Source organism: Tomitella gaofuii, assembly GCF_014126825.1.
Lineage (GTDB): Bacteria > Actinomycetota > Actinomycetes > Mycobacteriales > Mycobacteriaceae > Tomitella > Tomitella gaofuii.
The window spans coordinates 3,381,915-3,609,383 of record NZ_CP059900.1; the positions used below are offsets into that span (position 1 = coordinate 3,381,915).

The 227,469-nt window shown below is 70.8% G+C and carries 206 protein-coding genes, 6 rRNA genes, 3 pseudogenes and 1 riboswitch (2 of these 216 running past the window's edge); of the genes and pseudogenes, 106 read left to right on the top strand and 109 right to left on the bottom strand.

Translation table 11 applies throughout. The features are described from left to right. On the top strand, window positions 1-103 hold the 3' portion of the coding sequence (locus tag H4F70_RS15750) for an MGMT family protein (RefSeq protein ID WP_182357864.1). 194 nt of this gene lie to the left of the window's left edge; the window shows 103 of its 297 coding nt (coding positions 195-297); the start codon falls outside the window, past its left edge; its stop codon occupies window positions 101-103. A gap of 66 nt (window positions 104-169) precedes the next feature. Here H4F70_RS15750 and H4F70_RS15755 read toward each other — a convergent pair whose 3' ends face one another. Next, on the bottom strand, window positions 170-1,492 hold the full coding sequence (locus H4F70_RS15755; RefSeq protein WP_235681149.1) for an MFS transporter: 1,323 nt from the start codon (window positions 1,490-1,492) through the stop codon (window positions 170-172). 167 nt (window positions 1,493-1,659) lie between these two features. Between H4F70_RS15755 and H4F70_RS15760 the strand changes: the two genes are divergently transcribed. Beyond that, window positions 1,660-2,337, top strand: coding sequence for a FadR/GntR family transcriptional regulator (locus tag H4F70_RS15760; RefSeq protein WP_182357865.1), 678 nt, complete (start codon window positions 1,660-1,662; stop codon window positions 2,335-2,337). 118 nt (window positions 2,338-2,455) lie between these two features. Continuing rightward, window positions 2,456-3,625, top strand: a complete 1,170-nt coding sequence (locus tag H4F70_RS15765; RefSeq protein WP_308316798.1) for a MinD/ParA family ATP-binding protein — start codon at window positions 2,456-2,458, stop codon at window positions 3,623-3,625. 42 nt (window positions 3,626-3,667) lie between these two features. On the opposite strand, the gene H4F70_RS15770 is transcribed toward H4F70_RS15765, so the two are convergent. The 3 genes from H4F70_RS15770 to H4F70_RS15780 all read right to left on the bottom strand — a co-directional run bounded on the left by H4F70_RS15770 (window position 3,668) and on the right by H4F70_RS15780 (window position 6,944). Continuing rightward, window positions 3,668-4,456: a TIGR02569 family protein gene (locus H4F70_RS15770; protein ID WP_235681582.1), complete on the bottom strand. Its 789-nt coding sequence runs from the start codon at window positions 4,454-4,456 to the stop codon at window positions 3,668-3,670. Window positions 4,457-4,641: 185 nt separating this feature from the next. Continuing rightward, window positions 4,642-5,835 (bottom strand): molybdopterin-synthase adenylyltransferase MoeB, encoded by a 1,194-nt coding sequence (gene moeB / locus H4F70_RS15775; RefSeq protein WP_182360455.1) that lies wholly within the window; start codon window positions 5,833-5,835, stop codon window positions 4,642-4,644. A gap of 5 nt (window positions 5,836-5,840) precedes the next feature. Then, on the bottom strand, window positions 5,841-6,944 hold the full coding sequence (locus H4F70_RS15780; RefSeq protein WP_372497582.1) for a DUF3152 domain-containing protein: 1,104 nt from the start codon (window positions 6,942-6,944) through the stop codon (window positions 5,841-5,843). Between the two features lie 164 nt (window positions 6,945-7,108). Here H4F70_RS15780 and H4F70_RS15785 point away from each other — a divergent pair, with 164 nt between their 5' ends. Continuing rightward, complete coding sequence (locus tag H4F70_RS15785; protein WP_235681150.1) at window positions 7,109-7,777, top strand: HTH-type transcriptional activator FasR; 669 nt, start codon at window positions 7,109-7,111, stop codon at window positions 7,775-7,777. A gap of 63 nt (window positions 7,778-7,840) precedes the next feature. On the opposite strand, the gene H4F70_RS15790 is transcribed toward H4F70_RS15785, so the two are convergent. Beyond that, complete coding sequence (locus H4F70_RS15790) at window positions 7,841-8,065, bottom strand: DUF3107 domain-containing protein (RefSeq protein ID WP_182346678.1); 225 nt, start codon at window positions 8,063-8,065, stop codon at window positions 7,841-7,843. Window positions 8,066-8,173: 108 nt separating this feature from the next. After that, window positions 8,174-8,905: a ferritin-like fold-containing protein gene (locus tag H4F70_RS15795; RefSeq protein ID WP_235681151.1), complete on the bottom strand. Its 732-nt coding sequence runs from the start codon at window positions 8,903-8,905 to the stop codon at window positions 8,174-8,176. Between the two features lie 486 nt (window positions 8,906-9,391). Here H4F70_RS15795 and H4F70_RS15800 point away from each other — a divergent pair, with 486 nt between their 5' ends. After that, on the top strand, window positions 9,392-10,996 hold the full coding sequence (locus tag H4F70_RS15800; protein WP_235681152.1) for a DEAD/DEAH box helicase: 1,605 nt from the start codon (window positions 9,392-9,394) through the stop codon (window positions 10,994-10,996). 9 nt (window positions 10,997-11,005) lie between these two features. After that, window positions 11,006-12,253: an Rv3212 family protein gene (locus H4F70_RS15805; protein ID WP_182357870.1), complete on the top strand. Its 1,248-nt coding sequence runs from the start codon at window positions 11,006-11,008 to the stop codon at window positions 12,251-12,253. 9 nt (window positions 12,254-12,262) lie between these two features. On the opposite strand, the gene H4F70_RS15810 is transcribed toward H4F70_RS15805, so the two are convergent. Beyond that, on the bottom strand, window positions 12,263-13,075 hold the full coding sequence (locus H4F70_RS15810; protein ID WP_182357871.1) for a ParA family protein: 813 nt from the start codon (window positions 13,073-13,075) through the stop codon (window positions 12,263-12,265). Between the two features lie 128 nt (window positions 13,076-13,203). Between H4F70_RS15810 and H4F70_RS15815 the strand changes: the two genes are divergently transcribed. From H4F70_RS15815 to H4F70_RS15825, 3 genes are read left to right on the top strand one after another with little or no spacing between them, the layout of a single operon-like run. Then, complete coding sequence (locus H4F70_RS15815; RefSeq protein WP_182357872.1) at window positions 13,204-13,821, top strand: acid phosphatase; 618 nt, start codon at window positions 13,204-13,206, stop codon at window positions 13,819-13,821. Beyond that, window positions 13,818-14,312: a GNAT family N-acetyltransferase gene (locus H4F70_RS15820; RefSeq protein ID WP_182357873.1), complete on the top strand. Its 495-nt coding sequence runs from the start codon at window positions 13,818-13,820 to the stop codon at window positions 14,310-14,312. The genes H4F70_RS15815 and H4F70_RS15820 overlap by 4 nt, the downstream gene beginning before the upstream one ends. Continuing rightward, window positions 14,309-14,926, top strand: coding sequence for a nuclear transport factor 2 family protein (locus H4F70_RS15825; RefSeq protein ID WP_235681153.1), 618 nt, complete (start codon window positions 14,309-14,311; stop codon window positions 14,924-14,926). Before H4F70_RS15820 ends, H4F70_RS15825 begins: the two co-directional genes overlap by 4 nt. 31 nt (window positions 14,927-14,957) lie before the next feature. On the opposite strand, the gene H4F70_RS15830 is transcribed toward H4F70_RS15825, so the two are convergent. Beyond that, window positions 14,958-15,461 carry a hypothetical protein gene (locus H4F70_RS15830; RefSeq protein ID WP_235681154.1) on the bottom strand — a complete coding sequence of 168 codons (504 nt, stop codon included), beginning with the start codon at window positions 15,459-15,461 and terminating at the stop codon, window positions 14,958-14,960. A gap of 51 nt (window positions 15,462-15,512) precedes the next feature. Between H4F70_RS15830 and H4F70_RS15835 the strand changes: the two genes are divergently transcribed. Then, the gene (locus H4F70_RS15835; protein ID WP_182357875.1) at window positions 15,513-16,472 is read left to right on the top strand and encodes a diacylglycerol/lipid kinase family protein; all 960 of its coding nucleotides are present in this window, start codon (window positions 15,513-15,515) and stop codon (window positions 16,470-16,472) included. 610 nt (window positions 16,473-17,082) lie between these two features. After that, on the top strand, window positions 17,083-17,337 hold the full coding sequence (locus H4F70_RS15840) for a WhiB family transcriptional regulator (protein WP_143909592.1): 255 nt from the start codon (window positions 17,083-17,085) through the stop codon (window positions 17,335-17,337). Between the two features lie 89 nt (window positions 17,338-17,426). Here H4F70_RS15840 and H4F70_RS15845 read toward each other — a convergent pair whose 3' ends face one another. Next, window positions 17,427-18,929 (bottom strand): sensor histidine kinase, encoded by a 1,503-nt coding sequence (locus tag H4F70_RS15845; RefSeq protein ID WP_182357876.1) that lies wholly within the window; start codon window positions 18,927-18,929, stop codon window positions 17,427-17,429. A gap of 246 nt (window positions 18,930-19,175) precedes the next feature. Between H4F70_RS15845 and H4F70_RS21230 the strand changes: the two genes are divergently transcribed. Continuing rightward, window positions 19,176-19,250, top strand: a complete 75-nt coding sequence (locus H4F70_RS21230) for a 50S ribosomal protein bL37 (protein WP_372497643.1) — start codon at window positions 19,176-19,178, stop codon at window positions 19,248-19,250. Window positions 19,251-19,343: 93 nt separating this feature from the next. On the opposite strand, the gene rsrA is transcribed toward H4F70_RS21230, so the two are convergent. Next, on the bottom strand, window positions 19,344-19,625 hold the full coding sequence (gene rsrA, locus H4F70_RS15850) for a mycothiol system anti-sigma-R factor (protein ID WP_182348982.1): 282 nt from the start codon (window positions 19,623-19,625) through the stop codon (window positions 19,344-19,346). After that, window positions 19,622-20,419: a sigma-70 family RNA polymerase sigma factor gene (locus H4F70_RS15855; RefSeq protein ID WP_182357877.1), complete on the bottom strand. Its 798-nt coding sequence runs from the start codon at window positions 20,417-20,419 to the stop codon at window positions 19,622-19,624. Before H4F70_RS15855 ends, rsrA begins: the two co-directional genes overlap by 4 nt. Before the next feature lie 153 nt (window positions 20,420-20,572). Here H4F70_RS15855 and ybaK point away from each other — a divergent pair, with 153 nt between their 5' ends. The 3 genes from ybaK to rsgA all read left to right on the top strand — a co-directional run bounded on the left by ybaK (window position 20,573) and on the right by rsgA (window position 23,468). Further along, window positions 20,573-21,064, top strand: a complete 492-nt coding sequence (gene ybaK, locus H4F70_RS15860) for a Cys-tRNA(Pro) deacylase (RefSeq protein ID WP_182348984.1) — start codon at window positions 20,573-20,575, stop codon at window positions 21,062-21,064. A 77-nt stretch (window positions 21,065-21,141) separates the two neighbouring features. Continuing rightward, entirely contained in the window at window positions 21,142-22,443 is a 1,302-nt protein-coding gene (aroA, locus tag H4F70_RS15865) for a 3-phosphoshikimate 1-carboxyvinyltransferase (RefSeq protein ID WP_182357878.1), read from the top strand. Further along, window positions 22,440-23,468, top strand: coding sequence for a ribosome small subunit-dependent GTPase A (gene rsgA, locus H4F70_RS15870; protein ID WP_182360458.1), 1,029 nt, complete (start codon window positions 22,440-22,442; stop codon window positions 23,466-23,468). Before aroA ends, rsgA begins: the two co-directional genes overlap by 4 nt. Window positions 23,469-23,561: 93 nt before the next feature. Here the strand turns inward: rsgA and H4F70_RS15875 are convergent, their stop codons facing one another. Beyond that, window positions 23,562-24,812 carry a cytochrome P450 gene (locus tag H4F70_RS15875; protein ID WP_182357879.1) on the bottom strand — a complete coding sequence of 417 codons (1,251 nt, stop codon included), beginning with the start codon at window positions 24,810-24,812 and terminating at the stop codon, window positions 23,562-23,564. A gap of 267 nt (window positions 24,813-25,079) precedes the next feature. On the opposite strand from H4F70_RS15875, the gene H4F70_RS15880 reads away from it, so the two are divergent. Both H4F70_RS15880 and H4F70_RS15885 read left to right on the top strand, forming a co-directional pair. Continuing rightward, the gene (locus H4F70_RS15880) at window positions 25,080-26,246 is read left to right on the top strand and encodes a steroid 3-ketoacyl-CoA thiolase (RefSeq protein WP_182357880.1); all 1,167 of its coding nucleotides are present in this window, start codon (window positions 25,080-25,082) and stop codon (window positions 26,244-26,246) included. A gap of 137 nt (window positions 26,247-26,383) precedes the next feature. Beyond that, the gene (locus H4F70_RS15885; RefSeq protein WP_182357881.1) at window positions 26,384-27,046 is read left to right on the top strand and encodes a GNAT family N-acetyltransferase; all 663 of its coding nucleotides are present in this window, start codon (window positions 26,384-26,386) and stop codon (window positions 27,044-27,046) included. A 204-nt stretch (window positions 27,047-27,250) separates the two neighbouring features. On the opposite strand, the gene H4F70_RS15890 is transcribed toward H4F70_RS15885, so the two are convergent. Further along, window positions 27,251-28,168 (bottom strand): SDR family oxidoreductase, encoded by a 918-nt coding sequence (locus H4F70_RS15890; protein WP_182348990.1) that lies wholly within the window; start codon window positions 28,166-28,168, stop codon window positions 27,251-27,253. 180 nt (window positions 28,169-28,348) lie between these two features. Here H4F70_RS15890 and echA20 point away from each other — a divergent pair, with 180 nt between their 5' ends. Genes echA20 through H4F70_RS15910 form a run of 4 tightly spaced genes read left to right on the top strand, consistent with a single transcriptional unit; the run spans window position 28,349 to window position 31,868 of the window. Then, window positions 28,349-29,128 carry a (7aS)-7a-methyl-1,5-dioxo-2,3,5,6,7,7a-hexahydro-1H-indene-carboxyl-CoA hydrolase gene (gene echA20, locus H4F70_RS15895; RefSeq protein ID WP_182357882.1) on the top strand — a complete coding sequence of 260 codons (780 nt, stop codon included), beginning with the start codon at window positions 28,349-28,351 and terminating at the stop codon, window positions 29,126-29,128. Continuing rightward, window positions 29,129-30,028: a CoA transferase subunit A gene (locus H4F70_RS15900; RefSeq protein ID WP_182357883.1), complete on the top strand. Its 900-nt coding sequence runs from the start codon at window positions 29,129-29,131 to the stop codon at window positions 30,026-30,028. Next, window positions 30,025-30,780 (top strand): CoA-transferase subunit beta, encoded by a 756-nt coding sequence (locus H4F70_RS15905; protein ID WP_182357884.1) that lies wholly within the window; start codon window positions 30,025-30,027, stop codon window positions 30,778-30,780. Before H4F70_RS15900 ends, H4F70_RS15905 begins: the two co-directional genes overlap by 4 nt. Continuing rightward, the gene (locus H4F70_RS15910) at window positions 30,777-31,868 is read left to right on the top strand and encodes an NAD(P)H-dependent flavin oxidoreductase (protein WP_235681156.1); all 1,092 of its coding nucleotides are present in this window, start codon (window positions 30,777-30,779) and stop codon (window positions 31,866-31,868) included. Before H4F70_RS15905 ends, H4F70_RS15910 begins: the two co-directional genes overlap by 4 nt. Before the next feature lie 124 nt (window positions 31,869-31,992). On the opposite strand, the gene H4F70_RS15915 is transcribed toward H4F70_RS15910, so the two are convergent. The 5 genes from H4F70_RS15915 to H4F70_RS15935 form a co-directional block, all read right to left on the bottom strand. Beyond that, the gene (locus H4F70_RS15915) at window positions 31,993-33,963 is read right to left on the bottom strand and encodes an alpha/beta hydrolase (RefSeq protein WP_182357885.1); all 1,971 of its coding nucleotides are present in this window, start codon (window positions 33,961-33,963) and stop codon (window positions 31,993-31,995) included. Window positions 33,964-34,111: 148 nt separating this feature from the next. Beyond that, the gene (locus tag H4F70_RS15920; protein WP_182357886.1) at window positions 34,112-35,260 is read right to left on the bottom strand and encodes an acetyl-CoA C-acetyltransferase; all 1,149 of its coding nucleotides are present in this window, start codon (window positions 35,258-35,260) and stop codon (window positions 34,112-34,114) included. A 74-nt stretch (window positions 35,261-35,334) separates the two neighbouring features. Then, on the bottom strand, window positions 35,335-35,946 hold the full coding sequence (locus tag H4F70_RS15925) for a TetR/AcrR family transcriptional regulator (protein WP_235681584.1): 612 nt from the start codon (window positions 35,944-35,946) through the stop codon (window positions 35,335-35,337). A gap of 76 nt (window positions 35,947-36,022) precedes the next feature. Next, on the bottom strand, window positions 36,023-36,862 hold the full coding sequence (locus H4F70_RS15930; protein WP_182357888.1) for an SDR family oxidoreductase: 840 nt from the start codon (window positions 36,860-36,862) through the stop codon (window positions 36,023-36,025). Next, window positions 36,859-38,082 carry an acyl-CoA dehydrogenase family protein gene (locus H4F70_RS15935; protein ID WP_182357889.1) on the bottom strand — a complete coding sequence of 408 codons (1,224 nt, stop codon included), beginning with the start codon at window positions 38,080-38,082 and terminating at the stop codon, window positions 36,859-36,861. Before H4F70_RS15935 ends, H4F70_RS15930 begins: the two co-directional genes overlap by 4 nt. Window positions 38,083-38,224: 142 nt before the next feature. Here H4F70_RS15935 and H4F70_RS15940 point away from each other — a divergent pair, with 142 nt between their 5' ends. Genes H4F70_RS15940 through H4F70_RS15955 form a run of 4 tightly spaced genes read left to right on the top strand, consistent with a single transcriptional unit; the run spans window position 38,225 to window position 43,159 of the window. After that, the gene (locus tag H4F70_RS15940) at window positions 38,225-39,823 is read left to right on the top strand and encodes a FadD3 family acyl-CoA ligase (RefSeq protein WP_182349022.1); all 1,599 of its coding nucleotides are present in this window, start codon (window positions 38,225-38,227) and stop codon (window positions 39,821-39,823) included. Window positions 39,824-39,879: 56 nt separating this feature from the next. Further along, window positions 39,880-41,058 carry an acyl-CoA dehydrogenase family protein gene (locus H4F70_RS15945; RefSeq protein WP_182357890.1) on the top strand — a complete coding sequence of 393 codons (1,179 nt, stop codon included), beginning with the start codon at window positions 39,880-39,882 and terminating at the stop codon, window positions 41,056-41,058. Further along, entirely contained in the window at window positions 41,055-42,032 is a 978-nt protein-coding gene (locus H4F70_RS15950; RefSeq protein WP_182357891.1) for an acyl-CoA dehydrogenase family protein, read from the top strand. The genes H4F70_RS15945 and H4F70_RS15950 overlap by 4 nt, the downstream gene beginning before the upstream one ends. Window positions 42,033-42,034: 2 nt before the next feature. Continuing rightward, a complete protein-coding gene (locus H4F70_RS15955) occupies window positions 42,035-43,159 on the top strand; it encodes an acyl-CoA dehydrogenase family protein (protein ID WP_182357892.1) in 1,125 nt (374 codons plus the stop codon). A gap of 138 nt (window positions 43,160-43,297) precedes the next feature. Here H4F70_RS15955 and H4F70_RS15960 read toward each other — a convergent pair whose 3' ends face one another. Next, complete coding sequence (locus H4F70_RS15960; protein WP_235681157.1) at window positions 43,298-44,155, bottom strand: alpha/beta fold hydrolase; 858 nt, start codon at window positions 44,153-44,155, stop codon at window positions 43,298-43,300. Window positions 44,156-44,317: 162 nt separating this feature from the next. On the opposite strand from H4F70_RS15960, the gene H4F70_RS15965 reads away from it, so the two are divergent. Together H4F70_RS15965 and H4F70_RS15970 are read left to right on the top strand one after the other, a co-directional pair. Next, window positions 44,318-45,211: a metal-dependent hydrolase gene (locus H4F70_RS15965; protein WP_182357893.1), complete on the top strand. Its 894-nt coding sequence runs from the start codon at window positions 44,318-44,320 to the stop codon at window positions 45,209-45,211. Next, entirely contained in the window at window positions 45,211-46,374 is a 1,164-nt protein-coding gene (locus tag H4F70_RS15970; protein WP_182357894.1) for a PDR/VanB family oxidoreductase, read from the top strand. The genes H4F70_RS15965 and H4F70_RS15970 overlap by 1 nt, the downstream gene beginning before the upstream one ends. A 56-nt stretch (window positions 46,375-46,430) precedes the next feature. Here H4F70_RS15970 and H4F70_RS15975 read toward each other — a convergent pair whose 3' ends face one another. The 4 genes from H4F70_RS15975 to hsaA all read right to left on the bottom strand — a co-directional run bounded on the left by H4F70_RS15975 (window position 46,431) and on the right by hsaA (window position 50,266). Next, complete coding sequence (locus H4F70_RS15975) at window positions 46,431-47,375, bottom strand: alpha/beta hydrolase (RefSeq protein ID WP_182357895.1); 945 nt, start codon at window positions 47,373-47,375, stop codon at window positions 46,431-46,433. Between the two features lie 215 nt (window positions 47,376-47,590). Beyond that, the gene (hsaB, locus tag H4F70_RS15980) at window positions 47,591-48,160 is read right to left on the bottom strand and encodes a 3-hydroxy-9,10-secoandrosta-1,3,5(10)-triene-9,17-dione monooxygenase reductase subunit (protein ID WP_182357896.1); all 570 of its coding nucleotides are present in this window, start codon (window positions 48,158-48,160) and stop codon (window positions 47,591-47,593) included. 2 nt (window positions 48,161-48,162) lie between these two features. Next, window positions 48,163-49,071, bottom strand: coding sequence for an iron-dependent extradiol dioxygenase HsaC (gene hsaC / locus H4F70_RS15985; RefSeq protein WP_182349005.1), 909 nt, complete (start codon window positions 49,069-49,071; stop codon window positions 48,163-48,165). A gap of 43 nt (window positions 49,072-49,114) precedes the next feature. Then, window positions 49,115-50,266, bottom strand: coding sequence for a 3-hydroxy-9,10-secoandrosta-1,3,5(10)-triene-9,17-dione monooxygenase oxygenase subunit (gene hsaA / locus H4F70_RS15990; RefSeq protein WP_372497638.1), 1,152 nt, complete (start codon window positions 50,264-50,266; stop codon window positions 49,115-49,117). Between the two features lie 374 nt (window positions 50,267-50,640). Between hsaA and H4F70_RS15995 the strand changes: the two genes are divergently transcribed. Genes H4F70_RS15995 through H4F70_RS16010 form a run of 4 tightly spaced genes read left to right on the top strand, consistent with a single transcriptional unit; the run spans window position 50,641 to window position 55,041 of the window. Then, a complete protein-coding gene (locus H4F70_RS15995) occupies window positions 50,641-51,861 on the top strand; it encodes a 3-ketosteroid-9-alpha-monooxygenase, oxygenase component (protein WP_182357897.1) in 1,221 nt (406 codons plus the stop codon). A gap of 5 nt (window positions 51,862-51,866) precedes the next feature. Further along, on the top strand, window positions 51,867-52,256 hold the full coding sequence (locus tag H4F70_RS16000; protein WP_182357898.1) for a hypothetical protein: 390 nt from the start codon (window positions 51,867-51,869) through the stop codon (window positions 52,254-52,256). Between the two features lie 6 nt (window positions 52,257-52,262). Next, window positions 52,263-53,411, top strand: coding sequence for a ferredoxin--NADP reductase (locus H4F70_RS16005; protein ID WP_182357899.1), 1,149 nt, complete (start codon window positions 52,263-52,265; stop codon window positions 53,409-53,411). A gap of 28 nt (window positions 53,412-53,439) precedes the next feature. Next, window positions 53,440-55,041, top strand: a complete 1,602-nt coding sequence (locus tag H4F70_RS16010) for an acyl-CoA synthetase (protein WP_182357900.1) — start codon at window positions 53,440-53,442, stop codon at window positions 55,039-55,041. Here the strand turns inward: H4F70_RS16010 and H4F70_RS16015 are convergent. Then, entirely contained in the window at window positions 55,025-56,002 is a 978-nt protein-coding gene (locus H4F70_RS16015; RefSeq protein WP_182357901.1) for an HTD2 family dehydratase, read from the bottom strand. The two genes, H4F70_RS16010 and H4F70_RS16015, sit on opposite strands and share 17 nt — an antisense overlap. Then, complete coding sequence (locus tag H4F70_RS16020; protein WP_235681585.1) at window positions 55,999-57,174, bottom strand: CaiB/BaiF CoA transferase family protein; 1,176 nt, start codon at window positions 57,172-57,174, stop codon at window positions 55,999-56,001. The genes H4F70_RS16015 and H4F70_RS16020 overlap by 4 nt, the downstream gene beginning before the upstream one ends. Before the next feature lie 406 nt (window positions 57,175-57,580). Here H4F70_RS16020 and kstD point away from each other — a divergent pair, with 406 nt between their 5' ends. The 4 genes from kstD (at window position 57,581) to H4F70_RS16040 (ending at window position 61,811) form a co-directional block, all read left to right on the top strand. Beyond that, the gene (gene kstD, locus H4F70_RS16025) at window positions 57,581-59,287 is read left to right on the top strand and encodes a 3-oxosteroid 1-dehydrogenase (RefSeq protein WP_182357903.1); all 1,707 of its coding nucleotides are present in this window, start codon (window positions 57,581-57,583) and stop codon (window positions 59,285-59,287) included. Further along, complete coding sequence (locus tag H4F70_RS16030) at window positions 59,277-60,140, top strand: MaoC/PaaZ C-terminal domain-containing protein (protein WP_182357904.1); 864 nt, start codon at window positions 59,277-59,279, stop codon at window positions 60,138-60,140. The genes kstD and H4F70_RS16030 overlap by 11 nt, the downstream gene beginning before the upstream one ends. A gap of 664 nt (window positions 60,141-60,804) precedes the next feature. Then, window positions 60,805-61,188, top strand: coding sequence for a PIN domain-containing protein (locus tag H4F70_RS16035; protein WP_182357905.1), 384 nt, complete (start codon window positions 60,805-60,807; stop codon window positions 61,186-61,188). 32 nt (window positions 61,189-61,220) lie between these two features. Next, entirely contained in the window at window positions 61,221-61,811 is a 591-nt protein-coding gene (locus tag H4F70_RS16040) for a hypothetical protein (RefSeq protein WP_182357906.1), read from the top strand. Window positions 61,812-62,045: 234 nt separating this feature from the next. Here H4F70_RS16040 and H4F70_RS16045 read toward each other — a convergent pair whose 3' ends face one another. Beyond that, entirely contained in the window at window positions 62,046-62,498 is a 453-nt protein-coding gene (locus H4F70_RS16045) for an RrF2 family transcriptional regulator (RefSeq protein WP_182357907.1), read from the bottom strand. 62 nt (window positions 62,499-62,560) lie between these two features. Between H4F70_RS16045 and H4F70_RS16050 the strand changes: the two genes are divergently transcribed. Beyond that, window positions 62,561-63,535, top strand: coding sequence for a sulfite exporter TauE/SafE family protein (locus H4F70_RS16050; RefSeq protein ID WP_182357908.1), 975 nt, complete (start codon window positions 62,561-62,563; stop codon window positions 63,533-63,535). A 103-nt stretch (window positions 63,536-63,638) separates the two neighbouring features. Here H4F70_RS16050 and H4F70_RS16055 read toward each other — a convergent pair whose 3' ends face one another. After that, the gene (locus tag H4F70_RS16055) at window positions 63,639-64,487 is read right to left on the bottom strand and encodes a mycofactocin-coupled SDR family oxidoreductase (protein WP_182349018.1); all 849 of its coding nucleotides are present in this window, start codon (window positions 64,485-64,487) and stop codon (window positions 63,639-63,641) included. Between the two features lie 606 nt (window positions 64,488-65,093). On the opposite strand from H4F70_RS16055, the gene H4F70_RS16060 reads away from it, so the two are divergent. After that, window positions 65,094-65,699 carry a DUF998 domain-containing protein gene (locus H4F70_RS16060; protein ID WP_182357909.1) on the top strand — a complete coding sequence of 202 codons (606 nt, stop codon included), beginning with the start codon at window positions 65,094-65,096 and terminating at the stop codon, window positions 65,697-65,699. A 170-nt stretch (window positions 65,700-65,869) separates the two neighbouring features. Here H4F70_RS16060 and rrf (H4F70_RS16065) read toward each other — a convergent pair. The 3 genes from rrf (H4F70_RS16065) to H4F70_RS16075 all read right to left on the bottom strand — a co-directional run bounded on the left by rrf (H4F70_RS16065) (window position 65,870) and on the right by H4F70_RS16075 (window position 71,086). Beyond that, window positions 65,870-65,985: ribosomal RNA gene (gene rrf, locus H4F70_RS16065) — 5S ribosomal RNA — on the bottom strand. Window positions 65,986-66,070: 85 nt separating this feature from the next. Further along, window positions 66,071-69,214: ribosomal RNA gene (locus H4F70_RS16070) — 23S ribosomal RNA — on the bottom strand. A 349-nt stretch (window positions 69,215-69,563) separates the two neighbouring features. After that, window positions 69,564-71,086 (bottom strand): 16S ribosomal RNA (locus H4F70_RS16075). The 16S, 23S and 5S rRNA genes sit together here, the layout of an rRNA operon. A 1,036-nt stretch (window positions 71,087-72,122) precedes the next feature. On the opposite strand from H4F70_RS16075, the gene H4F70_RS16080 reads away from it, so the two are divergent. From H4F70_RS16080 to H4F70_RS16090, 3 genes are all read left to right on the top strand, one after another. Continuing rightward, entirely contained in the window at window positions 72,123-72,284 is a 162-nt protein-coding gene (locus H4F70_RS16080; protein WP_182349589.1) for a hypothetical protein, read from the top strand. 1,106 nt (window positions 72,285-73,390) lie between these two features. Then, the gene (locus H4F70_RS16085; protein ID WP_235681158.1) at window positions 73,391-74,113 is read left to right on the top strand and encodes an ABC transporter ATP-binding protein; all 723 of its coding nucleotides are present in this window, start codon (window positions 73,391-73,393) and stop codon (window positions 74,111-74,113) included. A 123-nt stretch (window positions 74,114-74,236) separates the two neighbouring features. Continuing rightward, on the top strand, window positions 74,237-76,057 hold the full coding sequence (locus H4F70_RS16090) for an ABC transporter permease (protein WP_220471721.1): 1,821 nt from the start codon (window positions 74,237-74,239) through the stop codon (window positions 76,055-76,057). Between the two features lie 491 nt (window positions 76,058-76,548). Here H4F70_RS16090 and rrf (H4F70_RS16095) read toward each other — a convergent pair. From rrf (H4F70_RS16095) to H4F70_RS16135, 9 genes are all read right to left on the bottom strand, one after another. Continuing rightward, a 5S ribosomal RNA gene (gene rrf, locus H4F70_RS16095) occupies window positions 76,549-76,664 on the bottom strand. Between the two features lie 86 nt (window positions 76,665-76,750). Further along, a 23S ribosomal RNA gene (locus tag H4F70_RS16100) occupies window positions 76,751-79,895 on the bottom strand. Window positions 79,896-80,244: 349 nt separating this feature from the next. Beyond that, window positions 80,245-81,768 (bottom strand): 16S ribosomal RNA (locus tag H4F70_RS16105). 561 nt (window positions 81,769-82,329) lie between these two features. Then, on the bottom strand, window positions 82,330-83,517 hold the full coding sequence (locus tag H4F70_RS16110) for a lipid-transfer protein (RefSeq protein ID WP_182357912.1): 1,188 nt from the start codon (window positions 83,515-83,517) through the stop codon (window positions 82,330-82,332). Further along, window positions 83,514-83,972 carry a MaoC family dehydratase gene (locus H4F70_RS16115; RefSeq protein ID WP_235681159.1) on the bottom strand — a complete coding sequence of 153 codons (459 nt, stop codon included), beginning with the start codon at window positions 83,970-83,972 and terminating at the stop codon, window positions 83,514-83,516. The genes H4F70_RS16110 and H4F70_RS16115 overlap by 4 nt, the downstream gene beginning before the upstream one ends. Next, a complete protein-coding gene (locus tag H4F70_RS16120; RefSeq protein ID WP_182360462.1) occupies window positions 83,969-84,994 on the bottom strand; it encodes a bifunctional MaoC family dehydratase N-terminal/OB-fold nucleic acid binding domain-containing protein in 1,026 nt (341 codons plus the stop codon). Before H4F70_RS16120 ends, H4F70_RS16115 begins: the two co-directional genes overlap by 4 nt. 17 nt (window positions 84,995-85,011) lie before the next feature. Continuing rightward, window positions 85,012-86,178: an acyl-CoA dehydrogenase family protein gene (locus tag H4F70_RS16125; RefSeq protein ID WP_182357913.1), complete on the bottom strand. Its 1,167-nt coding sequence runs from the start codon at window positions 86,176-86,178 to the stop codon at window positions 85,012-85,014. Continuing rightward, window positions 86,163-87,272: an acyl-CoA dehydrogenase family protein gene (locus H4F70_RS16130; RefSeq protein WP_182357914.1), complete on the bottom strand. Its 1,110-nt coding sequence runs from the start codon at window positions 87,270-87,272 to the stop codon at window positions 86,163-86,165. Before H4F70_RS16130 ends, H4F70_RS16125 begins: the two co-directional genes overlap by 16 nt. Before the next feature lie 254 nt (window positions 87,273-87,526). Beyond that, the gene (locus H4F70_RS16135) at window positions 87,527-89,734 is read right to left on the bottom strand and encodes an acyl-CoA dehydrogenase family protein (protein WP_182357915.1); all 2,208 of its coding nucleotides are present in this window, start codon (window positions 89,732-89,734) and stop codon (window positions 87,527-87,529) included. A 358-nt stretch (window positions 89,735-90,092) separates the two neighbouring features. On the opposite strand from H4F70_RS16135, the gene kstR reads away from it, so the two are divergent. The 5 genes from kstR to H4F70_RS16160 all read left to right on the top strand — a co-directional run bounded on the left by kstR (window position 90,093) and on the right by H4F70_RS16160 (window position 96,455). After that, complete coding sequence (kstR, locus tag H4F70_RS16140; protein WP_182357916.1) at window positions 90,093-90,797, top strand: cholesterol catabolism transcriptional regulator KstR; 705 nt, start codon at window positions 90,093-90,095, stop codon at window positions 90,795-90,797. A gap of 189 nt (window positions 90,798-90,986) precedes the next feature. Beyond that, on the top strand, window positions 90,987-93,536 hold the full coding sequence (gene otsB / locus H4F70_RS16145) for a trehalose-phosphatase (protein WP_182357917.1): 2,550 nt from the start codon (window positions 90,987-90,989) through the stop codon (window positions 93,534-93,536). A gap of 116 nt (window positions 93,537-93,652) precedes the next feature. Further along, window positions 93,653-94,630 carry a metal ABC transporter solute-binding protein, Zn/Mn family gene (locus tag H4F70_RS16150; protein WP_182357918.1) on the top strand — a complete coding sequence of 326 codons (978 nt, stop codon included), beginning with the start codon at window positions 93,653-93,655 and terminating at the stop codon, window positions 94,628-94,630. Continuing rightward, window positions 94,627-95,532, top strand: a complete 906-nt coding sequence (locus H4F70_RS16155) for a metal ABC transporter ATP-binding protein (RefSeq protein ID WP_182357919.1) — start codon at window positions 94,627-94,629, stop codon at window positions 95,530-95,532. Before H4F70_RS16150 ends, H4F70_RS16155 begins: the two co-directional genes overlap by 4 nt. After that, the gene (locus H4F70_RS16160; RefSeq protein WP_182357920.1) at window positions 95,529-96,455 is read left to right on the top strand and encodes a metal ABC transporter permease; all 927 of its coding nucleotides are present in this window, start codon (window positions 95,529-95,531) and stop codon (window positions 96,453-96,455) included. Before H4F70_RS16155 ends, H4F70_RS16160 begins: the two co-directional genes overlap by 4 nt. A gap of 84 nt (window positions 96,456-96,539) precedes the next feature. Here the strand turns inward: H4F70_RS16160 and H4F70_RS16165 are convergent, their stop codons facing one another. Continuing rightward, complete coding sequence (locus H4F70_RS16165; RefSeq protein WP_182357921.1) at window positions 96,540-97,040, bottom strand: thioesterase family protein; 501 nt, start codon at window positions 97,038-97,040, stop codon at window positions 96,540-96,542. 111 nt (window positions 97,041-97,151) lie between these two features. Here H4F70_RS16165 and H4F70_RS16170 point away from each other — a divergent pair, with 111 nt between their 5' ends. The 3 genes and pseudogenes from H4F70_RS16170 (at window position 97,152) to H4F70_RS16180 (ending at window position 99,551) form a co-directional block, all read left to right on the top strand. Beyond that, window positions 97,152-97,910: a LamB/YcsF family protein gene (locus tag H4F70_RS16170; RefSeq protein WP_182357922.1), complete on the top strand. Its 759-nt coding sequence runs from the start codon at window positions 97,152-97,154 to the stop codon at window positions 97,908-97,910. A gap of 70 nt (window positions 97,911-97,980) precedes the next feature. Then, a pseudogene (gene pxpB / locus H4F70_RS16175) lies at window positions 97,981-98,622 on the top strand (5-oxoprolinase subunit PxpB); the annotation flags it as partial. 16 nt (window positions 98,623-98,638) lie between these two features. Beyond that, window positions 98,639-99,551 (top strand): annotated as a pseudogene (locus H4F70_RS16180) (5-oxoprolinase subunit C family protein). Here H4F70_RS16180 and H4F70_RS16185 read toward each other — a convergent pair. The 7 genes from H4F70_RS16185 to H4F70_RS16215 all read right to left on the bottom strand — a co-directional run bounded on the left by H4F70_RS16185 (window position 99,535) and on the right by H4F70_RS16215 (window position 106,919). Further along, window positions 99,535-100,287 carry a hypothetical protein gene (locus tag H4F70_RS16185; protein ID WP_182357923.1) on the bottom strand — a complete coding sequence of 251 codons (753 nt, stop codon included), beginning with the start codon at window positions 100,285-100,287 and terminating at the stop codon, window positions 99,535-99,537. The pseudogene H4F70_RS16180 and the gene H4F70_RS16185 sit on opposite strands and share 17 nt — an antisense overlap. Then, window positions 100,284-100,853, bottom strand: coding sequence for a hypothetical protein (locus tag H4F70_RS16190; protein WP_182357924.1), 570 nt, complete (start codon window positions 100,851-100,853; stop codon window positions 100,284-100,286). Before H4F70_RS16190 ends, H4F70_RS16185 begins: the two co-directional genes overlap by 4 nt. An 18-nt stretch (window positions 100,854-100,871) precedes the next feature. After that, window positions 100,872-101,855: a porphobilinogen synthase gene (hemB, locus tag H4F70_RS16195; protein ID WP_182357925.1), complete on the bottom strand. Its 984-nt coding sequence runs from the start codon at window positions 101,853-101,855 to the stop codon at window positions 100,872-100,874. An 88-nt stretch (window positions 101,856-101,943) separates the two neighbouring features. Next, the gene (locus H4F70_RS16200) at window positions 101,944-103,509 is read right to left on the bottom strand and encodes a bifunctional uroporphyrinogen-III C-methyltransferase/uroporphyrinogen-III synthase (protein WP_182347990.1); all 1,566 of its coding nucleotides are present in this window, start codon (window positions 103,507-103,509) and stop codon (window positions 101,944-101,946) included. Between the two features lie 109 nt (window positions 103,510-103,618). Further along, complete coding sequence (gene hemC, locus H4F70_RS16205) at window positions 103,619-104,620, bottom strand: hydroxymethylbilane synthase (RefSeq protein WP_182357926.1); 1,002 nt, start codon at window positions 104,618-104,620, stop codon at window positions 103,619-103,621. Next, complete coding sequence (locus H4F70_RS16210; RefSeq protein ID WP_182357927.1) at window positions 104,617-105,999, bottom strand: glutamyl-tRNA reductase; 1,383 nt, start codon at window positions 105,997-105,999, stop codon at window positions 104,617-104,619. The genes hemC and H4F70_RS16210 overlap by 4 nt, the downstream gene beginning before the upstream one ends. A 620-nt stretch (window positions 106,000-106,619) precedes the next feature. Further along, window positions 106,620-106,919 (bottom strand): glutaredoxin family protein, encoded by a 300-nt coding sequence (locus tag H4F70_RS16215; protein ID WP_182357928.1) that lies wholly within the window; start codon window positions 106,917-106,919, stop codon window positions 106,620-106,622. 380 nt (window positions 106,920-107,299) lie between these two features. Here H4F70_RS16215 and H4F70_RS16220 point away from each other — a divergent pair, with 380 nt between their 5' ends. Then, complete coding sequence (locus H4F70_RS16220; protein ID WP_420883135.1) at window positions 107,300-108,301, top strand: HAD family hydrolase; 1,002 nt, start codon at window positions 107,300-107,302, stop codon at window positions 108,299-108,301. A 63-nt stretch (window positions 108,302-108,364) separates the two neighbouring features. On the opposite strand, the gene H4F70_RS16225 is transcribed toward H4F70_RS16220, so the two are convergent. The 8 genes from H4F70_RS16225 to H4F70_RS16260 all read right to left on the bottom strand — a co-directional run bounded on the left by H4F70_RS16225 (window position 108,365) and on the right by H4F70_RS16260 (window position 115,732). After that, the gene (locus H4F70_RS16225) at window positions 108,365-109,375 is read right to left on the bottom strand and encodes a lysophospholipid acyltransferase family protein (RefSeq protein WP_182357930.1); all 1,011 of its coding nucleotides are present in this window, start codon (window positions 109,373-109,375) and stop codon (window positions 108,365-108,367) included. A 150-nt stretch (window positions 109,376-109,525) separates the two neighbouring features. After that, window positions 109,526-110,587 (bottom strand): NAD-dependent epimerase/dehydratase family protein, encoded by a 1,062-nt coding sequence (locus H4F70_RS16230; RefSeq protein WP_182357931.1) that lies wholly within the window; start codon window positions 110,585-110,587, stop codon window positions 109,526-109,528. 213 nt (window positions 110,588-110,800) lie between these two features. Further along, window positions 110,801-110,902 (bottom strand): 30S ribosomal protein bS22, encoded by a 102-nt coding sequence (locus H4F70_RS16235; protein WP_003402602.1) that lies wholly within the window; start codon window positions 110,900-110,902, stop codon window positions 110,801-110,803. A 358-nt stretch (window positions 110,903-111,260) separates the two neighbouring features. After that, window positions 111,261-111,524, bottom strand: a complete 264-nt coding sequence (locus tag H4F70_RS16240; RefSeq protein ID WP_182357932.1) for a helix-turn-helix domain-containing protein — start codon at window positions 111,522-111,524, stop codon at window positions 111,261-111,263. 207 nt (window positions 111,525-111,731) lie between these two features. Continuing rightward, complete coding sequence (gene proC, locus H4F70_RS16245; RefSeq protein WP_182357933.1) at window positions 111,732-112,559, bottom strand: pyrroline-5-carboxylate reductase; 828 nt, start codon at window positions 112,557-112,559, stop codon at window positions 111,732-111,734. Between the two features lie 89 nt (window positions 112,560-112,648). Further along, window positions 112,649-113,494: a sugar phosphate isomerase/epimerase family protein gene (locus H4F70_RS16250; protein ID WP_235681161.1), complete on the bottom strand. Its 846-nt coding sequence runs from the start codon at window positions 113,492-113,494 to the stop codon at window positions 112,649-112,651. A 142-nt stretch (window positions 113,495-113,636) separates the two neighbouring features. Then, window positions 113,637-114,782 (bottom strand): hypothetical protein, encoded by a 1,146-nt coding sequence (locus H4F70_RS16255; RefSeq protein WP_182357935.1) that lies wholly within the window; start codon window positions 114,780-114,782, stop codon window positions 113,637-113,639. Beyond that, window positions 114,779-115,732: a Ppx/GppA family phosphatase gene (locus H4F70_RS16260; protein ID WP_182357936.1), complete on the bottom strand. Its 954-nt coding sequence runs from the start codon at window positions 115,730-115,732 to the stop codon at window positions 114,779-114,781. The genes H4F70_RS16255 and H4F70_RS16260 overlap by 4 nt, the downstream gene beginning before the upstream one ends. Window positions 115,733-115,799: 67 nt before the next feature. Between H4F70_RS16260 and H4F70_RS16265 the strand changes: the two genes are divergently transcribed. Further along, on the top strand, window positions 115,800-116,588 hold the full coding sequence (locus tag H4F70_RS16265; protein ID WP_182360463.1) for a DUF3109 family protein: 789 nt from the start codon (window positions 115,800-115,802) through the stop codon (window positions 116,586-116,588). A gap of 257 nt (window positions 116,589-116,845) precedes the next feature. Next, complete coding sequence (locus tag H4F70_RS16270) at window positions 116,846-117,412, top strand: hypothetical protein (protein ID WP_182357937.1); 567 nt, start codon at window positions 116,846-116,848, stop codon at window positions 117,410-117,412. A gap of 120 nt (window positions 117,413-117,532) precedes the next feature. On the opposite strand, the gene H4F70_RS16275 is transcribed toward H4F70_RS16270, so the two are convergent. The 6 genes from H4F70_RS16275 to H4F70_RS16300 all read right to left on the bottom strand — a co-directional run bounded on the left by H4F70_RS16275 (window position 117,533) and on the right by H4F70_RS16300 (window position 123,198). Then, window positions 117,533-118,225 carry a response regulator transcription factor gene (locus H4F70_RS16275; RefSeq protein WP_182348003.1) on the bottom strand — a complete coding sequence of 231 codons (693 nt, stop codon included), beginning with the start codon at window positions 118,223-118,225 and terminating at the stop codon, window positions 117,533-117,535. Then, complete coding sequence (locus H4F70_RS16280; RefSeq protein WP_182348078.1) at window positions 118,222-119,412, bottom strand: sensor histidine kinase; 1,191 nt, start codon at window positions 119,410-119,412, stop codon at window positions 118,222-118,224. The genes H4F70_RS16275 and H4F70_RS16280 overlap by 4 nt, the downstream gene beginning before the upstream one ends. 75 nt (window positions 119,413-119,487) lie before the next feature. Then, on the bottom strand, window positions 119,488-120,240 hold the full coding sequence (locus H4F70_RS16285; RefSeq protein WP_182348004.1) for a phosphoglyceromutase: 753 nt from the start codon (window positions 120,238-120,240) through the stop codon (window positions 119,488-119,490). A gap of 8 nt (window positions 120,241-120,248) precedes the next feature. Further along, window positions 120,249-120,905, bottom strand: coding sequence for a type III secretion system chaperone family protein (locus H4F70_RS16290; protein ID WP_235681162.1), 657 nt, complete (start codon window positions 120,903-120,905; stop codon window positions 120,249-120,251). Then, window positions 120,902-122,323: a D-inositol-3-phosphate glycosyltransferase gene (mshA, locus tag H4F70_RS16295; RefSeq protein WP_182357938.1), complete on the bottom strand. Its 1,422-nt coding sequence runs from the start codon at window positions 122,321-122,323 to the stop codon at window positions 120,902-120,904. The genes H4F70_RS16290 and mshA overlap by 4 nt, the downstream gene beginning before the upstream one ends. Beyond that, a complete protein-coding gene (locus H4F70_RS16300) occupies window positions 122,320-123,198 on the bottom strand; it encodes an alpha/beta fold hydrolase (RefSeq protein WP_182348006.1) in 879 nt (292 codons plus the stop codon). Before H4F70_RS16300 ends, mshA begins: the two co-directional genes overlap by 4 nt. Before the next feature lie 95 nt (window positions 123,199-123,293). Here H4F70_RS16300 and H4F70_RS16305 point away from each other — a divergent pair, with 95 nt between their 5' ends. Next, complete coding sequence (locus H4F70_RS16305) at window positions 123,294-124,178, top strand: SDR family oxidoreductase (RefSeq protein WP_182357939.1); 885 nt, start codon at window positions 123,294-123,296, stop codon at window positions 124,176-124,178. Between the two features lie 36 nt (window positions 124,179-124,214). Here the strand turns inward: H4F70_RS16305 and H4F70_RS16310 are convergent, their stop codons facing one another. Continuing rightward, window positions 124,215-125,330 (bottom strand): UDP-N-acetylmuramate dehydrogenase, encoded by a 1,116-nt coding sequence (locus H4F70_RS16310; RefSeq protein ID WP_182357940.1) that lies wholly within the window; start codon window positions 125,328-125,330, stop codon window positions 124,215-124,217. Between the two features lie 24 nt (window positions 125,331-125,354). Between H4F70_RS16310 and H4F70_RS16315 the strand changes: the two genes are divergently transcribed. Beyond that, window positions 125,355-125,867 (top strand): DUF2505 domain-containing protein, encoded by a 513-nt coding sequence (locus H4F70_RS16315; protein ID WP_182357941.1) that lies wholly within the window; start codon window positions 125,355-125,357, stop codon window positions 125,865-125,867. A 60-nt stretch (window positions 125,868-125,927) separates the two neighbouring features. Next, window positions 125,928-126,719: an LmeA family phospholipid-binding protein gene (locus H4F70_RS16320; RefSeq protein WP_182357942.1), complete on the top strand. Its 792-nt coding sequence runs from the start codon at window positions 125,928-125,930 to the stop codon at window positions 126,717-126,719. Between the two features lie 49 nt (window positions 126,720-126,768). On the opposite strand, the gene deoC is transcribed toward H4F70_RS16320, so the two are convergent. Further along, window positions 126,769-127,446, bottom strand: coding sequence for a deoxyribose-phosphate aldolase (gene deoC / locus H4F70_RS16325; protein WP_235681163.1), 678 nt, complete (start codon window positions 127,444-127,446; stop codon window positions 126,769-126,771). A 64-nt stretch (window positions 127,447-127,510) separates the two neighbouring features. Here deoC and purU point away from each other — a divergent pair, with 64 nt between their 5' ends. After that, the gene (purU, locus tag H4F70_RS16330) at window positions 127,511-128,419 is read left to right on the top strand and encodes a formyltetrahydrofolate deformylase (protein WP_182357944.1); all 909 of its coding nucleotides are present in this window, start codon (window positions 127,511-127,513) and stop codon (window positions 128,417-128,419) included. Between the two features lie 48 nt (window positions 128,420-128,467). Here purU and H4F70_RS16335 read toward each other — a convergent pair whose 3' ends face one another. The 7 genes from H4F70_RS16335 to H4F70_RS16365 all read right to left on the bottom strand — a co-directional run bounded on the left by H4F70_RS16335 (window position 128,468) and on the right by H4F70_RS16365 (window position 134,960). Beyond that, a complete protein-coding gene (locus H4F70_RS16335) occupies window positions 128,468-129,502 on the bottom strand; it encodes an alpha/beta fold hydrolase (protein ID WP_235681164.1) in 1,035 nt (344 codons plus the stop codon). A 164-nt stretch (window positions 129,503-129,666) separates the two neighbouring features. Further along, window positions 129,667-130,470, bottom strand: a complete 804-nt coding sequence (locus tag H4F70_RS16340) for a MerR family transcriptional regulator (RefSeq protein ID WP_182357945.1) — start codon at window positions 130,468-130,470, stop codon at window positions 129,667-129,669. Between the two features lie 40 nt (window positions 130,471-130,510). Further along, on the bottom strand, window positions 130,511-131,443 hold the full coding sequence (locus tag H4F70_RS16345) for an AurF N-oxygenase family protein (protein ID WP_182357946.1): 933 nt from the start codon (window positions 131,441-131,443) through the stop codon (window positions 130,511-130,513). A gap of 291 nt (window positions 131,444-131,734) precedes the next feature. Further along, window positions 131,735-132,007, bottom strand: a complete 273-nt coding sequence (locus H4F70_RS16350; RefSeq protein WP_235681165.1) for a DUF2516 family protein — start codon at window positions 132,005-132,007, stop codon at window positions 131,735-131,737. 167 nt (window positions 132,008-132,174) lie between these two features. Continuing rightward, window positions 132,175-132,909: a heparin-binding hemagglutinin gene (locus H4F70_RS16355; RefSeq protein WP_182348017.1), complete on the bottom strand. Its 735-nt coding sequence runs from the start codon at window positions 132,907-132,909 to the stop codon at window positions 132,175-132,177. Window positions 132,910-133,029: 120 nt separating this feature from the next. Then, window positions 133,030-133,551 (bottom strand): helix-turn-helix domain-containing protein, encoded by a 522-nt coding sequence (locus tag H4F70_RS16360; protein ID WP_182357947.1) that lies wholly within the window; start codon window positions 133,549-133,551, stop codon window positions 133,030-133,032. A gap of 155 nt (window positions 133,552-133,706) precedes the next feature. After that, window positions 133,707-134,960: a DUF445 domain-containing protein gene (locus H4F70_RS16365; protein ID WP_182348019.1), complete on the bottom strand. Its 1,254-nt coding sequence runs from the start codon at window positions 134,958-134,960 to the stop codon at window positions 133,707-133,709. A 260-nt stretch (window positions 134,961-135,220) separates the two neighbouring features. Here H4F70_RS16365 and H4F70_RS16370 point away from each other — a divergent pair, with 260 nt between their 5' ends. Next, a complete protein-coding gene (locus H4F70_RS16370) occupies window positions 135,221-135,916 on the top strand; it encodes a TetR/AcrR family transcriptional regulator (RefSeq protein WP_182348020.1) in 696 nt (231 codons plus the stop codon). Between the two features lie 280 nt (window positions 135,917-136,196). Next, window positions 136,197-137,117, top strand: a complete 921-nt coding sequence (locus tag H4F70_RS16375; protein WP_182357948.1) for a type IV toxin-antitoxin system AbiEi family antitoxin domain-containing protein — start codon at window positions 136,197-136,199, stop codon at window positions 137,115-137,117. A 247-nt stretch (window positions 137,118-137,364) separates the two neighbouring features. Here H4F70_RS16375 and metE read toward each other — a convergent pair whose 3' ends face one another. The 3 genes from metE to aceA all read right to left on the bottom strand — a co-directional run bounded on the left by metE (window position 137,365) and on the right by aceA (window position 142,287). Continuing rightward, the gene (gene metE, locus H4F70_RS16380) at window positions 137,365-139,683 is read right to left on the bottom strand and encodes a 5-methyltetrahydropteroyltriglutamate--homocysteine S-methyltransferase (RefSeq protein WP_182357949.1); all 2,319 of its coding nucleotides are present in this window, start codon (window positions 139,681-139,683) and stop codon (window positions 137,365-137,367) included. A 355-nt stretch (window positions 139,684-140,038) separates the two neighbouring features. Further along, window positions 140,039-140,926, bottom strand: a complete 888-nt coding sequence (locus H4F70_RS16385) for a 3-hydroxybutyryl-CoA dehydrogenase (RefSeq protein ID WP_182357950.1) — start codon at window positions 140,924-140,926, stop codon at window positions 140,039-140,041. Window positions 140,927-140,994: 68 nt separating this feature from the next. Further along, window positions 140,995-142,287 (bottom strand): isocitrate lyase, encoded by a 1,293-nt coding sequence (aceA, locus tag H4F70_RS16390; protein ID WP_182357951.1) that lies wholly within the window; start codon window positions 142,285-142,287, stop codon window positions 140,995-140,997. Between the two features lie 627 nt (window positions 142,288-142,914). On the opposite strand from aceA, the gene H4F70_RS16395 reads away from it, so the two are divergent. The 6 genes from H4F70_RS16395 (at window position 142,915) to H4F70_RS16420 (ending at window position 148,837) form a co-directional block, all read left to right on the top strand. Then, entirely contained in the window at window positions 142,915-143,367 is a 453-nt protein-coding gene (locus H4F70_RS16395; protein WP_182357952.1) for a hypothetical protein, read from the top strand. A gap of 82 nt (window positions 143,368-143,449) precedes the next feature. After that, window positions 143,450-144,871 carry an acetate metabolism transcriptional regulator RamB gene (gene ramB / locus H4F70_RS16400; protein WP_182348028.1) on the top strand — a complete coding sequence of 474 codons (1,422 nt, stop codon included), beginning with the start codon at window positions 143,450-143,452 and terminating at the stop codon, window positions 144,869-144,871. Between the two features lie 142 nt (window positions 144,872-145,013). Further along, entirely contained in the window at window positions 145,014-145,874 is an 861-nt protein-coding gene (locus H4F70_RS16405; protein WP_182357953.1) for an SDR family NAD(P)-dependent oxidoreductase, read from the top strand. Between the two features lie 5 nt (window positions 145,875-145,879). Then, window positions 145,880-146,485, top strand: a complete 606-nt coding sequence (locus H4F70_RS16410; protein WP_182357954.1) for a carboxymuconolactone decarboxylase family protein — start codon at window positions 145,880-145,882, stop codon at window positions 146,483-146,485. A gap of 60 nt (window positions 146,486-146,545) precedes the next feature. Further along, entirely contained in the window at window positions 146,546-147,994 is a 1,449-nt protein-coding gene (locus H4F70_RS16415) for an ABC1 kinase family protein (RefSeq protein WP_182357955.1), read from the top strand. Between the two features lie 147 nt (window positions 147,995-148,141). Next, entirely contained in the window at window positions 148,142-148,837 is a 696-nt protein-coding gene (locus tag H4F70_RS16420; RefSeq protein WP_182357956.1) for a TetR/AcrR family transcriptional regulator, read from the top strand. A 33-nt stretch (window positions 148,838-148,870) separates the two neighbouring features. Here H4F70_RS16420 and H4F70_RS16425 read toward each other — a convergent pair whose 3' ends face one another. From H4F70_RS16425 to H4F70_RS20695, 3 genes are read right to left on the bottom strand one after another with little or no spacing between them, the layout of a single operon-like run. After that, a complete protein-coding gene (locus H4F70_RS16425; RefSeq protein ID WP_182357957.1) occupies window positions 148,871-150,739 on the bottom strand; it encodes a putative bifunctional diguanylate cyclase/phosphodiesterase in 1,869 nt (622 codons plus the stop codon). Continuing rightward, on the bottom strand, window positions 150,736-152,952 hold the full coding sequence (locus H4F70_RS16430) for an Rv1355c family protein (RefSeq protein ID WP_235681166.1): 2,217 nt from the start codon (window positions 152,950-152,952) through the stop codon (window positions 150,736-150,738). The genes H4F70_RS16425 and H4F70_RS16430 overlap by 4 nt, the downstream gene beginning before the upstream one ends. After that, window positions 152,949-153,689 (bottom strand): hypothetical protein, encoded by a 741-nt coding sequence (locus H4F70_RS20695; RefSeq protein ID WP_235681167.1) that lies wholly within the window; start codon window positions 153,687-153,689, stop codon window positions 152,949-152,951. The genes H4F70_RS16430 and H4F70_RS20695 overlap by 4 nt, the downstream gene beginning before the upstream one ends. Before the next feature lie 193 nt (window positions 153,690-153,882). Between H4F70_RS20695 and H4F70_RS16435 the strand changes: the two genes are divergently transcribed. Together H4F70_RS16435 and H4F70_RS16440 are read left to right on the top strand one after the other, a co-directional pair. Next, complete coding sequence (locus H4F70_RS16435) at window positions 153,883-154,302, top strand: PAS domain-containing protein (protein WP_182357959.1); 420 nt, start codon at window positions 153,883-153,885, stop codon at window positions 154,300-154,302. A gap of 263 nt (window positions 154,303-154,565) precedes the next feature. After that, window positions 154,566-155,237 (top strand): hypothetical protein, encoded by a 672-nt coding sequence (locus tag H4F70_RS16440; RefSeq protein ID WP_182357960.1) that lies wholly within the window; start codon window positions 154,566-154,568, stop codon window positions 155,235-155,237. 201 nt (window positions 155,238-155,438) lie between these two features. Here the strand turns inward: H4F70_RS16440 and H4F70_RS16445 are convergent, their stop codons facing one another. After that, the gene (locus H4F70_RS16445; RefSeq protein WP_182357961.1) at window positions 155,439-156,353 is read right to left on the bottom strand and encodes a hypothetical protein; all 915 of its coding nucleotides are present in this window, start codon (window positions 156,351-156,353) and stop codon (window positions 155,439-155,441) included. A 221-nt stretch (window positions 156,354-156,574) separates the two neighbouring features. On the opposite strand from H4F70_RS16445, the gene H4F70_RS16450 reads away from it, so the two are divergent. The 6 genes from H4F70_RS16450 (at window position 156,575) to H4F70_RS16475 (ending at window position 162,428) form a co-directional block, all read left to right on the top strand. Then, window positions 156,575-157,372: a GAF and ANTAR domain-containing protein gene (locus tag H4F70_RS16450; protein WP_182357962.1), complete on the top strand. Its 798-nt coding sequence runs from the start codon at window positions 156,575-156,577 to the stop codon at window positions 157,370-157,372. A 53-nt stretch (window positions 157,373-157,425) separates the two neighbouring features. Further along, on the top strand, window positions 157,426-158,181 hold the full coding sequence (locus H4F70_RS16455) for a GAF and ANTAR domain-containing protein (RefSeq protein WP_182357963.1): 756 nt from the start codon (window positions 157,426-157,428) through the stop codon (window positions 158,179-158,181). A 49-nt stretch (window positions 158,182-158,230) separates the two neighbouring features. Beyond that, window positions 158,231-158,467: riboswitch (cobalamin riboswitch) on the top strand. A 182-nt stretch (window positions 158,468-158,649) separates the two neighbouring features. Further along, window positions 158,650-159,678, top strand: a complete 1,029-nt coding sequence (locus H4F70_RS16460) for a FecCD family ABC transporter permease (protein WP_220471833.1) — start codon at window positions 158,650-158,652, stop codon at window positions 159,676-159,678. A 44-nt stretch (window positions 159,679-159,722) separates the two neighbouring features. Beyond that, window positions 159,723-160,547: an ABC transporter ATP-binding protein gene (locus H4F70_RS16465; protein ID WP_182357965.1), complete on the top strand. Its 825-nt coding sequence runs from the start codon at window positions 159,723-159,725 to the stop codon at window positions 160,545-160,547. After that, window positions 160,544-161,554 (top strand): ABC transporter substrate-binding protein, encoded by a 1,011-nt coding sequence (locus tag H4F70_RS16470; protein ID WP_182357966.1) that lies wholly within the window; start codon window positions 160,544-160,546, stop codon window positions 161,552-161,554. Before H4F70_RS16465 ends, H4F70_RS16470 begins: the two co-directional genes overlap by 4 nt. A gap of 184 nt (window positions 161,555-161,738) precedes the next feature. After that, window positions 161,739-162,428 carry an alpha/beta fold hydrolase gene (locus H4F70_RS16475; protein ID WP_182357967.1) on the top strand — a complete coding sequence of 230 codons (690 nt, stop codon included), beginning with the start codon at window positions 161,739-161,741 and terminating at the stop codon, window positions 162,426-162,428. A 57-nt stretch (window positions 162,429-162,485) separates the two neighbouring features. Here the strand turns inward: H4F70_RS16475 and H4F70_RS16480 are convergent, their stop codons facing one another. The 3 genes from H4F70_RS16480 to lpdA all read right to left on the bottom strand — a co-directional run bounded on the left by H4F70_RS16480 (window position 162,486) and on the right by lpdA (window position 165,167). After that, window positions 162,486-163,115: a PIN domain-containing protein gene (locus tag H4F70_RS16480; RefSeq protein WP_235681168.1), complete on the bottom strand. Its 630-nt coding sequence runs from the start codon at window positions 163,113-163,115 to the stop codon at window positions 162,486-162,488. A gap of 57 nt (window positions 163,116-163,172) precedes the next feature. Beyond that, on the bottom strand, window positions 163,173-163,583 hold the full coding sequence (locus H4F70_RS16485; protein WP_182357969.1) for a helix-turn-helix domain-containing protein: 411 nt from the start codon (window positions 163,581-163,583) through the stop codon (window positions 163,173-163,175). A 180-nt stretch (window positions 163,584-163,763) separates the two neighbouring features. After that, the gene (gene lpdA / locus H4F70_RS16490) at window positions 163,764-165,167 is read right to left on the bottom strand and encodes a dihydrolipoyl dehydrogenase (RefSeq protein ID WP_182357970.1); all 1,404 of its coding nucleotides are present in this window, start codon (window positions 165,165-165,167) and stop codon (window positions 163,764-163,766) included. A 218-nt stretch (window positions 165,168-165,385) separates the two neighbouring features. Here lpdA and H4F70_RS16495 point away from each other — a divergent pair, with 218 nt between their 5' ends. The 4 genes from H4F70_RS16495 to H4F70_RS16510 all read left to right on the top strand — a co-directional run bounded on the left by H4F70_RS16495 (window position 165,386) and on the right by H4F70_RS16510 (window position 166,816). After that, window positions 165,386-165,565, top strand: a complete 180-nt coding sequence (locus H4F70_RS16495; RefSeq protein ID WP_182357971.1) for a hypothetical protein — start codon at window positions 165,386-165,388, stop codon at window positions 165,563-165,565. A gap of 99 nt (window positions 165,566-165,664) precedes the next feature. Then, window positions 165,665-165,814, top strand: a complete 150-nt coding sequence (locus tag H4F70_RS16500) for a hypothetical protein (protein WP_182357972.1) — start codon at window positions 165,665-165,667, stop codon at window positions 165,812-165,814. A 636-nt stretch (window positions 165,815-166,450) separates the two neighbouring features. Continuing rightward, window positions 166,451-166,618 carry a hypothetical protein gene (locus H4F70_RS16505; RefSeq protein ID WP_182357973.1) on the top strand — a complete coding sequence of 56 codons (168 nt, stop codon included), beginning with the start codon at window positions 166,451-166,453 and terminating at the stop codon, window positions 166,616-166,618. Window positions 166,619-166,666: 48 nt separating this feature from the next. Beyond that, a complete protein-coding gene (locus tag H4F70_RS16510; protein ID WP_182357974.1) occupies window positions 166,667-166,816 on the top strand; it encodes a hypothetical protein in 150 nt (49 codons plus the stop codon). Between the two features lie 101 nt (window positions 166,817-166,917). On the opposite strand, the gene H4F70_RS16515 is transcribed toward H4F70_RS16510, so the two are convergent. Continuing rightward, window positions 166,918-167,973 (bottom strand): alpha/beta hydrolase, encoded by a 1,056-nt coding sequence (locus H4F70_RS16515; RefSeq protein ID WP_182357975.1) that lies wholly within the window; start codon window positions 167,971-167,973, stop codon window positions 166,918-166,920. 393 nt (window positions 167,974-168,366) lie between these two features. Next, window positions 168,367-169,071, bottom strand: coding sequence for a TetR/AcrR family transcriptional regulator (locus tag H4F70_RS16520; RefSeq protein ID WP_182357976.1), 705 nt, complete (start codon window positions 169,069-169,071; stop codon window positions 168,367-168,369). 86 nt (window positions 169,072-169,157) lie between these two features. Here H4F70_RS16520 and H4F70_RS16525 point away from each other — a divergent pair, with 86 nt between their 5' ends. The 17 genes from H4F70_RS16525 to H4F70_RS16605 all read left to right on the top strand — a co-directional run bounded on the left by H4F70_RS16525 (window position 169,158) and on the right by H4F70_RS16605 (window position 186,137). Continuing rightward, window positions 169,158-169,580, top strand: a complete 423-nt coding sequence (locus H4F70_RS16525) for a cupin domain-containing protein (RefSeq protein ID WP_182357977.1) — start codon at window positions 169,158-169,160, stop codon at window positions 169,578-169,580. A gap of 6 nt (window positions 169,581-169,586) precedes the next feature. Further along, window positions 169,587-171,092, top strand: coding sequence for an MFS transporter (locus tag H4F70_RS16530; RefSeq protein ID WP_220471723.1), 1,506 nt, complete (start codon window positions 169,587-169,589; stop codon window positions 171,090-171,092). Continuing rightward, window positions 171,089-171,553, top strand: a complete 465-nt coding sequence (locus tag H4F70_RS16535; RefSeq protein ID WP_220471724.1) for a hypothetical protein — start codon at window positions 171,089-171,091, stop codon at window positions 171,551-171,553. The genes H4F70_RS16530 and H4F70_RS16535 overlap by 4 nt, the downstream gene beginning before the upstream one ends. A gap of 275 nt (window positions 171,554-171,828) precedes the next feature. Next, a complete protein-coding gene (locus H4F70_RS16540) occupies window positions 171,829-174,522 on the top strand; it encodes a helix-turn-helix transcriptional regulator (RefSeq protein ID WP_182357978.1) in 2,694 nt (897 codons plus the stop codon). Between the two features lie 87 nt (window positions 174,523-174,609). Beyond that, a complete protein-coding gene (locus tag H4F70_RS16545) occupies window positions 174,610-176,034 on the top strand; it encodes an alpha/beta hydrolase family protein (RefSeq protein WP_182357979.1) in 1,425 nt (474 codons plus the stop codon). A gap of 180 nt (window positions 176,035-176,214) precedes the next feature. Continuing rightward, window positions 176,215-177,543: a YibE/F family protein gene (locus tag H4F70_RS16550; RefSeq protein ID WP_182357980.1), complete on the top strand. Its 1,329-nt coding sequence runs from the start codon at window positions 176,215-176,217 to the stop codon at window positions 177,541-177,543. Window positions 177,544-177,624: 81 nt separating this feature from the next. Next, window positions 177,625-178,533, top strand: a complete 909-nt coding sequence (locus H4F70_RS16555; protein ID WP_182357981.1) for a metal ABC transporter substrate-binding protein — start codon at window positions 177,625-177,627, stop codon at window positions 178,531-178,533. Between the two features lie 14 nt (window positions 178,534-178,547). After that, window positions 178,548-179,321, top strand: a complete 774-nt coding sequence (locus H4F70_RS16560; RefSeq protein WP_182360467.1) for a metal ABC transporter ATP-binding protein — start codon at window positions 178,548-178,550, stop codon at window positions 179,319-179,321. A gap of 11 nt (window positions 179,322-179,332) precedes the next feature. Next, the gene (locus tag H4F70_RS16565; protein WP_276520932.1) at window positions 179,333-180,175 is read left to right on the top strand and encodes a metal ABC transporter permease; all 843 of its coding nucleotides are present in this window, start codon (window positions 179,333-179,335) and stop codon (window positions 180,173-180,175) included. A 174-nt stretch (window positions 180,176-180,349) separates the two neighbouring features. After that, the gene (locus tag H4F70_RS16570) at window positions 180,350-181,366 is read left to right on the top strand and encodes a hypothetical protein (RefSeq protein ID WP_182357983.1); all 1,017 of its coding nucleotides are present in this window, start codon (window positions 180,350-180,352) and stop codon (window positions 181,364-181,366) included. Between the two features lie 103 nt (window positions 181,367-181,469). Next, entirely contained in the window at window positions 181,470-182,024 is a 555-nt protein-coding gene (locus H4F70_RS16575; protein WP_235681170.1) for a DUF6790 family protein, read from the top strand. A gap of 75 nt (window positions 182,025-182,099) precedes the next feature. Then, complete coding sequence (locus H4F70_RS16580) at window positions 182,100-183,110, top strand: ATP-binding cassette domain-containing protein (protein ID WP_182360469.1); 1,011 nt, start codon at window positions 182,100-182,102, stop codon at window positions 183,108-183,110. Further along, window positions 183,107-183,952, top strand: coding sequence for an ABC transporter permease (locus H4F70_RS16585; protein WP_182357984.1), 846 nt, complete (start codon window positions 183,107-183,109; stop codon window positions 183,950-183,952). Before H4F70_RS16580 ends, H4F70_RS16585 begins: the two co-directional genes overlap by 4 nt. Window positions 183,953-184,138: 186 nt before the next feature. Next, entirely contained in the window at window positions 184,139-184,546 is a 408-nt protein-coding gene (locus H4F70_RS16590; protein WP_235681171.1) for a dihydrofolate reductase family protein, read from the top strand. Between the two features lie 185 nt (window positions 184,547-184,731). Next, on the top strand, window positions 184,732-184,896 hold the full coding sequence (locus H4F70_RS16595; RefSeq protein WP_182348066.1) for a hypothetical protein: 165 nt from the start codon (window positions 184,732-184,734) through the stop codon (window positions 184,894-184,896). A 162-nt stretch (window positions 184,897-185,058) separates the two neighbouring features. Next, window positions 185,059-185,403 (top strand): VOC family protein, encoded by a 345-nt coding sequence (locus H4F70_RS16600; protein WP_182357985.1) that lies wholly within the window; start codon window positions 185,059-185,061, stop codon window positions 185,401-185,403. Next, complete coding sequence (locus tag H4F70_RS16605) at window positions 185,400-186,137, top strand: SDR family NAD(P)-dependent oxidoreductase (RefSeq protein ID WP_182357986.1); 738 nt, start codon at window positions 185,400-185,402, stop codon at window positions 186,135-186,137. The genes H4F70_RS16600 and H4F70_RS16605 overlap by 4 nt, the downstream gene beginning before the upstream one ends. Window positions 186,138-186,600: 463 nt before the next feature. Here the strand turns inward: H4F70_RS16605 and H4F70_RS20870 are convergent, their stop codons facing one another. Further along, a complete protein-coding gene (locus H4F70_RS20870) occupies window positions 186,601-186,723 on the bottom strand; it encodes a hypothetical protein (protein ID WP_268968338.1) in 123 nt (40 codons plus the stop codon). Between the two features lie 409 nt (window positions 186,724-187,132). On the opposite strand from H4F70_RS20870, the gene H4F70_RS16610 reads away from it, so the two are divergent. After that, a complete protein-coding gene (locus H4F70_RS16610) occupies window positions 187,133-189,295 on the top strand; it encodes a prolyl oligopeptidase family serine peptidase (RefSeq protein WP_182357987.1) in 2,163 nt (720 codons plus the stop codon). 31 nt (window positions 189,296-189,326) lie between these two features. Here H4F70_RS16610 and H4F70_RS20700 read toward each other — a convergent pair whose 3' ends face one another. From H4F70_RS20700 to H4F70_RS16640, 6 genes are all read right to left on the bottom strand, one after another. After that, window positions 189,327-189,863, bottom strand: a complete 537-nt coding sequence (locus H4F70_RS20700; protein ID WP_235681172.1) for a DUF2029 domain-containing protein — start codon at window positions 189,861-189,863, stop codon at window positions 189,327-189,329. Beyond that, entirely contained in the window at window positions 189,860-190,081 is a 222-nt protein-coding gene (locus H4F70_RS16620) for a helix-turn-helix transcriptional regulator (RefSeq protein ID WP_182357988.1), read from the bottom strand. The genes H4F70_RS20700 and H4F70_RS16620 overlap by 4 nt, the downstream gene beginning before the upstream one ends. Before the next feature lie 113 nt (window positions 190,082-190,194). After that, the gene (gene ctaD / locus H4F70_RS16625; RefSeq protein ID WP_182357989.1) at window positions 190,195-191,928 is read right to left on the bottom strand and encodes an aa3-type cytochrome oxidase subunit I; all 1,734 of its coding nucleotides are present in this window, start codon (window positions 191,926-191,928) and stop codon (window positions 190,195-190,197) included. Window positions 191,929-192,135: 207 nt separating this feature from the next. Beyond that, the gene (locus H4F70_RS16630; RefSeq protein ID WP_372497603.1) at window positions 192,136-193,428 is read right to left on the bottom strand and encodes a sodium:proton exchanger; all 1,293 of its coding nucleotides are present in this window, start codon (window positions 193,426-193,428) and stop codon (window positions 192,136-192,138) included. 394 nt (window positions 193,429-193,822) lie between these two features. Then, window positions 193,823-194,749 carry a cytochrome c biogenesis CcdA family protein gene (locus tag H4F70_RS16635; RefSeq protein WP_182357990.1) on the bottom strand — a complete coding sequence of 309 codons (927 nt, stop codon included), beginning with the start codon at window positions 194,747-194,749 and terminating at the stop codon, window positions 193,823-193,825. Beyond that, entirely contained in the window at window positions 194,746-195,438 is a 693-nt protein-coding gene (locus tag H4F70_RS16640; protein WP_182360471.1) for a DsbA family protein, read from the bottom strand. The genes H4F70_RS16635 and H4F70_RS16640 overlap by 4 nt, the downstream gene beginning before the upstream one ends. Window positions 195,439-195,711: 273 nt before the next feature. Here H4F70_RS16640 and H4F70_RS16645 point away from each other — a divergent pair, with 273 nt between their 5' ends. Beyond that, window positions 195,712-196,182: a hypothetical protein gene (locus H4F70_RS16645; protein ID WP_182357991.1), complete on the top strand. Its 471-nt coding sequence runs from the start codon at window positions 195,712-195,714 to the stop codon at window positions 196,180-196,182. Window positions 196,183-196,614: 432 nt separating this feature from the next. Further along, window positions 196,615-197,082 (top strand): murein hydrolase activator EnvC family protein, encoded by a 468-nt coding sequence (locus H4F70_RS16650; RefSeq protein ID WP_372497602.1) that lies wholly within the window; start codon window positions 196,615-196,617, stop codon window positions 197,080-197,082. 35 nt (window positions 197,083-197,117) lie between these two features. Here H4F70_RS16650 and H4F70_RS20875 read toward each other — a convergent pair whose 3' ends face one another. The 3 genes from H4F70_RS20875 to H4F70_RS16660 form a co-directional block, all read right to left on the bottom strand. Beyond that, window positions 197,118-197,240 carry a hypothetical protein gene (locus H4F70_RS20875; protein WP_268968339.1) on the bottom strand — a complete coding sequence of 41 codons (123 nt, stop codon included), beginning with the start codon at window positions 197,238-197,240 and terminating at the stop codon, window positions 197,118-197,120. A 116-nt stretch (window positions 197,241-197,356) separates the two neighbouring features. Beyond that, complete coding sequence (locus H4F70_RS16655; RefSeq protein ID WP_182348074.1) at window positions 197,357-197,527, bottom strand: hypothetical protein; 171 nt, start codon at window positions 197,525-197,527, stop codon at window positions 197,357-197,359. Window positions 197,528-197,835: 308 nt separating this feature from the next. Then, a complete protein-coding gene (locus H4F70_RS16660; protein ID WP_235681174.1) occupies window positions 197,836-199,173 on the bottom strand; it encodes an alpha/beta hydrolase in 1,338 nt (445 codons plus the stop codon). A 372-nt stretch (window positions 199,174-199,545) separates the two neighbouring features. Here H4F70_RS16660 and H4F70_RS20880 point away from each other — a divergent pair, with 372 nt between their 5' ends. Next, entirely contained in the window at window positions 199,546-199,674 is a 129-nt protein-coding gene (locus tag H4F70_RS20880; RefSeq protein ID WP_268968296.1) for a hypothetical protein, read from the top strand. Between the two features lie 122 nt (window positions 199,675-199,796). On the opposite strand, the gene H4F70_RS16665 is transcribed toward H4F70_RS20880, so the two are convergent. Beyond that, window positions 199,797-201,491 (bottom strand): molybdopterin-dependent oxidoreductase, encoded by a 1,695-nt coding sequence (locus H4F70_RS16665; RefSeq protein WP_182357992.1) that lies wholly within the window; start codon window positions 201,489-201,491, stop codon window positions 199,797-199,799. Between the two features lie 150 nt (window positions 201,492-201,641). Here H4F70_RS16665 and H4F70_RS16670 point away from each other — a divergent pair, with 150 nt between their 5' ends. Next, a complete protein-coding gene (locus tag H4F70_RS16670) occupies window positions 201,642-202,313 on the top strand; it encodes a fasciclin domain-containing protein (RefSeq protein ID WP_182357993.1) in 672 nt (223 codons plus the stop codon). A gap of 102 nt (window positions 202,314-202,415) precedes the next feature. Here H4F70_RS16670 and H4F70_RS16675 read toward each other — a convergent pair whose 3' ends face one another. The 6 genes and pseudogenes from H4F70_RS16675 to H4F70_RS20265 all read right to left on the bottom strand — a co-directional run. Beyond that, window positions 202,416-203,219, bottom strand: coding sequence for an anti-sigma factor (locus H4F70_RS16675; protein ID WP_182357994.1), 804 nt, complete (start codon window positions 203,217-203,219; stop codon window positions 202,416-202,418). After that, complete coding sequence (locus H4F70_RS16680) at window positions 203,212-203,811, bottom strand: sigma-70 family RNA polymerase sigma factor (RefSeq protein WP_235681175.1); 600 nt, start codon at window positions 203,809-203,811, stop codon at window positions 203,212-203,214. Before H4F70_RS16680 ends, H4F70_RS16675 begins: the two co-directional genes overlap by 8 nt. Window positions 203,812-204,089: 278 nt before the next feature. After that, a complete protein-coding gene (locus tag H4F70_RS16685; protein ID WP_182357996.1) occupies window positions 204,090-205,082 on the bottom strand; it encodes an SDR family NAD(P)-dependent oxidoreductase in 993 nt (330 codons plus the stop codon). Further along, complete coding sequence (locus H4F70_RS16690; protein ID WP_182357997.1) at window positions 205,079-205,537, bottom strand: SRPBCC family protein; 459 nt, start codon at window positions 205,535-205,537, stop codon at window positions 205,079-205,081. Before H4F70_RS16690 ends, H4F70_RS16685 begins: the two co-directional genes overlap by 4 nt. A gap of 9 nt (window positions 205,538-205,546) precedes the next feature. Continuing rightward, entirely contained in the window at window positions 205,547-206,842 is a 1,296-nt protein-coding gene (locus H4F70_RS20260; RefSeq protein WP_235681591.1) for an SAM-dependent methyltransferase, read from the bottom strand. 96 nt (window positions 206,843-206,938) lie between these two features. Then, a pseudogene (locus H4F70_RS20265) lies at window positions 206,939-207,655 on the bottom strand (DUF1365 domain-containing protein); the annotation flags it as partial. Between the two features lie 48 nt (window positions 207,656-207,703). On the opposite strand from H4F70_RS20265, the gene H4F70_RS16700 reads away from it, so the two are divergent. Both H4F70_RS16700 and H4F70_RS16705 read left to right on the top strand, forming a co-directional pair. Next, the gene (locus tag H4F70_RS16700; RefSeq protein WP_182357999.1) at window positions 207,704-208,141 is read left to right on the top strand and encodes a prevent-host-death protein; all 438 of its coding nucleotides are present in this window, start codon (window positions 207,704-207,706) and stop codon (window positions 208,139-208,141) included. Between the two features lie 231 nt (window positions 208,142-208,372). Beyond that, window positions 208,373-208,729: a hypothetical protein gene (locus H4F70_RS16705; RefSeq protein WP_182358000.1), complete on the top strand. Its 357-nt coding sequence runs from the start codon at window positions 208,373-208,375 to the stop codon at window positions 208,727-208,729. Between the two features lie 25 nt (window positions 208,730-208,754). On the opposite strand, the gene H4F70_RS16710 is transcribed toward H4F70_RS16705, so the two are convergent. The 5 genes from H4F70_RS16710 to H4F70_RS16730 all read right to left on the bottom strand — a co-directional run bounded on the left by H4F70_RS16710 (window position 208,755) and on the right by H4F70_RS16730 (window position 216,058). Beyond that, window positions 208,755-209,390 (bottom strand): DUF1707 domain-containing protein, encoded by a 636-nt coding sequence (locus tag H4F70_RS16710; protein ID WP_182358001.1) that lies wholly within the window; start codon window positions 209,388-209,390, stop codon window positions 208,755-208,757. Then, a complete protein-coding gene (locus H4F70_RS16715) occupies window positions 209,390-211,549 on the bottom strand; it encodes an MMPL family transporter (protein ID WP_235681176.1) in 2,160 nt (719 codons plus the stop codon). The genes H4F70_RS16710 and H4F70_RS16715 overlap by 1 nt, the downstream gene beginning before the upstream one ends. A gap of 147 nt (window positions 211,550-211,696) precedes the next feature. Then, on the bottom strand, window positions 211,697-213,058 hold the full coding sequence (locus H4F70_RS16720) for an NAD(P)/FAD-dependent oxidoreductase (RefSeq protein WP_182358003.1): 1,362 nt from the start codon (window positions 213,056-213,058) through the stop codon (window positions 211,697-211,699). A 90-nt stretch (window positions 213,059-213,148) separates the two neighbouring features. Then, window positions 213,149-214,528 (bottom strand): TIGR01777 family oxidoreductase, encoded by a 1,380-nt coding sequence (locus H4F70_RS16725; RefSeq protein WP_182358004.1) that lies wholly within the window; start codon window positions 214,526-214,528, stop codon window positions 213,149-213,151. Between the two features lie 57 nt (window positions 214,529-214,585). Next, window positions 214,586-216,058 carry a cryptochrome/photolyase family protein gene (locus H4F70_RS16730; protein ID WP_182358005.1) on the bottom strand — a complete coding sequence of 491 codons (1,473 nt, stop codon included), beginning with the start codon at window positions 216,056-216,058 and terminating at the stop codon, window positions 214,586-214,588. Window positions 216,059-216,273: 215 nt separating this feature from the next. Here H4F70_RS16730 and H4F70_RS16735 point away from each other — a divergent pair, with 215 nt between their 5' ends. Then, the gene (locus H4F70_RS16735; RefSeq protein WP_182358006.1) at window positions 216,274-216,687 is read left to right on the top strand and encodes a hypothetical protein; all 414 of its coding nucleotides are present in this window, start codon (window positions 216,274-216,276) and stop codon (window positions 216,685-216,687) included. Window positions 216,688-216,770: 83 nt separating this feature from the next. Here H4F70_RS16735 and groL read toward each other — a convergent pair whose 3' ends face one another. Next, window positions 216,771-218,393, bottom strand: a complete 1,623-nt coding sequence (gene groL, locus H4F70_RS16740; protein WP_182358007.1) for a chaperonin GroEL — start codon at window positions 218,391-218,393, stop codon at window positions 216,771-216,773. A gap of 512 nt (window positions 218,394-218,905) precedes the next feature. Between groL and H4F70_RS16745 the strand changes: the two genes are divergently transcribed. The 3 genes from H4F70_RS16745 to H4F70_RS16755 are packed head-to-tail and all read left to right on the top strand — an operon-like array spanning window position 218,906 to window position 221,458. Then, entirely contained in the window at window positions 218,906-219,910 is a 1,005-nt protein-coding gene (locus tag H4F70_RS16745) for an ATP-binding cassette domain-containing protein (RefSeq protein ID WP_182358008.1), read from the top strand. After that, complete coding sequence (locus tag H4F70_RS16750) at window positions 219,907-220,698, top strand: ABC transporter permease (RefSeq protein ID WP_182358009.1); 792 nt, start codon at window positions 219,907-219,909, stop codon at window positions 220,696-220,698. Before H4F70_RS16745 ends, H4F70_RS16750 begins: the two co-directional genes overlap by 4 nt. Window positions 220,699-220,702: 4 nt before the next feature. Then, entirely contained in the window at window positions 220,703-221,458 is a 756-nt protein-coding gene (locus H4F70_RS16755) for a MerR family transcriptional regulator (protein WP_182358010.1), read from the top strand. A 19-nt stretch (window positions 221,459-221,477) separates the two neighbouring features. Here H4F70_RS16755 and H4F70_RS16760 read toward each other — a convergent pair whose 3' ends face one another. After that, window positions 221,478-222,290 (bottom strand): HAD-IIA family hydrolase, encoded by an 813-nt coding sequence (locus H4F70_RS16760; protein ID WP_182358011.1) that lies wholly within the window; start codon window positions 222,288-222,290, stop codon window positions 221,478-221,480. An 805-nt stretch (window positions 222,291-223,095) separates the two neighbouring features. Between H4F70_RS16760 and H4F70_RS16765 the strand changes: the two genes are divergently transcribed. After that, the gene (locus H4F70_RS16765) at window positions 223,096-223,962 is read left to right on the top strand and encodes an alpha/beta hydrolase (protein ID WP_182358012.1); all 867 of its coding nucleotides are present in this window, start codon (window positions 223,096-223,098) and stop codon (window positions 223,960-223,962) included. A gap of 87 nt (window positions 223,963-224,049) precedes the next feature. Here the strand turns inward: H4F70_RS16765 and H4F70_RS16770 are convergent, their stop codons facing one another. Next, window positions 224,050-224,706, bottom strand: a complete 657-nt coding sequence (locus H4F70_RS16770) for a hypothetical protein (RefSeq protein ID WP_182358013.1) — start codon at window positions 224,704-224,706, stop codon at window positions 224,050-224,052. A 511-nt stretch (window positions 224,707-225,217) separates the two neighbouring features. On the opposite strand from H4F70_RS16770, the gene H4F70_RS16775 reads away from it, so the two are divergent. Continuing rightward, the gene (locus H4F70_RS16775) at window positions 225,218-225,586 is read left to right on the top strand and encodes a hypothetical protein (RefSeq protein WP_182358014.1); all 369 of its coding nucleotides are present in this window, start codon (window positions 225,218-225,220) and stop codon (window positions 225,584-225,586) included. Here H4F70_RS16775 and H4F70_RS16780 read toward each other — a convergent pair. Next, the gene (locus H4F70_RS16780; RefSeq protein ID WP_182358015.1) at window positions 225,572-226,333 is read right to left on the bottom strand and encodes an EthD domain-containing protein; all 762 of its coding nucleotides are present in this window, start codon (window positions 226,331-226,333) and stop codon (window positions 225,572-225,574) included. The two genes, H4F70_RS16775 and H4F70_RS16780, sit on opposite strands and share 15 nt — an antisense overlap. Window positions 226,334-226,558: 225 nt before the next feature. Between H4F70_RS16780 and H4F70_RS16785 the strand changes: the two genes are divergently transcribed. Continuing rightward, window positions 226,559-227,011 carry an SRPBCC family protein gene (locus tag H4F70_RS16785; protein ID WP_182349041.1) on the top strand — a complete coding sequence of 151 codons (453 nt, stop codon included), beginning with the start codon at window positions 226,559-226,561 and terminating at the stop codon, window positions 227,009-227,011. A 79-nt stretch (window positions 227,012-227,090) separates the two neighbouring features. Here the strand turns inward: H4F70_RS16785 and H4F70_RS16790 are convergent, their stop codons facing one another. Beyond that, window positions 227,091-227,469, bottom strand: the 3' portion of a protein-coding gene (locus tag H4F70_RS16790) for a hypothetical protein (RefSeq protein WP_182358016.1). Its footprint extends 389 nt past the window's final position; 379 of the gene's 768 nt are visible here — the last part of the coding sequence; its start codon lies off the right edge, out of view; it ends in the stop codon at window positions 227,091-227,093.

The window sequence follows — 227,469 nt, forward strand, 5'->3', positions numbered from 1 at the left end:
CGCCCCCGCCATGCGCTTGCGCCAGCTGCCGCTGTTGGCGCAAGAGGGCGTCCCCCTCATCGACGGCCGCGTGGACATGCGGAGCGCGTTCCACGAACCCTGACCGGTCCCGCCATACGCGGATCTGTTCCTGCGACGCAGGGCGGCGTCCCCTGAAGGCGCGCGCCGTTCACCACAGGTCCTCGAGGTAGCGGGGCTTGCATGCGAAGTACGCGCCGACGACCATCACGCACATCGACACGAGCATGAACGCGAACGGCCACGCCCACCCGCCGGTCACGTCCCGCAGCGCACCGAACAGCAAGGGTCCCAGGCACGCCGCCGTGTAGCCGATCCCCTGGCTGAAGCCCGACATCCTCGAGGCACCGGACTGTGTGCGCGTGCGCAGGTTGATCAGCGTCAACGACATCGGGAACGTGCTCGGCCCGAGCCCCAGCAGCACCACCCACAGGATCGGCGCCCCCATGGGTGCGAGGTACAACCCGCCGAAGCCGACGATGTACACGAGGGCGCAGCCGAGGACGATCGGGAACGGGTTGTACATGCGCGCGCAGACGGTGGGCCCGGCGAGCGCGGCGATCAGCCCCATCGCCGAGAACAGCGCCACCATCGCACCGCCGAACGCCTCGTCGGCGCCCGCATCGGAGAAGATCCGCGGCAGCCAGGTGAACAGCGAATAGGTGATCAGCGAAGTCATGCCGAACATGCCCGCCAGGCCCCACGCCAAGGTGGTGCGCACCAGCGACCCGCGCCGCCCCGCGGACTCGTCGACCGCGCTCTCGACGATCACCGGCGTCTCCGCACCGGAGCCCGATCCGGATTCGTCCGGCGCCACGCTCGACACCGCCCGTTGCGCGGCGTCGGCGGCCTTGCGCGAGCGCAGCAGGGCGAGCGTCGGCAGCAGCGCGGCCGCGGCCACCAGCGCCCACATGCCCAGCGACCACCGCCATCCGTACGCGTCCGCCACCGGGACGGCCACCAGCGGCGGCACCGCCGTCCCCAACTGCACGCAGGTGATGTACACGGCGCTCATGACCGCGACACGGTCCGAGAAGTAGCGCTTCACCAGCGGTGGGATCACCACGTTGCCGATGCCCATGCCTGCCAGGGCGACGCCGGAGAACACGAGCAGCAGAGCGGTGTCGTCGACGAGCGCCCGGATCAGAAGCCCGGCACCGGACAGGGCCATGGCGACGACCGCCACGCGTTCCAGCCCCATCCTGCCGATGAACAGCGGCGTGAGCAGGCCGAACAGCGCGAACATCGCCGTGGGGACCATGCCGAACACCCCGGCCACCGCCGAGCCGAAGCCGACCTCATCGCCGATCCTGTCCAGCAACGGGGTGATGGAGGTGACCGCGGTGCGCAACACCAGCGCCGACAACGTCAGCGCGAGGAATGCGATGAGCCTGCCCGCGAAGAAGCCGCTCAGACCGCCCGCCGGTCCGCCCGGGCCTGTCCGCACGCCGCCGCCGATTCCCATCACACCCACCGTCGCCTTCTCCCGCCGTCATCGTGGCCGTCCGCCGATTGCTCCGACAAATCATAGGATGATGGGATGTATCGGAGGAAACGGGTGCGGTGACGAAGCGGGTGCGGTGACGCAGCGCCGCGGTGACGGAGTGGGCGCACCGCCCACCGGGACGGAGGGAACGGGTCGTGCAGTCGATCACGCGGGGCCGGGGACTGGTCGATCAGGTGACGGAGATGCTGCGCGGGGAGATCCACCAGGGCCGGTGGCCGGTGGGCTCGCGGATCCCCACCGAGGCGGAGCTGTCCCGGATCACCGGTGCGGGGCGCAACACGGTCCGCGAGGCCGTGCGCTCGCTGGTGCACGCGGGGCTGCTCGACCGTCGCCAGGGCTCCGGCACGTTCGTGCTGGCGGACTCGTCGGTCACCGCCGTGCTGCGCCGGGAGATCGACCCCGCCCGGCGGCGGGAACTGCTGGAACTGCGGCAGGCGCTGGAGGTGACCGCCGCGACGCTCGCCGCGCAGCGCCGCAGCGCGGACGACATCGCGGACATGCGCCGGCTGCTCGCCCGGATGGACCAGCACCACCGGGACGGCGACCTCGACGCGGCCGCACGCGCGGACGCGGCGCTGCACCGCGCAGTGGTCGTCGCCGCCCACAACGCGACCTATCTGCAGGTGTACGAGGGAGTGGTCCCCACGATGACCGAGGAGATGCTCGCCGAGCTCGCCCACTCGGGGACCGTCTACCTGCGCGAGCACCGGGCGCTGGTCGACGCCATCGACGACGGGGACTCCGCGCGCGCCGCCGCGACACTGCACGGCTTCCTGTCCGCCTTGCTCGCCCGCGACGCCGGAGCCGGATGACCACCGGGCGCCGATGGCGACCGTTCCCCCGGCGGTGCCGGGTGCTAGCGTGGTCGCGGAATTCAGGGGGAGGCCGCCGCCGCGGCGGCCGGGGGAACGCCATACGGGGGGATTCACCGTGCACGACTTCGGGTATTCGGACGCGCAGAACGCCGGCACCGCACCCGCGGGTCCGCCGTGGCTGGCGGGCGGCGCGCAAGCGGAACCCCCGGCGGCCGGTCCCGCCGTGTCCTCCGCCCAGGCTCCCCCGCCCGCCCAGGCCCCCGCACACGCACAGGCGCCCGTCGCCGCGGACACGCCGCATCAGACGGCACCGCCGGCGGACGGCGGGACGCGGCCCGGACCGCCGGCGCGGCCACGCGCGGCGGCGCATCGGGAATTGTCCGATCTCGACCTGCTCCAGCGTTCCAAGCGTCCCCCGTCCGGCGGCTGGCGCCGGGCCGTGCACGTGGCCTCCGGCAGGCTGATCAACCCGGGCGAATCGCGTGCCGAGGCCGCCCATCGCGAACTCGTGGCGCGCATCGACCAGCCGATCCGCGGCGACTACCGCATCGCGGTGCTCTCGCTCAAGGGCGGGGTCGGCAAGACGACGACCACCATCGGCCTGGGCTCCACGTTCGCCTCGGTGCGCGGCGACAGGGTCATCGCCGTCGATGCGAACCCCGACCTGGGCACCCTGGGCCAGCGCGTCCGTTCGCAGACGTCGTCCACCGCGCGGGGCCTGCTCGAGGACCCCCGGATCCGCCGCTACTCCGACGTGCGCGCGCACACGTCCCAGGCGCGCAGCCGGCTCGAGGTGATCGCGTCCGAGAAGGATCCGGCGGTCTCCGAGGCCTTCAGCGAGCAGAACTACCGGTCGGTGCTGCGGATCCTCCAGTCGTACTACAACATCGTGCTCACCGACTGCGGCACGGGCCTCATGCACTCCGCGATGGCGGGCGTCCTCGACACCGCGGACGCATTGGTGCTCGTCACCTCACCCGCCATCGACGGCGCCCGCAGCGCGCTGGCGACGCTCGACTGGCTCGAGCACCACGATCGCGGCGACCTGGTGGAGGGGTGCGTGGTCGTCATCAACTCGGCCGGGCGCGGTACGAGCGCGGTGAAGCTGCCGCAGCTGCAGGAGCTGTTCGCCGGGCGGTGCCGCGTCGTCCATACGATCCCGTTCGACCCGCACCTGGCCGAGGGCTCGGAGGTGGACCTGGACCTGCTCGGCAGGGGCACCCGTAGGGCGTTCCTCGAGCTCGCCGCCGTGGTGGCGGAGGGGTTCTCGCTGCCGCGCCGATAGCTGTGCCCCCACCCGCCGCGGGCCCGCCTGCGCGCCCCGCCCCTATACGAGGAGCCGCACGAGGTCCGCGGTTCGCTCCAGCCCTGGAAGCACGCCGGCGGTGGCCCTGTCGTGCAAGGCGTGCACCGCGAGCCGGAAGATCATGGCCCGCAACAGCATCTGCGGCCACTCCGGAAGCACCCCCCAGCGTTCGATGAGCCCGTCGTCGGCGCCACCCCAGGAGATCGCGTCCACGACGATCACCGCGGCGGCCCACGGCGCGGGACGCCAATACGGCACGATGTCGCGGATGCCCGGCGCGGCCGCGCCGGCGAACAGCACGGTGCTGAACAGGTCGCCGTGCACCACCTGGTCCGGAATGTCCACGGGCTTGCGCAGGGACGCCAACTGTTGCACGAGCGCGCTGCTGCGGTCGCCGTCCGGGCCCGCCGCGACGATCGCGTCCAGGCCGCGGACGCCGGCGAACGGCACGCTCTCCCACGCGGCCCGGTCCGCGAGGGCGAAGATGTCCGCGTCGCTGTACGGCGGGGCCGGCTGCTGCGCCAGGAACCGCGGACGCGACAGGGACGACGTGGCGGCGTGCAACCGTACGGACAGCGACACCACCTCGTCGTACCGGGCCTCGGGCTCGCCGGTGATGAACGTGTCCGCGCGCCAGCCGGACACCACATACCGCCCGTCGCTCGAACGCACCGGACGGGCCAACCGCACGCCGTCCACGTCGAGGGTCTCGCGCACGCTCGCCGACCATGCCGCCCGCGCATGGTCGGCCACCGGCGAGAGCACCGCCTCGCCCACGCGCCACGCGCCCGTCCCGTCGCCCAACGGCATCAGCTCCCGGCCGCGCAGGCCGAACGTGGACCGGACGTGTTCCGGAGGAAGGTCTGGAGAGCTCACAACCCGTAACCTACCGTCGAGCAGGCGCGGCCGTGCCGGTAGTCGCCCGGCCGTGTCGGCGGACGCCGACGGCATCCGGCTCCTATCGCGGTCCCGGCGGCGCGGGCGGACAGCGCCCGTCAGTACCGCGGCATACCCGTATCGACGGTGCGCGCCCAGTCGTCGATCCCGCCGGCGAGGCTGCACACGTCGCGATGACCGCGCTCGCGCAACCACGCCGCCGCCTGCGCCGAACGGCCGCCGGACTTGCAATACACGACCACACGCCGGTCCGCCGGGACGTCCGCCAGCGGGTCCTCGGCTCCCGCGGCGAAACCGCCCAACGGCACCAGCCGGGCGCCCGGAATCCGCGCGATCGCCCATTCATCCGGCTCCCGCACGTCGATCAGCTCCACGTGCCCGCCCTCGCCCCCGGCGACGGCGTCGAGTTCCGCCGCAAGCTCTCGCGCCGAGGTCTCGGGAACGTCCGGCACCGCGGGCGCGCCGCACAGCCGCTCGTAGTCGACGAGCCCCGTGACCGGCGGCGCGGCCGGATCCTTACGGATGCCGATGGTGCGGTGGCTCATCTCCAGCGCGTCGTAGATCAGCAGCCGGCCCAGCAACGGGCGGCCGATGCCGGTGATGAGCTTGACCGCCTCGGTGGCCATGACCGAGCCGACGGCCGCGCACAGCACTCCGAGCACCCCGCCCTCCGCGCACGAGGGCACCTTGCCCGGCGCGGGCGGCTCGGGGTAGAGGTCCCGGTAGTTCACCCCGCGGCCGTCCGGCGCGCGGTCCCAGAACACCGACACCTGGCCGGAGAAGCGGAAGATCGATCCCCACACGTACGGGCGGCCCGCCAGCACCGCCGCGTCGTTGACCAGGTAGCGGGTGGCGAAGTTGTCGGTGCCGTCGAGGATCAGGTCGTACTGCCCGAACAGTTCCACCGCGTTGCCGTTGTCCAGCTGCTCGGGGTGCAGGCGCACGTGCACTGCAGAGTCGATCGCCCGCATCGAGTCCCGCGCGCTGTCCACCTTGCGGCGGCCCACGTCGGCCTCCCCGTGGATGACCTGGCGGTGCAGATTCGACTCCTCGACCACATCGAAGTCGACGACGCCGATCGTGCCGACGCCCGCCGCGGTCAAGTACATCAGCGTCGGCGCGCCCAGCCCGCCCGCCCCGATGACGAGGACGCGCGCGTTGCGCAGGCGACGCTGGCCGTCCACGCCCAGTTGGGGAAGGATCGTGTGCCGGTGGAACCGCGCCCGGTCGCGTTCGCTGAGCTCCGGACCGACGCCGACGAGCGGCGGCAGCGGCTCCGCGCCGGCGGCCATGGCGCTCATGACCGCGGGAACGGCCACGGGTTCGCGTGGCACGTCATGCCGTTTTTGGGGACGACGCCGTCGGGGTCGAGCTTGGCGATGTCGTCGTTCGCGACGCCGAAGGTCTGCTGCATCATGATCGGCGCGAGCCCCCCGTCGCTCTGGCACGGCTGATGCTGCGCGTATCCGATGGCGTGGCCGATCTCGTGGTTCACCATGTACTGCCGGTACGAGCCGATGTCCCCCTGGAAGGCCACCGCTCCCCGCACCCAGCGCGGCTCGTTGAGCACCACGCGCTTGAGGTCGGCGTTGTAGCACGACGTCTCCACCGGGATGTCGTAGCCGCAGCTCTGCCGCACCGTCATCTGCGAGGTCAGGGCGACGTGGAAGTCGGCGTCCGGGGTGTCGACCCGCCGGAACGCGACGGTGGGATCGTTGATCCAGCTCTTGGGGTTCGCCAGCGTGTGGTCGACCATGCTGGCGAATGCCTGGTCCCCGCCGTAGCCGGTGGTGTCGACGCCGTCCTCGACGTCGACGGTGTAGGTGTACACGTGCTGGGTGCCCTGGCCCACCTGCCCCGTGGTTCCGGGGACGATGTGGAACGTGCCGGCGCCGTGCACGGTGAACGGTCCGCCGTCGGGCAGCGCCGCCGAGGGCACCGACGGGTCGAAGCGGCCGTCGGCGACGGGCGCGCCGACGATGCCGTTGACGTCCGAGAACCGCGTGCCCAGGCTGGGCGCATCGGCGCTCGAGGTGCCGCCGCCCCGGAAGGCCTCGATGACGACGAACACGGTCACCACCACGAGGACGGGGATGGCGTAGGCGCGCCAGCCGTATTGGGAGACGAACCGCCCCAGCCGGGTCTGGCGCCGGATCCCCTCGCGTTCGCTGCGCCGGGCGCGCGGACGCTGCGGGCCGAAAGTGGGGTCCCACCGTGCGCGCAGCGGCTGATTCCACGAGGGAAACGAGAATCCGCCCTGCTCGTCGGCGGAGTCGCGCACCCGCTGGCCTTCGGTGTAGCGCGGTTCGGGTCCGCGGTCGCGCACGGCCCCGGCGATGCGTCCGTCGCCGTCCGCCGCCGGACGGCGGGACCGGTGCGCGTCGTCGTCCCGATATGTCACAACACCAGAATCTCATACTTCCCGACCTGGACACGAGGTACACCGCCGATGCGCACCGCCGGGCGCGCCCGCCGACCGAGTAGTCTGATTCTCCGATTCACGCCCACCGGCCTGCGGACCGCGCACGACCGGGTTCCTGGAAGACCCCGATGACCTGGAGAGCAATGACTGATACCGCCCGCGGGGCGCCGGAGGGTTCCACGGACGCCGCGCGCCAGACCTCGAAGAAGGCCGCCCGCATGCCGCGCAACGAGCGCCGGCTGCAGCTGATGGAATCAGCCAGCACGGTCTTCGTGGTCCGCGGCTACCACTCGGCGGGGATGGACGAGATCGCCGAGACCGCGGGCGTGAGCAAACCGGTCCTCTACCAGCACTTCCCCAGCAAGCTCGACCTCTACATGGCCGTGCTGACCAGGCACATCGACCAGATGGTGCACGGCGTGCGCCAGGCGTTGCGCTCCACCACGGACAACCGCAAGCGCGTGCACGCCGCGGTGGAGGCGTTCTTCGACTTCGTCGACAACGACACCCAGGGGTACCGGCTGGTGTTCGAGTCGGACCTGATGGGCGATCCGCAGGTGCAGAGCCGGGTGGAGAACGGCGTCGACGCGTGCGTGGACGCGGTGTTCGACACGGTCAGCCAGGATTCCGGGCTGGACCCGTACCGCGCGCGGATGCTCGCGGTGGGCCTGGTGGGCGCCTCCCAGGTGAGCGCGCGGTACTGGCTCGAGGCCGACCGCCCCATCACCAAGGAGGACGCCGTGTCCACCACGGCCGCGCTGGCCTGGGGCGGGCTGGCGCACGTGCCCATGCAGGGGCGCCGCGAGGACTGAGCGGCCGGACCGCACGCCGTCGGCGGCGGGCGGGGCCTGGCCGGCCGGCCGCCCGGCCGCCGCCTACTTGAGAAAGCCGACGGGACGCGAGTCCTTGATGCCGATCTCGACGTACGCGATCCGGGCGGCGGGCACGACGAACCGGCGGCCCTTCTCGTCCTCCAGGCTCAGCACTCCCTCGCCGCCGGACAGCGCCGCGGAGACCAGCTTCTCCACCTCTTCCGGGGTCTGTGCGCTGGCGATCACCAGTTCACGCGGGTTGTCGGACACACCGATCTTGACCTCCACGGTCTTCCTCCCAGTCTCGATCCCAGTCGTCGTGAACCGCGGATCACTCCGTCGTGCAGCGGATCACTCTGCCGTGCCGCGGGGCGCGGCCCCACGACACCCGGAACACTATCCGAGGCCCAGGGATTCCATCCGCTGCGCATGCTTGTCCTGGATCCGGTCGAACAACTCGGCCAGATGGTTGATGTCGCCGGCGGCCGCGATCACCAGTTCGCTCAGCGCCTCGCTCTGCAGAGCCACGTACTGCGCCTGCGTGACGGCCTCGCCGAGGAGCCGGCGCGCCCACAGCGCCAACCGCGACCGCACCTGCGGGGTCTTGTCGATGGCGGCGCGCACCTCGGCCACGACGAACTCGGAGCGCGCCGTCTCCTCGAGCGCCTCCGAGACCACGCTGCGGATCTCCTCCGGCAGCGCGGCGACGATCTCCCGGTGGAAGTCCGAGGCCAGTCCGTCGCCGATGTAGGCCTTGACGAGGGATTCGAGCCACGAACTGGGCATGGTCGACGCGTGGAACTGCTCGATCGTCTGCTCGTACGGCGCCATCGCGTCGAAGATGTCGCGTCCGCGGTCGGCGAGCGCCCCCCGCAGCAGCTCGAAATGCTCGTGGTCGGTGGCCGCCAGGCCTGCCATCGCCACCTTGCCGCGCACGGTGGGCGCCATCGCGGCCGCGTCGGCGGTGAGTCGGTAGAAGGCCGACAGCTGCCCGTACGCGAGAAGGCCGAACAGCTCGTCGACGCCCGGATGGTCTGCGCTCACCCGCCGCGCCGCGCCGGCGGTGTCGGCGGAGCCTGCGGAGTCCGGACCTACGGCGTCCGGGGAGACGGTTTCGGGGTTCGTCATGCACTGCACAATAGCGCCGATGCAGTCCGGTGCCCCCGTACGCCGCCGTCGACCGGTAGGATGGGGCCGCGTCGGCGTGGATGCCGACGCGGCCCGGATCTCCGGCTGCCGACAGGCGGCAGGCGTTCCGCCGGTGCACGGCGGGTCTTCCCGCGGGCGCAGCCGGCGCGGACACTGCACGCCGCGGCCGTGCAGGCAGTGTCCACAGCAGGCAGAGCGCCTGGAATGGGAGCGTCCACCGCGGACCGCCGGGCCGGCAATGTGCGCGCACCGATCGGCAGGCCTGTCACCAGTTCGACGGCGACTGCCCCGCATTGGGATCCGGTGCCCCGTGCACGCCGCCCGCACGGGCTGCGTCGGGGGGCACGGCGGCCGCAGGCCCCCACCGCAGGTGGGCGGGGCCGCGGCCCAGCAGCCCACCGTCTGCGTGCGCGCGACGACCGCACGGAAGGCAATACCCTGAGCAAGCAGACCATCGACACCGGCGTGACTCCGAGCCCGGACGTCAGCCCCGTGTCCCTCAACCACACCCCCGACTCCCCCGCCCCCACCTTCGCCGAGCTCGGCGTCCGCGACGAGATCGTCCGCGGCCTCGCCGACGCCGGCATCGAGCGCACCTTCGCGATCCAGGAGCTGACGCTGCCGCTGGCACTGGCCGGCGACGACCTGATCGGCCAGGCGCGCACGGGCATGGGCAAGACCTACGGCTTCGGCGTCCCGCTGCTGCACCGCATTTCCGCCGACGACGCCGAGCGTCCCCTGGACGGCACCCCCCGCGCCCTGGTGATCGTGCCGACGCGGGAGCTGTGTGTGCAGGTCACCAAGGACCTCCAGGAGGCCGCGGTGCACTTGGGCGCCCGCGTGACGTCGATCTACGGCGGCCGCCCCTACGAGGACCAGATCGCGGCGCTGCAGTCCGGCATCGACGTCGTCGTGGGCACCCCCGGCCGGCTCCTCGACCTGGCCAACCAGGGCCACCTCATCCTGGGCAAGGTCTCCGTTCTCGTGCTCGACGAGGCCGACGAGATGCTGGACCTGGGCTTCCTGCCCGATATCGAGCGGATCCTCGGCATGGTGCCGGACCAGCGCCAGACGATGCTGTTCTCCGCGACGATGCCGGGACCCATCATCACCCTGGCGCGCACGTTCCTGACCAAGCCCACGCACATCCGCGCGGAGGAGCCGGATTCGTCGGCGGTGCACGAGCGCACCGTCCAGCACGTGTTCCGCGCGCACGCGCTGGACAAGGTGGAGATGCTCTCGCGCATCCTGCAGGCCCGTGGTCGCGGCGCGACGATGATCTTCACCCGCACCAAGCGCACCGCGCAGAAGGTCGCCGACGAGCTGGCCGAACGCGGGTTCAAGGTGGGCGCGGTGCACGGCGACCTGGGCCAGGTGGCCCGTGAGAAGTCGCTCAAGGGCTTCCGCTCCGGCGAGGTGGACGTGCTGGTCGCCACCGACGTGGCCGCCCGCGGCATCGACATCGACGACGTCACGCACGTCATCAACTACCAGTGCCCGGACGACGAGAAGACCTACGTGCACCGCATCGGCCGCACGGGCCGCGCGGGCCGCACCGGCATCGCGGTGACCCTCGTCGACTGGGACGACGTGCCCCGTTGGCAGCTCATCGACAAGGCGCTGGGCCTGGACATCGCGGACCCGGTGGAAACCTACTCGAGCTCCGAGCATCTCTTCGTCGACCTCGACATCCCCACCGACGTCACCGGCAAGGTGGGCCCCGCCACGCGCGCCTCCGGCGGCCCGCGCGGGTCCCGCAACGGCGACGCGCGTTCCGAGTCCGGCTCCGGCGCGACGCGGCGCCGCGCCGACGGCAAGGCCGCGGCGCAGCGCAACCGTTCGTCGCGCCGCCGCACCCGCGGTGCGCAACCGGCCGGCGACGGCGCGGGGGCATCGCAGCGCACGGCCGACGGCGGCCCCGCCGACGCGCCCGCGGACGGCAAGGCCGGCACCGGCCCGTCCTCCGGAGGCCCGGCGCGGCGCCGCCGGCGGCGCCGCCGGGGTGGCGCATCGGGCGCCGGCGCGGCGGGCGGCAGCGCCCCGCAGGGCAGTACCGCCACCGCGGACTGACCCCGCCCCGTGCCACGGCCCGAGCGACGCACCCGCGTCGACTATGCCGCCACCGCACTGATCGGCGCCGCGATCGTCATCGCGGCGCTGATCGTGTGGTGGACGAGCCCGTCGCGCGCCACCGATGCGGTCCCCGCCGCCGACCCGGCCCCTGTCCCGTCTGCGGTCACCGGCCCGCCGGCGGCCCTGGGCGAGATCTGGCGCGCCCCCGATTCCGCCGCAGACCACCCGCTCGTGGTCGGCGGAACGGTGATCACCGCCGACGGGTCCGCGGTGATCGGCCATGACTTCCGTACCGGCGAGCCGCGCTGGTCGTATGAGCGCGGCGTCCCGCTGTGCGCGGCGACGGCCGCGTTCGGCCACGCCGTGGCCGTGTACCGCACCGGCAACGGCTGCAGTGAGGTGACCGCGATCGACGCGGATTCGGGCCGCCGCGGCCCGCAGCGCAGCAGCAGCTTCGACGACACGATGCGACTGATCACCGGTGAGGACCGGGTGACCGCCGTGGGGACGACCCGCATCGAATCGTGGCGTTCCGATCTGGTGCGCACTGTCGAGTACGGCCGCGTCGACGCGCCGGTGCACCCGGAGGACGACCCGCGCCCGGGGTGCACCATCGGCTCGGCCGCCGCGTCCGGCACCCGCATCGCGGTGCTCGAACGCTGCCCGGGCGACGCGGGCGTGCGGCTGACGGTCATGACGGCCACGCCCGACGACGCCTCCCAGCCCGACGTGCTCGGATCCCAGGTGCTCGGCATCGACGGTGCCGCGCTGCCCACCGCGCACGTGGTGGCCGTGTCCGGGGAACGCACCGCCGTCGTCGCTCCCGACGGCGCAGGCGCGGCGCTGCTGGTCTACGACGCGAGCATCGCCCGCGAAAGCCTCACCCCGCTCGCCCCCGGCACCGCGGCCGACCGCATCGTGGTGGGTGCCCGGTCCGGCCCGGTCATCACCTTCTGGACCGGCACGGCCACGGTGGCCCTCGACGCGCGCACCCTCGCCGTCCGCTGGCGCATGCCGGACACGCTCGGGCCGGGCACCTCCATGGCCTCGGCGCTGCTGGTGCCCACCCACGAGGGCCTGGCCGTGACGGCCCCCTGGGACGGCGCCGTCCGGCGCACGATCCCCGTCGACCGCAGCGCCGACGGGGCCGCGGGAACGGCCGGCCCGGTGGTCCCCGGCACGGCCGGGGACGTCGTGCTGGAACAGCGCGGCGGGACCCTCGTCGCGCTCACCCCCGTGCCGCCGCGCGGGTGACGGGAACGTCTACGAGTAGATCTCCGCGGCGGACAGCGTCGCCAGCTCGGCGCCGTCCTCCCAGTGCGCCAGCAGGTTTCCGGCCAGCTCCCGGTACGCGGCGGCCCCCTTGTTCTTGCGGCCGGCCAGCACCGTCGAACCCGACGCGGAGGCCTCCGCGAACCGCACCGTGCGCGGAACGGGCGGCGCGAGCACCGGCATGCCGTAGCGGTCGGACACGTCGGCCAGCACGTCGCGGCTGTGCGTGGTGCGCGCGTCGAACAGCGTCGGCAACACGCCGAGCATGCGCAGCGCCGGATTGGTGATCGACTGGACCTCCTCGACCGTGCGCAGCAGCTGTCCCACCCCGCGGTGCGCCAGCGTCTCGCACTGCAGTGGCACCATCACCGCGTCCGCGGCGGTGAGCCCGTTGAGGGTGAGCACGCCCAGCGACGGCGGGCAGTCGATGAAAATGAAGTCGAACCTTTCGGCCACGGCGGTCAGCGCCCGGCGCAGGGCGTGTTCGCGCCCCGGACGCATCAGCAGCAGGGCCTCCGCGCCCGCCAGGTCGATCGTCGCGGGCAGCAGCGTCATCCCGTCCGCCGTGTCGACCAGGACGTCCTCCACGTCCGCGTCGCCGATCAGCACCTCGTGCACCGACGATACGAGCTTGTCGGGGTCGTGCCCCAGCGAGAACGTCAAACACGCCTGCGGGTCGAGATCGACGATCAGCACCGACCTGCCGCGGGCCACCAGGGCCGCGCCCAGCGAGGCCACGGTGGTGGTCTTGGCGACCCCGCCCTTCTGATTTGCCACTGCCAGAACTCTTGCCACGCCCGCCATCTTCGCCGATCGATGTCGCCCAGGCCACATCCGCCCCGTTTTCGGCGCGCCGACGACGCCCGGCAGCACTCACCCGCGCACGGACCCGGCTCTGCCCGGCCGGGGTGCGCAGGTGCGAAGATGAGCGGGTGAAGGACCATTTCCGCGTCGTCCTCGTCCGGCACGGCGAAACCGACTGGTCGGCGTCCGGCAGGCACACCGGCCGCACCGACGTCGCGCTCACGCCGGCGGGCATCGACCAGGCCCGACGGCTGCCGGGCCTGCTGGCACCGCTGCAGCTGCACGATCCGCTGGTGATCGCGAGCCCGCGAAGGCGCGCGCTGGACACGGCGCGCCTGGCGGGGCTTGCCGTCGACGGCGTCGACGACAGGCTCGCCGAGTGGGACTACGGCGACTACGAGGGGGTGACGACCCCCGAGATCCGGCGGAGCGTCCCCGGCTGGACGGTGTGGACGCATCCGTGCCCCGGGGGCGAGACGGCCGCGCAGGTCTCGGCGCGCGCGGACGCGGTCCTGCGTTCCATGGCGGGCCCCGGGACGCGGCGGGACGTGGTCCTCGTGGGGCACGGCCACTTCTCGCGGGCGCTCATGGCCCGCTGGATCGACGCCGATGTGACGTTGGGCGCGCGCCTGGCCATGCCCACCGCCGCGGTGGCCGAACTGGGCCACGAGCACGAGTACCGGGTGGTCTGTTCCGTGGCGGGACCACGGCGACTGCCCGCACGACACGAGGAGCCGATCCGATGACCGTCCACGTCCGCCGCGTCCGCCCCGACGACACCCCCGTGCTCGTCGAACTCATCGAGGGACTCGCGGAGTTCGAGCGCATGCGCGACCAGTGCACGGTGACCCCCGACCTGCTGACCGACGCCCTGTTCTCCCCGGATGCGGCGGTGTTCGGCCACGTCGTGGAGGAGGACGACGGCCGGATCGCGGGGATGGCGTTGTGGTATCTGACCTTCAGCACGTGGGACGGCGTCCACGGCATCCACCTGGAAGACCTCTACGTGCGGCCCGCATGCCGAGGGCGGGGCCACGGCCGCGGGCTGCTCGCCGCCTTGGCCGCCGTGTGCACGCAGCGCGGGTACTCGCGTCTGGAGTGGGAGGTGCTGAACTGGAATGCCGAGGCCATCCGCTTCTACGAGTCCCTCGGCGCGATCGGGCGCGGCGAATGGACGCAGAACCGGCTCACCGGCGGCGCGCTCGCGGCGCTGGCGGCGGAAGGAGAAGCGCGGTGAACGCACGGCGGAACGGGCCCGACGCGGCCGGACCTGACGGATCGGGGCCTGCGGGCGAGCCGGTCGGCGGCGCGGAGATCGCCGAACTGGCGGCCAAGCAGCAGATCCGGGACGCGGTGATGCGCTACTGCCGCGGCATCGACCGCCTCGACATGGCGGCGGTCCGCTCGGCCTACCATCCCGACGGCGTCGACCATCACTCCGGTTTCGACGGTCCGGTCGACGGGTTCATCGCGTGGGTGGAGCCGCTGCTGCGCACGCTCGACGGGACCCGCCACGAGATCGCGAATCACCTTGCGGAGGTTCGCGGCGACCGGGCGGTGGCGGAGAGCTACGGCGTCGCCCGCCACTGGGGCGCCCATCGTGCGATGAACTTCACGACGGGTCTGCGCTACGTCGACTACTTCGAACGCCGCGGCGGCACGTGGGCCATCGTCGAACGGTTCGCGGTGCGCGAGTGGAACCGCAGCGAGGGCGCACCGGCCGGGGACTGCGACGACGCCGGTGCGGAAGCCGCTGCGCCCTCGCGCATCGCCTACGGCGCCGACGATGGCCCGGCCGGCTCGCGCGACACGGGCGACCCCGTCTACCGGCTGTTGCAGCGGCTGCGCTGACGCAGACGGGTACGCGGGCCGTCCGGGAGGGTCAGCCGTCGGTGTCGTCGTCCCCATCGGCGTCGGGGTCCGCGCGATGCGCATAGGGGCGGTTCATCCACGCCGATGTCTGCGGGTGCACCAACAGCACGAACGCGGGCACGATGGCCAGGACGATGAGGATCCCCCAGGCGATCTGATGCGACTGGCCGAGCAGCGAGAACGCGAAGGGCGCAAGCAGCACCTGGGTGATGATGGCGACGCCCCGCCCGCCGCGCCTGCCCAGCAGCAGGGTGATCCCGGCCGCGAGGACGCCGCCGAACAGCAGTCCGAACCACGCGGCCGTGCCGAAGTAGCTGATGCCCTTGTCGTGATTGCCCACCAGCGCGCTGATCACGTAGAAGATCGCGATCCCCACACCCACGACGCCCTCGCCGGCGACGATGCCGCCCGCGATGCGCACCGTCGTGGGAGGGACTCCGGGATCTGTCGGGTGGGGGGCGCTCGAGGCGTCCTGCGGGTCGCGCGGCCTCGCACCGCCGTTGTCGTCGGGCACGCGGACAGCCTAGGCCAGCATGCCCGCGCGGTGCCGCTAGGGTATCTGAGCGTGCGCGCCCTCCTGATCGTCAATCCTCACGCCACGTCCACCACCCCGGCGGGCCGTGACCTGCTGGCGCACGCCCTGGCCAGCAGGCTCGAACTGGAGGTGGTGCACACGACGCACCGCGGCCACGCCGCAGAGCTGTCGCACCGTGCCGCGCTCGAGGGCACCCAGGTCGTGGTGGTGCACGGCGGCGACGGCACCGTCAACGAGGCGGTCAACGGGCTGCTGGGCCCGCCGCACCCCGATTCCGTGCGCCAGATCGCCCCGGGCCGCACGCCCGCGGTGTGCGTGGTGCCCGGCGGCTCGGCCAACGTCTTCGCACGGTCCCTGGGCATCCGGCCGGATCCCGTCGAGGCCACCAACCAGGTTCTGGACCTGCTGGCCTCGCGTCAGCGCCGGCGTATCGGGCTGGGCCACTGCGACAACCGCTGGTTCACCTTCACCGCAGGCATGGGCGTCGACGCCCTGGTGGTCGAGGCGATGGAGGCCGCGCGCCGCGCCGGGCACGCCGCCACGCCCTCCCGGTATCTGCGCACCACGGTGCGCGTGTTCCTGCGCAACGCGCGCCGACCGGCGACGCTGACGGTGGAACTTCCCGGCCGCGAGCCGGTGGACAGCGTGCACTACGCCTTCGTGTCCAACACCTCGCCGTGGACCTATCTCGGTGCGCGCGAGGTCCGGACCAACCCCGGCACCCGCTTCGACACCGGCCTCGGGGTGTTCGGCATGCGCAGCATGGACACCGTGACGAGCCTGCGGCTATCGCGGCAGCTCCTTTCCGCGACGGCGCAGCCGAAGAACAAGAACCTCGTGCGCACCGACGACACGCCCTGCGTGCGGATCCGGAGCGCCGAGCCCGTCGCATTCCAGATCGACGGCGATTATCTGGGGGTGCGCACCGACGTCACGTTCAACTCGGTGCCGGGGATCCTCGACGTCGTCGCCCCGGCGGAACCGGACTGATCCCCGCCCGCGACCGATCGACCGTTCCGGCCGACAGGCCCGCTTCGTGTGCGCGGATACCGGGCCGACGGAAAATTTCGCTAGCGTACACCACCTGTCGCGAGTAGCATGACGCGGGTACCGAATGCCATCGGGAAGGATGACATCCACAGAATCCCCGAAAAGACACCCCGGCAGACACCCACGCGTGACGTCGCCGACGGCCCACCGCCGGAGGCCTGTTCGGCATGATCGTCGGCGCACGTTCGCGTCTCCCCGGCGGCACTCCCCTCGCCCGCAGGCGGCGGACACGAACGACGCGCGCACAGAACGACGCCGCGCGCACCTGCACACTCGTCACCCCACGCGGCACCGCGTTCACCGCAAGAAGCACCGTGTGCACCGCAAACGACACTCTGTTCACGTGACGTTCCCCACGACTTCACAAAACTCTATTGACATTACCGAAGTACGTGACAGCATTCATTGGCGGGGTTCACGGAGACCGCCCCAGGCGATCGTCCGCAGCAACCGGACAGGTGGCGCGGAAGCCCCCGCCCCGTGAACACAGCACGGATTTCACTTATCGATTAGCCGACGGTGCAAGCATGCACCCAGTAAGGAGTGAGGGATGGACTGGCGCCATCGTGCCATCTGCCGCGACGAGGACCCGGAACTGTTCTTCCCGGTCGGCACGAGCGGTCCGGCGATTGCGCAGATCCAGACCGCGAAGGCGGTCTGCGCCCGCTGCCCCGTCGCTTCGGAATGCCTGACCTGGGCGCTGGAGTCCGGCCAGGATGCCGGCGTGTGGGGCGGCCTCAGCGAGGACGAGCGTCGCGCACTCAAGCGCCGCAAGGCGCGCGCACGCACCCGCAGCGCAGTCTGAAGCTCCGGCCGCCACGACGGCGGTCACGTCCGGGCCGGGCCCCTCGCCGAGGGGCCCGGCCCGGATCCGTCTGCCGGCTCCGGCGGGCCTCACTCCCGGGCGCGCACCGCGGGCATCCGCACCACCGCATCCGTGCCGCCCGCCGCGGAATGCAGCAAGCGGAATTCCCCGCCCAGATCGGACCCCACCAGGGTCCGCACGATCTGCAGCCCCAGCCGCGGCGAATCCTCCACCACGAACCCCTCTGGCACGCCGCGACCATCGTCGTGCACGGTGACCTCCACCGACCGGGCCGACCGCACGGCGTCGATCGTCACCTCGCCGGCCTCGGCCACGCCTTCGTAGCCGTGCTCGATCGCGTTCTGCACCAGCTCCACGAGGACCATCACCAGGGGTGTGGCCCTGTCCGCGCCCAGCATGCCCAGCCCGCCCCTGCGCCGGATCCGGACGCGGCCGCCGCCCGCCACCTCGGCCATGATCGGCACCAGCCGGTCCACCACCTCGTCCAGGTCGACGTCCTCGCCCACGGAGATCGACAACGTCTCGTGCACCAGGGCGATCGACGAGACCCGGCGCACCGCCTCCGCGAGCGCCGCGGTGACCTCGGGGTCTCCGCTGCGGCGCCCCTGCAATCGCAGCAGCGCGGCCACCGTCTGCAGATTGTTCTTCACCCGGTGGTGGATCTCGCGGATCGTGGCATCCTTGCTCAGCAGCGCGCGGTCCCTCCTTTTGACCTCGGTGACGTCGCGCACCAGGACAAGGGCGCCTGCCGCCGCCGTGGCGGTGCGCAGCGGGAGGGCGCGCATGAGGATCGTCGCCCCGCGCGTGTCCAGCTCGATCCGCAGCACCGCGCCGTGCACCAGGGTGTCCCGCAGCCGCTGCCCCGCCTCGCGGCCGTCGAGCGGATCCCACACCAGTTCCTCGGTCACCTGCGCCAGATCCCGCCCCACCAGTTCCACTGTCAGCCCCATCCGGTGGAACGCCGACTGCGCATTGGGGCTGGCGTAGGCGACGTGTCCGGACGCGTCCACGCGGATGAGACCGTCCCCCGCCCGGGGGCTCGAATGCGAGGCCGAGTCCGCCTCGTCCGGCGGGTAGGAACCCTCGGACATCATCTGCTGCAGCAGCGCGGCGCTGTCGTCGTACACCGCCTCCAGAGGGCTGGGCACGCGGGGACGCACCCCCGCCGTCACCGCGGCGACGACCCCCACCGTGCGGCCCCCGTAGCGCACCGGGGCGGCCGCCATCCGTGCCGCATCGGTGACCCCCGGCACCTCCACGACCCCGCGCACCACGACGCCCTCGTCCCAGGCCCGCTGCAGCAGCGGCGCCAGCGCGGCGGACGGGCGCGCGCCCACCTCGTCGCGCTGGAACACCGTGGCCGCGGTGGTGGGGCGGCACTGCGACGCGCAGATCATCGCCGACGCCGGACCGTCCGCGTCGTCGAAGCCGGACCTGCGCACCCACAGCAGCTGGTCGCCGAAGGAGAGGTCGGCCAGCAGCTGCCACTCGCCCACCACGCGCTGCAGATGGTCGACCGCGCCGCCGTCCAGGTCGGTGTACTGCGCGAGCAAGTCGCTGAGCGTGGACATCACACGGACTCCGGCTCCACCCGCGCCGGACCGAAGGGCGTGGCGCAGCCTGACCTGGGACAGCGTGACGTGGGGCCGCTGACAACCGCACCGCCCGAGGCCTCCGACCGCATGCACCCATCGAACCACAGTCCGGCGGACGTGCGACAATGTCGCGGTCGGTGTTCCGCGTACGGGCGGGCGGCCCACGTCCGTGGGCATGCCCGCCCCGGCGGAGCATGTACCGCTGGACGAGAGGTGAACATCATGAGCAGGCGTGGACGCAAGCGTCGCGACCGCAAGAAGAGGCCCGCGAACCACGGCAAGCGCCCCAACAGCTGACCGTGAACGCGGCGAGGGCCCGGGAGCACTGTGCTCCCGGGCCCTCGCCGCGTCTCCAGCGCCCTTCCGCTCGCAGGCCGACCGCCGGGCGGTTCAGGCCTCGCCGCGTTCGATCCGCGTCGTCACCACGGTGCGGCGGATCTCGAGGCTCAGACGCCGGCGCAGCCCCTCCGGCGCGTGCTCGCCGCCGCACTTGCGCTCCAACAGGTACTTGAGCTTCTCCTCGATACCGAAGGTCGCCAGGCACGACGGGCAGCTCTCCATGTGCCGCTTCACCCGTGCGCGCGTCGCCTGGTCGCACTCGTCGTCGAGGAACAGCCAGACGTCCGCGATCACCGCGGAACAATCGAGTTCATCGGGTGCACCGCCGGTCATCGGTCGCTCTCCTGCCCTGCGGGCGCGGCCTGCGCCGGCGCCTTCCTCCCTGCCGGCTTCTTCTCCGAGGTGTCGATGCCGTGCTCACGTGCGACCTCGGCCAGCAGCCCGCGCAGCTGTTTGCGGCCGCGGTGCAGTCGCGACATCACGGTGCCGATGGGGGTGTCCATGATCTCCGCGATCTCCTTGTACGGGAACCCCTCGACGTCCGCGTAGTACACCGCCATCCGGAACTCCTCCGGCAGCTGCTGCAGCGCGTTCTTGATGTTCTCATCGGGCATCGCCTCGAGCGCCTCGAGCTCGGCGGACTTGAGCCCCTCGGCCGTGTGCTCGGCCGTGGCGGCGAGCTGCCAGTCGGTGATCTCGTCCGTCGGATACTGCGCCGGCTGGCGCTGCTTCTTGCGGTAGCCGTTGATGTAGGTGTTGGTGAGGATCCGGTAGAGCCACGCCTTGAGGTTGGTGCCCTTGCGGAACGACCGGAACGCCGAGAACGCCTTGAGGTAGGTCTCCTGCACGAGGTCCTCCGCGTCCGCGGGCTTGCGCGTCATGCGCAGCGCGGCACCGTAGAGCTGGTCCAGCAGCGGCATCGCGTCGCGCTCGAACCGCTCGGCCAGCTGCGCCTCGGTCTCCGCGGCCTCGGCCGTCCCGGTGACCGCCCCTGCCCCGCTGCCGGGCGTGTCGCCGGTGGCGGCGCTCCCGGTCGGCTCATCGGATGTCGGCACGTGGGTCCCTTCCGTCGTCCCTGATGCCGAGGCTACCGCTATCGGCTCGCCGATCAGTACGGGACGGCGCATGCACGTCACGCTCAATGCTCCAGACCTCCTCGGGTATGCACGCGGCTGTCGTCGGCGCCGATTCCTCATCGACCCTGCGACCTCGTACGGTGCAACACCGCGTCGGCGTGTCGTGTTCCCGGCCGGCACGACGCGCGGGCCTACGCTGGGGGCATGTCCGGCACTTCCACCCCCGCCACCGCCGCCGCGGCGCGGGCCGGGATCGCGCACCGCGTGCACGAGTACGCACACGACCGCCGCGTGCGCACCTTCGGCGCCGAGGCGGTCGAGGCGCTCACCGCCGAACTCGACGTCGCGCCCGAACAGATCTTCAAAACCCTGCTCGTCAAGGTCGACGGCGCGCTGGCCGTCGCCGTCCTCCCCGTCCCCTCGGCGCTGTCGCTCAAGGCCGTCGCGAAGGCCCTGGGCGGCCGCCGTGCCGCGATGGCCGACCACGCCGAGGCGGAACGCGCCACCGGGTACGTGGTCGGCGGAATCTCGCCGCTGGGTCAGCGTCGGCGGCTGCCCACCGTCGTCGACGATTCCGCCCTGGACTTCGAGGTGGTCCTGTGCAGCGCCGGCAGGCGGGGCCTGGACCTGGAGCTCCGGCCGCCCGACCTGATCGCCCTCGCCGACGCCGTCACCGCCCGGATCACCACCAATTGAACGACCCCGCCGCCGTCCGCGCCACACGCCGACCGGCCGTGCGCCCCGGGCCCGTGCCGATGGGCCAAGATGGAGTGATGAGCCTGTGGAGTGCACCCGCCGCCGGCGGGCCTGTCGACGCCGTCGTGGAACTGCCGGGGTCCAAGTCCATCACCAACCGTGCCCTCGTGCTCGCCGCGCTCGCCGAGGGCCCGTCCACCATCACCGGCGCGCTCCGCAGCCGCGACACCGATCTGATGATCGGCGCACTGCAGTCCCTGGGCGCCGGGATCGCGCCGGTCGGCGACGGCACAGACCCGACGGCGCTGACGGTGGTCCCCGGACCGCTGCACGGCGGCGCCGTCGACTGCGGCCTGGCGGGCACCGTGATGCGCTTCGTTCCGCCGATCGCCGCGCTCGCCGAGGGCAATGTCGCCTTCGACGGCGACCCGCAGGCCCGCGTGCGCCCGCTGGGCGTGGTCCTCGACGCGCTGCGCGACCTCGGCGCGCAGGTCGTCGGCGGCGCGCTGCCGTTCACCGTGTTCGGTTCCGGGTCCCTCGAGGGCGGGCCCGTGGACATAGACGCCTCCGGGTCGTCCCAGTTCGTCTCCGGCCTGCTGCTCTCCGGAACCCGGTTCCGGCACGGGGTGACCGTCCGCCACCGGGGCACGCCGGTGCCGTCGATGCCGCACATCGACATGACCATCGCCATGCTCGCCGCCGCGGGGGTCGACGTCGCCACCGAGCATGCGGCGGCGGGCGTCGACACCTGGACCGTCGCGCCGGGCCCCGTCCGCGCCGTCGACTGGATCGTCGAGCCGGACCTGTCCAACGCCACCCCGTTCCTCGCCGCCGCGGCCGTCACCGCGGGGCGCGTGACGGTACCGCGGTGGCCGCACACCACCACGCAGGCCGGCAACGCCATCCGCGAGATCCTGGAGGCGATGGGCTGCAGCGTGCGGTGGGCGGACGATGCGCTCACCGTGCAGGGCCCCGAGCGGCTGCGCGGCATCGACGTGGACCTGCGTGCCACCGGCGAGCTGACCCCCACCGTCGCGGCGCTGGCCGCGCTCGCGCACGGCCCGTCGACGCTGACGGGGATCGGCCACCTGCGCGGCCATGAGACCGACCGGCTCGCCGCCCTCACCGCCGAGATCACAGCCCTCGGCGGCCGCGTGGAGGAGCTCGACGACGGCCTCGCCATCACCCCTGCGCCCCTGCACGGCGGCACCTGGCACTCCTACGCCGACCACCGCATGGCCACCGCGGGCGCCATCCTGGGTCTGCGCGTGGACGGCGTGCACGTGGAGGACGTCGAGACCACCGGCAAGACGATGCCCGACTTCCCCGGCCTGTGGGCGGGGATGCTCGCGGGCGCCGGATCGGGGCCGGTCTCCTGAGCGCGGCGCGACGTCCCCGACGGGCCCGCGACTTCGACGAGTCCGATGTGCGCGTGCGCCCGTCGCGCGGGTCCCGGCCCCGCACCAAGACCCGGCCGGACCACCAGGACGCCGTCGCCGCCATGGTCGTGTCGAAGGACCGCGGCCGGTGGGGATGCGCGCTCGCCGGCGACCCGCACCGCCGCGTCGTCGCGATGCGCGCCCGCGAGTTGGGCCGCACGCCGGTCGTCGTGGGTGACACCGTCGACGTCGTGGGTGATCTGTCCGGCCGCCCCGACACCCTGGCCCGCATCGTGCGCGTCGCCGAGCGCCGCACCGTGCTGCGCCGGACCGCCGACGACACCGACCCGTACGAGCGGACCGTCGTCGCCAACGCCGAGCAGCTGCTCATCGTCACCGCGCTCGCCGATCCGCCGCCGCGCACCGGATTCGTCGAGCGCGCCCTCGTCGCCGCGTACGTGGGCGGGGTGGACCCCGTGCTGTGCCTGACCAAATCGGACCTGGCCGACCCGGCCGAGTTCACCGCCGCGTTCGCCGACCTCGACGTGCCGGTGCTGCTCGCCGGGCGCGCGGAACCACTGGGCCCCGTCCGCGCGCGGCTCACCGGCACCGTCACAGCGCTCATCGGCCATTCCGGCGTGGGCAAGTCCACCCTGGTCAACCGGCTCGTCCCCGACGCGGACCGCGCCACCGGCATCGTGTCGGCCGTGGGCAAGGGGCGACACACTTCCACCCAGTCGCTGGCGCTGCCGCTGCCGGGCGGTGGATGGGTCATCGACACGCCCGGCGTGCGGTCGTTCGGTCTGGCGCACATCTCCCCCGACGACGTCCTCGGCGCGTTCTCCGACCTCGACGCGGCTGCGGACGACTGCCCCCGCGGCTGCACCCACCTCGGCCCGCCGGCCGATCCGGAGTGCGCGTTCGACACGCTCGGCGGCCACGCGCACCGGCGCGCCATGGCCGTGCGCACACTGCTCGCGGCGCTGGGCACCAACGACGCCTGGGCACGCGACGCGGAAGCCTGAACACGACCGCGCTGCCGAGCCCGGACAGACGACGAGGGGCCCGGCGGTCCGAAGACCGCCGGGCCCCTCATCACCCCTCGTCGGGCGGACGCGTCAGTGCGCCACCGGGCACTTCCCGGTGAAGTCCACCTCGAGCTCCTTGATGCCGTTGAGCCAGGCCGACGGCAGGCGCTCGGCCTCGCCCAGCTTGGCGATGTCCGGCATCACGTCGGCGATGGCGTTGAAGATCAGTTCGATCTCCAGGCGCGCCAGGTGCGTGCCGATGCAGAAGTGCGCACCGGTGCCGCCGAAGCCCAGGTGCGGGTTGGGATCGCGCGTGATGTCGAAGGTGTACGGATCGTCGAACACCTCCTCGTCGCGGTTGCCGGAGATGTAGAACATGGCGACGCGGTCGCCCTTCTTGATCTCCTTGCCGCCGAGTTCCGTGTCGCAGGTGGCGGTGCGCTGGAAGACGGTGACCGGCGTCGCCCAGCGGACCACCTCGTCGGCCATCGTCTTCGGCCGCTCGTCGCGCCAGGTCTTCCACTGCTCGGGGTTGTCCATGAAGGCGAGGACGCCGTGCGTGATGGCGTTGCGCGTGGTCTCGTTGCCGGCGACCGCCAGCAGCAGCACGAAGAAGCCGAACTCCTCGCTGCTGAGCGCCTCGCCGTCGATGCTCGCGTCGAGCAGCTTGGTGATGATGTCGTCGGCCGGCTCCTCGCGGCGCTTCTCCGCCATGTTGTAGGCGTAGCCGAGCATCTCCATCGACGACATGGCCGGGTCGACGTCGGCGTTGGCGGGGTCGTCGTAGCCCATCATCTCGTTGGTCCAGCGGAACAGCTGGCCGCGGTCCTCCTGCGGGACGCCCAGCAGCTCGGCGATGGCCTGCAACGGCAGCTCGGCGGCCACCTTGCTGACGAAGTCGCCGGTCTCGTCCTTGTTCGCCTCGCCGACGATCTGCTCGGCACGCTCGGTGAGCGCACTGCGCAGGGTGGCGATGGCGCGCGGGGTGAACCCGCGCGAGATGATGCCGCGCAGCTTGGTGTGCTCCGGGGCGTCCTGGTTGAGCAGGATCGTGCGCTGCATCTCGATCTGCTCGCGGGTGATGTAGTCCGCGAAACGCACGATCGCCGTGTTCTCCCAGGACGAGTAGGTCTTGTCGTCGCGGGAGACCTCGCGGATGAGCTCGTGGCTGGTGACGGCCCAGTAGCCGTCGTCGTCGAAGCCGCCGACCTCGCGCGGCTGCGGGATCCAGTGCACAGGGGCGTGACGGCGCAGCTCGGCGAGCTCGTCGTGCGGGACGCGCTCGGCCATGAGCTCCGGGTCGGTGGGATCGAATCCCTCGGGAATATTGGGCTTGGTCACGTCTACACTCCTGCCCTCGGCGGTCTCGGGTGCCCAGCCGCTACTGGAACACGTTCTAACTCGATTAGAACACATTCCAGTCCGCCTGGGAAGGTCCCGGCCGTGACCGGCGGGACTCCGGTTTGATCGCCCGGGCAGACCTGTTCTAGTTTTCAGGCGTAGGCGTGCGCATCCGGACGGTGTGGCCGCCTGACCGGCCCCGGCCCGTCCGGCACCGCCCGACGGGCCTCCGCCCGACCGGCCCCATCGAATCGAAAGGACCTCGTCGTGGGCAATCCCGTGATCGTGGAAGCAGTGCGCACCCCCATCGGCAAGCGCAACGGCTGGCTCTCCGGACTGCACGCCGCAGAACTCCTCGGCGCAGCGCAGGCGGGCGTCGTCAAGCGCGCCGGCATCGACCCCGCACTGGTCGAACAGGTCGTCGGCGGCTGCGTCACGCAGGTGGGCGCGCAGTCCAACGACGTGGCCCGCGTGGCCTGGCTCAACGCGGGGCTGCCGTGGCAGACCGGCGCCACCACCATCGACTGCCAGTGCGGCTCGTCCGAGCAGGCCACGCACATGGTCGCCAACCTCATCGCCGCCGGCGCCATCGACAGCGGCGTGTCCTGCGGCATCGAGATGATGAGCCAGGTGCCGCTGGGCGCCAACGTGGCCGGCGACCACGCCGGCCCGCGCCGCCCCGAGTCCTGGGACATCGACATGCCCGCCCAGTTCCTCGCCGCCGAGCGCATCGCGGACCGGCGCGGGTTCTCCCGCACCGACCTCGAGGAGTTCGGCCTGGCCTCGCAGCAGAAGGCGAAGCGCGCCTGGGACGAGGGCCGGTTCGACCGCGAGATCCTCCCCGTCGACGCGCCGGTGATCGGCGAGGACAAGAAGCCCACCGACGAGTGGAACACCGTCACCCGCGACCAGGGCCTGCGCGAGACCACCATGGAGGGGCTGGCGCAGCTCAAACCGGTCTACGAGGGCGCGCGCCACACTGCCGGCACCTCCTCGCAGATCTCCGACGGCGCGTGCGCCGTGCTGATCATGGACGAGGACAAGGCCAGGGCGCTGGGCCTCACGCCCCGCGCGCGCATCGCCCACCAGGCGCTCGTCGGCGCCGAGCCCTACTACCACCTCGACGGCCCCGTGCAGGCCACCCAGCGCCTGCTGGACCGCTCCGGGCTGGCGATGAGCGACTTCGACCTCTTCGAGGTCAACGAGGCGTTCGCGTCCGTCGCGCTGTCGTGGGCCTCCCAGCACAAGCCGGACATGGACAAGGTCAACGTCAACGGCGGCGCCATCGCGCTGGGGCACCCCGTGGGCTGCACCGGGTCCCGGCTGATCACCACGGCGCTGCACGAGCTCGAGCGCACCGACGGCGAGCGCGCGCTGATCACGATGTGCGCGGGCGGGGCGCTGGCCGCGGGGACGATCATCGAACGCGTCTGACCTCCACGCCTCCGTCGCGCGCCGTGTCCCTCCCCAGGGGCACGGCGCGCGATCGCGTTCGCCGCCCCGCCGGCCGCCCTACACTGGCGGCATCGGCAGCACAGCACGTCACACCAACCATGTCAGGAGCGCATCCGATGTCGTCGTCGTCCACCGAACCCACCCTCGATCGCCGCGCACTGCTCGACAGCCTCGTATCCGCGCTGCAGCGGCGCCACGAGGTCCTCGACGCCATCATCGAATCCACCGACCGTGACGACGCCGCCCGCAACGTGCGGCGCCTGCTGGACGTGCCCGCCGAGCACGCGGAGGCCGTGCTCAATATGCAACTGTGGCGCCTGAACCGCCAGGACCTGCGGCGCATGCAGAAGGAGCTCGAGGACGTCAACAGCGCGCTCAACTGGATCGCCCCGGCCGACCGCGACGTGCGGCTGCGCCCGTTCGCCAAGCGGGAACCGGACACCGCGCTCTACCGCGCCCGGGCCACCGAGCCCCGCGAGGACGGGTCCACTCTGCACGCGCCCGACCAGGTGGATGCGGCGATCGACGAGGGCCTCGCGCGGATCGACGAGGAGTCGGCCGCCTGGTTCGTCGTGGAGGACCCCGCGGACGACGGCAAGGCGGTGGGGCTGGCCGTGGGCGAGCTCGGCGGACACGGCGAGGTGGAGCTGCGGCTGTGGATCACGCCGGAGTGCCGGGGCCAGGGCTTCGGCACCTCCACGCTCAAGCAGAGCCGCGGCGAGCTCGCCGCCTGCTTCCCCGGGGTGAACCTGGTGGTGCGCACCAAGCTCGGCCGCTAGCGAACGCGCGCACCGGCCCGCGGCCCGCCCACCAAGCGGAAACCGCACGTTTCCCGCGTCGATCCGGCGGTTTCCGCTTGCTCGGCGTTTCAGGTGCTCAGCGTTTCAGGTGCTCAGGACGGCGTGCGGCGGCGCCGGGGCCGAAGACGCCTGTGGCCGGCGGTTCCGCGGAACCGCCGGCCACAGGCGTGTGTCCCGGTCGGGTCAGCGCGCCCCGTACACCGGCACGGGCGTCTGCGCCTTGCCCAGCAGGTCCTTTACGACCGGCCCCAGCTCCTTGGGGTCCACCTTGGCACCCTTGTCCCAGCTGGGCCCGTGACGCCAGCCCTCGGCCACGGTGACGCTGCCGCCCTCGACCTCGAACACCCGCCCGGTGACGTCGCCGGACTCGGTGCTGCCCAGCCACACCACCAGCGGGGAGATGTTGGCCGGGTCCATCGCGTCGAAACCGTCCTCCGGGGCCGCCATCGCCTCGGCCATCGCGCCGCCCGCGCCGACGGTCATGCGGGTGCGGGCCGCGGGCGCGATCGCGTTGGCGGTGATGCCGTAGCCGGCCATCTCGGCGGCGGCCTGGATGGTCATCTCGGCGATGCCGGCCTTCGCGGCGGCATAGTTGCCCTGGCCGACGCTGCCCTGCAGGCCGGCGCCCGAGGTGGTGTTGATGATCCGGGCCTGCCGGGTGCGGCCGGCCTTGGACTCGGCACGCCAGTACGCGGCGGCGTGGTGCAGCGGCGCGAAGTGCCCCTTGAGGTGCACACGCGTGACCGAGTCCCACTCCTCCTCGCCCATCGAGACGAGCATGCGGTCACGCAGGAACCCGGCGTTGTTCACCAGCACATCGAGCCCGCCGAAGGTGTCGATCGCGGTCTTGACGAGGTTCTGCGCACCCTCCCAGGAGGCCACGTCGTCGCCGTTGACGACGGCCTCGCCGCCGGCCGCCTTGATCTCGGCCACGACCTGCTCGGCGGGGTGCTCGCCGGTGTCCTTGCCGTCTGCACCCGCGCCGAGGTCGTTGACCACGACCTTCGCACCCTCGGCTGCGAAGGCCAGCGCGTGCTCGCGCCCGATCCCTCGTCCGGCACCGGTCACGATGACGATGCGGCCGTCCACCAATCCGCTCACTGCATTCACTCCTTATCCGGGGGCACTCATCTGGTAACGTACCAAGCAATCGCTTGGTTGTTAAGCCCGGCGGCGGTGATCGCACGGAGCCGGTCACCCGGAGGAGCCGGTCGGCGAGCGCGGCCCGGACGCGGAGTTCCGGCCACCAGCAAGGTTCGACCCCGAGGTAAGGAAGCAGACATGGGCATCACGTCCACTTCGAACGGGAGCGGGATCACCACCGTCACCGTCGACTACCCGCCTGTGAACGCGCTGCCGTCCGCGGCGTGGTTCGAGCTGGCCGAGGCGATCCTGGCCGCCGGCCGCGACGCCGGCACGCACGTCGTGATCCTGCGCGCCGAGGGCCGGGGCTTCAACGCCGGCGTCGACATCAAGGAGATGCAGGCCACGGAGGGCTTCGACGCGCTGATCGGCGCGAACCGCGGCTGCGCCGCCGCGTTCTCCGCGGTCTACGACTGCGAGGTCCCCGTCGTCGTCGCGGTGAACGGATTCTGCGTGGGCGGCGGCGTCGGCCTGGTGGGCAACGCGGACGTCATCGTCGCCACCGACGACGCGGTGTTCGGCCTGCCGGAGGTGGACCGGGGCGCCCTGGGCGCCGCCACCCACCTGTCGCGGCTCGTGCCGCAGCACATGATGCGCACCCTGTACTACACCGCGCAGAACGTCACCGCGCAGCAGCTGCACCACTTCGGGTCCGTCTACAAGGTGGTCCCCCGCGAGGAGCTGGACGCCGCCGCAGTCGAGATCGCGCAGAAGATCGCCGACAAGGACCCGAACGTGATCCGCGCCGCCAAGGCCGCCATCAACGGGATCGACCCGATGGACGTCAAGGGCAGCTACCTGCTCGAGCAGCGCTACACCTACGAACTCAACCTGGCCGGGGTGGCCGACGAGCACCGCGACGCGTTCGTGGCCACCGGCAAGCCCAAATCGAACACACCCAACGAAGGGGCCGAGTAAATGGCACAGATGCGCGACAAGCGCCGTTCTCTGGATGAGGCCGTCGCCGGTATCGAAAGCGGCATGACGATCGGGCTCGGCGGCTGGGGCTCCCGGCGCAAGCCGATGGCCCTCGTCCGTGCACTGCTGCGGACCGACGTCACCGACCTCACCGTCGTCGGCTTCCTCGGGCCGGACCTGGGCCTGCTGATCTCGGCCGGCAAGGTCAAGCGCGCCTACTACGGCTTCGTCTCCCTGGACTCCAAGCCGTTCTACGACCCGTGGTTCGCCAAGGCCCGCACCGAGGGCACGATCGAATCGCGCGAGATGGACGAGGGCATGGTCAAGGCCGGGCTGCAGGCCGCCGCGGCGCGCCTGCCGTTCATGCCCATCCGCGCCGGCCTCGGCTCGAGCGTCCCCGAGTTCTGGGGCGAGGAACTCAAGACCGTCGAGTCCCCGTACCCCGCCGCCGACGGGCGTACCGAGACGCTGCTGGCCATGCCGGCACTCGAGCTCGACGCCGCGCTGGTGCACCTCGACATCGCCGACGAGCACGGCAACGCCGCCTACACCGGCGTGGACCCGTACTTCGACGACCTGCACCTGATGTCGGCCCGGCAGCGCATCCTGAGCGCGGACACGATCGTCTCCACCGAGGAGCTCGTCGACTCCGTTCCGCAGCAGGCACTCCTGGTCAACCGCATGATGGTCGACACGGTGAGCGAAGCGGCGAACGGCGCGCACTTCACCTTCGCCGGCGGCTACGGGCGCGACGAGGCCTTCCAGCGCCACTACGCCGCATCGGCCAAGGACCCCGAGGCGTGGAAGACGTTCGCCGAGACCTACCTGTCCGGCGACGAGGCCGACTATCAGGCGGCCGTCGCACGGTTCACGCAGGAGCAGAAGGAGCAGCAGGCATGACCGACAACGACGTGACCCGGGCCGAGTACTGCGCCGTCGCATGCGCGGAGATGTTCTCCGGCGCCGGCGAGATCATGGCCTCCCCCATGGCCACCCTGCCGTCGATCGGCGCCCGGCTGGCCCGCCTGACCTCCGAGCCCGACCTGCTCATCACCGACGGCAACGCGCTGATCCTGGCCGACACCCCCGCGCTGGGCCGGCCCGGCAAGGTGGAGGGCTGGCTGCCGTTCTCCAAGGTGTTCGACGTGGTCGCCTCCGGCCGTCGGCACGTGGTGATGGGCGCCAACCAGCTGGACAAGTACGGCAACCAGAACATCTCCGCGTTCGGGCCGCTGGACAAGCCGACGCGCCAGATGTTCGGCGTGCGCGGCGGCCCCGGCAACGCCATCAACCACGCCACCAGCTACTGGGTGGGCAAGCACTCCGCGCGCGTGTTCAGCGAGCAGGTCGACGTGGTGTGCGGCGTCGGCTACGACAAGGCCGACCCGGACAACCCCGCCTACCGGTTCCTCAACAACTACCGCGTGGTGTCCAACCTGGGCGTGTTCGACTACAGCGGCCCCGGCCGCACGATGCACGCGCTGAGCCTGCACCCCGGCGTCACCGCCGAGCAGGTGCGCGAGAACACCTCGTTCGAGATCGACGGCCTCGACGCCGCCGGCCCCACGCGCGAGCCCTCGGCCGAGGAGCTCCGGCTGATCCGCGAGGTCATCGACCCGAAGTCGCTGCGCGACCGCGAGGTGGCCCAGTGAGCGGTGACGCTGTGACCACCCCGCAGATCTCCACCCGTTTCACCGAGCTGGTCGGCGTGCAGTACCCGATCGTCCAGACGGGCATGGGCTGGGTCTCGGGGCCGGGGCTCACCGCCGCCACGTCCAACGCGGGCGGGCTCGGCATCATCGCCTCGGCGACGATGACGTTCGACGAGCTCGAGGCCGCGGTCAAGAAGACGAAGTCGCTCACCGACAAGCCCTTCGGCGTGAACATCCGGGCCGACGCCACCGACGCCGGCGAACGGATCGACCTGTTGATCCGCGAGAAGGTCAAGGTGGCCTCGTTCGCGCTGGCGCCCAAGAAGGACCTGATCGCCAAGCTCAAGGACAACGGCGTCGTCGTCGTCCCGTCGATCGGCGCCGCCAAGCACGCGGTCAAGGTGGCCTCCTGGGGCGCCGACGCCGTCATCGTCCAGGGCGGCGAGGGCGGCGGACACACCGGCGGGGTCGCGACCACGCTGCTGCTGCCCAGCGTCATCGACGCTCTCGGGGACGGCGGCATCCCCGTCGTCGCGGCGGGCGGGTTCTTCGACGGCCGGGGGCTCGCCGCGGCGCTGTCGTACGGCGCCGAGGGCATCGCGATGGGCACCCGCTTCCTGCTCACCTCCGACTCGGCCGTGCCCGACTCGGTCAAGCAGGAGTACCTCAAGCGGGGGCTGCAGGACACCACCGTCTCGCGCAAGGTCGACGGAATGCCCCACCGCGTGCTCAACACCGAGCTGGTGGACGCCCTGGAGAAGGGCAGCTACGCCAAGGGCCTCGCGGCCGCGGCGCGCAACGCCACCGAGTTCAAGGCGATGACCGGCATGAAGTGGTCGACGCTGATGCGCGACGGGCTCGCCATGAAGAAGGCGTCCGACCGCACCTGGCAGCAGATCATCATGGCCGGCAACACGCCGATGCTGCTCAAGGCCGGCCTGGTGGACGGCAACACGCATGCGGGGGTGCTCGCCTCCGGCCAGGTGGTGGGCATGATCGACGACCTGCCCAGCTGCGCGGAGCTCATCGAGCGCATCATGACGCAGGCCGCCGAGCGCATCGACGCGATGGCGAAGCTGCGCCGCTGACAGTACGCCGACGGCACTGTGGAGAAACGGTGCTGTAGCGAAACCGCGGAGAGCCGAAGGGGCCGGCCGGGATCACCATCCCGACCGGCCCCTTCGCCGTCGCCTCCGCGGCGGACTCAGACCGTCACTCGAGGCCCAGCACGGCGCCGATCTGGTCGACCGCGTCGTCCACGGCCTGTTCGACCGGACCGGCCTGCGCGGCATCATCCGCGTCGGCATCAGCCTGTGCAGCACCGTCCTGCGCGGCATCCGCCTGGCCGGCGTCAGCAGCCTTCGCGGTACCGCCCTGGTTGACGGCGCTGTCGATCTGCTGCGCCGCCTGCTTCACCGCATCCGAGGCCGCCGAGAAGCCCTGTGCCATCGCGGCGTCCAGGTCCTGCGCGGCAGGCAGCGGAGCGGGTTCCGGAGGCGTGAGCGGCATCCGGATCTGTGCCTCCGGCAGCACCTGCGGCTGCGGCACGACACCGTCGACCAGGTAGTCGTCGACCACCGTGTCCACCGCCTCGTTGCCGCGGCCGAACACGCCGTGGTCGCCGCCCTGCACCGTCACCAGCACGCCGCCCATCTGCTCGGCCAGCTCCACGCCGCCCGGGTACGGGGTGAGCGCATCGTGCTCGCTCTGCAGCACCAGCGGAGCGGTCTCCAAGCCGCTGCCGTCGAGCGGCACCGGCGCGCTGCTGGCCGGCCAGCCGGCGCAGTCCACGCCGCCGCGCGCACGCTGCGCCATGACGTCGTAGGCGTTGCCCCCGGTCTGCGCGTTGAACTGCGCCAACGCGGCCTGCACCGGGTCCCCGGACTGCGGGTTCTCGTTGCAGGTGACCGCGGTGAACAGGACGTCGTCCGTGGTGAGCTGCGGAGGATCGATCATGCGGGTCCCCGGGGCCAGCGTGCCCGCCCCGTACTGCCGGATGTCCTGCATCCGGCGCGCGACCACCGGCCACATCTCCCGCGACCCGGCGGCGTTGAGCGTGGTTCCGGTGAGCCCGCTCGTGGCCCGCCCGTCATCTGCGCCCGTCACTGCCCGCACCGCCCCGTCGAGGCGCGCACGCGGCTCCGCGGTGGCGTTGATGACGTCCAGCACCGGCTCGCCCACGGGCCGCACGAACTCGGGCAGGTCGCCCATCGTCGCGTCCGGCGGCGTGAGGTTCATCCCGCCGCTGAGCTCCTTGTCGGTGATGCCCTTCCACGTGTGGAACACCTTGAGCGGGGTGTCCCCCAGGTGATAGGTGTCATCGTGGGCGGCGATCCAGGCGAACATGGCGTTGGTCCGCTGCTTGCGGGCCTCGGCCTGCTGCGCCGCCTGCTCGTTCCACACCCAGTCCGGGTTGACGGCCGAGTCGAACACGAACCGGCCCGTCTCCTCCGGATACAGGGTGGCGTAGGTGGCGCCCAGGTAGGTCCCGTAGGAGTACCCGAGGTAGTCCATGGTCCCGTCGGCGGCTGTCGCCCCGCCGTCAGCGGCTGTCGCCCCGCCGTCAGCGGCTGTCGCCCCGCCGTCAGCGGCTGTCGCCCCGCCGTCAGCGTTCGATTCCGCCGCCAGCGACTCCCGGACGACCTCCATGTCGCGCGCGGTGTTGGCCGTGGTCAGCGACTGCACCAGCTGCGGGTCCGCCGCCATGCACGCGGTGTAGGCCGCCGCCGGGTCGAGCATCGCCGTCACGGGGGCGTCGCACGCGACGCCGCCGCTGTAGCTGAGGCCGCGCGGCTCGACGGCCACGAGGTCGTAATTCTCGTGCAGCCGGGCGCCCGGGCCGGTGCCCTCCTCCACCGGGAGCCAGAAGTCCAGCGCCTGCTCGCCCGGGCCGCCGGGATTGCCGAACAAGGCGCCCTGGCTGCGGGCCGGGTTCTCCGCCGGGATGCGGCTGACCGAGACGTCGATCTTCCTGCCGTCCGGGTCGGCGTAGTCGACGGGGACCTGGACCTCACCGCACTGCCATTCGACGTCCGCCGCCAGTCCGCCGCGGTCCATGTATCCGAGGTACTGGGGGCAGTCGACCCACTCGATCTCCTGCGGCTGCGCCTGCGCGAGCGCAGGATTGACGATGGCAACGGATGCGGCCGCGGCGGCCGCCACCCCCCATCGGTATCTGTTCATCTCTCCCCTTCCGCCGTGTCGGCCCCGGCAACCATACCCCTCCCGGCTGTGCGCCCCGACACAGCGACCGGCGGCCTCCGGGGGTTTTCCCCGAAGGCCGCCGAATCGATGTGGACTTGTGATCTCAACAGTGTTGAGTACGGGTGGCTCAGAGCCTTTCGATGATGGTGACGTTGGCGGTGCCGCCGCCCTCGCACATCGTCTGCAGGCCGTACCGGCCGCCGGAGCGCTCGAGCTCGCACAGCATGGTCGCGAACAACTTCGCACCCGTCGCGCCCAGCGGGTGCCCCAGCGCGATTCCGCCGCCGTTGACGTTGACGCGGGCCGGGTCGGCGCCCGTCTCCTTGAGCCACGACAGCACGACCGACGCGAAGGCCTCGTTGATCTCGACCACGTCGATGTCGTCGATGGACAGGCCCGACTTGCGCAGTGCGTACTCGGTGGCCGGGATCGGGGCCGAGAGCATCATGACCGGGTCGGCGCCGCGCACCGACATGTGGTGGATGCGCGCACGGGGCTTGAGGTTGAACCGCTGCACCGCCGCTTCCGAGGCGACCAGCGTGGCCGACGCGGCATCGGAGATCTGGCTGGCGACGGCCGCGGTGAGCCGGCTGCCCTCGGACAGCGGCTTGAGGCCCGCCATCTTCTCCATGGACGTCTCACGCGGGCCCTCGTCGGTCGTGAACTCGCCGACCGGCACGATCTCGCGCTCGAAGCGTCCCTCGGCGATCGCGGCGCGCGCACGCTCGTGGCTGCGCAGCGCGAACTCCTCCATGGCCAGCCGCGAGATGTCCCACTGCTGCGCGATCATGTCGGCCCCGCGGAACTGCGAGACCTCCTGGTCGCCGTAGCGTGCACGCCACCCCTCCGAACCGGAGAACGGATCGTCGAAGCCGAACTCCTTGCCGGCGATCATCGCCGCGCTGATGGGGATCTGGCTCATGTTCTGCACGCCGCCGGCGAGGATGAGGTCGGACGTGCCGCTCATGACCGCCTGCGCGGCGAAGTGGATGGCCTGCTGCGACGATCCGCACTGCCGGTCGACGGTGGTGCCGGGCACCTCCTCCGGGAGGCCCGCCGCCAGCCAGGCGGAGCGCGCGATGTTGCCGGCCTGCCCGCCGATCGCGTCGACGCAGCCGAAGACCACGTCGTCGACGGCGGCCGGGTCGATCTCGTTGCGCTCGACCGCGGCCTTCATGATGTGCGCTCCCAGGTCGGCGGGGTGCACGCCGGAGAGCGAACCGCCCCTCTTGCCGGTGGGAGTGCGGACCGCGTCGATGATGTATGCCTCGGGCATGGTGTTCTCCTGATGTTCTGCGGCTTGACTGGATGCTGCGGTGCGGCGGGGCGGGGGCAGGGCGCCGTCCGGCCTCATGTGCCGGCGGATATGCCGTTCAGCACGATCGACAGGTACTCGGACGCGATCGTGTCGGCGCTGCGTTGCCCGCCCGGCCGGTACCAGCGCACCGCCACCCACACGGTGTCGCGGATGAACCGGAAGGCGATCTCCACGTCGAGGTCGGGGCGGAAGCTCCCGTCGGCCACGCCGCGGCGCAGCACGCCGATCCACAGCTCGCGGAACTCGCGCGCCCGCTCGCCCAGGTAGCCGAAGCGCGGGTTCGCCGCCAGATGCTTGGCCTCGTCCTGGTAGATCGCCACCGCGGAATGCCGCACGTCGATCGCGCCGAACGACGCGCGCACCAGCTCCTCGAGGGTGGTGCGCGCGTTCTCGCCCGCATCGACGATCCGACGGTAGCGGCCGAACAGCTCGTCGAGGAACTCCGCGAGGATCTCGTCGACGATAGATTCTTTGGAATCGAAGTGATGGTAGAGGCTGCCGGAGAGGATGCCGGCGGAATCGGCGATGTCGCGCACCGTCGTCGACTTCATCCCCCGGTCCGCGAAGAGGCCGGCCGCGATCTCGAGCAGCTCGCTGCGCCGCTCGGACCGCGCCGCCTCCGTCTTGCCGCCGTTGTTCGCCACACTCACACCCCCATCCTAACTACCAAGCGCTTGCTAGGCAGGCTTTCCGGGGCGCTCGCCCCGCGCCCCGGCGTCGTCACGCCCGCTGACTGGAGACCGAGACGACTTCGCCGGTCATGTAGGTCGTGTAGTCCGAGGCGAGCATCGCGATGACGGTGGCGATCTCCCACACCTCGGCCGCGCGGCCGTACGCCTCGCCCGCCGCCAGGTTGTCCAGCAGCTCCTCGCTGGTGACCTTGGCCAGGAACGGGTGCCGGGCGATGGACGGCGAGACGGCGTTGACGCGCACGCCGTGCTCGGCGCCCTCGATGGCGCTGCAACGAGTCAGCGCCATCACGCCGGCCTTCGCGGCCGCATAGTGCGCCTGCCCGTGCTGCGCGCGCCAGCCGAGCACGCTCGCGTTGTTGATGATGACGCCGCGCCGGGTGCTGTCCGCGGCGTTGGCCTCGCGGAAGTAGCGCATCGCCGCGCGCGTGGCCCGGAACGTGCTGTTCAGCGTGATGTCGAGGACGCGGTCCCACTGCTCGTCGGTCATGTCCGCGAGCGGGGTCTCGCCGCCCAGCCCGGCGTTGTTCACGAGCACGTCGATACGGCCGAGCTTCTCCGCCGCACCCGCGATCAGCGCGTCGACCTGCTCGGTGGACGAGACGTCGCACAGGATGGAATCGACCTGCTGCTGCGGGAACTCGGCACGCAGCTCGGCGACCGTTTCGCCCAGCCGGCGCTCATGGAAGTCGGACACCAGCACGTCGCCGCCCTCGAGCAGCACCCGGCGCGCGGTGGAGAAGCCGATGCCGGTGCCGGCGGCGGCGGTGACCACGGCCTTCTTTCCGGCGAGCAGCCCGTGGCCGGGCGTCTCCTGCGGAACCTCGGCCAGCGGAGACTTCGGTGCTGTGCCCGTCTCGGTGGTGCTCACGGTCGTGCCTCCCTCGGTAGGCCGAGCACGCGCTCGGCGATGATGTTGCGCTGGATCTCGTCGGATCCGCCGTAAATGGTGTCGGCCCGGGTGAAAAGGAACAGCCGCTGCCACTCGTCGAACGGGTCGGACTCGTCGTACGAGCCGCCCGCGGCCAGCAGCGACGGCGCGCCGCGGACCTCCATGGCCAGCTCGCCCAGCCGGCGGTGCCAGTGCGCCCACACCAGCTTGGCCACCGACGGGGCGCCGGCGATCTCGGTGTTGCCCTCGCCCAGGGTCCGGGCGGCGTGGGCGCGCATCACCTCCAGCCCCACCCAGGCGCGGGTGAGGCGCTCGCGGATGGCCGGGTCCTGAGCGGCGCCGTTACGCTCGGCGAGCTCGACGAGGGCTGTGAGCTCCCCGGCGAACTGCACCTGCTGGCCCAGGGTGGCCACGCCGCGCTCGAAGGCGAGCGTGCCCATCGCGACCTTCCAGCCCTCGCCCTGCCCGCCGACGATGAGGTCGGCCTCGGTGGTGGCGTCGGCGAAGAACACCTCGTTGAACTCGGAGGTGCCGGTGAGCTGGATGATGGGCCGCACCTCGATGCCGTCCTGGTGCATCGGCACCAGCAGGTAGCTCAGGCCCTTGTGCCGCCGGGACCCGGGCTCGGTGCGGGCGACGACGAAGCACCAGTCGGACAGGTGGGCCAGCGACGTCCACACCTTCTGCCCGTTGATGACCCAACGGTCGCCGTCCAGGCGCGCAGAGGTGTTCACACCCGCCAGGTCGGAGCCGGCACCCGGCTCCGAATAACCCTGGCACCACAGCTCGGTGACGTTGCGGATGCCGGGCAGGAAGCGCGCCTTCTGCTCCTCGGTGCCGAAGGCGATGAGGGTGGGCCCCAGCAGTTCCTCGCCGATGTGGCTGACCCGCGCGGGCGCACCCGAACGCGCGTACTCGAGGTGGAACAGCACCTGCTGGTTCATCGTGGCGCCGCGGCCGCCGTACTCCTTGGGCCAGCCCAGGCACGTCCAGCCGGCCGCCGCCAGGTGGCGGTCCCAGGCCAGGCGCGCCTCGAAGGCCTCGTGCTCGCGCCCCGGGCCGCCGAGCCCCTTGAGTTCCGCGAACTCGCCGGTGAGATTGTCCGCCAGCCACTCGCGCACCTCGGCGGCGAAAGCGGCGTCCTCTGCTGTCTGTGCGGCCCCCGCGGCCTGCGCGGTCGGGACTGTCGTTTCGGTCATCACCGTTCCTTTGGCCCGAAGTTCTCCACTGGCTCTCGCCAATGCCGATACGGTACCCTACCAAGCACTTGCTTGTGTAGCCGTGTAGCCTGGCCATGCGAGCGAATCGAACCGAGGAGGCCCCTTGAGCATCGACCCGCGGATGGCCGGCGACCATTCAGCTCACCCCCGGACCACGCCCGCGGCCCTCACCCGGGCCGCGGAGTTGTTCGCGGATTCCCTCGCGGTGGCGGACGGCGACGACCGCATCACCTACGCGCAGCTGCTCGAGCGGGTGCGGCTCGTGGCACGCGCGCTCGCCGCCAAGGGCGTGGAGCCCGGCGATCGCGTGGCACTGTGGGCCCCCAACACCCACCACTGGATCGAGGCGGCGCTCGCCGCCCACTACGTCGGTGCCGCGATCGTGCCCATCAACACCCGCTACACCGGGCACGAGGCTCTGGAGCTCATCCAGCGCACGCACGCGAAGGCCCTCGTCGCACCGGAGAAGTTCCTCGGGTTCGACCGCCTCGCCGAGCTGGTCGAGGCCGCCGGCCCCGACGGCCTGCCGGAGCTGGGCCTGATCGTGCGCGCCCCCGCCATGGGCGGCGCGCTGCGCAGCGGCGGCGAGGTGTCCGTGCCCGCGCTTCCGTACGGCGAGGTGGTGGACTGGCATGCGCTCGGCATCGCCGCCGAGGCTGTGGACCAGGCCACCGTCGACGCGCGCGCGGCCGCAGTGCTGCCGGACGACCTGTGCGACATCCTGTTCACGTCCGGCACCACCGGCAAGAGCAAGGGCGTGCTCACCGCGCACCGCCAGTCGATGGGCATCGCCGACGCGTGGGGCGAATGCGCCGAGATGACCTCGGACGACAACTACCTCATCATCAACCCGCTGTTCCACACCTTCGGATACAAAGCCGGAATGCTGGTGTGCCTGCTGCATGGGGCCACGATGGTGCCGATGGCCGTGTTCGACGTGCCCGCGGTGATGGACATCGTCGCCCGCGAGCGCATCTCGGTGTTCCCCGGCGTGCCCACGATCTACCAGTCCATCCTCGACCACCCGGACCGCGACAAGCTCGACATGAGCTCGCTGCGCGTGGCGATCACCGGTGCGGCGGCCGTGCCGGTGCCGCTGGTGGAGAAGATGCAGAACGAGCTGAGCTTCGACGCGGTGCTCACCGCCTACGGCCAGACCGAGGCCGTGGTGGTCACCATGTGCCGCACCGACGACGACCCGGTCACCGTGTCCACCACCTCCGGCCGCGCGATCCCCGGGATGGAGGTCCGCCTGGGCGACAAGGACGAGATCCTCGTGCGCGGCGAGAACGTCATGCTCGGCTACCTCGACGACCCGGAGGCCACCGCCAAGACGATCGACGCGGACGGCTGGCTGCACACCGGCGACGTCGGCACCCTCGACGAGCGCGGCTATCTCGACATCACCGACCGGCTCAAGGACATGTACACCTCCGGCGGCTTCAACGTCTATCCCGCCGAGATCGAGAACGAGCTGGCGCGCATGGACGCCGTCGCGGAGTCCGCCGTGGTGGGCGTTCCGGACGAGCGGCTCGGCGAGGTCGGCTGCGCATTCATCGTCGTCCGGCGCGGGCACGAGCTCACCGAGGACGCGGTGCTGGCGTACTGCCGCGAGCACCTGGCCAACTTCAAGAATCCGCGTTCCGTGCGGTTCGTGGACGTCCTGCCGCGCAACGCTTCCGGCAAGGTGCTCAAGAACGAGCTCCGGGCCCTCGACTGACCTTCCGGGCCGCCGCCGCGCGGGACCCGAGTTGAATCGAAAGGACGTATCCGACAGTGGATCTCGAATTCGATGCCGACACCGTCGCGTTCCGCGACGAGGTCCGCACCTTCCTGCGCGAGCACGTGCCTGCGCAGCCGTTGCCGTCGATGGACACGGCGGAGGGCTTCGAGGCGCACCGCGCGTGGGAGCGCACGCTCGCCGACGCCCGGCTGTCCGTCGTCTCCTGGCCCGCCGAGTACGGCGGGCGTGACGCGACGCTGCAGCAGTGGGTGATCTTCGAGGAGGAGTACTACCGCGCCGGCGCGCCGGGCCGGGTGAGCCAGAACGGCATCTTCCTGCTGGCCCCCACGCTGTTCGAGCACGCCTCCCCCGGCCAGCTCGACCGCATCATGCCGCGCATGGCCCGCGCCGACGACATCTGGGCGCAGGCGTGGTCCGAGCCGGAGGCCGGCAGCGACCTGGCCTCACTGCGCTCCACCGCCACGCGCACCGAGGGCGGCTGGCTGCTCAACGGGCAGAAGACGTGGAGCTCCCGCGCGGCCTTCGCCGACTGGGGGTTCGGGCTGTTCCGCTCGAACCCGAACGCCGAGCGCAAGCACGCGGGCATCACCTACTTCATGTTCGACCTGCGCTCCGAGGGCGTCACCGTGCGCCCCATCGACCAGCTCGACGGCGAACCCGGCTTCGCGGAGCTGTTCCTGGAGAACGTGTTCGTGCCCGACGACCCCGCGTCCCCGGCCGAGTCGGGCGTGATCGGCGCCGTCGACAACGGCTGGCGCGTGGCCATGAGCACCGCGAGCAACGAACGCGGGCTGTCGCTGCGCGCCCCCGGCCGCTTCCTCGCCACCACCGACCGCCTGCTGGACACCTACCGCGCGCAGATCGCTTCCGGCGCCGTCGATGCCGCGGACACCGCGCTACGCGACGGGGTCGTCGACGCGTGGGTGGGCGCCCGCGCCTACGAGCTGAGCACGTGGGCCACCGTCACCCGCCTCGAATCGGGCGGCGCTCTTGGCGCCGAATCCTCGATCAACAAGGTGTTCTGGTCCGACTGGGACGTCGCCACCCACGAGACCGCCCTGGACCTGCTGGGCCCGGAGGCGGAGGTGATGGGCCCCTGGCAGGACGGGTACCTGTTCTCCCTGTCCGGCCCCATCTACGCGGGCACCAACGAGATCCAGAAGAACGTCATCGCCGAGCGTCTCCTCGGCCTACCGAAGGCGGATCGATGAGATTTGCACTGGAAGAGATCCACGACGACTTCGCCGCGTCGCTCGACTCGCTGCTGAGCAAGGCGGATTCGCCCGCGGTCATCCGCGCATGGTCCGACGGCGACGCCGCCCCCGGCACGGCGCTGTGGGGCCGGCTCGCCGAGACCGGCGTCAACGGCCTGCTCATCGGTGAGGACGACGGCGGGATGGGCGCCGACGCGCTGTTCCTCATCGTCGCCGCGGAGAAGCTAGGCTACTACGGGGTCCCCGGCCCCGTCGCCGAGACCCTCGCGGTGGCCCCCACCCTGCTCGCCGCGGTGGCGCCCGACCGCCTCGGCGCCCTGTCCGAGGGCGCGCTGGCCACCGTCGCCGCGCCGCCCGCCACGCCGTACGCCGTCGACGCCGGCACCGCCGCGACCGTGCTGCGCGTGGATCCCGCCGACGGCGGCGCCGTCGTCGCGTTGGGCGAACCGGGCGCACGCGCGCAGTCGGTGGACCGGGCGCGGCACCTGTACGCCACCGAGGCGGGCGCACAGCTGGGCACCGTCGACGCCGGCGTGCTCGCCGCCGCGCAGGACCTGGGCGCGCTCGCCACCGCGGCGCAGCTGCAGGGGCTCGGCCAGGCGATGCTCGACGCCACCGTCGAGTACGCCAAGCAGCGCAAGCAGTTCGGCCGCGCCATCGGCAGCCAGCAGGCCGTCAAGCACCTCGTCGCCGAGGTCGCCGTGGGCGTCGAGATGGCACGCCCGCTGCTGTACGCGGCGGCGATGGCCGTGCGCGACGGCGCCCCCACCGCGCGCCGCGACGTCCATGCGGCCAAGCTGGCCTGCGGACGGGCGGCCTACCACTCGTCGCGCGTGGCGCTGCAGGTGCACGGCGCCATCGGCTACACCCAGGAGCACGACCTGTCGCTGCTGCTGACCAAGACCCGCGCGCTGGTGACGGCCTGGGGCACCCCGGCCGACCACCGCGGCCGCATCATGGAGGCGCTGTAATCATGGCCGGCAAGAACACCGCGATCAGCCTGTCCGAGGCGGGCCCGTTCAGCGACGAGCAGCGCGAGCTCGCCCGCACCGTCCGGGACGTCGTCGCCAAGCGCGCGGACAGCGCCGCCGTCCGGGCCGCCGCGGAGTCCGACGCCGGCTACGACGCGACGCTCTGGTCGCTGCTGTGCGAGCAGATCGGGGTCGCCGCTCTCGCCGTGCCCGAGGAATTCGACGGCATCGGCACCGGCTACGTCGAATCGCACCTCGTACTCGAGGAACTCGCACGCGGCCTGGTGCCCTCACCCATGCTCGGCAGCGCCGTCATCTGCGTGCAGGCCCTGCTCGCCACCGGCAACGACGACGCGTGCGGGCGGATCCTGCCCGGCATCGCGGCGGGCGAGACCACCGCGGCATTGTGCTGGTCGGGTTACGAAGGCTACTGGGGCTCGGACGATCTCGAGGTGGGCGCCGAGTCCGCCGGCGACCGGTGGACGCTGACCGGCGACACCTACTACGTGCTGGGCGGCGACCGCGCAGACGTGCTGCTCGTGGCAGCCGGTACCGACGAGGGCCCCGGCCTGTTCGAGGTCGACCCGTCCGCGGCGGGCGTCGAGCGCACCGCCACCCCGGCGATGGACCCCACGCGGCCGCTGTCGCGGGTGCGGTTCTCGGCCGCCCCGGCGACCCCGCTGGCCACGGGGGCCGAGGTGCTCGACAGGGTCCTCGCCATCGCGCAGGTGGCGCTGTCCGGCGAGGCGGTCGGCGCCGCGGACCGGCTCCTGGCGCTCACCGTGGAGTACACGCAGCAGCGCAAGCAGTTCGGCCGGGCCATCGGCAGCTTCCAGGCGCTCAAGCACCGCATGGCGGATCTCTACGTGCTCGTGGAGACCGCGCGGTCGATGTCCTACAAGGCCGCCGAGTCGCTCTCCCCCGTGGACGCGGCGACGGCGAAGGCCTACTGCGCCGAGGCCTTCCAGCAGGTGGCCGGCGAGGCGATCCAGCTGCACGGCGGCATCGCCATCACCTGGGAGCACGACGCGCACCTGTACTTCAAGCGGGCGCACGGCTGCGCGCAGCTGTTCGGCCAGCCGCGCGAGCAGCTGCACCTGCTCGAACCGGCGGCGGGCCTGACCTAGACGTCGCACGGGGCCCCGCGGCCGGCCTCACCTGGACGCGGCGGGGTCCGCACGGGCACTGCCTGTGCGGACCCCGCCGCGCGTCGGTTCTCTCGCTGCGCGCGCTGTGTCGCGCGAATGCGCGCGCAGCGGCTCTCGTCACTCCTGCACGCGCGCGAGTATCAGGCGCGCCAATGCGTCCGGGGCCTCCTCCGGCACCCAGTGGCTCACGCCCTCGAGCACCTCGAAGCGGTAGTCGGCCGCCACGTACTCGGCCGTGAGCTCGGCGCCGCGCCGGGTGAGCGCCACATCGCCGTCGCTCCACACGTAGGTGGTGGGGACCCGCGAAGGCCGGTTCATCATCGTCGGGCTGGTCAGCGGCATCGCCCGGTACCAGTTGATCGCGCCGGTCAAGGCCCCGGCATCGATGACCTCGGCGCGCACCCGCGCCACCATCGCGTCCGTCATCCCCGTGCGGCGCAGCATGCGGTCGAACACCCGCGGAAGCCGGCGCGCCACCCACTCCGGCAGCCGGGGCACCTGGAACAGGGCCATGTAGTACGAGTGCACCGCCTGCGTGCTCGACAGCATCGAGCGCACGAACGCACCGGGGTGGGGCACCGACACCGCGGTGAGCGTGCGCACGAGGTCCGGGCGGTTGGCCGCGAGCATCCACGCGACGGCCGCGCCCCAATCATGACCGACCACGTGCACCGGGCCGGTGCCGACCCGTTCGATGAGCGCGACGACGTCCGCCATGAGCAGTTCCAGCCGGTACGCCCGCCTGCCGCGGGGGCGCGCGTCCGGCGAGTACCCGCGCTGGTCGACCGCGATGGTGCGGTGGCCGGCCTGGTTCAGTATCGGCGTCACCGCGGCCCAGCAGGATGCCGTCTGCGGAAAGCCGTGGAGCAGCACGACGGGTGCGCGTGCCCCGTCGGCGGTGCCGGCCGCGCTGTCGACCAGTTCGAAGGTCATCCCCGCGTGCTCGTACCGATCCATGTGTCGCCCCACCGCCATTGCACTCCCTCCGTCGGCTCGCGTGCCCCCGCACGCCCATTGTCGTCCGCGCGTCCACCTCGCGTCGGCGCTTTCCCATCCAGCGCGAATGTCGTATCGTCGAGGCATACACGTTACGTTCAGTCACATACAGGAGCATGGCAGGACCACGGGAGGCATCCGATGGCGGACGAGGCGAGCACCCGTACCCCGGGCCGGGTCGAGCTGCGCGCGCGCAATGTGGAACACGACTGGTCGCGCACGCCGCTGCACTGGATCCCCGGCGACGCCGTCGCCTCGCACGCCATCGGCGCGCTGAACTTCCTGCTGCCGGAAGGCGAGCGGATGTTCTGTGCCGCCTTCCACGAGCTGCTGCCGCTGATCGGCGACGAGGCCCTGCGCCGCGACGTGCTGGGATTCATCGGCCAGGAGTCCATGCACGCCGAGACGCACGAGATCGTGCTGCACGAGGTCTACGGGGCCCGCGGCATCGACCCGGCGCCGCTGATCCGCCAGTCGGAGTTCCTGTTCCGCGTCGTCGTGGGCCCCCGGCCGGGCCAGAGCCCGCGGCGCGCGCGGCAGCACCTGATCGAGCGCGCGGCGCTGATCGGCGGCCTGGAGCACCTGTTCGCCTTCCTCGGCGACTGGATCCTCAACGCCCCGCTCGAGGAGCACGACACCGACCTGCAGATGCTCGACCTGTTCCGCTGGCACGGGGCGGAGGAGGTCGAACACCGCAACGTGGCGCACGATGTCGTCGTCCACATGGGCGTCGGCTACGTGCGCCGCAACATCGCGATGGTCGTCGGGGTGGGCGCGCTGCTCGCGCTCATCCTCCGCAACACCCGGTACCTCGTCCGGGCCGACCCGGATCTCCCCACCATGGGTTACCTGCGCATCGGCCGGCGCCTGGTGCGCTCGATGCGCCGCGGCACCTTCCCCCGCATCCCCCGGCTGCTGCGGAGCGCCGCGATCTGCCTGACCCCCGGCTACTCCCCCGAATCCGTCGGCGACACCGCGCAGGCGCTCGCCTACCTCGCCGCGTCGCCCTCCGCACGCGCGGCGGCGCAGATCTGATGCCCGGCCGCCACGCCGTGCGCCGCGCCCGCCGCCCGCAGGCCCCGCCCAGCCTCCACGGCCGCGCGCGCGTCGACCCGGTCCTGCGCACGCTCGACACCGTCATCGGCGCCTACATCTGGACGTCGGGCTCGGCGCCGCGCGCATCGCACACCGGCCCGCAGGACGACGGCACGCTCGCGCTGATCGTGACCCACCGCCGCGTGGTGGCACACGACCAGAACGTGGTGGAGCTGACGCTCGCGGCGGCCGACGGCGCCCCACTGCCGGTGTGGCACCCCGGCGCCCACCTGGACCTGCACCTGCCCTCCGGACGACTGCGCCAGTACTCGCTGTGCGGCGATCCGGCCGACCGCAGCGGTTACCGTATCGCCGTGCGCCTGATCCCTGACGGCGACGGCGGCTCGCTCGAGGTGCACACGACGCTCACCGAGAACACCCCCGTCACCATCTCCGGCCCGCGCAACGCGTTCGCGTTCGTCGCCCCCGGGCACGGGTCACCGGCCGGGCGGCTCCGGCTCATCGCCGGCGGCATCGGCATCACCCCGATCCTGCCGATGGCGCGCATGGCCGACGCGCTCGGCGTCGACTGGTCGATGATCCACACCGGCCGCTGCCGCGACGCCCTGCCGTTCACCGCCGAGGTGACGGCCCTGGGCCCGCGGGCACGGATCCGTACCGACGATGAAAACGACGGACTGCCCACGCCCGAGGAACTGTTGGGGCTCTCCGCAACCGGGCCCGCAGAACGCGGAACACCGGGTGCCCTGAACGTCTCGACGGCCGTCTACTGCTGCGGTCCGCCTCCGATGGTCGCCGGGATCCTCGACGCCCTGCGCACCCGGACCGACGTCGAGTTCCACTGCGAACGGTTCTCCGCGCCGGCGGTCTCCGACGGCGCGCCCTTCACCGTGGAGCTGGCCCGGTCCGGCCGCACCATCGAGGTGCCCGCGGACCGCACCGTGCTGTCGGCCGTGCTCGACGCGCTGCCGGACACCGCGTACTCGTGCCGGCAGGGCTACTGCCGCACCTGCAAGGCCACCGCCCTGTCCGGGAACGTCGACCACCGCGACAGCGTCCTCACCGCCGCCGAGCGCGAGCGCGGCGAGATGCTGATCTGCGTGTCACGGTGCACCGACGACAGGCTGCGCCTGGACCTGTGACGGGGAGCGGTGTCAGTCCACCGCCGGCTCGATCGTCGTGGCACCCGCACTCGCCCCTACGCGCAGCGCCCCTCGTCCGCGTCCTCCGACCGGCCCTCCACCGCCCTGCGCGCGAAATCCACCGAGAGACGGACGATCTCGCGCGCTTCGGGAAGACGCGGGCCGACGGCCGGGAACGCGTGCACCTGCCCCACCCACAGGTGCGTCTCGACGGGGACCCCCGCATCGTGGAGCCGCTGGGTCATCACCTCGACGCCGGGCCGGAGCAGCTCGTACTCCGCGGCGGAGAGGAACACCGGGGGGAACAGCGCGGGGTCGACGTCGACGGGCGACTGCTCGCCCTCGATCGTGTCGGGCCCGTCCAGCCACCGCTCGCGCAGCTTCTCCAGCGGGCGCGTCGGCAGGTACGCGTCGCGGCGGAAGTACCCGGGATCATTCTCACCCAGCACCAGGTCGAGCAGCGGCGAATAGCCGATCACCGCGGCCGGGCGGCGGATCGCGCGCATCGCCGCGATCTCGGCGACCTTCATCGCCAGGTATCCCCCGGCCGAGTCGCCCCCGACGATGACGCGGGCCGGATCGTCCACCGATTCCAGCAGCGCCGTGTACGCCGTCACCGCGTCGGCCACCGAGGCGGACACCGGCCCCGCGGGGAGCTGGCGGTACTCGACGGAGTAGACGGGCACGCCCGCGGCCTTGGCGAGCAGCACGCACACGCCCCGGTGCGTCGACGGCCCGCCGAACAGGAACGCCCCGCCGTGCAGGTACAGCACCGCTCCCCCGGCCAACGCGTCGGTCGCGGGCGTGCGCGGCATCGTCCGTTCGCAGCGCACCCCGCCCAGCAGCACGTCGGTGATGTCGGCGCCGGCCGGGTGCGGTATCCGGGACTCCGCCCAGTGGTCGGCCCGTTCGATGACGTCGATGCCGCGCTCGGTCATCGGCCAGAACGTCATCACCGGTTTGACCGCGACGCGCGCCAGCCGGCGGATGCGCTTGGCCATCCGGCTCAGCGTTCAATGCCAGGTGAACGGCGCGGTGGAGGTGGAGACCGTCAGCGCGCGTGCCGCGCCCACCGGTGGAGCCTGTTCGTCGTGTCCCCGCGCAGCAGCCATGGCTCCACGCTAAGCCACCGCGCCGATCTGACTGTGACCCGGGGTACCGGCGCGAAGCGGCCCGGCCGCGTCTCCGCAGCCGGGCCGCCTTCGCCGTGACGTCGTCAGAGCCAGGTGTCGTTGGTGCCGGCGGTGAACAGGAATTCCTCGAGGTCCGCGCGCCACGGTGCGGGCACGGACTTGTCCGGTTCGATCCCCGTGTACTGGCCCCGGTAGAACAGCAGGGGCTTGTCGGGCTCCCCCGTACCGAAGGCCTGCACCCGGCCGAACACCACGTGGTGGTCGCCGCCGTCGACGACGTTCTCCACCGTGCAGTCGATCCAGGCGAGCTCGCCGTCGAGGATCGGCATGCCGCCCGGCGAGCGGTGCCAGTCCACCGAGGCGAACTTGTCCGGGTTGCGCGAACCGAACACCGCGCACGCGTCCTGCTGGTCCTCGGCGAGGATGGTCACGCCGAAGCGCCCGGCCGCCTCGATGGCGCTCCACGACCGCGAGGTCTTCATGGGGCAGAACAGCACCATCGGCGGATCGAGGGACAGGGAGCTGAAGGACTGGCAGGCGAAGCCCACCGGCGCGTCCTCCGACATCGTCGAGATGATCGTGATGCCGGTCGCGAAGTTGCCGATGAGGTTGCGCAGCGCCCTGCCGTCGATTTCCGCGGGTGCGTCCGTCATGTCTACTTGCGTCCAATCGAGAAGTCGTGGCCCCAGAGGCTGACCGCGGTGCTCTCCCGCGCGATCCAATCCTCGTCATTCTCCACCTGCAGGCCCTCGCAGCCGAACTCGAGGTCGAATCCGCCGGGCGTCTTCATGTAGAACGACAGCATCTGGTCGTTGACGTGGCGCCCCAGCGAAGCGGCCATGGGCACCTTGCGGCGGTCGGCACGGTCCAGGCAGAGGCCGACGTCGTCGCTGTTCTCCACCTCGAGCATCAGGTGCACGATGCCGGTGGGGTACATCCCCTTGATGGGCGCGAAGGCCAGGCTGTGGTGGCGCGGGTTCACGCCGAGGAAACGCAGCCACACCGGATCGTGCTCGGCCGGCAGGCCGGCCACCTGCGGGGGCAGGCGGAACGAGTCGCGCAGGTTGAAGCCCAGCACGTCACGGTAGAACTTCAGGTCGGCGGCGTCGTCGTCGGTGGCGAGCACCACGTGCCCCAGCCCCTGGTCGCCGGTGACGAACTTGTGCCCGTACGGGCTCACCACGCGGCGGTGCTGCAGCGCCACCTGGCAGAAGATCTCCAGGGTGTAGCCGGTGGCGTCGTGGGTCTTGATCATGTCGACCACGCGGCGCTCGGCGAGTTCCTCCGGCGTGGCCTCCTCGAAGTCCCACCCGGCCGCGGTGAGGCGGTCGCGGATGTCCTGCAGCCCCGCCTCGTTGGCGCACTCCCAGCCGACCGACGCGAGGTGCTCGCGCTCACCGGGCACGATGACCAGGCGCGCGGGGAAGTCGTCCATGCGCAGGTACAGGTTGTTCTCGTCGGCGCCCTTGCCCTCGACCATTCCGAGAACCTTGAGGCCGTACTCGCGCCAGGCCTCGATGTCGGTGGTCTCGATACGCAGGTATCCCAGCGCACGGATGCTCATCGCGTTCGTCTCCTCGGTTGTCTCGGTGTCCGGGTGTCCCGGATCAGACCATGCTGTCGTTGACCGGCAGGCCGAACTCGGCGCCGCCGTACATCACGTACGCGCGTTCCGCGTCGTTGGCCGCGTGCACCCGGCCCGCGTGCGCGTCCCGCCAGAGCCGCTGGATCACCGTGCCGGACTGCAGCGCCGTGGCTCCGGACGATTCGAAGAGCCGGTCGATCGACGCGATGGCCCGCGCGGTGGCCCGCACCTGGTCGCGGCGCGCCGCCAGACGCATGCCCATCGACACCGTCTCGCCGCCGAGCACGCACGCGTACTCGTCGGCGAGGTTGCCGGACAGCTGGCGCCAGGCCGCGTCGATGTCGCTGGCGGCCTCCGCCACGCGGACCTTCGCGAACGGGTCGTCCTTCGCCTGCTCCCCCGCGTAGGCGGCCCGTACGCGCGTCCCCTGGTGCTCCACGTGCGCGTCGTAGACGCCGTAGGCCATGCCGACGATGGGCGTGGAGATGACAGTGGGGTGGATGGTCCCCCACGGCATGCGGTACAGCGGCGCCGTGTTGACCTCGAGCCCCGGCGCGGCGTAGTCGGTCATCTGCTTGAAGCTCAGGGCGCGGTGCGCCGGCACGAACGCGTCCTCGACGACGAGCGTGTTGGACCCGGTGCCCTTGAGGCCCACCACATGCCAGACGTCGTCGATCCGGTAGTCCGAGCGCGGGATCAGGTAGCTGACGAAGTCGACGGCCCGGCCGTCCTTGATCACCGGGCCGCCCACCACTGCCCAGTCGGCGTGCGCGCTGCCGGACGACCACGCCCACGCGCCGTTGACCTTGTAGCCGCCGTCGACCACCTCGCCGGAGCCCATCGGGGCGTAGGAGGACGAGATGCGCACGTCCGGGTCGGCCCCCCACACGTCCTGCTGCGCCTGCTGCGGAAACAGGGCCAGGTGCCAGTTGTGCACGCCGACGATGCCGGCGACCCATCCGGTGGAGCCGCAGGCGCCCGCGAGGTCGCGCACCGCCGTGTAAAAGGTGACGGGGTCGGATTCGAGGCCGCCCCACTGCGCGGGCTGCAGCAGTCGGAAGAACCCGGCCTCCTGCAGCTCGTCGATCGTCGCCTGCGGGAGCACCCGCAGCTCCTCGGCCTCGTCGGCCCGCGCCCGCACGGCGGGGAGCATCGCACGCACACGCCCGAGCACCTCGAGGGCGGCCGGATCCTGCCACGACGCGGTGTGCTCCCGCCCGATGCGCTCGTCGATTCCGCTCACCGTAGAACTCCCGTCTGTCGCCCGTTGTCCGCCCCGGCGGCGGGCCCGCGACCGGGCCAAGACTAGAACACGTTCTCATTCATGTCGAGCGCCGCCTCAGCACACCGTTCCACATCCCGCCCGGCCGCACGCCGGGCCCACTGGTGGGTGGGACGTTGCCTCGGGGCGTATGATTTCTATAACCTGTTCTACAACATGTTCTACTATGGTTCCGCCGTCCCCCGCGGAGCGGAACCGCCCTGCGCCCTGCCCGCCGTGCCGGAGGACGCGAGAGCACCGCACTACCGGAGAAGGATGTGAGAGCGATGGCGACCACGGACACCTCGGACCACGTCCGGCACATCGATGTCGGCGAAACGCCCGAGCGGTTCGCCCGCGGCTGGCACTGCCTGGGCCTGGCCAAGGACTTCCGCGACGGCAAGCCCCATTCGATCGAGGCCTTCGGCGGCAAGCTCGTCGTCTGGCAGGACACCCGGGGCGAGCTCAACGTGCTGGACTCGTACTGCCGGCACATGGGGGGCGACCTGTCGCAGGGCACCGTCAAGGGCGACGAGATCGCCTGCCCGTTCCACGACTGGCGCTGGGGCGGCGACGGCAAGTGCAAGGACATCCCCTACGCCAAGCGCGTGCCCATGCGCGCCCGCACCCAGGCCTGGCCCACGCTCGAGCGCAACGGCCAGCTGTTCGTGTGGAACGACCCCGAGGGCGGGGCGCCCGAGGACTACATCCCCGAGATCGAGGGCGTCGGCTCGGACGAGTGGACCGAGTGGACCTGGAACTCGATGGTCATCGACGGCTCCAACTGCCGCGAGATCGTCGACAACGTCGTGGACATGGCGCACTTCTTCTACATCCACTACGCCTTCCCGACGTACTTCAAGAACATCTTCGACGGCCAGGTCGCCTCGCAATGGCTCACCACCAAGGGCCGGCCGGACATCGGAATGGCCTCGCAGTACGGCGGCGACACGCTGCTCGAGTCGGTGGCCGCCTACTACGGTCCGTCCTACATGATCAACCCGCTCACCAACGTCTACAGCGGGTTCAAGGTCGAGTCCGTGCTGATCAACTGCCACTACCCCGTCACGCAGGACTCATTCGTGCTGATGTGGGGCGTCATGGTGAAAAAGCCCCAGGGCGTCACCGACGAGCTGGCCGACAAGCTGGCCGAGAAGTTCACCGAGGGCATCAGCGAGGGCTTCCTGCAGGACGTCGAGATCTGGAAGCACAAGTCGAAGATCGACAACCCGCTGCTGTGCGACAACGACGGCCCCGTCTACCAGATGCGCCGCTGGTACGAGCAGTTCTACGTCGACAAGGCCGAGGTGACCGACGAGATGACGCAGCGCTTCGAGTACGAGGTGGACACCACGAAGGCCAACGAGTACTGGGAGAAGGAGGTGGCCGAGAACCTCGAACGCATGCGCGCCGAGGAGGGCGCGGCCGACGGTGACAACGCCGCCGACGACGACGCTGCCGGCCCCACCCCTGCCGAACAGGCCACCCGGCGTCAGGTCGAGGTCTGAGCGCGATGGGCGGCCGACAGGGCCCCGGCGGCGGCTGGGCCAAGGCCCGGACCTTCACCGATCCCGCGGAGCGCGCGGCACTGCACCGCGCCACCGACGAGGACCGGCGCCGCTACATGGTGGACGCGATGGTCCCCGTGGCCTGCGAACGCTGCGGCACCGAGGTGCTGGTACGCAAGCTCACTGCGCAGCACACCAGCGTGCAATGGCAGGATGAGCCCGCCGCGACGTGCCCGCGTTTCGCCGAGTGGGCCGGCACGGGCACCCCGACCGCCCTGCGGGACGGGTGCCCGGACCTGGACTCTTCGATAGTGCATGCTGTTCGGGCGGGCCGTGTCGAGGTGCCCGAAGAAGACGACCCGGCCGCCGGGTCAGCAGACACGATGAAGGACTGAACGAGGATGCCAGAGGCTCAACCCGCCAACCCGGACCCCACCCCGCAGGATGCAGGCTCGGACGATGCCGCAGGCGGCTCCGGCGTGCGGACCGCCGCGTCCGGGAGCGGACTCGTGGGCAGCCACGTGCACTCGCTGTCGCTGGCGCGCGTGATCGCGGAGACCGACGACGCCCGTTCGCTCGTCTTCGCGGTGCCCGGACCGCTCGCGAAGCGCTTCGAGTACGCGCCCGGCCAGTTCCTCACTCTGCGCGTCCCCAGCGACCTCACCGGCTCGGTGGCGCGCAGCTACTCGCTGTCCAGCTCGCCGTTCACCGACGACGAGCTCACCGTCACCGTCAAGCGCACGGCGGACGGCTACGCATCCAACTGGCTGTGCGACAACGCCGCGGCGGGGATGCAGGTGGACGTGCTGCAGCCGTCGGGCATGTTCGTGCCGAAGGACCTCGACCATGATCTGCTGCTCATCGCCGCGGGCAGCGGCATCACGCCGGTCATGTCCATCCTCAAGTCGGCCCTGCGCAAGGGCAGCGCCAATGTGACGCTGCTGTACGCGAACCGGGACGAGAACTCGGTGATCTTCGCCGACCAGCTCCGGGAGCTCGGCGAGCAGTACCCGGACCGCCTCACCGTGCTGCACTGGCTGCAGACGCTGCAGGGGCTGCCGTCGCGGGCGACGATCGCCGCGCTGGCCAAGCCGTTCGCCGACCGCGACGCCTTCATCTGCGGGCCGGGGCCGTTCATGTCGGCCGCCGAAGGGGCGCTCAAGGAGGACCTCGCGATGCCGCACGCCCGCGTGCACATCGAGGTGTTCCAGTCGATCGAGGGCGACCCGTTCGCCGAGATCGTCGTCGAGGAGTCCGACGAGGACGCGACAGACAACGCGTCCGTCGAGGTCACGCTCGACGGCGAGACCTACGAGTACGCGTGGCCGCGCAACACCAAGCTGCTGGACCTGCTGCTGAGCAAGGGCCTCGACGCGCCGTTCTCCTGCCGCGAGGGCGCCTGCAGCGCGTGCGCGTGCATGGTCCTCGAGGGCGAGGTCGAGATGATCACCAACGAGGTGCTCGAGCCCGAAGACATTGAAGAGGGCATCTACCTGGGGTGCCAGTCACTGCCGAAGTCCGACCACGTGAAGGTCTCCTACGACGAGTAGCCCTCACACGATGAGAGATGGGTAGTCCATGAATCTTGCCGACCTCTTCGAGGCGCTTGCCGACAAGCTCGACGACCGCGAGGCGCTGGTCTTCGAAGACACGCGGCTCACTTTCGCGCAGCTCGACCGCGAGTCGAACCGGCTGGCGCACGCCATCGCCGCCACCGGCATCGACACCGGCGCGCACGTCGCGATGCACATGCGCAACAGCGTCGAGTACATCGAGTCGGTGATCGGCGCGCTGAAGGTCCGCATGGTGCCGGTGAACATCAACTACCGGTACACCGAAGCCGAGCTGGCCTACCTGTACACCAACTCGCGCTCGGCGCTGCTCATCGTCGACGAGGAGTTCGCGCCGCTGGTGGCGCACGTGGTGCCGGACTGCCCGGACCTCAAGGCCGTCCTCGTCGTCGGCACGCCCACCGCCGAGCTGGCCGAGGCGTGCGCCGCGGCCGGCGTCGCGGTGCGCGCGCTCTCCGAGGCGCTGGCGGAGGTCGGCGACGAGCGCGACTTCGCGCCGCGCAGCGCCGACGACCGCTTCATCATCTACACCGGCGGCACCACCGGACACCCCAAGGGCGTCGTCTGGCGGCAGGAGGACTTCTACTACGCCGCGCTCTCCGGCGGCAACCCGTACGGCGACCCGCACCACACCGCCGAGGCGCTCACCGAGGCGGCGGCGAACTTCCCGCAGCTCACCATCCTGGTCACGGCCCCGCTGATGCACGGCGCGGCGATGTACTCGCTGTTCCAGATGTTCTTCATCGGCGCCCGCCAGGTGCTCATGCGCAACTTCGACCACGTCGAGGCGCTGGAGCTGACCGGGCGCGAGAAGATCCAGATCCTCATGATCGTCGGCGACGCGATGGGCGTGCCGCTGGTGGACGAGCTGGTCGCGAATCCCGACGAGTACGACGTCTCCTCACTGTTCTCCGTCGCCTCCGGCGGCGCCATCTGGTCGCAGTCCTCGCGGGCCAAGCTCCTCGAGGTGCTGCCGAACCTGCTCATCCGCGACAGCTTCGGCGCGTCGGAGTCCGGCGCGGACGGCGTGGTGAACATGGACGAGGAGGGCGTGCTGCGGCTGCAGGCCAGCGAGCACACCATCGTGGTCGACGAGCTGCTCGACCCCATCGCCCCCGGGTCCGACCAGATCGGCTACCTCGCGCGGCGGGGCCACGTGCCGCTGGAGTACTACGGCGACGAGGCCAAGTCGCGTGCGACCTTCCCGGTCAAGGACGGCGTGCGCTTCTCCGTGCTCGGCGACATGGCCAAGGTGGACGCCGACGGGTCGATCATCGTGCTCGGCCGCGGCTCCGGCTGCATCAACACCGGCGGCGAGAAGGTCTTCCCCGAGGAGGTCGAGCAGGCGCTCAAGAGTCACCCGGCCATCCTCGACACGCTCGTCGCCGGCGCGCCCGACCCCAAGTTCGGGCAGTCGGTGGCCGCCGTCGTCCAGCTGCGCGACGGCTTCGACGAGCCGACGCTGGAGGATGTGCGCACCCATCTCAAGCCGCTGCTCGCCGGCTACAAGGCGCCCCGTTCGCTGGTGGTGGTCGACGCCATCCGCCGCTCGCCCAGCGGCAAGGCCGACTACCGCTGGGCCAAGGAGACCGTCACTCCGGCGGGCTGACGGCCCCCGCACCCGCTCCGGCGGCCCCGTCCCACGCCGCGTCGACGCGGATGCACAGACGGCCGCCCTGGCGCCCCCCGATCCGCACGGAGCCCGGCTCCGTGCGGATCGGGCCGTCTCCGGGGCCGTCCGCCGGCGCCGCGGCGAAGTCCACCGGCGCGCCCGGATGGGCCGCGGCGGTGAGGCGGTAGTCCACCCGGTCCGGGTACCGGCCGTCGATCCGCCGCGCCGCCTCGATGCCCTCGAACGCCAGCAGCGGCCCGTGCACCACCAGCCCCGGATGCCCCTCGACGCGCGTCGCGTAGTCGCGGTCGTAGTGGATGCGGTGCGGGTTGTAGGTGAGCGCGCTGACGAGCATGAGCAGCCGCTCGTCGGCGTCCAACCGCAGGATCGGCGCCGGCGCCTCCGCCGCGGACGCGGTGCCCGTCGCTGATTCGTCGCCCACGCCCACACGCACGACCCCGGCACCGGCCCCGGCCCCGCGCACGTCGCCGGGCATGCGGTAGACGATGTCGCGCTCGTCCTCCACGCGCAGGCGCCCGCCCGCCTCGAACACGTGGCGCTCGGTCACCAACAGCAGCCATCCGCTGCTCCCGTGCCGCACCCGCACGGACCGGACGGCGCTGGTGCGGCGCACGCGCTCGCCGATGCGCAGCGGTGCGTGCACGATGATGCGCCCGCCGCCGAACATGCGGCGGCGCCGCGGGATCGGCGGTAGCAGCGGGCCGCCCGACGGGTGCCCGTCCTCCCCCAGGTCGGCGATGCGCGGGCGGTCGCGCAGGTACACCTCATGCCACAGCGGCGGCAGCGCGCCCCCGTCCTCGGCGGGCGGGTCGGCGCCCAGCAGCGCGGCAAGGGCCGCGGCGGGCCAGGGCGGCAGCACCTCCTCGGCCACCGCGGGCGCCGGCCGCCAGTGCTCGGCGATCTCCGTGAACACCGCGGGCGGTGTGCCGTCGGTCATTGCACCACTCCCCTTTCCCGGAGCTCGACGATCCGTGCAGGGCCGAAGCCGATCCCGGCGAGCACCTCGTCCGTCTGCTGCCCCAGCCCCGGCACGTCGCCCATCGCAGGCTCCGTGCCGGCGATGCCGATCGGCGGCAGCACCGCGTCCACCGGGCCCGCCGGCGTGCCCACGCTGCGCCACCGGCCGCGCGCCGCCAGCTGCGGGTGCGCCACCATGCCCTGCACGTCCCGCAGGCGCGCCGCCGCGATCCCTTCCCGCCCGAGCACCTCGAGCAGCGCCGCCGTCGTGAACGTGCGCGTGGCCTCCGCCACCGCCGCGTCCACCTCCGCGCGCCGGCGCACGCGCTCGACATTGGTGGCGTAGCGCGGCTCGTCGGCCAACCCGGGTCTGCCCAGCACCCGGGTGGCCAGTGCCCGCCAGCCGTCGTCGTTCTGCACGCCGATCAGCACCTCGCCGTCCGCGGTGGGGTAACCGTCGTAGGGCGCGATCGACGGGTGGGCCACGCCGGTGCGCGCGATCGGCGCCCCCGAGTACAGGGCCGTGTACATCGGGTAGCCCATCCATTCCACGAGCGAATCGAACATCGACACCGACACCTCCGCCCCCTTCCCCGTCCTCTCGCGGCGCAACAGGGCGCCGAGAACTCCGGAGAAGGCATACATGCCCGCGGCGATGTCGGCCGAGGGGATGCCGGTCTTCGCCGCCGCCTCCGGCGTGCCGGTGATGGACACCAGCCCGGCCTCCGACTGGACGAGCATGTCGTAGGCCTTGCGGTCGTGGTAGGGGCCGGAGTCGCCGTACCCGGACATGTCGACGGTCACCAGCTCCGGACTGCCCGCGCGCAGCGGGTCGCCGCGCAACACCCCCGCGGCCAGGCCCAGGCGGTCCGCCGCGCCCGGCGCCAGATTCTGCACGAACACGTCGGCGCCCGCGACGAGCCGGCGCACCACGTCGAGGCCGTCCGGGTCCTTGACGTCCACCCCCACCGAGTCCTTGCCCCGGCCCAGCCAGACGAAGTGCGCCGCCAGCCCCTTTACGGCGGTGTCGTAGTGGCGGGCGAAGTCGCCCGTGCCCGGCCGCTCGATCTTGATCACCCGCGCCCCCAGATCGGCCAGGTGCCGGGTGGCCAGCGGCGCCGCGACGGCCTGCTCCACCGCCACCACCGTCATGCCGTCGAGCGGGAGCAGGCCGCGCTGCGCCCCGCCGCTTTGATCCCCGCCACCCTGATCCCTGCCGCGCTGATCCCTGCCGCCCGGCTCCTTCGGCTCCATGTGTCCGGCTGCTCCCCTCCGGGCGGCCGCCGCCCCTGATCCGGGTGCGGACGCTCCCCTGCCAGTCTGGCACTCCGCGCCGCCACTCCGCGCCGCCGCTCCGCGCACCGTTTCCTCGCACGACGACGGGGTCCGGCGCCCGAGAGGCGCAAGCGGAACGCGGGTCGCGCAGGAGATGCCCGGACCGGGCCCGTCCCGCTGGCCGGTACCCGAATGTCGCGTCGGGGCCGGTCATGGGGCCAGAATCGGGCTCACGGGTATGGGCCCTGGCGGTGCGCCACGACCGTTCTATAACCTGTTCTACATGACCGAGCAGCAGTACGACATCGTGATCGTCGGAAGCGGCGGCGCCGGCATGACAGCCGCGCTGACCGCCGCGAAGAACGGTCTCCGGGCCGTCATCATCGAAAAGGCCGAGAATTACGGCGGCTCCACCGCCCGCTCCGGCGGCGGCGTCTGGATCCCCAACAACGAGGTGCTGCGCCGCGACGGCGTCCAGGACACCCCGGAGGCGGCCCGGACCTACCTGCACTCCATCATCGGCGACACCGTCGATCCGGACCGCATCGACACCTATCTCGAGCGCGGGCCCGAAATGCTCTCGTTCGTCCTCGCCAACTCCCCCCTGGAGCTGCGCTGGGTGACCAACTACTCCGACTACTACCCGGAGGCCCCCGGCGGCCGCGCGGGCGGGCGCAGCGTCGAGCCCGTGCCCTTCGACGGGCACAAGCTGGGCGACGAGCTGAAGAACCTCGAACCCGACTACGTCAAGGCCCCGCCGAACTTCGTCATCACCCAGGCCGACTACAAGTGGCTCAACCTGCTCATGCGCCACCCGCGCGGGCCGGTGCAGGCGATGAAGGTGGGTCTCCGCTTCCTCGCGGCCAAGGCCCGCAAGAAGCACCTGCTGGTGCGCGGCCAGGCCCTCATGGCGGGTCTGCGCGGCGGGCTGCTGCAGGCGGGCGTGCCGATCCTGCTCAGCACCGAGCTCACCGACCTGGTCACCGAGGGCGACAAGGTCACCGGCGTCAAGGTCCGCAAGGCCGACGGCTCCGAGGAGACCATCGGGGCCCGGATGGGCGTGATCCTCGCCTCGGGCGGCTTCGAGCACAACGCGGAGATGCGCCAGAAGTATCAGCGCGCCCCCATCGGCGCCGACTGGACCGTGGGCGCCAAGGCCAACACCGGCGCGGGTATCGAGGCCGCGCTGCGCCTGGGCGCCGACCTGGGCTTCATGGAGGACGCGTGGTGGGGCCCGTCCATGCCGCTCACCGGCGGGCCCTGGTTCGCGCTGTCCGAGCGCAGCCTGCCCGGCTGCATCATGGTCAACGAGCGGGCCCAGCGGTTCGTCAACGAGTCCGCGCCCTACGTCGAGGCGACGCACGCGATGTACGGCGGCAAGTGGGGCCAGGGCGAGGGCCCGGGCGAGAACATCCCCGCGTGGCTCGTGCTGGACACGCGCTACCGCAACCGCTACTCGTTCGTCGGCATCCCGCCGCGCCAGAAGCTCCCCGGCCGCTGGTTCAAGTCCGGCGTCATCGTCAAGGCCGGCAGCATCGCCGAACTGGCCGAGAAGATGGGCGTGCCGGCCGACGCGCTGCAGGACACCGTCACCACCTTCAACGGCTACGCCCGCGACGGCAGGGACCCCGACTTCCAGCGCGGGGAGAGCGCCTACGATCACTACTACGGCGACCCGCTCAACAAGCCGAACCCATCGCTCGGCGAGATCGGCAAGCCGCCGTACTACGCCATCAAGATGGTGCCGGGCGACCTGGGCACCAAGGGCGGCGTCATGACCGACACCGCGGCGCGGGTGCTCCGCAAGGACGGCAGCGTCATCGAAGGCCTCTACGCCTCCGGCAACTGCAGCTCCCCGGTCATGGGCCACACCTACGCCGGCCCCGGCGCCACCATCGGCCCGGGCATGACGTTCGGCTACCTCGCGGTGCTCGACCTGGTGGACAAGGACAACAAGCGCAAGGCCGAGGAGGCTTCCCATGCCCATTGATCCGAACATCGCCGTCGGCGCGGAGCTGCCCGCCCAGGAGTTCTCCTGGACCAGCTCCGACGTGCAGCTCTACCACCTCGGCGTGGGCGCGGGAGCGCGGCCGGTGGACCCCGCCGAGCTGCGGTACCTGCGCGACGACGATTCCCAGGTGCTGCCCACCTTCGCCACCGTGGCCGCCACCTTCCACGCCTCGGAGCCGCCGAAGGTGCAGTTCCCGGGCGTCGACATCGACCTGGCCAAGGTGGTGCACGGCAGCCAGGAGGTGACCGTGCACAGGCCGATCCCCGCGAACGGCACCGGGCGCACCACCACGAAGATCGCCGAGGTGTGGGACAAGGGCAAGGCCGCGGTCATCGTCCAGGAGGCGGAGACCGTCGACGCCGACGGCAACGCACTGTGGACGGCGCGGTCGTCGATCTTCGCGCGCGGCGAGGGCGGTTTCGGCGGCGAGCGCGGCCCCTCGAGCAAGGTGGAGCTGCCCGACCGCGAGCCCGACGCCGTCGTCGACGCGCCGATCCTGCCCCAGCAGGCTCTGCTGTACCGGCTGTGCGGCGACCGCAACCCGCTGCACTCGGACCCGGAGTTCGCCAAGGCGGCCGGCTTCGACAAGCCGATCCTGCACGGCCTGTGCTCCTACGGCATCACGTGCAAGACCGTCGTCGACGCGATGCTCGACAGCGACACCACGAAGGTGAAGGGCTTCAAGGCGCGCTTCGCCGGCATCGTGTTCCCGGGCGAGACGCTGCGCGTACGCATGTGGCGCGAGGGCGACGAGATCCTCGTCTCCGCCGTCGTGCCCGAGCGCGACGAGGCGCCTGCCCTCGCGGACGTGGTACTCACCGTCGCGGGGTAAGCCACCCGCACAGCAGCCGGGGCCCGTTTTCCGCACCACGCGGAAAACGGGCCCCGGCCTTTTTCTGCACGCATCTCAATCGCTTGACACACGGGATTGGGAGGCGCATCCTGGAGACGTTGCGCAAAAGCGTCGGACCGCACACCGGCCGCCCTGCCACAGAACAGGATGCGTCCTGTCACAGATCAGGATGCGTTTCGCCCACGTCGCGGCGAATGCAATTGCGGTGCGATTCGATGTGATCACGAAGCCATTGGCCATCCAGCGCCTTGGCACCTGTCGGGCGTGCTCAACGCGCCCGACAGGTGATACGTGGGGGTTCCACGGAAACTATCGCGAATACATTCCTCGCGATCCAGGATTCCCCAACATCAATCGTATTGCGCCACCCCGAAGATGATTACCATCGGGAAATCATCGAACAAGTACACATCCGGAATAGATGAACCCCATCGCCTTCGGTGACAACCACAACCTCCGAACACCGATATCCCTCCTATACGAACCATGCAAGGAGCCGCCGAAAACGCCGACACACGATCGCCGCCAGAACATCGTTCGAGAAGCCCCCCAGGGATCCCCCTGGGGGGCTCCGCTTTCCCCGACCCACCCTCATTGCACGGGAAGACATCCCGGGCACTGCATGACGAACGGAGAACCGATCATGCACACGAGCCGCACCCGGAGCACCGCGGAGACCGCCCTCATCGTGCTCGACCACCACCACGTGCTGGCCAGCGCCGCGCAGACATTCCTGCCGCATGGCCACGGCCCCGAGGACGTCGACCTCGACCCCGGCCTGCTGGCGCGCGCCATCGCCCGCACCCATGACGTCATCATCCTGTTCGGCGAGGACCGCGACCTTTCGCCGGCGGTCGAACGCGCCGAGCGCGACCACCACCGGCACATCGAACTCGCGCAGTGGAGCAATGGCGACAACAGGCGGCACCCGCTCGCGCACGCGCTCCGGAGCCCGTGGTGGCACAACCTCGACCGCGACGTCCTGACCGCGTGCACCCGCATCCGCCCCCGACTGCTCGCCGCGTGACCTTCGCCCCACCCCATCGAACAGGAGCAGCCATGACCACCGAACACAGTCTCAGCCGCATCACCCCCGACGCCTGGCCCGAGGGCTGGCAGCCCGTCTCCGCCGACGGACTGCTCATCGAACCGTGCGGGTGCACCATGGAGATCGACGCCGATGGCTTCGACGTGTTCCCATATTCATTCTGCAGCGACAAGTGCGAAGCCGCCTGGCACCTCGAGGACGAGCGCGAGTGCCGCAGGACCGAGTTCGACGAGCTCGTCTTCGGCAGCCTGATGACCGAACTCGGGCGCTTCAGGCCGGTGGCGGACATCCTCATCGCGCCGCTGGTCGACGCGCCGCACTCCATGGAGACCAGGGAGGCCGCCACCGAGGAGATGAAGCTCCTCGTCACGCACCTACTCGACACGCTGGGGTGCGCGCCGTGGTTCCCGTGGCTGGCCGAGCAGGCGGACGAGCGGGGCGACCTGCGCCTGCCGTGGCCGTTGTTCGCGGGCGCCGCACTGCAGCGGAACGAGCATGTCGCCGAGCTGCGGCCCCACGGCCTGGACCTCGTCGACAACGTCCGCGCCGACCCGGAAGCGTATGTCGCGGCGCTCCTGGCGTCGCATGTCACCGACTTCTGAGTGCGGCGGCGCGCGGTTCCGCGGAACCGCGCGCCGCCGCGCTCGGCGCCTCGGGCCACGACACCCCTGTGACCCGATACACTTCTACACCAATCCGATTGACATTGTGGTGTTCTCTGGTGGAGGCTGGCACCCATGCACTCGGCCCCACTGACCCGTCGCCGCTGCGTGGACTTCATGCGGAGCACGTCGACCTGTTGTCGCCCCTAGCGCCGACACGCCCGCACGCGCTTTTCACCGCCTGTGCTGCACGTCGGGGTCGCCGAGCATCCTGACCACCGGATCCGGAAGTTCTCCTGAAGCCAGATCCCCGAGCGTGACCGTCTCGAGTATCCGGCGCACCGCCCCCCTCGTCGCGATCCACACGTCGCGCAGCGGCGCGGTGGCCCCCGGATAGTCGAGGTCTTCCGGCGCCGTCCCCGCGACGTCCGCCAACGGCCCCTCCACCGCGCGCAGCACATCCGCCACCGACACCTCGGCGGCCGGGCACGCGAGCCGGTATCCACCGTCCCGCCCCCGCCGGCTTTCGACGAGCCGTGCCACCCGCAGCTCGTTGAGGATGTTCAGCAGGAACCGCGTGGGCATGCCCTGCCTGGCAGCGATGCCCTCGGCGGTGAGCAGCCCGTCCGCGGTGGCGAGCTCGATCATCGCGCGCACCGCGTAGTCGGCCTTCGACGTGATCCGCATGCCGGACATTCTTCCGCATGCGAAACCGCAACGATCGCTGCTATCGACTTGGGAGTCCCTCGATGCCCGGTTTCCTCCTCCTCGCCCTCGCCGGCCTCGCCGGCCAGCTCATAGACGGGGCGTTGGGCATGGCCTTCGGGTTGACGTCGACGACGGTGCTGCTCACCGTCGGCGTCGCCCCGGCGGCCGCATCCGCCAGTACCCATCTGGCCGAGATCGGCACCACGCTCGCCTCCGGCCTGTCGCACTCGGCGTTCGGCAACGTCGATTGGTCGAAGATCGCCTGGCTGGCGGTTCCCGGCGCCGTCGCCGCCTTCGCCGGCGCGACGTTCCTCACCTCGCTGCCCGCGTCCGCCGCGGCACCGGTGGTCGCCGTGATCCTGTTCGGCCTGGGTGCCTACATCCTCGCCCGCTTCGTCTTCCTTCGTTCGGGTGCCGTGCGGGTGCGCCGCATCCGGCGGCGTTTCCTGGTGCCGCTGGCCGCGGTGGCGGGTTTCATGGACGCGATGGGCGGCGGCGGATGGGGGCCGGTCGGTTCCTCGATGCTGCTGGCCTCGGGCCGCATGGAGCCGCGCAAAGTGGTGGGGACGATGGCCGCCGCCGAGTTCCTGGTCACCGTCGGCGCAAGCGCGGGCTTCCTGTTGGGGCTCTCGACTTCGGAGATCCCTTTCACCGTCGTCGCCGCACTGCTGGTGGGCGGCGTCGTGGGCGCGCCGCTGGCCGCCTGGGTGGTCCGGCTGCTCCCCGCCCGGCTCATGGGGACCCTCGTCGGCGGCATCATCCTGCTGACGAACGCGCGCACATTCCTCGACGCCGTCGGTCTCGGCCGGTTCGCCGCGGCCCCCGTCTATGCCGTGCTGGCGGCGGTGTGGCTGGCTGCGCTGATCCACGTAGTGCGCACGATCCGACGCGAGCGCGCCGCGGTCCGGCACGACGAGGGCGCGCCGGCGTTCCAGGACGGGCCGCCCCTCGAAGACGGCCGGACGTTCGAGGGCGGAACCGGAACAGAGAGCGCCGTCCCAGTGCACCAGTCCTGACCGCCCGGGCACTCAACCCGGACAGGCGACGCATCGGCCGCGGCCCCGCACAGAAGACTCGTGTCTGCGGCGGGGCCGCGGCCGTCCCGGGCGTGCGGGAAGGTCAGGCCGAGGTCCGCGCCGCGGCGCCCGCGTCGACCGGGATGACGATGCCGGTCATGTGCGCGCTGCCCTCGTCCGCGAGGAACATCACCGCGCGCGTCACCTCGAAGGGGTCGAGGATGGCGATGGGCTGCGCGTGCAGCTGCTGGAGTCGCGGCGCGACGTCGTCCCAGGTGGGGTTCTCGATGTCCGGGCACACGACGTCGTAGAGCCGCTGGTTCTTCACCATCGGCGTGTCGATGTTGCCCGGCGCGACCGCGTTGACCGTCACACCGGCCGCCGCGAGGTCCTGGGCCACGGACTTGGTCATGCCGATGACGCCCCATTTGGACGCCGCATATGCTGCCTGGCCCGGCGAGGAACTGCGCCCCATCATCGACGACACGGTGATGATGCGTCCGTATCCGCGCTCGGCCATGCCGGGCGACACGGCGGCGAGGGTGTTGAACACGCCGTGCAGATTGGATCCGACGACATCGTCCCACACGGCCTGCGGGTGGTCGGTGATCGGCGACATGCCGGACACGCCCGCGTTCGCGACCGCGATGTCGATACGGCCGAGCTCGCTCTCCCCGCGCGCGACGAGCGCCTCGAGCGCGCCGCGGTCCCGCGTGTCCACCTTCTCGGAAACGACCTTGCGGCCGAGCGCCTCGATCTGGCGGACGGTCTCCGCCAGGTCGTCCTCCGTCGCCAGCGGGTAGCCGACCCCGGGCTGGTCCGCGCACCGGTCGCAGATCACGACGTCGGCACCGCGCTCTGCGAAGGCCACCGCGTGCGTGCGGCCCTGACCGCGGGCGGCGCCCGTCACGAACGCGACCTTGCCGTCGAACCTCGAGTCCTCGCTGCTCATCAATTCTCCCTCATCGTCGACACCTACCGACGAGGCGACCCGCGCCGAGCGCTTCTCCGCCGGTGGCGGCCACCCCGGTCGTCCCGACGCTAGACGCGGGGTACACCACTGTCGACCAAGTCCGTCAGCCAGCGGGATGTCGATGCGCGGCGCCGTCCCGGCACCGCGAAACGCCTGCGAAACGGTGGTACCACCAAGGGAATCACACATACCGGCGGCTGCGTGTCTCACGTCGTCGTAGATTGGAGGTAAGCAGTTGCATGCGCAGCGCGGCTTCTCCCCGGGGAGCGACGCGGCGTTGCAGTACGGGCACGTCGAGGCGGCCTGTCGCCGGGACTGCCGACCGTGATCGGCGCCCCGCACGCGGTTCGGCCCAGCGCGCCCCATAGAGAAGGGGGCCGGATGACCGACGCGCAATGCACCCATCGTCACGACACGACGTCCGCCCCGACACCCGGCACGGGGGCTTCTCCCCCGTCAGCAGACCAGACTCCCGTACTGCTCGGCTCCGTGGTGCCGACCTCTGGGGTGCCGGCCCCCGCGGTCGGTGCCCGGCCGGATAGCCCGCCGCGGTGGGCCGTATGGGCGACGGCGTTCACTCCGACCGTGTTGATCGTCGGCTGGATCATCGCTGGTGAGCTCCAGCCGCAGGGGTACGACCCGGTCCATGAGACCATCAGCGTCCTGTCGGGCCTCGGCGCCGCCCACAGCTGGATCATGACGGCGGCGCTGTACTGCGTGGCGTTGGGGTATCTGACCACTGCGGTGGGCCTGCACGGCGTGCACAGGTCTGCGCGCATGATCATCGCGTTCGGCGGCGTCGCGGGCCTGGGCGTGGCGTACTTTCCGCAGCCCGCGAACGGCAGCACGTTCGACCACATGCTCTTCGCCGTGGCGGGTGCCGGCCTGCTCACCTTGTGGCCGTTCGTCATGGCCTACTGGCGCCCGACTCTGCCGTTGCTGGGACGCGCCGGGTCCGATCGGTCGCCATGGGAGCGCCTCGTCAGCCGCAATGGCCTCGTCGTAGCCGGTCTGGTCATCGCCTTGTCGGTGCTCGCGATGTATGTGGCCGCACAGATGGGCATGTATTTGGGGTTGGCCGAACGGATCTGCACCGCTTTGCAGGCGCTGCTGCCCTTGCTCGTCGCCGTCGGCCTGCGCCGGATCGCGACGCACGCGGAAACGGAGCGCGCGGGCGTGCCCACCTTGTAGCCGCGGTTTGCGGCGTATCGCCGGTGCACCGGTGCGTGTGGGAAGCCCTTGCCGGCCGGAACGGTCGGGGCGCGCCTGCGAGGCGGGGGCATGCCCGCGCACGATACAAACGCCTCGGGCCCGGTCCCCCTTGTCAGGGGGCCGGGCCCGAGGCGCTCTATCAACAAATTGTGCGGCAGTGACCTACTCTCCCACACCCCACGGGTGCAGTACCATCGGCGCAGTAAGGCTTAGCTACCGGGTTCGGAATGGGACCGGGCGTGACCCTCACGCTATAACCACCGCAACACCATGCGACACACACCACACACACACGGTGCGGGTGTTGCCTCAGACACCGGACAGTGGACGCGAAACACAAGAACATAATTGTGGGTAAGCCTACGGCCTATTAGTACGGTCACCTCCACCCCTCACAGGGCTTCCAGCTCCGGCCTATCAACCCCATCATCTCTAGGGGGCCTTACCCCACACAGGGGAAAGAAACCTCATCTTGGAAACAGGCTTCCCGCTTAGATGCTTTCAGCGGTTATCCCTCCCGAACGTAGCCAACCAGCAATGCCCCTGGCGGAACAACTGGCACACCAGAGGTTCGTCCGTCCCGGTCCTCTCGTACTAGGGACAGCCTTCCTCAAGTTTCTCACGCGCGCGGCGGATAGAGACCGAACTGTCTCACGACGTTCTAAACCCAGCTCGCGTGCCGCTTTAATGGGCGAACAGCCCAACCCTTGGGACCTACTCCAGCCCCAGGATGCGACGAGCCGACATCGAGGTGCCAAACCATCCCGTCGATATGGACTCTTGGGGAAGATCAGCCTGTTATCCCCGGGGTACCTTTTATCCGTTGAGCGACACCGCTTCCACAAGCCAGTGCCGGATCACTAGTCCCGACTTTCGTCCCTGCTCGACCCGTCAGTCTCACAGTCAAGCCCCCTTGTGCACTTGCACTCAACACCTGATTGCCAACCAGGCTGAGGGAACCTTTGGGCGCCTCCGTTACTCTTTAGGAGGCAACCGCCCCAGTTAAACTACCCACCAGGCACTGTCCCTGAACCAGATCATGGTCCGAGGTTAGAAGTCCGATACGATCAGAGTGGTATTTCAACAACGACTCCACACCGGCTGGCGCCGGCGCATCACAGTCTCCCACCTATCCTACACAAACCGAATCACACACCAATACCAAGCTATAGTAAAGGTCCCGGGGTCTTTTCGTCCTGCCGCGCGTAACGAGCATCTTTACTCGTAATGCAATTTCGCCGAGCCTGTGGTTGAGACAGCAGAGAAGTCGTTACGCCATTCGTGCAGGTCGGAACTTACCCGACAAGGAATTTCGCTACCTTAGGATGGTTATAGTTACCACCGCCGTTTACTGGGGCTTAAATTCTCAGCTTCGCGGCCCGAAAGCCACTAACCGGTCCTCTTAACCTTCCAGCACCGGGCAGGCGTCAGTCCGTATACATCGTCTTACGACTTCGCACGGACCTGTGTTTTTAGTAAACAGTCGCTTCTCTCTGGTCTCTGCGACCACACCCAGCTCCCACCGCACGGGTGTTCACCAGACATGGCCCCCCTTCTCCCGAAGTTACGGGGGCAATTTGCCGAGTTCCTTAACCACAGTTCTCTCGATCGCCTCGGTATTCTCTACCAGACCACCTGTGTCGGTTTGGGGTACGGGCCATGACACCACTCGCTAGAGGCTTTTCTCGACAGCATAGGATCACAGAATCCCCCACACCGGGGTCGCATCACCTCTCAGGCACCATGAGGCACGGATTTCCCTGCACCTCGCCCTACAGGCTTACACCAGTATCACCACTGACTGGCCCTGCTACCTTCCTGCGTCACCCCATCGCTTGGCTACTACCAGATCAGGTCCCACGCATCCACCACACGCCCTGCACCCGAAAGTGCACGACACGGGCTTCAGGATGGTTAGTCTCACTGATTCACCACGGGCGCGATATCACGGGTACGGGAATATCAACCCGTTGTCCATCGACTACGCCTGACGGCCTCGCCTTAGGTCCCGACTCACCCTGGGCGGATTAACCTGGCCCAGGAACCCTTGGTCATTCGGCGGACGAGTTTCCCACTCGTCTTTCGCTACTCATGCCTGCATTCTCACTCGCGCAGCCTCCACGACTAGATCACTCTGCCGCTTCCCCGGCTACACGACGCTCCCCTACCCACCCACACGGCTGCACACCCACCCGCAGGCAGATGCGAACCAACATGTGAGTGCCGCGGCTTCGGCGGTGTACTTGAGCCCCGCTACATTATCGGCGCAGGACCACTCGACCAGTGAGCTATTACGCACTCTTTCAAGGATGGCTGCTTCTGAGCCAACCTCCTGGCTGTCTTCGCAATCCCACATCCTTTCCCACTTAGTACACGCTTAGGGGCCTTAGCCGGCGATCTGGGCTGTTTCCCTCTCGACTACGAAGCTTTTCCCCCGCAGTCTCACTGCCACGCTCTCACACCACAGCATTCGGAGTTTGGCTGACGTCAGTAACCCGGTAAGGCCCATCAGCCAACCAGTAGCTCTACCTCCATGGTGAAACACGCGACGCTGCACCTAAATGCATTTCGGGGAGAACCAGCTATCACGGAGTTTGATTGGCCTTTCACCCCTACCCACAACTCATCCCCTCAGTTTTCAACCTAAGTGGGTTCGGGCCTCCACGACGTCTTACCGTCGCTTCACCCTGGCCATGGGTAGATCACTCCGCTTCGGGTCTAGAACATGCCACTCTGGCGCCCTCTTCGGACTCGCTTTCGCTACGACTACCCCACACGGGTTAACCTCGCGACATGCCACTAACTCGCAGGCTCATTCTTCAAAAGGCACGCCATCACCCACCGCAGACCAAACTACGCGCAGGCTTTGACGGATTGTAAGCACACGGTTTCAGGTACTCTTTCACTCCCCTCCCGGGGTACTTTTCACCATTCCCTCACGGTACTATCCGCTATCGGTCACCAGGGAGTATTCAGGCTTACCGGGTGGTCCCGGCAGATTCACAGCAGATTCCACGGGCCCGCTGCTACTCGGGCACCACGACAAGGCAGACACACAGCTTTCACGTACGGGACTCTCACCCACTACGGCAGGCCATCCCAGACCACTTCCGCTAACCATGTGTTTTCTCCAACTACCCGCCGGCACGGCAGCACCGGCACATCGCAGCCCCACAACCCCACACACACAACCCCTGCCGGGTATCACATGCGCATGGTTTAGCCTCATCCGCTTTCGCTCGCCACTACTCACAGAATCACATATTGTTTTCTCTTCCTACGGGTACTGAGATGTTTCACTTCCCCGCGTTCCCTCCACACGCCCTATACATTCAGGCGCGGGTAACAGCGCATCACCGCTGCTGGGTTTCCCCATTCGGACATCCTCGGATCACAGCTCGGTTGACAGCTCCCCGAGGCTTAACGCAGCCTCCCACGTCCTTCATCGGCTCCTGGTGCCAAGGCATCCACCGTGTGCTCTTACACACTTACAACACAAAGATCAAAGATGCTCGCGTCCACTGTCCAGTTCTCAAACAACACACACACCCACCAGCCCGCCACACCGCACAACCAACCCCGCACAACACCCGGAACCAGCCACACGACACCACCGACGGGCCCGCCGGCGCATCACATCAAGACAACCCACCACACACAAACGCGCAGCGTGTTCCCTCAAAGCCCAACAGCATGCCGACTAGCGCCCCCACCCCACACGACACCCACCACCCACGGCGGGCCCGAACGAGGCTCCTGCAATCAAAGCGCGGCCAGTGTCCACCCATGAGCAACCCCAGACCACACACACGGCGGTCACTGAGGCACTGTAATGCTCCTTAGAAAGGAGGTGATCCAGCCGCACCTTCCGGTACGGCTACCTTGTTACGACTTCGTCCCAATCGCCGATCCCACCTTCGACGGCTCCCTCCCACAAGGGGTTGGGCCACCGGCTTCGGGTGTTACCAACTTTCATGACGTGACGGGCGGTGTGTACAAGGCCCGGGAACGTATTCACCGCAGCGTTGCTGATCTGCGATTACTAGCGACTCCGACTTCATGGGGTCGAGTTGCAGACCCCAATCCGAACTGAGGCCGGCTTTAAGGGATTCGCTGAACCTCACGGTCTCGCAGCCCTCTGTACCGACCATTGTAGCATGTGTGAAGCCCTGGACATAAGGGGCATGATGACTTGACGTCGTCCCCACCTTCCTCCGAGTTGACCCCGCAGTCTCCTGCGAGTCCCCACCATTACGTGCTGGCAACACAGGACAAGGGTTGCGCTCGTTGCGGGACTTAACCCAACATCTCACGACACGAGCTGACGACAGCCATGCACCACCTGTACACCAGCCACAAGGGAAACCGTGTCTCCACGGCGATCCGGTGTATGTCAAACCCAGGTAAGGTTCTTCGCGTTGCATCGAATTAATCCACATGCTCCGCCGCTTGTGCGGGCCCCCGTCAATTCCTTTGAGTTTTAGCCTTGCGGCCGTACTCCCCAGGCGGGGTACTTAATGCGTTAGCTACGGCACAGAACCCGTGGAAGGGCCCCACACCTAGTACCCACCGTTTACGGCGTGGACTACCAGGGTATCTAATCCTGTTCGCTCCCCACGCTTTCGCTCCTCAGCGTCAGTTACTGCCCAGAGACCCGCCTTCGCCACCGGTGTTCCTCCTGATATCTGCGCATTTCACCGCTACACCAGGAATTCCAGTCTCCCCTGCAGTACTCAAGTCTGCCCGTATCGCCCGCACGCCCACAGTTAAGCTGCGAGTTTTCACGGACGACGCGACAAACCGCCTACGAGCTCTTTACGCCCAGTAATTCCGGACAACGCTCGCACCCTACGTATTACCGCGGCTGCTGGCACGTAGTTGGCCGGTGCTTCTTCTGTACCTACCGTCACTTCCGCTTCGTCGGCACTGAAAGAGGTTTACAACCCGAAGGCCGTCATCCCTCACGCGGCGTCGCTGCATCAGGCTTGCGCCCATTGTGCAATATTCCCCACTGCTGCCTCCCGTAGGAGTCTGGGCCGTGTCTCAGTCCCAGTGTGGCCGGTCGCCCTCTCAGGCCGGCTACCCGTCGTCGCCTTGGTAGGCCATTACCCCACCAACAAGCTGATAGGCCGCGGGCCCATCTCACACCGCTACATAACGCTTTCCACCACACCCCATGCAGCATGTGGTCCTATCCGGTATTAGACCCGGTTTCCCAGGCTTATCCCAGAGTGCAAGGCAGATCACCCACGTGTTACTCACCCGTTCGCCACTCGAGTACCCCCGAAGGGGCCTTTCCGTTCGACTTGCATGTGTTAAGCACGCCGCCAGCGTTCGTCCTGAGCCAGGATCAAACTCTCCGTTGAAAGATCAACAACCCGCCGCCCACCGACACCACCACACACAGCAGCAGCACCGACACCACGACGAATCAGTCAAATCACATCGAGAAATCCACTAGCAAAACAAACCTAGCTTCAAAAAACATCGAGCCGCACCTCCCGACAGGGAATGGAAGACACGACCCGCAAACAGCCACACCCTGCCACAAAGACAAGGCATGACATGCCAAAAAATTTTGGCACTGGCATTCATCGACACACTGTTGAGTTCTCAAAGAACACGCACAACCACCACCACCCGGAACACTCCCCGGCGAACTGCGGCCGCACCTGCTGGAAACACCGTAGCACACTCACAAGCGCACCGCCCCCAGCCCCTTCCGGGCTTGGGAGCTGCTCTCGCCGCTCCGGCCCGACCAAAGTTACGCCCACCCCCACCCAAACACAAATCCCCAGGTCAACGAGCAGGTGATGAGCCGGGCGGTGCGGGTCGTGCCGCTGCGCACCGGAGCGCTACGCGGGCACCGGACAACCGACCCGCCTGCCGATGCAGTGCACGTCACTCTCGAGGCGCCCCTCGCCACCCTGTGACGCCGGTGCACCGCCGTGTGGGAGCGCAATGACGGATGATGCTGCGCAGAACCGTGTGCGGAGTCGAATGGCTCTCGCACCGGAGACGGTGCCGGCCGAGGTGCCCGTGCCCACCATCTGAGCTTCCTCCGTCGCGGTGCACCCGCGGCGTGCTCGAATGAACCGGGCGCTGACGCCTCATCGTCGGCCGAAGCGATCATCGATCGCACCTCCGCCCCACGGCGGCGTGGGGCCTCTCCCCCTCGCCGGCACAACGCGCGCAGTGTGCCTCCCCCGGGCGGACGCGCGCGGGGACTACCGTGTGCACCGTCGGTGGGCGCCGCACCATTGCCGTTGCCGGCCGGCACGGTCGGCTCGTACCCCGGCGCCAACCTGTGCGGACTCGTCCATGCGGTCCGCACCCGCCGGAGCTCCGCGACGCCTCCCGTATCTCAGCGCCGATCCCCGCACCGAAGGACGCATACCGCTCATGACTGGAAGCACCACTGAGCAGATCCACCACTCGCTGTTCTCGAACTTCGACGACGGTGTGGACGCACCTGCAGACCACACCCCCGCCCCGGCACGCCGTCGAGGTGCGCGTTCCGGCGGCGACCGCCGCCGCGGAAGCGGAGATTCGCGCCGCCGCTGACAGCTCGACCCCGCCCCGCCGGACGAACGATCGCATCGCTGAAGCGCTGATGGCGGCCGCGAACATGCAGCGTCGATTTCGCTCCAGGATGAGGCTGGCCTGCACAAGTTCAGTGGCCACGCCCCTGGCCGCAGGCGCATCGCCCGCCTCCCGGGGCCACGCCGATATCGGCGGCCTGTGCCCGATGGCCATGCGCTGCCGAGGATCATCGAGGCACGTCCGCCCCATCGTCCGACTGCTGCCGCCAACGGCACTGGGGCTCGAGGTCACGACACCATTGGGCGGCGACCTCCGTCGACGCTTTCGTCGATGCCGGTGGCCGCATCGCTGCCGGAGAGGAAGCGTTCACCGGACGGCGTCGACGCGTGGAGGAGAGAACCCGGTCACGCCACCGCCCCGCGGTACGCGTACAGTCGCGACCCGCATTGCGCGCCTGATCTTTCGGTCGGCCGGGCCGAATCCGGGGCCGCCGCCCACCGCCCGGTCACCGACACCGTCTCTTATGCTCTAGCGCACGATTCGACGTCCGACCTCGCGCCGTATCGCTGCATAGAGGTCGACTCGAGATCAACCGTGCGCCATCAACTGCTGAGGGGCGCACGTCGTTTCCCCCGTGTCAGTACGCGACGGCGGTGGAATCTGCGCCTGCGCTCAGATGGAACTCCGCCGGTCCCACTGCTGTGGACCGGCCGAGGCGCCTGATTCTCCGCAAGGTCGACGGCGGAGCCGTCGACCTTGCGGAGTCGCGCCGCCGCAGTGGCCTGCCACTGCAGACCGAGTTGACGCCCGCATCCCTCTGGATGTCCATGGCACCGGCGCCGCAGTGACAGCCCCGGATTGACAGCTTGTGCGACAACCGCCTTCCTGGCCGAGCACCGTCACAACCGGTGCCAGCACGACTGCCCGTACCGAGATCAACCGCCTGAAACCACCCGAGAACCGCCACTACCTCTACGAGGTCTGTTCTCCGTGCAGGTACCCCCACAGAGGGACGCCACATCGGCACTGCGGAGTGATGCTGCCGCAGGCGCACCATTCCTAGCCTGGAAAACATGGCACACACGAAATCGCAACCGACACGCACACAGACCCCAACGCATTCTGACGTGCACGCAGTCGAGATGCGCGGCGTCATTCGAACCTTCGGCAAACGCGGCACCGCGGTGCGTGCACTGGATGGCATCTCGGTCGACTTTCCGCGGGCCCAGTGGACCGCCGTGATGGGTCCATCGGGCTCCGGGAAGTCGACCATGTTGCACTGCGCCGCGGGCCTCGAAGGCGTGTCCAGCGGAGAGGTCCGCGTCGCGGGAACCGACATCACAGAGGCATCGAGCGAGACGCTCACCGCACTGCGGCGGGGAACGATCGGATTCGTCTTCCAGAGCTTCAACCTGCTCAGCGCCCTGACTGCAGAACAGAACGTCTCGTTGCCCCTGCGCCTGGACGGACAGCGGGTCACCGCATCGGAAGCCCGGCGAGTGCTGGCCGATGTGGGGCTCGCCGACCGCGCCAAGCACCGGCCGCGTGCGCTTTCCGGGGGCCAACAGCAGCGTGTGGCCATCGCAAGGGCGATGGTGACACGCCCCGCCGTGCTTTTCGCGGACGAGCCGACGGGCGCTCTCGATTCCACGTCGGCGAAGGTCGTGCTCGACTTGCTCCGCGGCATGGTGGACAAGTCGGGGCAGAGCATCATCATGGTGACGCATGATCCGGCAGCAGCGGCACGCGCGGACAGCGTGTTGTTCCTGTCCGACGGAAGGATCGTCGACAGGCTTTACAACGCGACGTCGGCAGAGGTCGCCGGGCGGCTCGCGGCAATGGAGAAGTGACGCATGTTGAAGCTATCTTTGAGCACATTCCGCGAACGCTGGCAGCTGTTCATCGGATCGATCCTCACAGTCGGTTTCGGCGTTGCTCTCGTGCAATCGTCGCTTCTGATCCTCTTGGCGGCGGTGGGGTTCGAGCCGGCCCCCGGCCTGGACGCACTCACCCGGGCACAGATGCTCAATAGCTCGATGCTGGCCGTTCCGGTGATCGGAATAACCCTGGCGCTCGGATTGATACTGACCATCGTCATCGTCAGCTCGACGTTCGCGTTCACCGTGTCCCAGCGCAGGAAGGAACTTGGGCTCCTCCGCCTCGCCGGCGCCTCCCGCACCCAGGTACGCAGACTCCTGCTGTCGGAGGCGGCGCTGCTCGGGCTCACCGGTACGGCGGTGGGCATACCGCTCGGACTCGCCGTCGTGCGGCTGCAGTCGTCGATGCTCGTCTCGTTTGACTTCCTGCCGTCCGGCTTCCGCCCCGAATGGCAGAACTGGGTCGTTGCGGTATCCATCGCGATCGGCCTGATCGTCGCGCTCGCCGGCGTGTCGGTGGCGTCGCGCCGGGCAGGACAGGTGCGTCCGCTCGATGCGGTGCGCGACACCGGGGACGAGGCACGCGTGATGACGAAGTCCCGCTGGTTCTTCGGCGTCGCGTTCCTCACCATCGCCGCACTTCTGATCGTCGTTTCGCAGACGCTGGATCCCGGCGGTGCGATGCCGTTGATGATGCTGGTGGCCCTCGCCGCCGCAGTCGGCCTGGCCGAACTCAGCCCTGTCGTGGTCCCACCGGTCGGCCGCGTGTTCGGACTGATTTTCCGGGGCCACCCGACAGCCGAGCTGGCCGCCGCGAATATGCGTGACGGGGTCCGGCGGAGCGCATCGACCGCCGCACCGCTCATCCTGCTCGTCGGTCTGGTGATCGGGCTGCTCAGTACCTCACTTGCGCTGACCACCGCATCCGAGGTGACGTTGCGGCGTGATACCACCGCGGATCTGGTGGCAACCACCCCACCGGACGAAGCGACACGCATCTCGAACGTACCGGGAGTCGCCACGACCTCCGTGGAAACCGACGTCCCGCTTGTCATCACCAACGGCGACCACGGAGAGGACGAGCTCGGCGGAGACGTGCAAGCCGGCCACGCGAGCGTCGTGCACCCGGACGATTTCCGGGAGGCTCACCGGATCCACGCGGTCAGCGGCACCCTCGACGACCTTCACGGTCAAGCTGTGGCACTGGGCCCGGGACGCACAGGCGAACTCGGATTCTCGATCGGCGACACCATCGATCTCCAGATCGGTGATCGCACGATGCAGCTGCCCATCGTTGCCGTAACGCCCATCAAGCCGTACGGCGGCCCGGACCTGCTATTGCCGGCAGGATCCGTACAGCTACCTGCAGGAGCGACGGAGTCTGCCCGCACATTCGTCTCGCTCTCGCCCGGCGCCGACAAGGACACAGTGCAGATCGCCATACAGGAGAGGATCTCCGGCACAGTCACCGATGCCGACGAGTGGGTGCAGGACCAGGCAGCTGCCCAGCAGAACACTCAACTGAAGATTTTCGTCGTGCTGCTGGGACTGTCGAGTCTGTACACCCTGTTCGCCGCAATCAACGCAGTGGTCATCGCGGCTTCGAACCGCCGGCCGGAGTTCGGTGCGACCCGCTTGGCGGGATTGACCAGACGCCAGACGGTGCGGATGGCCGTCCTGGAGTCGGGAGCAGTCGCGGCCATCGGCATCGCCCTCGGCGGGGTGGCCGCAAGCGGGACGATCCTCGGAATGCGGGGTGCACTGGAACGCATGACAGGCGTGGGTGTCGTCGAGATACCCTGGCCGGCGGTCGGGGGACTCGTCGGAGGCGCGTTGCTCGCCGTCGGTCTCGCAAGTCTGTCGACCGCGCGCGCAGCCACACGCGTGAACCCGATCGCTGCGGTGTCGAGCGACTGAACAGCCCGTGCTGTGACGAAGGGCCCCGACCTCGGCAGGGATCATCCTCGCCGAGGTCGGGGCCCAGCTCGATCGCCACGTCCATTGTCGGCCCGCCGAGGACCGGTACACCGAAGAGCACCGTCACGGCCAGCCCTGCGGGTGTGGACAAGGCGTCGGCCGCCGCCAGGCTGTCGCCTTTCACCAGCCGCCGCCCGGGGTCGCTCACTGCGAGCGTCCGCAGGCGGGCCTGGGTGTAGTCGACGACCGTCATCACATCAGGCATTGTCCGTCATCACCGCGGGCGGCGCGCGGTCACCATCGACTCCCCCGACCCGTCACGTCCGGCCCGTACGCCCGGGCGCCCGGGCGCTCCGCCTCCCGGGCGGAACGGGCGGAGCATGAAGGTACCGCCGGCATCCCTCGTAGGCCCGGCACGGCTGCAACACAAACGCCTCGGGCCCGGTCCCCCTTGTCAGGGGGCCGGGCCCGAGGCGCTCTATCAACAAATTGTGCGGCAGTGACCTACTCTCCCACACCCCACGGGTGCAGTACCATCGGCGCAGTAAGGCTTAGCTACCGGGTTCGGAATGGGACCGGGCGTGACCCTCACGCTATAACCACCGCAACACCATGCGACACACACCAACACACACACGGTGCGGGTGTTGCCTCAGACACCGGACAGTGGACGCGAAACACAAGAACATAATTGTGGGTAAGCCTACGGCCTATTAGTACCGGTCACCTCCACCCCTCACAGGGCTTCCAGCTCCGGCCTATCAACCCCATCATCTCTAGGGGGCCTTACCCCACACAGGGGGAAAGAAACCTCATCTTGGAACAGGCTTCCCGCTTAGATGCTTTCAGCGGTTATCCCTCCCGAACGTAGCCAACCAGCAATGCCCCTGGCGGAACAACTGGCACACCAGAGGTTCGTCCGTCCCGGTCCTCTCGTACTAGGGACAGCCTTCCTCAAGTTTCTCACGCGCGCGGCGGATAGAGACCGAACTGTCTCACGACGTTCTAAACCCAGCTCGCGTGCCGCTTTAATGGGCGAACAGCCCAACCCTTGGGACCTACTCCAGCCCCAGGATGCGACGAGCCGACATCGAGGTGCCAAACCATCCCGTCGATATGGACTCTTGGGGAAGATCAGCCTGTTATCCCCGGGGTACCTTTTATCCGTTGAGCGACACCGCTTCCACAAGCCAGTGCCGGATCACTAGTCCCGACTTTCGTCCCTGCTCGACCCGTCAGTCTCACAGTCAAGCCCCCTTGTGCACTTGCACTCAACACCTGATTGCCAACCAGGCTGAGGGAACCTTTGGGCGCCTCCGTTACTCTTTAGGAGGCAACCGCCCCAGTTAAACTACCCACCAGGCACTGTCCCTGAACCAGATCATGGTCCGAGGTTAGAAGTCCGATACGATCAGAGTGGTATTTCAACAACGACTCCACACCGGCTGGCGCCGGCGCATCACAGTCTCCCACCTATCCTACACAAACCGAATCACACACCAATACCAAGCTATAGTAAAGGTCCCGGGGTCTTTTCGTCCTGCCGCGCGTAACGAGCATCTTTACTCGTAATGCAATTTCGCCGAGCCTGTGGTTGAGACAGCAGAGAAGTCGTTACGCCATTCGTGCAGGTCGGAACTTACCCGACAAGGAATTTCGCTACCTTAGGATGGTTATAGTTACCACCGCCGTTTACTGGGGCTTAAATTCTCAGCTTCGCGGCCCGAAAGCCACTAACCGGTCCTCTTAACCTTCCAGCACCGGGCAGGCGTCAGTCCGTATACATCGTCTTACGACTTCGCACGGACCTGTGTTTTTAGTAAACAGTCGCTTCTCTCTGGTCTCTGCGACCACACCCAGCTCCCACCGCACGGGTGTTCACCAGACATGGCCCCCCTTCTCCCGAAGTTACGGGGGCAATTTGCCGAGTTCCTTAACCACAGTTCTCTCGATCGCCTCGGTATTCTCTACCAGACCACCTGTGTCGGTTTGGGGTACGGGCCATGACACCACTCGCTAGAGGCTTTTCTCGACAGCATAGGATCACAGAATCCCCCACACCGGGGTCGCATCACCTCTCAGGCACCATGAGGCACGGATTTCCCTGCACCTCGCCCTACAGGCTTACACCAGTATCACCACTGACTGGCCCTGCTACCTTCCTGCGTCACCCCATCGCTTGGCTACTACCAGATCAGGTCCCACGCATCCACCACACGCCCTGCACCCGAAAGTGCACGACACGGGCTTCAGGATGGTTAGTCTCACTGATTCACCACGGGCGCGATATCACGGGTACGGGAATATCAACCCGTTGTCCATCGACTACGCCTGACGGCCTCGCCTTAGGTCCCGACTCACCCTGGGCGGATTAACCTGGCCCAGGAACCCTTGGTCATTCGGCGGACGAGTTTCCCACTCGTCTTTCGCTACTCATGCCTGCATTCTCACTCGCGCAGCCTCCACGACTAGATCACTCTGCCGCTTCCCCGGCTACACGACGCTCCCCTACCCACCCACACGGCTGCACACCCACCCGCAGGCAGATGCGAACCAACATGTGAGTGCCGCGGCTTCGGCGGTGTACTTGAGCCCCGCTACATTATCGGCGCAGGACCACTCGACCAGTGAGCTATTACGCACTCTTTCAAGGATGGCTGCTTCTGAGCCAACCTCCTGGCTGTCTTCGCAATCCCACATCCTTTCCCACTTAGTACACGCTTAGGGGCCTTAGCCGGCGATCTGGGCTGTTTCCCTCTCGACTACGAAGCTTTTCCCCCGCAGTCTCACTGCCACGCTCTCACACCACAGCATTCGGAGTTTGGCTGACGTCAGTAACCCGGTAAGGCCCATCAGCCAACCAGTAGCTCTACCTCCATGGTGAAACACGCGACGCTGCACCTAAATGCATTTCGGGGAGAACCAGCTATCACGGAGTTTGATTGGCCTTTCACCCCTACCCACAACTCATCCCCTCAGTTTTCAACCTAAGTGGGTTCGGGCCTCCACGACGTCTTACCGTCGCTTCACCCTGGCCATGGGTAGATCACTCCGCTTCGGGTCTAGAACATGCCACTCTGGCGCCCTCTTCGGACTCGCTTTCGCTACGACTACCCCACACGGGTTAACCTCGCGACATGCCACTAACTCGCAGGCTCATTCTTCAAAAGGCACGCCATCACCCACCGCAGACCAAACTACGCGCAGGCTTTGACGGATTGTAAGCACACGGTTTCAGGTACTCTTTCACTCCCCTCCCGGGGTACTTTTCACCATTCCCTCACGGTACTATCCGCTATCGGTCACCAGGGAGTATTCAGGCTTACCGGGTGGTCCCGGCAGATTCACAGCAGATTCCACGGGCCCGCTGCTACTCGGGCACCACGACAAGGCAGACACACAGCTTTCACGTACGGGACTCTCACCCACTACGGCAGGCCATCCCAGACCACTTCCGCTAACCATGTGTTTTCTCCAACTACCCGCCGGCACGGCAGCACCGGCACATCGCAGCCCCACAACCCCACACACACAACCCCTGCCGGGTATCACATGCGCATGGTTTAGCCTCATCCGCTTTCGCTCGCCACTACTCACAGAATCACATATTGTTTTCTCTTCCTACGGGTACTGAGATGTTTCACTTCCCCGCGTTCCCTCCACACGCCCTATACATTCAGGCGCGGGTAACAGCGCATCACCGCTGCTGGGTTTCCCCATTCGGACATCCTCGGATCACAGCTCGGTTGACAGCTCCCCGAGGCTTAACGCAGCCTCCCACGTCCTTCATCGGCTCCTGGTGCCAAGGCATCCACCGTGTGCTCTTACACACTTACAACACAAAGATCAAAGATGCTCGCGTCCACTGTCCAGTTCTCAAACAACACACACACCCACCAGCCCGCCACACCGCACAACCAACCCCGCACAACACCCGGAACCAGCCACACGACACCACCGACGGGCCCGCCGGCGCATCACATCAAGACAACCCACCACACACAAACGCGCAGCGTGTTCCCTCAAAGCCCAACAGCATGCCGACTAGCGCCCCCACCCCACACGACACCCACCACCCACGGCGGGCCCGAACGAGGCTCCTGCAATCAAAGCGCGGCCAGTGTCCACCCATGAGCAACCCCAGACCACACACACGGCGGTCACTGAGGCACTGTAATGCTCCTTAGAAAGGAGGTGATCCAGCCGCACCTTCCGGTACGGCTACCTTGTTACGACTTCGTCCCAATCGCCGATCCCACCTTCGACGGCTCCCTCCCACAAGGGGTTGGGCCACCGGCTTCGGGTGTTACCAACTTTCATGACGTGACGGGCGGTGTGTACAAGGCCCGGGAACGTATTCACCGCAGCGTTGCTGATCTGCGATTACTAGCGACTCCGACTTCATGGGGTCGAGTTGCAGACCCCAATCCGAACTGAGGCCGGCTTTAAGGGATTCGCTGAACCTCACGGTCTCGCAGCCCTCTGTACCGACCATTGTAGCATGTGTGAAGCCCTGGACATAAGGGGCATGATGACTTGACGTCGTCCCCACCTTCCTCCGAGTTGACCCCGGCAGTCTCCTGCGAGTCCCCACCATTACGTGCTGGCAACACAGGACAAGGGTTGCGCTCGTTGCGGGACTTAACCCAACATCTCACGACACGAGCTGACGACAGCCATGCACCACCTGTACACCAGCCACAAGGGAAACCGTGTCTCCACGGCGATCCGGTGTATGTCAAACCCAGGTAAGGTTCTTCGCGTTGCATCGAATTAATCCACATGCTCCGCCGCTTGTGCGGGCCCCCGTCAATTCCTTTGAGTTTTAGCCTTGCGGCCGTACTCCCCAGGCGGGGTACTTAATGCGTTAGCTACGGCACAGAACCCGTGGAAGGGCCCCACACCTAGTACCCACCGTTTACGGCGTGGACTACCAGGGTATCTAATCCTGTTCGCTCCCCACGCTTTCGCTCCTCAGCGTCAGTTACTGCCCAGAGACCCGCCTTCGCCACCGGTGTTCCTCCTGATATCTGCGCATTTCACCGCTACACCAGGAATTCCAGTCTCCCCTGCAGTACTCAAGTCTGCCCGTATCGCCCGCACGCCCACAGTTAAGCTGCGAGTTTTCACGGACGACGCGACAAACCGCCTACGAGCTCTTTACGCCCAGTAATTCCGGACAACGCTCGCACCCTACGTATTACCGCGGCTGCTGGCACGTAGTTGGCCGGTGCTTCTTCTGTACCTACCGTCACTTCCGCTTCGTCGGCACTGAAAGAGGTTTACAACCCGAAGGCCGTCATCCCTCACGCGGCGTCGCTGCATCAGGCTTGCGCCCATTGTGCAATATTCCCCACTGCTGCCTCCCGTAGGAGTCTGGGCCGTGTCTCAGTCCCAGTGTGGCCGGTCGCCCTCTCAGGCCGGCTACCCGTCGTCGCCTTGGTAGGCCATTACCCCACCAACAAGCTGATAGGCCGCGGGCCCATCTCACACCGCTACATAACGCTTTCCACCACACCCCATGCGGCATGTGGTCCTATCCGGTATTAGACCCGGTTTCCCAGGCTTATCCCAGAGTGCAAGGCAGATCACCCACGTGTTACTCACCCGTTCGCCACTCGAGTACCCCCGAAGGGGCCTTTCCGTTCGACTTGCATGTGTTAAGCACGCCGCCAGCGTTCGTCCTGAGCCAGGATCAAACTCTCCGTTGAAAGATCAACAACCCGCCGCCCGCCGACACCACCACACACAGCAGCAGCACCGACACCACGACGAATCAGTCAAATCACATCGAGAAATCCACTAGCAAAACAAACCTAGCTTCAAAAAACATCGAGCCGCACCTCCCGACAGGGAATGGAAGACACGACCCGCAAACAGCCACACCCTGCCACAAAGACAAGGCATGACATGCCAAAAAATTTTGGCACTGGCATTCATCGACACACTGTTGAGTTCTCAAAGAACACGCACAACCACCACCACCCGGAACACTCCCCGGCGAACTGCGGCCGCACCTGCTGGAAACACCGTAGCACACTCGCAAGCGCACCGCCCCCAGCCCCTTCCGGGCTTGGGAGCTGCTCTCGCCGCTCCGGCCCGACCAAAGTTACGCCCACCCCCACCCAAACACAAATCCCCAGGTCAAGACGGTCCGCGGAACCATTCCGCCGCCCAGGACCACGCAGGCGAACCGCCGGCCACGGCGCAGAAAGACGGGCCCCGCACGGCGCGAACGCCGTGCGGGGCCCGTCAGGACCGTGCAGCCCCGGCTATGCCCCCAGCACCAGGCCGGAGGTCGGCACGCCGGTGCCGGCCGTGACGAGGACGTGCGCCGCGTCGTCGACCTGGTTCACCGAGGTTCCGCGGATCTGCCGCACCCCCTCTGCGATGCCGTTCATCCCATGGATGTAGGCCTCGCCCAGTTGCCCGCCGTGCGTGTTCAGCGGCAGCGCGCCGCCGACCTCCAGCGCGCCGGATTCGCGGACGAAGTCCTTGGCCTCGCCCCGGCCGCAGAAACCGAGGTCCTCGAGCTGCATCAGCACGTACGGCGTGAAGTGGTCGTAGAGCACGGCCACATCCATGTCCTGCGCACTGAGGCCCGACTGCTCCCACAGCTGCCTGCCGACGAGCCCCATCTCGGGGATGCACGCCAGGTCCGGCCGGTAGTAGCTCATCATCATGAACTGGTCGCGCGCGCTGCCCTGCGCGGCTCCAAGGATCGAGACCGGCTTCTGCGGCAGGTCCTTGGCCCTCTCCGCCGAGGTCACTACGATCGCGATGCCGCCGTCGGATTCCTGGCAGCAGTCGAGCAGGTGAAGCGGGTCGGCGATCATCCGCGAGTTCTGGTGGTCCTCGAGGGTGATCGGCTTGCCGTGGAAGAAGGCATTCGGGTTGACGGCGGCGTGTTTGCGGTCGGTCACCGCGATCCGCCCGAAGTCCTCGCTGGTCGCGCCGTATTCGTGCATGTACCGGCGGGCCATCATCGCGACGGTGCCGGCGGGCGTGCTCAGGCCGTGCGGGTAGGAGAACGCATAGTCGGCGCCTCCCGAGTCGACACGCTTGACCAGCCCGGTGTCGACCTGCCCGAACCTCTTGCCGGAGCGCTCATTGAACGCCCGGTAGGCCACGACCACGTCGGCCACACCGGTGGCCACCGCGATCGCCGCCTGCTGCACGGTGGCGCAGGCCGCACCGCCCCCGTAGTGGATCCGGCTGAAGTACTTCAGCTCCGGGATGTCCAGCGCGCGGGCGATGGCGATCTCCATGTTCGTGTCCATGGTGAACGACACGAGCCCGTCGACGTCCGCGGGCGTGAGCCCCGCGTCCTCGACAGCGAGACGGATGGCCTCGGACGCCAGGCGCAGTTCGCTGCGCCCGGAGTCCTTGGAGAAGTCGGTGGCGCCGATCCCCGCGATCGCGGCGGCACCGGAAAGCGCCCCTCCTGACTGCGCGCTCATGCGCCGGCTCCCTTCTCCGCGGTGCCGTCCATGACCAGCGTGACCGTCGAGGTGATGTGCTTGCCCAGCGCGTCGGCGCCGGTCACCGCGAGGGTGACCAGGCCGTCATCGCCGACAGATTCGACCGTGCCGGTCAAGGTCAACGTGTCGTACGCGTACCAGGGCACGCCCAGGCGCAGCGAGATCGACCGGATGACGGCACGCTGCCCCGCCCAGTCGGTGACGTACCGCTGCACCAGCCCGGTGTCGGTGAGGATGTTGACGAACATGTCCTTGGACCCGCGCTGCTGCGCCCGGTCGCGATCGTGGTGGACGTCCTCGAAGTCGCGCGTCGCCAGCGCCGACGCGACGATGAACGTGGGCGTGCCCTCGATCTTCAGCTCGGGCAGCACGTCACCGGCCACCACGGCGGGCGGCGCTGCAGGGGGTGCCACCACGGGAATGCTGGGGCTCATCGCTTCTCCTTCGCTGCTCCGTCGGCGGGACGCCACGCGTACAGCGTCCATGCCTCGCGCCCCGACGCGTCCGGATCGTCGGGGAAGTCGAGGAAGTCCACTTCGACCGGCTGCCCGATGGCCACCGCGTCCGGATCGACGCCGCGCAGCTCTCCGAGCATCCGCACGCCCTCTTCGAGCTCGACGAGCGCGATGACGAACGGCAGCTGCCGCCCCGGCACCTTGGGGGCGTGGTGGACGACGTGGCTGTACACCGTGCCCCGCCCGGAGGCGACGACGTAGTCGGTGGTCTCCCCCTTGGGCTTCCACAGCGCGGGAAGCGGCGGGTGCTGCAGCGTCCCGTCCTCGAGCTTCTGGATGCGCAGCTCGTGCGCGGCGACGCCGTCCCAGAAGAACTCGGTGTCGCGGGAGGCCTGCGGGCGCATCATCTTCGTGCCGTCGAGGTCATCGACGGGATCGCCCGAGGCCGAACGCGCCGCGGCCGGCCCGTCCTGCGCGCCGGCATCCTTTGCCGGCGGGCGGAACTTGAGGATGCGGAACTCCATCTCGGCCACGATGTCGCCGGCGGCGTCGCGCCAGTAGTTGCGGGTGGTGAAGAACCACCCCTCGCCCAGCCCCGTCTTCTTGGGGCCGACGACGTCCTCGAGCACCGACTCGATGGTCACCTCGTCGCCCGGCCGCAGGTAACGGTGGTACACCTGGTTGCAATCGGTGGCGACGACCGACGTGAAGCCGGCCTCGTTGAGGATGTCGGTCATCCGGCCGAGCGGGTCGTCGGCCTCACGCACGGCACCGAGCCCGCGCATCGTCCACACCTGCGCCATCGCAGGCGGGGCGACGATCCCGTCGTGCCCGGCGGCCCGCGCCGCGGCGTCGTCGACGTAGATCGGGTTGCGGTCGCCGATGGCCTCGACCCAGTTGTTCACCATCGGCTGGTTGATCGGGTCGCGGCCCTTGCGCCGCGCGCTGCCCCCCTCGTCGCGCACGCGCTGCGCGGCGTCGAGGATGTCCTGGTCGGTCATGTGCGTCTCCTGTGCGGTCACCGGCGCGACACCTTCGGCAGTCCGAGCCCGGCGGTGGAGATGAGGTCGCGCATGACCTCGTTGACGCCGCCGCCGAACGTGATGACGAGGTTGCGCTTGGTCTGCGCGTCCAGCCAGCGCAGCAGGTGGCCGGTGTCCGGGTCGGCGGGGTCGCCCCAGCGGCCCACGACCTCCTCGGCGATCCGCCCCATGCGCTGGACCTGCTCGGTGGAGAACACCTTGGTGGCCGAGGCGTCGGCCATGTCCAGGTCGCCGGTGCCCGCCGCCACCTGCCAGTTGAGCAGCTCGTTGAGCCGGTAGATCGCGCGGATCTCGCCGAGCGCCCGCTGCACGTCCGGCTGGGACGCGAGCAGCGCTCCGTCCGGCCCTTCGCGCTTGGCCCACTCGCTGACGTGGTCGTACAGCCCGCCGATGCGGCCGCACGGCCCCAGCATGACCCGCTCGTGGTTGAGCTGGGTGGTGATCAGGCGCCAGCCCTTGTTCTCCTCGCCCACCAGCATCGAGGCGGGCACGCGCACGTCCTCGTAGTAGGTGGCGTTGACGTGGTGCGCGCCGTCCGCCGTGATGATCGGCGTCCAGGAGAACCCCGGGTCCTTGGTGTCGACGATGAGGATCGTGATGCCGCGGTGCCGGTCCTCCACGGTGCCGGTGCGCACCGCAAGCCAGATGTAGTCGGCCTGGTGGCCGCCCGTGGTGAAGATCTTCTGGCCGTTGATCACGTACTCGTCCCCGTCGCGGACCGCGGTGGTGCGCAGCGAGGCGAGGTCGGTGCCCGATTCCGGCTCGGTGTATCCGATGGCGAAGTGCACCTCGCCGGCGAGGATCGCCGGCAGGAACTTCTTCTTCTGCTCGTCGGTGCCGTACTTCTGCAGCGTCGGGCCCACGGTCTGCAGCGTCACCGACGGCAGCGGCACGTCCGCGCGCACCGCCTCGTTGGTGAAGATCTGCTGCTCGATCTCGCCGAAGCCCTTGCCGCCGAACTCGGTGGGCCAGCCGACGCCCAGCCAACCGTCGCGGCCCATGCGGCGGATGACGGTCTCGTACGCCTCACCGTGACGGTCGGTGAGCATCGCCTCGGCCTCGTCCGGCGAGATGAGCTTGGAGAAGTACTCTCGCAGCTCCGCCTGGAGCTTCTTCTGCTCGGGGGTCAGATCGATGAGCATGCTGCCTCCACACCCAGGTCGCGGGCGCTCAGTGCGCCCAGGATGGTCAGACGGGACGCCGGGCCGCCGACGAGACGCACCAGGTCCTTCGTCTGCTCGTAGTACAGGTGCGCCGCGTAGGTGACGTCGGCGCCGAGCCCTCCGTGCATGTGGCTGCACTGCTGCATGGCCACCGGCAGCCGCTCGGCGAGCCAGTACGCGGCGACGGATGTGTCCTCGGCGGCGTCGAGACCTTGCGCGATCCGCCAGCACGCCGACGTCGCCGCCAGTTCGAGGGTGCGCGCGGTGACGTAGGAGTCGGCCACCTGCTGCGACACCGCCTGGAAGGCGGCGATGGGCTTGCCGAACTGTTCGCGCGTGCTCACGTGCTGCGCGGTGAGGTTGGTCATGCCCGTGCCCAGGCCGGCCGCCTGCGAGGCGAGCGCGGCCAGCGCGATCCGGTACACGTCCGCCACCGGCGCGCCGGTGAGCATGGCGCCCGCGTCGACGCGCACGCCGTCGAGCACCATCGTGCACTCCGGCGCGAGCGACGAGGTGACCGTGCGGGTCAGCGTGACACCGTCCGCCCCGGGCGCCACCACGGCGACCCCGGCGGACGTCGGCACCAGGATGAACGCCGCCTGCTCGGCGTAGCGCACCCCCACCTTGCGGCCGGTGACGACGTACTCGTCACCGTCCGCGGCGGCCGTCGTGGCGGGCTCGGCGGGCATCGGCGCCCCCGGCTCGTTCAAGGCCGCGGTGAGGATCGCGCCACCGGGAACCCCGGCCAGGAAACGCTGCGCGTCCCCGCCGAGGGCGCGCAGCGGCAGCACGCCGAAGCCGAGGGTCTCCAGCACCGGTGCCTGCGCCGCGTGCCGGCCGACCTGGTCGAGCAGCACCCCGATCTCCGCGATGCCGAGCTCGTCGCCGCCCAGCGATTCCGGCAGCGGCAGCGAGAGCACGCCCTCGTCGGCGAGCCGCTTCCACAGCGTCTCGTCCCACACCGGCGATGTCCTGTCCATGGCGGCGAGGGCCTCGGCGCTCGCCGCCGTCTGCAGCACCGCGGCGGCCACCTCGGCCACCGCCTGCTGCTCACTTCCCAGAGTGAAGTCCACCTGAAAACCGTCCTATCGAACTAAGTGGAAGCATGTGTCACGAACTTTTCCGGCACGATGTCATGCGTTCTCCGTCACAAGGTCGCGATCCGTTGCGGAACAACATCACGCTCCGTCCCGGCGCACCGCGCGGGACGGGACCATGGCGCCGGCACCCGCGTGCGTACTGATACTCCGGCTCGCATTGAAACACCGCCGGGCCCGCCGGGGCACGCGCCGGGCCCGCTGTCCGGTAGCGGCGAGTGGCGGAGCGCTCACCCGCGCGGCAGGCCCAGCAGGCGCTCGGCCGCGACGGTGAGCAGGATCTGCTCGGTGCCGCCGGCGATCGACAGGCACCGGTGGTGCAGGACCTTCTTGATCTGCGGGCCCCACACCGCGCCGCGCACGCCCGCGATCTCGAGCGCGGCGTCGGCGAGCGCCTGGCGGTGCCGCACGCCGATGATCTTGCGCACGCTCGATCCGGGCCCGGGGTCCTGTCCCTCGAGCGCACGGATGGCGGTGCGCAGTCCCAGCAGCGATCCGGTGGTGGCCTCCCCGACCTGCGCGCCCAGCGTTTCGAGCTCAGTGTCGCCCAGCGCTCCGGCGGCCCCGCGGACCTCGGCGATCAGCCCCTCCATCTCGTCGCCCATCGCCGAGCCGCCGCCCATGGCGACACGCTCGTTGGCGAGCGTGGTGCGCGCCAGGCGCCAGCCGCCGTTCACCTCGCCCACCACGCACTCGTCGGGGACCACGACCCCCTCGAGGAACACCTCGTTGAACAGGGCGTCGCCGGTGATCTCGCGGAGCGGGCTGATCCGGATGCCCGGCGACTGCATGTCCACCAGGAAGTAGGTGATGCCCTTGTGCTTGGGCGCGTCCTTGTCCGTGCGGGCGAGGCAGATCGCCCAGTCCGATTCCACTGCCAGCGACGTCCACACCTTCTGGCCGTCGAGCTTCCATCCTCCGTCGACCCGCTCGGCGGTGGTGCGCAGCGCGGCCAGGTCCGAGCCGGCGCCCGGCTCGGAGAACAGCTGGCACCAGGAGATCTCGCCGCGCAGCGTGCCGGGGACGAAGCGCTCGATCTGCTCGGTGGTGCCATGCGCGATGATCGTGGGCGCGGCCCACGCGCCGATGACGAGGTCGGGGCGGTGCACGCCCGCCCGGTCGAGCTCTTCGTCGATGAGCACCTGAGCGCCCGCCGACGCGGCCCGCCCGTACGGCTTCGGCCAGTGCGGGGTGAGCAGGCCGGTTTCCGCGAGTTCCGCGCGCTGCCGATCCTCGGTGAGCGCGGCGATCTTCTCCGCCTCGGCGCGCACCTCGGCGCGGCCCGCCTCGGTGGCCTCGTCGAGCTCGAGGCGCAGCGTGCGACGCGCCCCGGCCAGCGTCAGCTCGGCCACCCGACGGCGCCAGGCCGCCGATCCGCCGAGCACCTGACGCAGGCTCAACGCCCGGCGGAAGTACAGGTGCGCGTCGTGCTCCCAGGTGAACCCGATGCCGCCGAGCACCTGGATGCAGTCCTTCGCGTTGTCCACGGCGCAGTCCAGCGCGGCGGCCGCGGCCACCGCTGCGGCGATCGCCTGGTCGCCGCCGTCCTCCGCCGCCGCGCCCTCGTCGGCGGCCACCGCCGCGTCCCATGCGACGGCGCGCGCCTGCTCGGCCCGGCACAGCATCTCGGCGCAGAGGTGCTTGACCGCCTGGAACGTGCCGATGGGCCGGCCGAACTGCTCGCGGATCTTCGCGTACTCGACCGCGGTGTCGAGCGTCCACCCGGCGACGCCGGCGGCCTCGGCGGCCGCGAGCGCGGCGAAGAGGTCGCGCACCAGCCCCGCGCGCAGCCCGGACAGGACGCGCCCGGCCGGCACCGCCACCGCCTCGCAGCGCACCGATGCCAGCGGCACGGAGAGGTCCGCCGCCTGCTGCCGGTCTGCGTGGACCCCCGCGGCGCCGGCGTCGATGAGCGCCCAGGTCTCGCTTGCAGCGGCCTCGGCGCCGGCGTCGGTTCCGGCCACGCGCACGAGGACGAGCCCGTCCTCGTCGTACCCGTAGACCAGTCCGGCGTCGCCCGTCAGCGACAGGCCGCCGTCCGGCGCGGCCGCGGCGGGCACGGCGGCCGCCTCCACGGCGAGCCCGCAGGTGCGTTCACCGGCGGCGAGCGCGGGCACCAGCTCGTCGGCGGCCGGCCCGCCCGCCCGCGCGAGCACCAGGCCGGCGAGCGCCCCGGTGAGCACGGGCCCCGGGGCCAGCGCCGCCGCGGCCGATTCGAGCATCGCCGCGAGGTCGGCGGTGGTGCCGCCAGCTCCGTCGAGTTCCTCGGGCAGCGCCACCGACAGCACCCCCAGGTCCGCCATGGCGGGATACAGCGTGCGCCACAGGCGCGGATCCTCCTCGGATCGCCGCACGGTCTCCAGCGGCGAGGCCGAGCGCGCCCACGCGCCGATGGAGTCCTGTACCGCCTGTTGTTCCGCGGTGGTCGCGATGGTCACGGTTCCTCCTGGCCGGTCATTCGTCGAGATCCGCTCCATTCTGGGTGCAAACCGCCCGGGAACGGTGCGGCAGGCTCGATCAGTGGTCCGCGACGGGCGGTGGTGCACGCGACGCCGACCGCTGCACGGATCGAGACAAATCCTCGCCCAACCTTAGAACGTGTTCTAATATGTGGAGTCAGTAGGGTCGAGATCACCTCTCGACCTCCCGGAGAGTGGTACACCGGTTGACAACCCGGCGCGTCGAACATCCGCGGCCTCGACGGCGCGGCTGCCGCACGCAGGCCCGATGCGGCGCGCAGGGTCGATACACAGTGCCGACGTCCCACACGGCCACACGGATATTCGAGGTAGTCCCATGGCAAGCAGTTCCCGCACCACCGCCCGCGACGGAGTCATACCGACCCTGCGCGACGACGACCTGAACTCCAACGCGCAACGGGACCGGCGCCGCCGCATCCTCGACTCCACGCTGGCGCTCGCGTCCCGGGGAGGATACGACGCCGTGCAGATGCGGGCCGTGGCCGATCGGGCGGACGTCGCGGTGGGCACTCTGTACCGCTACTTCCCATCCAAGGTGCACCTGCTGGTCTCGGCCCTGGCACGCGAGTTCGAGCGCATCGACACGAAGACCGATCGCCGCATGCCGGCCGACCTGTCCACGCAGGAGCGCCTGGAGTTGATGATCGGCCAGATCACCACGGTGATGCAGCGCGATCCGCTGCTGACCGAGGCCATGACGCGCGCATTCATGTTCGCCGACGCCTCGGCGTCCGCGGAGGTGGCGCGCGTCGGTGAACTGATCGACCGCATCTTCGCCCGCGCGCTCACCAACTCCGAGCATCCCACGGAGTATCAGCTCAACGTCTCCCGCGTGATCTCCGACGTGTGGATGTCGAACCTGGTCGCCTGGCTCACCCGGCGCGCCACGGCGGTGGACGTGGCCGACCGGCTCAAGCTCACCATCCGGCTGCTCATGGGCGACCGGGCCGACGCGGTGGACCCCGCGACCGGCGGCGCCACGGTCACCGCGGACGACGCCGGGGCGCAGGGCGCCCACTGATCCGCGCCGGCATGATCCGCGCCGGTCTGATCCGCCGGCGGTGATCCGGCACGCACCGGGTCCGCGGCACCGACGGCCGCGCACCCGGTGGCACTAGACTTCGGCTGCACGGACCGCACGTGTCCGCCGGAGGCCGAACCCGGCGGGCGCACGCGGTCACCCCGCTCCCGAAAGCCCAGGACCGCCGCTGTGTCATCCCTGCCCGACGACCTCCGACGCTCGCTCACCTCGCTGGCGCGCGCGCCGCGGCTGCTCGTCGCGTCCGACTACGACGGCACGATCGCGCCCATCGTCAACAACCCCGTCGACGCGCGTCCGCGCCCGGAGTCGGTCACCGCCCTGCGCAACCTCGCCACGCTGCCCGGCACCGTGGCGGCGGTGATCTCCGGCAGGGCCCTGCGCGACCTGGCCACGCTGTCGCGGCTGCCGTCCGAGGTGCACCTGGTGGGCAGCCACGGCTCCGAGTTCGACATCGGCTTCCTCGAAGAGATCGATGCGTCGGCGCGCGCCCTGCTGGGCCGCGTCGTGGACGCCCTCCAGGACATCGCCGACGGCACGCCCGGCGCCGCCGTGGAGGTCAAGCCGGCCAGCGCGGCGCTGCACGTGCGCAACGTGGCCGACGCCCACGCCGCGGACGCCGCCGTGCATTCCGCGCGCATCGGGCCTGCGCAGTGGTCGGGGGTGCAGTGCACCGAGGGCAAGGCGGTGATCGAGCTGTCGGTGGTGACCACAGACAAGGGCGACGCGCTCGACATCCTGCGCCACCGGGAGGGCGCGTCGGCCACCGTGTTCCTCGGCGACGACGTCACCGACGAGAAGGCGTTCCGCCGCCTGCACGGGCCCGACGTGGGCATCAAGGTGGGGCCCGGCCCCACCGGCGCGCACTTCCGCGTCGACGACACCGAGGACGTGGCCCGGGTGCTGGCGTTCCTGCTCGAGCAGCGGCGCGCGTGGCTGCTGGGCGCGCACGCCACGCCCATCGAGCGCCACACCATGCTGGCGTCGCCCGACGCGAAGGCGCTCGTCACCCCCACCGGGTCGATCAACTGGCTCTGCCATCCGGACCCCGACTCCGCCGGGCTGTTCTCGGCGCTGCTGGGCAGCGATTCCGCCGGACACTTCACCGTGTCCCCCGAGCGCGGCGGCCTGCCTCTGAGCCAGGAGTACGTCGACGGCACGATGACGGTGGAGACCCGGTGGGCGTCGCTGCTGGTGACCGACTACCTGCCGCACGACGTCCCGCGCGGCCGCGTCAACCTCACCCGCGTGATCACCGGGACGGCGCCGTGCCGCGTCCACTTCGCGCCGCGGCCGGAGTTCGGCCAGGTGCGGGTGCAGATCGAGGCGGACGGCGACGGGCTGCGCGTGCAGGGCACCAACGACCCGATCGTCCTGCGTTCCCCGGGGGTCCGCTGGCGCATCGTCGGCGACGGGCTCCAGCAGTCCGCGGAGGCCGTCGTGGATCCGTCCGGCACGCCGGTGGTGCTCGAGCTGCGCTGCGGCACCGACGACCTGTCCGCCGCGCCGCGCCCCGAGGCCGAGGTCCGCGCCGAGGCGGAGGACTACTGGCGCACGTGGGCGCAGTCGCTCGCGTTGCCGCCGCTCAAGCCGTCGCTGATGAAGCGCAGTGCGCTGACGCTGCGCGGCCTGGTGCACGCGGACACCGGGTCGATCATGGCCGCGGCCACCACCTCGCTGCCCGAGGAGATCGGCGGGGTCCGCAACTGGGACTACCGCTACTGCTGGCTGCGCGACGCCTCGATGACGGCGTCCGCACTGGTCTCGGTCGGATCGCTCGGCGAGGCCGCCGGGCTGCTCGACTGGCTGCACCGCGTCCTGGACACCTTGTCCGGCCCCGAGCGCCTCAACCCGCTCTACACCCTCGACGGGACGTGGCTCCCGCCCGAGGCGGTGCTCGACTCGCTGCCGGGGTACGCCGGTTCGCGGCCGGTGCGCGTGGGCAACGCCGCCAATCAGCAGGTGCAGCTGGACGTCTTCGGCCCCATCACCGAGCTCATCGCCGACCTCGCACGCGCCCGCCGTGCCGCCGGCGCCGACGACGCGGCGGCCCTCACCGACCGCGACTGGTCGCTGGTGCGCGCGATGACCTCGGCCGTCGCGCTGCGCTGGACCGAGCCGGACAACGGCATCTGGGAGATCCGCGGCGCCCCGCGGCACCACGTGTACTCCAAAGTCATGTGCTGGGTGACGATCGACCGTGCGCTGGCGCTCGCCGCCGACTTCGGCCGCGAGGCCGAGGCCGATTGGGAGTCGCTGCGCGCCAAGATCGCCGACGACGTGGTCGAGAACGGCTGGAGCGGGCAGGCCCACTCCTACACCGCGGCCTACGACGGGGTGGACCTGGACGCCGCGTCGCTGTTCATCGGCCTCTCGGGCCTGCTCGACCCGGCCGACCCGCGCTTCGCCGCCACCGTCTCGGCCACCGAGGCCGTGCTGCGCAGCGGGTCGACGGTGTACCGGTACCGCTCGGACGACGGCCTGCCCGGCACCGAGGGCGGCTTCCACCTGTGCGCGGCGTGGCTGGTGGAGGCGTACCTGCTGGTGGGCCAACGCAGCCAGGCGGAGGCGCTGTTCAACCAACTCGTCGCCGCCGCGGGCCCCACCGGCCTGCTGCCCGAGGAGTACGACCCGGTGGCCGAGCGCGCGCTGGGCAACCACCCCCAGGCGTACAGCCACATCGGGCTCCTCCGCTGCGCGCAATTGCTGTCCGCGCAGTAATCCTCGTCGCACCGCCGCGTGCCCGGAAGCTCCCCTGCGCTACTCTGTAATGACAATCGTTTGCATCAAGCGATCCGTCCGGGAGTCGTCGCAGGCGGGGAAGGGAGGCCGCGCGCATGCAGTTGCACCGCCGCGCCTCCGGCGCACGCGCCCGCGGACTGCGCGCGGCCGCGGCGGCGCTCATCGCGTTCGCCGCGGCGGGATGCGCCTCCTCCACGGTCTCCCCCGCCGACGACGGCCGCATCTCCGTCGTCGCCTCCACCGCGGTGTGGGCCGCGATCGCCGAGCAGATCGGCGGCCCCACGGTGGTCGTGCAGGAGATCGTGCCGCGGGGCCAGGATCCGCACGAGTTCCAGGTCACGCCCGCCGATGCGCTGACGGTGGACCGCGCCGACGTGCTGCTGGCGAACGGCGGCGGCTACGACGCATTCTTCACCTCGCTCGTCCACGGCGTCTCCGCCTCCGCGCCCGTGATCGACGCCGCGGCGCTGCACGCCGGGCAGCCGGAAGCCGACGGCAGCGAGCACGGACACGGGCATGGGCACAGTGACGGCAGCGGCCACGGGCACGGGGCGATCAACGAGCACCTGTGGTTCGACCTCGGCACCGTCGACGCGGTGGCCGACGACCTCGCAGGGCGGCTGGCGACGATCGCGCCCGCCGACGCCGAGGCGTTCCACGCCCGCGCCGACGCGCTGCAGGCGCAGCTGCGCTCGCTCGAGGACAGGTCCGCCGCCATCGCCGCGGGCCGCCCCCGGCCCGTCGTCGCCATCGAGCCGGTGGCCCACTACCTGCTGGCCGGCGCCGGGATCGAGGACCTGACCCCGCCCGAGTTCGGCGAGGCGATCGAGCACGGCTCCGACCCGGCACCTGCGGTGATCGCGCACCTCACCGCACTGCTGTCCGGCGGCGAGGTGTCCGCGCTGGTCTACAACACGCAGACCGACAGCCCCTCCACCGAGGCGATGCTCCGCGACGCCCACCGCGCCGGCATCCCCGTCGTCGAGGTCGCGGAGTCCCCGCCCGACGGCGTGCCCTACATCGCATGGGTGGACACGATCCTCACCGCACTGGGAAAGGCGACGGCCCGATGACCGCACTCCCCGCCACCGACGGACTGACCGCTCCGCACCCCGCTCCCGCCCTCGCCCTGCGCGGCGCCGCGCTGGGGTTCGGCGACCGCACGTTGTGGTCCGGGCTGGACCTCACGGTGCGGCCCGGTGAGTTCATCGCTGTGCTCGGGCCCAACGGGTCCGGCAAGTCCAGCCTGCTCAAGGTGCTGCTGGGGCTGCAGCCGCTCAGCCACGGCGCGGCGGAGGTCGCGGGCCGGGCCGTCCGCACCGGCAACGACAGGGTCGGCTACATCCCCCAGCAGAAGATGATCGACCCCGGCACCACCGTGCGCGGGCGGGACATGGTGGGCTTCGGGTTGGACGGCCACCGGTTCGGCGTCGGGCTGCGCGGCAGGCACAGGCGCCGGGAACGGGTCGACGCCGCCCTCGCCGAGGTCGGCGCGAGCGCCTACGCAGACCGGCCGATGGGCGTGCTCTCCGGCGGCGAACAGCAGCGTCTCCGCGTGGCCCAGGCGCTGTGCGGCGACCCGGCGGTGCTGCTGTGCGACGAGCCGCTGCTCAGCCTGGACCTCGCCAACCAGCAGACCGTGGCCCGGCTCATCGACCGCCGGCGCCACGACGCCGGCACCGCGGTCCTGTTCGTCACCCACGAGGTGAATCCGATCCTGCCGATGGTCGACCGCGTCCTGTACATCGTCGACGGCCGGTTCGCCGTCGGCACGCCCGACGAGGTGCTCACCTCCGAGGTCCTCACCGACCTGTACCGCACCCCGGTCGACGTGCTGCGGGTGCACGGGCGGGTGGTCGTCGTCGGCGCCGCCGACGCACCCCTGGACCCGCACTGCCAGGCCTCCCCGCTGGCGCCGGACGGGCCGCCCGACGCCGGTTGGACGGCGACGACAGGCACGGCGGTCCCCCGATGAACGACAAGCTGACGCAGCTGATCGACAACCTCTTCGCCTTCGAGACCACCGGCGCCCTGCTGCAGATGGACTTCGTGCGCAACGCGCTCATCGCCGCCGCCGTCATCGGTCTCGTCTCCGGCATGATCGGGCCGCTCATCGTCACCCGGCAGATGTCGTTCGCCGTGCACGGCACGTCCGAGCTGTCCATGGCCGGCGCCGCGTTCGGGCTGCTGTTCGGCATCGACGTGGGCGTGGGCGGCCTGGTGGGCGCGGTGGTCGCCGCGGTGGCCTTCGGCCTGCTCGGCACCCGCATCCGCGAACGCGACTCGGTGATCGGGGCGATCCTGGCGTTCGGCCTGGGCCTGTCGGTGCTGTTCATCTGGCTCAACCCCGATCGCACGTCCAACAAGTTCTCCCTGCTGGTCGGCCAGGTGGTCAGCGTCGACACCGCGGGGATCTCGCTGCTGGTGTGGTCGGCAGTGGTGGTCCTGGCGGTGCTCGCCATCGTCTACCGGCCGCTGTGGTTCGCCAGCGTCGACCCGGACGTGGCCGCCGCCCGCGGGGTGCCCATGCGGATGCTGTCGATGGTGTTCGCGGTGCTCATCGGCATCACCGCTGCCATGGGCGTGCAGATCGTCGGCGCACTGCTCGTGCTGTCGCTCCTGATCACCCCCGCCGCGGCCGCCGCCCGCATCACCTCCAGCCCGCTGCGGGCCACGGTGCTGTCGGTGGTCTTCGCGGAGATCTCCGTGGTGGGCGGCATCATCCTGTCGCTGGCTCCGGGAGTGCCCGTGTCCGTGTTCGTCACCACCATCTCGTTCGCGATCTACGTGGTCTGCCGGTCGGTGGCCGCCGTGCGCGGCCGCCGCGCCCGCATGCACCGGCGGCCGGAGCCCGCCACGCCGCTGTCGGCCGAGGATCCCGAGTCGGTCCGCGCCTGACCCGCCGAGTGGGGCGTTCTTCGGTGATCTGCGCGCGCCGAGCACCGAAAAACCACCCACTCGGCGCGGCGCGCGCCGGGTGGCCTACGCGCGCACCGTCGAAATCTTCCCGGTGCCGGCAGGATGACCGGCGGAGCGCTGCTTCTCCGACAGCGACGCGAGCCGGTCCCGCACCTCGGCCGGCAGTGGGGCCACCCGGCGTGACCCGAGATCGAAGTGCAGGTCGAGCTGTTCGCCCGCGGCGGCGCGCCAGCCGGACTCGAGCGACCGCAGTTCATGGAAGAAGTGCAATCGCTTGTCGTCGACGCCGAGCAGCCAGGAATCCACCCCGATCGCCTCACCGAGCCGCAGCTCACGCTCATAGGTGATGTGGCTCTCGACCACGACCTTGCCGTTGCCGGTCCGCTCGACGTACACGTCCCCGAGGCCGATCAGGTCGGTGAACCGCGCGTGCGCGTCATAGATCACCAGGCCGAAGAACTGGGCGTTCATGTGGCCGTTGACGTCGATCCATTCCTCGTCGACGGTGGTCTCGAGGCTCCTGCAGGGCCCCGGTGCGGCGGGATCCGAGTGCGGGTCGGGCATGGCGTGGATGCTAGGCGGCCGCGCCGCCGCCAGTCGACGGCCCTGTCTCGCGGGCCGGGAGGCGGGCGGCGCACGGGCGCGTCCGCGCACACGCCGTGACACCATGGGTGTGTGACCGTGATCGACCTCAACAGCGACCTCGGCGAGGGTTTCGGCACCTGGCCGCTGGGCGACGACGCCGCGATGCTCACGCTCGTCACCTCCGCCAACATCGCCTGCGGGTTCCACGCCGGCGACCCCGCCACGCTCCTGGACACCACGGCCGGGGCCGTCGAACGCGGCGTGCGGGTGGGCGCCCAGGTGGGTTACCGGGACCTGGCCGGGTTCGGCCGCAGGTTCATCGACATGTCGCCGCGGGATCTCACCGCGGACGTGATCTACCAGATCGGCGCGCTCGACGGCCTGGCCCGGGCCCGGGGCGGCCGCGTGCGTTATGTGAAGCCGCACGGGGCGCTCTACAACGCCATCGTGCATCACGAGGGCCAGGCGCACGCCGTCGTCGCCGCGGTCCGCGCCTACGACCCCGCGCTGCCCGTGCTGGGACTGCCGGGGTCGGTGTTCCTCGACGCCGCGGACCGGGCGGGTCTGCGCACCGTCACGGAGGCCTTCGCCGACCGCGGCTACACCCCCGCCGGCACGCTGGTGCCGCGCGGCGAGCCCGGCGCGCTGCTCACCGATCCCGACGCCATCGCCGCGCGGGTGGTGGCCATGGTCGAGGACGGCGTGGTCCCGGCCGTCGACGGCACCCGGCTCCCGGTCCGCGCCGAGTCGGTGTGCCTGCACGGAGACACCCCCGGCGCAGTCGCGATGGCCCGGTCGGTGCGCGCGGCCCTCGACGGCGCCGGAGTCGACCTGCGCCCGTTCACGTGAGGTCGCGCGCGCGTGGACCCCGCACAGCAGGCGGACGATGAACGGCGCGCACGGGACGGACGGCGGGCGGGTGCGCATCCTGGCGGCCGGCGACGCGGCCGTGCTCGTCGAGTTCCCGGGGTCCGGCGGACCGGTGTCGCCCGCCGTGCTCCCGTTCACCGCCGCTGCTGCGCGCGGGCGCCCGGCCGGCATCGTCGACGTGATCCCGGCCGCGCGCACCGTGGCCGTCACGTTCTCCCCCGCGGCCATCGCCCCCGACGTCGTCCGCACGTGGTGCGCGGACCTCTCCGCCCGTGCGGTCGCGGACGCTGCGGGCGCCGACGGTTCCGCGGAACCGCCGGGGGAGGCTCTGGTGATCCCCGTCGTCTACGACGGTCCCGACCTGGACGCGGTCGCCGGCGCCACCGGACTCACCCGCGCCGAGGTGATCGACGCGCACACCGGAACCGGGTGGACGGTCGCCTTCACCGGGTTCGCGCCCGGCTTCGGCTACCTCGTCGGCGGGGATCCGCGGCTGGAGGTGCCGCGCAGGTCCACCCCGCGCACGCGCGTGCCCGCCGGGAGCGTGGGACTCGCCGGACCGTTCAGCGGCGTCTACCCGCGGTCTTCCCCGGGGGGATGGCAGCTCATCGGCACCACTGCGGCGGAGCTGTGGCAGCCGCGCCGCGACCCGCCCGCGCTGCTCGCGCCGGGGACCCGGGTGCGCTTCGCACGCGCGGGGAGGCGGCATGAGCGGCGACGGCTTCGCAGGGCGCCTGGAGGTGCTGGAACCCGGCCCCATGACCACCGTGCAGGACGGCGGCCGCCCGGGCCGCGGCGCGCTGGGGTAGGGCTCTCGGGCGCTGCGGACCGGGGCGCTCTGGCCGCGGCGAACCGCCTGGTGGGCAACGACGAGCGCGGGCCGCGGTGCTCGAGACGACGCTGGGCGGCCTGGCCGTGCGCGCACGCCGGGCGGCGATCGTCGCGGTGACCGGCCCGGTCACCGCCGTCGGGGTCGACGGCGCCCCGGCGGGCTCGCATTGCCGCATCCCTCTGCGCGCGGGCCAGGTGCTGTCCGTCGACGCGCCTCCGCGTGGCCTGCGGAACTATCTGGCCGTGCGCGGCGGGGTGGCGGAGGTGCACGGGGCCGACGGCGCCGCGCACCGGCCCGAGCTGGGCAGTCTCGCCACGGACGTGCTCTCCGGGCTGGGTCCGCCCGTGCTGCGCGCGGGCGACGTGCTCGTCACCGGGCCCGCCGCCGCGCCCCTGCCCGCGGCCGACCTGATCCCGCCGGACGCCTCCGCGCACACCGCCCCCGTCCGGCTCCCCGTCGTCTGGGGACCGCGCGACGACTGGTTCACCGCGGACGCCCGGCGGCTGCTCGTCACGCGCGCATGGACGGTCACGCCCGACACCGACCGGGTGGGGGCCCGGCTGCACGGTCCGGACGGCCTGCGCCGCGCGCGCGACGGCGAACCGCCCTCGGAGCCCATGGTCACCGGCGCGCTGCAGGTCCCCTCCGACGGGCTTCCGGTGCTGTTCCTCGCGGACCATCCCGTGACGGGGGGCTATCCGGTGATCGCGGTGGTGCGCCGCGCCGCGCTCGACGCGGCGGCCCAGCTGCGCCCCGGCGACCGGGTGGTGTTCAGGGCCGCCGGCTGAGGACCCTGCGCAGCGCGTCCACCACCGCGAGCCCGGCCGCGGCCATCATGACGATCGACGTGGTCACCCGCGCCCCGTCGTACATCGTCACCTCGATGGGGGGCTGCCCCTCGACGAGCACCGGCGTGCGCGCAGGCTGCACCCCCTGGTTCCAGAACCACACCGACATCGCGATCGCCGCCAACGCCACGACGGCTTCGGCGACGGCGATCCACCGGGTCCGCGTCACTGCGGCCCCGCGCCCTTGACCCGGGGCGCCCCCTTGCGTGGACGGCGCCGGGCCACGAGCGGCTCCAGCACCGCGCGCAGCGCCGCGTCGTCGCGCGCCACGCCTGCCGCAGCGCACCGGAAACGCAGTTGCACGCCGATCCCCGCCGCCCCGCGGCACCACCGACAGCCCGCCCAGCGAGCGCGCCGACTCCCAGGGTTCACGCGGATCCTGGCGCCGGCGCCCTGCAGGGGCCGGCGGGAACACGTGGACGATGTCGGACATGGCGATGTCGTCGGTGCCGAGGCGCAGCGTGCTCTCGGTGAGCTCGACGGCGGTGTGCGTGCGGGCGGCGTGGATGATGAGCGCGCCCACCGCCGCCAGCACCGCGCCGGACACCAGCCACACGAGCACGGGCATGCCGCCACCCATCACCGCGTCCATCACGATGCCGACGAGCGCGAACACGGGCGCCAGCACGATGGGCCACCAGCGCGCGCCGGGCTCGGAGAACAGCGGGGCGCTCACCGCGGCCGTCCCCCGTAGAAGTACCGGTGCGCCTCGCCGCGGTGCACGATCACCGACGCCCCGATGGCGAGCACGGCCTGCAGGATGGCACAGACCTCCAGCACCACGGAGCCGTTGCTGTTGAAACCGAGAAGCCCCTCGAAACCGATGACCGTGATGATCGCCGTGAACCCCACGAGCACTGCCCGTGCCCATGCCTTGCCGCGCAGCATCCGGCGCGCCACCAGCCACGTCAGGCCGATGACGACCGCGCCGAGCACGCCGATCACGCCCAGCGACAGGTGGAAGCTGGAGACCACGTCGGCGCGGGTGACGGGCTGGCCGTTCACGCCGCCGGAGAAGCGTTCGAGCATCTCGTCGACGACGGTGTCCTGCAGTCCGGACATCACCAGGATCACCCCGACGGTGGTGCCGATGCCGAGCACCGCCACCACGCACCACAGTTCGTAGGCGATGCGCACCGCCGGCGGCGCCGCGGGGGGCCCGTCGCCGGATCCGCCGTTGCCCTGCCCCGCCCCCGGGTACCGGGGCGGCGGGGCGCCCGGCAGCCGTTCGTCGGCCCTCACGCGCGGATCACCACCGGATCACCGCAGCATCGCGGCCGCTTCGGCCGCCCAGTAGGTGAGCACGATGTCCGCGCCGGCGCGGCGGATCGCGGTGAGCGACTCGAGGATCATCGCGTCGCGGTCGATCCACCCGTTCGCGGCCGCCGCGCTGATCATCGCGTACTCGCCGGACACCTGGTAGGCGGCGACGGGGACCGTCGACACGGCCGCGACCTCGCGCAGCACGTCCAGGTAGAGCATCGCGGGCTTGACCATGACCATGTCGGCGCCCTCGCCCAGGTCCAGGCGGGTCTCCCGCAGCGCCTCGCGGATGTTGGCCGGGTCCTGCTGGTAGGTAGTGCGGTCGCCGACCAGGGTGGATCCGACCGCCTCTCGGAACGGCCCGTACAGCGCGGACGCGTACTTGGCGGAGTAGGCCAGGATGGAGGTGTGGCGGAAGTTCGCCGCGTCGAGCGCCGCGCGGATGGCGCCCACCTGGCCGTCCATCATTCCGCTGGGGCTCACCACGTGCGCGCCCGCCTCGGCCTGCGCCAGCGCCGTGTCCACGTAACGCTGCACGGTGAGGTCATTGTCGATGCGTTCACGGCCGTTGGCGTCGCGGCTGAGCACGCCGCAATGCCCGTGGTCGGTGAACTCGTCCAGGCAGGTGTCGGCCATGAGCACGGTGTCGTCGCCGAACTCGGACCGCAGCGCCCCCAGCGCCCTGTTGAGCACGCCGTCCGGATCGTCGGCGCCGCTGCCTACGGCGTCCCGGTGCTCGGGCACACCGAACAGCATCAGCCCGCCCACACCGGCGGCGACCGCGTCGTGCGCCGCCCTCACCAGCGTGTCCTGCGTGTGCTGCACCACGCCGGGCAGCGAGGCGATGGGCCGCGGGTCCGAGAGTCCCTCGGCCACGAACATCGGCAGCACCAGGTTGCGGGGCGTCGTGGTGGTCTCCGCCACGAGCCGGCGCATCGCCGGCGTGGTGCGCAGGCGCCGGGGACGGTGGTCTGGGTACACGCTCTCCTCCTTAGGACCCCGCCGGACGGGGCCGCACCGCGGACGATACCCCGCCCCGCCGGGTCGGCGGGGCGGCAAGCAGGCCGTCTCAGCGGCGGCGCGACTTCTTCCGCGGCGGCGGCAGCGCGCCCTCGGCCCGCAGCCGCGCGGCGTGCTCGGCCAGCGCCTCCACCAGGGGGATCACCTGCGAGACCTCCGGCTGCACGTCCACGCGCAGCCCGAACTCGCGGGCGGTCTCCGCCGTCTTCGGCCCGATGCAGGCGACGATGGTGCGGGCGTGCGGCTTGCCGGCGATGCCGACGAGGTTGCGGACCGTCGACGACGAGGTGAAGCACACCGCGTCGAAGCCGCCGGTCTTGATCATCTCGCGGGTCTCCGCCGGCGGCGGCGAGGCGCGCACCGTCCGGTAGGCGGTGACGTCGTCGATCTCCCAGCCGCGCTCGCGCAGCCCCTCGGCGATGGTCTCGGTGGCGATGTCCGCGCGCGGCAGCAGCACCCGGTTGACCGGGTCGAGGACCTCGTCGAACGGCGGGAACTCGGCCAGCAGCCCCTCGCTGGTCTGCTCGGTGGCCGGCGGGATCATCTCCGGTTCGATGCCGAACGCGCGCACCCTGTCCGCCGTCGCCTGGCCCACGCACGCGATCTTCACGCCGGAGAACGCGCGCGCGTCCAGCCCGAACTCCTGGAACTTCTCCCATACGGCCTTGACCGCGTTGGTGGAGGTGAACACCACCCACTGGTAGCGGCCGTCGACGAGCCCCTTGATCGACCGCTCCATCTGGGCGGGGCTCCGGGGCGGCTCCACGGAGATGGTGGGCACCTCCTTGGGGATGGCGCCGTGGTCCACCAGCCGGCGGCTCATCGCCGCGGCCTGGTCCTTGGTGCGCGGCACCAGCACGGTCCACCCGTACAGCGCGCGCGACTCCCACCACGACATCTTGTGCCGCTGCGAGACCGCCTTGCCGATGGTGACGACCAGGGGGCCCACCATTTCTGAGCCGACCTCGTCGAGCGTGCCGAGCGTGGCCTCCACCGTGCGCTGGCGGCGCGTGGTGCCGCTCACCGTGATGGCGGCCGGCGTCGCACCGCTCATGCCGTGCTCCACCAGGGCGCCGGCCGTCTCGGCCAGGCGGCCGGAGGTGGCGTGCAGCACCAACGGGCCGGGCGCGGCGGCCAGCGCCGCCCAGTCCACCTCGCCGCGCACGTCGAACTCGGTGTGCGCGGAACCGATGGGCATGCCGGCGTAGGCGGGCACCGCGCTGCCGACGGGCACGCCCGGCACCACCTCGAAATGCACCTGGGTGCGGGCGATCGCGGTGATCTCGGCGATCACCGAATCGGTCGTCATCGGGTCGCCGGAGACCAGGCGGACCACGTCGTGGCCCAGCTTGGCCTCGGTGACGAGCGCCTTGGCCACGTCCGCGGGGTCGCCCAGGGCGGGACGCACGTCTGGGCCGCCCTCGCCCGTCTCCTCGTCCACCGTGAGCGTGGTGCCGATGAAGGACACCACGCCCTCGTCGACGTCGGCGTCGGTGTACGCGACGGTGGCGGCGCCGAGGACCTCGCGGGCCCGCAGCGTCAGCAGGGCCGGATCGCTCGGACCGGCCCCCACGATCAGAATCCGTCCGGGGGTGGTCTTGCGTGCGCGGCTCATCGTTCGATCTCCAGAGTGAGTGCGAGGGTCATTACGTGGTCTGATGCGGTGCAGGGCCGCGGTCTGCGCGGCGCGGCCGGCGCTGTGGGCCCCCGCGCTCCGTGGGCGGTCATCCGGGCACCCCCGCCCCCGGCGCCCCGCCCGGCCTGTCGGCCATGAGGTCGGCGGCGCCCATCTCCAGCAGCTCGTCCGCCACGCCGAGCCCCAGCGACTCCGCGTCGGCGACCGGCCCCACCCGGGAGGCGCGCAGCACCACGGTGCCGTCCTCCGCGGCCGCGGCGGCGCGCAGCGACAGTTCCAGCGCGGGCGTGCCGTCGGGTCCGGTCGAGTCGACGACCTCGGCGAGCGCGCCGACGGGTGCCGTGCAGCCGGCCTCGAGGCGCGCCAGCACCGCGCGCTCGGCGACGACGGCGGCATGGGTGTCCGGATCGTCCAGCCGTCGGACGAGCTCCACCAGCGCCGCGTCGGCGCTGCGGCACTCGACGGCCAGGGCGCCCTGCGCCGGCGCGGGCAGCATCTGCAACGGATCGATCGTCTCGGTGATGAGCCCCGTGCGATCGGTGCGGTCCAGGCCGGCCCGCGCGAGGATCACCGCGTCGAGCTCGCCTTCGTCGACGCGCCCCAGGCGGCGCTCGAGGTTGCCCCGCAGCGGCTGCACGTCGAGCCCCAGGCCCAGCGCCCGCAGCTGCGCCACGCGGCGCGGCGCGGACGTGCCCACGCGGGCCCCGGAGGGCAGCTCGCCGAGCGTCATCCCGTCGCGGGCGACCAGGGCGTCGCGGGCGTCGGCGCGCGCCGGCACGGCGGCGATCGTGAGCCCCGGCTCGGCGGCAGTGGGCAGATCCTTGAACGAGTGCACGGCGATGTCGACCCGGTCGTCGCGGATGGCCTCGCGCAGCTCCGCGGTGAACACGCCCACGCCGATCTTCTCCACCGGGGACATGGACTTGTCGCCGGAGGTGCTGATGATCACGAGCTCCGCGGGGTGTCCGGCCGCGATGAGGGCGTCGCGCACGGTGCCGGCCTGGGTGCGGGCCAGCACGCTGCCGCGCGTGCCCACGCGGATGGGATCGGGGACGCCCGCCGCTCCTGCGGCCGCCGGGTGATCGGTCACAGTGTGCCCTCCTCTGCCAGGCTCTGATCAGCCGGTTCGACGTCGGTGGCGGACTCCGAGGAGCGCGCCACCGCGGCCGTCACGCCCGGCGCCAACTCGAACAGCTCGCGCAGCGCCTCCGCATAGGAACCCCCGCCGGGGGCCGCCGCGAGCTGCTTGACCCGCACCGTGGGCGCGTGCAGCAGCTTGTCGACGACGCGGCGCACCGTGCGCTCCACCTCCGTCTTCTCGGCGTCGGTGAGGCCCGGGGCCTTCGATTCGAGCCGCAGCAGCTCGCCCTGGACCACCTCGGCGGCACGCCGCCGCAGGGCGGTCACTGTGGGCGCCACCTCCGAGGCCCGCTGCTGCTCCAGGTAGGCGGCCAGCTCCGTGGCCACCAGTTCGCGCGCGGCGGACGCGTCGGCCTCGGCCGCCCCGGCGCCCGGGTCCTGCCGCAGCGTCTCGATGTCCAGCAGGTCCACGTCCGGCAGGCCCGCCACCGCGGGGTCGACGTCGCGCGGCAGGCCCAGGTCGCAGATCACCAGCGGAGTGTCGGCCGTGCGGCGGGTGAGCGCGGTGTGCACGTCGGCGACGGTCAGCACGGCACCGACGGAGCCGGTGCAGGTCACGACCACGTCGGCGGTGCGCACGGCCGCCGCGAGCCCGTCGAAGCCGGTCGCCTGCGAGGCCACGCCGGCCTCCGCGGCGGTCTCGGCCAGCCGGGCCGCGCGCTCGGCGGTGCGGTTGACCACCGTCACCTCGCCGATGCCGGCGCGGATCAGGTTGGCGACGGCCAGCCCGCCCATCGCACCCGCGCCGAGCACCACCGCCCGGCGGCCCGCCAGGCCCTCGAGGGCGCGTGGCCCGCCCAGCAGCGCCGCGGCACGCTCGAGCGCCACCGACACCACCGACGCGCCGGCGGAGTCGATGCCGGTCTCGCTGTGCACGCGCTTGCCCACGCGCAGCGCCTGCTGCGCCAGCTCGTGCACCGCGCGGCCGGCCACCTGCTGCGAGTCCGAGGCCGCGTAGGCGGTGCGGATCTGCCCCAGGATCTGCTGCTCGCCCACCACCATCGAGTCCAGGCCCGCGGCCACCGTGAACAGGTGCTCCACCGCGGATTCGCTGTAGCGCACGTACAGATGCGAGGTGAGCTCCTGCACGCTCATCCCCGAATGCTCCGCGAACAGCCCGCTGACCTCCGCGAGGCCGCCGTGGAACGCGTCGACGACGGCGTAGATCTCGATACGGTTGCAGGTGGAGACCACCATGGCCTCGGCGACGTGCGGACGTCGCACCAGCGCGTCCAGCAGTTTGGGGCGGTCCGCCTCCGACACCGCGGCGCGTTCGAGCGTGGATACCGGCGCGCTGCGGTGCGACATTCCGACCAGCAGAATGCTCATGCTGCGGCCACCTCCGACCCGTCGCCCGCCCGCTCCCGGACACCGGCGTGCCGGACGACGGTGCCGACCGGGCGTATGCGACTATTGGGGGCGCCGTGATCGCGGCGTCCGGCACAGTTCCTGCCGGGCGCTCCACCGGATCGGATGCCTCCGTCGGTGCCGCGCCGGCGGCCGGGGCGGGCCGGCGCAGGGCGGGCGGACGCTGGGCGTCGATCTGTCACGTCGCGGGCTCCTCGTGCAGCCGAAGTGAATGAGCGTCCGGGACGGGAGCGTCCGCCTGGCACGCTTGCGTGCGGCCCGTGGACCGTGACGCAACCGCGGCGGGCCTGGACGCGGCACCGCCGTCGGCATGATCGTGCATGCGGTACGGCGCTGCCCGGACACAGCCGCATAAACGCAGCTCTGACCCAGCACCCCGGTGCTTGGTTCACACCACGGTAACCGTTCGTCACCCCCGGCACAAAGTTGACGCGGCACGCCCCTACACGCTACGGCGGCGGCATCCGCACCCGGGTCCGCTACGGACCGCCGACCGCCGCCGCCTACCATGCGCCCGGGTCACCGCGGGGCGCCGACGGCCGGCCCCGCCGCGCCGCATGCAGCCGCGCCGGCCCCCGGGCTCAGCGGGCCAGGTCGGCGCGCAGCCGTTCCTCGTCGACCTCCCAGTAGCTGTGCTCCCGTCCGTCGAGCAGCACCACCGGGAGCCTGTCGCCGAACTCCGCGCGCAGCTCCGGCCGTCGCGCCGCCGCCGCGTCCACGTCCACCGCCGACGCGGCGATTCCGAACTCCTTGCACACCAAGTCAAGTCGCTCCCACGCTGCGTCGCAGCCGCCGCAGCCTTCGCGGGTGAGCAGTGTGACCTCGCGGCCTCCCGCCGCCGCTCCGTCGCCCGAATCCCGTTCCCTGCCCGCAGTGGCCACCGCCGTGCACCTTTCTCCCTGAACTCCGGTTCCGCCGCCGCGCCGGGCGGGACCCCAGTCAACCACCCCCGTCAACCGTCTCCCCGCGACCGCCTCCCCGCCGCCGCCCGCCCTCTCGCGGCCCGGCGGCGATCCGGCCCGGCCGCCGCAGGGCCGGATCGCCCCGCGGGCACGGAGATCATTGTCACAGCGCCCGCGGCCTGCGCGCGGTGCCGGGCGCCACGCGCCGCCCCGGCCGCGCCGCGCGCGTGCCGCGGCCCCGCACCCCGTAGCCGACGGTTACTGTTGGGGTGACCGTTCAGGTCCACGGCCCGCGTGGGGATGCGGACCCGCGACCGTCCCGAGCGGCCACCAGGATGCATGCGGATCAGGAGGATGCGGTGCCAGACCACCGGGAGCAGCCGGACCCGCAGGATTCCTCCGTGCGGCGCCGCCTCGCCCGCCTCAGCGCCCGCAACCCGCTGGGCCCCAGCCTGGGCGAGCTTCTGCAGAACCTCGCGGGCGAGGCCAGCGCCGACGCCGCGCATGCCCAGTTGGAGGCCGAATCCACCGACGACGCTGCGCCGGGCAGGCCGTCGGAAGGCACGCCGGCACGGACCCCCGCGCCGCGCGATCTCACCGCGGCCGCCTTCTTCGACGTGGACAACACCATGGTCCAGGGCGCCTCGATCATCCACTTCGCGCGCGGTCTCGCCTCCCGCGACTACATCGAACTGTCCGACATGGCGCAGTTCGGATGGCAGCAGCTCAAGTTCCGGGTCAGCGGCAAAGAGAACAGCGACGACGTGGCCAGCGGCAAGGAGAAGGCCCTGTCGTTCATCGCGGGACGCGAGACCGCGGAGTTCACCCGCCTCGGCGAGGAGATCTACGACGAGATCCTCGCCGACAAGGTCTGGTCGGGCACCCTGGAACTGGCCCGGCGGCACATCGACGCCGGGCAGCAGGTGTGGCTGGTCACCGCGACGCCGCAGGACCTGGCGCAGGTCATCGCCAAGCGCCTGGGCCTCACCGGCGCGCTGGGCACCGTGGTGGAGAGCGAGGACGGCGTGTTCACCGGCCGCCTCGTGGGCGACATCCTGCACGGGCTGGGCAAGGCGCACGCGGTGCGCGCGCTGGCCGTGCGCGAGGGGCTCGACCTCAAACGGTGCACCGCGTATTCGGACAGCCACAACGACGTGCCCATGCTCACCGCGGTCGGCACGGCCGTGGCCGTCAACCCGGACGCCGACCTGCGTGAACTGGCCCGCAATCGCGGCTGGGAGATCCACGACTTCCGCACCGGCCGCAAGGCGGCGAAGATCGGCGTGCCCACGGCGCTCGCGCTCGGGGCGATCGGCGGCGCCGCCGCGACCGTGTTGGGGCGCCGCGACCAGTCGGCGTGAGCCGGACGGCCCACCGCCCGACAGCATGCGGCGGGACAGCCCACGGCCGGGCCGACGCCGCCGTCAACCGAAGAAGACGTTCCGCCGCGTCGCGAGCAGCGTGTACAGCGTCTGCTGAATCCGCTCGCGCACCTGGTCGGTGAGGTCGAAGGTGATCATCGGGTCGTCGGCGGCCTGCTCGTCGTAGCCGTCGGTGGCGATGGGTTCGCCGAAGGCGATGTGCCATTTCGACGGCAGCGGGACGGCGCCCAACGGCCCGAGCAGCGGGAACAGCGGCGTGATCGGGAAGTACGGCAACCCCAGCAGCCGCGCGAGGGGCTTGATGTCGGCGAGCTTCGGGTAGATCTCCTCGGATCCGACGATGGACACCGGGATGATGGGCGCGCCGGTGCGCAGCGCCGAGGTCACGAAGCCGCCGCGGCCGAAACGCTGGAGCTTGTAGCGGTCCGCGAACGGCTTGCCCACGCCCTTGAACCCCTCCGGGAACACCGTGACCAGCGCGCCCTCCCGCAGCAGGCCGTCCGCGTCCGGGTGGCAGGCGAGCGTGTGCCCGGCCTTGCGGGAGAACGAGCCCAGCAGAGGCGTCTGGAATACCAGGTCGGCCGCGAGCATGCGGGTGGGCCGGTTCTGCGGGTGGTGGTCGTGCACGGCCACCGAGAGCATCAGGCCGTCTACGGGCACCGTGCCGGCGTGGTTGGCCACCAGCAGCGCCGCACCGTCCTCCGGCAGGTTCTCCACCCCGGACACCTCGACCCGGAACCACTTCTCGAACACGGGGCGCAGGGCGGGCAGGATCACCGACGAGTTCAGGTGCGGGTCGAAGCCGTAGTCGTCCACCTCGTAGTCGCCGGTCACGCGCCGGCGCAGGAACGTGAGGGCCTCTGCGATGTGGTCGGCCAACGCCGCGTGATCCGCCTCGCCGGACTGCCCGCCCGCGCGCAGCTGGTGCACCACCGGCGGGACGCCGGGGCCCCGCGCTCCGTCCGTCGACGCGCCCCGCGCCACGCCGCCGCGCCCCTCACCGCGCAGCGGAATGACCTTGGCCACCGCCGAATCCTCCACCTCGACTCCCATCGTCTCCGCTCCCGGCCTCCCGGCCGGTCGCGTTCCCTTCGCATGCGCCCCCGCGCACCACGTCCACGCTGTCACACCGCTTCCCCGCACCCTGCGGCGCACAACACCTTGCGGCGGCCCGGCGCCTCTGCCGACGCGGGGCCGTCCCGATCACACCGGCAGCCGTCGCGCCAGCGCGGTCAGCCGCTCCTCCCATCCGCGCACCACCGCCGGGTCGATCACCGGGTCCAGCGACCTGCCGCGGACGAAGTCGTCGAACGCGTCCACCGTGGACCAGCGCGGCGTGAATCCGAGCTCGGTGCGCATCCGCGTCGTATCGAGCACCACGCCCTGGCTCAGGAACCCGAGCTCCTCGTGCGAATAGTCCACCACCCGCGCGGCCCGCAGCGCCGAACCCACCACGCCCAGCATCGGCGACGGCAACGGGATGCCCAGCCGGCCCGCCCGCCGGACGGCCTGGGCGCCGGACATGGTGCCGTCGCCCGCGATGTTGAACGTGCCGTATGCGGGCGCGGCGACCGCGCACTCCAGCGCCCCCAGCGCGTCGTCCTCGTGCAGCAGTTGGATGCGCGGGTCGTATCCGAACACGCTGGGTACCAGCACCGCCCCGAAGTACCGCGTGAGCTCGGTGTCCATCCGCACGCCGATGAGCGGTGCGAAACGCAGGATGCTCACCTGCAGGTCGGAGCGGCGCCGACCCGCACCGCGCGCGTACGACTCGATCTCCACGCTGTCCCGGGAGAACCCGCCGCGCGGCGGGTTCTTCGGCGCCATCTCCTCACCGAAGCGCGCCGGATTGCGCGGGCTGTACCCGTAGACGGCCGACGTCGACCGCACCACCAACCGGCGCACCGTGGGAGCCTTCTGACAGGCGGCGAAAAGGTGCAGGGCGCCGATGACGTTCATGTCCTTCATCACCGCGCGCCCGCCGGCCTCCCCCGGCCGGGAGTGCACGTCGGTGTGGACGACCGTGTCCACCTCCGCGCCGCGGATGATCTTGCCGATCATCGGATTGCGGATGTCCGCCCGCACGAACTCCGCGCGGCCCAGCCGTCGGAGCATGTTCTTGCTGGGCGCGAGGCAGTCGACGGCGATGACGCGCTCGATCGTCGGGTGGGCGGCCAGCATGGCTGCGAGGGAACCGCCGAGAAAGCGGCTGGCTCCCGTCACGAGTACCGCCCTGGGCTCGCGCGGCGCGTCGGATTCACTCATCAGGTACAGAATAGCGGCCGCAGCGCGACGGCGGCCATATCCCGCCCGCTACCGGACGTGCATCACATTCCGCGCGGGTTCGCACCGGCGGGCCCGCACGGCAAAGCCGACCCGAAACGACCGGCGGCCCGGTCCACGATGGTGGACCGGGCCGCCGGAGCAGCGCGCGGCTGTCGATGCGCGACCGGACGCTCTACCGCCGGTGCGCGCGGATCACTTGCCGAGTTTGCGACGCTGCACCCGGGTGCGACGAAGCAGCTTGCGGTGCTTCTTCTTCGACATGCGCTTGCGGCGCTTCTTGATCACTGAACCCATACCGGGAATCCTCACTGCCTAGTACCTGGGGACCCGCACCGGTGCGGCGACCCTCGTGCACGAATCCATCGAGCGGACCCCGTGCTGCCGTGGCCGCGCACAGCGCCGGGCGCTGAGCGCGGCAAGCACGTGGTCCGGCGTCCTCTCCGGTGCACCGATCACTCGGTGACGCACCTGCCCGCGGGGCACCCGGCCCCACGCGACGCCCGCCGACAGCAGCCGAGGAAACCTCTCCACGGCACGACAATCGACAATGCTACCGCCGCGCGGACCGACCCTCGAACCGAGGTGCCGACGGGCGCCGGATCGCGCCCGCGCCGGCCCTGCTCCCGGACCTTCGGGACCCGATCCTGCCGTTCTAGCCGACGTCGAAGTACGACGACTGCAGATACTCGTGCACCGCCTTGGCGGGCACCCGGAACGAGCGCCCCACCCGCACCGACGGCAGTTCACCGCCGTGCAGGAGCCGATACACGGTCATCTTCGACACGCGCATCATCGTCGCCACCTCCGCGACGGTCAGGAAATTGGTGCCCGCCAGCGACGCCGGCTCTCCGGCGTCCGAGGAGCCCTGCGAGGCAGGCTTCGCCCCTCCGGCGGGCGGCTTGTCAGATGACGCCATTGGTTCACATCCTCCGGCACGCGTCGCGCCGCCGGCTTCCCCTCCGGCGGACCTGACACGCACGTGCTACCCCGCAGCCTAACGGTAATCGTGGTGTCGCTGCGACGCGTGTGACGAATCCGCGGTGAATGCCCTGCTCGGCGGGGTCACGGCGGGATCACGGCCCGGCCACCGCACGGCCTCGGGAGGCGGCGTCCCCGCGTCGGATCAGGAGCCGTCCTCCTGCACCGCACCCAGCGCCGCGGAGCGGTCGCGCACCACCGCCATCGCCTCGAAGAACGCCGAGCGCAGGCCGTCCTTCTCGAACTGCCGGATCGCCGCCGCGGTGGTGCCGCCGGGCGACATGACGGCGGCGCGGAGCTCGGTGGCGGTCTCCCCGGACTCGGCGAGCATCGCGCCCGCGCCGACGAGCGTCTGGATCGCCAGATCGCGGGCGACGGGCCGGGTGAGCCCCAGCGCGACCCCCGAATCGACCATGGCCTCGATCGCCAGGAAGAAGTACGCGGGCCCCGAGCCGGAAACCGCCGTCACCGCGTCCATCGACGACTCCTTGACCCGGCGGACCATGCCGACGGCGCCCATGAGCTCCTCGACCAGATCCATGTGCACGGCGGTGGCGTGCCGGCCCGGCGTGATGGCGCTGGCGCCCTGCCCCACGAGCATCGGGGTGTTGGGCATCACGCGCACCACCGCGGTGCCGGCGGGCAGCAGCTGCTCGAACCGCGCCGTGGTGATGCCGGCGGCCAGCGACACGATGAGCTGGTCGTCGTCGCTGGTCTCCTGGTACTCGGCCACCTCCGCGAGGACCGAGTCCACATCGTTGGGCTTGACGGCCACGACGAGCACGGCGGCCCCCTCCGCGGCGTCCGCGATGCTCTGGGTGACCCGGATGCCGTACTCCGAGGCCAGCTCACGGCCGCGAGCCTCGAAGCGCTCCGTGATCACCAGGTCACGCGCCTGCCTTCCACCCGCCAGCAGGCCCGACACCAGTGCTTCACCGATCCGGCCGCCGCCGACCACAGCAATTCTCGTCATGCCCCTCAGCCTGCCACGCGCGCCGCGGATCCATGCGGCCGCCCGCGCGACCGGTCCACGCCGCGCCGGCCGGTGGAATCCGCCGCGGGTCAGTCGGCGCGCTGCGGGCGCGGGCGCGCCAGGTGCGTGCGGGCGAACGCCAGCGAATCCGCCAGCACGGCCGCCCGCTCGTCGCGCGTGCGCACGTTCTGCGTCGTGATCTCCAGCACCACCTGACCGGCGAAGCGCTGCGCCGCAAGCCGCCGGCACAGTTCCGCGCAGGGCTGGTCGCCCGCGCCCGGCGGCAGGTGCTCGTCCGTGTACGCGCCGCGGCCGTCCGCCAGGTGTACGTGCGCCAGCCCGTCGCCCATCCGGTCCGCCAGCTCCAGCGCGTCCATGCCCGCGGTGGCCGTATGCGACAGATCCAGCGTGAAGTGCCGGTGGTCCACCTCCGTCGGATCGTGTCCGGGCGCGAAGGCCGAGATCGCCGCCCCCGCGCCCCCGCGCTTGCGGAGCCGCTGGACCGAACCCTCCTTGTTGCTCATGAACCGGTCCGCCCGGAACGGATACATGTTCTCCACCGCGACGACGATGCCGTGCGTGTCCTCCAGCCTGGCCACCTGCGCGGCGAAACCGCGCGCGTAGGCGCGCTGCCAACGGAAAGGCGGATGCACCACCACCGTCGTCGCCCCCACCTGGCGCGCCACCTGCACCGCCCGGTCCAGGCGAGGGATGGGGTCCGAGCCCCACACCCGCTGCGAGATGAGCAGGCACGGCGCGTGCAACGCGAGCACCGGGACCTGGTGGCGGTCTATCAGCGCCGACACCGCGTACGGGTCCTGGCTGGCGGCCTCCGCCCACACCATGAGCTCGATGCCGTCGAAACCCAGCTGCGCGGCGTACTGGAACGCGCTCTCGGTGGTCTGCGGATACACCGACGCGGTCGACAATCCCACCGGAATCCCCCGGCCCTTCACCACCGCGCCTCCCCCGTCTGCGCTGCGCCGGGCCTCCCCGTTCGGTGGACATCTGGTCGATTTCCGGCGGAGATGCGACCACATGTCCACCCGACGCGGGGGCGGGGCCCGGCGGCGCGGGTCATTGCGTGCTCAACACGAACGCGAGCGGCCCCAACGTCACCACCACGCCCACGACCATCGCGAGAAGCAGGCTGATGATGTCGTCGGTCTTGCGCAGGATGCGGACCACCGCCACCAGACCTAGGATCACGAGCACGGACAGGACCAACGCCACATACGGCAGCGAGTCCCACAGTTTCTCGAACCCCTTGAACACCGCGGCGCCCACCGCGACGCCGACGATGACCTGCAGCGCCAGGCCGGCCCACTGGCGCACCGCGCCGCGGTTCCCGCCCTGTTCCGCAGCGTCCGTGTCCTCGGTATCCGGGGCGGCGACGTCCGCGTCTTGCGCGACGGCGGGATCGGCCACCGCGTCCTCCGCCGCAGGCTCGGCCACCGGGATCACCGCGGTGGCCGTCGCCCCGGGCTCGCCGCCGATCGCCTCGACGGGGGCGTCGCTGCGCGCGAGCATCTCCGCGACGGTCGGCGTGCCGCCCGCGGACTCCGGCGCGCCACCCGCCCACGGTTCCAGGTCCGGCCCGGCGCCCGGGACCGTGTCCGGCTCGGATTCCTGCACGGACGCGACGCCCGCGGTTTCCTCGTCGGCGTCCGCATCGGCCACTTCTCCGAAGTCGGCGCCGTCCACCGGCTCGGCGTCGTAGTCAGCGTCGACGTCCGGCTCGGCGTCGTACTCGGCATCGCCCACCGGCTCAGAGTCGTCAGAGTCGACGTGCGCATCGGCGCCGGCCTCCGCGTCGTGCTCGGCCTCCGCGTCCGGCTCCGCGTCGTGCTCGGCTTCCGCGTCCGCCTCAGCGCCGTCCGCCTCGCCGTCGGGTGCGGGCTCCGCCGCACCGTCCTCCTCGGCCGGGACCTCGCTCTCAGCGGCGTCCACGTCGGTCTCCGCGGCGCTCTCGGCGTCGCGCGCGTCCTGACGGTCGACCTGCGCGTCCTCGCGTTCGCGGTCGACACGGTCCTCGGCGACCGGCTCGCGGATCACCGGGATCTCGCCGGTCAGCTCGGCGACGGAGATGCCGCCCGCACGCTCGCCACGGTGATGCCTGCGTGACCGCCCGCCGTCGCTCGAGCCCCCGCTGCCGGAGGCGTTGCGGGCGAGCAGTTCGGCAACGGTCACCGGCCGGCTGCTCGTCCCCGGCTGTTCGCTCATCGTGCACCCACCAACAGTTCGCCACCCATCTCGGTATCGAGCCGGCGCAGGATCAGACCCTCACGCAACGCCCACGGACATATCTGCAGCTGGTCCACCGACAGAGCACGCATGCTCGCCTCCGCGACGAGCGCCCCGGCAACCAGTTGCGGCGACCGGTCGGCGCTGACGCCTTCGAGCTCCGCACGGTCCGCTGCAGTCATCCTAGAAATAAACGCGATCAGTTGCCGAAGACCGCTGGCCGTCAGCGTCCGTGTCACGCGCGGGCCGGCGCTCGACGGCGCGGCGCCGGTGAGCCGCGCCAGCGTCCGGAAGGTCTTGGACGTGCCGACGCACAGGTCCGGCGCACCCGCTTTGAGCAGCTGTTTCGACGGGTCCGACAGCTCCGCGTCGAGCCAGTCCCGCAGCGCCGCGACACGCCGTTTGCCGGGCGGATCGGACCCGAACCAGTCGCGGGTGAGACGTCCCGCACCCAACTGCAGCGAGTACGCCAGGTCCGGGTCCTCGTCGACGCCGTTGCACAGCTCCAGCGACCCGCCGCCGATGTCGAAGTTCATGATGCGCCCGGCGCTCCACCCGTACCAGCGGCGCACCGCCAGGAACGTGAGGCGGGCCTCGTCGACGCCGCCGAGGACGCTCAGCTCCACCCCGGTCTCCTCCAGGACACGCCCCAGGACCTCTTCCGAGTTGACCGCGTCGCGCACGGCGGAGGTGGCGAAGGCCATCATCTCGCCGCACCCCGACGAGCGGGCGATGCCGGAGAACTCGGCGACCGCGGCGATGAGGTCGTCGGTGACATCCGGGTGCAGACGGCCGTCCTCGGTCATCCGCTCGGCCAGCCGCAGCGCCACCTTGGACGAGCTCATCGGCGTGGGGTGCCCACCGCGATGCGCGTCCACCACCACCAGGTGGACGGTGTTGCTTCCTACGTCGAGTACTCCGAGTCGCACACCGTCCAACCTAGCGGGTCTACGGTGGGGACCTGTGACGCACGGACCCCGCACCCGCAGTGACGACCTGCCGCCCGCGGTGGAAGTGAAACCGGACTTCCCGCGCGAGTGGGTCGAGTTCGTCGACCCGGCCGACCCGGATCACCTGGTGCGTGCCGACATGACCTGGCTGTTGTCGCGGTGGACGTGCGTGTTCGGCACTCCCGCCTGCCGCGGCATCCTCGCCGACCGGCCGGACGACGGCTGCTGCTCGCACGGTGCCTTCCTCAGCGATGACGACGACCGCGCCCGTCTCGACGCCGCCGTCGCGGACCTCACCGACGAGGACTGGCAGCTGCGCGAGCGGGGCCTGGGCCCGGACGGATACCTGGTGGAGGACGAGGTGGACGACGAGCCCGCGCTGCGCACGCGGCGGCACGACGGCGCCTGCATCTTCCTGAACCGGCCCGGTTTCGCCGGCGGCACCGGGTGCGCGCTGCACCGGATGGCGCTGCGCACCGGCCGGCTGCCTATGGAGGTCAAGCCCGACGTGTGCTGGCAGCTGCCGGTCCGCCGCACCCAGGACTGGGTGGAGCGCGCAGACGGCGAGCAGGTGCTGGTCTCGACCATCGGCGAGTACGACCGGCGTGGCTGGGGCCCCGGCGGCGCCGACCTCGACTGGTACTGCACCGGCGACCCCGCCGCCCACGTCGGCGCGCGTGCGGTGTGGCAGTCGTACGCCCCGGAGCTGACGGAGCTGCTCGGTGCGGCCGCCTACGCGGAGCTGGCGCGACTGTGCGCCCGGCGGGCCGACCTGGGCCTCGTGGCCGTCCACCCGGCGACGGCCGCGACCATGGACGGCCGGCCGGCAAACTGAGAGCGGTCGAAATGGACGAATGTCCTGATCCCATTGACTGATTCTCATTGTTTTATTCACCCTCGTCAAGGAATGCGCCGCGACAGCCGATCCGCTGGCGGTTTTCAGCGGGTTCTCAGCGTTTGTTAACACTCCGGCGAATGGCCGCGATGACCCGTATGAGTGACAGCTTGAACGGCTCTCCGCGCACTTTGCGCCAGCAGTGAATCACCGATTGCACGCGAGTGACCGTTCCTCGGACAGAAGGGCCACTGATTATGAAGAAGACGATGAAGAAGGTCGTGACGGCGGCCGCCGCCACCGCAGCAGCCGGCGGAATGGCCCTGGCCATGGCACCCGCCGCCAGCGCGAGCACTGTCGGTGAACTGCCGGTGGCCCCCGGGTTCACCAACGTGACCGACCAGGTCACCCCGTACGACGCTCCCGGCGCGTTCAATCCCGGCCCCGGGGCGGTCCTCGTCAGTCCCGCGTACGGTACCGCGACCGTGGTCGCGTGCCGCGTCGACGCGGCCAACATCTGGCGGGATTGCCATCAGCGCGGCTGGGCCGGCGAATGGCACCAGGTTCACTACGTCGCCAATGTGAACGGCCACCCCACTTTCGTCACCGTGGACCTTCCGCAGGGTTCCAGCGTTCCGCAGCTCCCCGTCATTGAACTGCCGGCCGGAAGCGTTTCGGGCAGCCTCGTCAACATCATGGGCGGCCTCGGCGCCGGCTCCACCGGCTCGGGCGGCGGCGGCGCCCAGGGCGGCCTGAACCTCAACCTCGGCGGCAGCCTCGGCGACATCGGCCTCGGCCTGCAGGGCGGCGTCGGCAGCTCCTGAGCGGCCTCCCTGCACGAGAGAGGACCCCGCAGCGGTACAGCTGCGGGGTCCTCTCGTCGTCTCCGGCCGGGCGGGCCATGCCCCGCCGACTCGCGTCCCGTCAGAGGCAGGGCGCGCCGCTCACTCCTCCAGCTTGTAGCCGAGGCCGCGCACCGTCACCAGGTGCCGGGGCTTGCCCGGGTCCTGCTCGATCTTGGCGCGCAGCCGCTTGACGTGCACGTCGAGCGTCTTGGTGTCGCCCACGTAGTCCGCGCCCCACACCCGTTCGATCAGCTGCTGCCGGGTGAGCACCCGGCCGGCGTTGCGCAGCAGGAACTCGAGCAGTTCGAACTCCTTGAGCGGCGGCGCGATCTCCTCGCCGCCCACGGTCACCACGTGCCGCTCCACGTCCATGGCCACCGGCCCGCACGTGAGCATCGCGTCGTCGTAGCCGTCGTCCTCCACCGCGGGCTCGGTACCGCGGCGCAGGACGGCGCGGATGCGGGCGATCAGCTCGCGCGCCGAGTACGGCTTGGTGACGTAGTCGTCGGCCCCGATCTCCAGGCCCACCACCTTGTCGATCTCGCTGTCGCGCGCCGTCACCATGATCACCGGCACCGACGACTTGGCCCGCAGCTGCTTGCACACGTCGTTGCCGCTCATGCCCGGCAGCATCAGGTCCAGCAGGACGATGTCCGCGCCATCACGGTCGAACGATTCCAGCGCGGACGGCCCGTCCACGGACACGGTAACCTCGAAGCCCTCCTTGCGGAGGAGGAAGGCGAGCGGCTCGGCAAGCGATGGCTCGTCCTCCACGATCAGCACTCGGTTCACCGACGGATGTCCTCTCTATGGTCGGGGTCGGGCCGTGGGGGCCCCGGCGGAGTCTGCAGCGCGGACGGTTCGCCCGTGCGGTCCGGGATGTGTGCGGGCAGCTCCAGCGTGAAGGTGGACCCCGTGCCGGGCTTGCTCCACAACCGGATGCGGCCATTGTGATTGATGGCCACGTGCTTGACGATGGCCAGCCCCAGGCCCGTGCCGCCCGTCTCACGTGAGCGCGCCTTGTCGACGCGGAAGAACCGCTCGAACACGCGCTCCTGGTACTTGGGGGCGATGCCGATGCCGTGGTCGGTGACGCTGATCTGCACCTGGCCCCGCCGCAGGGCGCGGCTCACGGCCACAGGGGAACCTTTGGGCGAGTAGTTGACCGCGTTGGAGATGAGATTGGTCAGCGCCGTCGTCAGCAGCATCTCGTCGCCGAGCACCCGCAGGCCGCTCGGCGCGTCCGTGGTGATCTCGATCTCCGCGGCGTCGGCGGTGAGCGCCGCGTTGTCCATGGCGGCCGCGATGATCGCGTCGACGTCGACCTCTTCGAGGTTGGGCAGCTTCTCCGCGCCCTGCAACCGCGAGAGCGCGATCAGCTCGGAGACCATCGCGCCCAGGCGGGTCGCCTCGCCCTGCACCTTCTGTCCGAAGTGCCGGACCGTCTCCGGGTCGTCCGCCGACTCGAGCAACGCCTCCGCCAGCAGCCCCATGGCGCCGACGGGCGTCTTGAGTTCGTGGCTGACGTTGGCGACGAAGTCCCTGCGCGCGGACTCCATGCGGACGATCTCGGAGTCGTCGTCGGCGAACAGCAGCGCGTAGCGGCCCACCCTGTCGTCGAGCACGCGCGCCTGCCCGCGCACCGACATGGACCGCCCCTGGCTGCGCTGGTCGCCCATCAGGTCGAAGTCCACCGGGTGCCGCTCGGAGAGCACCTTGCGCGCCGCCGCCCAAGCCCGGTCGTCGAGCTCGTCGTCCTCCACCAGGCCCAGCTCGGTGGCCCGCCGGTTGAACAGGACGATGTCGCGCTTGCCGTCGACCACCGCGATGCCCGTGGGCGAGTCGTCCACCACCAGCTCGAGCAGCTTCGACGGCGACGGTCCGTGGGTGAGGTAACGGCGCCGGTCGATCCACTCACGTACGCGCGGCCCCGCCGCCACCCCGGCCGCGGCGCCGATCGCGATCCCGGCCACCAGCATCGGCGCCTTCACCCCCGGTTCCCCGCGTGCCGGGGGTGCGCTGCGCGCATCGGCTGTTTCCGCGTCACGGCCGCGTCACTTGCCCTGGCCGGCGACGGCGGCGGCACCGGCCGCGGCGGCCTCCGGGTCCAGGTACTCGCCGCCGACCGTGACCGGTCGCAGCGCGCCGCCCTCGTCGGTGAGGTCGTAGCGCAGGGGGATGCCGGTGGGGATGTTCACGCCCGCGATGTCCTCGTCGGAGATCCCGTCGAGGTGCTTGACCAGCGCCCGGATCGAGTTGCCGTGCGCCGCGACGAGCACCGTGCGGCCGGCGCGCAGGTCCGCGGCGATCTCCGCCTCGAAGTACGGGATCAGACGTTCGACGACGTCCTGGAGGCACTCGGTCATGGGGACCGCATCCAGGTCGGCGTAGCGGGGGTCCGTGTCCTGGCTGAACTCGCTGCCGGCTGCGATCTGCGGCGGCGGGGTGTCGTAGCTGCGGCGCCACAGCATGAACTGGTCCTCGCCGAATTCGGCCTTGGTCTCCGCCTTGTTCTTGCCCTGCAGCGCGCCGTAGTGCCGCTCGTTCAGGCGCCAGTCGCGCTTGACGGGGATCCAATGCCGGTCCGCGGCGTCCAGCGCCAGGTTGGCGGTGGTGATGGCACGGCGCAGCAGCGACGTGTAGAGCACGTCCGGGAGCAGGCCGTGCTCCACCAGCAGCTCGCCGCCGCGGCGTGCCTCGGCGGTGCCCTTGTCCGTGAGCGCGACATCCACCCAGCCGGTGAACAGGTTCTTTGCGTTCCAATCGCTCTCGCCGTGGCGGAGCAGCACCAGGGTTCCCATAGTCATGGCGACGATTATCCCAGGTCCTGCCCGTCGCCCGAACCAGGACCCGACGCCGGCCCCGACCCTGCCTCGGTCACCACGTTCCGCGGGGGGTCGCCGGCCCGGCCGATCTCGCCGCGCGCGGCCGCCGCCCGGTCCTCGTCGGTGACCAGATGCTCGAACGCGGCGAGGTTGCGCAACGACTCGCCGCGCACCGTGCGCCAGCGCCATTCACGCCGGATCGACGTGTGGAATCCGAGCTCGAGGATGGTGTTGAAGTCGCCGTCCGCCGCCTCGAGAACCTGGCCCAGCACGCGGTCGAGCTCGTCCGGTCCCAAGGCGTCCGTCGAGATGCGGCCCACCAGGTAGATGTCGCCGATCTTGTCGATCGTGTAGTGCACGCCGAACAGGTGCCGGTTGCGCCGCAGCAGCCACTTGTACACGGCCGCATGGTCCTCGTCCGGGTGCCGGGCCACGAACGCCTCCACCCGCACCCCGTGCACTCCGACGGTGAGCAGGCAGGTGGTCTTCAGCTTGCGCTCGCCGGGCAGTGTGAGGACGAAATGCGGCCCCTCCGGGCGCGTGTAGTCGATGCCGGAAGCGTCGAGCGCGGCGCCGATCAACGCGACGGCGTCGTCGACCGTCCGCGTCCCTGTCCCGGCCTCGCCGTCCATGCCGTGCCTGCTCATGCCGTCACCTCCCGCAATCGCCGCCGGCCCGCGCCGGCCTCCCGGTCCTGCCCGTGCTGGTCCTGCCCGTGCTCGTCCTGGCCGGGGCGTCCCGCCACCTGCCCCGCGATCTGCGCGTCCCAGTCGAGCATGGCACGCCGGTATGTGCTGCGCAGCCCCTCCGCGGTGTGGCTCCAGGAGAACGCCGCCGCATGCCGGGGCGCCGCGGCCGCCATCCGCGCGCGCAGCCGCGGCTGCCGGATCAGCGATTCCAGCGCCGCCGCCCACCGGTCGATGCCGTGGCCGTCGACGAGGATGCCGGTCTCGCCGTCGCGCACCGCCACGCCGAGCCCGCCGACGCGCGCCGCCACCACCGGCACCCCGCACGCCTGCGCCTCGATCGCCACCAGCCCGAACGACTCCGAGTGGCTGGGCACCGCGACGACGTCCGACGCGCGGTACACCTGGGCGAGCCGGTCCGGCGGCTGCGGCGGCAGGAAGGTGACCCGGTGGGCGATGCCCAGCTCCGCGGCCAGCGCCATCAGCGATTCCGGCCGGCGCAGCCCGCTGCCCGACGGCCCGCCGACGACGAGCACGCGCAGATTCGTTTCGGGTTCCTGTTCGAGGACGCGCGCCGCGGCCCGCACCAGGACGTCCGGCGCCTTGAGCGGTTGGATGCGCCCCACGAAGGTCACCACCGTCTCGGCCGGGTTCAGGCCCAGCTCGGCACGCGCTGCGGCGGTGTCGCCCGGCCGGTACCTGCGCAGGTCCGCGCCGGGCGCGATGACGTCGACGCGGTCCGGGTCGGCGTCGTGGATCGCGATGAGCTGGCGGCGTTCCTCCGCCGTGTTGGCGACCAGGCGGTCGGCCTCGGCCACCACCTGCTGCTCGCCGATCCGCCGCGAGAGGGGCTCGGGCACGTCGCCCGCCGCCAGCGCCGCGTTCTTCACCGCGGCGAGCGTGTGCGCCGTGTGCACCAGCGGCACCGCCCACCGGTCGCGGGCCAGCCAGCCCACCTGGCCGGACAGCCAATAGTGCGAATGCACCAGGTCGTAGTACCCGGGCGCATGCTGGGCCTCCGCCCGCAGCACCCCGGCGGTGAACGCGCACAGCTGCGTCGGCAGGTCGCGCTTGTCCAGCCCCTCGAAGGGCCCCGCCACGACGTTGCGCACCAGCACGCCCGGCGCGGCCTCCTCCACCGGCGGGAGGTCCGACCGCGTGGCGCGCGTGAAGATCTCCACCTCCACGCCCCGGCGTGCCAGCTCGCGGGCCGTCTCGAGCACGTAGACGTTCATGCCGCCGGCGTCGCCCGTGCCCGGCTGGTTGAGCGGCGAGGTGTGCAGCGAGAGCACGGCCACCCGGCGCAGCTCCCGGTGCCCCGCCGCGCCACCGGGAAAGGACGCGCCGCCGGGGAGGGGGAAGGCGCCGCCCCCCGTCATCGACCGCCCCCGGCGCCGTCGAGCACGTCGATGAACTCGTCGATCTCGCTGATGAACCGCCCCTCGTTCTCGATGAACGGCGCGTGCCCGCCGCCCTCCCAGAACGATGGCCGCACCTGTGGGATCGTCGCCAGCGCGTGCTCGGCGGCGCTCGGGTCGACGATGCGGTCGTCCGTGCCGTGCATCACGAGCACCGGGATGTCCAGGGACGCGAGCATCTCGTCGTGCCCCGAGTTGCGGTTGAACAGCGCCGTGCGCACCCGCGGCGGCGTGCCCAGCGCCAGCGCCAGCAGCGCCTGTTCGCGTTCGCCCTTGCCGTGCACCTCGCCGTGGAAGGCCGACGTGAGCTCGATCATCGCGGGAACGGCCACCGCGGCGTCCGTGGCCAGCACGGACGGCATCGCGGTGCGCATGGCCTTGCCCACGCGGCCGCCCTTCTGCCCGCGGCCGATCCCCGTGAGCGCGCCCACCAGGATCAGCCCACCCACGGTGCCGTCCGCCGCGGCGCCGCGCTCGTTGTCGAGAAAGTCGCAGCACACCAGCCCGCCGTAGGACCAGCCCAGCAGCACCGCGCCGGCCCCCGCGCCGATCCCCTCCGCGTCCAGGACGGCACGCAGATCGCCCGCCCACAGCGACGGATCGTCGTACGCGTCCTCGGGGGCGTCGGAATAGCCGTGGCCGCGCAGGTCCACCGCGATCACGCGGTACTGGCGGGTGAGCGCCGCGAGCACGTTGGGCCCCCAACAGGCGGACGACTGTGCCCATCCGTGCACCAGGATCAGCGGGCGCGCGCCGACCCGGCCGTCGGCTCTGTAGACGATGCGCGTCCCGTCCGACGCAACCACCTGCCGGACCGCAGCACTGTGCTCTGCCATGGCCCCCAGAGTATGCCCGCGCAGCAACCCCGGCCGCCCGCGGGTGAGACATCGCACCGGCCCCGCCGCGGCGGCCCGGCGATTAGGGTCGGGGCATGGCATCAGATCACCCTGCTTCACGCACCGGCGGCCCCGCGTCCGGTGCCGGCCCAGGCGGCCCGGCCGCGCACGAGGAACTCGCCCGCGGCGTCGACGCGACCACCGAGCAACAGCGTGCGGACCAGCAGCGGGCGGACGGGGCGGCCGGGCGCCGCCGGACCGCCGTCGTCACCGGCGCGAGTTCCGGCATCGGCGAAGCCTGTGCCCGCGCCCTCGCCGCGCAGGGGTTCGACGTGGTCCTCGGCGCCCGCCGCACCGACCGCATCGACGCGATCGCCGCCGAGATCGGCGGCCGCGCGCACCGGCTCGACATCACCGACCAGGACTCCGTCGACGCGTTCGCCGCGGCCGCCGGACCGGTGGACGTGCTCGTGAACAACGCCGGCGGCGCCAAGGGCCTGGCCCCCGTCGCGGAGGCCGACCTGGACGACTGGCGCTGGATGTGGGAGACCAACGTCCTGGGGACCCTGCGCGTCACCAAGGCGCTGCTGCCCAGGCTGATCGACTCGGGCGACGGGCTCGTCGTCACCGTCACCTCGGTGGCCGCGCTGAGCTCCTACGACGGCGGTGCCGGGTACACCTCCGCCAAACACGCGCAGGCCCTGCTGCACCGCACGATGCGCGGCGAACTGCTGGGCAAGCCGGTGCGCTTCACCGAGATCTGCCCTGGAATGGTCGAAACCGAGTTCTCCCTGGTGCGATTCAAGGGCGACGCCGAACGCGCCGACAACGTCTACGCGGGGGTCACCCCGCTGGTGGCCGAGGACATCGCCGACATCGTCGTGTTCGCCGCCACCCGCCCGTCGCACGTGGACCTCGACCAGATCGTGGTGCGGCCGCGGGACCAGGCGCACGACGGGCGGGTCAACCGGCGGATCTGAGGCCGGCGGGCGGCGGCCGACGGGCCGCGCCACAGTTCAGATCTCGCAGCCGACGAGCACCGGCTCCGGCACCAGCAGCACCCCGAAGGCTTCGTGCACGCCGTCGCGCACCTCGCGGGCCAGCGCCAGCAGCTCGCCGGTGCGCGCCGCCCCTCGGTTGGTGAGCGCCAGCGTGTGTTTGGTCGACAGCCGCGCCGGCGCGCCGGCGCCGGGGTATCCCTTGCCGAAGCCGGCGCGCTCGATGAGCCACCCGGCCGACAGCTTGGTGCGCCCCTCGCCCGCCGGGTACTGCGGCACCCGCGCGTCCGCACCGACGCGCGCCGCGACCGCCTCCAGCACTGCGGGCAGCCGCGCGTCGTCGACCACCGGGTTGGTGAAGAACGAGCCGGCGCTCCACGAGTCGTGGTCGGGTGTGCCGTCGTCGAGCCTCAGGTCCGCCACCATGCCCTTGCCGGCGCGCAGGCCCAGGACCGTGCGGCGGACCTCGTCGACGGGCAGCCTCGCCCCCGCCTCGGCGCCCAGCCGCGCCGCCAGTTCGCCGTAGCGCAGCGGCGCGCTGAGCCCGTCGCCGCGCAGGCGCATCTCCACGGTGAGCACCAGCGCGTCATCCCGGTGTTTGAGCACGGACGTCCGGTAGCCGAGCTCCAGCGCGTCCGGTGTCACCCAGTGCCGTTCACCGGTGCCGCGGTCGAGCAGCTCCACGCGTTCGAGGACGTCGGCGACCTCGGCCCCGTAGGCGCCCACGTTCTGCACGGGGGTGGCCCCCGCGGAGCCGGGGATCCCCGAGAGGCATTCGATGCCGCCGAGCCCCGCCGCCACGGTCCGCGCCACCACGTCGTCCCACAGCGCGCCCGCGTCGGCGCGCACGAGGGTCCCGTCGATGTCGATCCCCGCCGTCGCCACCCGCACGGCCGCGCCGTCGAAGCCTGCGTCGGCGATGACCAGGTTGGACCCGCCGCCGAGGATCAGGGTGCGCACCCCGGCCGCGTCGAGCGCACGCACCACGGCCACGAGGGCCCCGGTGTCGGCACAGGTCACCAGATGGGCGCAGGGGCCGCCGACGCGCAGCGTGGTCAGGCCCGCCAGTGCGGCGCCGGCGGCGTGCCCGGCGCCGGCGTCGGCCGCGAGCCCGGGGAGATCGAGAGTGTGCACAGCAGCCCACGGTAACCTGCCCCCATGCCACGACGCATCGAGTACTCGGCCCGCTTGTCCGGGAACGCAGCACGCACCTACGCAGCGCTGGCCGACAAGGCGTATTGGGACGGTCTTATGGACCGCCTCCGCGAGTTCACGCCCGTGTCGGTGGTCGAGTCGTTCGAGTCCGGCGACGACGGCATCCGGGTGGAGATGACGCAGGTGATCGCACGCGAGATGATGCCCGCCGTGGCACAAACGGTGCTGCAGACCGACCTCGTCATCACCCGCCGTGCGGCGTTCGGGCCGTTCGCTCCGGGCGGCGTCACCACGGGCAGCTTCTCCGCGACGATCCCCACCGCGCCGGGCAGCCTGGGCGGCGACGTCACCCTCACCGACGACGACGCCGGATCGGTGCTGCACTACACCCCCGAGGCCAAGGTGAACATCCCGTTCGTCGGAGGCAAGCTCGAGGACGTGATCTTAGAGAATCTGGAGAACCTGTTCGGCATCGAGGAGGGCTTCACCAATCACTGGCTGCGTTCGCACAGCTGAGACACGGCGCCGACAAGATTCTCATCATTCTTTCAGGTTGATCGTGGACAATCTGTCCCGATGACTAATCGAGCGCCTTCACGCACCCCGCGCCGTCGCCGGCACACCGCCCTCTTCGTCACGATCGGTTTGGTCGTCGCGTTGGTGGCGGTCGTCGTGGGAGGCGAGTTCTACGCCCGTGACCGCGTCGGGAACTGCGTTGCGACCGCGCTGGAACAACAGGTCGACGGCGACGTCGACGTGAGCCTGGGCGCCACCCCGCTGCTGCTGACGGCCATCACCGGCACGGTGTCGTCGATCAGCATCAACAGCGACGGCATCAACCTCGCCGGCCCCGGCGAGGCCGCCATGCGCGGGCTGCAGCTGCGCTCGACCATCCACGACATTCGCCTGCCGGAGGGCGACGGCACCGGCTCGGTCGGCTCGTCGGAAGCCACGGTGACCTGGGGCAACGACGACATGCTCGCCAGCCTGCAGACGCTCCCATTCGGCATGCTCATCACCGGGGTCACCAGCGATCCCGCCGCGGGGACCATCGACGTGGCCGTGGCCGGCGGGCTGGGCCGGATATCGCTGACCCCGCGGATCAGCGGCAACGTGGTGACCATGGAGGCCTCCGACATCACCGCCTTCGGCATCGGCCTGCCCACGGGCGGGGCCCAGCAGATCATCGACCTGCTCACCCGCAACCTGGCCGACTATCCGCTGGAGATGGCGCCGCAGTCGGTGGATGTCACCGGCAAGGGGTTGCAGGTGCGACTCACCGGCGGCCAGGCGCCGCTGACCACGACCGGCGGCCAGGCGCCGCTGAACACGACCGACGGGCCGCAGATCGACTGCAGCATCTTCTGACCGGACGGGAACGCCCGACGGGGCGGGCCGGGCCTGAACGGGCCGGCCGTCAGCCCTCGGGCAGCCCGTCGAGCACGGCGCGCGTGCCGGAGAGCCCCAGCCGGGTGGCGCCCGCGTCGATCATCGCCATCGCCGCCTCGGCCGTGCGGATCCCGCCGCTGGCCTTCACGCCGAGCCTGTCGCCCACCGTCTCGGCCATGAGGCGGACGGCGTGCGTGCTCGCGCCGCCGGCCGGGTGAAATCCGGTGGAGGTCTTGACGTAGTCGGCCCCCGCGCGCTCGGCCGAGCGGCAGCACTCGACGATGGCCTCGTCGCCGAGCACCGCGGTCTCCAGGATCACCTTGAGCACGATGTCCGGGCCGATGGCCTCGCGCACGGCCAGCACATCCGCCAGGACGGCGCCGTAGTCCCCGGCCACGGCGGCGCCCACGTCGATGACCATGTCGATCTCCTGGGCGCCGGCCTGCACCGCGAACGCCGACTCCGCAGACTTGACCAGCGAATGGTGCTTGCCCGACGGGAAGCCCGCCACCGCGGCGACGACGAGCCCGCCGGCGTGCACCGGCAGCATGCTCGGCGACACGCACACCGCGCCGACGCCCAGTGCACGCCCCTCGGCGATCAAGGCCCGCACGTCGGCCGCCGTGGCCTCCGGTTTGAGCAGCGTGTGGTCGACGATCGACGCGACGGTGCTGCGAAATGATCCGGTGCCGGCCTGTGCGTTCATGCCTGCGAGCCTGGCACACCGCCCGCCGCACCCCTGCCGGACCCCCTGGGCCAAAATGGGACGCATGATCCCCGCTGGAAACACCTCCTCCGCGGCCGACGACCGCCGCTACGTCCTCAGCCTCGGCTGCCCCGACCGCACGGGCATCGTGGCGCGGATCTCGGAGTTCCTCTCCGACCTGGGCGGCTGGATCGTCGAGGCCGCCTACCACGCGGACCCCAACTCGGGCTGGTTCTTCACCCGCCAGGCCATCCGCGCGTCGTCGGTGGAGCTCAGCGCGTACGAGCTGCGCGAGCGGTTCGCCGCGGTGGCCGCCGAGCTGGGGCCGGAGACGGAGTGGTCGCTGCACGACTCGGGCACCCCCAAGCGCGTGGTGCTGGTGGTGAGCAAGGACGGCCACTGCCTGCACGACCTGCTGGGACGCGCCGCCCAGGGCGAGCTTCCCGGGCAGATCACCGCGGTAATCGGCAACCACCGCGACCTCGAACCGGTGGTGCGCGCGCACGGCATCGCCTTCCACCACGTGCCGTTCCCCAAGGCCGGCGCCGACCCCGAGGCGCGTGCGGCCGCCTTCGCCGAGCTCCGCGACCTGGTCGACGCCCACGACCCGCACGCGGTGGTGCTGGCCCGGTTCATGCAGGTGCTGCCGGCCGAGCTGTGCGAGCACTGGGCGGGCCGCGCCCTCAACATCCACCACAGCTTCCTGCCGTCGTTCGCGGGCGCGCGGCCCTACCACCAGGCGTTCGACCGCGGTGTCAAGCTGATCGGCGCCACGTGCCACTATGTGACCGCCGAGCTGGATGCCGGGCCCATCATCGAGCAGGACGTCACCCGCATCGACCACACCTACACCACACGCGACATGGTGCGTCAGGGCCGGGACATCGAGAAACTCGTGCTGGCCCGCGGGCTGCGCTGGCACCTCGAGGACCGGGTGCTCGTGCATGACCACAAGACGGTGGTGTTCAGCTGACCGGCGAGCGTGCCGGTCGATGACCCCTGCCGCTGGCCCGAGAACGGGTCAGAGCGCGGCGAGCCGTCGGATCTCCGCGTCGACCTCGAACGGCGCCTCCACCGGCACCATGTGCCCCACGCCCGCCAGCTCGACGAGCCGTTCCAGCCGGCCGGACTCGCGCAGCACCTCGGCCATGCGCCGCGTGTGGACCGGCGGCGTCAGGCGGTCGTCGGTGCCTACGATCACCGTCGTGGGCACCGTAAGCGACTCCAGCCCGGCACGCACGTCCAGATCGCTCATCGCGGTTCCCCACCGGCCCCGGTTGCGTGCCGGACAGGCGTTGACGATCTCGCGGCAGAACGCCACCTGTGCGGCGGTGGCGTAGCCGCCCATCGTGACGTAGTGGAACCCCCACTCCGGCAACAGGGCGGCCGAGAACGGCGCGCCCATCGCGGCGCGGCCCAGCGCGAAGGCCCCGGGCAGGCGTTCGGGGAACGGCAGTACGCCGAAATCGTGGAGGATCCTGTCGGCGGCGGTGCTGATGAGCATCGCCGCGCGGCCGTGGGCGGAGACCTGCTCCGGGTGCCGCGACGCCCAGGCGTTGACCGTCATCCCGCCCATGCTGTGCCCGACGATCACGGCCGGCGCGTCCGGCGACACCGTCGCCCGCAGTACGGCGGCAAGGTCGTCGGCCAGCGTGTCCATCGACGCCGGGGCCGCCCCGCTGGGGGTGCGGCCGTGCCCGCGCTGGTCGTAGCAGACCACGCGGTGCTCCCTGGACAGCTCGTTGACCTGGGCGTTCCACATGCGGTTGTTGCACGCCCACCCGTGGATGAACACGATGGGGACGCCGTCGGCCGGGCCGCGCTCCACCACGTGCACGGGGTTGCCGTCGTCCGCGGTGACCGCCAGCACGCGCGGATCCTCGGCCGGGTCCGCCAGCAACGCGTCCATGGCCGCGCGGCGGGCGGCGAGCCGCGCCGCGTCGGTGCGCGAGGTGCCGCCCGGCAACAACCGCGCCGAAGCGAGCCGCGCGGACGCATCGACAAGCGAGCGCACGGCGGAGCGCCGCCCTTCCGCCCCCGTGATCCGCAGCGCCATCGCCTCGTCCTCTCGCTCACGCGCGGAGTGCCACGACCGTGCCGGCCCGCCCCTTCCGGGGGGCGCCGCACGCAAGGCCGGGATATCCCGCACCGCTTGTAACGGCTACATACATTACAACGCAGTCACGCGCGCGGCAGTCCCGAACTGTGAAGGTTCGGAGGTCACACTTGTGCATCATCCGCCACAGGGGCCGCACCGCCGTCCTCCTCGGGGCCGGCGCCCAATTGGTCCGCGGCGCGCTGCAGGGCTTTGCCGATCTCCACGTCCATGCTCTGCGCCAACAGCACCTGCAGCACCTGATTGGCGCGCGGGCGCAGCCTGTTGATGAGGTCGGCCACCTCGGCCACCTCGGCCGCGTCCAGGTCCACGCGCCGTTCGAGGCCGGGCGCGCCCAGGTAGTGGTCGGCGACGATCCCGACGAACCGCTGGGCGACGCGGTCCGTGTCCGCTTTCACCTGCTCCGCCAGGGTCAGCAGGGCGTCGAGCGGGATGCCCGCCTCGATGAGCTCGGCCGCCGCCTGCAGCAGCTGCGGGTGCGAGATGACGTAGCCGTCCTCGCCCGCGACGCCATCGGCGAGCGCGCCGAGCCGGGCCGACCTGCGGATGCGCTCCGGCGTGGGATCCTCGCCGAAGAGGCGCCGCAGCTCCGCGAGCGGCAACCGAGCGGCCGAGCGCAGCTTTCGCCACGGCCCCGCGGGCGTGGGCGGCGGCGCGGAACCCAGCAGGTCGGTGACCCGCAGCCCCTCCTGCGCGGCGGTGAGCAGCTCCCCGATGGTGGCGAAGGTGTAGCCGCGCTCGAGCATCCGCGCGATCAGCCTCAACCGGGCCAGATGGCCGTCGCTGTACCAGGCGGCACGGCCCTCGCGCCGCGGCGCCGGCAGCAGCCCGCGCTCCTGGTACACCCGCACGTTGCGGACGCTGACGCCGGCGGCCTGGGCGAGCTCGTCGATCCGGTACTCGTTCATCGCCGCCGATCCTATCGCCACCCGGCGGCCCACCCGCAGGTCAGAGGATGTGCGCCCGGCGCAGCAGCACCGTCGACGGCCCGCCGATGAGGCCCACCGAGTCCAGGAACTCCACCGTCTTGGCGCAGCCCTCGTGCACCATCGCCGCGTAGTGCGGGTTGGCCGCGGCCGCCCTGCGCGCTTCCTTGGGGTCGAGCCCCACCGCGCGGTACGCCTCGGGGCTCACGAGGTTGGTGATGATCTGGTACGCGGTGAGCCCCATGAGCAACTGGGCGTACCAACGCTGCACCCGGCCCAGCGTCGCCGCCTTGCGGATGGTCTCCTCGCGGGCGAAGCGGATGTGCCGCGACTCCTCCGTCACGTGGATCTCGCTGACCCGGCGGGTGAGCGGCTGCACGCGCGGGTCGCGGCGGAAGTCGCGCTGCATCATGTCGAGGATCTCCTCGGCGAACAGCGTGCCGCCGTAGGCCAGCGAGCCGGTGGACGTGGACTTGAAGAACGATCCCAGCCACATGACCACGCGGCTCGGCGTGTAACTGGGGATGCCCATGCGCTGCGCGGCGCGGGCGAACATGGTCGAGTGCCGGCACTCGTCGCCGATCTCGGTGAGCCCGAACCGCACGTGCTCGGAGGCGTAGTCCTGCCAGTACACGTCGCGCAGGATCATCTGCATGAGGATCATCTCGAACCAGATGCCCGTCGAGCTGATCGACGCCGCCTCGTGGTTCGTCAGTGCGATACGCCGACGCTCCGACATCGACTCCCACAGCTCCGTGCCGTAGAGGCTGCACCATTCCGGGGTCATCCCGTAGGCGTCCGGGTCCAGTGGCGCGTCCCAGTCGATGTCCACGGTGGGGTCGTACGACTTGCGCTCCGCCGACCGGAGCAGCCTGGCCGCCGTCTGCTCGCGGGTGCCGTGCTTGGACGGACGCAGCCCCGCGGGCACATGGGTGCGTTCGGTGGTGATCGCCATGATCCACCCCGCAATCTCTGCGTAGCGGCAGGCCGCCTGGTGCTCGGGTACCACCCGTGGCCGGGCCTCGCCCGCCGCCCCGGAACTTCCGGTTACACATACCATTGTGCTCGTCGCCGACGGGCCCCGGCAAGGTCTGGACGGGTGGCGCGGGTGCGGGGCCGGCGTCGGCGCCGCGCGCACATCGCCGTGACGCGCGCGCACTGCCCCGGCGCGCGCATGCCGCCCCGGAGTGTCGTCGCAATCGGCGCGCGGCGCGGCATCAGGCGCGCGCCGAAGGATCGCCCCCGATCAGCGCCCCTGGATCTCGTCCACCTTGGGCCGCACGTCCGCCATGTAGATGCCCACGGCGACGACGCCGATGATGCCCAGGAAGCTCAGTGCGCCCATGATGAAGAACAGCACGAGCGCGACGGCGATGATGCCGATCCACACCGGCTTGGTGAGGCGCCCGACTGCGGGGAACGCGTCCGAACGCTGGCGGATCGCATGGATCAACGCCACGGCGCCGAAAATGATGGCGGCCCACCGCGTGACCATGAAGATCAGATCGATTACTCCCACGGTGTCGATTGTACGGATACGCTGCGCCTCCCCCGCCCCGGCGGCCCGGCCCGGCCGCGCAACGCACGCCGCCCCGGGCACCGATTCCGGTGCCCGGGGCGGGGGTGACGCGCTCAGCGCCGATCTCTCAGCGCCGATCTGTCCGCGCAGTGTCGGTCAGCGCTGTGTCACTTGCTCTGCGTGTTCTTGGCCGGCGCCTTCTTGGCGGGGGCCTTCTTCGCCGCGGCAGGCTTGGCAGGCTCGGCCTTCTTGGCGGGCTCTGCCTTCTTGGCGGCCGACTCGGTCTTCTTGGCGGCGCTCGTGGCCTTACTCGCCGCCGCGCCGCCGGCCGACTCGACCTTCTCCGCGGCCGCGGTGGCGGCCTTCTCGGTGGTGGCGGCGGCCTCGGCGCCGGCCTCGGCGGTGCCGCTCGACGCGCGGCCCGTCAGCTTGGCGGCGCGCTCGCCGACCTCGCGGGTGCGGGCGGCGACGGTGCCGAGCGCCTCCTCGGTGAGCCCGCGCGCGTCGTTGACGGCGGCCTCGGCACGATCGAGGTTCTCGCCCACCAGCGGCTGCTTGCGCAGGCGGTCCACGGCGCCCTCGCCGCGCTCGGCCAGCGAGTTGTAGAGGTCGGTCGCGACCTGGATGTAGGCCTCGGCCACCTTGCGCAGCTCCTCCGAGGTGAACTTCTCACGCAGGTCGTCGATCTGCGCCGGAAGCTCGTCGGGGAGGTGCTGGATGCGCTCGCGGGTCTCGTCGGCGCGCGCCTGCCACTCGTCGGACTTGGTGCGCCACTCGCTCTGGCGCTCCTCGGCGCGCTCGCGCAGCTTGCCGGCCACGTCGGCCACGGCCTGCAGCGCGTAGTCGCCGGCGCCGACGGCGGCGTACAGCGGGGTCTTCACGTTCTCGATGGGGTTCGACATGTGGTGCTCCTTATGGTGTGACGACGTGGCGCCGTCATTTCGGTCGGTGTCGGCGGATTCCGCACGGACCGTGCGTGCGACACACCCCTCGTTGCGTCGCACCGGCCCTGCGCGGGGCGCCTATTGTGCGGAGTCCGCCACGTGCGCGGCAGCCCCGACGTTCTCGCGACAGAAGGAGTCGTAGATCTCGAGGATCACTTGCCTCTGCCGTTCGCTCAGTGCGGGATCGGACAGCACGGCGTCGCGCACCGGACTGGGGTCGCGCTGCTCGAGGATCCCGGCGCGGATGTAGAGCGCTTCCGCGGAGACCCTGAGCCCCTTGGCGATCTGCCCCAGAACCTCGGCCGACGGCCGGCGCAGGCCGCGCTCGATCTGGCTGAGGTACGGGTTGGACACGCCCGCCCGCTCGGCCAGTTGCCGCAGCGAAACCTGCGCGGATTCGCGCTGCGACCGGATGAATCCCCCGATGTCCTGGGCCGTGTTGACCACCTTCTCGGCGATCTCTCCGGCCCCGTCGCCGAGCTGATCGGCGAACGGTGCAGCAGATCCGGACGCGCCCTGGGTAGGCCGGTCCTGGCTTTCCGGCGCCCCGGAGCCACCCTCGCTCCGCTCCCCGTCGGCGGGATCATGGCTGCCTACCATGTGGCACCTCCTTACGCTGCACCACCCACGCTAACAGACGTGCTAACAATTGCAAGCGCTGTGTTTGCGCAGATGAGAACCAAGGAGCATGACATTCGTCACACGCGGCCACCCACCGTGGCCTGCATCATAGCCCGATGCCTTCGCGTCGGCGGTCACCCCGTGATCAGTTGCGACGCCGCGTGGATCACCAGGCCCGCGACCGCGCCCACCACCGTGCCGTTGATGCGGATGAACTGGAGGTCGCGCCCGGCGGCCAGCTCGATCTTGCGGCTCGCCACGTCGCCGTCCCAGCGCGCGACGGTGTCGGTGATCACGCCGGTGAGCTCGCCCGCATAGTTGTCGACCACGAAGGCGACGCCGCCGGCCAACCAGCGGTCGAGCGTCGCCCGCGCGTCGGCATCGTCACGCAGCCGGATCCCGATGTCGCGGAAGTACTCGACCAGCTTGCGCCGCAGCGCACTGCCCGGGTCCGCCACGGCCTCCTCGATGAGCCTCTTGGCGATCCGCCAGGCCGCCTCCGCCGCCGAGGTGATCTCCTCGCGGTCCATCAGCTCCGTCTTGACGCGCTCGGCCTTGGCCATCGTCTCGGGGTCCGTCTGCAGGTCGCGGGCGAACTCGACGAGGAACCGGTTGACCGCCTGGCGCACCTCGTGCTGCGGATCCGCGCGCACCTTCCGGGCGAACTCCACGAGCTCGCTGTGGATCTTCTCGCCCACCAGCAGGTCGACGAATCGCGGCGACCACGTCGGCGAGTCCTTGAGCACGATCCTGTCGATGGTCTGCTGCGAGTTCACCGCCCACTGGTACGCCCGCTCGCACAGCAGCTCGATCACCGGCAGGTGCCGCTCCTCCTCCAGCAGCTGCTCGAGGACCCGCCCTATCGGCGGGCCCCACTTGGGCTCGGCGAGCCTGCGCACGATCGTCGCGTCGATGATCTGCTGCACGTCCTCGTCCCGCAGCACGGTGAGGACGCCACCGGCCAGCGTCGCCGCCTCCGCCGCCGCGCGCTCGGCGTTGCGCGGCTGCGCCAGCCACTCACCCAGGCGCGTCGGCACCTGCGCCGAGTCCAGCTTGCCCAGCACCACGTCGCGCGCCAGGAAGTTCTCGCCGACGAACTCGCCGAGCCCCTCGCCCAGCTGGTCCTTCTTGCGCCGGATGATCGCGGTGTGCGGAATGGGGATGCCCAGCGGATGCCGGAACAGGGCCGTCACCGCGAACCAGTCGGCCAGGCCGCCGACCATCCCCGCCTCCGAGGCCGTCTGCACGTAGCCGACCCAGGTGGGCGCATCGTCGCCGCCCAGCACCAGGCAGAGCACGTAGACGACGACGGCCGCGAGCAGGAACCCCGTGGCGACGAGCTTCATCCGCCGCAGTTCACGCACCTTGGCCGGGTCGTCGGTAGTCATCAGCACACCGCCATTGTTCACGCTCGGCGCCCGCCCGGCGCGCCCGACGCGGCGCACCGGGCCGCCGCCGGTGAGGCCGCGGTGCGCATTCCCGCCCACGGCGGCCGGGAGTCCCGTCCTCCGATACCGGCGGACGCTTTAGAGTGGGGTGCACGCGGAACGGGCGGCGACACTCCGTTCGGCGGACCGCATACGCGAACGACACACGACGCGCCCGATCCCTCGAACGGGGTGATCGGGCGCAGCACCGAGGGACGCACGTGGCAAAGCGCAAGGACAACTCCGAGATCGACGGCCGCAAGCTGCGCTGGCAGGAGCACAAGCTCGCGCGGCGCGCCGAGCTGTCCGACGGCGCCCTCGCCGCCATCCGGGCCCGCGGCAGCAACACCGGCATGGACGAGATCGCCGCGGAGATCGGCGTGTCCAAGACGGTGCTCTACCGCTACTTCGACGACAAGGCCGACCTGACCAGCGCCGCGACGATGCGGTTCATGGAGACGCGCCTGGCCCCCGCGCTCGCCGCCGCGCTGGGTCAAGAGGACCTCGACGAGTTCGGCCTGGCCGAGGCCGCCATCTCGGTGTACGTGCGCACGGTGGCCGACGAGCCGGAGATCTACCCGTTCATCATGGGCATGACCTCCGGCGGCGCGGGCGTGCGTGCGGCGTTGGAGAACAGCGAGCGGATCGTCGCGGAACTCCTCGCGGGCGTCCTCAGCGACCGGCTCCAGCGGCTGGGCTTCATCACCGACGGTTCGCTGACGTGGTCGTACGGGGTGGTCGGCGCCGTCCAGCTGGCCACGCACCGTTGGATGATGGACCGCTCCACTCCCGTCGAGGAGCTGATCGAGCACCTGCTCATGCTGGCCTGGGGCGGGATCACCGCCATCGCCCACGCCCAGGGCGACCGCCGGGTGTTCATGTCCGAGCGGCACGAACTGCCCGTGCCCAAGGCCTGAGGCGCGCCACCCGCCTGTTTCCCGCGGCGCGCGCCGATTGCCGCGACACCCCGGGACGACACGCGCGCGTAAGGATGATCGGCGCGCGGCGCGGGGGCAACGGCTCTTCGCACCGCCGCGGAAGTTATCCACAGGCACCGTCCCGCTCCTGGGGTTTTACGGTCGGCCATGGAATCCGCTGTCGCCCGGTACGGCCATGATGGGGTGCATGGGGAGGAAAAGGCTTCTGTTCAGGGCCAACGCCGTCGGCAATGGAATCGACGATCACGCACTCCAGCGAATGTGCAATCAGGGGGATCTCGCGCGGGTGCGGCCGGGTGTCTACGCGACGCCCGGTGACGCGGCCACCGATATCACCACGCGCCACGTCATCGCCGTGCACGCAGCAATGGCCAAACAGCGGACGAACGCCGTGGTCAGCCACGTGTCCGCGGCCGCGATCCACGGGTTGCCGCTGTGGGACTTGAGTCTCGCCCAAGTCCACCTGACGCAGCCTGGCACCGCAGGCGGACACACGACCCGGCGCCGGCACCAGCACATGGCCCACCTGTCGCCTGCTCAGGTGACCGAGGTCGGCGGGCTCCCGGTGAGCACCGTCGCTCGCACCATCGTCGACTTGGCCCGGACGGTGCAGTTCGATCGTGCGGTGGCGGTGGGCGACGCAGCGCTGAACAACGCGATGACCACTGTCGACGAGCTGTTGACGGAGATCGAAAGGCTGCCCGGCAGATCCGGAGCCAAACGCGCGCGAGCCGCTGTCCTGGCCATGGATCCGCGCAGTGAGAGCATCGGCGAAAGCTGGAGCCGCATCGTAATGGACCGCGCGGGACTTCCGCCCCGCGATCTGCAACGGGTCATCCGGGTGAACGGCGATCTGCTGGGCCGGGCGGACTACTTCTTCGATGAGCACGGCATCGTGGGCGAGTTCGACGGCCGCGTCAAGTACTCGCGTCAGATCGACGATCCCCGTGATCCGGGTGAGATCGCCTGGGATGAGAAGAAGCGCGAGGACCGTCTGCGCGACGCCGGGCTCGAAGTGATGCGCTGGACCTGGGCCGACCTGGCCGCCCCGCACCGCCTGCTGAGCCTTTTCGACAGCGCCCGCAGGCGCGCCGAGGCGAGTCCGGCCCCGATCATCGACGCCGTCGACCCGCGTGACGCCTACGTTCCCCGGCGGCGGGTTCGTCCCAGGACCTTGTGACAGAGTGCCGCCCCCCGGCCGGGCCGGCTCCACCTCGCCGCGCGCGCCCTGCCGCCACGCGCGGCCCTTGCCGCGACACGCCGGGATGATGCGCGCGCGCCGTGACTATCGGCGCGCGCAGTGGGAGGGGACGCTGGCGGGGCCGCAGGCGCGCAGCGTGAGGGAGGCCGGCACGGCGAGGCCCTGACGGCCGGCCGGGCGGTGGGCGCCGCGCGCCCACCGCCCGGCACTCACCGCCGCTGCCGGTTCACGCCAACCCGGTGCCCAGCGCCGACTCGGCCTCGAGCCGGTCGGCGCGCCGCCGCAGCCTCCGCGCCGCCGCCACCAGGTTGCGCAGCGACGGTTCGAGCTGCGAAAAGTGCCGCGTCTTGAGGCCGCCGTCGGGGTTGGCCCACAGCCGGTCGACGTCGATGGCTTCGGCGGCCCGGGTGAGGCGGTCGTCGAGCTCGTCGATGTCGGGCACCACGGCCGAGCGCGTCTCGTACACGCCGGGCCCCACCCCGCGGGTGAAGCCGGCGCCGCCGAGGGCGTCGAGGACCCAGTCGACGGTGCGCGTCTGGATCAGGTAGGTGACGTCGCAGTCGAGGTTCTCGATGGCCTCCACCACCGACCGCACCCGGGAGAGCCCGATGTGCGTGTGGATCTGCGTCTCCGCGGCGGCGCCGGCCGTGGCCAGCCGGAACGCGCCCACCGCCCATTCGAGGTACTCCTCGCGGCCCACGTCCTGCCGGGGCAACAGGGTGCGGATGGCCGGTTCGTCGACCTGGATGATCCGGATGCCCGCGGCCTCCAGGTCGGCCACCTCGTCGCGCACCGCCAGCGCCAGCTGTTCGGCGGTCTCGGCCATGGGCTGGTCGTCGCGCACGTACGACAACGCGAGCAGCGTGACCGGCCCGGTGAGGACCGCCTTGACCGGCTTGTCGGTCAGCGACTGCGCGTACTCGGTCCAGCGCACCGACATGGGGCCGGGCCGGGACACGTCGCCGTAGAGCACGGGCGGGCGCACCGTCCGCGAGCCGTACACCTGGATCCAGCCGCTGCGGGTGATGGCGTAGCCGTCGAGTTGTTCGGCGAAGAACTGCACCATGTCGTTGCGCTCGACCTCGCCGTTGACGAGCACGTCCAGGCCGATGTCCTCCTGCAGCCGGATGACGAGTTCGATCTCCGCGTGCACCTCGGCCACGTACTCGTCCCACGTGAGCCGCCCCTGGCCCAGGTCGTAGCGGGCCTTGCGGATGTGCTCGGTCTGCGGGAACGAGCCCAGCGTGGTGGCGGGCACGTCGGGCAGCGGCATGGCTTCGCGCTGGACGGCCCGACGCTCGGCGAACGGCATGCGCGCGCGGTCGGCGTCGGTGACGGCGGCGACCCGCTTGCGCACGGCGTCGTTGGTGACGGCGGCCGGGCGTTCGGCCTCGTCGGCCCACTTGGCGGGCGGGCCCTTGCGCAGCGCGCGGGCCAGCGCCACCGACTCGCCCACCTTCTGCTTGGCGAAGGCCAGGTGGTCGGCGACGTTCTCGTCCAGGTCGTACTCCATGAGCACGTCGTAGGGAACGTGCATGAGCGAGCACGAGGTGGACACGACGATGTCGGGGATCGCCGCGTACAGCTCCTTGAGGTAGTCGAGCGTCTGCAGCTTGTGCACCCGCCACACGTTGCGGCCGTCGATGACGCCGGCGTAGAGGCGCTTGCGCTTCATGCCCGGGATGGCGGCGAGCTCGTCGGCTGTCTTGGGTGCGTCGACGAGGTCCAGGCCGATGGCCTCGACCTTGGTGGACGCCAGCAGCGGCAGCGCCGGGCCGAAATCCCCGTAGGGCCCGGTGACGAGCAGGCGGGGGCGCAGCGGGGCCTCGGACAGTTCGCGGTAGGCGTGGCCGAACGCCTCCAGCTCGCGTTCGGAGCGTTCCAGGGTGAACCACGGCTCGTCCAGCTGCACGCAGGTGATCCCCGCGCGGGCGAGCTGCTCGAACAGCTGCTCGTAGGCGGCCAGCAGAGGCTCCAGCAGGTCCAGCTGGTGGAAGCCCTCGGTGGCGTCGGCGCTCACCCGGCTCAGCAGCAGAAGCGACAGCGGCCCCAGCACCACCGGGCGCAGTTCGACATCGTGCTGCTTGGCCCGGTGCACCTCGTCGAGCAGCGATTCGGAGTGCAGCGCGAAGACGGTGTTCTGGTCCAGCTCGGGGGCACGGTAGTAGTAGTTGCTGCTGATGAACTTGGCCAGCTCCAGCGGCGGGTGCCCGGGCACGCCGCGCGCCATCGCGAAGTAGAAGTCCAGCGGGTGCATCGACTCCTGCAGGTCGCGGAAGCGGGCCGGCACCGCGCCGAACAGCAGCGCGTTGTCGAGCACATGGTCGTAGAAGGAGAAGGTGTTGCCGGGTACCTGGCTGAGCCCCGTCGCGGCGAGCTCGAGCCACGTGGACTCCTGGAGCTCGCGGCCCACGGCCAGCAGCTCGTCGCGGCTGGAGTGGCGGTGCCAATACGACTCCAGGGCACGCTTGAGCTCTCGACGCGGCCCGATCCTCGGGTAGCCGAGGACGCTGGAACCGATTCCTGCCGGAACTGCGGTACTCATTGCGATGTCGACCTTTCCTGTCTGCTCGCACAGTCGCTGCACTGATGCAGGCGGGCCGGGACGGCGTGCGCCCCGCACTGCGCGGTGGGTCCACCCCGGCGGCCTCGCCGGCACTTCTCATCGTGCCGAATGTACCGACCAGCCGCACCGGGTACCCGCTGTTTACGGTCTCGAAGATTCCCGTCCGGCCGCGTGGCGGACGGGATGCGCCGAGGGGCGCGACCGTGCTCGGTCACGCCCCTCGACGACGGCTCTCACACTGCGTCCCGCGCCCGACGGCGGCCCGGCGCCCGCCCGAAGTGGTGTTCTTCGGCGGCTCCGCGCACCCGTCCGGCGGCCGGGCGGACGCCCGCTGTTACTGGGCGGACGCCCCGTTCTCGGCGTACTGGTAGAAGCCGTGGCCGGACTTCTTGCCCAGCCGGCCGGCCTCGACCATGCGCAGCAGCAGCGGCGGCGCCGAGTACAGCGGCTCCTTGAACTCCTCGTACATCGAGTCGGCGATCGCCTTGACCGTGTCCAGCCCGATGAGGTCGCTCAGCTTGAGCGGGCCCATCGGGTGGGCGAGGCCCAGCGAGATCGTCTTGTCGACGTCCTCGACGGTGGCGAAGCCGGACTCGACCATGCGGATCGCCGACAGCAGGTACGGCACCAGCAGCGCGTTGGCGATGAAGCCGGAACGGTCCGCCGAGCGCACCACCTCCTTGCCCAGCACCTCGTGGGCGAAGTGCTCGGCACGCTTGCCCACCTCCGCGCTCGTGGTCAGCGTGGTCACGAGCTCGACCAGCGGCAGCACGGGCACGGGGTTGAAGAAGTGCATCCCGACGACGCGGGAGGCGTTCTCCGTGGCCATCGCGAGCTTCATGATCGGGATGGACGAGGTGTTGGACGCGAGGACCGCGTGCGGGTCGGTGACCACCGAGTCGAGTTCGGCGAAGACCGCGGTCTTGACCTTCTCGTCCTCGGTGACCGCCTCGACCACCAACTGGCGGTCCGCGAAGTCGCCCAGGTCCGAGGTGAATCGGAGCCGCCAGGCGGCCTGCTCACGCTCGCGGTCGGTGATCTTGCCGCTGCTGACACCGCGGTCGAGCGACCGCAGGATCCGTGCGCGGCCGGCCGCCGCCAGCTCGCGGGAAGGCTCGCATACGAGGACGTCAACATGTGCACGTGCGCACACCTCGGCGATGCCCGCACCCATCTGTCCGGCGCCGATGACGCCGACCCTCTGGATCTTCTCGCTTGTCACGTCAGCTCCTCAAGTGTGAGTAGGTGGTACCCAGCGTGAGTGGTTCTTCTTCAGGCCCTACGGGGAACTTACCCGTGGAACTGCGCCTCTTCGGTCGAACCGCTCAGGGCCGTGGTGGAACTGGTGGGATCGACGGTGGTGGCGATGCGGTCGAAGTAGCCGGCGCCGACCTCGCGCTGGTGCTTGACCGCGGTGAAGCCGCGCTCCTCGGCCGCGGCGAACTCGCGGTTCTGCAGCTCGACGAACGACGTCATCTGGTTGCGGGCGTAGCCGTAGGCCAGGTCGAACATCGAGTAGTTGAGCGCGTGGAAGCCGGCCAGGGTGATGAACTGGAACTTGAAGCCCATCGCGCCCAGCTCGCGCTGGAACTTGGCGATGGTGGCGTCGTCCAGGTTGGCCGACCAGTTGAACGACGGCGAGCAGTTGTAGGCCAGCAGCTGGTCGGGGAACTCCGACTTGACGCCCTCGGCGAACTTGCGGGCGTACTCGAGGTCCGGCGTGCCCGTCTCCATCCAGATCAGGTCCGCGAACGGGGCGTAGGCCTTGGCGCGCTCGATGCAGGGCTCGATGCCGTTCTTGACGTGGTAGAAGCCCTCGGCCGTGCGCTCGCCGGTGATGAACTGGCGGTCGCGCTCGTCCACGTCGGAGGTGATGAGCGTGGCGGCCTCGGCGTCCGTGCGGGCGACGATGACGCTGGGCACGTTCGCGACGTCCGACGCCAGGCGGGCCGACGTCAGCGTGCGGATGTGCTGCTGGGTGGGGATGAGCACCTTGCCGCCCAGGTGGCCGCACTTCTTCTCGGAGGCCAGCTGGTCCTCCCAGTGCACGCCCGCCGCGCCGGCGCCGATCATGGCCTTCTGCAGCTCGTAGGCGTTGAGCGCACCGCCGAAGCCGGCCTCGGCGTCGGCGACGATGGGGGCCAGCCAGTTCTCGATGGAGGTGTCACCCTCGACGCGGGCGACCTCGTCGGCGCGCAGCAGGGCGTTGTTGATGCGGCGCACCACGGTGGGGACCGAGTTGGCCGGGTAGAGGCTCTGGTCCGGGTAGGTGTGGCCGGACAGGTTGGCGTCACCGGCGACCTGCCAGCCGGACAGGTACACGGCCTTGAGGCCCGCGCGGATCTGCTGGACGGCCTGGTTGCCGGTCAGCGCGCCGAGCGCGTTGACGAAGTCCTCCTTGTGGATGAGGTCCCACAGGACCTCGGCGCCGCGGCGGGCGAGGGTGTGCTCCTCGACGACGGTGCCCTGAAGTTCGGCGACCTGCTCGGCCGTGTAGTTGCGCGTGACGCCCTTCCAGCGGGGGTTCTCGTCCCAGTCCTTCTGGATCTCCGCGGCGGTACGTGCTTTTCCGACGTTCGACATCGAGGCTCCTGCTCTTCGAATCTTCACTGTTGTGCGCTGCCGGGCCCGGCCGCACCGGCGGTGCCGTCCGTGACGTCCCCGCCGCGGGGCGGGGCATCGCGGGCGGCGCCCCGGCTGTCCGGGCCGGCCCGGCGTCGCCACCCCGAGCGGCTCGGGGAAGCACGGAGTTCGCATTGATGCTCGCAAATCCGCACCGGCACTGACCTGTACACCACCGACAATGGCACACCTCAAACATGCAGGTCCAGGGCTCACAGTTGCCAACTTTCGCCAGCTTTCACGTCGGCTTTGCAAATTCAGCGAAGTTCCGCGTGCACACCCGCTGCGAAGTCGTCAATAGTCACATTCACCAAAAGTTACCGCCGAGTAAGCCGATTGGGGCCCTGGCCTGGGGGAAGCGCGCGGCCGTGACGAAACCGCGCGCACCGGCGGACGGGTCCCGCTCAGTGGCAGCCCGGATGCGCACGGCAGTCCACGTGCTATCGCCGACGGACAGGGATTGTGAGTGGCTTCACACATCGCAGGCGGGGTTTCGGGCGGCGCGTCGGGCGGTGCGATGCCGGGTCCGGCCGTCGCCGCCGGTTCCGCCTCCCGGGCCGCGCGCCACGCACCGACTAGCCTGGCGCCATGACAGCGTCGCCCTCCCCGGCCGGAGCCGGCCCCTACCCCGCCGACCCGTCCGCCCCACGGCACCCGTCCGCCCCGCGCCGCTCGCGGATCGCCGCAATGGCCGGCCTGTCGATCATCGCGGCCGCAGCACTGCTGGTCGGCTGTGCGAACGCGTCGGAGATGTCCTGCGGCGATTTTCTGGGCCGGAGTTCGGACGACCAGAAGTCCACCACCCGGGATCTGCTCGAGGAGGGCGGCAACGGCAACCCGTCGGCGATGCTGCTCGCGGCCGCCCAGGGCTCGCTCTCCGGCTACTGCACCGTCGAGGGCGACGACGCGACGCTCGCGGACGCGATGTCCGTCTTCACCGACACCCTCGACTCGATCGGCGCGACGACGGGCGCCCCGGACCCCGGCGCCGCAGACGCCCCGGGGTCCGCCACCACCGCCCCGGCGCAGCCCCCGAACTGAGCCTCGCCACCGCCTGCTTCCCGCTTGCCAAGTCTGCAAACCCGCTGTTGCGACCCTTCGCATGCGCTCGTAGCCTGGGGTGATGACCAAGACGTTCGTGGGGTCGCGGCTGCGGCAGCTCCGCACCGAGCGGGGCCTGTCCCAGGTGGCGCTGGCCAAGACGCTGGAGATCTCGCCGAGCTACCTCAACCAGATCGAGCACGACGTCCGCCCGCTCACCGTGCCCGTGCTGCTCCGGATCACCGAGGTGTTCGGGGTGGACGCCACCTTCTTCTCGCCGCAGGATTCGACGCGGCTGATCGCGGAGATGCGAGAGGTGCTGCTGGACGAGCACGTGGGCTCCGACGCCGGCCCCGCGCCCGACGCCTCCGAGCTGGCGCAGCTGGCCACCGCGCACCCGCAGATCGCGCGCGCCCTGGTGTCGCTGCATCAGCGGTACCGGAACGCCACCGACCAGCTGGGCGCCCTCACCGAGGGCCGCGGCGGCGACGCCAACGCGCCGGGCATCATCTCGATGCCGCATGAGGAGGTGCGCGACTACTTCTATCAGCGCCAGAACTATCTCGATGAGCTCGACGCCGCCGCGGAGGACATGACGCAGCGGCTGCGGCTGCACCGGGGCGACATCCTCCGCGAGATCGCCCAGCGGCTGGAGCACCAGCATGACGTGCACATCGTCAAGCGCATCGACCTGGGCGACAACGTGCTGCACCGGTACGATCCGGACACCCGCACCATGGAGTTCGCCGCGCAGCTGCTGCCGGGCCAGCGCGCCTTCCGGATGGCCACCGAGCTGGCGTTCCTGGAGTTCGGCGACCTGCTCGAGCGCCTCGCCGACGAGGGCAACTTCTCCACCGCCGAGGCCCGGTCGCTGGGCATCAAGGGGCTCGCCAATTACTTCGCCGCCGCCACGGTGCTGCCCTACCGCCAGTTCCACGATGCCGCCGAGGAGTTCCGGTACGACATCGAGCGGCTGTCCACGTTCTTCTCGGCGGGATTCGAGACGGTCTGCCACCGGCTGTCCACCCTGCAGCGCCCGAATCTGCGCGGGGTGCCGTACTCGTTCGTGCGGGTGGACCGCGCGGGCAACATGTCCAAGCGCCAGTCGGCCACGGGTTTCCACTTCAACGCTTCGGGCGGCACGTGCCCGCTGTGGAGCGTGTACGAGACGTTCGCCGAGCCGGGCAAGATCGTCCGCCAGGTGGCGCAGATGCCCGACGGGCGCAACTACCTGTGGGTGGCGCGCACCGTCACGCGCCGCGCCTCGCGCTACGGCCAGCCCGGCAAGACGTTCGCGATCGGCCTGGGCTGCGAGCTGCGCCACGCGCACCGCACCGTCTACGGCGACGGGCTGGACCTGACCGGGGCGGCGGCAACGCCGATCGGCTCGGGCTGCCGGGTGTGCGAGCGCCTCGAGTGCCCGCAGCGCGCGTTCCCGCAGATCGGCAAGCCCCTCGAGATCGACGAGCACCGCAGCACCGTCTCCCCGTATACGGTGCAGTGAGACCCGGCGCCGCTGTGACGCTCGCCACGATCGCGCACGATGCGGCGCGGGGCCGGTACCTTACCCGGGAGTTCGATCCGTGCCGATGAGCACGCCGGAACGTACCGTGAAACCGGACACCGCCACGTCAGGAGCATTGCGCATGGCCTCTCGATTCGGATCGCCACCGCCGTCGATCGCGGGGCGCAGGATCCTCATCACGGGTGCTGCGCGCGGGATCGGCGCCGCGCTGGCACAGCGGTTCGCCGCACGCGGGGCGCACGTCGCCCTGGCGGGCCTCGAGCCGGATCTGCTGGCGGCCTCCGCGGCCGAGGCCGGCGATGCCCCGTGGCGCGAGTGCAACGTGGCGCACCGCGAGCAGGTGGACGATGCGGTGTCGGACCTGGTGGGCGAGCTCGGCGGCCTGGACGTGGTGATCGCCAACGCGGGCATCGCGGCGCAGATGCCGATCATCGGCGGCGATCCGACGGTGATGGAGCGCACCGTCGCGGTGAACCTGCTGGGCTGCTTCTACACCCTGCGCGCCGCCGGCCCGCACATCGCGCACCCGTCTGGCTACGCGCTGGCCGTCTCGTCGGCGGCCGCCGCGGCGCACCTGCCGCTGATGGGCGCGTACTCCGCGTCCAAGGCGGGCGTCGAGGCGCTGGGCAACACGCTGCGCGCCGAGCTGCGCGGTTCCGGCGCCCGCGTGGGGGTGGCCTACTTCGCGGAGCTGGACACCGATATGACCTCGCGCGGGTTCAGCACCAAGGCCGCCGCGTCGATGAACGCGGCCGGCTCGTTCACCGGCGCCACCGCCCTGGGGCCGGCCATCGACCGGATCGAGCGCGGCGTGGCGTCCCGCGCACGCCGCATCGTCGCCCCCTGGTGGGTGGCGGGCCTGCTGCCGGTGCGGATGGCCGTGCAGCCGGTGCTGGACCGGCGCTCGCAGAAGGGCCTGGCCCAGGCGCTGGAGATCGCCCGCGACGAGCACCCCGACCTGACCACGCCGCAACCGGAGTGACTGTGATGCCTGCCCGACCCGCCCGCACCGATCCGTCGTCCACGGACACCGCGCCGCGCCCGCACGTGGTGCCGGAGCCGCCGCGCATCCAGCCCGGCGGGTTCCGCGAGCTCGGCGTGCTCAACTGGGCGTTCTGCCGTACCGCGTCGCTGGTGACGGGGGTGCCGGACGCGCACATCTTCTCCACGCTGGGCCGGGCGCGCGGGCTGTTCCGCGGGTGGCTGCACTTCTCGGCGATGATGATGCCGTTCGGCCGTATCCGCCGGCGGGAGACCGAGCTGGTGATCCTCCGCGTGGCGCACCTGCGCGGCTGCGACTACGAGATCGACCACCACCGCAGGCTGGGCGCGCGCGTGGGCATCGACGACGCCGTTCTGCAGCGCGTCTTCGCGGGGCCGGAGGCCGACGGCTGGCACCCCAACGAGCGCGCGCTGCTGCTCGCCGTGGACCAGTTGGTGCTGCGGCGCGACGTCGACGACGACACGTGGACCACCGTCGCGTCGTACTTCGACCGGCGCCAGCTGATCGAGCTGGTGATGCTGGTGGGCCAGTACGATTCGCTGGCCACGACCCTGGGCGTGCTGCGTGTGCAGCGCGACTACGCGGACTGACCGCGGGCCCGGCATGACCGCGCCGACCAGGTTCCGCATCGCCCAGCCGTCAGGCACCGCATGACCCCGCCCGCCGTCGCGTCCGGCCCCGGCCTTGCCGGCACGCCCGGCCCGGTGGGCCCCTACGCCGACGGCCCGCCGCCGGAGGCCCTCGTGGTGGACGTGCCGCCGCTGTCTCGGGTGGGCGTCGCCGAGCTGGCCCGGGCCGTGGTCATCGCGTTCGTGCTCGTGGTGTCCGTGGCATGGGCGGTGGTGCGGTGGCCGTGGCGGCGGCTGCGCGGCAGCGAGGCGACGCTCGCCGAGGCCGCGTCGCTGGGCGTGGTCGGCGCGTTCATCGCGCTGGGGCCCACGTTCGTCAAGCTCGGCCAGCTCATGGCCTCGTCGTCGGGCGTGTTCCCCGCCCCGCTGGCCGACGCCTGCCTGCGCTGCCTCGACGACGTGCCGCCGGTGCCCGCGTCGGCGGCACGCCGCGTCGTCGAGGAGGACCTGGGCCATCCGGTGACGGAGATGTTCGCCGCGTTCGACGACGTGCCGCTGTCGGCGGCGTCGGTGGCCCAAGTGCACGCGTGCGAGCTGCGCGACGGCCGGCGCGCGGTGATCAAGGTGCAGCGCCCGGGGATCCGCCACCGCATGCTGGTGGATCTGCACACCGCGTACGCCGGTGCGCACCTGCTCGAGCGGCTCATCGAGTTCTTCCGGGTCGCCAACGCCACGGCCATCATCCGCGACCTGCACCAGGCGACGGTGGGCGAGCTCAACAGCGCGCTCGAGGCCACCCGTCAGGAGCGGTTGCGCGAGAATCTGTGGGCGTTCGGCGACAACGCGGAGGTCACGGCGCCGGAGGTGTACTGGGACCATTGCGGCCCGCGCGTGATCTGCATGGAGCGGCTGTCCGGGGTGCCCCTGGACCAGTTCGACCAGCTGAAGGACAGCGGGCGGGACACCACCTTGCTGATCCGCCGGGGGGTCAAGGCCTGGCTGGAGTCCATCGTGGTGCACGGCCCGTTCCACGGCGACGTGCACGCGGGCAACCTGTGGATGCTCGACGACGGGCGCATCGCCCTGCTGGATTTCGGCATCGTCGGCGAGCTGCCGGAGACGTGGCGGACGATCCTGCGCGACATGTTCTACGCGACGGCCATCGACGGGGACTTCGCGCGGGTGGCCGTCGGCATCCGGGCGCTGGGCTACGCCTCCGGCACCGCCGCCACCGACGGCGAGGTGGGCGTGCAGCTGCAGGCCGTGCTGGCGCCGGTGCTGGCGGGCGACCTGGCCGCGCTGCGGCTGTCCGACCTCATCATGGCGCTGATCGAGGTGGGCCGGCAGTGGGGGGCGGCCAGCCCGGAGGAGCTGGTGCTGTTCGGCAAGCAGCTCGGCTATTTCGAACGGTATGCGGCCGTGCTCGCGCCCGGCTGGGCGCTCGGCAGCGACCTGTACCTGTTCCGCAACATCTTCCCGGATGCCGTGGCGGCGAAGGCCGCGGCCACCGGCGTCACCCTGCCGGACTGACCGCGGCCGGACCGCTACGGCCGGACGCGTGTCATCGCGCATCGGCGGCCGGGCATTGCGATATTCTGTGATCAGCGGTCAGCCTGGCCGCGTGGGCCTTCCGCGCGGCCGCAGGCGCCCCGAAAGGCCCTCCGACGAACAGCCGGGGTGACCAGAGTGCAGATGACGCGGCACGACGGCGGCAGCGGAACGCGCCAGGAGATCCTGGCCGCCGCCGCCGAGATCATCGGCGCCTACGGCTACCCTTCGGCGAGTGTCGACAGGATCATCACCCTGGCGCAGGTGAAGCCGGGCGAGTTGTACGCGCAGTTCGATTCCAAGGACACCCTCGCGCGCGAGATCATCGCAGTACGCGAGCAGCACGCGGCACAGGTCCGCCGGGCCGCGGCGGCGTCGGGCGCGCCCGCGCTGGAGACGCTCATCGACGAGACCATGGCGTTGGCGGCCCTGCGCGACGGGGACGTGTTCTGCCTGGCCGGCGACCGCCTGCTGCGGGAGGTGGACGACGCCTGGGAGGAGGTCGCCGCGTCGCGCAGGCGGGACCGCGCCGAGTTCTCCCGGCTGCTGCGCGACGCCCGCAAACAGGGACACGTGCTGCCCGCCGCGGGCGCCCCGGACAGCACAGGCGCCACAGACGACGCACTGGCGCAGGTGGTCCTCGCCGCCATGATCGGCGCAGGCATCGGTGCGCGGACCATGCGCGACGCCCGCGACGCCGTCTCCGTCCTGGAGAGCCTGTGGCTACTGCTGGTGCCGGGCCTGGTCCCGCAGAGCCTGCTGCCCCGGTACCACGAGGCGATCGGCAGCTCGGCCCGCCACCACCGCCGCCAGCGGCTCCCCTGACGGCGATGACGGCGTTGCCCTCAGGCCGCACCGTCACGCCCGGAACCGGTCCAGCGGCAGTTCCACCTCGTCCCCCTGCCGGTCGCCCCCGTCCGCGTGGACGAGAAGCGCAGCCATCCGGGCCGCGGGCACCGGCGGGTAGAGCAGGAAGCCCTGCGCCCGGTGGCATCCGAGTTCCAGCAGCATCGTCGCGGCAATGGACGTCTCCACCCCCTCGGCCACGATCTCGTGGCCGAACCCCGCGGCGAGCGAGATGATGGCCCGCACGATGGCCAGGTCGGCCGCGTTGCGGCCCAGGTTGCGGACGAAGCCCTGGTCGATCTTGAGCACGTCCACGGGCAGGTGCTTGAGGTGTGAGAGCACGCTGGCGCCGGTGCCGAAGTCGTCGATCGCCAGGTACACGCCCAGTACCTGCAGCGCCCGGAGCGTGTCGCGGATGGCGTCCAGATCACGCACCACCACGTGCTCGGTGATCTCGAGGCACAACGACGAACCGGGCAGGCCGTACTCGGTGAGCACCGCCTCCACGGTGCCGACGATGCGCGTGGACACCAGCTGCGCGGGCGACACGTTGACGCGCAGCACCACATCCTCCGGAGCGCCCCGGGCACGCCAACCGCTGAAGTCCCGGCAGGCGCGCTGCAGAACCCAATCCCCCAGCGCTCCCGCAAGGTTCATCGACTCGGCGATGCCGACGAACTCGCCGGGCGGCAGCAGTCCGCGGACCGGATGCTGCCAACGCACCAGCGCCTCGACGGCCAGGATGCGGCCGGTGCGCAGGTCGGCCTCCGGCTGGTAGTGCAGCCGCAGCTCGCCGTGCGCGATGGCGGCAGGCAGGTGCATCTCGACGTCGGAGCGGAAGTCCGCCTCCGCGGACATCTCCGCGCTCAGCACCGTCACCGAATCGCCCCCGGCCCGCTTGGCGGTGCGGGCGGCGGTGTCGGCACGGCGCATCAGGCTGGTCGTGGTGGCCGCGCCGGGCGCTGCCAGAGCCACGCCCATGCTCACCGTGCGGATCACGCGTTCGCCGCCCACGCTGACGTACTCGCGCACCGCGCGGCGGATCCGGGTGGCCTCCGCATACGCACCGGAAGTGGTCATCGGCCGGGCGGGCAGGATGACGAACTCGTCGCCGCCCAGCCGCGCCACCAAGTCGCCGGCCATGGCCTGCTCGCGCAGCCTGTCCGCGAACACCCGGAGGAACTCGTCGCCCACCGCGTGCCCCAGGTAGTCGTTGATGGACTTGAACCGGTCGAGGTCCAGGAACAGGATCGGGATGCACTCTCCGCGGCCCGCGGACAGTCTCCTGTCGAGCTCGCGGAACAAGGCGCGCCGGTTGTACAGCCCCGTCAGCTCGTCGTGGTCGGCGATGTGACGCAGACGCTCCTCGGCCTCGATCCGCGCGTGCAGCTGGGCGAACAGTGACGCGATGGCCTGCAGCGCGTTGACCTCCAGCTCGTCCCACGAGCGGTCGCCGAACTTGACGAACCCGAGCGCCCCCGTCGTCACGTCGCCGGAGCGCAGCGGCACGGCCGCCACCGATGTCGCCGCGACGCTGCGGCTCACCCGGATGTGGCGCTGATACTCCGAGGTCTCCGGGCCGGGGCGGATGAACGTGGGCTCGGTGAAGTGCTCCATGGCGGCGAAGACGGGGTCGGCGTCGGCGAAGTGGACGAGCCGCAACGGGTCGGAGGCCTCGTCCGCACTGCGCGGCGGCCATTCGGCGACCAGCCGCGTGGCGCGGATATCGTGCTCGTTGCGGCGCAGGAAGCTCGCGTCCACACCGAAGTGGCCGACGACGTCGCCGAGGATGTCCTCGCTGATCGCCCGGGCGGACGCCGCGTCGGCCCCCATGAGCGCGGTCGCCACGTGGGTCACCAGAGCTTCGAGGCTGCGTGTCATCGGGCCGCCCCTGCGGTGTCCGGCGCGCGACGGCGACTGCGCACCCGGGTCGGGGCCGCGTCGTGCGAGAGCCGCAACACCAGCGCGGGCGGGCGGTCCGCAGCCAGCCCGACGATCCCGTCGAACGCGCGGTGCAGGTGCCGCAGCGCGTCGGCACGTTCGCGGGAGAGCACCGGATAATCGTCGCGATCCTGGGCGTAGAGGAACACCGGCGACATCGGATGCACCGACAGGCCCAGCGCCTCGGCGCACACCCACACCGCCTCGGTGGCCGCGCCGCCGCGCACATGGTCGGCCGCCGAGCGGCCGGGGCACGTGACCACCGCCAGCGCGGAGCCGGACAGGATCCGGGTGCGCGTGTCTTCGCCCAGCGCCGCGCCGGCATCCCACTGCGCCAGGGCGTCCATCACGTCGGTGCGGCGGACCACGCCGAGCACGGCGAGCGCCGCGTCGGTGAGCCCCAGCGATCGCACGTCGATGCCCGTGGGCGACACGCCGTCCGGGCCCGGCTCGCACAGTTCGGCGACCATCTCGGCGTGCAGCCGCGGGTCGAGGTACCGCGTCCTGTCCGCGGCGGCGAGCACCCGCGCCGCCGCCGCGATAGGCCCGCGCCCGGTCAGCAGGTGCAGGCCGCCGCCCTCGCCGCACGCTGCCGCGCGCAGGCCCGCCTCCGCCTCGGCGCCCAGGTCCCGCGGGCGGCCGGTGTTGCGGTTGGTCTCACGCCGCAGGACGGCCCGGTACGACGCGGCGAGCGCCGCATCATCGCCGTCACCGCCACCGATTCCGGCACTGCCGCCGAAGCGCAGGTGCACGCGCAACCCCGCCGCGTCCGCACCCCCCGTGCCCCCGTCGATCGTGACCGGCCCCAGGATCCCGTGCGCCGCCGCGGCCGCACGCGCATTGAACAGCGCCGCGCCCAGGGCCACCGCGCTGCCGCGACCGTGCAAGTCCATGGTCACCGACGCGTCGGGATCCGGACGCAGCGTCAGCCCGTCGGCACCCACGTCCATCAGCCACGGCTGGGCGTTCCCGCCGGACGGCGCCCGCGCCGCCGCGAACGCCACCGCGGCCGCCGGGTCCGCCGGAGGCTCCGCCTCGCCCGGATCGGCCGACGCCGCCTCCGCACCGCACACCGCCCCGGCACCGCCCGCCGTGCGCCCGGCGGGCGCACGATCGCCCGAAGCCGGCCCGTCCAGCGCGAGACCGTCCAAGGCGTCGTCGATGTCGATGCGGATCCGGCCCGACGGCAGCGGCCGTCCGGTGCCGATCCGCCGCACCGCCGCGGCCACGGCCGCGGCGCCTGCCGCGACGTCGCCGGCCAGCTGCGGCCAGGTGCCGATGCTGTGTCCCACCTCCAGCAGCGATGCGGCCCCGCGCGCGGACAGGCGGGCCGCGTCGAGTATCCGCAGCACATACGGCACCTTGTCCGCGGCGGAGAGGCCGGCCAGCCGGGCGCCGTCCACCCCGCCGAGCACCCCGTGCAGCACGGGCCGCCGGGGTTCGGAGTCGAAGCGCTCCACGTCCAGCAGGCCGCGGTCGCTCGTCGCCATGAGCACCGGGATGCCGCGGGCGCGTGCGTGCTCGCGCAGCAGCACCTTCATCTCCAGCGCGTCGCACTCCTCCACGAGGATGTCGACACCGTCCAGCAGCGCGTCCAGGCCTGCGGGCGTCGCCCCCTCCGGGTAGGCGCGCACCGGCAGGTAGGGGTCGAGTTCGGCGACGCGGCGGGCCGCCACCACCGCCTTGTTCAGCCCCAACTCCAGCACCCCTGCCGCCACCCGGTTGAGGTTGGTGGCCTCCAGGTGGTCGAAGTCCGCCAGCCGCAGCCGCCCGCACACCCCCTCGAGCGCCAGCTGCTGCGCCACCGCATATCCCGCGCTGGACCCGACCACCGCGATGGTGAGCGCGCCCAGCCGCTCCTGCTCGTCGGCGGTGATCTTGTGGCGATTGCGGTCGAGGCGCAGGCGCCGGTACCCGTGCGGGCCCAGCAACGCCACCAATGCGCGGCGCCACGGGTAGTGGATCCACCGCGGCGGCTCGTCCAGTACGGCGGCGCCCGGCGCCGGAATGAGCGCCGCCAGCCCGTCGCGCTGCTGCGCCAGCGTGTCGAGCACCTCGACGGCCGGGTCGACACGCAGCCTGTCGATCCGTTCCCGATCCGCCGGGGCGCGTGCATCGAGCACGCGGGCGTGCGCGTCGACGGCGCCCGTCACGGCTGCGCCTCCGGATCGCCGCCGACGGACGCGGCGAACACGGCCGTTTCCTCGGCTATCTTGAGGGCCTGCCCAGGCTCGGCGTTGACCAGCACGTCCTCCCGGTCCCACCACATGATCCGCGTCCGGTAACGGGCATCCGGGTAGGGGGTGGCCGCTACCGCGTCGGCGACGATCCCGCCCGACGAACACCACCGGTCCAGCACGTAGGCGGCGGAGGTGGCCATGACGAAGCGCACGCCCAGCAGCGTCATCGTGTGCACGGCGACGCGTGCCAGCGTGGTGGCCACGCGGCCCGCGCCGCGGGCGGCCCACGCGGCCTTCATCTCCGCGACGCCGCCCGGAAGACGTGCGGAGATCATCGCGCGCACCCCGTCCAGTCCGGGCTGCCCGGCCCATTCCACGAGAGCGTGCGAATCCTCGACGCATCGGAACGGGCCTACCGCGCGGACGCCGCCGACCACCGTGCCGGTCCCGTCGACCGCGGTGAAGAACACGGCGGTGCTGCGGCCGTCGCGCATGCCGTCGATCCCCAGCGCCTTCTCGACGCCGAAGCGCCGGTAGCTCTCGCGTGCCCCGCACAGGTACTCGTGCCACAGGCCGGGCTCTGCGGACGGGGTCGCCGCGACGACGGTGCAGCCGCCGTCCTCGTCGGCGAAGGACACGCGCGGCAGCCGCCCATCGCCGGCGAAACCGGGTCCTGCGGAGAACGCGTCGGCCGATGCGATGAACTCCATGCGCCCACCCCTTCAGGACGTGTCGCGCACTGCGGCACAGCAGCGGATTCGATGCCCGTCGGCCGCGGCCTGCGGGCACGGCATCCATTGAATAACATTCCACGCCGATTAGCACTCCCTCCCGGATCTCCCGCAATTGGGATACTGTGATGGCCACAATCGACCAAGGTCGGGAGATGGGGGTCCGTGCACGATGACGGCTTCTGAACGGCGGCGCCCGCAGCCCACCTCTCCGCTGGGATTCCTCGAGTCGCTGCCCAGTCTGACGCTGCTGGACCGACTGCACATCCCGATCCTCTCGGTGCACGACGACGGCGACATCATCTACGCCAACCCGGCGGCGGAGGACATGCTCGGGTACGGGCGCAATTGGCTGACCAGCTGCAAATCGGGCTCCATCTTCCGCGACGTGGCTGCCGCGCTCACTCCCCCGCCGATGACCTCCTACCTCCGTCGGCATGCCGACAACATCATCGACTTGGTGCACTGGGACGGCTCCACGGTGCGCGCCATCGTCAGCGGGCCCACCCTCCTGCGCAGCAGCGACCCGGTGGCACTGGTCTCGCTGCAGAACGTGACGGAACGACTGTGGAACGGGGACCCCACCGTCTGACGTGCGGCCGGGACTCCGCCGACGCCGCTGTCCACATCGCCGCCGGCGCTCCGCACGCGACGCCGCGCGCCGGTTGCGAGATAGCGCCGGCCGAACGGGCGCGCGATACGGCGGTGCGCGCGCGGCGGCGCCCCGTGATGGTTTGCAAATCGCTGTACCGGCTAATCCCTTTCCGTAGCATCGGATGCACGGCAGCTCGCCCGGGTGTGATCAGTCAGGTCGGCCGCGGGCGGGGACGTCACTACCGCTGGGAGGACCGCCCGATGGGACGCGCGCTGATTCGCCGCAGTCGCCGGAGCCGACGCAGACCTGCCGCACTGGCCGCGTTCGCCGTCACCGCAGTGCTGAGCCTCTCGGCGTGCAGCGCCGGGCAGATCACCCAGACCCAGCCGGAGTTCGGCGACGAGGTCGGGATCGGCCAGGACTCGGCCGCGCAGGGGATCACCAAGAGGATGGTCAACGACGACATCACGCTGAGCAACGTGCAGCTTCTGCTGGCCACCGACCAGGCTCTGGACGATCTCAACCCTTATCACCTGGTGTTCAACGCCGCCAACGCGAGCCCCGCCGCCGACTACCGGCTGGAGTCCATCGCGATCAACGGCACGCCGGTCACCATCGACGGCGGTTCGGCGCTGCTGTGCGCACGCGGATCACTGTCGACGCCGACCGCGCGGCAGATCGCGGGCATCACGCCCACCGGGCTGCCCGCCGCCGGGGTCCCTGTGCAACCGGTGGACAGCTCGTGCAGCGCACCGGCCGGCACCGTGCTCGAGTCCCTGTCGCGCATCGACATCGACCCCATCACCCTCCCGGGCAAGCACCGCCCCGGAACCAGCGTCGACGCGACCTTCCAGTTCGCCGACATGCCCCCGATGACCTTCCCGGTGCCGGTGACCGTGCCGGGCTGCTGGGACCGCGACGACGCACGCTGAGCGGCGCGCGCATCAATCGAGATGAGGTGGACGCGATGTCCGGACCCGCGCGCCGAGGCGGAGGCGCGATCAGCGCCGTACTCGACACGATCATCAATGTGATCACCTTGCCGTTCCGCATACTCAAGCAACTCTTCGGTGCAGGCGGCAGAGGCGGTGCCGGACCACGATGATCGATGATCGGGCCCGTCCGGCGCTCGTTCAGCGGCGGCTCCGTCGCATGTGAGCCGCGGCCTGCCCCGGTGCGCCTCGACGCGCGGCCCATTGTCCTGCGGAGTCGGTGACCGGCGGCGCGGCGCGCGGGGACGTACCGAGAACCGGCAACGCCTCGTCGAGCCGCAGGCGGCCGATGACCCGCCACAGCGCGCGCGGGCAGTCGGCGAGCCACAGCGAGGCGCCGTTCTCGGCGAGCCGCCTGCTGTGCTCGAGCAACAGCTCGAGGCCGCGGGCACTGCAAAACTGCAGCCCGGCCAAGTGCACGATCGTGTCACGCGCGGGAAGCCACGAAAGCTGCAGCGCGAACGCCGCCGCATTGGCCGAGTCGATATCGCCGCAGACCTCGACGACGAGCGGTGCGCCGTCCCGGCTGCCGGTGTCTCCGTCGCCGTCGCCGTCGTTACCGTCGCAGTCGCCGCCGTCAGCGTGGCTCCGCAGCAAGGCGGCGGCGCGGCCGGCGAACACGGCGGTGATCGTCTCGTCGCCGTCGGTGAATGCTCCCGCGTCGGTGGCGTACAAGCTCAGAGTCCCGAGTGCGGGGTCCTCCTCGGACAGTCCCACCGCGAGGATGCTGCCGATACCGGACCGGCGGGCGGCGGAGGTGAACTCGGGCCACCGTCCGTCCGCCGCAGTATCAGCGATGGTGATGGTGCGCGAACCGCCCGATACGAGCGGCCACGGCCGGTGCCGCGCCGTCTGCGACCGGACGAGGCCGTCGATCACCGAGTCGGTCGCGCCGTAACTCCGCACCTCCGCGTGATGCGTCGAACCTGTGATGCCCGCGTAGGCCGCGACGGGGACCGCAGCCTTGGCAGCGGCGACGAGCTGTCCTATGGCCGAGGCGAATTCGTCCTCACCGCCGGATGTGTAGCAGGACCGGATACGGGTATGCATCGGCATGGGAAACCTTCCGGTTGCCGCACTCATCTGGTCGACTACCGGGGTCCGGGGTAGTTGCCTCCATGCTGCCAGCAACGGCGTGTCCTGTCAGCCGATTGCGATCGTGACGTCCGCACAACGCACTCGTCGAGCATCCCGCACGCGATGCCGACGCTCCGGTAGCGTTGGTCCGATGCGGCCGTGGCCTGCGAAGGCCGCGGGAATACACACGCCCTTGTCGGATGGAGACTGCTGATGCGCACAGGCTCGCCGGCTCTGCGGGCGTGTTCACGGTGACTCTTCCAGGCCCCGACGGCGACGAACCGCACCCGGATCGTGCAGGCATCGCGGAGGTGCGCGCGGCTATGGCCGCCGAGCTGCGCAGCGGCGCGGGCGGGACCGGGCCGCTCGCGGTGGTCTGCGACGCCTGCGCGCGGCTGTTGCCCGTCGACGGCGCCTCGGTTTCCGCCGGCGGCGGGATAGTCGGCGGAGGCATGCGCGAGGTGCTGTACGCCAGTGATGAGACGGCGGCGGCGATCGAGTCCGTGCACGACACCCTCGGCGAAGGACCCGCGATCGAGGCGTTCACCGAGCGCCGGCCGGTGCTGGTTGCGGACCTGTCCGCCGACGCCGCACGCGGCTGGCCGGTGTTCGCCGCCGAGATCGCCCGCCGCCCCGTGGGCGCGGTCTTCGCGTTTCCGCTGCACAGCGGCGCCGCAATAGCGGGCACGATGAGCCTGTACCGGCGCAGCCCCGGCTGGTTGACCCCGGCCGATCTCGCCACCACTTTGCGGCTGGTGGATCTGGCCACCGCGGCCCTGCTCGCAATAGCATTGGGAGATGAGCGCCTCGAAGACCTGTCATTGCCGCGGGCGGTGGTGCACCAGGCCGCCGGCATGCTCGTGTCCGCGCACCGCATCGGTGTCGACGAGGCGATGGCGCGCATGCGCGGACACGCCTTCGCCGCCGGCATCGACATCGCCGACGTCGCCGCCGAGATCACCACCGGACGCCTGCCGCCGGAGGCCATCACGCAGTGACCCGACACGCTCCCCGTACCGTTCGCCGTCGATCGTCAACGTCAGGACCCGCCATGGACATCCCCTCACCGCGCGGCCGCGAGTCGCGCCTCGTCGACGCATTCGTCGAGATGGCCGACACGCTCGTCGACGACTTCGACACAGTCGAACTACTGCACCGGCTCACCGAATACTGCGTCGAACTGCTCGGCGTCGCCGAGGCCGGGATGCTGCTCGCCGACCAACGCGGCAGCCTGCAACTGGTGGCATCGTCGGCCGAGCGCACCGAACTGCTCGAATTGTTCCAGCTGCAGGTCAACGAGGGGCCGTGCGTGGACTGCTTCCGCACCGGAAGCCCGGTGTCCGTGGCCGACCTGGCGGCGACCGCCGGCCGCTGGCCGACATTCACCCCGGAAGCACTCAGAGTCGGATACTGCAGCGTGCACACCGTGCCGTTGCGGCTGCGCGACCAGACCATCGGGGCGTTGAACCTCTTCGGCACGACCCCCGGCACATTGTCCGAGGCGGACCAGCATGTGGCCCGCGCGCTGGCGGAGACCGCCACGATCGGGATCCTGTCCGAGCGGGCCATCCGGCACGGGGAGGTGCTCACCGAGCAGCTCCAGACGGCGCTCAACAGCCGGGTGATCATCGAGCAGGCCAAGGGTGTGCTCGCCCACGCCGGGGATCTGCCCATCGACGAGACGTTCGCCGTGCTGCGCGACTACGGCCGCGCCCGTCGGACACGGCTGACCGACATCGCGCGGCAGCTCGTCACCGGCGCCCTGGACACCGCGGCGGTCCTGGACGCCGGCGAGCACGCACGCTGAGCCGGATCCTCCGACCCGCGTCTCCGACCGTCGCACTGCGGCTGCTGCTAGCATTCGCAGCATTGCTGGTCTGCCCGGTTCGGAAAGCTCCGAGCGCCGGGCGGGGCAAGAGGGAATCCGGTGTGAATCCGGAACTGGCCCGCAGCGGTATACGGGAACGACCGTCGTCAACAGCACTGGGAGCGCACACGCGTCCGGCGTGATGCCACTGGGAAGCGGCGACCATTAGGCCGTGCGTCAGCACACGCCCGTGAGTCCGAAGACCTGCCAGCACACCGCGCGGAGACCGCGTGCGGTGACCGACGGCGTCGAGGAGCACGCCGGGTCCGCCTCGCCGGCAGCCGTTGTGCGCCGGCGCGCCGCCCCGTGCCCTCACGCCTGGACCAGGCGAGGACACCGACGATGCTGGACACGGCACCATCCGCGCGCCGCCGCGGCGGCGTGACGCGCGGCTTCACAGCTCCTGCAATGCGCACTGCGGCCTGGGTGGCCGCCCTCACCGTGGTGCTCGCGGCGTCCGCGGTGGCGGCGGTGGGCATGGGCACCGTGCCCATCAGCTGGTCCGAGACCCTCCACTACCTGCACGCCTTCGTCACCGGCGACATCATCACGGCCGACGAGGTGACCCGGTACCGCATCATCGCCGACACCCGTCTGCCGCGCGTCCTGCTGGCGATCGTCGTCGGCGCGGGCCTGTCCATGGTGGGCGTGGCGGTGCAGGCGATGGTGCGCAATGCGCTCGCCGACCCGTTCGTCCTGGGCATCTCGTCCGGCGCCGCGGTGGGGGCCACCTCGGTGATCCTGTTCGGCACGCTCGCCGTGCTGGGAGCCGCGGCCGTCTCGCTGGCCGCGTTCGCCGGGGCCCTCGTCGCCACCGTCCTCGTCTACGTCGCGGCCCGCACCCGCGAGGGCCTGTCGCCGCTGCGCCTCGTCCTCACCGGCACCGCCATGGCCTACGGGTTCTCCGCCGTCACCACGGTGATGATCTTCGTGTCCCCCCGCGGCGAGGACGCCAAGTCGGTGATGTTCTGGCTGCTGGGCAGCCTGGCGTCGGCCCGCTGGTCGTCCCTGCCGATCGCCGCCGCGGTGACGGTGTGCGGCGGCCTGCTCCTGGCCGTGTGGTCGCCCAAGCTCAACGCGCTGGTCATGGGCGACGACGTCGCGAGCGGCCTCGGCCTGCACGCACAGCGCTTCCGCGTGTACTTGTTCGTGGTGTGCGCGGCGATGACCGGGACGCTGGTCGCGATCGTGGGGGCCATCGGTTTCGTCGGCCTCGTCGTGCCCCACGTGACGCGCATGCTCGTCGGCGCCGACCACACCCGCGTCCTCGCCGTCGCCCCGGTCCTGGGCGCGGTGTTCATGGTGTGGGCGGACGTGCTCAGCCGCACCGTCGTCGCCCCCGCGGAGCTGCCCATCGGCGCCATCACCGCGTTCGTCGGCGTGCCCACGTTCATCCTGCTCATGCGCGCCCGCCGCTACACGTTCGGCGGCACATGATCCGGCCCGCACCCCGCCGAGACCCATCATGGAAGGACGGCCGCATGGATCTGACCATCGAGGACCTCACCGTGGAGGTCTCCGCGAAGACACTGGTCCGCGACGTCGGCCTGAGCGCGCGCCACGGCGAGGTGGTCGGCCTCGTCGGGCCCAACGGCAGCGGCAAGTCGACGATCCTCAAGTGCTGCTACCGCGCGCTGCGCCCCACCGCGGGCCGGATCCTGCTGGGCGATGCGGACTTGCGGGGCATGACGATGCGGGAGAGCGCGCTGCGCCTGGCAGCCCTGAGCCAGCAGTCGAGCGTGGAGTTCGGCTTCACCGTCGACGAGGTGGTGGCCACCGGGCGCCTGCCGCACACCGGGCTGCTGGGCCGCGACGCGGCGGACGCACGCCAGGTCATCGTGGACGCGCTGCGCACCGCCGGCGCCGGGCACCTGTCCGGGCGGCCGTTCCTCGAGCTGTCCGGCGGGGAACGCCAGCGGGTGCTCATCGCCCGGGCCCTGGCCCAGCAGCCGCGGGTGCTCATCCTCGACGAGCCGACCAACCACCTGGACGTCAAGCACCAGATCGACGTGCTGCGCAGGGTGCGCGAGCTGGGGATCACCGTCGTGACCGCGCTGCACGACCTCAACCTGGCCGCGATGTTCTGCGACCGGATCCACGTGCTGGACCGGGGCGCCATCGTCGCGGCGGGCACCCCGCGCCAGGTGGTGACACCCGGCCTGGTGCGCGCCGTGTTCGGCGTGGACGCGCACGTGGTGGCGCACCCGGAGACCGGCGTTCCGCAGCTGCTCTATTCGCCCGACACCGCCCGCGACAGCGCCTTTCCGGCCGCCGTCACCACCGTGGAGGAGACCACACCCGCATGAGAATCCGACGCTCCGTCCCCGCCGCCGCCCTCGCCGCGGCCGCCGCCCTGCTCGCCGGCTGCGGCGCACAGGTCCAGCCCGCCGCGGACGCGGCCACCCCCGGGTACCCGGTGACGGTCACCAACTGCGGCGTGGAGCGCACCTTCGACGCTCCTCCGCAGCGTGTGGTGGTCAACGACATCAACATGACCGAGATGATGTTCGCGCTGGGCCTCCAGGACCATATGGCCGGCTACATCCTCAGCGCGTCGAAGGTGGACAACACCGCGGTGTCGCCGTGGAAGGACGCGTTCTCCGCCACGCCGCAACTGGGCACCAAGATCAACAAGGAGCTCGTGCAGGGCGCGGAGGCCGACCTCGTGTTCGCCGGCTGGAACTACGGCTTCACCGATTCGAGCGGCGTCACCCCGCAGGCGCTGGCGAACGTCGGCATCGCCAGCTACGTGCTCACCGAATCGTGCCGCCAGGGTGACAGCTCGGCCCGCGGAATCATGGACCCCATCGACGCCCTCTACACCGACATCACCAACCTGGGCCGGATCTTCGGCGTCGAGGAGCGGGCGCGCGAGCTCGTCGACGGCTACAAGCAGACCATCGCCGACGCGCAGGCGACCATCCCGGCCGACGAGCCCGCGCCGCGGGTGTTCCTCTACGACGGCGGCACCGACCAGCCGCTGACCGTGGGCGCCAACGCGGCGGCGAACGACGTGATCACCCGGGCCGGGGGCGTGAACATCTTCGGCGAGCTCGACGACAGCTGGACCTCGGTCAGCTTTGCGGCGGCCGCCGACCGCGACCCCCAGGTGATCCTCATCAACGACTACGGCAACACGACGGTGGACGCCAAGGAGGAGTTCCTGCGCCGCCACCCGCTCATGTCCACCACCACCGCGGTGCGCGAGGGCAACTTCTACGCGCTCACCTACCCGCAGCTCACCGAGGGGCCGCAGAACCCGCGGGCCATCGCCGATTTCGCGGCGTACCTGGGGAGCCTCGACGCGTCCTGAGCCGGGGCGTGGCGGCTGTGGCGCGCCGGGCCCGGTCCCGCCGCGCCGACCAAGCACTTTCTGCCACTTCGGCCGCGGAATCGTGCAGAAAGTACTTGCTCGTCGGCGGTCCCCCGGCGCCGGCGATGATTCGCGCCGCCCGGCCCGGTCTGCATGACAGCAGGCACGACGGAGTGGAGCGGACATGGCGACGTTCATCCTGATCCCCGGGGCCGGCGGGGCGGCCGAGGTGTACTGGCGCGAGGTGGCGGCGGAGCTCGCCGCGCACGACCACACCGCCATCTCTGTCGAGATTCCCGGCGACGACCCGGAGTGGGGGCTGCCCGAGTACGCGGCCATCGTCGACGAGGCGATCGGGGGCCGGCGCGGCGTGGTGCTGGTCGCGCAGTCGCTGGGAGGATTCACGGCGCCGATGGTCGGCGGCAACGGATCAGTGGGCCGGATCGTGCTGCTCAATGCGATGATCCCGCTGCCCGGCGAGACTCCCTCACAGTGGTCGGAGGCGACCGGGTCGGGTGAGGCACGGCGGGCCGCGAATGCCGCCGCCGGCCGCTCCGACGAGTTCGACCTGGTGGAGACGTTCCTGCACGACGTACCGGAGCACCGGCGCCCGGAGATGATTGCCGGCGATCGCGAGCCGGCCGCCACGCCGTTCTGGCAGCCGTGCACGTTCGACGCCTGGCCGGCGGTCCCGATCCACGTGATGGTGGGCGCAGACGACCGCCTGTTCCCCGCCGGGTTCCAGGTGCGGCTGGCGCGCGAGCGTCTCGGCGTCGAGGCGGATCTGGTGCCCGGCGGACACCTGGCCGCCAAGAGTCACCCGGTGGAGGTCGCCGGACAGTTGATGGCGTACCTGGCGGTCCCGGACGTATGACCGACGCCCATGCTTGCCGTGCAGCGCCTTGTCCGCGTGCAACGAACGGTTGGTCGCCTACATGGATTCCCCAGCGCTGCTTGCAAGGATGTTCGCCACACTCGGCTCCTGGAGTAGGTCGCGCACCGCGCTTGCGAAGTTCGGAGCCTGTGCGCCTTCGAGCATGGTAGCGAGATTGAACGGTTTACCCGATCTGCGGTGATACTCGATCTGCAGGAGCAACGCCTCGCGGACAGTGGCGGCCGCGTCTCGATGAACGAGCATCAGGAAGTCATCGGGGGTGTATACCTCGTAGCCCAGCCGATCATCATTGAGTTCGGCGAAACGATGGAATCCTCGATCGTCAGTGATCACGTACTGAACGTCACCGTGTTCTGCTGCAGCGTGCAAATGCTCGTCGTACTGATCGGTGTAGTCGAGGCTGCGGTCTATCTCGTAGCCGCAGATCCGACTGTCCTCGCCAAAGACTCCGACGATCTTGTCCCGCACTCCCCCGACCTGACGATCAGAGAAGTGCGGGAACTGCCGGCGCAAGTGGTAGACCAGCTCGGCGAGGACATCTTCGGTCCAGCGGAGATGGAACAGCGGTGGGCCCGACCGGAAAGCAATGAGACAGATCCAGTCTCGCAGTGTCTTTGAGAACAGCGCGTTCGTATCGGGGAGGACACTCGGCACGGAAGAACTCACCACGCGACAATAGCTGTCTGCTGTGACTGTCATCCACGATCCCACCGGATCGAATGCTCAGTACTCCAGGCCTTCGGACTCTTCGAAATCGCGCAGGTCCTGCAGAGCTGCCCGCTGCTGTTCCCTCTTCCGATCCTTGAAAGCGAGCACGTCGGAGGCGCCAAGCCTGGTGTGCGTGCCGACCTTGTGCGCCGGGATCCGGCCTTCTCGGATCAACTTCATCAGCGTCGGCCGGGAGACACCGAGAAGGTCGGCGGCAGATGTCGTGGTCAACTCCTCGGGCATCGCTCCGATAGTCACCGTCCCGCCATCGGCAACGATCTGGACGACAGTCGAGAGGATTCGCGCGAGCTCCGCCGGCACAAGCGACTGAAGACCTTCCGGATCAACCGCCTCGGCTTGCGCCATCTGTTCAGGCGTCACAGTCAGTGTCGTCTTCCCGACGCCTCGATCGACCACCGCGCTCACGGCCACACCTCCTTGCTTCTGAAACTGAGGATATCCCGGTTCCACTTGCAAGTGCAACCAGAATCAAAGGGGTTCGCCGTGCGGGGAAAGGCCGCCACCCCGCCGCAACGCACCGCGCGGCGTGCCGGTGCACATCACTGCCACCGGCACGCCGCGCGGACGCCGCGTTGGTCTGACGCGTCAGAAGTTGATCATCTGCCCGGAGATGCCGTGCGCGGCCTCCTTGATCACCTCGGAGAGCGTCGGGTGCGTGTGCACGTTGCGCGCCACCTCCTCGGCGGTGAGGTCCCACTTCTGCGCCAGGGTGAGCTCCGGCAGCAGCTCGGAGACGTCGGGTCCGATGAGGTGCCCACCCAGCAGTTCGCCGTGGGCGGAGTCGGCGACGAGCTTGATGAAGCCGGTCGCGTCGCCCAGGCCGTGCGCCTTGCCGTTGGCCATGAACGGGAAGTTGGTGACCTTCACGTCGTGGCCGTCGGCCTCGGCCTGCTCCTCGGTGAGTCCGAAGCTGGCCACCTGCGGCTGGCAGAACGTGGCGCGCGGCATCATGCGGTAGTCGCCCAGCGGCAACGTCTCGTGGCCACCGATCACCTCGGCCGCCACCACGCCCATCGCCTCGGCCACGTGGGCCAGCATGAGCTTGGCGGTGACGTCGCCGATGGCGTACACGCCGGGCACGTTGGTGCGCATGTACTCATCGATCTCGATTGCGCCGCGGTCGGTGAGCGCCACGCCCGTGTTCTCCAGGCCGAAGCCCTCCACGTTGGGCCCGAACCCGACGGACTGCAGGACCTTGTCGGTCACGAGAGTCTCGGTGTTGCCGGTCTTGTTGTCCTTGACCTCGACGGTGACCTGGTGACCCCGGTCGTTGATGCTCTGCACGGCGGCGCCGGTCATGAGCGTGACGCCGAGCTTCTTGTAGGCCTTGGTGATCTCCTTGGAGACGGCCGGATCCTCGTTGGGCAGGGCGCGGTCGAGGAACTCGACGATGGTCACGTTGACGCCGTAGTTGGCGTAGACGTAGCCGAACTCCATGCCGATGGCGCCGGCGCCGACGATCACCAGCGACTCCGGCAGCTCACGCGTCATGATCTGCTTCTCGTAGGTGACGACGTTGTCGCTGAGCCGCGTGCCGGGCAGCAGCTTCGTGGTGGAGCCGGTGGCGAGGATGACGTTCTCCGCGGTGACGGTCTCGCTGCCACCGTTCGTCAGCGCCACCTCGATGGTCTTGGCGTCCGTGAAGGTGCCGCGGCCCTCGAACTCGGTGATCTTGTTCTTCTTCATCAAGAAGTGGACGCCCTTGGTGCGCCCGTCCGCCACCGTGCGGCTGCGGTCGAAGGCGGCCCCGAAGTCGAAGCTCACCTCACCGCTGATGCCGAAGGTCTTGGCCTCCTTGTTGAACAGGTGCGCCAGCTCCGCGTTGCGGAGGAGCGCCTTGGAGGGGATGCAGCCGACGTTCAGGCATACACCACCCCAGTACTTCTCTTCGATGATGGCGGTGCTCAGCCCGAGCTGTGCCGCGCGGATCGCGGCGACATAGCCTCCGGGGCCTGCTCCGAGGACGACGACGTCAAAATGTGCAGCCACGAGAAACACCCTAGACGCTGGCAGTACACGTGTCCCCGTGGTGTCGCGGTTACCGAAAAGTAGCCATAACTGACAACATGAGATGTCACTCACAATCCAATACCGATGAGTGGGACCTGTGTTGTGATTGCCGTCGCGCCGCTCTGTACTAGTGACGCCAATCACGCACGTGGTCAGTCGGGGCTGACCGCACACACGCACTCAGCAAGGAGATAGTCATGGCAGGTTCACTTCAGGGTTCGATCACCGACGAGGAACTGCTCGGCAGCATCGGCAACAGTAAGGGCGGATCCATCGCCACCCTCGGCGCCCTCGCGGGCATCGCAGGCGGCGTCGCCGGCGCTATCGGCCTCGCGCTCGCCATCGACGGCGCATTCAAGGCCTTCGCACCGCATTGATCACCTGGATCGATCACCCTTCGCTGTCGCTCCAGCTCAATCTCACTGCCCGATGACGCCTGCTCATCGTCGTCGGCCTCACCTCATCAAGGAGTTCCCATGGATCAACTTCTCGCCGGCCAGCTCAAGGCCGTCTCCGGCATCTTCGGCGCCCTCGCGGGCGTCCTCGGCGGCGCGGCCGCCTCCCTCGGCCTGTTCATGCTGCTCAATGCCGGTGTCGCATCCAGCGCGCCGCCGCCTGCCCCCTAGACCCCAGCACCCCGGGGAACCCCCACCCCGCGGGCTGGTCTGCGGCCAACGAGCCGCGCACGACCCCGCACCATCCCCCCCGGTGCGGGGTCGTTGCATGTCTTGACCCCCCACAGGACTCCTTCGCCCCCACCGCCTCCCGTGATCTGCGCCACCCGGTTCGCCACATTGGCTTAGGATTGGCTAACCTTCGCACTGTCCGAAGTTCAGGCAATGAGGAGGATCTGTGAGCACGACCCTGTCCGCCGCGTTCGAGACGCTCAAGCAGCTCGTCAACGTCATCGACACCGCGTCCACGCTGAGCGCCGACCTGGGCAGCAACGTTCCGAACGCGCCGGCCGAGTAGCCGCTACGGCACCGGCCGCCGCATCCACGGTAGGCCCGGAGGTCGCGCGCACGCCACTGTGCCGTTGACCACAATCGCTCCGCTGCTGCGGCTTTGAGCTGCACGTTCACAACGGTTGCCCAGGTTTTACCGCCCGGTAACCAAGCGTTCAGCATGCTGCACTTACCCTTGCATTGCCACCGCGTCGGCACGACGACATCCCCGCCGGCGCTCGCCACCGAGCCCTCTCGGACGGCGACGGCACAACCCACGGGCCCCCAGGGGGAGGCCCACCACGACTAGGAGGAACCATGCTTCCCGACCACATCGTCGACCAGATCAAGGCCGTCCAGGACGTCGTCGACGGCTCCGTCGCCGCGGGTGGCGGCGTCAAGGGCGCCCTGGAGCTGTCCATCGCCCTTCCGGCCGCCGCTGCGGGCTCGATCGCTCTCGCCGGCAGCCTCGCCGCCGCCTCCTGAGCCACACCGCACGGTCCGAACCCAGACACCACACGTCAAGGAGACATCATGGGAAGCATTGAACAGCTCGAGGAGATCGCCGGCCCGCTCGGAGGCCTCGCCGGCTCCATGAGCCCGTCCCTGGCCATCGGCAAGGGCATCTCCGGCTCGATGGACCTGGTCCTGGCGATCAGCGCCCTCCCCGAGGTCTTCTCGTAAGACCTCCCCGGCCCGGCCGCTACCGGCGCCGGGACACGAAAGGGCGCGGCCCCGGCATCTCCAGAATGCCGGGGCCGCGCCGTCGTCCGTGATGGACGCCCTTACTGGACCCCCATGCCCGCGGCCAGCATCGGCCACGACTGGTGCAGGTCGTCCTGCCAGTAGCCCCACGAGTGGGTGCCGCCGACGGGGAAGTCGTAGTGAATGTTGTCCATGCCCAGAGAGTCGGTGCGCAGCTGCAGCATGTGCGTGCACGCGCTGGTGGCGGCCTCGATGGCGCCGCCGGTGATCATCTGCCCGGCCAGCTTGCCCATGTTGCCGGCGATGCGCGGATCGTTGAGTTGATCGTGCACGCCCGGCAGGCCGCTGCCCGACGAGACGAAGATCGGGATGCGCGGCAGCTTGGCCGCGTTGACGTACGGGTCGTGCTCCACCCACAGCGGCCCGCCGACGGGGCCCCACATGTTGGCCGAGTTGGCCCCGCCCGCCGCGGTCACCAGGTTGACGAAGCTGCTGCCCACCGGGTCGGACGTCATGGCGCAGCCGCTGTACGCGCCGACCGCCGAGTACAGCTCCGGCGCCTGGATGGCCAGGTCCAGCACCGAGCTGCCGGACATGGAGATGCCGGCCAGGCCGTTCTTGCCGCTGGCGTTGGGCAGGAACGAGTTCATCACCGGGGGAAGCTCCTCGGTGAGGAACGTCTGCCACATGTTGATGCCGTTGTTGCCGAGGTTCTTGGCCAGGGCCGGGTCGGGCCGGATCCAGTCCGTGTAGTAGCTGAACGCGCCCTCCTGGGGGATGACGACGTAGGTCTGCTTGTCCTTGAAGAACGCGTCGACGTCGCTCTGGTCGGTCCAGTTGGCCGAGTCCTCGCCGCCGCCGGCACCGTTGAGCAGGTACAGCACCGGGGTGGGGACGTCGGCGTTCGCCGGGGCCAGCACCTTGAGCTGGATGTTGCGCTGCATCGACGGCGAGTAGACCTCGAGCTCGTACTCCTGCGGCCCGACCTTGCTGCTCTGGTCCATGTCGACATGCGCAGCCTCGGCCGCATTGGCGACGGCGCCCCCGAGGGCGACGGGCATGACACCCGCGATCAGGGCGGCCGCGGCCGAACCGACCACGAACCTCCTCAGACGGCTCGACTTGCTGCGACTCATGGAAAGACCTCGTTGATCGGAATTGCAATAGACGGCCCAGGTGCCGCGCGCGCACGCCCTCAGCCGTGCGCACTACCGGCGACGAAGAAAGTTCACCCTCTCCCCATGAGCACCATCGCAGGCTATCGCAGTGCTGTTACGGGGAGCACAAGTGTTGCCGAACAGTGACCACACTGGTCCCACCCGTCACATCTCGGTCACGGCCGGGCGCCGCGGCTGCCATCGCGCTCGAAGTTCGAACGTCACATGCGTCGCGGCAACGGCTCACGGCATCGCACAGGCGATGGGTGCCGCAGACACACCTCCGCCGCCGGATGCGACCCCACCGCGCCTGTGGGAACAAAACGGACGACCAGCTACGTGAGCCGCGGGACTCACAGGCCGCGGCCCAGGTCATGACGCCGACGGCCCCGGAGCGCCCTGCGCGAGCAGCCCGTCGACGATCGCCGCGAGTGCGATGCGATAGGTGTCCTGCGCCGCCAGCGCCGGCCATCGGTCGCCGAGGGCGGTCAGCTGCGGAAGCCAGGAGGCGTCGAGGTCGCCGAAGAACGCGCCGCGTCTCGTCGGGGCGCCGGCGCCGCCGGCGGGAGCCGGACGCCGCGTGGTGTGCGCGCGGACGAGGATCTCTCCGACGGCGTGATACCAGAGGTGCCGGAAAACGTGGACCGCCTGATCTGGCGTACAGCCGTGATCGATGGCTCCGGCGACGATGGTCTCGACGGTCCACAGCGCGCGCTCGCCGAGCAATCCGACGAAGCCATCCGAGGTGAGGATCTCCGCCGCCCACGGCCACGCCGCCAGCGCATCGTGCAGAGTGGCCGCGGCGACGATGATGCGTTCGCGCGGTAAAGCGGGCAGCGGCGGTCGCGGTATCCCGGACGCGTACTCGTCGATCAGGAGCAGCAGCAGCTCCTCGCGGTCCCGCACGTGGTGATACAGCGTCGTCGGGCCAATGCCGAGTTCCGACGCCAGCCTGCGCATGGTCAGCCTGTCCCAACCGTCACGGTCGATGAGGTGGCGGGCTGCCGCGAGGATCTCGCCGCGGGAGGTGACCGGAGGGCGCCCGACACGGCGGCGCGATACGTGGGGGTCGGTCATCCGACCAGTATCCCCTTCGATCCGCGGGCGCCGCCGAACCACCGGAACCCTTCGACACTCGCGTCCGTCGATGGTAGTTTCGGAACATGTTCGTAAATACAAGCAAGCCTCTGGACCTGCACAGCGAGATGATCCGGCTCAGGCCGGGCGGCGGCGCGGTGGTGGCGCCGCGTGAGCACATGGCCGACGGCGCCGCCGCAGGCGAGCGGATAGTGGCGGCCTTCCGCGCCGAGGACGACAGCGCGGTGCACCCCGACGTGTGGGAACGCCACCCCGACGGGGAGGAAGTGCTCTACGTGCGGTCCGGCGCGGTGCGGGTGCATCTGCACAGCGGCGACGGTGCGGACAGCGAGAACTCCTCCACCGTGGCGTCCGGTGAGGCGTTCGTCGTCCCGCGCGGGCGGTGGCACCGACTCTCCGTCGTGGAGCCCGCCGACCTCGTCACCATCACCCCGCCCGTCGACACCGGACACATGCCCGTATCCGGCCCGTCCCCCACCCGTCGCTGAATAGTCATGTCCCTCCACGCAACCCCCGCGCCCACCCACCCGCGCCGCCGTCCCGGTGCACGGCCGGGAATGGTCCTCGCAGCGGTGGCCGTCGTGCAGTTCCTGGTGTCCCTGGACCTGTCCGTGGTCAACGTCGCGCTTCCGCAGATCGCCGACGGCCTCGGCTTCCGCGGGACCGGGGTGACGTGGGTGATCGACGCCTACGCGCTGACGTTCGGCGGGCTACTCCTTCTCGGTGGCAAGGCGGCGGACCGGTTCGGCCGTCGCCGGGTCGTACTGACGGGACTCGCGGTGTTCGGTCTCGCGTGCTTCGCCGGGGGCCTCGCCCAGCACGCCGCAGGACTGGTGGCGGCCCGGGCCGTGCAGGGCGCCGGCGCGGCCGCGCTCGCGCCGGCCGCGTTGTCGATCCTGACGACGACCTTCCCGCGGGGGCGCACGCGCACCCGGGCATTCGGGGTGTGGAGCGCTGTGAACGCCGCCGGCGGCGCGTTCGGCGTACTCATCGGCGGCGTGGTCACCGAGTTCCTGGGCTGGCGCGCGGTGATGGTCGTCAATGCAGCGATGGCCGCCATTGCGGTTGCCCTGGTGTTACGGGCCCTCGCCGACGACCGTCCCGCCGCCCCGGCGGGGCGTATCGATATCGCCGGTGCGGTGCTGGCGACAGGCGGGACGAGCCTGCTCGTGTACGGCATCGTCGTCAGCGGCGATAGAGGTTGGGCCTCGCCCCTCACCGTCGCCGCACTTGTCGGCGCGGCTGTGCTGCTCACCGCATTCGCCGTGATGGAAAAGCGCACCACCCGCGAGCCGCTGGTGCGCCTCGGCCTGCTTGCCCACCGTCCTGTGGCAAGCGCCAACGCATTCAACCTGCTTATCGGCGCCGCCATCGCGTCGGGCTTCTACTTCGTGTCGCTGTACCTGCAGCGGGGGCTCGGCACCGGAGCGGCGGTCACGGGGCTGGAGATCCTCCCCTTCGGCTTCGGTGTGATCGCCGGTTCCGCCGTCACCATCCGGGTCGGCCACCGACTCCAGCCCCGGGCCCTGATGGCCGGCGGCGCACTGCTGGCGGCCGCCGGCTTCGCCTGGTTCGGAAGCATCGACCCCGGCGGCGCGTTCCTCACCGATGTGCTGGGCCCGTCGCTGGTGGCAAGCCTCGGAATCGGGCTGTGTCTGGGACCGGTCGCCTCCGCCGCGACCGCCGGCGTCGCGGACGGCGAGGCGGGTACCGCGTCCAGCCTGCTCAACAGCTCTCGCCAGATCGGCGCCGCCCTGGGTTTGGCCGTGCTGGGCACGGCGGCCGCGGCGCGCACCGGGGCTGTCGTCACCCGGCGTCGCTCACCGACGGCTTCGCCTTCGGCCTGGCGCTCTGCGCGGCGCTGCCGGCGGTGGCCGCCGCGATCGCGGTCTTTGGAGCTGCCCGGCACCGGCGCGACGCCGATACGGCGCGCACCGCCCCCTCGGCCGCGCCTGCTGCGCCCACACGTCACGCCGTACACAACGATGGGAACCCCGTGAAACCTGCAGCGCGCCCGCAGCGCCACGCTCTCAGGGCGATGTATGCCGGCCTGATCCTGTCCGTCCTCGCCGTCATCGTCGCCTACGCTGACCGCGCAGGCGGCCCGACGAGTCTCGCCGGGCATCTCCGATCCGGATACCCCGCGTATTCACCAACGCAGATCGACGCCGCAGCGCACACCTACCTCGTGCTGCTCACCGCCCTCGGCGGCGTGGGCGTCGCGTGCTGGCTCGGCGCGATTCGCGCCGTCCGCACCGGCAAGCGCTGGGCACGGTGGGCGTGCGCCGCAACGTGGGGCGCCGCGACGAGCCTCGCGATCGCCGGTCTCGTCGTCACGGACACCTCCGGCGACGTCGGACTGCCGCCGCTGCTCGGCTGGGCAGGCCTGCTCCCGTGCGTCGCGGGACTCGTGGCCGTCGTCCTGCTCCGGCGCACGTCCGTCGACGTCGGTCGTGCGTGACCTCGATGTCGGCCCCGCTGCGGCCGCTGCTCCCGGCGTCGCCGCGGTGCGACCTCACCTCAGTGGCGCCTCTGATCACGGGCCGGCCGCCGGTGCACCTCGTTGCACGCCCGAACACCGGCATGACGCCTGCAGCGACCGTGCCCGGCATCCCGTCGTCGACGCGCGGCGCTCGCGCCGGACGAGGCAACGGGGGGACACACGTCGGGTAGGCTGCCGGTCATGCGCCAGGCCTTGTGCGGTGTGTCGTGGAAGCTCTGACCAGATCTTCTGCCGTGGACAACTTTTCCGCCGCCTTGCGCCGCGCGGTGACGGAGGGGCCGGGCTCCTCCCCGGAATCCCGCACGTTCGTCGTCACCGGCGCACCGGGAATCGGCAAGACCTTCACGCTGGACTCCGTTCTCGCCCCGGTCATCGCAGAGGCCGCAGGCGTCCACGTGCTTCGGGGGACGGCCGACGAGCTTGCGCACCGTTACCCGTACGAGGTGCTCGCGCGCACCCTGGGGATGCCGCTCGGCGAACCGGTTCCGCCCGACGCCGACGAGATCCTGCTCGCGCGGGTCGACGCGCTGTGCGCGGCCCGCCCTGTGGTCCTCGCCCTCGACGACGTCCACCACTGCGACGCGGCGACCCTCGCCCTGCTCAACGTGTTCGCCGCCGCGTCCCGGGCGCTGCCGCTGACCCTTGTCGTCGCGCACCGCACGCTCCCGGCCCGTGAGCAACTGCGCAGGCTGGCCCGCTATCCGGACGCGTACGAACTGGCGCTGCAACCCTTGTCGCCGGAGGATGTCGCGCAGATCGCCCGCAGCGCACTCGGAACCGCTCCGGGGCCGGGGCTGCGGGCCATGCTCGACGGCGCCTGTGGACACCCGATGCACGTGCTGGCGATGCTGGAGCAGTTGGCCCTCGACGACGCTCTCGTCGAGGCCGGCGGCGTCACCGATGTCCGCGCCGGGATGCCCACGCCGGCCGCACCGGCCCTCGGCGAGATCATCGAGTCGCAACTGACGCATCTGACGGGCGCCACCCGCGACGTCGTCCAACGGCTCGCGGTGTGGGGCGCGCCGACGGCCCTGTCCGAGCTCGCGGCACTGGCCGACGAGAGCCCCGTGTCGATGGTCGAGCCGGTGCAGGCCGCGGTGGAGACCGGCATGATCCGCTTCGGCGCGGACGACCGCCTGCATTTCCGCCACGACCTCTATGCGGAGACGGTGTACAGGCGGATACCGGAGGTTCTGCGCGCCGTGCTGCACGAAGCCTGCGCCGCCCGGCTGGAGCGGATCGGTGCGCCCGCAACGACGATCTCGCATCACCTGGTCGCGGCGGGGGCCGGCCCGCAGCGGCTCGCCCGCGTCCTGGAGGCGGCCGGCGGAGAGCTGGCCGCGATGCCCTCGGTGGCCGCGGACCTCCTCGAGTCCGTCACGGTGGCCATGCCTGAGAACGTGGAATCGCTGACTCTGGCGCGGGCCCGGGCGCTGGCCGGATCCGGGCAGCTGCGCAAAGCCGGGGACCTCGCCCGCGGCGCCCTGCAGTCGACGGAGGACGACGAGATCGCGGTGGCACTGCGCGGCCTGATCATCTTCACCGCGTTGACGCTCGGTGATGTGCAGGCGACCCTGACAGAGATCGAGGCGACGCTTCGGCGGCCGCTGCCTCCGTCGGCCGCGGGCCGCCTCGCCGACCTCGCCGACTGGGCGCGTGCGCTGGCAGGCCTCCCCGATGCCGGGCCGGTCGCGTCGTCCACGACGACCGCCGAGCACGTGTCCTCCACCCGCGTGCTGGCCACCGCGATCCGGCTGATGACGGCGGGCAGGCCCGTCGCGGCACTCGAGTGGGCGCTGTTGGCCGCGGGTGAGCCGCAGGCCGGCGGGATGCATTGGAACGCCGGAGGCACGGCGGAGGTCTGGCCGCCGATCATCGAGCTCCACGCCCGCGGCCCCCGGCCCGCCGCGGATCTGCTCACCAAGGGCAGCCCGGACGGCGGACGCCGGTGGTCCGATCCGTACTCGCAGTTCGCGGCCGCGGGGGTCGACCTCGCCGCAGGACGCTTGGCCGATGCCGCCGCGCAGTTCGAGTCCGCGCTGGAACTGTCCGACCGCATGGAGCTGGGCTGGACGTCGCTGGCGTTCTCGTCGCTGGCCATGATCGACGTCCACCGGGGTGACCACGCCGCAGCCGAGGCGCGGCTCGACCGCTTCACGGCGATGGGGCAGCCCGACCTGTTCGGCTTCCCGGAGGCCGGCCGCGTCCGCGTCGCCCTGCTGGAGGCCCGACGCCAGCGGAAGGCCGCGGCGCGACTGGCCGCCGCACTGTGGGACGAGGCGGTCGCCGACGGCCGTCTGCTGTGGCTCTCGCTCGTCGCCGCCGAGTTCATCCGCGTGGCGGCGGCCCGCGGCGACCGCCTCCTCGTCGACCGGATCGCGCGCGGGCTGGCGGCGCTTCCCCGCCCTCTCGCCCCGGTCACCGACGCCCTCGTGCGGCTGGCGCAGGCCGGCGCGGACACCGACCCGGCCGACGCCCTGTCGCACGCCGTCGCCGCGGCCGCGCGGTTCCGGGCGCTCGGCATGCCGCTGGAGGAAGCCGGCGCGTGGGAGGAGGCCGCCTGCCGTGCCGCCGAAGGCGGCGACCTGCGCGGTGCACGCACCCATGCCCGCGCCGCGCAGGCGCTCTTCGACGGTGCCGGCGCTCCCACGTCCGTCGCACGCGTCGCAACGCGCCTGCGCGCGCGTGGGATGAGGATCGGCTCCCACGCGGCCCGCCGCAAGCCGACGAGCGGCTGGGACAGCCTGACCATCACCGAGACCCGCGTCACCGCGCTCGTGGGTCAGGGCTTGACCGGCCCGCAGATCGCCGACCGGTTGGGGATCTCCCCCCGGACCGTGCAGACCCACGTCTCCCATGTGCTGACGAAGCTGGGGTTGCGGACACGCATCGAGCTCGCCGTCGCCTTCGCCAACCGCCCTGGTTGACACCGAATTCTCCGCGCTTTGACAGATGATCCGACGACGACACCTCCTTACGCTGAATTCATCTCACCTTCAGCGAAGAGGCCCGGATTGAAAACTCGACCAGATCGCACCCCCGTCCCGCGCCGCACCGTGCTGTGGGGCGCCGCAGCGGGAGCCGCGTTGCCCGCCGCATACGGACTGTTCGCGGCCCCCGGCGCCACCGCAGCGCCCGCCGGGGCCGCCGTCACCACCGAAGAAGGAGCCTCCGTGGCCGGCATGATCAGCGACAACGACTTGTGGAACAGCTGGGCGGAACGGGCGCTGGTGCGCGTCGCCGCCGCGGGGGCGGACTTCGGCGAGATCCTCGTGGCGGCCGCCGGGGTGCCGGACGGAGACATGGACACCTGGTTCTCGCAGTGGACCGCGGTGGCCGAACGGTCCGCGGCGCTGGCACGGGACTGCGCCGCACGTGGACACGCGGTCAGCGCGCGCGGCGCCTGGCTGCGGGCCGCCACGTATCACCAGATCGCGGCCTTCGCCCTGTTCGGCTCGCCCGGTGACCGGTTGAAGGCCTCCTTTGAGCAGCAGTCCCGGTGTTTCGAATCCGGCGCGGCGCTGCTGCCGTATCCGGTGACGCCGGTGGAGATCCCCCTCGACGGCCATCTGATGCAGGGCTACTTCTGCCGGCCCGACGACTCCGGAGCGCGCCGGCCCACGGTCGTCTACACCAACGGCTACGACGGCACCGCGCAGGAGATGTTCTTCGCGCACGTCCCCGCCGCCATCGAGCGCGGCTACAACATCCTGGTCTTCGACGGCCCCGGACAGGGCCGCATGCTCATCAGGGACGGGGTCCCGATCCACCCGCACTGGGACACGGTGGTGGGCGCCGCCATCGATCAGGTGCTGCGGCGACCGGACGTCGACGCGGACAGCATCGTGCTTTCCGGCTGGAGCTTCGGGGGCTTCCTGGCGCCACGCGCCGCGTGCGGCGAGCATCGGATCGCCGCGTTGATCGCCGACCCCGGCGCGCTGGACCAGCGCCGGACACTGCTGAAGTTCATGTCCCCGGACGATGCCGCGGGCTTCCCGGGGACCGCGTCCCCCCGCTTGGTCGCCCAGCTCGCGGCGATCGAGGAGCACCTGCGCGTGAACGGCCCCGCGGCGCCCCGCTGGCAGATCATCCAGCGCGGCCTCTGGGTGCACGGCAAGGACACGCTCTTCGACTACCTGGCCGACCTGACACGCTTCGACATCAGCGCCATCGCGGGCGGCATCGACTGCCCCACGTTGCTCACCGCGGCGGAGAACGACCCGCTCAGCGCGGGCGCCCCCGCACTGCGCGACGCGATCGGCTCCCATGCCACGCTGGTCGAGTTCACCGCGGCGGAAGGCGCGGGCGGGCACTGCGAGTCGCATGCGCGGGCGCTTTACCACCAGCGGGTCTACGACTGGCTCGACGAGACCCTGGGCTCCGGCGGCGGTACAGGCACCGGGTCCCTCGGTTCGCTGGGCAGCCTCGGATCAGCCTGACCGCGGCGCGGTGTCGGCCGCGCGGGTGGCTCAACCATCACTGCGTGAGCGGGCCGCAGCAGCGCGCACCGACACAGCACCGCAGATCCCTGGCGGACAGGCGTCCACCACTTTATTGCACATGATTATCATTCCGGGTAGGCGACGGAGCCGCAGGACGCGGAACGTATCGTCCTCGCCATGCACCGCTTCCCCGAGCAGGGCCGGCCCCTGCAGCGCCGACGCAGGGGCCGGTCGGCCCTGAAAGCCCTGCCGATTCGGCAGAGCGGCCGCCGAGTCCCGCAGCACTGGCGAGGGCTCTCCTGGTTCGCACGCGTGGTGGTCGGGGCGCTCGCGGTCGCAGCCGCAGTCACCGCGGCCGGGCTCGTGCTGCTGTGGCCGTCGGGGGCCGCACCGCGGGTGCCCCCGCACCTGGAGATCGCCGCCGGCATCGGAGTGCCCACCGAGGCGGGCACGGTGACGGAGATCTACGAGGACCTGTGCGGCAGCGACTCGCTGCACCGCGCGTTCGCCGCGGCACCGGACACGCCGATGACCTTTCAAGGGCGGTGCACGCTGGTGCTCGTCGACATCGGCTCGGGCCCGGACGCCGGCATGCGCACCCTGCTCGAGGCGACGGAGGGCCCGGGCGCCCCCGAGCTGGCGGTCGGCGATGACATCCGGCTCTCGCGCGCCACGGGCCCCGACGGGCGGACGCTGTACGACTTCGAGGACTTCGCCCGGGGCGTCCCCCTGGCGCTGTGGGCCGTCGCAGCGGCCATCGTGGTGTGCGCGGTGGGCGCCTGGAAGGGCCTGCGCGCCCTGGCCGGCATCGCGGTGGCGCTCACGGTGATCGTCGGATTCACACTGCCGTCCCTGCTCGACGGGCATGCCCCGGTTCCCGTCGCGGTGGTCTCCGGCTCGGTGATCCTGTTCGTCGTGCTGTACTTGGCGCACGGGGTGAATCTGCGCACCTCGGCGGCGCTGCTCGGCACCCTCACCGCCCTGGCGCTGGCCGCCGGGCTGTCGACGTTGGCGATCGCCACCACGGCCCTGACCGGACTGTCCGAGCAGGACAACGTGACGATCCAGGCGTTCATGGGCACCCTGTCGGTGACCGGGCTGCTGCTGGCCGGGTTCATCATCGGCTCGCTCGGCGTGCTCAACGACGTCACGATCAGCCAGGCGTCGACCGTGTTCGAGCTGGCCGCGGCCGACGCCACGATGCCCGTGCGCGGCCTGTTCACCGCGGCGATGCGGGTCGGGCGCGACCACATCGCCTCGATCATCTACACCCTCGTGCTGGCCTATGCGGGCGGGGCGCTGCCGCTGCTGATCATCTTCGCCGTTTCGCAGCGTTCGTTGACGACGGTGCTCACCAGCGACGCGGTGGCCGTCGAAGTGGTCCGCGCCCTGGTCGGCGCGATCGCCGTGGTGCTGGCGGTGCCGCTGACCACCGTGACCGCGGCATTGTTGACCCGCGGCACCGCCACCGCCGCGATCACCGCCGGCGCGGGACACCACCACTGACCGCGGGCGGACCGAGACCCGGGGTCAGCCGAGGACCGGCTCCGAACTAGAGTTTTCGTCATGCCGAACTTTTGTTGTCGTATGACCGCATTGCGGAGCGTCGTGGCGGTGGCGGCGGTGGCCCTGCTGGCCGGCTGCGCGCCGGGGGCGGGCGGCCGCGACGACGATCGACCGGTGGTGCTGACCACGTTCACGGTGCTGGCCGATATCGCCCGCCAGGTGGCCGGAGACCACCTGCACGTCGAGTCGATCACCAAGCCGGGCGCGGAGATCCACGGCTACCAGCCCACCCCCGGCGACGTGCGCAAAGCGGCGCGCGCGGATCTGATCGTCGACAACGGGCTGGACCTGGAGTTGTGGTTCGACAAGTTCCTCGCCGACGCCGATGCTCCGCACGTCGTCGCGTCCGCCGGGGTCGAGCCGATCGCGATCGCCGGAGACGCCTACGCGGGCCGGCCGAATCCGCACGCGTGGATGTCGCCGGCCAACGTGCAGGCCTACGCCGCCACCCTGGCCGACGCGTTCGCCGAGCTGGACCCGGCGCATGCGGACGATTTCCAGGCGAACGCGCAGGCATACCAGCGGCAACTGCAACAGATCCACGACGACCTCACCCGGCGCCTGGCCGCCGTGCCCGAGGACCAGCGGGTCCTGGTCACCTGCGAGGGGGCCTTTTCGTATCTCGCCCGCGACGCCGGGTTGACCGAGCGGTACCTGTGGCCCGTCAACGCGGAGAACCAGGCCACGCCTCAGCAGGTGGCCGCGGTGGTCGACTACGTCCGCGACAACGACGTGCCCGCGGTGTTCTGCGAATCGACCGTCTCGGACAAGCCGATGCGCCAGGTCACCGAGGCGACCGGGGCCGAGTTCGGCGGCACGCTGTACGTCGACTCGCTCAGCACCCTGGACGGCCCGGTGCCGACCTACCTGGACCTGATCCGGTACGACACCGACACCATCGCAGACGCGCTGACAGGAGAACGCAGGTGACAGAAAGTTCCACGGTGCGGCAGTCGCGAGTCGGCGATACGCCGCATGCGGTGCAGGCCCACCGGGTCACCGTCCGCTTCGGGGCGGTGACGGCGCTCGACGACGCCACGGTGGCCGTACGCCCGGGCCGGGTCTGCGGGGTGATCGGCATGAACGGTTCCGGCAAGTCGACGCTCTTCAACGCGCTGATGGGGCGGGTCCGCCCGGAGAGCGGGCAGGTGCGCATCGCCGGGATGTCCCCGGCTGCCGCACGCCGCCGCGGCGTCGTCGGCTACGTGCCGCAGGCGGAGAACGTCGACTGGGACTTTCCCGTGTCGGTGCGCGATGTGGTGATGATGGGCCGCTACGGCCGCCTGGGCCCGACCCGGCGGCCCCGGCGGTCCGACAAGGCGGCCGTGGCCGACGCGCTCGACCGCGTCGAGCTGGCCGACCACGCCGACAGGCAGATCGGGCAACTCTCCGGCGGGCAGAAGAAGCGCGCCTTCGTCGCCCGCGGCATCGCCCAGGGCGCCGACGTGCTGCTCCTCGACGAGCCGTTCGCCGGAGTGGACACCCGCTCGCAGGCCACGATCACCGCGCTGCTGCGCGCCCTCGCCGCAGACGGCCGCACCATCATCGTCTCCACGCACGACCTGCACGGCCTGCCCGCGCTGGCGGACGAGGCCGCGCTGCTGCGCCACCGCGTGCTCATGCACGACTCCGTCGCCGAGGTGCTGCGGCCGGAGAACATCGCCCACGCCTTCGGCCTCGACCGGCCGGCGCACGCCGGGCACGAGGAGTCGATGTGAACCCGATCGAGATGCTCACCGAACCACTGTCGTACCCGTTCATGGTCCGCGCCCTGGCCACCACGGTGATCGCCGCTATCGTGTGCGCGCTGCTGTCGTGCTGGCTGGTACTGGTCGGCTGGTCGCTGATGGGCGATGCGGTCTCGCACGCCGTGCTGCCCGGCGTCGTCCTCGCCTACATCCTCGGCGCCCCGTTCGCGCTCGGCGCCATCGTGTTCGGCGTTCTCGCCGTCGTGCTCATCGGCGTGGTACGCGCCACCAGCCGGGTCAAAGAGGACGCCGCGATCGGCATCGTGTTCACCGCCCTGTTCGCGCTGGGGCTGGCGCTGGTGTCCGTCACCCCCAGCCACGTGGACCTGAACCACATCATCTTCGGCAACATCCTGGGCATCGCGAACGCGGACATGGTCCAAGTCACCGTGCTCGCGGCAGTGGCGGCCGCGGTGATCCTCGTCAAGCGACGGGACCTGATGCTGTACGCCTTCGACCCCACCCATGCGCACGCGATCGGGCTGTCCACCCGACGGCTGTCCGCGATCCTGCTGGGGCTGCTGGCCGTGACCTCGGTGGTGGCGCTGCAGGTGGTCGGCGTGGTCCTGGTGGTGGCGATGCTCATCGTCCCGGGCGCCACCGCGCACCTGCTCACCGACCGGTTCTCCCGCATGCTGCTCATCGCCCCGGCGCTGTCGGCGACCTGCTCGGTCACCGGTATCTACCTGAGCTACCACCTGGACGCCGCCTCCGGCGCGATGGTGGTGCTCACCCAGGCGGCCGTGTTCACCGCCGCCTACCTGTTCGCCCCCCTTCGCGGGATCATCGTCCGCCGCGCACGCCGCGCGCCGGCCGCCTCATGACGCGCGATGGCGGCGGTGCGCACTGAGAAATCGGCATCGATTCCAGGGCCCCTCCGGGTGTAAAATCGGTGTCTGCTCGATGCGTCTCCACTCTGCGCTGCGCGAGGGCGTTCCGCCGATGCACGGTCCGCCGTCGCGCCTCTGACCCACCCCTCTGATCCGGGGACGGACACCATGGAGTCCCGCACACTCGGCACGGCCACCGATGGTCAGATTCGCGCGACGCTGGGGGCGATGTCCGCCGTCGTGGCCCCGGATGCCGCTCCGCCGCGCCGCGGCGCACAGCTGATCGCCGCGACCCCGCAGGGGGTCTTCGGCCGCACGCTCCGCCTCGACGGCCCGGTACCGGTGGTGCCGCCCGACCTGCTGCCCCGCGCGCTGGGCGCCGACCCCGCGCTGCGTGCGCGCGCGGGCGAGCTGGTGGCCATCGCGGCGTTGGCGGATGCGGTGATCGAACCCGACCGGCTCGGCCTCGTCCTCGACTATGCCGCCGCACTGGGGATCGAGGCGGCGTGGGTGGGGCAGGTGGCCGATCTCGCCGCGGGACGATACGACCGCGCGCTCGCCGACATGGTCCGCCGCAATACGGCGACCTTCCCGGGCCTCGGCGACCCGCACGGCGACCCCGACCTGTTTCCGTACTCGGGGCGCACCGACGCCGACAAGCGCGTCGCCGCCGCATTCGCCGGGCTCGAGGCCTATCCGCACGGGAGCTTCGGGCACGCGTTCTGGGTGCACTTCCGCCGGCACGGCTTCCGCTTCCCGGGGCAGGAAGGCGCCTTCCGCGACGCCTTCGCCGTCCCGCACGACGGCCTGCACGTGCTCTCCGGCTACGACACGTCGATGCAGGGCGAGCTGTTGGTGAGCACCTTCACCGGCGGCATGCACGGGCGCGACGCGCTGGCCGCGCACCTGTTGCCGGTGATCCTGCAATGGCACGTGGGCGTCGAGGTGAACGGCATCGGCGCCCAGCACGGCGCCCTGGATCCCCGCAAGTTCCTCGTCGCGTGGCAGCGCGGCCGCACTCAGAGCGTGGACGTGCTGGACCCGCGCTGGCGGTTCTTCACCGTCGCACCGCGCCCGCTGGAGGAACTGCGCGAAGACTACGAGATACCCGCACTCGCCGACGCGGACCGCGCCAGCGGTCCGGAGGTCAACGTGACGGCCGAGGCCGACCCGGCCGCCGCCTGAGCGCCGGCAGAGTCACTGCCCCCCAGCAGAGTCACCACCCCCGGCAGCGTCACCGCTCCGGCCGCCACACCCCCGCCCCTCACCCGCACCCCTGGGACCCGCCATGACACACACTCGACCCACCCGTTTCACCAGCACACCCGCGGCACCGGCACCGGCACCGGCGCCGGACGAGGCTCCTCCCCTGCTGCTCCGACTGCTGGGGATGACCACGTTCATCGGCGTCGCGGGCTTCCTCATCGCCGAGATCGTCCAGCTCGCCGCGTCCGGCACGTCCGGCTTCGCCGATCACAGCCTGCTCAACGCGCTCACGTGGCTGGCCGGAGTGAACTCGCTCGTCGTCGGCTGCGGGCACCTGATGTTCCCCGACCCCGTCGCCGAGTCCATCGGCTGGGGCAAGGGCAGCCCGTTCCAGTGGGAGGTCGGCCTCGCCGGCGTGAGCATGGGCGTACTGGGCATCCTCGCGGGCAGCGGGTTCGACCGGCAGTTCCAGCTCGCCGCGGTGATCGCGTTCGCCGTCTTCTATCTCGGCGCCGCCGTCGGCCACGTGAAGGAGATGGTGGTGGAACGCAACTTCGCGCCGGGCAACGCCGGGTTCATCTTCTGGTACGACCTCGCGGCGCCGGTCCTCGTGATCGTCCTGTACGCGGTCACATGACCCGCCGATGATTCTCCGCGGCCCGGACGGTCCACCACTGTGCGCACTTTTCCGCCCTACACCCCCGAGGCCGCAATGACACCCACGCTGACAAGCACGCTCCGCACCGGCGGTCCCCGGCAATCCGGGCCCATCGCCATCGAGGCGGTGGACCTGGTCAAGAGGTTCGGCGACGTCACCGCCGTCGACCACGTCGGATTCACCGTCCCCCAGGGCACCGTGCTGGGGCTGCTCGGCCCCAACGGGGCCGGCAAGACCACCACCGTGCGCATGATGACCACCCTGTCCCCACCGACGAGCGGCACCGCCCGCGTCGCCGGCTACGACGTGCGCACCGAGCCGGACAAGGTGCGCCGCAACATGGGGCTCACCGGTCAGGCCGCCACCGTCGACGAGATCCTCACCGGCCGCGAGAACCTCCGGATGATCGGCGGGCTGTACGGGATCGGGCGCCGCGACCTGGCCCGGCGCTCCCGGGAACTGCTGGCCCAGTTCTCGCTGGAAGAGGCCAGCGACAAGCAGGTCAAGTCGTACTCGGGCGGCATGCGCCGCCGCCTGGACCTGGCCGTGTCGCTGCTGGCGGCGCCCCCGGTGCTGTTCCTCGACGAGCCCACGACCGGCCTGGACCCGCGCAGCCGCCAGGAGCTGTGGGACATGCTCCGCGGGCTGGTCGACCAGGGCACCACGCTGCTGCTCACCACCCAGTACCTCGAGGAGGCCGACCAGCTGGCGGACAACATCATCGTCATCGACAAGGGGCGGGTGATCGCCGAGGGCACGCCTGCCCAGCTCAAGGACCAGGCCGGTGCCGCCAGCCTGGTGCTGACCCTCACCGACGCCGACGACGTGCCGGCGGCCGAGGCCGTGCTGCGCGAGTCCGGCGGCGAGGTGTTCGTCGACCACACCGCCCGCAGGCTCACGACGCCGGCCGACGGGCTCGACGACCTCACGCACGTGGCCGAGCGGCTGGGCGCGCACCGCATCGCCGTCGACGACATCGGACTGGCACGTCCCAGCCTCGACGACGTATTCCTTTCCCTCACCGGCCACTCCGCCGACGACGACACCGCACGGGAGCCCTCATGACCACCGCACCACCGGAGCTCACCACCACCGGCCCGGTCGACACCGCACCCACGGGACTCTGGCAACAGTCGTGGATCATGGTCCGCCGCAACCTGATCCACACCAAGCGCATGCCGGAGATGCTCTCCGACGTCACCATCCAGCCGGTCATGTTCGTGGTGCTGTTCGCGTACGTGTTCGGCGCGTCCATCACCAACACCGGCGGCCCCTCCTACAAGGAGTTCCTGCTGCCCGGCATCATGGGGCAGACGATCGTGTTCACCGCGTTCATCGTCGCCACCGGCATCACCGCCGACCTGGACAAGGGCATCATCGACCGGTTCCGTTCGCTGCCCATCCGCCGCTCGTCGGTGCTCATCGGGCGCAGCATCGCCAGCCTGCTGCACTCGTCCATCGGCATCGTCGTCATGGCCCTGACCGGCCTGGCCATCGGCTGGCGCATCCGCAACTCGGCCGCCGAGGCGCTGCTGGCGTTCGCCCTGGTGCTGTTGTTCGGCTTCGGGATGATCTGGCTCGGCATCCTCATCGGCTCGTGGCTGCGCTCGGTGGAGGCCGTCAACGGGTTCATGTTCGCCACCCTGTTCCCCATCACGTTCCTGTCCAACGCGTTCGTCCCGACAGCGCCGATGCCGACGTGGCTGCGCACCATCGCCGAGTGGAACCCGGTGTCGTCACTGGTGCAATCGCTGCGCGTGCTGTGGGGCAACGGCCCGGCGGCGGGCCCCGACTCCGCCCTGCCGCTGCAGTACCCGGTGATCACCACCCTCATCTGGACCGTGGTGCTCACCATGACGTTCGCCCCGTTCGCGCTGCGCGCGTATGCCAAGCGCACCGCCGATTAGCCGGCAACCGGCCCCGATTGGAGACCGTCATGGCCAAGCTCATCTACTCGATGATCACCTCGCTCGACGGCTACGTGAAGACCGACGACGGCGACATCGGCCTCGGCGCCGCCGAAGACCCCGAGGTGCACCGCTTCATCAACGACCTCTTCCGCCCCGTCGGCACCTTATCTCTACGGCCGGCGGATGTACGAGACGATGGCGTTCTGGGAGACCGCACACACCACACCGGGTCTGCCGCCGCACATCCTGCAGTACGCGGACGATTGGCGGGCCGCGGAGAAGGTCGTGTACTCCACGACCCTGGAGTCCGTGTCCAGCGAAAGAACGCGGATCGAGCGCCGCTTCGACCCCGACGCGGTGCGCGCCCTCAAGGCCGCGTCCGCGCAGGATCTCACCGTCGACGGGCCGAATCTGGCGGCCCAGGCGATCGCGGCCGGACTGGTCGATGAATACCACCTATTCATCACCACCAGTGTGGTCGGCAGCGGCACACGGTTTTTCCCCGACGGCGTCCGCCTGAACCTCGCGTTGGTCGAGCACCGCTCGTTCGACGACAGCGGCCTGCTCTATGCCCACTACCGGCCCAGGTGAACGGCGTCAGCCTGTTCCTCCACCACTGCGCCCGCAGATGCGACCGCAATCGCGGCAGCCTAAGCGCAATACATGACTCGCGAGTTGCTTTTCCTTGAATTTGCTGCTTCGGTGAGTACTGCACATCACAGGATGTCCGGCGCTCTGGGAGATTCCGGCGCGCCGGCACGACGAAGGGGGAACCCATGGGATCCAGCGATTTCCTGCAGTCCGCGATCGGCGACGCGAGCTTCGGCAGCCTGGCCGATTGGCTGGCCGCGGCCACCGTCGGCTCGATCAACGGCGGCGGCATCAACGGCGGGTCGACCAACATCGACACGCTCAATCTGGGCAGCACGTTCGCGTCCTGATCGCGGCGGGCATCGTCGGCGGCTGATACGCCGCCGGCGCATTCCGCAGGGCGGGGACCCCGGCTCAGGCCGGGGTGCCCGCCCTGCACTGCATTCCTGGCACCGCGGCGACATATGCGACGATGCCGCATGCTCGGAGCCGCGGTGCCATACCCTGACCGAATGGCGCAACTGACAATGGTGGAGTTCCCCACCTCCAGTGCATCGGCTTCGGCCCGCTTCTTCCAAGCGGTCTTCGAGTGGAGCTTCCGCGAGTACGGACCCGACTACACCGACGTGCAACTTGACGGCGAGCAGAGCCTGGGATTCCAGCAGGATGCGTCCGAAGCGCCGTCCGGGCCACTGACGATCATCGAGGTCGACGATCTTCACGCGACCCGCCGGTCCGTCGAGGCGTCCGGCGGGGTGGTCACGACCGAGCCGTTCGACTTTCCCGGCGGCACGCGCTTTCATTTCCGCGAGCCCGGCGGAAACGTGCTGGCCGCCTGGGCACGGAGGTCGGGATGAGCAATTCCAAGGTTACCGTCGTCATCGGCGCGGCGTCGGGTATCGGCGCCGCTACCGCCGACGTTCTGGAAGAGTCCGGCCACGTCGTCGTCCGCGCCGACCTCTACGCGGGTGACGGGATCGCGCCCGTGGATGTCACCGATGAGGCGAGCGTCGCGGCGCTCTTAGACGCCGTAGCCGCCGAGCATGGCAGCTTCACCGGCACGGTGAACTGCGCCGGGGTGAGCACGATGGCGCCGGTGGTCGAGCATGACGCCGCCGATTTCCGGCGCACCGTGGACGTCTGCCTCAACGGGGCGTTCCTGGTGCTCAAGCACGCGGGCATGCGAATCGCCGATGGCGGCTCCATGGTGACGCTGTCCTCGCTCAACGCCCGCCAGCCGGGCGCCGGCCTGTCCGCGTACTGCGCCGCGAAGGCCGGGGTCGTCATGCTCACCGAGGTCACCGCACTGGAGCTCGCACCGCGGCGCATCAGGGTCAACGCGGTGGCCCCCGGGCTGGTCGTCACCCCGCTGACGGCGCACGCGATGCAGATCCCGGGCGTGCGTGACGAGTACGTGGAGAACACTCCGCTGGGGCGCACCGGCGAGGCCGCCGAGATCGGTGCCGCCGTCCGGTACCCCCTGTCCGACGACGCCTCGTGGATCACCGGGGAGAACCTCGACATCAACGGCGGGGCGCACCTGCAGCGCTACCCGGACCTGCCGGAGCATGCGGCAGGAGCGCAAGGATAGTCGTGCACTTCTCCCCTCTTAGCAGCGCGCAAAAGATCCGGCCCCACGTAGCAATGTGGGGCCGGATCGGATCATTCCCTTCAAGGGAAGCGTGACTCAGACGAGCCGCAGGCTCAGACGTCTCAGCGCAGGCTGCCGGTCGCGAGACCGAAGATGCTGTTGAACGAGCCGTAGGCCGCGCTCGCGAACGAGTCGAGAATGCCCTTGAACGTGTCGGCAACGTCAGCGATGGAACCCAGCATGCGAAACTCCTTCAGAGATCTACTTCAAGTACATGAATTGACGTGGAGCCCAACCGAATTGGACAACCCCGCGCTCTTCACTACGTACATCGGACCGCCCACAGCACACCGTTAGCCGCCGAGGCAGTGACCGTCACCACACTCCGTCGACACCCCCAAGACGCCAGAAGGGCCCCACCCGCGAGGTGGGGCCCTTCTCGCTCAGCGTGTCAGCGCCGGTGTCAGTCGCCGAGGCTGCCGGTGGCCAGCTCGAAGACCTTGTCGAACGCGGTCGATCCGGCGCCCGCGAAGTTGTCGAAGATGCCCTTGAACGTGTCCAGGATGCCGTCGATGGAACCGAGCATGTGAAACTCCTTCGTCCGTGTCACGCGTTTCCATGGATGACCTTGCGGGGTAAGCCATTCGGCGCACCCGAAACAAGGCCGCTGCTGCGTGAGCGAGTCCGACCCTAGATGGCACCTTCACCTCGCGCAATTTCATTCGGGTGAGATTCTCCGTCCCCAGATTGCCGCGCCCGCCTCGGATGAACGACAGAAAACCGCAGCGCACAAGGCAATCTCCGCGTCATAACGATCCGGCAACGTCGCCGATATGCATATTCAATCGGGAAGAGTGCGTTTCCTCACAGGGCGTCACGCAGTGATCGTCATCGCTCACACACGCTACTCACCTCACCTTTGTGTCCATCCCCGCACCCGTCACTTCCCCAAGACGCCACACCGCCCCCACTGCCCCGGCTGCGACAATGTCTCCATGGACACCACCGCGAGCACCCCCGCGCACGCGCCCGAACCCGCCGACCCGCACCTGTGGCTCGAGGAGGTCGACGGCGAGAAGCAGCTGGCGTGGGTCCGCGATCGCAACGCGGTGACAACAGCCCGCTTCACCGAGACGGAACGGTTCGCCGCCACCCGCGACCGGCTGCGCGGCATCCTCGACACCGACTCCCGCATCGCCTATCCGCGACGCCGCGGCGAGTACCTCTACAACTTCTGGCGGGATGCGCAGCACGTCCGCGGCATCTGGCGCCGCACCACGCTCGAGTCCTACCGGTCCGACAGCCCCGAGTGGGACGTCATCATCGACCTCGACGCGCTCGCCGACGCCGAGGGCGAGAACTGGGTGTGGGCCGGCACCTCGGTCCTGCGCGTGTGGAACCCGCAGGACCCCGATGCGCGCCCGGATCACCCCCGCGCGCTCGTCTCGCTCTCCCGCGGCGGCGCCGACGCGGTGGTGGTGCGCGAGTTCGACATGGCCACACGTCAATTCATCACCCCGGAAAACGGCGGCTTCACCCTGGCCGAGGCCAAGTCCGAGCTCTCCTGGATCGACGCAGACACGGTCTACGTGGGCACGGACGTGGGCGAAGACGCGCTCACCGATTCCGGCTACCCGCGCACCGCCCGCCTGTGGCGCCGCGGCACAGCCGTCGAGGACGCCGAGGTGATCTTCGAGGGCACGCGGCAGGACGTCGCCGTCTCCGTCTTCTACGACGACACCCCCGGCCACGAGCGCCACCTCGCCGAGCGGGCCCTCGACTTCTACACCACCGAGCGCTACCTGCTCTTCCCCGGCGCCGAGCCCGAGCCACTGGACGTGCCCGGCGACTCCGAAGTGTCGCTGCACCGCGGGTGGCTGTTCGTGTTCCTGCGCTCCGCGTGGACGGCCGGCGGCACAGACTACGCACCGGGCACCCTGCTGCGCGCCGATCTGGACGCCTACCGCCGCGGCGAGCGTGCCATGACGGTGTTGTTCGTACCGGAGGCGCACCGCAGCCTGGAGAACTTCACCGTCACCCGCCACCACCTGCTGCTCACGGTGCTCGAGGACGTGCGCACCCGGCTCGTCGCCCTGGACCTGGAGCGGCCCGACCCGGCCGCGGCCCGCGCCATCGACGGCGTGCCCGCCGACGCGACGGTGAGCGTCATCGGCACCGACGCGGACTTCACCGACGAGGTCTTCGTCGTGTCCACCGGCTTCCTGCAGCCGGCGACCCTGCTGCACGGGCAGGCCGATGTCGGCGTGGCGCCGCTCAAATCGGCGCCCGCCTTCTTCGACGCCGACGGGCTCGACGTCCACCAGCACTTCGCCGTCTCCGACGACGGCACCCGCATCCCCTACTTCGTCGTCGCGCCCCGCGCAGAAGCCCATGCAACGCCCGGCGCCGAGCGGACCCCCGCGCCGACGCTGCTCTACGGCTACGGCGGCTTCGAGAACGCGCTGACCCCCGGCTATTCGGGGCTCACCGGCGCGGGCTGGCTCGAGCGCGGCGGGGTGTACGTGGTGGCGAACATCCGCGGCGGCGGCGAGTACGGCCCCCAGTGGCACACCCAGGCCGTCAAGGCGGGGCGGCACCGGGTGTACGAGGACTTCGCGGCGGTGGCGCGCGACCTGGTGGCCCGCGGCATCACCACCCCCGGGCTGCTGGGCGCCCAGGGCGGCAGCAACGGCGGCCTGCTCATGGGCGTCATGCTCACCGCGTACCCGGAGCTGTTCGGGGCCCTGGTATGCCAGGTGCCGCTGCTGGACATGCGCCGCTACCACCGGCTGCTCGCGGGCGCGTCGTGGATGGCCGAGTACGGCGACCCCGACGACCCGGCCGAGTGGGACTACATCTCCCGCTATTCGCCCTACCAGAACACCGACCCGGCGGCCGACTACCCGCCGGTGCTGCTCACCACCTCCACCCGCGATGACCGCGTGCACCCCGGCCACGCCCGCAAGATGGCGGCCGAGCTGGCCGAGCAGGGGCACCCGGTCTGGTACTACGAGAACATCGAGGGCGGCCACGGCGGCGCGGCGGACAACGCCCAGCATGCGTTCAAGGCCGCGCTGGCCTACGAGTTCCTGTGGGACACGCTGCGAGGAGACCGGCGAGGGGACGCCGCACCCGCCGACGGGGAGAACGTCGGATAGCCGCGCGGCGTTGCGGCGGGGTCAGTCACGGTCATCGGTCACGGTCGTCCCACGATGCGGCTTCGCGACGCTCTTCCTCGCGCTCGCGGGCGAGCCTGTCGCGCTTGACCCGGCGGGCCGCCCACAGCGCCGCCCCGCCGCCGCACGCCGCGCCGACGAGCCCGCCGAGCAGCGTGCCGTAGTCGGCACCGACGTCGCTGTTCCACATCAGCCGGTAGAACACGCCGATGACGCCCACCGCGTAGACCGCCGTCACGGCGATCACCCGCGGCGACCCCCATTTGACCAGCAGCCGCACGTCCACGCCGCGGCGTTTGGCGTACCCCTGCACCGCGCCGCCCACGACCACCCAGCAGATGAGCAGCCCCAGCGCGATCCAGGCGCCCACCCGGCCCGCCGCCCACGGAAGCACGGCCGCGGCCGCGAGCAGGCACAGCTGGTACGCCTGGAATCCGACGGCCGACGCCTCGTTCCACACGTCGCGCTGGTATTCGTCGTCGTAGAACTCGTCGTCCAGGTCGCCGACCTGCCGCAGCCCCACGTCCAGCTTGCTCAGTCGCGATGTCAACTCCGGGCCTCCTCGTGCAGGGGAAACAGCTCCTCCACCGCCGCCCCGAGGGCGGCGGCGATGCGCAAGGCCAGGTAGACGCTCGGCGAGTAGTTGCCGCCTTCGATCGAGACGATCGACTGCCGGCTCACTCCGACCTGCGCGCCCAGCTGCGCCTGGGTCAGGGCCAGCCGACGCCGGTGCTCGCGTACGCGATTGCTCCGCTCGGTCTCTGACACACGACAAGTCAAGAACACTTGTCATCTTTTGTCAAGAATGCTTGTCTTTCACGCCGCCCCACCGCCGGTAGCCGACGGAGCCGACCCGCGATCGCAGCAGCCGGCGCTGCGGCTCACCGCTGCCGCGGGCCGGACTCCACCAGCTCCTCCGGCTCCTCCTCATGCTGCGCGCCCCACCCCACGTGCGCCTCGGCGCGCATGCGGCCGACCATGTGCGGGTAGTGCAACTCGAAGGCGGGACGCTCCGAACGGATGCGCGGCAGCTCGGTGAAGTTGTGCCGCGGCGGCGGGCACGACGTCGCCCACTCCAGCGAACTCCCGTAACCCCACGGGTCGTCCACGGTGACCACCTCGCCGTACCGGTAGCTCTTGAACACGTTCCACAGGAACGGCAGCGTCGAGGCGCCGAGCACGAACGCGAAGATCGTCGACACCGTGTTCAGCGTGGTGAACCCGTCACTGGCCAGGTAGTCCACGTAGCGACGGGGCATGCCCTCGTTGCCCAGGTAGTGCTGCACCAGGAACGTGCCGTGGAAGCCGACGAACGTCGCCCAGAAGTGCCACTTGCCCAGCCGCTCGTCGAGCATGCGGCCCGTCATCTTGGGGAACCAGAAGTAGATGCCCGCATAGGTGGCGAACACGATGGTGCCGAACAGCACGTAGTGGAAGTGCGCGACGACGAAGTACGTGTCGGTCACGTGGAAGTCCAGCGGCGGGCTCGCCAGGATGACGCCCGTCAGGCCGCCGAACAGGAACGTGATCACGAACCCGATGGAGAACAGCATGGGCGTCTCGAACGTCAGCTGGCCGCGCCACATCGTGCCGATCCAGTTGAAGAACTTGATGCCCGTGGGCACGGCGATCATGTAGCTGAGCAGCGAGAAGAACGGCAGCAGCACCGCGCCGGTGGCGAACATGTGGTGCGCCCACACCGTCATCGACAGCGCCGCGATGGAGATCGACGCATACACCAGCCCCACGTAGCCGAAGCACGGCTTGCGGGAGAACACCGGGAAGATCTCCGAGACGATGCCGAAGAACGGGATCGCGACGATGTAGACCTCGGGATGGCCGAAGAACCAGAACAGGTGCTGGTACAAGATCACGCCGCCGTTGGCCGGGTCGTAGATGTTGGCGTTGAAGTGCCGGTCGATGATGAGCCCCAGCAGCGCCGCCGCGAGCAGCGGGAACACCAGCAGCACCATGATGGCGGTGACGAGGATGTTCCAGGTGAAGATGGGCATCCGGAACATCGTCATGCCCGGCGCGCGCAGCGTGACGATGGTGGTGATCATGTTGACGCCGCCGAGGATGGTGCCCAGCCCGGAGAGCACCAGGCCCATGATCCACAGGTCCGCGCCGGCGCCCGGGGAGTACATCGAGTCCGACAGCGGCGTGTAGGCGAACCAGCCGAAGTCCGCCGCGCCGCCGGGGGTGATGAAACCGCTCAGGGTGATCAGGCCGCCGAACAGGAACATCCAGTACGCCATCGAGTTCAGACGCGGGAAGGCGACGTCCGGGGCGCCGATCTGCAGCGGCAGGATGTAGTTGGCGAAGCCGAACACGATGGGCGTCGCGTACAGCAGCAGCATGATGGCGCCGTGCATGGTGAACAGCTGGTTGTACTGCTCGTTGGACAGGAACTGCTGCTCCGGCCGCGCCAGCTCCGCGCGCATGAGCATCGCCATCAGGCCGCCCACCATGAAGAACGCGAACGACGTGACCATGTACATGATGCCGATGGTCTTGTGATCGGTGGTGGTGATCAGCCGGTAGATGGCCGTGCCTTTGGGCGGGAGGCCCGGGTACGGGCGCTTCAGCCTCGGCTTGGGAACAGTCTCCGTCATGTCCGGGCCCATCCTCACTGTGGCGGCACACGTGCCTTGACGGCAGTGCCCCGACGTGCGGATCGGTGAAGCCGGGCCCGCTTCCCGCGGACCACCATCGATGCGGAGGCCTGTCGATCACGGCTTTCCTGCAACGAACAATGGTCCTGCCGACGACTTAATGCAAGCACTTTCGACAAATTCCCCGGAACCGGGACCGTGGCGTGGTCAGCCCCCCGGATGCGCGGGGCCACCCGCCCCGTCCGGGTGCACGGGCCCGGCGTGGATCGTCGCCGTGCCGCGCCACGGCGCGGCCAGGGTGGCGAGCAGATGGCGCCGGTGGACGACGAACGCGGCCAGCGCGACGGCCCCGTAAATCCCCGACAGGATCAACCGGCCTCCGGTGGAGGTGATGGGGAACTGCACGACGAACAGCGCCAGCAGCAGCCACGCGGAGCCGCGGCTGAACCGCAGGGCGAAGATCAGCGCGATGCCCATGAGCGTCTGCGTCGCGGTGAGCAGCATCTCCTCCACCTGCCGCGCATCGAGGGGCAGGGCGGCCGATCCCCCGCCTGCCATGTAGGCCAGCGGCAGCGAGCCGACCAGCAGGGTCCACTGGTTGACCTTGGAGGAGATCAGCGTGGCTATCGCCGCGGTGCCCTTGCCGCGGGCGGCGAACAGGGCGGCGATGATGAACTCGGGAGCCTCCGAGGCCAGCGGGGCGAGCCACTGGACCAGGAGGAACTGGTCGATGCCCAGCCGGGTGCCCGCGTCGACGAGGCTGTTCGCAAACGGTTCCGCACAGGCGAGGATCACCAGGGCCGCCACCACGAACAGCGCCACCACCACCGAACGGCGGGCCCGCGTGGGCAGTGCCCCGATGGCGGCGGCGGTCCCGATCAGGTCCGGCTCCTCCGGCTCCCCGCGGGTGAGCTTGAACAGGTAGAACCCGAACCACGCCAGCAGCGCCAGGCCGAACACGAAGTGGATCTGCCCGGTGGCGGGCATGACGAACGCGACGACGCCGGCGACGAGCAGGAACCCCAACTCCACCCTGTTGCCGGGGTCCAGGGCCAGGGCGCGCACAGGCTTGCCCGACGCACGGGCGGTGACGGCGACGGCGATGAGCACCACCAGCGGCCAGCCGACGCCCATGAGAAGCCTGTTCGAACCCGTCATGTTCGCCGCCGCGAACGCGGCGTAAGCGGGGTCGTGGCCGGCGACGAACGCGTAGTACAGGTCCACCGCATACTCGGGCAGCACCGCGATGAGCGCCAGCACCGCGATCGCCAGGCCCCCGGACACGTCGATCTGCGCCGCCTCGGCCGCCCAGGCGAGCACGAAGCTGGCCGCGACCACCGCCGCGCCGTAGAGCACGAGCGCCACCACCGGGTCCGGGTGCATGCCGGTGATCCGGAGTATCAGCGCCGGCAGCATCACGGCCGTCGTGATCGCGAGCGACCGTGTCAGCATCGGCGCGGTGCGCGGCCGCCGCGACGTGCGGGTGCGGGTCTCGTGCATCGTCACAGGCGGGCTCTCCGGGCTCGGCCGGCCGCGGGCCACCCATGGATACGAGGCCTCGGCCGACGGGTCTGGTGTCGGTCCGAAGGTCTCGTTCGCCGGGCACGACGAACGTGCCGCGGTGGAGGGCCGGGCGCCGCGACGGCGCCGGTATGTCGACCACCCGCCCGCAAGGCCGCCGGCAGCGGATCCTGCGAGGAACTACTCCCCTTCGCTGCGCGACATTAGCGGCACTGTTGCATCCCCGCAACAGTTTTCATACCCGTCGGTAACCGTCTTGACCTGGCGAAACATGATGTACTTGGTGTCGAATCATCGGTTTCCGACCAGCCCTGGGGCCGCGTCCGGGACGGCCGTCCCCGCAATGTTCGCCTCCGCGAACTCGGAGATCCGCCTATCGGTGCTGCGGGTCGTGGCCCCCGTCGGCGTGGTCAACATGCTCGCCGCGGTCGGCATGCTCGCCGTGGTCATCCACGTCGCTGCCGGCGTCGCGCCGTTCGCTGCGGCGCCGGCGGAGTATCCGCCACCCGAGCACCAGCGCCGCGACGAGGACGGCGGCGAAGATCACCGCCGTGTTCGAGACGGACCCGGCGATACGGCTCACGGACTCCTGCAGCTGCTGGTCGGTGTCGACCCCCACGATCCCGCCGAGGTTGGCCGTGCCGTCGGTGGCGAGGAACAGCGCGCCGATCGCGATGAACAGCAGGCCCGACACCAACGACGTGGTGTGGGTGTGCAGCGGGCCGATCGTGATGCCGCGCCCGCGCAGCCAGCGCCTGCTGCCCAGGTTGAACCGGTCCCACAAAAGCGCCAGCAGAAACATCGGCAGCGTCATGCCCAGGGCGAACACCGCTCCGATCACGCCGCCGTAGATGGGGTTGGACCCGATCAGCGCCAGCGAGAGCACCGCCCCGATCAGCGGCCCGGCACAGAACCCGGCCAGCGCGTACACGGTGCCCAGCAGATACACCGAGACGTTTCCGGAGATCGTGATCGACGCGCTGGCGCGCTGAGCAGGCCCGAAGGAGAACCCCTTGCCCACGATGATCACCACGCCGAACACGATCAGCACGATCCCGCCGACCAGCGTGGCGGTGCCCCGATACCGCGTCACCAGCGAGCTGAACGCGCCGACCCCGGCGCCCAGCGGCACCATCACCGTCGCGAGCCCCAGGTAGAACAGCGCCGACCGCGCCGCAAGCTTGCCGACCCCGTCGAAGGCATAGGCGAAGAAGGAGGGCAGAAGCAGCGCCGAGCAGGGGCTGAGCAGGAGCAGCACGCCCCCCAGCAGCGCCCCCAGAAGGCCGATCTCGGAACTCATGCGTCGTCCTGGCCTTCGAGCAGCGTGTCGATCACGTTCGTGAACTCCGAGGTGGGCTGCGCTCCGAGCATCGGGTATCCGTTGATCGAGAATGCGGGGGTCGCGGGTATGCCGAGCTGCTGCGCCTGGGACGAGTCCGCGGCTATCGCCGCGTCGAACTCGTCGCTCTGCATCTGCGTGGTGAACCTTGCGATATCCGGCACCCCGGCCTCCTCCGCGAAGCCGCGCAGCTTGTCGACGGTCATCGGCGGGTGACCGCCGTCGGGAGCCGCCGCATACAGCGCCCGGTTGAACTCCCAGAACCGGCCCTGTTCGGCCGCCGCCCGCGCGGCGCGCGCGGCCATCATCGACTCTTCGCCGTAGATGGGCATATCGCGCCATTCGATCCGCAACTGTCCCGAGTCGACGTACCGCTCGACCAGTTCGGGCTCGATATCGCGGCTGAACTTCGCGCAGAACGGGCAGCGGTAGTCGGCGAACTCGACGAGCACCACCGGGGCGTCGACGGCGCCGAGCGCCAACGGGTCACCCGGAGTGCGCGTCGCGAGCGCACCGAGCGGCCCGATCTCACCGTGGGTGACCCCGCGTTGCTGCGATGCCGCCGTGCTCGACTCCGTCCGGCCGCCATCGTCGTTGCCGGTGAAAAGCAGGACCCCGAGCGTGACGGCGACGACCGTCAGCACCGCCATCGCGGCGATCTCGAGGCGCCGTCGGGTGACGCCGACGGCCCGCGGCGTGCGGTCCGGTCCAGAGGTGGTGTTCAATCTTCGCTCCGTGTGCTCGTGCGTGGCGTGCGGGCCACCGCTGCATGGTGCACGAGGGCGCATCCCACGGCGGTGCCGCATCCACTACTATGCATGATAGTAGTTCGACGCTACTATTCGAGAGGGGAATCACGCTCCGCGTCCGACATCGGCGCCGGGCGCCGGCCCCGAGATCAGGCGCACAGGGAGGAACCGCAGATGCACGTCGCAGAAGACGGGACCGCCGCAGCAGACGCCCCGCGGAGGACGAGGATCCACTGGTGGCGCGCCGCAGCAGCGGGCATCGCCACTGCGGTGATCATCGGCGTACCGACCGACGTCATCGCCAACCCGTGGTTCGCCCGCGAGATCCCGGTGCGGTGGTGGGAGTATCCGGTCCTCGCCGCCACGTGCCTACTCACCGCGGCGTGGTTCGGGATCCGGATGGCCCGCCCCGAGGACACCGCCGGCAGGCCCGGCGCGTACGGCGGCGCCGCCCTGGCACTGTTCGCAGTGGGCTGCCCGGTGTGCAACAAGCTGGTGCTCCTGGCCGTCGGCACCTCCGGAGCGCTGGGGCTGTGGGCGCCGATCCAGCCCTACCTGGCGGTCGTCTCACTGGCGCTACTCGGCGCGGCCGTGGCCTACCGGTGGCGGCGGCGAGATTGCGGGCCCGCCTGCCGGACGGCGTGATCCCCGCCTGCCGAACGGCGTGATGCGCCTGGCGCCGACGACGCGGAGGCGGCCGGATCGGCCCGCTCCAGCAAACTACTAAGTTAGATAGTATTTGCGGCAGCGATCGTATACCCTTTCGTTACTTTGACAGGGTGCCTGGCACCGCGCTTCGTCGAGTAAGGATTCACCGTGGACCGACGCCGAAAGCCGATCCCCCCGCTCCCGACCCGCGATACGCGCTCCGCCCACGCCGGTCCCGGCGCTGCCCGCCCGGGCCACCGGCCCCCCGCGGCGAAACCGCGCCGACGGAAGAGCACCGTCGCCACCGTCGCCGCCGGTGCTGCACTCTGCGCCGCATTCCAGGCGGCGGCTCCGGCATCGGCGCAGGCGGACACGGGATCCGCCCAGCAGCTCGGCCTCCTCGCAGAAGGCGTCAGCATTCTCGGTGATGTGGTGTCATCGTCCACCGGATCGGCCGGATCGCTGTTCAACGGGGGCGGCAATCGTGCGGTCATGCCGGTCTACGGCACCGTCACATCGGGTTTCGGCCCCCGATGGGGCACCACGCACCAGGGGATGGACATCGCCGGCGCCATCGGAACCCCGGTGTCTGCCGCAGCCGACGGGATCGTGACCGAGGCCGGCCCCGCCGCGGGGTTCGGGCTATGGGTGCGCGTACAACACGACGACGGCAGCACCACGATCTACGGCCACATCAACGAAGCCCTCGTCGAGCAAGGACAGACCGTCCAGGCCGGCGAGCAGATCGCCACCGTGGGCAATCGCGGCGACTCCACAGGGCCGCACCTGCATTTCGAGGTCCGCAACGCGGCCGGAGTCGCCGTGGACCCGGCGCGGTGGCTCGCTCAACGGGGCGCGTTCCTCGCGCCGATCGGCAGCCTGGGTTCGTTGTTCTGACCGGCCTGGCCGGAGCCGCAGCGCGCAGGCGGCTGTCAGAAGAAGTCCGGCGCCAGTTTCGTGACGATGGAGTAGAACAGCGCGACCAGCGGGACGCTCCAGTCGCCGGAGCCCTCGGTGGACAGGGTCGCGGAAAGGCTCGTCTTCTTGTCGTCCACGGCGGTCTCCTCTCATGGCGCCGACGGTGCGGCGAGATCAACACTAGCGCCCCACGACACAACAGGAGCCCCACACGTTACATCCGTGTGGGGCTCCGCTGCGTTACTGCGACGGATCAGCTGGCGCTGAAGCCGGCGAGGTCCTGCAGCATGCCGCCGACCGTCTCGAGCATGTCGCCGAGCTGGGCGATCTGCGCGGAGCCGACGCCGCCGTCGGCGCTGCCGCCGCTGGAACCCGAGCTGAGCGAAGAGAGCGAGCCGTCTGCGGGAGTGCGCTTGAAAGACATATTGTCTCCTACTGGGTCGATCGTGCAGGGGGCGCCGTGCCCACCAACGCCCCCTCCGGGCGCCGCCGTCCATTTAACCCGAATGTAGCGCCCATCACAAGACCATTTCGGACTCGAGCCCATTCGCGCTGGTCAGGTGTTCACAAGCGCCCCTACCTGGGAAAATGTCCTCACATCACCGGCACCGCCGCAGCCGTTCAATACAATGAGACGCGCCTGCGGCGGCGACCTCGTCGGGTCGCCGCCGCCGGCGCGTGCGGTAATTCGGTGTGCCTCAGCAATCCGTCCGACGGATGCCGCTACACGTATCAGTTCCGCGCGGGAACCCCCATGGCCGCGGCCATTCCATCCCAGGAGATGTGCAGGTCGTCCTGCCAGTAGCCCCACGAGTGGGTGCCGGTGGGCTTGAAGTTGTACGTGATGTTGTCCATGCCCATGGCGTTGGTGCGGTTGGCCAGGTCATGCGTGCACATGTTGGTGGCCGCCTCGATGACGCCGCCGACGACGATCTGGTTGGCCAGCGCGAACTGGTTGCCGTCGAGCTCCGGGTTGGCCAGCGTGTCATGCGGTCCGGGCAGGCCGCTGCCGGTGGCCACGTAGACGTAGTCGATGCCCTTGAGCTTCTCGGCGTTCACTGCGGCGTCGTTGGCCACCCAGTCCGGGCCGCCCTTGGGACCCCACATGTCTTCGACGTCGATGCCGCCGCGCATGCCGGTGACGACCTCCACGTACTGCTGGCCGGGGAAGGTCGAGGTGGCCGCGCAGCCGCTGTAGCCGCCGACCGCGTTGTACAGGTTGCCGCCGGGGGTGCCGCCGTTGGCCACGGAGCCGTCGTCGGCTGCCCACTCGGCCAGCGAGAGCACCGCGCTGCCGGACATCGACAGGCCGGCGATGCCGTTCTTGCCGTTGGTGTCGAACACCTGGTTCATGATGGACGGCAGCTCCTCGGTGAGGAAGGTCGTCCACTTGTTGTAGCCGTGCAGCTCCTCGACGGGCTGCTGCCAGTCGGTGTAGTAGGAGAACATGCCCTCGAGCGGGGTGACCACGTAGACGTTCTCGTCCTTGAGGAACGACTGGATGTCGGTGCGGGCGCTCCAGTTGGCGGCGTCCTCACCGCCGCCCGCACCGTTGAGCAGGTACAGCACCGGGGAGGCCACGCCCGCATCCGCCGGGAGCATCACGTGCATCGGGATGGTGCGCTGCATCGACGCCGAGTAGACGTCGAGGATGATGTTCCGGTCCGACTGCCAGTCCTGGTAGGACGAGTTGTTGATGATCAGCGGGTCGCTGACGCGGTTCTTCGTGTCGGTCTTGGGGGCCGTCTCACCCTCCGGGGCGAGATTCATCGCGCGGGCGCCGACCAGGTGCGAGACCGGGTTCTCCGCGTTCCACTTGTTGGTCTGGTTGTAGTCCGGGACCTCGGTGAAGGTGGAGGTGAACTCGTTGTTCTCGATCTTGTCGATCAGCGCGGACAGCCGCGGGTAGGACGCCGGATCGTTCTGGATGTCGGTGGAGCTGTTCTCCCAGCTCACGTCCGCCTGGGCGACGGCCGGCACGAGAGCCATCGACGACAGCGCCAGCACCGACGCCGCGACCACGGCCCGCGTCCCCCGCCGGACCACTCCGGCCTTACCTTGTGGGCTCATCCGCACCATCAACTCCTCACTAGGACCCGACGCGATCACGGGTCAACGCATCACGATTCTGCCCGACTCCACCCGACCCCCCGACCGGGAGACGGTCCGCCGCAGTGTGCGCGGCGATTCACCGCACTTCACCAGGACCATCGTCAAGCAACGCCGTAAGGTTACCCGGTGGTCGCGGTGCTGGATACACCCTTCCGTGCAATGGCCGGAATTTCTGCCGCACCGGCTGTCACCCGAACGGTCGGATGGCACAATTCACCCCCCGCGCACCGCGTGATCCGGGTAACCTTTTCGGCCGCCGCGGCGATACAACGGGCGGCATCTGAATTTCAGTGAGGGCACCGAGAGTGCCCCTGGGCCAGGAGGAACATCATGGGATCGCTTCAGGACATGTTCAACTACGTTGCAGGCTCGATCGGCGACCTCGGCGCCATGTTCGTCGGAAGCGTCAACGACGCTTTCGACTTCGTCAACGGCAGCCTCGCGAACCTGTTCAGCTGAGCTGATCGCCAGCACCGCCCTCGCAGGCGGGTCGGCGCCACCAAGGCCCGCCCGCCCGCGCGGTGCGCCAGGCTCCGCCCCGGCGCCGCGGGCCTCCGCCGCCCACGCGGCCGCGCCGCCCGCTACCCCCGGACTGTGACGACGATGCTCTGCCATCCGGTGGCGCCGCCCGGAATCGGCGGGGTGCGTTCGGGCGTCTGCACCACGCCGTCACCGTCGGTGGCCCGCACCTGCAGCGTCGCGCTGCCGGCGTCCGCGGCGGTGACGTCCCAATCCCAGAACCACTGCCGCCACGTGTCGATCGAGTACTCCTCGGCCAGCGTCGCGCGATGCCATGGGCCTTCGTCCACCCGCACCTCGACGGCGGCGATGCCGCGGTGCTGCGCCCACGCGGTGCCCGCCACCCGCACCCGCCCGGGCCCCACCGTCGCGAACGCGTCCGGCACGTCGATGCGCGAGGCCGTCTTGATCGGCGCCTTCGCGCCCCAGCCGCGGCGCGTCCAGTAGGCCTGTGCCCGGTCGAAACGCGTGAACTCCCAGTCCACCACCCACTTGGTTGCGGAAACGAATCCATACAGCCCCGGCACCACCTGGCGTACCGGGTAGCCGTGCTCCAGGGGCAGCGGCGCGCCGTTCATGGCGATGGCCAGCATCGCATCGCGCCCGTCGGTCAGCGCGGCCACCGGCGTGCCCACCGTGAACCCGTCGGCACTGGTGGACAGCAGCATGTCCGATTCCGGATCCACATCCAGCTCTGCGATCAGGTCGCGCATCGGACAGCCGATCCACGTGGCATTGCCGGCCAGGCTCCCGCCCACCTCGTTGGACACACAGGTCAGGGTGACGATCCGCTCGATGGGCGTGCGCGCTGTGAGATCGCCCCAGTCCAGGGTGCGCTCGCGGCCCACCATGCCGTGGATGCGCAGCCGCCAGTCGTGCGTGCTCACCGCCGGCACCTGCAGCGCCGTGTCGATCCGGTAGAAGCGCGGGTTGGGCGTGATGAACGGCGTGGATCCGGGGACGTCGATGTCCGTGCCCGGCGGGATCGGTGCGGCACGGTCCGCCACGGCCGGGATGCGGAAGTGAGCGCGCTCGGCGATCACGTCGCGCAGATGGGCGCCCAGCGCCCTGCCCCCGGCCCACGCGGCGGCGGCGACCGCGGCGACCGACCCCGAGACCGCGAAGAATCTGCGTCGCGACACGCCCTGCCGCTCCCCCGGCTGCTCCGCGGACGTCGCCGTGTGCGCCAGGGCCGCCGACGGCAGGCCCCTCGTGGCCGGCGTCTTCGGGGCCGGCGTCTTCGGGGCCGGCGTCTTCGGGGCCAGTGTCTTCGGGGCCAGGGCCTTCTGCATCAGCCGCAGCGCGCCGATCCCCGCCGCCACGCCGACGACCGTCGGCGCCGCCCACGCCGCCGTGGCCTCCGGCCGCGTCAACGCCGCATACAGTCCCACCGCTCCGCCGGCGAGCAGCATCGCCGACCCCACCGGCCGCAGCGGCCGCTCCGCCACCCCGGCTACGGCGGCGAGTACGACGATCACGAGCACGAGGCCGGCGAACAGCGCGGGCTTGTCGTTGGTGGCGAAGGTGTCGATGGCGAACTCGCGGGCCCACGCCGGCGCCCGATCCACCGTCGTCGCCCCCACCGCGAAGAACGGGGACGAGTTCGGTGCGACGGCCACGCTCACCAGCTCGCCGACCCCGAGCACGATGCCGGCCGCCAGAATCCCCGTCGCTGCCCGGGCGCACAGCAGAGCCGCCCGGCGCCCGCGCGGCGGCCTGTCCGGGTCCGTCTGTGCCGGTTCCTGCGGTCTGGTCATGTTCGGGGATTCGGAGCGGCGGCGTCGGCGGATGGGCGCCGAATCATTCTCCGCCGCCACCCATCCGCCGCGGCGGCGGCCGCGAATGCCTTCCGACAGCTGCTCGACCGCTCCGGCGCACGCGCCGGGCGCTCACTGAAGGGAACCACAATGCGCACAACCACTCGTACGAGGCTCGGCGGCCTCGTGGCACTGGCCGCGGCGGCGACGCTCGGTCTCACCGCCTGCTCGTCCGACGGCGGCGACTCCGGCTCCGCCATGTCCGGCACCACGGCGGCCTCGCAGACGCAGGAATCCGGTATGTCGTCGGGCATGGCCGAGCCCGCTTCCGACCTGGTGGGCCCCGGCTGCGCCGCATACGCCGAGCAGAATCCGTCGGGCCCGGGCTCGGTCTCGGGCATGGCGCAGGACCCGGTCGCCACGGCGGCCTCGAACAACCCGATGCTCACCACCCTCACCAAGGCAGTCTCCGGCCAGGTGAACCCGGACGTCAATCTGGTCGACACCCTCAACAGCGGCCAGTTCACGGTGTTCGCACCCACCGACGAGGCCTTCGGGAAGATCGACCCGGAAACCATGTCGATGCTGCAGACCAACGCCGACGCGCTGACGCAGATCCTCACCTACCACGTGGTGCCAGGGCAGTTGAGCCCCGACGAGATCGCGGGGACGCACAAGACGGTCGAGGGCGCCGAGGTCACCGTCACCGGCAGCGGCGACGACTTGAAGGTCGACGGCGCGTCGGTGGTGTGCGGCGGGGTGCAGACCGCCAACGCCACCGTGTACTTGATCGACAGCGTGCTCATGCCCCCGCAGAGCTGACGTTGCACGCCGCCCGGCCCGCCGCCTCATCGCAGGCGGCGGGCCGGGTTCTTCGTCGCTGTCGCCGAGGCGGCCGACCCCCGGCCTGGCCGGCGCCGGCCGTCAGGTCAGGTTGATGGTGGCGAGGACGTTGGTCGGCGCGGGAGAACCGCCGGGCGGCTCGACACTGATGCCGAATGTCGTGGAGGAGTCGATGTCCTGGACGACGGCGCGCGTGGACGGCGTCACCTGGGCCGGTCCCATCATCCCCACCGATGTCGGCGGGTGATCCGACCCCAGCAGCCACAGCTGATAGACGGTGTCCGGCTGCGGCGGCGCGACGCCGTCCATCAACAGCACCGCCGCGTTCGCGTCCCGCGAGTACACCACCGTGGCCGTGCCGCCGCCGACGTCGACGGCGCCCGTGCGGACATCCGACGCGGCGAACACCTGCGCCGCAGGAGGCGGCCCCTCGGTGCCGCCGATCCGGTCGCCGATCACCACGCCGCCGGCCACGAGGATCGCCGCCGCGGCGGCCCCACCGAGTCCGCGGGCCCAGCGCCTGCGTCGCCGAAGGCGCCGCTCGTCCAGCGACGCGGGTGCCGGCAGGGCACCCGGCCCCGCCTGCGCGGGACCGGCTTTCGCCGACCGGTCCGCTTCCGCATCCGCATCGATGCGCGCCATGATCCCGCCGAAGAGGTCTGCCGGCGGATGTTGTTCGGTGGTGTGGGCATAATCCGCCAGCGCCTCGCGGTGGTCGCGGACGCGCCGCAGAAACTCGTCGCGCACCCCCTGGTGGGCGACATCCATTGCGGAGTCGATGGCCCTGCGCTCCGCGTCGTCGACAGCGTCGAGCGCGTAGGCGGCGGCGAGGCCCAGCAACTCGTCGTCACTGCCGTGACCGGCGGTCCGGATCTGTTCAGTCATCGCTGCGCTCCCTGCGGTTCCGGCTCTGCCCGCCGAGGCAGTCGCGCAGCCGGGCGAGGCCGTCGCGCATCCGGGACTTGATGGTGGGAAGGGCCACCTGCAGTCGTTCGGCCACCTGCCTATAGGTCAACCCACCGTAGTAGGCGAGGTCCACGCTGGAGCGTTGCACGGCCGTAAGCGTCTCCAGACAGTCCGCCACCGCACGCTGCTCATCGCCGCGGACTACGGCCTCGGCCACATCGTCGTATCCGGTCGCCGTATCCGCTGCCCCGTAAGCGTTGTCACGGTTCGTGCTCGCTTGCTCACTGCGCACCCGATCGATGGCGCGCCGGTGCGCGAGCGTGATCAGCCAGGACATCGCCGAGCCCCTGGCGGGGTCGAAGGACGACGCCGTGCGCCACACCTGCAGGTAGACCTCCTGGACGGTCTCCTCGGCGTAGCCCGGGTCGCGCAGTACGCGCAGCACCATTCCGTAGACCCGAGAGCTGGTGACGCGGTAGAACTCGGCGAAGGCGTCTCTGTCACCGTCGGCGAGCCGGCCCAGCAGCACGGCGGGGTCGGCGGTCTCGCCTGCACGCTGGCGTGCGCTCACGCTGTTGGACTCTCCACAGGCGAGAATGCTACCGGAGCACGTCACTCGGCCGTCCCAGGAACGCCGCCGCGCCGCCCCCGCCGACACCAGTCGCGTCGCCATCGCGCATTCACCCCGTCACCGGTCCGGCCCCGCGCATGCCGAGGCCGCGTTCGCCCGCTGCGTCTCGGGCTCCGTCCCCCGTTGCGAAATTGCGAACATGCTCATGCAAAGGATTCGACGCAGCAGACGCGCCGGATGGGTTTGACGACGCTGCCGAACGGGTAGGGGCCCTGCCGTCAGGCCTGCACCGCACTGCGCACATACCGCCACAGCGCGTCCCGCTCGTCGGCCGAGTAGCACGTACCCGGCAGGTAGTGCTGCGGCCGTGGGGCGCGGTCGTGCCAGAAGAGCCCGCCGGACAGCTCCCGGCCGGTGGCGACGAGCCAGGTGACGGTGTCGGCGCCCTGGTCGGGGCTGCGCAGAATCGCGCCCGCCAGCCGGTGGAACCCCGGCAACGACCTGGCGACACCGGGGGTGTCGACCCAGCCCGGATGCATCGCCGCCACCGTCACTTCGTCACCCGACCAGCGCTCGGCGAGGCACGGCAGCAGCGCGACCTGCATGCGCTTGGTCCGCGCGTAGGCGGTGGCGCCCCGGTACCGTCCGCGACGGTACTCGGGATCCTCGACGTGCAGCTTCTGCGTGTACATCCCTCCTGACGAGACAAACACGACGCGCGGCCGCTCCGCCCGGGCCAGCAGCGGCCGCACCTCGTCCGTGAGCACGATGGGGCCGAGGACGTGGGTGGCGAGCGTGGTCTCGTGACCCTGTGCGGATTCTCCCCGGGACGCGGGCAGCACTCCGGCGTTGTGGACGAGGGCGTCCAGCTTCGGCAGCGCAGTCCGCAGTCGTCGTGCGGCCGAGCGCACGTCGTCGAAGTCCGACACGTCGCAGCGTTCCACGCGGACGTCGGCCTGCGGATGCGCGCGCAAGACCTCGTCGCGCGCGGCGGCGCCCTTGTTTGTGTCGCGCACGAGCATCACGACCTGCGCGCCCAGCCCGGCGAGCTGCGTCGAGGCGGCCTTGCCGATGCCGGAGTTCGCACCCGTCACTGCGACGACGGCGCCGGCCAGCGCTCCGTCGTCGAGGTCCGGGTCGTCGTTCGGGCCCTCTGCGCCCCTCCACAACCGTGACCGCAGCGCGTACCCGACGCGCGAGTAGCCGGGCACCACGGTGCGGTCGAGCGCGGAATCCGCCATCGACCGCAGCGCATGCCCGGCCTCGGTCATGCCTCGACCACGTCCCGCATCCGTTCCAGGGTGCGGCGCATGTCGTTGCGGTTGCGCCGTCCGCGCAGCGCGCCGAGCAGGATCCAGTACGGCCGTGCCCACAGCGCCGAGGTGAAGTCGAACGTCTCGGTCACGTCCACTCCGTCCCCGTCGGCGCGGGGTTCCAGGCGGTAACCCCACCGTGTGATGGGGTTGTCCGCGGAGCCGACGCCGAAGGTGAACTCGCGCTGCGGTTCGCACACCAGCACCGTGCACGGGGTCCAATAGGTGGGGCCGACCTCGTTGCGGCGCACGTGGCCGCGGAACCGGGCGCCGACGGCCGGCCCGGACGCACCGCCGAGCCACTCCGCCTCGAACGTCTCCGGCGAGAACTCGCCGATGCGTGTCACGTCGCTGACCAGCTCCCAGACCGCCTGCACCGGCGCGTGCATGGTGATCGTCGTCTCTTCGTGCATAACCCGAAACTACCGGCCTTCCCCGTCTGCGCCGACCTGCAGCGGGGACGGCGTGCGCTCCCCGGGGCGATCGAGCACGATCTGCTGCACGTCCAGGTAGCCGGACCGGAACCCGGCCTCCGCGTAGCACAGGTAGAAGTGCCACATCCGCCGGAACACCCGGTCGAATCCCAGCGCGTCGATCCGCCGGCTCTGCGCCTGGCTGCGCTCGTCCCACAGGCGCAGCGTGCGCGCGTAGTGCGGGCCGAAAGACATCGACCCGCGCACACGCAGATCCGTGCACGCCCGCGCCACCGACTCGATCGCCTGTGCCGACGGCAGGAACCCGCCGGGGAAGATGTACTTCTGGATCCAGGTGTAGGTCTCCCGGGTGCGCAGCATCCTGTCGTGCGGCATGGTGATGGCCTGCAGCGCGAACCGGCCGCCGGGCGCCAGCAGCGTGTCCACCGCCCGGAAGTAGTCGGCCCAGTACTCGTGCCCGACGGCCTCGATCATCTCCACCGAGACGATCGCGTCGTACTCCCCGTCGACGGCGCGGTAGTCGCACAGGTCCACACGCACCCGGTCTCCGTACCCGGCAGCCCGCACGCGCCTGGACGCCTCCGCCTGCTGCTCCTCCGAGAGGGTCACCGAGCGGACGTGGGCACCGCGCGCCGCTGCTCTGATGCACAATTCGCCCCAGCCGGTGCCGATCTCGAGCAGCCTGGTGCCCTCGCCCACGCCCGCGGCATCGAGCAGCCTGTCGATCTTGGCCCGCTGCGCCGCGGCGAGGCCGCCCCATCCGGCCGCGCCGCCCTCCTCGAACAGCCCGCTGGAATACGTCATGGTCGAGTCGAGGAACAGGGCGAAGAAGTCGTTCGACAGGTCGTAGTGCTGCGCGATGTTGCGGCGCGCGTTCTCCGCGGTGTTGCGCTCGCGCAGCGGCCTGGCCCGCACGTAGAGCCTCCGCAGGCCCTGCAGCCGCGCCGGCACCAGGTCGGTCATCCGCGTGGCCAGCCGGGCGAGCACCGCGTCGAGGTCCGGCGACGCCCAGTCCCCGGCCATGTAGGCCTCACCGAAGCCGATGAGCCCGTCGGCGCCGACGCGCCGTGCGAACGCGGCGGGGTCGTGCAGGATCATCCGCGGGGCGGGCGGAAGCCCCGGCGAGGGTTCGGCGGCGTCGCCGAGCACCGTGCCGTCGGGCAGCTCAATGCGGATCGGCGTGCCCTGCGCCGCGAGCCGGCGGGCGATCCGGCGGAACAGCAGCGCCACCACCGGCGCCGCCAGGCGAGCCCGGACCGTCCGCGGCGCCTCCGGCACGCGCACGGTTGCGCCTGCGCCGTCGGCATCGCCGCGTCGGCAGGCATGCCCGGATGCCGTCGAATGCACACGGGCATCCGATGCGGCGTGCCGGGGGTGTCCCGGACGCGGCAGCACCGGCAGGCCGCGCGCCCAGAGCCTGATCCCCTCGGCACGGATGTGCGCCGACACCGCGAGCGGCGCCCAGGGCGCGCGCCACTGCGCACGCAGCACGTTCGCGCGGGTGGCGGGCAGACGGTCGCCGGTCACCTGGGCGATGAACGGGTCATGGCCGTCGCGGTGCAGCGTCACGGTGAGCGACAGGTGCGCGCCGGGCTCGGGCAGCGCCATCCCGTAGCGGCCGGCGGTGTCGTTGAACGGCGAGACGTAGAACGCCTTGTCCGCCGCCGCCCGGCCGCGGCGGTCGGTCTCGAGCAGGTAGCTGTGGCGCTGGCCGTAAGTGTTGTGCACCTCGGCGATCACGCACACGAGCCGCTCGTCGGGGTCGTGGCACCAATAGACGGTGAGCGGGTTGAACACGTAACCGAGCACACGCGCGTTCATCATCGCAGTGACGCGGCCCCCGCGCAGGTCCACGCCGTGCCGGCCCAGGAAGGCGTCGACGCGGGCGCGCAGCCCCTCGCCCGGCGCACCGTCGAGGTGGTCCTCGCCGCGGAACCGCGCCAGCGCCGCGAACGGGCCCGGCAGGCGTGGCAGGTCGTCCAAGTCGACGAACCAGCAGTAGCTCGTGTGCTCCATGCGGCGGCGCACCGGCTCGGTGCGCACATGGGTGATGCGCGTGAAGTACAGCGCCGGCGCCGGCGCCGCCACCGCCTGCATGTCCACGAGTTCGCTCATGGTGGGGGTTCGGCGCGGCCGCGCGCGCGGATGGGTCCGGCCCGACGTTCCTCGGACCTGAGCAAGCATTCGGCCGAGGTCTTCGCGGAGGCCGAGGCCCACCCGGTGACCGTGACCCGGCGCGACGGCGAAGCGCTGGTCCTGATGTCGCAACGTGAGGCCAAGGCCCGAACGCGCCTGTTGAGCTTCGCCGCCCAGCTCATCACGGTTACCCTCGATGACGGCGACACACTGACGGAGCGGATGGCCAAGGCGTTCCCATGGATGCTCGCGCTGTCGTCGGCGGACCGCGAGACCTGCGCTCAGGACCTCCTCGATGCCGCTCGCGCCTCGTTTTCCACCAACGAGCCTCACCTCGCTATTGCCGAACTGACCTCGTGGAAAGAGACCGCCACCGCCGTCGCCGCAGGACTCGGGGCCGCCGAGCCGGAATGGCTCGACGCCGACGAGAAGGTGGAGCGGCCGTAATCGTGGCGGCGGCACCACATTCGAGCGCTGGCAGCACAAGCCGACTGCGAAGGGCACCGCGCGCATCTGGTTCTACGTCAGCGGGCGCACGGTCTTCCTGGAACAGGTGCACACACGTCACCCCAACGAGACAAAGTAGGAGCGTCCCGCATCGCCCCCACGAGCCTCGACCGTGGACAGGGTCGGCCGCCCCGGAGTAGCGTTCTCCGCCTACCCCGCGAGGAGCCGACGATGTTCACACGAGCTCGTGCACTCATAACCCGGACCGCCGCGATCACGGCCACGGTCGGCGCCGCCGCACTGTTCGGCGCGGTCGGCCACGCGTCCGCCGCAGTGGCCCCCGGCGCCTACACCTCCACGACATTGTCGGCGGGCAGCGTGCTGCTGCAGCGCGTGGGGCATGTCGAAGGCGGCGACCTCGTACTCATCGGGCGCTATCCGATCCATCCGACGCCCACCGGCGGCTACGTCGACTTCTTCCCCGGCCACCGGGTTTTCATGAACAGCGACGGGCACGGCGGCTATACGGGGCCGGCGTTTCTGGGGCCCTTCGTCGTCGGAGCCTTCACGCTCACGCCGCTCGGCTGACCGGCGCTGCGCCGACAGCGCGTGGCTACCCGTTGCGCTTCGCCCGCCAGCGCCGCCACCCTTCCCGGATTCGCGTGCTGAACCGCGGCTCGCCCGCCTTGCGGGATTCGATGAGGACACGGCCGAACCACCCGGTGGGCTGCACCCGGATCAGCGGCGTCCCGGGAATCCGCGGCACCGCGGCCAGCGTGCACGAGTGCGTGTCGGACAGCACCGAATCGGAGTCCAGCACCACCTCGACCCCTTCGGGGACGGTGATGCGGATGTCGCCGAACACGCACGTGGCGTCGATCCGGATCTCGCTGTCGGTGATGGTCGCCCGCCGCAGGTCCAGTTCGATGTCCGCGAAGACCGCGGTCGCCTTGGACCGGGCGGGCAGATGCCAGTTCTCGGCGCGCACCACGTTGTCGAACAACGCGGTGCTGCGGGGGACGACGGCCGGCGTCGTACCGACGATCGGCGCGAGGTCTCCCGTGATCTCCGCCAGCTCGGCGCCGGTGCGCGCCCTGTTGGACCGGTCGAGCCGGTCGATGTAGCCGTTGAGGTCGAGCTGACCGTGCCCCACCGCCTGCTCGAGCCGCGCGGCCGCCGCGGCACGCTCCGTGTCCCGCACCGGCAGGGACGGGCTCGGATCCGGTTCGCGCACTGGGTCGTTGCTCATCACGGTTCCTTCCTACCGTCCCCGGCGTCGCGGCCGCGACCGGACGCGCCGCGCGACAGCCGCGACGGCCACCAGACGCGGTCGCCGATCTGCAGCGTCAGGGCCGGAACCAGCGCCGAGCGCACGATGATCGTGTCCAGCAGCACGCCGAAGGCCACCAGGAACGCCACCTGGGCGAGGAAGATCAGCGGGATCACCGCGAGCGCGCCGAAGGTGGCCGCCAGCACGATCCCCGCCGACGTGATCACCCCGCCCGTCACGGCCAGCCCGCGGCGCACGCCCTCGCGGGTGCCGTGCCGCGCGGCCTCCTCACGCACCCGCGTCATGAGGAAGATGTTGTAGTCCACGCCCAGGGCGACGAGGAACACGAACGCGAACAGCGGCACCGTCGGATCCGCGCCTGGAAAGTGGAATACGTGATTGAACACCAGCGCCCCCACGCCGAGGGTCGCGGCGTAGGAGAGCACGACGGTGGCCAAGAGCAGTACCGGGGCGACGACGGCCCGCAGCAGCAGCATCAGTACCGCGAGCACCACCACCAGCACCGCGGGGATGACGACGTTGCGGTCGTGCGCGGCCGTGTCCTGGGTGTCGATCTGCGTCGCGGTGGTGCCGCCGACCACCGCGCCCGCGTCAGGGATCGCGTGCACCGCATCGCGGATGCCGCGGACGGTGGACTCCGCGGCGCTCGAGTCCGCGGCCGATTGCAGAGTGGCGCGGATCTGGACTCGGCCGTCCACCACCTTGGGCGGGCCGCCGGGCGCCCCCGACGCCGACACCGGCGCGACGCCCGGCGCCACCCCGGGCACGTCCTGCACCCGGTCGACGACCGTGTCAGCGGCGTCCTGGCGCGCGAAGATCAGCACCGGCGAACCCGAACCGCCCGGGAAGTGCTCGCTGAGCACCGACTGCCCGGTGACCGAATCGACCTGGGTGAGAAAGAAATCGGACTGCGGGATGCCGCTGGCCTTGAGCTGCGGGGTGAACGCCGCGCACACCGCGAGAATCAGCGCCGACACCACCCACACCGCGGTATGGTGCGCGTCGACCTTGCGGGCGATCGTCCACCACAGGCCCTTTCGCTCGCCGCCGGAGGCGTCCTCGGCGTCGCGCACGCTACGATCGGTGATCGCGGGGCGCAGCGGCCAGAACGCCGCGCGGCCGGTGAGCGCGAGCACCGCGGGCAGGAAGGTCATCGATGCCACGAATGCGGCGGCGATCCCGATGGCGGCGATGGGCCCCAGGCTGCGGTTGGAGTTGAGCTCGGACAGCAGCAGGCACAGCACGCCGAGAATCACCGTGCCCGCCGAGGCGGCGACCGGCGCCAGCACGCCCCGCCAGGCGCGGAGCACCGCGGGGATCCGGCGGCCGTCCAGGTGCAGCTCCTCACGGAACCGGGAGACCAGCAGCAGCGCGTAGTCGGTGGCGGCGCCGAAGACGAGGATGAACAGGATGCCCTGACTCTGGCCGTTGAGGACGAGCACATCGCTGCTGGCGAGCAGGTACACGATCGCCCCCGCGCCGGCGAGAGCGAACACGGCGGACACGAGAACGAAGATCGGCAGCAGCGGGCTGCGGTAGACGATGACGAGGATGACGAACACGACCGCCCCCGCAACGCCCAGCAGCAGCCCGTCGATGCCGGAGAACGCCACGCCCAGGTCCGCCGCCTGGCCGGCGGGCCCGGAGACGAGCACGCGCAGCCCGTCCGGTGCCGTGGCGGAGACGTGGGTGCGCAGCGCTTCGACCGCGTCCGAAGTGTCCGCTGAGTCCACGGGCAGCACCATCTCCAGCGCCAGCCCGTCGTCCGAGCGGATCGGCGGCGCCCCCTGTTGCGCCACCGCGCCCGGGCCGGTCGCCCACCCCGACAGCGACTGCAAGTAGTCGGAGTCCGCATCGGTCACCGGCCGGTCGCCCGACCTGTCGGCGACGAGCACGGCGGGCACGGTGTCCGTGTCCACGAACTGCTTCTGCAGCTCCGCCGCACGGGTGGACTCGGCCGACGCGGGCAGGTACGGGGTCTGCGAGTTGGACTGGACGCTCGCGAGCTGCCCGATCAGCGGGCCCCCCACGCCGCCGATCACCAGCCACGCGAGGACGACGACGGCGGGCAGCAGCCAGCGGAGCACGCGCGGGCCGGTCCCTGAGTCCCGATTCACCGTCGAACTCCCCTCGCTCCACCGGCACAGCCGGCCGCATCGGTCTGCATTCAGGAGCCCTCCGGCCCGCGAAACCCACGTCATCACACGGGTCGTCCTCCCGTGAACGGTACGTGGGTATACCCGTAGTCCGTGACGGGACCAGGCCTACCGCCCTGCCGCCGCGGCCCGGGTGCGCGGGCGGTCCCAACTGCCGCCGATCCGCTCGGCGGCGCGCAGACCCGACGCGGCGCCGTCCTCGTGGAAGCCCCAGCCATGGTAGGCGCCGGCGAACGCGACGGTGTCGGTGTCGAGTTCCGGCAGCCTGGCCTGAGCGGCGACGGAGGCCGGCGTGTAGAGCGGGTGCTCGTAGATCATCTCGTCGATGACGGAGGCCGGATCCACCAGGTCCGCGCCGCCGAGGGTGACGAGGAAACGCCGGTCGGCGACCTGCTCGTCGAGCCGCATCAGCCGGGACACGTCGTAGGTGACGATGACGCTGCCGGCCCCGGAGCGTCCCGCCGGGGTCAGCTGGTTCCACGAGGCCCGCGCGCGGCGCGCCCGGGGCAGCACAGTCTCGTCGGTGTGCAGCAGCGCATGGTTGACCGAGTACGGCATCGCCCCCAGCACCGCACGCTCGAACGCGGTCGGCGCGTCGAGCACGCCCAGGACCTGATGCGGGTGCACGGCCACCACTGCGGCGTCGAACAGGTCCTCGGAGGCGCCGGCTCCGTGACCACACCGGTAGGCCAGCCGCACTCCCCCGCCGGGGAACCGCGTCAACCGCAGCACGCGGGCGTCCGTCCGCACGTGCGCGATCCCGGCCGCCACCGCCTCGACGTAGCGCGCGGCGCCGCCCACCACGGTGCGCCACGTGGGCGAACCGAATACGGTGAGCATGCCGTGGTGCTCGAGGAACTCGAACAGGTATCGCGCCGGGTACTCCCCCGCACGAGCCGGGTCGCAGGACCACACCGCGGCCACCAACGGGGACACGAAGTTGTCGGTGAAGTAGCGGCCGAAGCCGTGCCGGGCAAGGAACGCCGTCAAGGTTTCGGCCACGTCCGGGCCGGCGGTGGGCGCCGCCAGGGCGCGGCGCGCTGCCCGGTGGAATCGCGGCACCTCGGAGAGCAGGTGCAGGTAGCGCGGCCTTGTCAGGTTCCGCGGCGTCGGGAACAGTCCGCCCAGGCCCCGGGCGCCTGCGTACTCGAGTCCGGTGTCCGCATTGCGGACGGACATCGACATGTCCGTCTCGCGGGTGCGCACGCCCAGCTCGTCGAAGAGCCGCAGCAAAGTCGGGTAGGTGCGGTCGTTGTGGACGAGGAAACCCGTGTCCACGTCGACGCTGCCGCCATCGCCGAGGTCGACACGGTGCGTGTCCGCGTGGCCGCCGAGCCGGCCCTCGGCCTCGAAGAGCGTCACGTGATCGTGCCGGGAAAGCACGTGCGCCGCCATGAGTCCTGCGATGCCGCTGCCTATCACCGCGACCCTGCGCGGACGTGCCGTCGCGGCCGTGTGCGGGTGGGTCATCGTCGGCTACTCCCTCGTCAGCACAAAGCGATACTGCCGAGAGGGATTCGGCGCCGCTGCGCCCGCGGATGGGCGCGGCGTGCGCGCTTGTCAGGCGACCGCGTGCAGCCCGGCGCCACTGTGGCGCCCGAGCTGGTGCCGCAGGCACTGCTCCAGGTCCGGGCGGCGGAAGCTGTGCTCCCGCCCGGTCAGCGCCTCCGGCGCCACGTGCTGGTCGGCGAGTGCCAGCTCGCGGGCACCCTGCGCGCCCAACAGCAGCCGGGGACCGAGCGCCGGCACAGGCATCCGCGATGGACGGTGCAGCACCCGCGCGAGCGTGTCCGCGTGCCCGGCCGCAGTGACGGCCTCCGGGGCCACCGCGTTGACCGGCCCGTTCAACTGCGCGTCGTAGAGGGCCCGATAGTAGATGTCCGTCAGGTCGTCCAGGTCTATCCAGGACAGATATTGCGCTCCCGAGCCGAGCCGACCTCCCAGGCCGGCGGTGAACAACGGCCGCTGCAGGCGCAGCGTGCCGCCGAGCGGGCTCTGCACGATCCCGGTGCGCACCTGCACCGTCCGCAGTCCCGCCACCGATGCAGGACGGGCGGCATCCTCCCAATCGCGCACCACGCCGGCGAGGAAGTCCGTGCCGGATTCGGCGCCCTCGCCCAGCACCTCGCCGGGACGGTCGTGCCCGTAGTAGCCGATCGCGGACGCGCTGACGAACACGTCCGGCCCGTCGTCCGCGCGTGCGGCGGCCTCGGCGAGTCGGCGGGTGGGGCCGATGCGGCTGTCGCGGATCGCGGCCTTGTGGGCGTCGGTGAACCGGCCCGCGATCGGCGCGCCCGCCAGGTGCACCACCGCGTCGACGCCGTCGAGGAGTCCGGGTTCGGGTGCCTCCGGGTCCCATCGGCGCTCGTCCGGGGCGGCCGGGTCGCGGCGGACCAGGCGCACCACGCGGTGACCGCCGGTGGTGAGGAACGCGCACAGGGCGGCACCGACGAGCCCCGACGCCCCGGTGACGGCAACGACCGTCTCACCCATTCCCGCCGCGCGAGCCCGGGCATGCGCGGCGAGATCGTCGGCGAGCTGCCGATGCCTGTAGGCGAAGGTGGGCCGCAGCAGGGATTCCGGCACGGGTGTGTGCACGGAGTCGGTGAGCCGGGTGCGGCCATTGCCCGCGTCCGCGAAGTCGTGCTCGTGGCGCCACGGGCCCGCTGCCGCGACGGGCATCGTCGACCAGCCGCCGTTCACACGTTCGTCGACGAAGCGGCGGGACGGGTCGTACTCGTCCGGCCGGTGCTGCGCGTACCAGCGGAGGCCACCAGGCAGTCCGAGTACGGCGCGCCCGTCGGCCAGCGAGGACGCCTCGGCGACGGCACGCATGGGCTGCCACGGCGGGACGAGTCGGCGCAGCGCGCCCCGGCGGGCGTGCCATGCGAAGACCTCCTCGCGCGGGGCGTCGATGACGCTCGAATACGTGATGCCCATGTGCCGTCATACCTCCTGGTGATTACGCCATTCCGGGTCGGTGCGCAGGGCCGTCGATCATCCGAGTTCCCCGAACCGGGCGAGCGCAACCACCCGTTCCTCCGCATGGTCGACGATCGGCGGCGGATACACGGACGTATCGGCGTATCCGGTTGCGCCGGTGGAGACGGGGCCGTCGGCCGAGACGGGGCCGTTGACCGCGAACAGCGGAGCTGCCGCGCCGCGCGCCCAGGGTCGGTGCACCGCTTTGCCGCCGACATGCCGCAACTCCGGCACCCAACGACGCACGTAGTCGCCGTCCGGGTCGAACCGCTCGCCCTGTGTGACGGGATTGAACACGCGGAAGTACGGGGCGGCGTCGGTGCCGCACCCGGCCGTCCACTGCCAGCCATGCTGATTGGATGCCAGATCACCGTCGACCAGGTGTTTCATGAAGTGCCGCGCGCCGCGCCACCAGGGCAGGTGCAGGTCTTTGGTGAGGAAGGACGCGGTGATCATCCGTACCCGGTTGTGCATCCAGCCCTCCCCGAGCAGCTGGCGCATACCCGCGTCGACGATGGGGTAGCCCGTTCGGCCCGCGCGCCAGGCGTCGAACGCGGCCTCCGCGTCCGGTCCCGCGTCGTACCGCATCGCGTCGAACCGGGCGTTGTAGTTGCGGCGCGCCGTGTCCGGCCGGTGGAACAGCACGTCGGCGTAGAAGTCGCGCCAAGCCAGCTCGCTGCGGAGGACGGACGCGGCCGGGCCCGCGCTGTCGCGCAGGTCGTGCAGCACGGTGCGGGGGTGGATGCATCCGAACTTCAGATACGGGGAGAGCCTGGTGGTGGCGTCCCGATCCGGCCGGTCGCGGTGCACGTCGTAGCCGGAAAACCGCTCGTCGCGAAACGTTCGCCACCGGCGCAGCGCCGCCGCTTCGCCCGGTGGTGGCAATGCAGGATCGTCCCGCTTGTTGCCGACATCCGGGAGTGCGCCGGGCGCGGAGCACCGGAGCGAACCCGCGAGCGGAGGAAGTTCGGCCGGGTCGAGCCAGGCGAGAGTGTCCACGGTGGTGGCGGCCGGCGAGCGCCAGCCGTGCTCCAGCCAGGCTCGACGGTAGGAGGTGAAGACCTTGTAGGGCGTGCCGGCCTTCGTGCTGATCCGTCCTGGGGTGACGGCATAGGGCGATCCGGTGCGGACAAGCGGGATGCCCGACGCCGCCATCTCTGTTTCTACGACCTCGTCACGTTGCCTGCCGTAGGGGCCGAAGTCGGCGCTGACGTGCACGGAGTCCGCGCCGATGGCACGGGCGAGCCGGGGGATGGCCTCCACCGGGTCGCCACGGACGAGAAGGAGCCGGCCGTCCAGGTCGGCGTCGAGGGCGCGCAGGCAGCCGGCGAGGAAACCGGTCCGCGGTGTTCCTGACGGGCGTAGGAGGGCATCGTCGAGGACGAACACCGCGAGCGCGTGTGTGCTGCGGTCGCGGGCGGCGAGCAGTGTCGGCAGGTCGGTCAGCCGCAGGTCGCGGCGAAACCAGACGATCGCGGGGGCGGGCATGGGGACAGCCTTCCAGCAGGATCTCTGATCCCGCTATCTCGATGTCCACCAACCCTGTTTAACCTCACGCCCCGGCGTTCACAACCAGACATCACGAAAATGCCGCTGTTTCATTGACATCGGCCCAACGACCAGGAAAGGTCCCCATTGTGCCGGTGGTCTAGCCCACTCGCACATTGCAACTGAACATCTCAGCGACAACGGAGGCAACTCACGTGCGTACCCACACTTCTGCCCTCAAGCGCGTCGTAGGCGGCGGCTTCGCCCTCGCGACCGCAGCGGCCTTCATCGTCCCCGGCGTCGCCTCGGCCGCCGACGGGGATACCGACGCCGGCTCCACCGAGTCGCTCGGCTCGATCACCGAGATCCTCGGTGGCGCAGGAAGCTCCGAGACGCCTGCCGCCGAGGAGGGCGGCGATTCGATGTTCGGCAGCGTGACCGACATCCTCGGCTGCTTCACCGGCGGCTCCGACGAGGGCGACGGCGAGACGACCACTGACGAGGGCACGGACGCCACCGGCTCCGTCTCCACCATCATCGACTGCGTCGTCGGCGCCATCGGCGGCGGCGACAACGGCGGCGGCGACAACGGCGGTGGCGACAACGGCGGCGGCGGCGACAACGCGTAAGCCTCTATACCGCAGAAGAAGGGCGGGCCCCACACCATCCCGGTGTGGGGCCCGCCCTTTCTGTCAGCGCGTGCGCGGCGGACTCAGAAGTCCATGCCGCCCATGCCGCCGGTCGGGTCCGCCATGGGGGCGGCCTTCTCCGGCTTGTCGGCGACGACGGCCTCGGTGGTGAGGAACAGGGCCGCGATGGACGCCGCGTTCTGCAGCGCCGAGCGGGTGACCTTCACCGGGTCGTTGATGCCGGCGGCCATCAGGTCCTCGTACACGCCGGTGGCGGCGTTGAGGCCCTGGCCCGCGGGCAGCTCGCGCACCTTCGCGGCGACGACGCCCGGTTCCAGGCCGGCATTGTCGGCGATCTGCTTGAGCGGGGACTCCAGCGCGACGCGGACGATGTTCACGCCCGTCGCCTCGTCGCCCTCGAGCGCAAGGCCGTCGAGCGCGGGAACCGCCTGCAGCAGGGCCACGCCGCCGCCGGCGACGATGCCCTCCTCGACGGCCGCCTTGGCGTTGCGGACTGCGTCCTCGATGCGGTGCTTGCGCTCCTTGAGCTCCACCTCGGTGGCAGCGCCGGCCTTGATCACCGCAACACCTCCGGCCAGCTTGGCCAGGCGCTCCTGCAGCTTCTCGCGGTCGTAGTCGGAGTCGGAGTTCTCGATCTCGGCGCGGATCTGGCTCACGCGGCCCGCGATCGACTCGGAATCGCCGGCGCCCTCGACGATGGTGGTCTCGTCCTTGGTGACCACGATCTTGCGCGCCTGGCCCAGCAGCTCCAGGCCCGCGCTCTCCAGGGAGAGGCCGACCTCCTCGCTGATGACCTGGCCGCCGGTGAGGATGGCCATGTCCTGCAGCATCGCCTTGCGGCGGTCGCCGAAGCCGGGGGCCTTGATGGCGACCGACTTGAACGTGCCCTTGAGCTTGTTGACCACCAGCGTGGACAGGGCCTCGCCCTCGACGTCCTCGGAGATGATGGCCAGCGGCTTGCCGGACTGGATGACCTTCTCCAGCAGCGGCAGCAGGTCCTTGACCGTGGAGATCTTGGAGCTGACCAGCAGGATGTAGGGATCCTCCAGGACGGCCTCCTGGCGCTCCGCGTCGGTGACGAAGTAGCCGGAGATGTAGCCCTTGTCGAAGCGCATGCCCTCGGTGAGCTCCAGCGACAGACCGAACGTCTGCGCCTCCTCGACCGTGATGACGCCTTCCTTGCCCACCTTGTCCATGGCCTCGGCGATGAGCTCGCCGATGGACATGTCGCCCGCGGAGATGCCGGCGGTGGCGGCGATCTGCTCCTTGGTTTCGACCTCGGTGGCGGCCTTGAGCAGCGAGTCGGACACCGCCGAGGTGGCCTGCTCGATGCCGCGCTTGAGGCCCAGCGGGTTGGCGCCGGCCGCGACGTTGCGCAGGCCCTCACGCACGAGCGCCTGAGCGAGCACGGTGGCCGTGGTGGTGCCGTCGCCCGCGACGTCGTCCGTCTTCTTGGCGACCTCCTTGACCAGCTCGGCGCCGATCTTCTCGTAGGGGTCCTCCAGCTCGATCTCCTTGGCGATGGACACGCCATCGTTGGTGATCGTGGGGGCGCCCCACTTCTTCTCCAGGACCACGTTGCGGCCCTTGGGCCCCAACGTGACCTTGACGGTGTCGGCGAGGGAGTTCAGGCCCCGCTCGAGGCCGCGGCGGGCCTCTTCGTCGTACGCGATCATCTTGGCCATTGCGAAGTGATCCTCCAGGTAGGAAGGCTGACACGCGGGGCGGGCGGATGATGCCGCACCCCTAGTACGCTGCTGGCCAGGCTCGGTGCCCGCGACGGACGACCGCCGCCTGTGCCGCACGCGCAGTCACGTGCGGGCGACCACGGTCTCACCGTCCCGACCTGGCACTCACGCGCGGCGAGTGCCAAACCCATTTTTAGCACTCACCACCAGAGAGTGCAAGGCATCGCAGAGCCGGTAACCTCAAGGCCCACGTCCCGCGGCGGGCCGCTGCGCCCTCCGACTGCCGGCCCCCGCAGGCACGGCCGAGGGGCGAGGACGCGACGCCGGCGTACGCGAGTTCCAGCGGGTCGCCGTGCGGCTGCACATCCGCCATTCCCGCTCCGACGCCCGAACGCCGCCAGTGACGGCACCCGAAACCGGCACGCGGTGCCCGCACCGCCCCGCGGCGACGGACAATTCCGACGGAGATGCTTGACCCTGACGCAGGGTCAACCTCGCACGCTGTATGCATGACAGCATCTGTACGCGCCGCACAGCCGGCCATCGCAGTCGACGGGGTGCGCAAATCCTTCGACGGCACCGCCGTGCTCGACGGCATCGGATTCACAGTCCCGGCCGGCTCCGTCTACGCCCTGCTCGGCCCCAACGGCGCGGGCAAGACCACCGTCGTGCGCATCCTCACCACCCTCATCACCGCCGACGGAGGATCCGCGCGGATCCTCGGGCACGACGTGTCCGGTGACCCAGACGCGATCCGCCGCCGGATCGGCGTCACCGGACAGTTCTCCGCCATCGACGAACTGCTCACCGGCCGCGAAAACCTGCAGCTGATGGCCGACCTGCAGCACCTGCCTCGTGCCCGCGGACGGGCCGTCGCCGACGGGCTCCTCCGACGCTTCGACCTGACCGACGCCGCCGACCGCAGCTCGCGCACCTACTCCGGCGGCATGCAACGGCGCCTGGACCTCGCGATGACGCTCGTCGGCGCGCCCGACGTCGTCTTCCTCGACGAGCCGACCACGGGACTCGACCCGCGCAGCCGGCGCGCGCTGTGGGACGAGGTGCGCGACCTGGTACGCGACGGGGTGACGATCCTGCTCACCACCCAGTACCTCGACGAGGCCGACGAGCTCGCCGACCGCATCGGCGTGCTCGACGGCGGCAGGCTGATCGCGGAGGGCACACCCGCACAGTTGAAGACGCTCGTGCCGGGCGGCCGCGTCGTGGCCACGTTCGCCGATGGGCACACGCTCGCCGCAGCGGCCCGCGAGTTCCCCGGCGCCCGGCGCGACACCGAATCCGGAACCCTGACGATCCCGCACGGCGGCGACCTCGCCGCCCTCCAGCGGGTGATCGCAGGGCTCGACACCTGCGGCGCGTCCGCCGTCGAGGTCCGCACCCCCGACCTGGACGACGTGTTCCTCGCACTCACCGGCCCCGCCCGGGCCGGCGCCATGAAACCTGCCGCGCAGAAGCGCACGATCGACGGCCACACGGAGGAATCTGCACGATGACCACGCCGACCGCCCTGGGCTTCCGCGACAGCCGGACGATGCTGCGCCGCAACCTGCTGCAGATCGTCCGATACAAGTCGCTGACGATCATGCTGATCGCACAGCCGCTGATCTTCCTCGCACTCTTCGTCTACGTCTTCGGCGCGACCATGGGCGCCGGCCTGCCGGGCGGCGGCGGACGAGGAGATTACCTCGACTTCATCATGCCCGCGATCCTCGTGCTCACCGTCGCGTCCATCGCCCTCAACACCGCGTACACGATCGCGCTGGACATGGAGAAGGGGATCATCGACCGGTTCCGCACCATGGCCATAGCACGGTCGGCGGTGCTCACCGGCCGCGTGCTCTCCGCCGTCGTGCTCACCGCCGCCGCACTCGTCATCGTCGTCGCGGTGGCACTCGTGCTCGGATACCGCCCGGCCGGAACGGTGCTCGGCTGGCTGGGCACCGCGGGGCTGCTTGTTGCGACGACGTTCGCGCTCACCTGGTTGGCCGTCGCCCTCGGCCTCGTCGCGCCGAACGCCGAGACGGCGAGCAACACGCCCATGCCGCTGCTGTTCCTGCCGTTCCTGTCCAGCGGGTTCGTGCCCACCGACTCGATGCCCGCCGCCCTGCGCTGGTTCGCCGAGTACCAACCGTTCACGCCGATCATCAACACGCTGCGGGCGTGGCTGTCCGGCGCCCCCGCCGGCGCGGACGCCTGGTGGGCGTTCGGATGGTGCGCCCTGATCGCCGTCGCGTGCTTCCTTTGGGCGCGCCGCCTGTACTCACGGGTGCGGGCACACTGATCCCATGCTGACGATCGGCCAACTGGCGGCGCACGCGGGCGTGACCGTGCGCGCAGTGCGCCACTACCACCGGCTCGGACTGTTGGCCGAGCCGCCGCGGGACCACTCGGGATACCGGCGTTACGACGCGCGCGCCGTCGTCGACCTGATCCGGATCCGCACGCTCGCCGGGGCGGGCGTGCCGTTGGCGAAGGTGCCGGATCTACTCCGCGCCTCTCCCGCCGACTTCACCGCGGCCGTCGCTCGCATCGACGACCGGCTGTGCGCGCAGATCCGCCGCCTGGAGGACAACCGGACGGCCATCGCACGGCTGGCCGCGGGTGACAACCTCGCGTTGCCCGATTCGGCGGTCGCCTACCTCGCGATGCTGCGCGCCGAGGGCGTCCCCGAGGCGATGGTCGAGGTGGAGCGGGACGCGTGGATCATCCTCGCGGCGCGATGGCCGGACCGGCTGGACGCGTGGATCGCGGACAAGCGCCGCAGCTTCGACGATCCGCGGATGATGCGCCTCTACCGGCTGTTCGACCTCGACGGGCTCACCGCCGACAACCCGCGGCTGGCCGAGATCGCGGACCTGCTCGCCGCACTGTCCGAAGCCCACGACCCGGCCGAACAGCCCGACGAACTCGCCGAACAGGCCCTCGTCGAGCTGCTCGACTCGTTCGCCGACCGCTACGGCCCCCTCGCCGACAGGCTGCAGGAACTCCTGGTGGAGCGGGGCTGGACCGGCTTGAGCAACATGCGGCGCACCGGCCGCTGACCGGCTGCGCCGTGGCGGGTCAGGCGCCGCTCAGCAGCACCGGCAGGTCCGCGATGGAGTCGATGATGCGGTCGGGCCTGTCCGGCGACACGTCCACCACTGCTTTGCGGTACTTGCCCGTGCGCACCAGTGCGCCCGTGAGACCGGCGCGCTGCGCCGCGATCACGTCCGAGTGCAGGTCGTCGCCCACCATCAGCAGCCGCGTGGGCTCCACGCCGACGACCTCCGCCGCCGACAGGAACGCCGTGATCGACGGCTTTCCCACCACGGTGATCCCCTCGCCGCCCGCCTCCTCCAGCCCGGGGAGGTACAGCCCCGTGTCCACGCGCAGTCCGTCCTCGGTCGCCCACACCACACCCCGGTGCATCGCGACCACCGGCGTGCCCTCCAGCATCAGCTCGACGACCCGGCTGAGCGTGAGGTGATCGAAGGCCGCGCCCGCCCCGCCGAGCACCACCACCTCGGGGGCATCGCCGTCGAACGCCACCCCCGGCATGTCCTCGGTGAGGTCCGCCCCGCTGTTGATCAGCCACACCCGTGCGCCCGGATGCGTCGCCTGCAGGTACTCGGAGGTGAGCACCGCGGCGGTGAGCACCTCGTCGGCGTCCACCGCGATGCCGCCGGCCGCCAGGCGCTCCACGATATTCGCGCGCGTACGTGAGGTGGTGCTGGTGAGGAACGCGCGCGGGATGCCGCCGCGCTCCAGCTCGGCGAGAGCATCCGCCGCACCCGGCAGCGGCCGCCAGGACGTGGCGATCACGCCGTCGATGTCCAGCAGCACGCCGTCCACGTCCACCGGTTCCGCGCTGCCCGTGCCTGCCCGGTCGCCCATGTGTTCAGCGTAGTGCCGCGGGCGGCGATCCATCTGCCGTTGCCGCCGCCCACGCCCGACAGATCCCGCCGTTCCAGCAGTCTGGGTACGTCTCCCGCGCAGAACGTACCCAGATTGCTGGATCTGCGGACGGACGGCGGGTGGGTGCACTCTGCACTGCGCCACAACCTGTCGGCCTACGACGCAACACACGTGACGCCGGCCGTTTCGATCGACGCCACGCTCATCACCATCGCCCGGCCTGCGGTGCGCCATCGAGCTCCTGCGTCCGCGCACCGCCCGCACCTGACAGTTCCCGGCGGCCAAGTGGTTCCTGCACGATCCGCGCGTGCATCGTGCAGAACCCGCTGTTCAGAAGCCCGGGCTCTCCGCCCGTGCGCGCACCCGCCCGCGTGACAACGGCGGAGTAGGTCTAACGTCTGTCCGGTCCAATGGAATGAATGACGCAAGGGGTACTACTCATGGGAATCGCCGTCGGCATCCTCAACATCATCGTCGCCTCGTTCGGCATCGTGAACGGCTCGCTCAACCTGCTCAACACCGGAAGCAGCTTCCTGCCCGCCCCGTAGGGTCGCCGGCCCGATCGACGACGCGGCGTGCTCCGGACCGAATGGGGGGGCACGCCGCGCTGCACACCCTGCTAACCTCACCGTCATGCTCATCGAGTTCATGCGCCTGCGCGCCCGCTGACCCGGCGCACTCCGCCCGCCGCCACTGGCGGGCCTCGGACCCGGCGGTCAGAACCCTGCCGGCTCCGACGTGTCGCCGATGGATCGATTCTCCTTCGACCGACAGGCAATCACGCATGTCTCTTTTCCACTCCGATGCAGGTGCACCGACCTATCTGCTCGTGCACGGATCCGGTACGAGCTCGTTCATGTGGGCCCCGATCCAGCGGGCGCTCGCACTGCGCGGCGTCCGCTCGTACGCCATCGACCTGCCCGGTCACGGGCTCGACGCCCCGTACTCGCGGTCGTATCAGGCACCCCAGGACCTGGACGCGTGGGCGGCTGAACCCTCTCCGCTCGCGACGATCACGCTGGAGGACAACGTCGAGGCGGTGGCCGATGCCGCCCGGCGGCTGCGCGAGCACGGGCCCGTCGTCCTGGTGGGCGCAAGCCTGGGCGGCATCACCATCGGCCGGGCCGCCAGTGTGGCACCGGAACTCGTCGACGGGCTGGTCTACGTCTCCGCCTGGGCGTGCGTGGAGCGGTCGGGGCCGTACGAGTACATGACGGAGCCGGAATTCTCTTCCAGCCTGCTGCCCGGCCTGGCGGGACTCAACGTCGGCGACCCCGGGGCTCTCGGCGTCGGGCGGGCGAACTACCGCACCGCGGACCCGGACCTGCTCGCCGGGTTGAAGTCGGCGACGATGGCCGAGGTGACGCAGAGCCGATTCCTCGCGTTCCTCACCATCATGCAGCCCGACGAATCCGTGGCCGTCATGATGGGCGACAGCCGTGTGGACCCGGACGCGTGGGGACCGATCCCCCGCATGTTCGTACGATTGACCGAGGACCGTTCGATACCGATCACCATGCAGGACAGGATGATCCGCGAAGCCGACGAGCGGTTCCCGGACAATCCGTTCACGGTGCGGACGTTGCGCGCCTCGCACGCCGGGTTCGCGCTCGACGGCGACGGGTTCGCCGAGGTGCTGCTGCGCCCCTGAGCGAGCTCGCCGGTTTTCACCGCGCCGAGCACGGCAGCGCCGGCCCCGGGGCGGATGCTCCCGGGACCGGCGCTGCCACTTGCGGAACTACTTCTCGGTGCCGAACAGGCTGCCCAGGCTGCCGAACAGGCCCAGGCTGCCGAGGCCGGCGTCGTCGCCACCCGTCGTCGTGCAGCCGGTGACGGTGACCGGTCCCGCCCAGCCCTTTTCCTCCGCCGCGGCCCATCCGCCCGCGGGGCTGCCCCGGTACATCTTGAACGTGACCGTGTGCGTGCCGTCCTCGGTCGGCGCGATTCCCAGATCGTCGAGGTTCACGGTGTTCTCATCCACCGCGACGTCCCAGCCGTACTTGTCGCCGTACTTGTCGTTCAGGGCCTGCGCCGCATCAGCCTGGTTGGTGACGACCGGGCGGTACACGTCGAAGAACTCGCCCTCCCCGCCGTCGATCTTCGCGTCCTCGTCGTCCACGCGGAAATCCGCCACCCAGTTGATCGCGTCGCTGTTCTTCGCGTCCAGAGTGAAGTCGACCGTGCAGTTGTCGTACCCGGTGGCCGTGACGGTGACCCGCTCGTCCGGGGAGTAAGTGACGGTCCCGGTGGCCTCGGCCTCGGTCGCCTCCGGGGATGCCCCCAAGCTTCCGAGCGAGCCGCTCGGCGCCGCCGCGGCGATCCCCGGTGCGACGAACGCGCCGGCCAGGGCCACCGCGCCGATACCCGCGAGCATCGAAGTCCGTACTGTACGCATGAAATTCACAACCTTCTCTTTTGCGCGATCTCGACAAAACAGTTGAATCGCCCGGTTCCACAGCAGGTCCTCGCGCCGAGATCCGCCGGAATCCGAGTCATGATGGGGACCATACACACGGGGTACGACAACAAGGAAGTTGTCCCGAAAACTGCACATCCGGCGTCATCCGAACGTCTTATGCCGCTTGTGGACGGGCGGCTGATCGGATAGATTTCCAGCCCGACGGACCGGGACGGATGGCGGTCGATCACCACCGGGCGGGTCGCGGGCGCCCCCTGAACGTCACGATACTTACCCGAGTTTTCCTGGACTTTTCCCCGCGCACCCTCTCGCTTCGCAGACGAGAGCCTGCGCCGCGGCGCAGCGGGGCCGGAACCGGAAGGACCGTCGAGTGGAATCGTTTTCCCGACGAATTCCGTCCAACTCGACTTGCCTAGCGTCGTCCACCCTTGCTAGACAAAAGGGACAGCCGAAACAGTGGGCAGAAATCGCGGAGAGGCCGGGAAAAATGAAGACCTACGCCGTACGGGTGAACTCCGACGCGCACGGCTGGACCCTCGAGGTTCCCGCACTCGGCCGCGCCGCATTCGCGCGCAACATCCGCGACGTCGACGGAAAGTCCACCGACCTCATCTGCGCCGCGACGGGCCTCGGCGCGGCCGATATCGCACTGGACATCACCTGGCCCGCGCCCATCATGGACGCATTGCACCGGATCGACGAGGCGCGGCGTCACCGGCGGAGGGCGCAGGAGACCGAGGCGCAGACGCTCCGTGATGGCATCCGTGAGCTTCGCGAATGCGGGGCGACCTTCCGGGACGTGGGCGCGCTGGTCGGCCTGTCGCACCAGCGGGTGCACCAGTTAGCCGAGGGCTGATCCGAACGCCGGCGGCACGGGCACGTACCGGCTGGCGGGCACCACGTCGATCTTCTCCGCCGCGCCGAATGTGGCCGTCGACGCGCTCATCGCCTCGGTCCGCCGCGTGAGCTCCGCCTTGGCGTCGTCGCGCTCGCGGTCGACGCCGTAGAAGGCGTAGATGTCGGTTTTGGCGGCGTCGGGGAACTGTTCCTCGACGATTGCCGTGAGCGCGGACGCACCGTCCGTCACCGCGCGGACCACGAAGTTCTGCACGTACCCGAAGGTGCCCTGCACGTCGATGGCCACCTGCGTGTGGTGGTCCTGCCAGCGCGAACGCCAGTACTCAGGGTCCATGCCGTCGGGCCGCCGCAGCAGGGCGACGCCGGTGAACCCGCGGACCCGCGCGTCGGGGCCGGTACCTTCCGGCGTCGGCATCGCCACCGGCACCGACTCGGTGACGAGCCACCCCTCGATCCGGCCCGCGTGCGATTGCAGGATCTCCTCGATCCGCCGGCGCTCGGGTCCCTGGCACCGGTCCAGCCAGACGGCGACGAACGCGGCGACGGGGCGCTCGAACGTGGTCAGCCGCAGTGGCGCGTCGGCAACTGCCCCGTCATCGGCGCACACCTGCACGCCGCGCGCCCCGGCCGCGGCGATTCTCCCGGCCACCGGGCCGCGCAGCCCGGCCGAGAATGCGTCGCGGTCGGGTACATCCCCCGCGCCCGCCTCGTCGGCGCGCCACAACGCGTAGATCACCTTTTCCATCGGCTTCTCCCGTCCGCCGCCCTCCGTCGCACCCCGCCCACCTTCCGCCGGGGCAGTACCTGATGGTCTACCGTCGGGTCCGCGCCGCCGTTGTGAGGGGTGCCACTGGCCGGGAGCGCCCTCGCCCACTACGCTCCATGTGGCTGTAAACGCGGGTTGCAGATATCGGGCCCGCAGCGGGACGGCCGCCCCGCCCCGCCGATCCTGGACAGAATGGAGCACCCCGTGACCGACGAGCTGAAGGCCACCATCGAGATCGACGCGCCCCTGGAGAAGGTGTGGACGATCGTCTCCGACCTCAAGCGCATGGGCGAGTGGAGCCCGATGACGCGCAAGATGCGCGTGACCGGCCCCGTGGGCGTGGGCGCCAAGACGTTCAACCTCAACAAGTCGGGCTGGCGCGTGTGGCCGACGACCTCCAAGGTGGTGCGCTACGAGCCGAACAAGCAGATCGCGTTCCGCGTCAACGAGAACCGCACGATCTGGTCTTACGAGCTGAACAGCGACGGCCACACCACCACCGTCACCGAGCGCCGCGAGGCGCCCGAGGGCACGTCGAAGGTCTCGCAGTTCCTGGTCCAGTACCTCATGGGCGGCACCGAACCGTTCGAGCAGAACCTCACCAAGGGCATGGACGCGACGCTCGCCCGCATCAAGCGCGAGGCCGAGGCCGCCTGACACCACGTAGCGCGTGACGCCGCTGCGCCCCGCACTCGTGCAGAGTGCGGGGCGCAGCGGCGGACTGCCAGCCGCCCGATCAGCTGGCGAACAGCGAACCGAGCGAACCGCCGCCGAACAGCGAGCCCAGCGAGCCGGAGAAGATCCCTTCACCGCAGAACGGCCCCTCGCCCTCGGCCGGCACTGCGGTACCGGTGAGGTGCTGGCTGCCCTGGATCAGGTCGGCCGACGAAGTGCCGACTCCGTGGTACTCGATGACGAAGTGACTGTCGGCGGGCAGCGAGCCGTCCACTGCGGTGATCGTGAACGTGAAGGTGCCGTCCTCGTTCTCGACAGGTCCGGCGACGTTGAGGTCGTCGGGCCCGACGCCGGTCACCCACCTGTCGGTCGTATGCATCGAGGTGGCGAACCACGTGTCGTCGGCGGGCTTGATCGACACATCGGACTGGGCGTAGGCG

What these genes read in the sequence shown, in the direction of transcription:
- H4F70_RS16030 (WP_182357904.1), top strand. Translation starts at nt 59,277, where the DNA reads ATGCCCATTGATCCGAACATCGCCGTCGGCGCGGAGCTGCCCGCCCAG.
- hsaB (WP_182357896.1), bottom strand. Translation starts at nt 48,160, where the DNA reads ATGACGGACGCACCCGCGGAAATCGACGGCAGGGCGCTGCGCAACCTC.
- H4F70_RS16590 (WP_235681171.1), top strand. Translation starts at nt 184,139, where the DNA reads ATGTACGAGACGATGGCGTTCTGGGAGACCGCACACACCACACCGGGT.
- H4F70_RS16365 (WP_182348019.1), bottom strand. Translation starts at nt 134,960, where the DNA reads ATGACTACCGACGACCCGGCCAAGGTGCGTGAACTGCGGCGGATGAAG.
- moeB (WP_182360455.1), bottom strand. Translation starts at nt 5,835, where the DNA reads ATGGCCGCCGGCGCGGAGCCGCTGCCGCCGCTCGTCGGCGTCGGTCCG.
- H4F70_RS15935 (WP_182357889.1), bottom strand. Translation starts at nt 38,082, where the DNA reads ATGACCGAAACGACAGTCCCGACCGCGCAGGCCGCGGGGGCCGCACAG.
- H4F70_RS16425 (WP_182357957.1), bottom strand. Translation starts at nt 150,739, where the DNA reads ATGACACGCAGCCTCGAAGCTCTGGTGACCCACGTGGCGACCGCGCTC.
- H4F70_RS16670 (WP_182357993.1), top strand. Translation starts at nt 201,642, where the DNA reads ATGCGCACAACCACTCGTACGAGGCTCGGCGGCCTCGTGGCACTGGCC.
- H4F70_RS16360 (WP_182357947.1), bottom strand. Translation starts at nt 133,551, where the DNA reads ATGGTAGGCAGCCATGATCCCGCCGACGGGGAGCGGAGCGAGGGTGGC.
- H4F70_RS16165 (WP_182357921.1), bottom strand. Translation starts at nt 97,040, where the DNA reads ATGCCCGACCCGCACTCGGATCCCGCCGCACCGGGGCCCTGCAGGAGC.
- H4F70_RS16320 (WP_182357942.1), top strand. Translation starts at nt 125,928, where the DNA reads ATGACTAATCGAGCGCCTTCACGCACCCCGCGCCGTCGCCGGCACACC.
- H4F70_RS16610 (WP_182357987.1), top strand. Translation starts at nt 187,133, where the DNA reads ATGGACACCACCGCGAGCACCCCCGCGCACGCGCCCGAACCCGCCGAC.
- H4F70_RS20695 (WP_235681167.1), bottom strand. Translation starts at nt 153,689, where the DNA reads ATGGAGTTCATCGCATCGGCCGACGCGTTCTCCGCAGGACCCGGTTTC.
- H4F70_RS16510 (WP_182357974.1), top strand. Translation starts at nt 166,667, where the DNA reads ATGGGAAGCATTGAACAGCTCGAGGAGATCGCCGGCCCGCTCGGAGGC.
- H4F70_RS15785 (WP_235681150.1), top strand. Translation starts at nt 7,109, where the DNA reads ATGACTGATACCGCCCGCGGGGCGCCGGAGGGTTCCACGGACGCCGCG.
- H4F70_RS16450 (WP_182357962.1), top strand. Translation starts at nt 156,575, where the DNA reads ATGGAGACTGCTGATGCGCACAGGCTCGCCGGCTCTGCGGGCGTGTTC.
- H4F70_RS16240 (WP_182357932.1), bottom strand. Translation starts at nt 111,524, where the DNA reads ATGGCGTCATCTGACAAGCCGCCCGCCGGAGGGGCGAAGCCTGCCTCG.
- H4F70_RS16550 (WP_182357980.1), top strand. Translation starts at nt 176,215, where the DNA reads ATGCACCGCTTCCCCGAGCAGGGCCGGCCCCTGCAGCGCCGACGCAGG.
- H4F70_RS16580 (WP_182360469.1), top strand. Translation starts at nt 182,100, where the DNA reads ATGACACCCACGCTGACAAGCACGCTCCGCACCGGCGGTCCCCGGCAA.
- H4F70_RS16605 (WP_182357986.1), top strand. Translation starts at nt 185,400, where the DNA reads ATGAGCAATTCCAAGGTTACCGTCGTCATCGGCGCGGCGTCGGGTATC.
- H4F70_RS16575 (WP_235681170.1), top strand. Translation starts at nt 181,470, where the DNA reads ATGACACACACTCGACCCACCCGTTTCACCAGCACACCCGCGGCACCG.
- H4F70_RS16705 (WP_182358000.1), top strand. Translation starts at nt 208,373, where the DNA reads ATGTTCACACGAGCTCGTGCACTCATAACCCGGACCGCCGCGATCACG.
- aceA (WP_182357951.1), bottom strand. Translation starts at nt 142,287, where the DNA reads ATGTCGAACGTCGGAAAAGCACGTACCGCCGCGGAGATCCAGAAGGAC.
- H4F70_RS16200 (WP_182347990.1), bottom strand. Translation starts at nt 103,509, where the DNA reads ATGAGCCGCGCACGCAAGACCACCCCCGGACGGATTCTGATCGTGGGG.
- H4F70_RS16395 (WP_182357952.1), top strand. Translation starts at nt 142,915, where the DNA reads ATGACAGCGTCGCCCTCCCCGGCCGGAGCCGGCCCCTACCCCGCCGAC.
- H4F70_RS16500 (WP_182357972.1), top strand. Translation starts at nt 165,665, where the DNA reads ATGGATCAACTTCTCGCCGGCCAGCTCAAGGCCGTCTCCGGCATCTTC.
- H4F70_RS15940 (WP_182349022.1), top strand. Translation starts at nt 38,225, where the DNA reads ATGGCCGGCGACCATTCAGCTCACCCCCGGACCACGCCCGCGGCCCTC.
- H4F70_RS16280 (WP_182348078.1), bottom strand. Translation starts at nt 119,412, where the DNA reads ATGCTGGTGGCCGGGATCGCGATCGGCGCCGCGGCCGGGGTGGCGGCG.
- proC (WP_182357933.1), bottom strand. Translation starts at nt 112,559, where the DNA reads ATGACGAGAATTGCTGTGGTCGGCGGCGGCCGGATCGGTGAAGCACTG.
- H4F70_RS16290 (WP_235681162.1), bottom strand. Translation starts at nt 120,905, where the DNA reads ATGAGCAGGCACGGCATGGACGGCGAGGCCGGGACAGGGACGCGGACG.
- H4F70_RS16315 (WP_182357941.1), top strand. Translation starts at nt 125,355, where the DNA reads ATGCCACGACGCATCGAGTACTCGGCCCGCTTGTCCGGGAACGCAGCA.
- H4F70_RS15995 (WP_182357897.1), top strand. Translation starts at nt 50,641, where the DNA reads ATGGCGACCACGGACACCTCGGACCACGTCCGGCACATCGATGTCGGC.
- H4F70_RS16445 (WP_182357961.1), bottom strand. Translation starts at nt 156,353, where the DNA reads ATGCCGATGCATACCCGTATCCGGTCCTGCTACACATCCGGCGGTGAG.
- ctaD (WP_182357989.1), bottom strand. Translation starts at nt 191,928, where the DNA reads ATGACGGAGACTGTTCCCAAGCCGAGGCTGAAGCGCCCGTACCCGGGC.
- H4F70_RS16155 (WP_182357919.1), top strand. Translation starts at nt 94,627, where the DNA reads ATGACCGCACTCCCCGCCACCGACGGACTGACCGCTCCGCACCCCGCT.
- H4F70_RS16235 (WP_003402602.1), bottom strand. Translation starts at nt 110,902, where the DNA reads ATGGGTTCAGTGATCAAGAAGCGCCGCAAGCGCATGTCGAAGAAGAAG.
- H4F70_RS15905 (WP_182357884.1), top strand. Translation starts at nt 30,025, where the DNA reads ATGACCGACAACGACGTGACCCGGGCCGAGTACTGCGCCGTCGCATGC.
- H4F70_RS20870 (WP_268968338.1), bottom strand. Translation starts at nt 186,723, where the DNA reads ATGCTCGGTTCCATCGACGGCATCCTGGACACGTTCAAGGGCATCTTC.
- H4F70_RS16285 (WP_182348004.1), bottom strand. Translation starts at nt 120,240, where the DNA reads ATGACTATGGGAACCCTGGTGCTGCTCCGCCACGGCGAGAGCGATTGG.
- H4F70_RS16300 (WP_182348006.1), bottom strand. Translation starts at nt 123,198, where the DNA reads ATGGCAGAGCACAGTGCTGCGGTCCGGCAGGTGGTTGCGTCGGACGGG.
- H4F70_RS20880 (WP_268968296.1), top strand. Translation starts at nt 199,546, where the DNA reads ATGGGATCGCTTCAGGACATGTTCAACTACGTTGCAGGCTCGATCGGC.
- kstD (WP_182357903.1), top strand. Translation starts at nt 57,581, where the DNA reads ATGACCGAGCAGCAGTACGACATCGTGATCGTCGGAAGCGGCGGCGCC.
- groL (WP_182358007.1), bottom strand. Translation starts at nt 218,393, where the DNA reads ATGGCCAAGATGATCGCGTACGACGAAGAGGCCCGCCGCGGCCTCGAG.
- H4F70_RS16525 (WP_182357977.1), top strand. Translation starts at nt 169,158, where the DNA reads ATGTTCGTAAATACAAGCAAGCCTCTGGACCTGCACAGCGAGATGATC.
- H4F70_RS16725 (WP_182358004.1), bottom strand. Translation starts at nt 214,528, where the DNA reads ATGGGCATCACGTATTCGAGCGTCATCGACGCCCCGCGCGAGGAGGTC.
- H4F70_RS15885 (WP_182357881.1), top strand. Translation starts at nt 26,384, where the DNA reads ATGTCGTCGTCGTCCACCGAACCCACCCTCGATCGCCGCGCACTGCTC.
- H4F70_RS15855 (WP_182357877.1), bottom strand. Translation starts at nt 20,419, where the DNA reads ATGCGCCGTCCCGTACTGATCGGCGAGCCGATAGCGGTAGCCTCGGCA.
- H4F70_RS16305 (WP_182357939.1), top strand. Translation starts at nt 123,294, where the DNA reads ATGGCATCAGATCACCCTGCTTCACGCACCGGCGGCCCCGCGTCCGGT.
- H4F70_RS16110 (WP_182357912.1), bottom strand. Translation starts at nt 83,517, where the DNA reads ATGAGCGCGCAGTCAGGAGGGGCGCTTTCCGGTGCCGCCGCGATCGCG.
- H4F70_RS16760 (WP_182358011.1), bottom strand. Translation starts at nt 222,290, where the DNA reads ATGGGCGACCGGGCAGGCACGGGCAGCGCGGAACCGGTGGACGTGGAC.
- H4F70_RS16665 (WP_182357992.1), bottom strand. Translation starts at nt 201,491, where the DNA reads ATGACCAGACCGCAGGAACCGGCACAGACGGACCCGGACAGGCCGCCG.
- H4F70_RS16345 (WP_182357946.1), bottom strand. Translation starts at nt 131,443, where the DNA reads ATGGCGATCACCACCGAACGCACCCATGTGCCCGCGGGGCTGCGTCCG.
- H4F70_RS16115 (WP_235681159.1), bottom strand. Translation starts at nt 83,972, where the DNA reads ATGAGCCCCAGCATTCCCGTGGTGGCACCCCCTGCAGCGCCGCCCGCC.
- H4F70_RS16125 (WP_182357913.1), bottom strand. Translation starts at nt 86,178, where the DNA reads ATGCTCATCGATCTGACCCCCGAGCAGAAGAAGCTCCAGGCGGAGCTG.
- H4F70_RS15975 (WP_182357895.1), bottom strand. Translation starts at nt 47,375, where the DNA reads ATGGCCAAGCGCATCCGCCGGCTGGCGCGCGTCGCGGTCAAACCGGTG.
- aroA (WP_182357878.1), top strand. Translation starts at nt 21,142, where the DNA reads ATGAGCCTGTGGAGTGCACCCGCCGCCGGCGGGCCTGTCGACGCCGTC.
- H4F70_RS16730 (WP_182358005.1), bottom strand. Translation starts at nt 216,058, where the DNA reads ATGCCCGCCCCCGCGATCGTCTGGTTTCGCCGCGACCTGCGGCTGACC.
- H4F70_RS16045 (WP_182357907.1), bottom strand. Translation starts at nt 62,498, where the DNA reads ATGCGGATCACGTCGAAGGCCGACTACGCGGTGCGCGCGATGATCGAG.
- mshA (WP_182357938.1), bottom strand. Translation starts at nt 122,323, where the DNA reads ATGACGGGGGGCGGCGCCTTCCCCCTCCCCGGCGGCGCGTCCTTTCCC.
- deoC (WP_235681163.1), bottom strand. Translation starts at nt 127,446, where the DNA reads ATGAACGCACAGGCCGGCACCGGATCATTTCGCAGCACCGTCGCGTCG.
- H4F70_RS16720 (WP_182358003.1), bottom strand. Translation starts at nt 213,058, where the DNA reads ATGACCCACCCGCACACGGCCGCGACGGCACGTCCGCGCAGGGTCGCG.
- H4F70_RS16460 (WP_220471833.1), top strand. Translation starts at nt 158,650, where the DNA reads ATGCGCACTGCGGCCTGGGTGGCCGCCCTCACCGTGGTGCTCGCGGCG.
- H4F70_RS16225 (WP_182357930.1), bottom strand. Translation starts at nt 109,375, where the DNA reads ATGGGAGTCGAGGTGGAGGATTCGGCGGTGGCCAAGGTCATTCCGCTG.
- ybaK (WP_182348984.1), top strand. Translation starts at nt 20,573, where the DNA reads ATGTCCGGCACTTCCACCCCCGCCACCGCCGCCGCGGCGCGGGCCGGG.
- H4F70_RS16675 (WP_182357994.1), bottom strand. Translation starts at nt 203,219, where the DNA reads ATGACTGAACAGATCCGGACCGCCGGTCACGGCAGTGACGACGAGTTG.
- H4F70_RS16005 (WP_182357899.1), top strand. Translation starts at nt 52,263, where the DNA reads ATGCCAGAGGCTCAACCCGCCAACCCGGACCCCACCCCGCAGGATGCA.
- H4F70_RS16470 (WP_182357966.1), top strand. Translation starts at nt 160,544, where the DNA reads ATGAGAATCCGACGCTCCGTCCCCGCCGCCGCCCTCGCCGCGGCCGCC.
- H4F70_RS15955 (WP_182357892.1), top strand. Translation starts at nt 42,035, where the DNA reads ATGGCCGGCAAGAACACCGCGATCAGCCTGTCCGAGGCGGGCCCGTTC.
- H4F70_RS16355 (WP_182348017.1), bottom strand. Translation starts at nt 132,909, where the DNA reads ATGTCGAACCCCATCGAGAACGTGAAGACCCCGCTGTACGCCGCCGTC.
- H4F70_RS16475 (WP_182357967.1), top strand. Translation starts at nt 161,739, where the DNA reads ATGGCGACGTTCATCCTGATCCCCGGGGCCGGCGGGGCGGCCGAGGTG.
- H4F70_RS16645 (WP_182357991.1), top strand. Translation starts at nt 195,712, where the DNA reads ATGCACGTCGCAGAAGACGGGACCGCCGCAGCAGACGCCCCGCGGAGG.
- H4F70_RS15970 (WP_182357894.1), top strand. Translation starts at nt 45,211, where the DNA reads ATGCCCGGCCGCCACGCCGTGCGCCGCGCCCGCCGCCCGCAGGCCCCG.
- H4F70_RS16530 (WP_220471723.1), top strand. Translation starts at nt 169,587, where the DNA reads ATGTCCCTCCACGCAACCCCCGCGCCCACCCACCCGCGCCGCCGTCCC.
- H4F70_RS16635 (WP_182357990.1), bottom strand. Translation starts at nt 194,749, where the DNA reads ATGAGTTCCGAGATCGGCCTTCTGGGGGCGCTGCTGGGGGGCGTGCTG.
- H4F70_RS16745 (WP_182358008.1), top strand. Translation starts at nt 218,906, where the DNA reads ATGACAGCATCTGTACGCGCCGCACAGCCGGCCATCGCAGTCGACGGG.
- H4F70_RS16690 (WP_182357997.1), bottom strand. Translation starts at nt 205,537, where the DNA reads ATGCACGAAGAGACGACGATCACCATGCACGCGCCGGTGCAGGCGGTC.
- H4F70_RS16585 (WP_182357984.1), top strand. Translation starts at nt 183,107, where the DNA reads ATGACCACCGCACCACCGGAGCTCACCACCACCGGCCCGGTCGACACC.
- H4F70_RS16440 (WP_182357960.1), top strand. Translation starts at nt 154,566, where the DNA reads ATGGGACGCGCGCTGATTCGCCGCAGTCGCCGGAGCCGACGCAGACCT.
- H4F70_RS16375 (WP_182357948.1), top strand. Translation starts at nt 136,197, where the DNA reads ATGTGCAATCAGGGGGATCTCGCGCGGGTGCGGCCGGGTGTCTACGCG.
- H4F70_RS16570 (WP_182357983.1), top strand. Translation starts at nt 180,350, where the DNA reads ATGGAGTCCCGCACACTCGGCACGGCCACCGATGGTCAGATTCGCGCG.
- H4F70_RS15840 (WP_143909592.1), top strand. Translation starts at nt 17,083, where the DNA reads ATGGACTGGCGCCATCGTGCCATCTGCCGCGACGAGGACCCGGAACTG.
- H4F70_RS16405 (WP_182357953.1), top strand. Translation starts at nt 145,014, where the DNA reads ATGGCCTCTCGATTCGGATCGCCACCGCCGTCGATCGCGGGGCGCAGG.
- H4F70_RS15795 (WP_235681151.1), bottom strand. Translation starts at nt 8,905, where the DNA reads ATGACGAACCCCGAAACCGTCTCCCCGGACGCCGTAGGTCCGGACTCC.
- H4F70_RS16770 (WP_182358013.1), bottom strand. Translation starts at nt 224,706, where the DNA reads ATGCGTACAGTACGGACTTCGATGCTCGCGGGTATCGGCGCGGTGGCC.
- H4F70_RS16120 (WP_182360462.1), bottom strand. Translation starts at nt 84,994, where the DNA reads ATGACCGACCAGGACATCCTCGACGCCGCGCAGCGCGTGCGCGACGAG.
- H4F70_RS15965 (WP_182357893.1), top strand. Translation starts at nt 44,318, where the DNA reads ATGGCGGACGAGGCGAGCACCCGTACCCCGGGCCGGGTCGAGCTGCGC.
- H4F70_RS15820 (WP_182357873.1), top strand. Translation starts at nt 13,818, where the DNA reads ATGACCGTCCACGTCCGCCGCGTCCGCCCCGACGACACCCCCGTGCTC.
- H4F70_RS16660 (WP_235681174.1), bottom strand. Translation starts at nt 199,173, where the DNA reads ATGAGCCCACAAGGTAAGGCCGGAGTGGTCCGGCGGGGGACGCGGGCC.
- H4F70_RS16255 (WP_182357935.1), bottom strand. Translation starts at nt 114,782, where the DNA reads ATGAGCGAACAGCCGGGGACGAGCAGCCGGCCGGTGACCGTTGCCGAA.
- H4F70_RS15900 (WP_182357883.1), top strand. Translation starts at nt 29,129, where the DNA reads ATGGCACAGATGCGCGACAAGCGCCGTTCTCTGGATGAGGCCGTCGCC.
- H4F70_RS16455 (WP_182357963.1), top strand. Translation starts at nt 157,426, where the DNA reads ATGGACATCCCCTCACCGCGCGGCCGCGAGTCGCGCCTCGTCGACGCA.
- H4F70_RS16435 (WP_182357959.1), top strand. Translation starts at nt 153,883, where the DNA reads ATGACGGCTTCTGAACGGCGGCGCCCGCAGCCCACCTCTCCGCTGGGA.
- H4F70_RS16150 (WP_182357918.1), top strand. Translation starts at nt 93,653, where the DNA reads ATGCAGTTGCACCGCCGCGCCTCCGGCGCACGCGCCCGCGGACTGCGC.
- H4F70_RS16080 (WP_182349589.1), top strand. Translation starts at nt 72,123, where the DNA reads ATGACTGGAAGCACCACTGAGCAGATCCACCACTCGCTGTTCTCGAAC.
- metE (WP_182357949.1), bottom strand. Translation starts at nt 139,683, where the DNA reads ATGAGTACCGCAGTTCCGGCAGGAATCGGTTCCAGCGTCCTCGGCTAC.
- H4F70_RS16010 (WP_182357900.1), top strand. Translation starts at nt 53,440, where the DNA reads ATGAATCTTGCCGACCTCTTCGAGGCGCTTGCCGACAAGCTCGACGAC.
- H4F70_RS16655 (WP_182348074.1), bottom strand. Translation starts at nt 197,527, where the DNA reads ATGTCTTTCAAGCGCACTCCCGCAGACGGCTCGCTCTCTTCGCTCAGC.
- H4F70_RS16410 (WP_182357954.1), top strand. Translation starts at nt 145,880, where the DNA reads ATGCCTGCCCGACCCGCCCGCACCGATCCGTCGTCCACGGACACCGCG.
- H4F70_RS15810 (WP_182357871.1), bottom strand. Translation starts at nt 13,075, where the DNA reads ATGGCGGGCGTGGCAAGAGTTCTGGCAGTGGCAAATCAGAAGGGCGGG.
- H4F70_RS16340 (WP_182357945.1), bottom strand. Translation starts at nt 130,470, where the DNA reads ATGAACGAGTACCGGATCGACGAGCTCGCCCAGGCCGCCGGCGTCAGC.
- H4F70_RS16210 (WP_182357927.1), bottom strand. Translation starts at nt 105,999, where the DNA reads ATGAGCATTCTGCTGGTCGGAATGTCGCACCGCAGCGCGCCGGTATCC.
- H4F70_RS16765 (WP_182358012.1), top strand. Translation starts at nt 223,096, where the DNA reads ATGTCTCTTTTCCACTCCGATGCAGGTGCACCGACCTATCTGCTCGTG.
- H4F70_RS15915 (WP_182357885.1), bottom strand. Translation starts at nt 33,963, where the DNA reads ATGAACAGATACCGATGGGGGGTGGCGGCCGCCGCGGCCGCATCCGTT.
- H4F70_RS16700 (WP_182357999.1), top strand. Translation starts at nt 207,704, where the DNA reads ATGGGTCCGGCCCGACGTTCCTCGGACCTGAGCAAGCATTCGGCCGAG.
- H4F70_RS16000 (WP_182357898.1), top strand. Translation starts at nt 51,867, where the DNA reads ATGGGCGGCCGACAGGGCCCCGGCGGCGGCTGGGCCAAGGCCCGGACC.
- H4F70_RS16415 (WP_182357955.1), top strand. Translation starts at nt 146,546, where the DNA reads ATGACCCCGCCCGCCGTCGCGTCCGGCCCCGGCCTTGCCGGCACGCCC.
- H4F70_RS15845 (WP_182357876.1), bottom strand. Translation starts at nt 18,929, where the DNA reads ATGTCCACGCTCAGCGACTTGCTCGCGCAGTACACCGACCTGGACGGC.
- H4F70_RS16710 (WP_182358001.1), bottom strand. Translation starts at nt 209,390, where the DNA reads ATGAGCAACGACCCAGTGCGCGAACCGGATCCGAGCCCGTCCCTGCCG.
- H4F70_RS16040 (WP_182357906.1), top strand. Translation starts at nt 61,221, where the DNA reads ATGACCACCGAACACAGTCTCAGCCGCATCACCCCCGACGCCTGGCCC.
- rsrA (WP_182348982.1), bottom strand. Translation starts at nt 19,625, where the DNA reads ATGACCGGCGGTGCACCCGATGAACTCGATTGTTCCGCGGTGATCGCG.
- H4F70_RS16595 (WP_182348066.1), top strand. Translation starts at nt 184,732, where the DNA reads ATGGGATCCAGCGATTTCCTGCAGTCCGCGATCGGCGACGCGAGCTTC.
- echA20 (WP_182357882.1), top strand. Translation starts at nt 28,349, where the DNA reads ATGGGCATCACGTCCACTTCGAACGGGAGCGGGATCACCACCGTCACC.
- H4F70_RS16565 (WP_276520932.1), top strand. Translation starts at nt 179,333, where the DNA reads ATGCTCACCGAACCACTGTCGTACCCGTTCATGGTCCGCGCCCTGGCC.
- H4F70_RS16520 (WP_182357976.1), bottom strand. Translation starts at nt 169,071, where the DNA reads ATGACCGACCCCCACGTATCGCGCCGCCGTGTCGGGCGCCCTCCGGTC.
- H4F70_RS16750 (WP_182358009.1), top strand. Translation starts at nt 219,907, where the DNA reads ATGACCACGCCGACCGCCCTGGGCTTCCGCGACAGCCGGACGATGCTG.
- H4F70_RS16050 (WP_182357908.1), top strand. Translation starts at nt 62,561, where the DNA reads ATGCCCGGTTTCCTCCTCCTCGCCCTCGCCGGCCTCGCCGGCCAGCTC.
- H4F70_RS16600 (WP_182357985.1), top strand. Translation starts at nt 185,059, where the DNA reads ATGGCGCAACTGACAATGGTGGAGTTCCCCACCTCCAGTGCATCGGCT.
- H4F70_RS16555 (WP_182357981.1), top strand. Translation starts at nt 177,625, where the DNA reads ATGACCGCATTGCGGAGCGTCGTGGCGGTGGCGGCGGTGGCCCTGCTG.
- H4F70_RS16020 (WP_235681585.1), bottom strand. Translation starts at nt 57,174, where the DNA reads ATGACGGTGGTGGCGGTGGAGCAGGCCGTCGCGGCGCCGCTGGCCACC.
- H4F70_RS16685 (WP_182357996.1), bottom strand. Translation starts at nt 205,082, where the DNA reads ATGACCGAGGCCGGGCATGCGCTGCGGTCGATGGCGGATTCCGCGCTC.
- H4F70_RS16015 (WP_182357901.1), bottom strand. Translation starts at nt 56,002, where the DNA reads ATGACCGACGGCACACCGCCCGCGGTGTTCACGGAGATCGCCGAGCAC.
- H4F70_RS16465 (WP_182357965.1), top strand. Translation starts at nt 159,723, where the DNA reads ATGGATCTGACCATCGAGGACCTCACCGTGGAGGTCTCCGCGAAGACA.
- H4F70_RS16495 (WP_182357971.1), top strand. Translation starts at nt 165,386, where the DNA reads ATGGCAGGTTCACTTCAGGGTTCGATCACCGACGAGGAACTGCTCGGC.
- H4F70_RS15960 (WP_235681157.1), bottom strand. Translation starts at nt 44,155, where the DNA reads ATGGCGGTGGGGCGACACATGGATCGGTACGAGCACGCGGGGATGACC.
- H4F70_RS15770 (WP_235681582.1), bottom strand. Translation starts at nt 4,456, where the DNA reads ATGCCGTTGGGCGACGGGACGGGCGCGTGGCGCGTGGGCGAGGCGGTG.
- H4F70_RS16630 (WP_372497603.1), bottom strand. Translation starts at nt 193,428, where the DNA reads ATGCACGAGACCCGCACCCGCACGTCGCGGCGGCCGCGCACCGCGCCG.
- H4F70_RS16775 (WP_182358014.1), top strand. Translation starts at nt 225,218, where the DNA reads ATGAAGACCTACGCCGTACGGGTGAACTCCGACGCGCACGGCTGGACC.
- H4F70_RS16230 (WP_182357931.1), bottom strand. Translation starts at nt 110,587, where the DNA reads ATGAGTGAATCCGACGCGCCGCGCGAGCCCAGGGCGGTACTCGTGACG.
- H4F70_RS16055 (WP_182349018.1), bottom strand. Translation starts at nt 64,487, where the DNA reads ATGAGCAGCGAGGACTCGAGGTTCGACGGCAAGGTCGCGTTCGTGACG.
- H4F70_RS16515 (WP_182357975.1), bottom strand. Translation starts at nt 167,973, where the DNA reads ATGAGTCGCAGCAAGTCGAGCCGTCTGAGGAGGTTCGTGGTCGGTTCG.
- H4F70_RS16335 (WP_235681164.1), bottom strand. Translation starts at nt 129,502, where the DNA reads ATGGCGCTGCGGATCACGGGGGCGGAAGGGCGGCGCTCCGCCGTGCGC.
- kstR (WP_182357916.1), top strand. Translation starts at nt 90,093, where the DNA reads ATGGCAAGCAGTTCCCGCACCACCGCCCGCGACGGAGTCATACCGACC.
- H4F70_RS16270 (WP_182357937.1), top strand. Translation starts at nt 116,846, where the DNA reads ATGAAGAAGACGATGAAGAAGGTCGTGACGGCGGCCGCCGCCACCGCA.
- purU (WP_182357944.1), top strand. Translation starts at nt 127,511, where the DNA reads ATGATCCCCGCTGGAAACACCTCCTCCGCGGCCGACGACCGCCGCTAC.
- hsaC (WP_182349005.1), bottom strand. Translation starts at nt 49,071, where the DNA reads ATGAGCATCCGTGCGCTGGGATACCTGCGTATCGAGACCACCGACATC.
- ramB (WP_182348028.1), top strand. Translation starts at nt 143,450, where the DNA reads ATGACCAAGACGTTCGTGGGGTCGCGGCTGCGGCAGCTCCGCACCGAG.
- H4F70_RS16505 (WP_182357973.1), top strand. Translation starts at nt 166,451, where the DNA reads ATGCTTCCCGACCACATCGTCGACCAGATCAAGGCCGTCCAGGACGTC.
- H4F70_RS16755 (WP_182358010.1), top strand. Translation starts at nt 220,703, where the DNA reads ATGCTGACGATCGGCCAACTGGCGGCGCACGCGGGCGTGACCGTGCGC.
- H4F70_RS16780 (WP_182358015.1), bottom strand. Translation starts at nt 226,333, where the DNA reads ATGGAAAAGGTGATCTACGCGTTGTGGCGCGCCGACGAGGCGGGCGCG.
- H4F70_RS16160 (WP_182357920.1), top strand. Translation starts at nt 95,529, where the DNA reads ATGAACGACAAGCTGACGCAGCTGATCGACAACCTCTTCGCCTTCGAG.
- H4F70_RS15920 (WP_182357886.1), bottom strand. Translation starts at nt 35,260, where the DNA reads ATGCCCGAGGCATACATCATCGACGCGGTCCGCACTCCCACCGGCAAG.
- H4F70_RS16035 (WP_182357905.1), top strand. Translation starts at nt 60,805, where the DNA reads ATGCACACGAGCCGCACCCGGAGCACCGCGGAGACCGCCCTCATCGTG.
- H4F70_RS15950 (WP_182357891.1), top strand. Translation starts at nt 41,055, where the DNA reads ATGAGATTTGCACTGGAAGAGATCCACGACGACTTCGCCGCGTCGCTC.
- H4F70_RS16640 (WP_182360471.1), bottom strand. Translation starts at nt 195,438, where the DNA reads ATGGCGGTGCTGACGGTCGTCGCCGTCACGCTCGGGGTCCTGCTTTTC.